The 227,847-nt window shown below is 66.2% G+C and carries 197 protein-coding genes, 2 tRNA genes, 1 other RNA gene, 3 pseudogenes and 3 riboswitches (1 of these 206 only partly in view); of the genes and pseudogenes, 73 read left to right on the top strand and 130 right to left on the bottom strand.

Annotated features, from left to right (window positions below; all coding sequences use genetic code 11):
* Positions 1-314 precede the first annotated feature (314 nt).
* Positions 315-764: a DUF4019 domain-containing protein gene (locus ACYVJ8_RS09275; RefSeq protein ID WP_460711622.1), complete on the bottom strand. Its 450-nt coding sequence runs from the start codon at positions 762-764 to the stop codon at positions 315-317.
* Positions 765-890: 126 nt separating this feature from the next.
* Positions 891-3,980 (bottom strand): sensor histidine kinase, encoded by a 3,090-nt coding sequence (locus ACYVJ8_RS09280; protein ID WP_460711624.1) that lies wholly within the window; start codon positions 3,978-3,980, stop codon positions 891-893.
* Positions 3,981-4,691: 711 nt separating this feature from the next.
* Between ACYVJ8_RS09280 and ACYVJ8_RS09285 the strand changes: the two genes are divergently transcribed.
* From ACYVJ8_RS09285 to ACYVJ8_RS09330, 10 genes are all read left to right on the top strand, one after another.
* Positions 4,692-5,294, top strand: coding sequence for a response regulator (locus ACYVJ8_RS09285; protein ID WP_460711626.1), 603 nt, complete (start codon positions 4,692-4,694; stop codon positions 5,292-5,294).
* A gap of 157 nt (positions 5,295-5,451) precedes the next feature.
* The gene (locus ACYVJ8_RS09290; protein ID WP_460711628.1) at positions 5,452-6,111 is read left to right on the top strand and encodes a hydrolase; all 660 of its coding nucleotides are present in this window, start codon (positions 5,452-5,454) and stop codon (positions 6,109-6,111) included.
* Positions 6,112-6,267: 156 nt separating this feature from the next.
* Positions 6,268-7,089, top strand: a complete 822-nt coding sequence (locus ACYVJ8_RS09295) for an alpha/beta fold hydrolase (RefSeq protein WP_460712124.1) — start codon at positions 6,268-6,270, stop codon at positions 7,087-7,089.
* 134 nt (positions 7,090-7,223) lie between these two features.
* Positions 7,224-7,739, top strand: a complete 516-nt coding sequence (locus tag ACYVJ8_RS09300) for a Dps family protein (protein WP_460711630.1) — start codon at positions 7,224-7,226, stop codon at positions 7,737-7,739.
* Between the two features lie 24 nt (positions 7,740-7,763).
* Positions 7,764-8,216: a DoxX family protein gene (locus ACYVJ8_RS09305; RefSeq protein WP_460711632.1), complete on the top strand. Its 453-nt coding sequence runs from the start codon at positions 7,764-7,766 to the stop codon at positions 8,214-8,216.
* Positions 8,217-8,352: 136 nt separating this feature from the next.
* A complete protein-coding gene (locus tag ACYVJ8_RS09310; RefSeq protein ID WP_460711634.1) occupies positions 8,353-10,212 on the top strand; it encodes an amidohydrolase in 1,860 nt (619 codons plus the stop codon).
* Between the two features lie 9 nt (positions 10,213-10,221).
* Positions 10,222-11,883 (top strand): MFS transporter, encoded by a 1,662-nt coding sequence (locus ACYVJ8_RS09315; RefSeq protein WP_460711637.1) that lies wholly within the window; start codon positions 10,222-10,224, stop codon positions 11,881-11,883.
* Positions 11,884-11,908: 25 nt separating this feature from the next.
* Positions 11,909-12,094 (top strand): DUF1427 family protein, encoded by a 186-nt coding sequence (locus tag ACYVJ8_RS09320; protein WP_460711639.1) that lies wholly within the window; start codon positions 11,909-11,911, stop codon positions 12,092-12,094.
* 2 nt (positions 12,095-12,096) lie between these two features.
* Complete coding sequence (locus ACYVJ8_RS09325; RefSeq protein ID WP_460712126.1) at positions 12,097-12,249, top strand: DUF1427 family protein; 153 nt, start codon at positions 12,097-12,099, stop codon at positions 12,247-12,249.
* A gap of 11 nt (positions 12,250-12,260) precedes the next feature.
* A complete protein-coding gene (locus ACYVJ8_RS09330) occupies positions 12,261-13,637 on the top strand; it encodes an alginate export family protein (RefSeq protein WP_460711641.1) in 1,377 nt (458 codons plus the stop codon).
* A gap of 67 nt (positions 13,638-13,704) precedes the next feature.
* On the opposite strand, the gene ACYVJ8_RS09335 is transcribed toward ACYVJ8_RS09330, so the two are convergent.
* The 19 genes from ACYVJ8_RS09335 to aspS all read right to left on the bottom strand — a co-directional run bounded on the left by ACYVJ8_RS09335 (position 13,705) and on the right by aspS (position 29,400).
* A tRNA-Lys gene (locus ACYVJ8_RS09335) sits at positions 13,705-13,780 on the bottom strand.
* A 96-nt stretch (positions 13,781-13,876) separates the two neighbouring features.
* Positions 13,877-14,575: a 7-cyano-7-deazaguanine synthase QueC gene (gene queC / locus ACYVJ8_RS09340; protein WP_460711643.1), complete on the bottom strand. Its 699-nt coding sequence runs from the start codon at positions 14,573-14,575 to the stop codon at positions 13,877-13,879.
* A gap of 49 nt (positions 14,576-14,624) precedes the next feature.
* Positions 14,625-15,311 (bottom strand): 7-carboxy-7-deazaguanine synthase QueE, encoded by a 687-nt coding sequence (queE, locus tag ACYVJ8_RS09345; RefSeq protein ID WP_460711645.1) that lies wholly within the window; start codon positions 15,309-15,311, stop codon positions 14,625-14,627.
* A gap of 56 nt (positions 15,312-15,367) precedes the next feature.
* On the bottom strand, positions 15,368-16,192 hold the full coding sequence (gene ybgF, locus ACYVJ8_RS09350; RefSeq protein ID WP_460711647.1) for a tol-pal system protein YbgF: 825 nt from the start codon (positions 16,190-16,192) through the stop codon (positions 15,368-15,370).
* An 81-nt stretch (positions 16,193-16,273) separates the two neighbouring features.
* A complete protein-coding gene (gene pal, locus ACYVJ8_RS09355) occupies positions 16,274-16,792 on the bottom strand; it encodes a peptidoglycan-associated lipoprotein Pal (RefSeq protein WP_460711649.1) in 519 nt (172 codons plus the stop codon).
* Positions 16,793-16,960: 168 nt separating this feature from the next.
* Positions 16,961-18,292, bottom strand: a complete 1,332-nt coding sequence (gene tolB / locus ACYVJ8_RS09360; RefSeq protein ID WP_460711651.1) for a Tol-Pal system beta propeller repeat protein TolB — start codon at positions 18,290-18,292, stop codon at positions 16,961-16,963.
* A gap of 151 nt (positions 18,293-18,443) precedes the next feature.
* Positions 18,444-19,355 carry a TonB C-terminal domain-containing protein gene (locus ACYVJ8_RS09365; protein ID WP_460711653.1) on the bottom strand — a complete coding sequence of 304 codons (912 nt, stop codon included), beginning with the start codon at positions 19,353-19,355 and terminating at the stop codon, positions 18,444-18,446.
* Entirely contained in the window at positions 19,356-19,808 is a 453-nt protein-coding gene (gene tolR, locus ACYVJ8_RS09370) for a protein TolR (protein ID WP_460711655.1), read from the bottom strand.
* 69 nt (positions 19,809-19,877) lie between these two features.
* Positions 19,878-20,675: a protein TolQ gene (gene tolQ / locus ACYVJ8_RS09375; RefSeq protein ID WP_460711657.1), complete on the bottom strand. Its 798-nt coding sequence runs from the start codon at positions 20,673-20,675 to the stop codon at positions 19,878-19,880.
* A complete protein-coding gene (gene ybgC / locus ACYVJ8_RS09380; protein WP_460711659.1) occupies positions 20,672-21,079 on the bottom strand; it encodes a tol-pal system-associated acyl-CoA thioesterase in 408 nt (135 codons plus the stop codon). The genes tolQ and ybgC overlap by 4 nt, the downstream gene beginning before the upstream one ends.
* A 73-nt stretch (positions 21,080-21,152) precedes the next feature.
* Positions 21,153-22,187: a Holliday junction branch migration DNA helicase RuvB gene (gene ruvB / locus ACYVJ8_RS09385; protein WP_460711661.1), complete on the bottom strand. Its 1,035-nt coding sequence runs from the start codon at positions 22,185-22,187 to the stop codon at positions 21,153-21,155.
* Positions 22,188-22,217: 30 nt separating this feature from the next.
* Positions 22,218-24,137, bottom strand: coding sequence for a potassium transporter Kup (locus tag ACYVJ8_RS09390; RefSeq protein ID WP_460711663.1), 1,920 nt, complete (start codon positions 24,135-24,137; stop codon positions 22,218-22,220).
* Positions 24,138-24,188: 51 nt separating this feature from the next.
* Positions 24,189-24,779, bottom strand: a complete 591-nt coding sequence (ruvA, locus tag ACYVJ8_RS09395) for a Holliday junction branch migration protein RuvA (RefSeq protein ID WP_460711665.1) — start codon at positions 24,777-24,779, stop codon at positions 24,189-24,191.
* Positions 24,776-25,297 (bottom strand): crossover junction endodeoxyribonuclease RuvC, encoded by a 522-nt coding sequence (gene ruvC / locus ACYVJ8_RS09400; RefSeq protein ID WP_460711667.1) that lies wholly within the window; start codon positions 25,295-25,297, stop codon positions 24,776-24,778. Before ruvC ends, ruvA begins: the two co-directional genes overlap by 4 nt.
* An 18-nt stretch (positions 25,298-25,315) precedes the next feature.
* A complete protein-coding gene (locus ACYVJ8_RS09405; RefSeq protein ID WP_460711669.1) occupies positions 25,316-26,047 on the bottom strand; it encodes a YebC/PmpR family DNA-binding transcriptional regulator in 732 nt (243 codons plus the stop codon).
* Between the two features lie 117 nt (positions 26,048-26,164).
* Positions 26,165-26,773 (bottom strand): alpha/beta hydrolase, encoded by a 609-nt coding sequence (locus ACYVJ8_RS09410; RefSeq protein WP_460711671.1) that lies wholly within the window; start codon positions 26,771-26,773, stop codon positions 26,165-26,167.
* Positions 26,774-26,814: 41 nt separating this feature from the next.
* The gene (locus tag ACYVJ8_RS09415) at positions 26,815-27,330 is read right to left on the bottom strand and encodes a GNAT family N-acetyltransferase (protein WP_460711673.1); all 516 of its coding nucleotides are present in this window, start codon (positions 27,328-27,330) and stop codon (positions 26,815-26,817) included.
* A gap of 3 nt (positions 27,331-27,333) precedes the next feature.
* Complete coding sequence (locus ACYVJ8_RS09420) at positions 27,334-27,621, bottom strand: DNA primase (RefSeq protein ID WP_460711675.1); 288 nt, start codon at positions 27,619-27,621, stop codon at positions 27,334-27,336.
* Between the two features lie 3 nt (positions 27,622-27,624).
* The gene (gene aspS, locus ACYVJ8_RS09425; RefSeq protein WP_460711677.1) at positions 27,625-29,400 is read right to left on the bottom strand and encodes an aspartate--tRNA ligase; all 1,776 of its coding nucleotides are present in this window, start codon (positions 29,398-29,400) and stop codon (positions 27,625-27,627) included.
* 155 nt (positions 29,401-29,555) lie between these two features.
* On the opposite strand from aspS, the gene ACYVJ8_RS09430 reads away from it, so the two are divergent.
* The gene (locus tag ACYVJ8_RS09430) at positions 29,556-30,497 is read left to right on the top strand and encodes a DUF3011 domain-containing protein (RefSeq protein WP_460711679.1); all 942 of its coding nucleotides are present in this window, start codon (positions 29,556-29,558) and stop codon (positions 30,495-30,497) included.
* A gap of 74 nt (positions 30,498-30,571) precedes the next feature.
* On the opposite strand, the gene ACYVJ8_RS09435 is transcribed toward ACYVJ8_RS09430, so the two are convergent.
* From ACYVJ8_RS09435 to ACYVJ8_RS09445, 3 genes are all read right to left on the bottom strand, one after another.
* Positions 30,572-30,880: an FmdB family zinc ribbon protein gene (locus ACYVJ8_RS09435; protein WP_460711681.1), complete on the bottom strand. Its 309-nt coding sequence runs from the start codon at positions 30,878-30,880 to the stop codon at positions 30,572-30,574.
* 137 nt (positions 30,881-31,017) lie between these two features.
* Positions 31,018-33,267: a hypothetical protein gene (locus ACYVJ8_RS09440; protein ID WP_460711683.1), complete on the bottom strand. Its 2,250-nt coding sequence runs from the start codon at positions 33,265-33,267 to the stop codon at positions 31,018-31,020.
* A gap of 64 nt (positions 33,268-33,331) precedes the next feature.
* Positions 33,332-35,185, bottom strand: coding sequence for an ABC-F family ATP-binding cassette domain-containing protein (locus ACYVJ8_RS09445; protein ID WP_460711685.1), 1,854 nt, complete (start codon positions 35,183-35,185; stop codon positions 33,332-33,334).
* 172 nt (positions 35,186-35,357) lie between these two features.
* Here ACYVJ8_RS09445 and ybaL point away from each other — a divergent pair, with 172 nt between their 5' ends.
* Together ybaL and ACYVJ8_RS09455 are read left to right on the top strand one after the other, a co-directional pair.
* Entirely contained in the window at positions 35,358-37,037 is a 1,680-nt protein-coding gene (gene ybaL / locus ACYVJ8_RS09450; RefSeq protein WP_460711687.1) for a YbaL family putative K(+) efflux transporter, read from the top strand.
* A gap of 31 nt (positions 37,038-37,068) precedes the next feature.
* Positions 37,069-37,716, top strand: coding sequence for a YceH family protein (locus ACYVJ8_RS09455; RefSeq protein ID WP_460711689.1), 648 nt, complete (start codon positions 37,069-37,071; stop codon positions 37,714-37,716).
* Between the two features lie 4 nt (positions 37,717-37,720).
* Here the strand turns inward: ACYVJ8_RS09455 and btuB are convergent, their stop codons facing one another.
* Positions 37,721-39,637 (bottom strand): TonB-dependent vitamin B12 receptor, encoded by a 1,917-nt coding sequence (btuB, locus tag ACYVJ8_RS09460; protein ID WP_460711691.1) that lies wholly within the window; start codon positions 39,635-39,637, stop codon positions 37,721-37,723.
* Between the two features lie 108 nt (positions 39,638-39,745).
* Positions 39,746-39,988: riboswitch (cobalamin riboswitch) on the bottom strand.
* 191 nt (positions 39,989-40,179) lie between these two features.
* Positions 40,180-42,765 (bottom strand): ATP-dependent chaperone ClpB, encoded by a 2,586-nt coding sequence (gene clpB / locus ACYVJ8_RS09465; RefSeq protein ID WP_460711693.1) that lies wholly within the window; start codon positions 42,763-42,765, stop codon positions 40,180-40,182.
* 135 nt (positions 42,766-42,900) lie between these two features.
* Here clpB and otsB point away from each other — a divergent pair, with 135 nt between their 5' ends.
* From otsB to otsA, 3 genes are read left to right on the top strand one after another with little or no spacing between them, the layout of a single operon-like run.
* Entirely contained in the window at positions 42,901-43,662 is a 762-nt protein-coding gene (gene otsB, locus ACYVJ8_RS09470) for a trehalose-phosphatase (RefSeq protein ID WP_460711695.1), read from the top strand.
* 55 nt (positions 43,663-43,717) lie between these two features.
* Positions 43,718-45,493, top strand: coding sequence for a glycoside hydrolase family 15 protein (locus ACYVJ8_RS09475; protein WP_460711697.1), 1,776 nt, complete (start codon positions 43,718-43,720; stop codon positions 45,491-45,493).
* On the top strand, positions 45,490-46,854 hold the full coding sequence (gene otsA, locus ACYVJ8_RS09480) for an alpha,alpha-trehalose-phosphate synthase (UDP-forming) (RefSeq protein WP_460711699.1): 1,365 nt from the start codon (positions 45,490-45,492) through the stop codon (positions 46,852-46,854). The genes ACYVJ8_RS09475 and otsA overlap by 4 nt, the downstream gene beginning before the upstream one ends.
* 2 nt (positions 46,855-46,856) lie before the next feature.
* Here the strand turns inward: otsA and pgeF are convergent, their stop codons facing one another.
* Both pgeF and rluD read right to left on the bottom strand, forming a co-directional pair.
* Complete coding sequence (gene pgeF / locus ACYVJ8_RS09485; RefSeq protein WP_460711701.1) at positions 46,857-47,630, bottom strand: peptidoglycan editing factor PgeF; 774 nt, start codon at positions 47,628-47,630, stop codon at positions 46,857-46,859.
* 2 nt (positions 47,631-47,632) lie between these two features.
* Positions 47,633-48,622, bottom strand: coding sequence for a 23S rRNA pseudouridine(1911/1915/1917) synthase RluD (gene rluD / locus ACYVJ8_RS09490; protein ID WP_460711703.1), 990 nt, complete (start codon positions 48,620-48,622; stop codon positions 47,633-47,635).
* 171 nt (positions 48,623-48,793) lie between these two features.
* Here rluD and ACYVJ8_RS09495 point away from each other — a divergent pair, with 171 nt between their 5' ends.
* Together ACYVJ8_RS09495 and ACYVJ8_RS09500 are read left to right on the top strand one after the other, a co-directional pair.
* Complete coding sequence (locus ACYVJ8_RS09495) at positions 48,794-49,666, top strand: outer membrane protein assembly factor BamD (protein WP_460711705.1); 873 nt, start codon at positions 48,794-48,796, stop codon at positions 49,664-49,666.
* Between the two features lie 70 nt (positions 49,667-49,736).
* Positions 49,737-50,687, top strand: coding sequence for a PhzF family phenazine biosynthesis protein (locus ACYVJ8_RS09500; protein ID WP_460711707.1), 951 nt, complete (start codon positions 49,737-49,739; stop codon positions 50,685-50,687).
* A gap of 45 nt (positions 50,688-50,732) precedes the next feature.
* On the opposite strand, the gene ACYVJ8_RS09505 is transcribed toward ACYVJ8_RS09500, so the two are convergent.
* The 7 genes from ACYVJ8_RS09505 to sucC form a co-directional block, all read right to left on the bottom strand.
* Positions 50,733-52,361 carry an NAD+ synthase gene (locus ACYVJ8_RS09505; RefSeq protein ID WP_460711709.1) on the bottom strand — a complete coding sequence of 543 codons (1,629 nt, stop codon included), beginning with the start codon at positions 52,359-52,361 and terminating at the stop codon, positions 50,733-50,735.
* A gap of 155 nt (positions 52,362-52,516) precedes the next feature.
* Positions 52,517-53,536: a ribonucleotide-diphosphate reductase subunit beta gene (locus ACYVJ8_RS09510; RefSeq protein ID WP_460711711.1), complete on the bottom strand. Its 1,020-nt coding sequence runs from the start codon at positions 53,534-53,536 to the stop codon at positions 52,517-52,519.
* A gap of 91 nt (positions 53,537-53,627) precedes the next feature.
* Complete coding sequence (locus tag ACYVJ8_RS09515) at positions 53,628-56,075, bottom strand: ribonucleoside-diphosphate reductase subunit alpha (protein ID WP_460711713.1); 2,448 nt, start codon at positions 56,073-56,075, stop codon at positions 53,628-53,630.
* 277 nt (positions 56,076-56,352) lie between these two features.
* Positions 56,353-56,592, bottom strand: a riboswitch (cobalamin riboswitch).
* A gap of 48 nt (positions 56,593-56,640) precedes the next feature.
* The gene (locus tag ACYVJ8_RS09520) at positions 56,641-57,717 is read right to left on the bottom strand and encodes a DNA topoisomerase IB (protein WP_460711715.1); all 1,077 of its coding nucleotides are present in this window, start codon (positions 57,715-57,717) and stop codon (positions 56,641-56,643) included.
* 81 nt (positions 57,718-57,798) lie between these two features.
* Entirely contained in the window at positions 57,799-59,928 is a 2,130-nt protein-coding gene (locus ACYVJ8_RS09525; RefSeq protein ID WP_460711717.1) for an acyltransferase family protein, read from the bottom strand.
* 60 nt (positions 59,929-59,988) lie between these two features.
* Positions 59,989-60,864 carry a succinate--CoA ligase subunit alpha gene (gene sucD / locus ACYVJ8_RS09530; protein WP_460711719.1) on the bottom strand — a complete coding sequence of 292 codons (876 nt, stop codon included), beginning with the start codon at positions 60,862-60,864 and terminating at the stop codon, positions 59,989-59,991.
* 14 nt (positions 60,865-60,878) lie between these two features.
* The gene (gene sucC / locus ACYVJ8_RS09535; RefSeq protein ID WP_460711721.1) at positions 60,879-62,045 is read right to left on the bottom strand and encodes an ADP-forming succinate--CoA ligase subunit beta; all 1,167 of its coding nucleotides are present in this window, start codon (positions 62,043-62,045) and stop codon (positions 60,879-60,881) included.
* A 271-nt stretch (positions 62,046-62,316) separates the two neighbouring features.
* Here sucC and ACYVJ8_RS09540 point away from each other — a divergent pair, with 271 nt between their 5' ends.
* The 10 genes from ACYVJ8_RS09540 to ACYVJ8_RS09585 all read left to right on the top strand — a co-directional run bounded on the left by ACYVJ8_RS09540 (position 62,317) and on the right by ACYVJ8_RS09585 (position 75,380).
* A complete protein-coding gene (locus ACYVJ8_RS09540; protein WP_460711723.1) occupies positions 62,317-63,927 on the top strand; it encodes a sensor histidine kinase in 1,611 nt (536 codons plus the stop codon).
* 100 nt (positions 63,928-64,027) lie between these two features.
* On the top strand, positions 64,028-65,515 hold the full coding sequence (locus ACYVJ8_RS09545; RefSeq protein ID WP_460711725.1) for a sigma-54-dependent transcriptional regulator: 1,488 nt from the start codon (positions 64,028-64,030) through the stop codon (positions 65,513-65,515).
* A 65-nt stretch (positions 65,516-65,580) separates the two neighbouring features.
* On the top strand, positions 65,581-66,381 hold the full coding sequence (gene tfpZ, locus ACYVJ8_RS09550; RefSeq protein ID WP_460711727.1) for a TfpX/TfpZ family type IV pilin accessory protein: 801 nt from the start codon (positions 65,581-65,583) through the stop codon (positions 66,379-66,381).
* 237 nt (positions 66,382-66,618) lie between these two features.
* The gene (locus ACYVJ8_RS09555) at positions 66,619-67,053 is read left to right on the top strand and encodes a pilin (RefSeq protein WP_460711729.1); all 435 of its coding nucleotides are present in this window, start codon (positions 66,619-66,621) and stop codon (positions 67,051-67,053) included.
* A 64-nt stretch (positions 67,054-67,117) separates the two neighbouring features.
* The gene (locus tag ACYVJ8_RS09560) at positions 67,118-69,040 is read left to right on the top strand and encodes a hypothetical protein (RefSeq protein WP_460711731.1); all 1,923 of its coding nucleotides are present in this window, start codon (positions 67,118-67,120) and stop codon (positions 69,038-69,040) included.
* Positions 69,041-69,045: 5 nt separating this feature from the next.
* Positions 69,046-70,323, top strand: coding sequence for an oligosaccharide flippase family protein (locus tag ACYVJ8_RS09565; RefSeq protein WP_460712132.1), 1,278 nt, complete (start codon positions 69,046-69,048; stop codon positions 70,321-70,323).
* A gap of 55 nt (positions 70,324-70,378) precedes the next feature.
* Positions 70,379-71,353 (top strand): class I SAM-dependent methyltransferase, encoded by a 975-nt coding sequence (locus ACYVJ8_RS09570; RefSeq protein ID WP_460711733.1) that lies wholly within the window; start codon positions 70,379-70,381, stop codon positions 71,351-71,353.
* Between the two features lies 1 nt (position 71,354).
* Positions 71,355-73,295, top strand: coding sequence for an asparagine synthase (glutamine-hydrolyzing) (gene asnB / locus ACYVJ8_RS09575; protein WP_460711735.1), 1,941 nt, complete (start codon positions 71,355-71,357; stop codon positions 73,293-73,295).
* Positions 73,258-74,457, top strand: coding sequence for a glycosyltransferase family 4 protein (locus ACYVJ8_RS09580; protein ID WP_460711737.1), 1,200 nt, complete (start codon positions 73,258-73,260; stop codon positions 74,455-74,457). The genes asnB and ACYVJ8_RS09580 overlap by 38 nt, the downstream gene beginning before the upstream one ends.
* The gene (locus ACYVJ8_RS09585; protein ID WP_460711739.1) at positions 74,454-75,380 is read left to right on the top strand and encodes a glycosyltransferase family 2 protein; all 927 of its coding nucleotides are present in this window, start codon (positions 74,454-74,456) and stop codon (positions 75,378-75,380) included. Before ACYVJ8_RS09580 ends, ACYVJ8_RS09585 begins: the two co-directional genes overlap by 4 nt.
* Here ACYVJ8_RS09585 and ACYVJ8_RS09590 read toward each other — a convergent pair.
* Both ACYVJ8_RS09590 and ACYVJ8_RS09595 read right to left on the bottom strand, forming a co-directional pair.
* Entirely contained in the window at positions 75,344-76,567 is a 1,224-nt protein-coding gene (locus ACYVJ8_RS09590; protein ID WP_460711741.1) for a glycosyltransferase, read from the bottom strand. The genes ACYVJ8_RS09585 and ACYVJ8_RS09590 overlap by 37 nt on opposite strands.
* Complete coding sequence (locus ACYVJ8_RS09595; RefSeq protein WP_460711743.1) at positions 76,564-77,433, bottom strand: glycosyltransferase family 2 protein; 870 nt, start codon at positions 77,431-77,433, stop codon at positions 76,564-76,566. Before ACYVJ8_RS09595 ends, ACYVJ8_RS09590 begins: the two co-directional genes overlap by 4 nt.
* A 116-nt stretch (positions 77,434-77,549) precedes the next feature.
* Here ACYVJ8_RS09595 and pilB point away from each other — a divergent pair, with 116 nt between their 5' ends.
* The 4 genes from pilB to coaE are packed head-to-tail and all read left to right on the top strand — an operon-like array spanning position 77,550 to position 82,087.
* Positions 77,550-79,274 carry a type IV-A pilus assembly ATPase PilB gene (gene pilB, locus ACYVJ8_RS09600; RefSeq protein WP_460711745.1) on the top strand — a complete coding sequence of 575 codons (1,725 nt, stop codon included), beginning with the start codon at positions 77,550-77,552 and terminating at the stop codon, positions 79,272-79,274.
* Positions 79,275-79,277: 3 nt separating this feature from the next.
* Positions 79,278-80,534, top strand: a complete 1,257-nt coding sequence (locus ACYVJ8_RS09605; RefSeq protein WP_460711747.1) for a type II secretion system F family protein — start codon at positions 79,278-79,280, stop codon at positions 80,532-80,534.
* Positions 80,535-80,552: 18 nt separating this feature from the next.
* Complete coding sequence (locus ACYVJ8_RS09610; RefSeq protein ID WP_460711750.1) at positions 80,553-81,422, top strand: prepilin peptidase; 870 nt, start codon at positions 80,553-80,555, stop codon at positions 81,420-81,422.
* A 44-nt stretch (positions 81,423-81,466) separates the two neighbouring features.
* A complete protein-coding gene (coaE, locus tag ACYVJ8_RS09615) occupies positions 81,467-82,087 on the top strand; it encodes a dephospho-CoA kinase (protein WP_460711752.1) in 621 nt (206 codons plus the stop codon).
* Between the two features lie 10 nt (positions 82,088-82,097).
* On the opposite strand, the gene ACYVJ8_RS09620 is transcribed toward coaE, so the two are convergent.
* The 3 genes from ACYVJ8_RS09620 to ACYVJ8_RS09630 all read right to left on the bottom strand — a co-directional run bounded on the left by ACYVJ8_RS09620 (position 82,098) and on the right by ACYVJ8_RS09630 (position 87,004).
* A complete protein-coding gene (locus tag ACYVJ8_RS09620; protein ID WP_460711754.1) occupies positions 82,098-83,033 on the bottom strand; it encodes a Nudix family hydrolase in 936 nt (311 codons plus the stop codon).
* 83 nt (positions 83,034-83,116) lie between these two features.
* Positions 83,117-85,846 (bottom strand): preprotein translocase subunit SecA, encoded by a 2,730-nt coding sequence (gene secA / locus ACYVJ8_RS09625; protein ID WP_460711756.1) that lies wholly within the window; start codon positions 85,844-85,846, stop codon positions 83,117-83,119.
* Between the two features lie 240 nt (positions 85,847-86,086).
* On the bottom strand, positions 86,087-87,004 hold the full coding sequence (locus ACYVJ8_RS09630) for a M23 family metallopeptidase (protein WP_460711758.1): 918 nt from the start codon (positions 87,002-87,004) through the stop codon (positions 86,087-86,089).
* Between ACYVJ8_RS09630 and ACYVJ8_RS09635 the strand changes: the two genes are divergently transcribed.
* Positions 86,988-87,476, top strand: a complete 489-nt coding sequence (locus tag ACYVJ8_RS09635; RefSeq protein WP_460711760.1) for a DciA family protein — start codon at positions 86,988-86,990, stop codon at positions 87,474-87,476. The two genes, ACYVJ8_RS09630 and ACYVJ8_RS09635, sit on opposite strands and share 17 nt — an antisense overlap.
* A 326-nt stretch (positions 87,477-87,802) precedes the next feature.
* Here the strand turns inward: ACYVJ8_RS09635 and lpxC are convergent, their stop codons facing one another.
* The 17 genes and pseudogenes from lpxC to rsmI form a co-directional block, all read right to left on the bottom strand.
* On the bottom strand, positions 87,803-88,714 hold the full coding sequence (lpxC, locus tag ACYVJ8_RS09640; protein WP_460711762.1) for a UDP-3-O-acyl-N-acetylglucosamine deacetylase: 912 nt from the start codon (positions 88,712-88,714) through the stop codon (positions 87,803-87,805).
* Between the two features lie 401 nt (positions 88,715-89,115).
* Positions 89,116-90,360, bottom strand: coding sequence for a cell division protein FtsZ (gene ftsZ / locus ACYVJ8_RS09645; protein WP_460711764.1), 1,245 nt, complete (start codon positions 90,358-90,360; stop codon positions 89,116-89,118).
* Between the two features lie 115 nt (positions 90,361-90,475).
* A complete protein-coding gene (gene ftsA / locus ACYVJ8_RS09650) occupies positions 90,476-91,711 on the bottom strand; it encodes a cell division protein FtsA (RefSeq protein ID WP_460711766.1) in 1,236 nt (411 codons plus the stop codon).
* Between the two features lie 5 nt (positions 91,712-91,716).
* Positions 91,717-92,430, bottom strand: a pseudogene (locus ACYVJ8_RS09655) (cell division protein FtsQ/DivIB); the annotation flags it as partial.
* Positions 92,427-93,410 (bottom strand): D-alanine--D-alanine ligase, encoded by a 984-nt coding sequence (locus ACYVJ8_RS09660; protein WP_460711768.1) that lies wholly within the window; start codon positions 93,408-93,410, stop codon positions 92,427-92,429. The gene ACYVJ8_RS09660 and the pseudogene ACYVJ8_RS09655, both read right to left, overlap by 4 nt.
* The gene (gene murC, locus ACYVJ8_RS09665; protein ID WP_460711770.1) at positions 93,407-94,858 is read right to left on the bottom strand and encodes a UDP-N-acetylmuramate--L-alanine ligase; all 1,452 of its coding nucleotides are present in this window, start codon (positions 94,856-94,858) and stop codon (positions 93,407-93,409) included. Before murC ends, ACYVJ8_RS09660 begins: the two co-directional genes overlap by 4 nt.
* A 14-nt stretch (positions 94,859-94,872) precedes the next feature.
* A pseudogene (gene murG, locus ACYVJ8_RS09670) lies at positions 94,873-95,970 on the bottom strand (undecaprenyldiphospho-muramoylpentapeptide beta-N-acetylglucosaminyltransferase); the annotation flags it as partial.
* On the bottom strand, positions 95,967-97,283 hold the full coding sequence (gene ftsW / locus ACYVJ8_RS09675; protein ID WP_460711772.1) for a putative lipid II flippase FtsW: 1,317 nt from the start codon (positions 97,281-97,283) through the stop codon (positions 95,967-95,969). The pseudogene murG and the gene ftsW, both read right to left, overlap by 4 nt.
* Positions 97,283-98,380: a phospho-N-acetylmuramoyl-pentapeptide-transferase gene (gene mraY, locus ACYVJ8_RS09680; RefSeq protein ID WP_460711774.1), complete on the bottom strand. Its 1,098-nt coding sequence runs from the start codon at positions 98,378-98,380 to the stop codon at positions 97,283-97,285. The genes ftsW and mraY overlap by 1 nt, the downstream gene beginning before the upstream one ends.
* 3 nt (positions 98,381-98,383) lie before the next feature.
* On the bottom strand, positions 98,384-99,775 hold the full coding sequence (locus ACYVJ8_RS09685) for a UDP-N-acetylmuramoyl-tripeptide--D-alanyl-D-alanine ligase (RefSeq protein ID WP_460711776.1): 1,392 nt from the start codon (positions 99,773-99,775) through the stop codon (positions 98,384-98,386).
* The gene (locus ACYVJ8_RS09690; protein WP_460711778.1) at positions 99,772-101,262 is read right to left on the bottom strand and encodes a UDP-N-acetylmuramoyl-L-alanyl-D-glutamate--2,6-diaminopimelate ligase; all 1,491 of its coding nucleotides are present in this window, start codon (positions 101,260-101,262) and stop codon (positions 99,772-99,774) included. The genes ACYVJ8_RS09685 and ACYVJ8_RS09690 overlap by 4 nt, the downstream gene beginning before the upstream one ends.
* A complete protein-coding gene (locus tag ACYVJ8_RS09695; RefSeq protein WP_460711780.1) occupies positions 101,259-103,175 on the bottom strand; it encodes a peptidoglycan D,D-transpeptidase FtsI family protein in 1,917 nt (638 codons plus the stop codon). Before ACYVJ8_RS09695 ends, ACYVJ8_RS09690 begins: the two co-directional genes overlap by 4 nt.
* Entirely contained in the window at positions 103,172-103,438 is a 267-nt protein-coding gene (gene ftsL / locus ACYVJ8_RS09700) for a cell division protein FtsL (protein WP_460711782.1), read from the bottom strand. The genes ACYVJ8_RS09695 and ftsL overlap by 4 nt, the downstream gene beginning before the upstream one ends.
* Positions 103,435-104,388, bottom strand: a complete 954-nt coding sequence (gene rsmH / locus ACYVJ8_RS09705; protein ID WP_460711784.1) for a 16S rRNA (cytosine(1402)-N(4))-methyltransferase RsmH — start codon at positions 104,386-104,388, stop codon at positions 103,435-103,437. Before rsmH ends, ftsL begins: the two co-directional genes overlap by 4 nt.
* Positions 104,385-104,831, bottom strand: coding sequence for a division/cell wall cluster transcriptional repressor MraZ (gene mraZ, locus ACYVJ8_RS09710; RefSeq protein WP_460711786.1), 447 nt, complete (start codon positions 104,829-104,831; stop codon positions 104,385-104,387). Before mraZ ends, rsmH begins: the two co-directional genes overlap by 4 nt.
* A 458-nt stretch (positions 104,832-105,289) precedes the next feature.
* An RNA gene (rnpB, locus tag ACYVJ8_RS09715) (RNase P RNA component class A) lies at positions 105,290-105,640 on the bottom strand.
* 214 nt (positions 105,641-105,854) lie between these two features.
* Complete coding sequence (gene rsmI, locus ACYVJ8_RS09720; RefSeq protein ID WP_460711788.1) at positions 105,855-106,679, bottom strand: 16S rRNA (cytidine(1402)-2'-O)-methyltransferase; 825 nt, start codon at positions 106,677-106,679, stop codon at positions 105,855-105,857.
* A gap of 172 nt (positions 106,680-106,851) precedes the next feature.
* On the opposite strand from rsmI, the pseudogene ACYVJ8_RS09725 reads away from it, so the two are divergent.
* The 4 genes and pseudogenes from ACYVJ8_RS09725 to ACYVJ8_RS09740 all read left to right on the top strand — a co-directional run.
* Positions 106,852-108,150, top strand: a pseudogene (locus ACYVJ8_RS09725) (penicillin-binding protein activator); the annotation flags it as partial.
* Positions 108,151-108,170: 20 nt separating this feature from the next.
* Positions 108,171-108,593, top strand: coding sequence for a YraN family protein (locus ACYVJ8_RS09730; RefSeq protein ID WP_460711790.1), 423 nt, complete (start codon positions 108,171-108,173; stop codon positions 108,591-108,593).
* A 50-nt stretch (positions 108,594-108,643) separates the two neighbouring features.
* On the top strand, positions 108,644-110,029 hold the full coding sequence (locus tag ACYVJ8_RS09735; protein WP_460711792.1) for an FAD-binding oxidoreductase: 1,386 nt from the start codon (positions 108,644-108,646) through the stop codon (positions 110,027-110,029).
* A gap of 73 nt (positions 110,030-110,102) precedes the next feature.
* On the top strand, positions 110,103-111,125 hold the full coding sequence (locus ACYVJ8_RS09740) for a patatin-like phospholipase family protein (RefSeq protein WP_460711794.1): 1,023 nt from the start codon (positions 110,103-110,105) through the stop codon (positions 111,123-111,125).
* 10 nt (positions 111,126-111,135) lie between these two features.
* On the opposite strand, the gene thiL is transcribed toward ACYVJ8_RS09740, so the two are convergent.
* The 9 genes from thiL to glyA all read right to left on the bottom strand — a co-directional run bounded on the left by thiL (position 111,136) and on the right by glyA (position 119,012).
* A complete protein-coding gene (thiL, locus tag ACYVJ8_RS09745; RefSeq protein WP_460711796.1) occupies positions 111,136-112,086 on the bottom strand; it encodes a thiamine-phosphate kinase in 951 nt (316 codons plus the stop codon).
* Positions 112,087-112,113: 27 nt separating this feature from the next.
* Positions 112,114-112,575, bottom strand: a complete 462-nt coding sequence (nusB, locus tag ACYVJ8_RS09750; RefSeq protein WP_460711798.1) for a transcription antitermination factor NusB — start codon at positions 112,573-112,575, stop codon at positions 112,114-112,116.
* On the bottom strand, positions 112,572-113,039 hold the full coding sequence (gene ribH / locus ACYVJ8_RS09755) for a 6,7-dimethyl-8-ribityllumazine synthase (protein ID WP_460711800.1): 468 nt from the start codon (positions 113,037-113,039) through the stop codon (positions 112,572-112,574). The genes nusB and ribH overlap by 4 nt, the downstream gene beginning before the upstream one ends.
* Positions 113,040-113,141: 102 nt before the next feature.
* Positions 113,142-114,266 (bottom strand): 3,4-dihydroxy-2-butanone-4-phosphate synthase, encoded by a 1,125-nt coding sequence (gene ribB / locus ACYVJ8_RS09760; protein WP_460711802.1) that lies wholly within the window; start codon positions 114,264-114,266, stop codon positions 113,142-113,144.
* Entirely contained in the window at positions 114,263-114,874 is a 612-nt protein-coding gene (locus ACYVJ8_RS09765; protein WP_460711804.1) for a riboflavin synthase, read from the bottom strand. The genes ribB and ACYVJ8_RS09765 overlap by 4 nt, the downstream gene beginning before the upstream one ends.
* 128 nt (positions 114,875-115,002) lie before the next feature.
* Positions 115,003-115,191: riboswitch (FMN riboswitch) on the bottom strand.
* Between the two features lie 104 nt (positions 115,192-115,295).
* A complete protein-coding gene (locus ACYVJ8_RS09770; RefSeq protein ID WP_460711806.1) occupies positions 115,296-116,045 on the bottom strand; it encodes a class I SAM-dependent methyltransferase in 750 nt (249 codons plus the stop codon).
* Positions 116,046-116,098: 53 nt separating this feature from the next.
* Positions 116,099-117,187, bottom strand: coding sequence for a bifunctional diaminohydroxyphosphoribosylaminopyrimidine deaminase/5-amino-6-(5-phosphoribosylamino)uracil reductase RibD (gene ribD, locus ACYVJ8_RS09775; protein WP_460711808.1), 1,089 nt, complete (start codon positions 117,185-117,187; stop codon positions 116,099-116,101).
* A 5-nt stretch (positions 117,188-117,192) separates the two neighbouring features.
* Positions 117,193-117,711, bottom strand: a complete 519-nt coding sequence (gene nrdR, locus ACYVJ8_RS09780; protein ID WP_460711810.1) for a transcriptional regulator NrdR — start codon at positions 117,709-117,711, stop codon at positions 117,193-117,195.
* Positions 117,712-117,743: 32 nt separating this feature from the next.
* Positions 117,744-119,012 (bottom strand): serine hydroxymethyltransferase, encoded by a 1,269-nt coding sequence (gene glyA / locus ACYVJ8_RS09785; protein WP_460711812.1) that lies wholly within the window; start codon positions 119,010-119,012, stop codon positions 117,744-117,746.
* Between the two features lie 276 nt (positions 119,013-119,288).
* Between glyA and ettA the strand changes: the two genes are divergently transcribed.
* The 3 genes from ettA (at position 119,289) to pyrF (ending at position 122,389) form a co-directional block, all read left to right on the top strand.
* The gene (gene ettA / locus ACYVJ8_RS09790; RefSeq protein WP_460711814.1) at positions 119,289-120,950 is read left to right on the top strand and encodes an energy-dependent translational throttle protein EttA; all 1,662 of its coding nucleotides are present in this window, start codon (positions 119,289-119,291) and stop codon (positions 120,948-120,950) included.
* A gap of 125 nt (positions 120,951-121,075) precedes the next feature.
* Positions 121,076-121,549: a cupin domain-containing protein gene (locus ACYVJ8_RS09795; protein ID WP_460711816.1), complete on the top strand. Its 474-nt coding sequence runs from the start codon at positions 121,076-121,078 to the stop codon at positions 121,547-121,549.
* Positions 121,550-121,576: 27 nt separating this feature from the next.
* The gene (pyrF, locus tag ACYVJ8_RS09800; RefSeq protein ID WP_460711818.1) at positions 121,577-122,389 is read left to right on the top strand and encodes an orotidine-5'-phosphate decarboxylase; all 813 of its coding nucleotides are present in this window, start codon (positions 121,577-121,579) and stop codon (positions 122,387-122,389) included.
* A gap of 7 nt (positions 122,390-122,396) precedes the next feature.
* Here the strand turns inward: pyrF and ACYVJ8_RS09805 are convergent, their stop codons facing one another.
* From ACYVJ8_RS09805 to gspE, 13 genes are all read right to left on the bottom strand, one after another.
* On the bottom strand, positions 122,397-123,266 hold the full coding sequence (locus ACYVJ8_RS09805) for a glycosyltransferase family 2 protein (RefSeq protein ID WP_460711820.1): 870 nt from the start codon (positions 123,264-123,266) through the stop codon (positions 122,397-122,399).
* A complete protein-coding gene (locus tag ACYVJ8_RS09810) occupies positions 123,266-124,108 on the bottom strand; it encodes a glycosyltransferase family A protein (protein ID WP_460711822.1) in 843 nt (280 codons plus the stop codon). Before ACYVJ8_RS09810 ends, ACYVJ8_RS09805 begins: the two co-directional genes overlap by 1 nt.
* 9 nt (positions 124,109-124,117) lie before the next feature.
* Positions 124,118-126,388 (bottom strand): type II secretion system secretin GspD, encoded by a 2,271-nt coding sequence (gene gspD / locus ACYVJ8_RS09815; RefSeq protein ID WP_460711824.1) that lies wholly within the window; start codon positions 126,386-126,388, stop codon positions 124,118-124,120.
* A gap of 9 nt (positions 126,389-126,397) precedes the next feature.
* Positions 126,398-127,216: a type II secretion system protein XpsN gene (locus ACYVJ8_RS09820; RefSeq protein ID WP_460711826.1), complete on the bottom strand. Its 819-nt coding sequence runs from the start codon at positions 127,214-127,216 to the stop codon at positions 126,398-126,400.
* Positions 127,206-127,862, bottom strand: a complete 657-nt coding sequence (gene gspM / locus ACYVJ8_RS09825) for a type II secretion system protein GspM (RefSeq protein ID WP_460711829.1) — start codon at positions 127,860-127,862, stop codon at positions 127,206-127,208. Before gspM ends, ACYVJ8_RS09820 begins: the two co-directional genes overlap by 11 nt.
* The gene (locus ACYVJ8_RS09830) at positions 127,843-129,009 is read right to left on the bottom strand and encodes a PilN domain-containing protein (RefSeq protein ID WP_460711831.1); all 1,167 of its coding nucleotides are present in this window, start codon (positions 129,007-129,009) and stop codon (positions 127,843-127,845) included. Before ACYVJ8_RS09830 ends, gspM begins: the two co-directional genes overlap by 20 nt.
* A 50-nt stretch (positions 129,010-129,059) precedes the next feature.
* Entirely contained in the window at positions 129,060-129,926 is an 867-nt protein-coding gene (locus tag ACYVJ8_RS09835; protein ID WP_460712135.1) for a type II secretion system minor pseudopilin, read from the bottom strand.
* Positions 129,927-129,931: 5 nt separating this feature from the next.
* The gene (locus tag ACYVJ8_RS09840; protein ID WP_460711833.1) at positions 129,932-130,573 is read right to left on the bottom strand and encodes a prepilin-type N-terminal cleavage/methylation domain-containing protein; all 642 of its coding nucleotides are present in this window, start codon (positions 130,571-130,573) and stop codon (positions 129,932-129,934) included.
* Between the two features lies 1 nt (position 130,574).
* On the bottom strand, positions 130,575-131,006 hold the full coding sequence (gene xpsI / locus ACYVJ8_RS09845) for a type II secretion system protein XpsI (protein ID WP_460711835.1): 432 nt from the start codon (positions 131,004-131,006) through the stop codon (positions 130,575-130,577).
* Positions 131,003-131,458, bottom strand: a complete 456-nt coding sequence (gene xpsH, locus ACYVJ8_RS09850) for a type II secretion system protein XpsH (RefSeq protein WP_460711837.1) — start codon at positions 131,456-131,458, stop codon at positions 131,003-131,005. Before xpsH ends, xpsI begins: the two co-directional genes overlap by 4 nt.
* 65 nt (positions 131,459-131,523) lie before the next feature.
* The gene (locus tag ACYVJ8_RS09855; protein ID WP_460711839.1) at positions 131,524-131,973 is read right to left on the bottom strand and encodes a type II secretion system protein GspG; all 450 of its coding nucleotides are present in this window, start codon (positions 131,971-131,973) and stop codon (positions 131,524-131,526) included.
* 222 nt (positions 131,974-132,195) lie between these two features.
* Complete coding sequence (gene xpsF / locus ACYVJ8_RS09860) at positions 132,196-133,413, bottom strand: type II secretion system protein XpsF (protein ID WP_460711841.1); 1,218 nt, start codon at positions 133,411-133,413, stop codon at positions 132,196-132,198.
* Between the two features lies 1 nt (position 133,414).
* A complete protein-coding gene (gspE, locus tag ACYVJ8_RS09865; RefSeq protein ID WP_460711844.1) occupies positions 133,415-135,136 on the bottom strand; it encodes a type II secretion system ATPase GspE in 1,722 nt (573 codons plus the stop codon).
* 137 nt (positions 135,137-135,273) lie between these two features.
* Between gspE and ACYVJ8_RS09870 the strand changes: the two genes are divergently transcribed.
* The gene (locus tag ACYVJ8_RS09870) at positions 135,274-135,936 is read left to right on the top strand and encodes a helix-turn-helix transcriptional regulator (RefSeq protein WP_460711846.1); all 663 of its coding nucleotides are present in this window, start codon (positions 135,274-135,276) and stop codon (positions 135,934-135,936) included.
* A 108-nt stretch (positions 135,937-136,044) separates the two neighbouring features.
* Entirely contained in the window at positions 136,045-138,924 is a 2,880-nt protein-coding gene (locus tag ACYVJ8_RS09875) for an HYR domain-containing protein (protein WP_460711848.1), read from the top strand.
* Between the two features lie 72 nt (positions 138,925-138,996).
* Here the strand turns inward: ACYVJ8_RS09875 and purL are convergent, their stop codons facing one another.
* Positions 138,997-142,959 (bottom strand): phosphoribosylformylglycinamidine synthase, encoded by a 3,963-nt coding sequence (purL, locus tag ACYVJ8_RS09880; protein WP_460711850.1) that lies wholly within the window; start codon positions 142,957-142,959, stop codon positions 138,997-138,999.
* Positions 142,960-143,271: 312 nt separating this feature from the next.
* Between purL and ACYVJ8_RS09885 the strand changes: the two genes are divergently transcribed.
* Together ACYVJ8_RS09885 and ACYVJ8_RS09890 are read left to right on the top strand one after the other, a co-directional pair.
* On the top strand, positions 143,272-143,424 hold the full coding sequence (locus ACYVJ8_RS09885) for a hypothetical protein (protein ID WP_460711852.1): 153 nt from the start codon (positions 143,272-143,274) through the stop codon (positions 143,422-143,424).
* Positions 143,425-143,558: 134 nt separating this feature from the next.
* Positions 143,559-144,353, top strand: a complete 795-nt coding sequence (locus ACYVJ8_RS09890) for an aspartyl protease family protein (RefSeq protein WP_460711854.1) — start codon at positions 143,559-143,561, stop codon at positions 144,351-144,353.
* A gap of 97 nt (positions 144,354-144,450) precedes the next feature.
* On the opposite strand, the gene ACYVJ8_RS09895 is transcribed toward ACYVJ8_RS09890, so the two are convergent.
* Positions 144,451-145,332 (bottom strand): thioredoxin fold domain-containing protein, encoded by an 882-nt coding sequence (locus tag ACYVJ8_RS09895; RefSeq protein ID WP_460711856.1) that lies wholly within the window; start codon positions 145,330-145,332, stop codon positions 144,451-144,453.
* A gap of 240 nt (positions 145,333-145,572) precedes the next feature.
* Positions 145,573-146,526, bottom strand: a complete 954-nt coding sequence (gene xerD, locus ACYVJ8_RS09900) for a site-specific tyrosine recombinase XerD (RefSeq protein ID WP_460711858.1) — start codon at positions 146,524-146,526, stop codon at positions 145,573-145,575.
* A 25-nt stretch (positions 146,527-146,551) separates the two neighbouring features.
* On the opposite strand from xerD, the gene ACYVJ8_RS09905 reads away from it, so the two are divergent.
* From ACYVJ8_RS09905 to ACYVJ8_RS09925, 5 genes are all read left to right on the top strand, one after another.
* Positions 146,552-147,043 carry an RDD family protein gene (locus ACYVJ8_RS09905; RefSeq protein WP_460711860.1) on the top strand — a complete coding sequence of 164 codons (492 nt, stop codon included), beginning with the start codon at positions 146,552-146,554 and terminating at the stop codon, positions 147,041-147,043.
* Between the two features lie 131 nt (positions 147,044-147,174).
* A complete protein-coding gene (locus ACYVJ8_RS09910; protein WP_460711862.1) occupies positions 147,175-148,872 on the top strand; it encodes a hypothetical protein in 1,698 nt (565 codons plus the stop codon).
* Between the two features lie 81 nt (positions 148,873-148,953).
* Complete coding sequence (locus ACYVJ8_RS09915) at positions 148,954-151,029, top strand: TIR domain-containing protein (RefSeq protein WP_460711864.1); 2,076 nt, start codon at positions 148,954-148,956, stop codon at positions 151,027-151,029.
* Between the two features lie 73 nt (positions 151,030-151,102).
* The gene (locus ACYVJ8_RS09920) at positions 151,103-151,525 is read left to right on the top strand and encodes a hypothetical protein (protein ID WP_460711866.1); all 423 of its coding nucleotides are present in this window, start codon (positions 151,103-151,105) and stop codon (positions 151,523-151,525) included.
* Between the two features lie 32 nt (positions 151,526-151,557).
* Positions 151,558-151,944, top strand: a complete 387-nt coding sequence (locus ACYVJ8_RS09925; protein WP_460711868.1) for a hypothetical protein — start codon at positions 151,558-151,560, stop codon at positions 151,942-151,944.
* 61 nt (positions 151,945-152,005) lie between these two features.
* On the opposite strand, the gene lptG is transcribed toward ACYVJ8_RS09925, so the two are convergent.
* Positions 152,006-153,106: an LPS export ABC transporter permease LptG gene (gene lptG / locus ACYVJ8_RS09930; RefSeq protein ID WP_460711870.1), complete on the bottom strand. Its 1,101-nt coding sequence runs from the start codon at positions 153,104-153,106 to the stop codon at positions 152,006-152,008.
* Entirely contained in the window at positions 153,103-154,182 is a 1,080-nt protein-coding gene (gene lptF, locus ACYVJ8_RS09935) for an LPS export ABC transporter permease LptF (protein WP_460711872.1), read from the bottom strand. The genes lptG and lptF overlap by 4 nt, the downstream gene beginning before the upstream one ends.
* Positions 154,183-154,405: 223 nt before the next feature.
* Here lptF and ACYVJ8_RS09940 point away from each other — a divergent pair, with 223 nt between their 5' ends.
* From ACYVJ8_RS09940 to ACYVJ8_RS09950, 3 genes are all read left to right on the top strand, one after another.
* Complete coding sequence (locus tag ACYVJ8_RS09940) at positions 154,406-155,887, top strand: leucyl aminopeptidase (protein WP_460711874.1); 1,482 nt, start codon at positions 154,406-154,408, stop codon at positions 155,885-155,887.
* 13 nt (positions 155,888-155,900) lie between these two features.
* A complete protein-coding gene (locus ACYVJ8_RS09945; RefSeq protein WP_460711876.1) occupies positions 155,901-156,326 on the top strand; it encodes a DNA polymerase III subunit chi in 426 nt (141 codons plus the stop codon).
* Positions 156,327-156,412: 86 nt separating this feature from the next.
* Positions 156,413-159,379: a valine--tRNA ligase gene (locus ACYVJ8_RS09950; protein WP_460711878.1), complete on the top strand. Its 2,967-nt coding sequence runs from the start codon at positions 156,413-156,415 to the stop codon at positions 159,377-159,379.
* A 575-nt stretch (positions 159,380-159,954) separates the two neighbouring features.
* Here the strand turns inward: ACYVJ8_RS09950 and rimI are convergent.
* The 3 genes from rimI to pssA are packed head-to-tail and all read right to left on the bottom strand — an operon-like array spanning position 159,955 to position 161,557.
* Complete coding sequence (gene rimI / locus ACYVJ8_RS09955; RefSeq protein ID WP_460711880.1) at positions 159,955-160,452, bottom strand: ribosomal protein S18-alanine N-acetyltransferase; 498 nt, start codon at positions 160,450-160,452, stop codon at positions 159,955-159,957.
* Complete coding sequence (locus ACYVJ8_RS09960; protein ID WP_460711882.1) at positions 160,449-160,790, bottom strand: hypothetical protein; 342 nt, start codon at positions 160,788-160,790, stop codon at positions 160,449-160,451. The genes rimI and ACYVJ8_RS09960 overlap by 4 nt, the downstream gene beginning before the upstream one ends.
* A complete protein-coding gene (gene pssA, locus ACYVJ8_RS09965; protein ID WP_460711884.1) occupies positions 160,787-161,557 on the bottom strand; it encodes a CDP-diacylglycerol--serine O-phosphatidyltransferase in 771 nt (256 codons plus the stop codon). The genes ACYVJ8_RS09960 and pssA overlap by 4 nt, the downstream gene beginning before the upstream one ends.
* A gap of 76 nt (positions 161,558-161,633) precedes the next feature.
* Here pssA and ACYVJ8_RS09970 point away from each other — a divergent pair, with 76 nt between their 5' ends.
* From ACYVJ8_RS09970 to ACYVJ8_RS09985, 4 genes are all read left to right on the top strand, one after another.
* The gene (locus tag ACYVJ8_RS09970) at positions 161,634-162,044 is read left to right on the top strand and encodes a DUF4124 domain-containing protein (RefSeq protein WP_460711886.1); all 411 of its coding nucleotides are present in this window, start codon (positions 161,634-161,636) and stop codon (positions 162,042-162,044) included.
* Positions 162,044-162,349, top strand: a complete 306-nt coding sequence (locus tag ACYVJ8_RS09975; protein WP_460711888.1) for a DUF4124 domain-containing protein — start codon at positions 162,044-162,046, stop codon at positions 162,347-162,349. Before ACYVJ8_RS09970 ends, ACYVJ8_RS09975 begins: the two co-directional genes overlap by 1 nt.
* 78 nt (positions 162,350-162,427) lie before the next feature.
* On the top strand, positions 162,428-164,173 hold the full coding sequence (locus ACYVJ8_RS09980) for a proline--tRNA ligase (RefSeq protein WP_460712137.1): 1,746 nt from the start codon (positions 162,428-162,430) through the stop codon (positions 164,171-164,173).
* 45 nt (positions 164,174-164,218) lie between these two features.
* A complete protein-coding gene (locus ACYVJ8_RS09985; RefSeq protein ID WP_460711890.1) occupies positions 164,219-164,596 on the top strand; it encodes an H-NS histone family protein in 378 nt (125 codons plus the stop codon).
* A 504-nt stretch (positions 164,597-165,100) separates the two neighbouring features.
* On the opposite strand, the gene ACYVJ8_RS09990 is transcribed toward ACYVJ8_RS09985, so the two are convergent.
* Positions 165,101-166,360 (bottom strand): threonine/serine exporter family protein, encoded by a 1,260-nt coding sequence (locus ACYVJ8_RS09990; protein ID WP_460712139.1) that lies wholly within the window; start codon positions 166,358-166,360, stop codon positions 165,101-165,103.
* Between the two features lie 147 nt (positions 166,361-166,507).
* On the opposite strand from ACYVJ8_RS09990, the gene ACYVJ8_RS09995 reads away from it, so the two are divergent.
* From ACYVJ8_RS09995 to ACYVJ8_RS10010, 4 genes are read left to right on the top strand one after another with little or no spacing between them, the layout of a single operon-like run.
* Positions 166,508-167,611 (top strand): ABC transporter permease, encoded by a 1,104-nt coding sequence (locus ACYVJ8_RS09995; protein ID WP_460711892.1) that lies wholly within the window; start codon positions 166,508-166,510, stop codon positions 167,609-167,611.
* 5 nt (positions 167,612-167,616) lie between these two features.
* Entirely contained in the window at positions 167,617-168,441 is an 825-nt protein-coding gene (locus tag ACYVJ8_RS10000; protein WP_460711894.1) for an ABC transporter ATP-binding protein, read from the top strand.
* 1 nt (position 168,442) lies between these two features.
* Positions 168,443-169,369 (top strand): MlaD family protein, encoded by a 927-nt coding sequence (locus ACYVJ8_RS10005; RefSeq protein ID WP_460711896.1) that lies wholly within the window; start codon positions 168,443-168,445, stop codon positions 169,367-169,369.
* On the top strand, positions 169,366-170,010 hold the full coding sequence (locus ACYVJ8_RS10010; RefSeq protein WP_460711898.1) for an ABC-type transport auxiliary lipoprotein family protein: 645 nt from the start codon (positions 169,366-169,368) through the stop codon (positions 170,008-170,010). Before ACYVJ8_RS10005 ends, ACYVJ8_RS10010 begins: the two co-directional genes overlap by 4 nt.
* Positions 170,011-170,212: 202 nt before the next feature.
* Here the strand turns inward: ACYVJ8_RS10010 and ACYVJ8_RS10015 are convergent, their stop codons facing one another.
* On the bottom strand, positions 170,213-170,434 hold the full coding sequence (locus ACYVJ8_RS10015) for a hypothetical protein (RefSeq protein WP_460711900.1): 222 nt from the start codon (positions 170,432-170,434) through the stop codon (positions 170,213-170,215).
* A 144-nt stretch (positions 170,435-170,578) separates the two neighbouring features.
* The gene (locus tag ACYVJ8_RS10020; protein ID WP_460711902.1) at positions 170,579-171,199 is read right to left on the bottom strand and encodes an alpha-ketoglutarate-dependent dioxygenase AlkB family protein; all 621 of its coding nucleotides are present in this window, start codon (positions 171,197-171,199) and stop codon (positions 170,579-170,581) included.
* A gap of 99 nt (positions 171,200-171,298) precedes the next feature.
* Between ACYVJ8_RS10020 and ACYVJ8_RS10025 the strand changes: the two genes are divergently transcribed.
* Together ACYVJ8_RS10025 and ACYVJ8_RS10030 are read left to right on the top strand one after the other, a co-directional pair.
* Positions 171,299-172,942: an electron transfer flavoprotein-ubiquinone oxidoreductase gene (locus tag ACYVJ8_RS10025; RefSeq protein WP_460711904.1), complete on the top strand. Its 1,644-nt coding sequence runs from the start codon at positions 171,299-171,301 to the stop codon at positions 172,940-172,942.
* Between the two features lie 5 nt (positions 172,943-172,947).
* Positions 172,948-175,026 carry a glycoside hydrolase family 99-like domain-containing protein gene (locus ACYVJ8_RS10030; protein WP_460711906.1) on the top strand — a complete coding sequence of 693 codons (2,079 nt, stop codon included), beginning with the start codon at positions 172,948-172,950 and terminating at the stop codon, positions 175,024-175,026.
* Positions 175,027-175,041: 15 nt separating this feature from the next.
* Here the strand turns inward: ACYVJ8_RS10030 and ACYVJ8_RS10035 are convergent, their stop codons facing one another.
* The 3 genes from ACYVJ8_RS10035 to ACYVJ8_RS10045 form a co-directional block, all read right to left on the bottom strand.
* Positions 175,042-175,674, bottom strand: coding sequence for a CoA transferase subunit B (locus tag ACYVJ8_RS10035; RefSeq protein WP_460711908.1), 633 nt, complete (start codon positions 175,672-175,674; stop codon positions 175,042-175,044).
* Between the two features lie 20 nt (positions 175,675-175,694).
* Positions 175,695-176,414: a CoA transferase subunit A gene (locus ACYVJ8_RS10040; protein WP_460711910.1), complete on the bottom strand. Its 720-nt coding sequence runs from the start codon at positions 176,412-176,414 to the stop codon at positions 175,695-175,697.
* A gap of 113 nt (positions 176,415-176,527) precedes the next feature.
* The gene (locus ACYVJ8_RS10045) at positions 176,528-177,940 is read right to left on the bottom strand and encodes a mannose-1-phosphate guanylyltransferase/mannose-6-phosphate isomerase (protein WP_460711912.1); all 1,413 of its coding nucleotides are present in this window, start codon (positions 177,938-177,940) and stop codon (positions 176,528-176,530) included.
* A gap of 169 nt (positions 177,941-178,109) precedes the next feature.
* Here ACYVJ8_RS10045 and ACYVJ8_RS10050 point away from each other — a divergent pair, with 169 nt between their 5' ends.
* Positions 178,110-178,856: an electron transfer flavoprotein subunit beta/FixA family protein gene (locus tag ACYVJ8_RS10050; protein ID WP_460711914.1), complete on the top strand. Its 747-nt coding sequence runs from the start codon at positions 178,110-178,112 to the stop codon at positions 178,854-178,856.
* A complete protein-coding gene (locus ACYVJ8_RS10055; RefSeq protein WP_460711916.1) occupies positions 178,856-179,800 on the top strand; it encodes an electron transfer flavoprotein subunit alpha/FixB family protein in 945 nt (314 codons plus the stop codon). Before ACYVJ8_RS10050 ends, ACYVJ8_RS10055 begins: the two co-directional genes overlap by 1 nt.
* A 64-nt stretch (positions 179,801-179,864) precedes the next feature.
* Here the strand turns inward: ACYVJ8_RS10055 and ACYVJ8_RS10060 are convergent, their stop codons facing one another.
* The 15 genes from ACYVJ8_RS10060 to ACYVJ8_RS10130 all read right to left on the bottom strand — a co-directional run bounded on the left by ACYVJ8_RS10060 (position 179,865) and on the right by ACYVJ8_RS10130 (position 201,943).
* Positions 179,865-182,261 (bottom strand): FG-GAP-like repeat-containing protein, encoded by a 2,397-nt coding sequence (locus ACYVJ8_RS10060; RefSeq protein ID WP_460711918.1) that lies wholly within the window; start codon positions 182,259-182,261, stop codon positions 179,865-179,867.
* A gap of 414 nt (positions 182,262-182,675) precedes the next feature.
* Positions 182,676-184,976, bottom strand: a complete 2,301-nt coding sequence (locus tag ACYVJ8_RS10065; protein ID WP_460711920.1) for an FG-GAP-like repeat-containing protein — start codon at positions 184,974-184,976, stop codon at positions 182,676-182,678.
* A gap of 63 nt (positions 184,977-185,039) precedes the next feature.
* A complete protein-coding gene (locus ACYVJ8_RS10070; protein ID WP_460711922.1) occupies positions 185,040-185,600 on the bottom strand; it encodes a D-glycero-alpha-D-manno-heptose-1,7-bisphosphate 7-phosphatase in 561 nt (186 codons plus the stop codon).
* Positions 185,597-186,286, bottom strand: coding sequence for a nucleotidyltransferase family protein (locus ACYVJ8_RS10075; protein WP_460711924.1), 690 nt, complete (start codon positions 186,284-186,286; stop codon positions 185,597-185,599). Before ACYVJ8_RS10075 ends, ACYVJ8_RS10070 begins: the two co-directional genes overlap by 4 nt.
* Positions 186,286-186,870 carry a D-sedoheptulose 7-phosphate isomerase gene (locus ACYVJ8_RS10080; RefSeq protein ID WP_460711926.1) on the bottom strand — a complete coding sequence of 195 codons (585 nt, stop codon included), beginning with the start codon at positions 186,868-186,870 and terminating at the stop codon, positions 186,286-186,288. The genes ACYVJ8_RS10075 and ACYVJ8_RS10080 overlap by 1 nt, the downstream gene beginning before the upstream one ends.
* Complete coding sequence (locus tag ACYVJ8_RS10085; RefSeq protein WP_460711928.1) at positions 186,867-187,895, bottom strand: GHMP family kinase ATP-binding protein; 1,029 nt, start codon at positions 187,893-187,895, stop codon at positions 186,867-186,869. Before ACYVJ8_RS10085 ends, ACYVJ8_RS10080 begins: the two co-directional genes overlap by 4 nt.
* Before the next feature lie 12 nt (positions 187,896-187,907).
* Positions 187,908-188,612 (bottom strand): methyltransferase domain-containing protein, encoded by a 705-nt coding sequence (locus ACYVJ8_RS10090; RefSeq protein ID WP_460711930.1) that lies wholly within the window; start codon positions 188,610-188,612, stop codon positions 187,908-187,910.
* Between the two features lie 98 nt (positions 188,613-188,710).
* The gene (locus ACYVJ8_RS10095) at positions 188,711-189,730 is read right to left on the bottom strand and encodes an FG-GAP repeat domain-containing protein (RefSeq protein ID WP_460711932.1); all 1,020 of its coding nucleotides are present in this window, start codon (positions 189,728-189,730) and stop codon (positions 188,711-188,713) included.
* 40 nt (positions 189,731-189,770) lie between these two features.
* Complete coding sequence (locus ACYVJ8_RS10100; protein ID WP_460711934.1) at positions 189,771-195,035, bottom strand: glycosyltransferase; 5,265 nt, start codon at positions 195,033-195,035, stop codon at positions 189,771-189,773.
* On the bottom strand, positions 195,028-196,428 hold the full coding sequence (locus ACYVJ8_RS10105) for an ABC transporter ATP-binding protein (RefSeq protein ID WP_460711936.1): 1,401 nt from the start codon (positions 196,426-196,428) through the stop codon (positions 195,028-195,030). Before ACYVJ8_RS10105 ends, ACYVJ8_RS10100 begins: the two co-directional genes overlap by 8 nt.
* Entirely contained in the window at positions 196,418-197,248 is an 831-nt protein-coding gene (locus ACYVJ8_RS10110) for an ABC transporter permease (protein ID WP_460711938.1), read from the bottom strand. Before ACYVJ8_RS10110 ends, ACYVJ8_RS10105 begins: the two co-directional genes overlap by 11 nt.
* A 76-nt stretch (positions 197,249-197,324) precedes the next feature.
* Positions 197,325-198,503 (bottom strand): cystathionine gamma-synthase, encoded by a 1,179-nt coding sequence (locus tag ACYVJ8_RS10115; protein ID WP_460711940.1) that lies wholly within the window; start codon positions 198,501-198,503, stop codon positions 197,325-197,327.
* A 76-nt stretch (positions 198,504-198,579) separates the two neighbouring features.
* Positions 198,580-199,956: a pyridoxal-phosphate dependent enzyme gene (locus tag ACYVJ8_RS10120; protein WP_460711942.1), complete on the bottom strand. Its 1,377-nt coding sequence runs from the start codon at positions 199,954-199,956 to the stop codon at positions 198,580-198,582.
* A gap of 221 nt (positions 199,957-200,177) precedes the next feature.
* Positions 200,178-200,393, bottom strand: coding sequence for a YdcH family protein (locus ACYVJ8_RS10125; RefSeq protein ID WP_460711944.1), 216 nt, complete (start codon positions 200,391-200,393; stop codon positions 200,178-200,180).
* A 368-nt stretch (positions 200,394-200,761) separates the two neighbouring features.
* Complete coding sequence (locus tag ACYVJ8_RS10130) at positions 200,762-201,943, bottom strand: DUF4398 domain-containing protein (protein WP_460711946.1); 1,182 nt, start codon at positions 201,941-201,943, stop codon at positions 200,762-200,764.
* Between the two features lie 147 nt (positions 201,944-202,090).
* Here ACYVJ8_RS10130 and ACYVJ8_RS10135 point away from each other — a divergent pair, with 147 nt between their 5' ends.
* Positions 202,091-203,206 carry a PilT/PilU family type 4a pilus ATPase gene (locus ACYVJ8_RS10135; RefSeq protein ID WP_460711948.1) on the top strand — a complete coding sequence of 372 codons (1,116 nt, stop codon included), beginning with the start codon at positions 202,091-202,093 and terminating at the stop codon, positions 203,204-203,206.
* A gap of 70 nt (positions 203,207-203,276) precedes the next feature.
* Here the strand turns inward: ACYVJ8_RS10135 and maiA are convergent, their stop codons facing one another.
* The 5 genes from maiA to rplM all read right to left on the bottom strand — a co-directional run bounded on the left by maiA (position 203,277) and on the right by rplM (position 206,172).
* Complete coding sequence (gene maiA, locus ACYVJ8_RS10140) at positions 203,277-203,951, bottom strand: maleylacetoacetate isomerase (protein WP_460711950.1); 675 nt, start codon at positions 203,949-203,951, stop codon at positions 203,277-203,279.
* Positions 203,952-204,045: 94 nt separating this feature from the next.
* Entirely contained in the window at positions 204,046-205,032 is a 987-nt protein-coding gene (locus tag ACYVJ8_RS10145; RefSeq protein ID WP_460711952.1) for a fumarylacetoacetate hydrolase family protein, read from the bottom strand.
* A 204-nt stretch (positions 205,033-205,236) separates the two neighbouring features.
* A tRNA-Gln gene (locus tag ACYVJ8_RS10150) sits at positions 205,237-205,311 on the bottom strand.
* Positions 205,312-205,338: 27 nt separating this feature from the next.
* Positions 205,339-205,731, bottom strand: coding sequence for a 30S ribosomal protein S9 (gene rpsI / locus ACYVJ8_RS10155; RefSeq protein WP_460711954.1), 393 nt, complete (start codon positions 205,729-205,731; stop codon positions 205,339-205,341).
* 12 nt (positions 205,732-205,743) lie between these two features.
* Positions 205,744-206,172: a 50S ribosomal protein L13 gene (rplM, locus tag ACYVJ8_RS10160; RefSeq protein WP_460711956.1), complete on the bottom strand. Its 429-nt coding sequence runs from the start codon at positions 206,170-206,172 to the stop codon at positions 205,744-205,746.
* A gap of 181 nt (positions 206,173-206,353) precedes the next feature.
* On the opposite strand from rplM, the gene ACYVJ8_RS10165 reads away from it, so the two are divergent.
* On the top strand, positions 206,354-207,571 hold the full coding sequence (locus tag ACYVJ8_RS10165; RefSeq protein ID WP_460711958.1) for a (Fe-S)-binding protein: 1,218 nt from the start codon (positions 206,354-206,356) through the stop codon (positions 207,569-207,571).
* Between the two features lie 9 nt (positions 207,572-207,580).
* A complete protein-coding gene (gene coq7 / locus ACYVJ8_RS10170) occupies positions 207,581-208,222 on the top strand; it encodes a 2-polyprenyl-3-methyl-6-methoxy-1,4-benzoquinone monooxygenase (RefSeq protein ID WP_460711960.1) in 642 nt (213 codons plus the stop codon).
* A 201-nt stretch (positions 208,223-208,423) separates the two neighbouring features.
* Here the strand turns inward: coq7 and speD are convergent, their stop codons facing one another.
* Positions 208,424-209,215 (bottom strand): adenosylmethionine decarboxylase, encoded by a 792-nt coding sequence (speD, locus tag ACYVJ8_RS10175; RefSeq protein WP_460711962.1) that lies wholly within the window; start codon positions 209,213-209,215, stop codon positions 208,424-208,426.
* A 292-nt stretch (positions 209,216-209,507) separates the two neighbouring features.
* On the opposite strand from speD, the gene crp reads away from it, so the two are divergent.
* The 3 genes from crp to ACYVJ8_RS10190 are packed head-to-tail and all read left to right on the top strand — an operon-like array spanning position 209,508 to position 211,011.
* On the top strand, positions 209,508-210,143 hold the full coding sequence (gene crp, locus ACYVJ8_RS10180) for a cAMP-activated global transcriptional regulator CRP (protein ID WP_460712141.1): 636 nt from the start codon (positions 209,508-209,510) through the stop codon (positions 210,141-210,143).
* 14 nt (positions 210,144-210,157) lie between these two features.
* Positions 210,158-210,619: a GNAT family N-acetyltransferase gene (locus ACYVJ8_RS10185; protein ID WP_460711964.1), complete on the top strand. Its 462-nt coding sequence runs from the start codon at positions 210,158-210,160 to the stop codon at positions 210,617-210,619.
* 20 nt (positions 210,620-210,639) lie between these two features.
* Positions 210,640-211,011: a zf-TFIIB domain-containing protein gene (locus tag ACYVJ8_RS10190; protein WP_460711966.1), complete on the top strand. Its 372-nt coding sequence runs from the start codon at positions 210,640-210,642 to the stop codon at positions 211,009-211,011.
* On the opposite strand, the gene ACYVJ8_RS10195 is transcribed toward ACYVJ8_RS10190, so the two are convergent.
* The 13 genes from ACYVJ8_RS10195 to ACYVJ8_RS10255 form a co-directional block, all read right to left on the bottom strand.
* Entirely contained in the window at positions 210,989-211,888 is a 900-nt protein-coding gene (locus ACYVJ8_RS10195; protein WP_460711968.1) for a carboxylesterase family protein, read from the bottom strand. The genes ACYVJ8_RS10190 and ACYVJ8_RS10195 overlap by 23 nt on opposite strands.
* A gap of 19 nt (positions 211,889-211,907) precedes the next feature.
* On the bottom strand, positions 211,908-212,669 hold the full coding sequence (locus ACYVJ8_RS10200) for a haloacid dehalogenase-like hydrolase (protein ID WP_460711970.1): 762 nt from the start codon (positions 212,667-212,669) through the stop codon (positions 211,908-211,910).
* Positions 212,670-212,678: 9 nt separating this feature from the next.
* Positions 212,679-213,470 carry an indole-3-glycerol phosphate synthase TrpC gene (gene trpC, locus ACYVJ8_RS10205; RefSeq protein ID WP_460711972.1) on the bottom strand — a complete coding sequence of 264 codons (792 nt, stop codon included), beginning with the start codon at positions 213,468-213,470 and terminating at the stop codon, positions 212,679-212,681.
* Between the two features lie 11 nt (positions 213,471-213,481).
* Complete coding sequence (locus ACYVJ8_RS10210; protein ID WP_460711974.1) at positions 213,482-213,820, bottom strand: antibiotic biosynthesis monooxygenase family protein; 339 nt, start codon at positions 213,818-213,820, stop codon at positions 213,482-213,484.
* Positions 213,817-214,857, bottom strand: a complete 1,041-nt coding sequence (gene trpD / locus ACYVJ8_RS10215; protein ID WP_460711976.1) for an anthranilate phosphoribosyltransferase — start codon at positions 214,855-214,857, stop codon at positions 213,817-213,819. The genes ACYVJ8_RS10210 and trpD overlap by 4 nt, the downstream gene beginning before the upstream one ends.
* 7 nt (positions 214,858-214,864) lie before the next feature.
* Positions 214,865-215,443, bottom strand: coding sequence for an anthranilate synthase component II (locus tag ACYVJ8_RS10220; RefSeq protein ID WP_460711978.1), 579 nt, complete (start codon positions 215,441-215,443; stop codon positions 214,865-214,867).
* Between the two features lie 145 nt (positions 215,444-215,588).
* Positions 215,589-216,950 carry a sensor histidine kinase gene (locus ACYVJ8_RS10225; RefSeq protein ID WP_460711980.1) on the bottom strand — a complete coding sequence of 454 codons (1,362 nt, stop codon included), beginning with the start codon at positions 216,948-216,950 and terminating at the stop codon, positions 215,589-215,591.
* The gene (locus ACYVJ8_RS10230; protein WP_460711982.1) at positions 216,943-217,620 is read right to left on the bottom strand and encodes a response regulator transcription factor; all 678 of its coding nucleotides are present in this window, start codon (positions 217,618-217,620) and stop codon (positions 216,943-216,945) included. Before ACYVJ8_RS10230 ends, ACYVJ8_RS10225 begins: the two co-directional genes overlap by 8 nt.
* An 88-nt stretch (positions 217,621-217,708) precedes the next feature.
* Positions 217,709-217,945: a hypothetical protein gene (locus ACYVJ8_RS10235; RefSeq protein ID WP_460711984.1), complete on the bottom strand. Its 237-nt coding sequence runs from the start codon at positions 217,943-217,945 to the stop codon at positions 217,709-217,711.
* A gap of 381 nt (positions 217,946-218,326) precedes the next feature.
* Positions 218,327-219,034: a hypothetical protein gene (locus ACYVJ8_RS10240; RefSeq protein ID WP_460711986.1), complete on the bottom strand. Its 708-nt coding sequence runs from the start codon at positions 219,032-219,034 to the stop codon at positions 218,327-218,329.
* Positions 219,035-219,291: 257 nt separating this feature from the next.
* Entirely contained in the window at positions 219,292-220,785 is a 1,494-nt protein-coding gene (gene trpE, locus ACYVJ8_RS10245) for an anthranilate synthase component I (protein WP_460711988.1), read from the bottom strand.
* 209 nt (positions 220,786-220,994) lie between these two features.
* Positions 220,995-221,666 carry a ribulose-phosphate 3-epimerase gene (gene rpe / locus ACYVJ8_RS10250; RefSeq protein WP_460711990.1) on the bottom strand — a complete coding sequence of 224 codons (672 nt, stop codon included), beginning with the start codon at positions 221,664-221,666 and terminating at the stop codon, positions 220,995-220,997.
* A gap of 3 nt (positions 221,667-221,669) precedes the next feature.
* A complete protein-coding gene (locus ACYVJ8_RS10255) occupies positions 221,670-222,002 on the bottom strand; it encodes a J domain-containing protein (RefSeq protein WP_460711992.1) in 333 nt (110 codons plus the stop codon).
* Between the two features lie 252 nt (positions 222,003-222,254).
* On the opposite strand from ACYVJ8_RS10255, the gene ACYVJ8_RS10260 reads away from it, so the two are divergent.
* The 3 genes from ACYVJ8_RS10260 to ACYVJ8_RS10270 all read left to right on the top strand — a co-directional run bounded on the left by ACYVJ8_RS10260 (position 222,255) and on the right by ACYVJ8_RS10270 (position 224,700).
* Positions 222,255-223,184, top strand: coding sequence for a phosphoribosylaminoimidazolesuccinocarboxamide synthase (locus tag ACYVJ8_RS10260; protein ID WP_460712143.1), 930 nt, complete (start codon positions 222,255-222,257; stop codon positions 223,182-223,184).
* Positions 223,185-223,317: 133 nt separating this feature from the next.
* Positions 223,318-223,797, top strand: a complete 480-nt coding sequence (locus ACYVJ8_RS10265) for an Mpo1 family 2-hydroxy fatty acid dioxygenase (RefSeq protein ID WP_460711994.1) — start codon at positions 223,318-223,320, stop codon at positions 223,795-223,797.
* Between the two features lie 15 nt (positions 223,798-223,812).
* Positions 223,813-224,700 carry a DMT family transporter gene (locus ACYVJ8_RS10270; RefSeq protein ID WP_460711996.1) on the top strand — a complete coding sequence of 296 codons (888 nt, stop codon included), beginning with the start codon at positions 223,813-223,815 and terminating at the stop codon, positions 224,698-224,700.
* A 549-nt stretch (positions 224,701-225,249) separates the two neighbouring features.
* Here the strand turns inward: ACYVJ8_RS10270 and ACYVJ8_RS10275 are convergent.
* The 3 genes in view from ACYVJ8_RS10275 to ACYVJ8_RS10285 are tightly spaced (at most 8 nt apart) and all read right to left on the bottom strand, a layout consistent with a single transcriptional unit that may run on beyond the window.
* The gene (locus tag ACYVJ8_RS10275) at positions 225,250-226,119 is read right to left on the bottom strand and encodes an NAD-dependent epimerase/dehydratase family protein (protein ID WP_460711998.1); all 870 of its coding nucleotides are present in this window, start codon (positions 226,117-226,119) and stop codon (positions 225,250-225,252) included.
* Positions 226,116-227,345, bottom strand: a complete 1,230-nt coding sequence (nhaA, locus tag ACYVJ8_RS10280; RefSeq protein WP_460712000.1) for a Na+/H+ antiporter NhaA — start codon at positions 227,343-227,345, stop codon at positions 226,116-226,118. Before nhaA ends, ACYVJ8_RS10275 begins: the two co-directional genes overlap by 4 nt.
* Before the next feature lie 8 nt (positions 227,346-227,353).
* Positions 227,354-227,847, bottom strand: the 3' portion of a protein-coding gene (locus tag ACYVJ8_RS10285; RefSeq protein WP_460712002.1) for a sodium:calcium antiporter. Its footprint extends 529 nt past the window's final position; 494 of the gene's 1,023 nt are visible here — the last part of the coding sequence; its start codon lies off the right edge, out of view; the stop codon is at positions 227,354-227,356.

The raw sequence follows: 227,847 nt of genomic DNA on the forward strand, positions 1-227,847 counted from the left end.
GTCTCGATGTCGGACTGGCGGATGCGCGAACCCGTGACTTCGATGCGGTCGAGCGTGGTGGCATCTTTGGCAGGGGCGGCTTCCTGTGCGCCGGCAAAAGCCGGGGCCAGGGCGAGCGCAATGCTGACGGGCAAAAGGCCGCGTTGCATCGCAGTGTGGCGATGGATCATGAAGAGTCTCCGGGACGTTCGTTAGTTGCGCGTTAAAGACGCAAGCAAAGATCGCTCTCGGAGAGGCGCAAAAACAACGCGAATATTCTGAAATTTCAGTCAGATCCGCTAACGACACGTGTTATTTCGATTCTGGCGAACCCGCTACGTCTGTGGAACGCGCGAATAATCCATTGCGTAACCACTGAACCGCCACACCCCATCCTCGTCGTGATGGAACGCCACCAGTTCCTGCCCGTCCTTGCCGCTGGCAAAGCGCACGTCGAACACCGCGTTCGCATAGGAACCCGGCGGCTGCTGTCCACCGCCGTCGGAGACATAGCGATTGATGGACGACCAACGTCGCTCGGTGACGCGGCCAAACGATCCACGCTGGATGACGACCGCATCGACGAACCTGCTGCGGTCAATATTCGTTCTTGTAATCGCCGAAGCCTGGTCCCACACCGCGCCCGCGTTGCTAGTGCCAATCTGTTGCGCCACATCCAGCGCGGCCTTGACCAGCGCGTCCGGTTCGAGATCGCTCGATTCGAATTGACACAGTAATTCCTGAGAGACAGGACGAGCGCCCGCCTTCGAGTTGTCGTCGATCACGCGTGCCGCGCTCCCAGTCAAAAATGGAGCCAATCCTCCTGCTCTCAAACACTCGCGTCTACGTAGAGCCAAACAACAAACGGTTGCGCCACCGCGAACAGCTTGTCCGTGGTGGCCCGCTAGTCATCAGCGTGATAGAGGAAATTTACTTGGCATCCAGCGCGTCAACGCCTGCCACCGCCACTGTGGGCTACGCGGATACGCTGCTGAGACAGGCAAGCGCAAGCTCACTTCCGTCCCCGCGCCGACGCGGGAGCGAATTTCGAAATGTCCGCCCACACGCTTGGAACGCTCGTACATGCCGTTGAGGCCCCAATGACCGGGGCGACTGGTCGCCAGTTCTTTCATGCCGATACCGTCGTCGCGTATGCGCAGTCGCAATTCGCGCGAGTGATAGCCAAGCTCGATCTCGATGTTGCGCGCATGTGCATGATGCAACGCGTTGAGAATCGCCTCCCGGCCGATTCGGTAGAGCTCTTCGGCGACGCCCGGTAGTAGTTGCTTGGGTTTTCCTTCGACGATCAAGCGCATATCCGGCAACGGCTGGACAGTCACCTCGTCGCGCACATGCAACAGCGCGTTACCGAGGTCGTTCCAATACTGCACGTCGCCGCGCAGACCGCGCACGCGATCGCGCCCATCCGCCAACGCAATCTCCGCCAGATCCATCGCCCTTTCGAGATCCTGGCGCACCGGGTCGTCTTCAGACAGCTTTTTGCTCGTCGCATGTAGCCGCAGGATCAATCCCTGCGTGCCTTGCAGCAACGTATCGTGCAGCTCACGGGCGATTCGTTCGCGCTCATCATAACGCTCCTCCATGCGCAGGCATATCTGCATAGCCAGATGGCGCAGGCGTAGCAGGTATCCAATGCACGCTGCTGACAGCGCCAGCAACACGCAGAGCACCCGAAACCACACCGTTTGGTAGTACAGCGGCGCAATGGTCAACGGCAAAGAGGCGCCGATCTCGTTCCAGACGCCGTCGTTGTTGGCGGCCATGACCCGGAAGGTGTACGTACCCGGTCCGGGGGCGCTATAGAAAGCCACGCGCCGGCTCCCCGCATCCTGCCAAGTCTCGTCATAACCCTCCAGTTTGTAGCGGAATCTGACGCGCTCAGGAATCGAAAGACTCAGTGCCGTATAGGCGATCTGCAGATTCCGTATGCCTGCGGGCAGACGCAGCACATCCAGGTTCGCCTTATAGGCTTTTTCGTTAGCGACGATCGAGCGGATGCGTACCGGCGGTGGGACCGGGTTGCGCCTGATCGTGTCGGGGCCGATCGCCACCACCCCGCCGGTAGTGGCGAACCACAGTTGGCCATCATCGGTTGCCACGGCGGTAGGAATGGGCCGGAACTGCGCCGGAATGCCCGGCACTCCGTCCAGGAAATCGAACCGCTCGTAAGCAGGACCGCGCCCGGTCGGCTCGAACAATCGGCCGAGCTGCGCGGCGGGCACATGCAGGATGCCGTACGCACCGTTCAACCACAGGTCGCCCGCGTGCGTTTGAACGATACCCGTGATGCCACGGAAATGGGTGTCCTCAGCGCGAACGTTGCGCAAGCGGCCGTTGGCGAACATTGCGAGACCTCGCTCGCCTCCGATCCAGATACCGGTTGCGCCTTCCGTCAGCGCGGTCACATTGCCGACCGCCAACCCTTGCTTGGCGCCCAACGTGCGCAACGCGCCGTCCTTCATCAGACTGATCTGGTCGCGAGCAAACCCCATCCAAAGCGTGCCGTCGGACGCGCACAGCAGCGTGAGGGGGGAAGAACCTGCAGGCATGCCTTGCAGATCCTGGAAGTGTTGCCATTGGCCTTCGAAGAGCCTGTATACCCCAGGGGTGTTCAATGAGACCCACAAGGCATCGTATCGGTCCTTCGCAATCGCTTGGACGCCCGAGTAATTGCGTGTCGGAAGTGCCGTGATTGCCGTGAGGCGCGTTTCCTTCAACTGCCAAAGACCCTTCGGCCCGCCCATCCACACGACGCCTTCCCGATCGCGATATGCCGCGGTAATTGGCGCCGGCAGGTCAAGAAAGGAGAGTCGGTGATCTTGCAGTTTCATCAGCGGATTGTTGCGGCTACCCGCGAGCAAGGTGCCGGCACCGCCAGAGACGATGGCGAAATCCTGTGCGCCGTCCGGAAACATGGCCGGCACCACGTTCGAGTGACGGAAGCGATCCAGGCCGCGACTGCTGCCGACCCAGATATTTCCTTCGCGGTCTTCCAGCACCGGATGTACATAGTCCGAGCTGAGCCCGTCTGTCTTGCGGAAATTCTCGAAGCCCGGATCCTGCGCTTTCGAAGCGACGCCTTTTGCGACGGTAGGGGATCGTAGTCGGTAGAGGCCTTCGCCCAGGCTCGTGGCCCACAGCGTGCCGTCACGATCGAACAGCAGCCCTGCCGATGCTTGCGATAGGACGCCCGTAGTCGGCGCTTTGCCGTCCAGCGGCAATTGCCGCACCGCGCCGTCGGATTCGGCAATCCAGATGCTGCCATCGGGTGCTTGCGCGATCTGGCTGATGCGGCCGACTTGCGCCGGCACTTCTTCAAACGTCGTACTGCCCTTGCGAAGGAAGGCAACGCCACGTTCTGTGGCGACCCACAACGTCCCCAGCGAATCGACGAAAACCGTGCGTGATTGTTTCCCTGGAAAGTGCCACTCCGGCCCCAGTTTTTCCCAACGATTGCCTTTCAGCCGGACCAGTCCGGTGAACGTAGCCGCCCACAGGATGCCGTCGCGATCCTGCGCAAAGCGGAACACGGTGCTAGTCGGCAACCCCTGCGCCTGCCCGTAGCGAGTCAGGCGATTTTCTTCGAGAAAGGCCACCGCTCCGTAGCGAAAGCCGATCCAGAGCCCACCGTTGTCCGTTGCGTACAGCGCCGAAATGCTCGTGGCAGGAAAGTCGTCGGAATCGAGCGGGTCAAATTTTGCGAATTGCACACCGTCGAAGCGGAACAGGCCGATCTGGGTCGCGAGCCAAAGATAGCCGTCGCTGGTCTGCGCCAGTGCTGTGATTTCCCCCGGCGCTCCTTCCTTCACCGTCCAGGCTGTGTGGTGGAACTGGCCGATGAGGCGCTTGGCATCCAGCGCATGAGCGGTGCTCCCCAGGACTTGCAGGAGCAGGCACAACATCAGCAAGAGGGATGCGCACGCGCGTGCCCTTCGTGCCGGACGGCGGTGGACTGAGGAATGTGCGACGTCGATGGTCAAGCGGCCGCCTTATCGCCGAAGGCGTCCATGCAAGCTGTCATTTACAACATCATATCTTTCAAATCTGCGCAACGGCATGGATTGCCGAAGCCAAATGCACTCCAGATCTTCCTCGTGCTCGCTATGAACTCACCCGAGTTATCGACGGGAGCGAGGTCTCGATCCAGGAATTTTTACCTCGCGCCAACCGTAGAGGCATGCGTCAACGGAATAGCCACCTGGTCCGAGAAGGATGAGTGCTCCAGCCGCGAGGCCCAGCAAAATCGGCGGCCAGACGATATCGAGTCCCCCGAGGAACCCGAGCACGTACACAAGTGCGCCAAACGCCATCAGCGGAGTCAGGAATCCCACAAAAACTCCAAAGATGATTCCTGCCTGCAGCCAATAGGCAGCGACCATCCAATTGTCCAGATACTGGGCTGGGTTCAACCATCCCAGGCTGGCGGCGATACATACCCGGAGTAGGATGAGTCCTATCCCCGACCTGCCTTGCGGAAAAGAGTACAGACGCTCCATACCCTCCAGCCTAACGGCGCGCCCGAGGGCATGCCTATCGCAACAGGGTTGCTTCCATATCCCACAAAAGAGGGATGCCAGCCCTATTGAATCGTCCAAACGTCCGCAGTCGAACATACTGGAGTGCACGCGGCTGGGCACCAGTCCGCGACCGGAGAACCGATTGTGCCAACAAGTGAAGCACGCATCCGCGTGATGACCGTCGATGACCACCCTATCCTCCGCGAAGGAATCGCTAGCGTCATCGAAGGCGAAGGAGACATGGTGGTCGTTGGCGAGGCCACCAACGGCCGGGAAGCGATCGAGGCCTTTCGGCAACTGCACCCCGACGTCACGTTGATGGACATGCAGATGCCGGAAATGCATGGAGTGGAGGCCATCAGGGCGATCCGCGACGAATTCCCGACGGCGAAGATCATCGTGCTGACGACATTCGACGGCGACATGCAGGCCTTGCACGCCATGAAGGCTGGGGCACAGGCCTATCTGCTGAAGAGCTCTCTGCGCAAGGAATTGGTGGAAACCATCCGCACGGTAATGGCGGGGCGCAAACGCATTCCGCCGGAAATCGCCGCCCAGATCGCGGAGCACGTCTACATGGACGCGCTGTCGCCTCGCGAAATCGAAATCCTCAAGAGGGTCGCAACCGGGAACTCCAACAAGGAGATCGCCAATGCCCTGGATATATCGGAGGAAACGGTCAAGACGCACATGAAGCGCGTCCTGGAAAAGCTGGATGCCAAGGATAGGACGCATGCAGTCACCATCGCCCTGAAGCGAGGCATTTTCGCTCTGTAGCATCGTGTCGGTCGCTGCGAGGAAATCGCCACTGCCATACCCCTAATGGGGGATACGCCGCTCCTGCTTTCCAGTGTTCCGATGGCAAGGCCGCGCAGCCAATCTTGACTGGCCGGCGACGTTCGTCGCTGAAGCACTGCCACTCGGAGCCTCCACCATGCCTATGGCCTCTCCCACCCCAGGGAAGACACTGTTATCGCCCAAGGATCACGCGCTGATCCTGATCGACCATCAATCCCAGATGTCGTTCGCCGTGCGTTCGATCGACATCGGCTCGCTTCGCACCAATACCGCCCTGGTATCCAAGGCCGCCGCAGGATTCGGCGTTTCCACGATCCTGACGACCGTCGCCGAAAAGTCGTTCTCCGGGCCGCTGTTTCCGGAAATCGTCGAGACCTTCGGCCCGCAGCAACCTGTCTACGACCGCACCACCATGAATGCCTGGGAGGATGCGCAGGTCACCGATGCCGTCAATCGCATCGGAAAAGGACGCATCGTGTTCGCCGGCCTTTGGACCGGCGTATGCATCGTGGGCCCGGTCCTGTCCGCCCTCGATCAGGGCTTCGAAGCCTACGTGATCGCCGATGCCTGCGGCGATGTTTCCGATGAGGCACACGACCGAGCGATGGACCGAATGGTCCAAGCCGGAGCCCGGCCGATGACCAGCCTGCAGTACCTGCTCGAACTGCAGCGCGACTGGGCGCGCACGGAAACCTACGCCCTCACGACGGGCATCGCACGTACGAATGCCGGGGGCTACGGCATAGGCATCCAGTACGCGAAGACGATGTTCGGCGCACAGGAAGGCGGTCACTGAAATTCAACGCTTGGAGATCACATGAGCAATGAAGACACGGTCGACGAGGGTCGACGCACTTTGCTTGGGACTGCGGTTGCGGCGTCCGCCGCAATGGCCGTCCCGACCATCGCCCACGCCGGCAAGGCATCCCCCCACTCAGGCAAGAACACGATGATGACGACAGTCGCGACGAAGGATGGAACCAACATCTATTACCGGGACTGGCGCAAAGGCCAGCCCGTGGTGTTTTCCCACGGCTGGCCGCTTACCGGCGAAGCATGGGAATCGCAAATGCTGTTCCTGGGCAGCCAGGGCTACCGAACCATCGCCCATGACCGCCGTAGCCACGGCCGCTCCGACCAGCCGTGGAGCGGAAACGACATGGACACCTACGCCGACGATCTGGCGGCCGTCATCGAAAAGCTGGATTTGAACAATATCGTCCTGGTCGGTCATTCGACCGGTGGCGGCGAGATCGTGCGGTACATGGGCCGCCACGGCACCAAGCGTGTCGCCAAGGCTGTTCTGGTCGGTGCGGTCCCGCCCATCATGTTGAAGACGGCGGCGCACCCCAACGGCGTGCCCAAGGAAGTCTTCGATGGCATCCGCAACGGCGTGATGGCCGACCGATCTACTTTCTACCAGGAACTGACGACGTCGTTCTTTGGCGCCAATCGCCCGGGCTCGAAGGTGACGCAGGGCATGCGAGACACTTTTTGGTTGCAGGGCATGCAAGGCGGAATCAAGGGCCAGTACGACTGCATCAAGGAGTTCTCGGAGACGGACTTCACAGACGATCTGCGGAAGATCGACGTACCCAGTCTGATCATCCATGGCGATGACGATCAGATCGTACCGATCGACGCTACCGCGAAGATCACGGCACAACTTGTGAAAGGCTCACAGCTGAAGATATATCCGGGCGCCGACCACGGACTCACCTTCACCCACCAGGCGAAGTTCAATCAGGATCTGCTGGATTTCATCCGCGCCTAGTCCTTGAGGCGGCGCGCGCCGACCTCCCCCACCCTGGTGCGCGTCGCCTCTTTTTGGGAGGCGTCAATGAGACCGTGGTACCGGCGGTACGCCGGATTGGCACTAAGTCTGCTTGCTAGAAAACGAGGTCTGCAATGAACGAAAAGACTGTGCAAGAGCGCCGCAAGGCCTCCTTGGTCACACCGACGGCTCTCGGAGCCGAGGCCACGCGCGACATATCGGCCGAGCTCAACGCACTGCTCGCGGACATCTTCACCCTGTACCTGAAGACGAAGAACTTCCACTGGCACATGTCCGGGCCGTATTTCCGCGACTATCACTTGCTGCTCGACGAGCAGGCCGATCAAATCTACGCCACGGTCGATCCGGTGGCCGAACGTGTCCGCAAGCTGGGTGGGCTCACACTCCACTCGACGGGACAGATCACGCGGCTGCAGCGACTTTCGGACAACGACGCAGACTACGTCACGCCCGCGGACATGCTCGCGGAACTGCGCGACGACAATGCAAGGCTGACGGGATTCATGCGTGCCACGCATGCGTTGTGCGACGAGTACGGCGATGTTGCGACCGCCAGCCTGTTGGAAGTCTGGATCGATGAGGCCGAGCGCCGCATCTGGTTCCTGTTCGAAGCCGGTCGGCACGGATAACCAGATCACACCGGGAGCTTGGGCATGCCTTCATCGTTCGTCGCGTCGAGTTCTCTACGCGCCAATCTGGGTTGCTTGGTGCTGCGCATCGCGGCCGGTGGCTTCCTGCTGCCGCACGGGCTGGGCAAGCTGTTCGGCTGGTTCGGCGGTCCCGGCATCGAGGGATTTGCGGCCGAACTGCAGGGCTTCGGCCTGCCACATGCGGCGCCACTGCCTGCGCTGCTGGCCTTGGTGCAGACACTGGCGGGACTGGCTGTCGCGCTTGGCCTGTGGACGCGATGGTCGTCATTGTTGGCAGCTGCCTTCATCGCCATGACCGTATGGGTAGGTGCGCCCAACGGCTGGTTCTGGATGCACCATGGCATCGAGTACCCGCTGATGTGGACCCTGGTGCTCGTCGCCATCGCACTGCTCGGAGCCGGGCCGTGGTCCTTGGACGCCTGGCTCGCATCGCGACGCCCATCGATCTCCCGCTGAACACGGCAGAAGGCGGTTCCTAATGACTTATCCGCCCCACGACCCTTCGCGCCGGCGTTTCTTCGGTGTCATGGCGGCCGGTGCTGCCGCGGCCGGCCTCGCCGGCTGCCACACTATTCCCCGCGAGGAGCACGCAATGGCCGACCTCATCATCCGCAATGCCAAGATCACTACGCTTGATCCCAGGCAGCCGTCGGCCACGGCGCTGGCCGTGGCCAACGGGGTGATCGTCGCCATCGGCGACGAAGCGAAAGTGATGGCGAAGGCCGACGCGCGCTCGCGCATCGTGGATGCCGGCGGACGGCGCCTGGTTCCGGGCCTTAACGACAGCCACACGCATCTGATCCGCGGTGGCTTGAACTACAACCTCGAACTTCGCTGGGACGGCGTCAAGACGCTCGCGGACGCGATGGCGATGCTGAAGGCGCAGGTTGCGCGTACGCCGGCACCGCAGTGGGTACGTGTGGTGGGCGGCTTCACCGAGCACCAGTTCGCCGAGAAGCGCCTGCCTACACTGCACGAGATCAACGCTGTCGCGCCCGAGACGCCGGTGTTCATCCTGCATCTGTACGACCGCGCCCTGCTCAACGGCGCGGCGTTGCGCGCCGTCGGCTACGACCGCAACACGCCCAACCCGCCGGGCGGAGAGATCCAGCGCGATGCCAGCGGCAATCCAACCGGACTGCTGTTGGCCAAGCCGAACGCCTTGATCCTGTACGCGACGCTGGCCGCGGGCCCAAAGTTGCCGATCGAATACCAGATCAATTCGACCCGGCACTTCATGCGCGAGTTGAACCGCCTGGGCGTCACCTCTGTGATCGATGCCGGCGGCGGTTTCCAGAACTACCCGGAAGACTACGAAGTCATCCGGCAGTTGCACGCAAAGAACGAACTGACCGTACGCATCGCCTACAACCTGTTCACGCAGAAGAAGGGCGGCGAGTTGGCCGACTTCGACCGCTGGACCAAGATGCTCAAGCCGCGCCAGGGCGACGACATGCTGCGCCACAACGGCGCAGGCGAGATGCTGGTGTTTTCTGCCGCGGACTTCGAGGACTTCCGCGAGCCGCGGCCCGAGCTGCCCGCCGGCCTGGAAGGCGAACTGGAGGATGTGGTGCGGCTGCTGGCGCAGAATCGCTGGCCGTTCCGTATCCATGCCACCTACGACGAGAGCATCTCGCGCATTCTCGACGTGTACGAAAAGGTGGACCGTGAAGTGCCGTTCGACGACCTGCACTGGATCGTCGACCACGCGGAGACGATCACCGATCGCAACATCGACCGCATCAAGGCGCTCGGCGGCGGCATCGCAGTGCAGCACCGCATGGCGTACCAGGGCGAATACTTCGTCGACCGCTACGGGGCCAAGGCCGCCGAGCGTACGCCACCCGTCCGACGCATGCTCGAAGCCGGAGTACCGGTGGGCATGGGCACCGATGCCACGCGCGTGGCCAGCTACAACCCGTGGGTGGCGCTGTACTGGTTGACCACCGGCAAGACCATCGGCGGCACGCGTATCTACGGCGAGAGCAATCAGCTCGAGCGCGAGCAGGCGCTGCGCCAGTGGACGCACGGCAGCGCTTGGTTCTCCAACGAAGAGGACAGCAAGGGCTTGCTGAAGGTCGGCCAGTTCGCCGATTTCGCCGTACTGTCGGCCGATTACTTCGGCGTCGACGACGAGGCGATCAAGGACATCACATCCGTGCTGACCGTGGTCGGCGGCAAGGTTGTGCATGGCGACGGCGAATTCGACGCACTGGCGCCGATACTGCCCGAACCGATGCCGGACTGGTCGCCGGTGCGCCATTTCGGCGGGTATCAAGGCATCAGCCTGGCCCAGGCATCCACGGCGTTCGCCGCCGCGCACCGGCATGCGCACGAGCACGGCCGCGACTGCAAGGTGCATGGCCACGGACATGCCGCGCACCACGACGTGCCGGCCAGCGAATTCCAGGGCTTCTGGGGTGCGCTGGGCTGCTCCTGCTTCGCCTTCTGAGTGCGCGACATGACCGCCCCATCATCGCCACCGTCCTCCACTGCGCCGCCTTCCGCACCGGGGCCGTGGTCGCCTCTGGGTCAAGCCGCGTTCCGTTCGCTATGGCTGGCGATACTCGCCAGCAACATCGGTACCTGGATTCAAAGTGTCGCCGCCACATGGGTGATGACCGAGAACACAGGCTCGCCCTTCCTGGTCGCCGCGGTGCAAGCGGCCACGACGCTTCCGGTCGTGCTGCTAGCGATCTTCGCTGGCACGTTGGCTGACATTGTCGACCGGCGCAAATACCTGATCGCCACGCAGCTATGGATGTTGCTGGTCGGGTGCGTGCTCGCGCTGCTCGCGTATCTAGGGAAACTGGAGCCGTGGACGCTGGTCGCACTGACTTTCGCACTCGGCGTTGGCGCAGCGATGGCGATGCCCGCGCAACAGGCGATGACGCCCGAGCTGGTGCCGCAACCGATGCTGGGCCCGGCAGTGGCGCTGGGCTCGTTGAGCATGAACATCGCCCGTTCGATCGGCCCGGCACTGGGTGGCCTGATCGTCGCCCATTGGAGTGTAGCGCTGGCGTTCGTGATCAATGCGCTCTCGTTCCTCGGCATGACACTGGTGCTCTGGCGCTGGAAGCATGCGCCGACCCATCATGCATTGCCGCCGGAATCCTTCGGCAGCGCGCTGCGTGCGGGCCTGCGTTACGCCCTGCACGCCTCGGTGCTGCAATCGGTGCTGGTGAAGTCGGCGCTGTTCTTCGGTTCCGCCAGTGCATTGACTGCACTGTTGCCGATCGTGGTGAAACACGACCTCGGCGCCGGAGCGGGAACCTACGGCCTGCTGCTGGGCTGCATCGGCATCGGTGCGATCGGTGGCGCGCTCCTGTTGCCGAAGCTGCGTTCGCGCTTCGATCCTGACCGGCTCGTGTTCGTTGCCACCCTGGCGTATGCGGGCTGTACGGTCGTGCTGGCTCTGGCACGCAGCATGCCGGCGTTGTACGCCACCTCCCTGGTGAATGGCTTCGCCTGGATCAGCGTGCTGTCGTCGCTGCAGATCGCTGCGCAAACCTCAGTGCCCGCGTGGGTGCGAGCGCGGGCGCTGTCGTTGTACATCGTGGTGTTCTCCGCGGGCCTGGGCCTGGGCAGCCTGTTCTGGGGCGATCTGGCCCAGCGTCATTCGACGACGATTGCACTGCTCGCGGCAGCGGGGGGCACCGTGCTAGCCGCGATCCTCGGTCTGCGCTTCCGGCTCGGCGCCGCCGCGAAGGTCGACACCATGCCGTCCGGCCATTGGCCGCAGCCGGTGGTGCTGATGGAGAAGGAGGATCACGACTGCGGCCCGGTACTGGTTACCGTCGAGTACCGGGTAGAACTGGCGCACCGCACGGAATTCCTGCAACTGATGCGAGTGCTGGGCAACAGCCGCCGCCGGGACGGCGCGGTGCAGTGGAGCGTGATGGAGGACACCGAACAGCCTGGCACCTACCTGGAGTACTTCGTCGCCGCTTCGTGGCTGGATCACCTGCGCCAGCACGAGCGCGTCACTCACGATGAGCGCCGCCTGCAAGAACGCATCCTCGCGCTGCTGCAAGGCCAGGCTAAGCCACAGGTGCGCCACTTCGCCGGCGGTGCGCCCGGTAGGCCGCTGCAGACGCTGCCGCACGACCATGCCGAGATTTGAGCGAAACGCCTCAGGAGCGCAGCGAATGAACGTGAAGTTTCTCGTCGGCCTGCTGCTGGCGTTGCTGATCGGGGTGGGCTGTCGCGCCTTCGGCGTGCCCTCGCCGGCGCCACCGGCGCTGATCGGTGCGTTGTTGGTTCTGTCGATGACGATCGGCTATCAGCTCGCCGACCGCTTCCTCGCGCGACGGCGCCAGGAGAAGTCACCGTGATCATGGCCATGACCGGAATCGTCGCGGCCTTGCTGATCGGCGCCGGTTGCCGCGCGCTCGACATTCCCTCGCCAGCGCCGCCGAAGCTGCAAGGGGCCTTGCTGGTGGTAGCCATGACCCTGGGCTATTTGCTCGGCGGCTATTTGTTCGACTGACGATGCGGCGCTTGATCGCTCTGTGCGCTCTGCTGCCCGCGGTTGCGACCGCGCAGATGCAGACGCTGCGCTTCGACGATGACTTCGCCGCGCAGCGTGCGCGGTGCGATGCGACGAAGCGTCGCGATCCCGTCAGCGCATCCCGCAACGGCATGGCGTGCGTGAAGGCCATGCCGCTGGGAACGCCCGGGCTGCGGTTGAGCGTCGGCGGCGAAGCCCGCTGGCGCTACGAGTACACGCGCCATCCCGCTTACGGCGAGGATCCGCAAGATCGCCATGGCGCGGTCCTACAGCGCTACGCCGCCTTCGCTGACCTGCAGGCCGGGGGGCGCGTCCGTGGCTTCATCCAGCTCAATTCTGCCTGGGCGACGGGACGTGCCGCCGGTCCCTCGCCGGTCGACGAAAACCGTCTCGACCTCGAGAACGGCTTCATCGAATTTACGTCGGGAGCGGGTTCGCGCGAGTCGAAGTATGGTTTGCGTCACGGCATCCAGGAGTTGCGCTTGGGGTCGGCGCGCCTGGTCGATGTGCGCGAAGGGCCCAACGTGCGCCGCACCTTCCAGGGCACGCGTGGTTGGGGGCGCTTGGGCGACTGGCGTATCGACGCCTTCGATGTGTCGCCGCGGCAAGCCGAACCGGGAAGCTTCGACGACCGGCGCTCGCGGACGCAGGACCTGCGCGGCGTGTACGCGACACGGCGCAAGGGCGAGATCGGACTGGACCTGTACCTGCTCGATTTCGATAACCGGGCAGCGCGCTACGTGCAGGGTACCGGGCATGAGTCCCGCTGGAGCCTGGGTGCCCGCAGCTTCGGTCACCATGGGCCGTGGGACTGGAACTGGGAAACGGTGATGCAAGGCGGCCATTTCGGCGCAGCCTCGATTCGCGCATGGACACTGGCTACGGATACCGGCTACACCTTCGCGGATGCAAGGTTCTCTCCTCGCGTAGCTCTGCTCGCTGCCGTCGCCAGCGGCGACAAGGATACGCACGACGATCGCCTGGGCACGTTCAATCCGCTGTATCCACGCGGCAACTATTTTGGCGAAGACGCCACCTTGGGACCACGCAACTTCATCAATTTCCAGCCGACCATTTCATTCCAGCCCGCTTCGACGATCAGCGTTGAAGGCAGCGTGGACGTGTTCTGGCGCGATGAACTGGCGGATGGCGTCTACGCACCGGGCGGTGCCCTGGTGCGTGCCCCGGAGGGAAGCCGCGCACGACACGTCGCGACGGTGATGTCGTTGGGGACGACGTGGGAACCATCGCCGGAATGGATGGCCAGCGTGGTGCTGGCCCGACTGGAGCCTGGGCGGTTTCTCGAGGAGACCGGATCACACAAACCGTTGGGCTATCTCGAGCTCACGCTGCGTTGTCGATTCTGATTCGGATGCCTTGGCACGATCTTGCTACGGCCGATTCGCCATTCGTAGCTTTGAGCCTGAGACTGAATGGTGGGTCGTGTCGGAATCGAACCGACGACCAGCGGATTAAAAGTCCGATGCTCTACCGACTGAGCTAACGACCCACGTGGCAACCGCGGTGCTGTTGCGACCCCGGCCTTGCGCCGGGGTGCGCATTCTAGCGCAGGCGCGCGGCTTCCTGCAGGTGCGCGGGAGCGGTCTCAGAAGTAGCGGGTCGGATCGGCGACGCCCGCGGCGGCGAAGCCTTCGGCGCGCAGGCGGCAGGCGTCGCAGTGGCCGCAGGCGCAGCCTTCGGCGTCGGCCTGGTAGCAGGACACGGTCTGGCTGAAATCGACGCCCAGGCGCATGCCCTCGCGCACGATGTCGGCCTTGCTCAGGAATTGCAGCGGTGCGTGAACGCGAAGACCCGCGCCCTCGACGCCGGCCTTGGTCGCCAGATTGGCCAGGCTCTGGAAGGCGGCGATGAACTCCGGCCGGCAATCCGGGTATCCCGAATAGTCGACCGCATTGACGCCGCAGAAGATGTCGTTCGCGCCCAGCACTTCGGCCCAGCCCAGTGCCACCGACAGCATGATGGTGTTGCGCGCCGGGACGTAGGTCACCGGGATCGCGTCCTTCGCCGCGGCGGCGCCTATGGCATGGCCGTCGGCGTCGGTGGGGACCTGGATCGCTTCGTCCGTCAGTGCGGAGCCGCCGATGCTGCGCAGGTCGACATTGACGGTCTTGTGCGCGGCCGCGCCCAGCGCGCGCGACACACGGTCGGCGGCGTCGAGTTCGGACGTGTGACGTTGCCCATAGCGCACGCTCAACGCATGCACGTCGAAACCCTGCTCGCGCGCGATGGCGATGACGACGGCGGAGTCCATGCCTCCGGATACCAGGACGACGGCTTTCTTCATAGCGCGATGTGTCTTCTAAAGCAGGGAGGCGGAATCGACTGCGCGGGCATCAACGCCCGCGTTCGTCGTTCCACAGGATCTTGTGCAGCTGCATCTGGAAACGCACCGGCAAGCGGTCGGCGACGATCCAGTCGGCGAGTTCGCGCGCGGACACCTGCGTGTAGCTCGGCGAGAACAGCACCTCGCACTTTTCCGCCAGGTGGTGCTCGGCCACGATGTCCTTGGCCCAGTCGTAGTCCTCGCGCGAGCAGATCACGAACTTCACCTGATCGTGCGGCGTGAGCAGCGGCAGGTTGGACCACAGGTTGCGGTGCGCTTCCGCCGAGCCGGGCGTCTTGATGTCGAGCACGCGCGAAACCCGCGTATCGACGTCGCCGATGTCGATCGCACCGGAGGTTTCGAGCGAGACGTCATAGCCGGCATCGCACAAGCGTTGCAGCAGGCCGATGCAGCGCTTCTGCGACAGCGGCTCGCCGCCGGTCACGCAGACGTGGCGCACGCCATGACTGGCGACTTCGGCCAGGATGTCGTCGATGGCCCGCCACTCGCCGCCGTGGAAGGCGTACGCGGTGTCGCAGTACTGGCAGCGCAGCGGGCAGCCGGTCAGGCGCACGAAGACCGTGGGCCAGCCCGCCTGGCGGGCCTCGCCCTGCAGCGAGAGGAAGATTTCGGTGATCTTGAGGCGATCCGCGGAGGCCGCTGCCTCGGGCGAAGTCGCTTCGAAAGCGGCGTTCATGCCGCCATTGTAACGTGCGGGCCCGCACGGCCCGCCGCCGGGTCGGCCGGGGCGAACTACTTGTTGCCCAACTGCCCGAGCTGGATGGCGTTGAGGCGGTCGGCGGCCGTGCGCGCGGCATCCGTGCCCGGGTAACGGCTGGTGACCTGGCTGAGCGTGCGCTGGGCGGCGTCGTACTGGCGTGCGCCGTATTGCGACAGACCGACCTTGAGCAGCGCGCCTGGGGCCTTGTCGTGCGTCGGGTACCGGTCCAGCAACGCCTGGAATTGCTCCTGCGCCAAGGCGTAGTTCTGCGTCACGTAGTAGCTCTCGCCGAGCCAGTACAGCGCGTTGGGGGTGTAGCTGCCGTTCGGGTACTGCTGGAGGAAATCCTGGAACAGCGTGGCGGACTGCACGTACTGCCCGGCCTTGAGCGCGTTGAACGCGGCGTCGTAGGACGCGCGTTCGCCGGCACCCTGCGCAAGCGTGCCCTTGTCGCCGTAGACGGCCGGCGCCTTGTCCTGCACGGCGGGCGCCGGCGCGGACGTTACCGGCTTGGCGGGCGGAACCGCGGCCGGCGGCGTGGATCCGGGCACGGCGGGGCCCGTTCCTTCGAGACGATTCAGGCGGTCGTCCAGGTCGACGTACTGCGCTTTCGTCGTCGACTGCAGCTGCTGGTTCTGCTGCTGCAGCTCTTCGACCTGCGCGCGCAGCGCCTGCACTTCTGAACGCAGCTGGGTGAGCTGGTTCAGCAGGTCGACATTCGCCTGGTTGTTGGCCGCGCGCGCCTCGAGCGCCGCGACGCGATCGGCCAGGCTGACGCGTTGCGCGTACGCCGGCGCGGACGCGACGGAGGCGGCAAGCAGCAGCGGAACGAGCAAGGTCGGGCGGAATGAGCGCATATCGGATTGGACCGGCAGAAACAAAAAAGTTCGCACCAAACTGAAAGCGCCCTCCCTTAAACAGGGAGGGCGCCGGCAGGCTTACTTCGCGGTGTAGACGATTTCGACGCGGCGGTTCTTGGCCCAGCAATCCTCGGTCGAATCGGTGCAGGTCGGGCGTTCTTCACCGTAGCTGACCACGGTGATCTGGCCGCCCGAACCGCCACTGGCCTGAACGGCCGACGACACGGCGTTGCCGCGACGCTCGCCCAGGCCCTGGTTGTACTCGCGGCTGCCGCGCTCGTCGGCGTTGCCTTCCAGGGTCATGCGCGAGGACGGACGATCGCGCAGGTACTTGGCGTGGCAGGCGACGATGTTCTGGAACTCAGGACGCAGCGCATCCTGATCGAAGTCGAAGTAGACGACGCGCTGACGCAGGCAGGCGTCGGTGTCGAGGTCTTCCGGACGGTAGGCGCCCGGGGTGCTCGGCACCGGCGTGGTCGCCGGGGCTTCAGTGGTCGGGCCGGTTTCGGCCGGCGGGACTTCCTTCACCTTCTTGGAGCAGGCAACGGCCGTGGCGCAGAGCAGCGCGGCGACAAGAATGCGGGTGGTGGTGTTCATGGCTTTCCTCGTCTATGAGCATGAAGCGGGGAGTGCGGGAAGATGTCGCGAGCATCTGAACGAGCATCTGAGCGGTCCAACAAGACTACCAGTCAACATGAACAGGGGAGCGTGACGACCGTGGCAGGCCTAACTCGGCACTGCCACCCCGCTTACCTGTGGATGGGGCTACCTACGAAGGCGATAGGGCCCCCACGCCGGCTCGCGCACGTCGCCATCGGCCAGCACCAGGCGCTGGCGCACGCGCGCATCCGAGGAGACGGCATAGAGCACGTCGCGCCGCCCTTCGCGCGCGGCATAGAGAATCATCATTCCGTTGGGGGCGAAGCTGGGCGATTCGTCCAGCGAACCGGGCGACAGGTTGGTCCACGAGCCACCGACACTGCGATCCATCATGGCGATGCGGTAACCGCCGCCGTTCTGCTGCGTGGTCGCCAGCTTCTTACCGTCGCTGGAGAGCGTCGGGTCGGCGTTGTAGCTGCCCTGGAAGGTGACGCGCGTGGCGCCGCCGCCGGAGGAAGGCACCTGGTAGATCTGCGGCTTGCCGCCGCGGTCGGAGGTGAAGTACAGCGTGGCGCCGTCCGCGCTCCAGACCGGAGAGGTGTCGATGGCGAAGTGGTTGGTGATCTGGGTCAGCGCGCGGCTGCCCAGATCCATCACATAGATCTCCGGGTTGCCGCTCTTGGACAGGGTCAAAGCCAGCTTGCGGCCATCGGGCGAGAACGAAGGCGCGCCGTTGATGCCGCGGAACTTCGCGATCAGCTCGCGCGAGCCCGTGGCGATGGTCTGGATGAAGATGGTGGAGTTGCCGCCTTCGTAGCTCACGTAGGCGAGGCGGCCGCCGTCGGGGCTCCAGGACGGCGACAACAGCGGTTCGGCCGAGCGCACCACGGTCTGCGGGTTGTAACCGTCGCTGTCGGCGATCATCAGCGCGAAGCGCATCGCCTTGCCGCTGCCGGTGGCAGTGACGTACGCGATGCGGGTGTAGAAGGCGCCGCGGATGCCGGTGACTTTTTCGTACACCGCATCGGCGATCTGGTGCGCCACGTCGCGCATCGCGTTGGCGCGTGCGCTGAGAGCGAAGCCGAGCAGGCGCTCCTTGCGCGCCACGTCGAACAGTTCGTACTCGATGCGATAGCTGCCGTCGCCGGCTTCGAGCACACGGCCGACCAGGATGTAGTCCTGATTGAGCGCGGACCAGGTCGGGTAATTGATCTCGGCGCCGCGCGAAGGACGCTCGACGATGTCCTTGTCCGGCAGGCTGCGGAACGAACCGGAGCGATTCAGATCGGACGCGACGACCTTGGCTACATCGGTCTGCAGCGTGGCCGGCCCCTGCATCGGGATCACCGCGATCGGTACCGCGGAGGCGTTGCCGCCGACGATGTCGATCTCCAGCCCTTGTTGGGCGCTTGCGGCGAGAGGCAGCAACAGCGCAAGCAAGGCAAATAGCCAGCGCGTGGCCGAACGGGACGGACGATGCGGCGAGGATGAATTCATCAGCGCTCCAAGCTTCGGGGGATGGGCTTGCGGGGCGGGCCCCGGGGCGGGACCGCGGCTGCGGTCTCGTTCAGTTTCGTCGTTCTTAACAACAGTTTCGTTAACGCCGCCTCAAGCAGGGGTGGCGGCGCCTGAACAGGCAAACCGGCTCTCAGCGGTCTTCGGCTCGGAAATTCAGGTTCAGGGTGCGCGAGAACACGCTTTCGAACCCCGCGTACGGCAGGGGCTGCGCCTTCAAAACCGCCGCTTCGATCGAGCGGCGCCCCTGCTCGTCATAGGAGCAAGGCGAGGAGACTTCGACGCCCATCACCTGCCCGCCGGGGAGCTGGCGGATGGTGAGGCGGCACGCGGCACCGATCGGCACGGTGTCCGGCCGGGTCCACTTGGCCAGGATCGCGGCCTGCAGGGCGGCGGCATAACGGGCGCGCAGGCCGTCGTCGTTGCCGTTGGCGCCGGTGGTGGCCGCGTCGCTTTCGGCCGCGGCCTGGGCCGCGTTGCTCGAACGCGCGTTGGCCAGTTGGGCGAGCCGCTGTTCGGCGAGTGCGGCTTCATGCGCCGCGGCGGCGCGGCGGCGGCGGATGTCTTCCAATTGCTTCTGCCGCTGGATGTCCATCTCGACCATGCGCTGATTCTTCTGCACGGCCTGCTGGCGCTCCTGCTCGGTCAGGTCGACCTGCTCCTGCTTCTGCTTGGCTTCCTGCGGCTTCTTTTCTTCCGCGGGCGTGGGCGTGGGCTGCTCAGTGACGGCTTCCTGGTTGACCTCGTCGGGCACCGGGATGAAGTCCTGCGGCTTGCGCTGCGCCTCGACCGGTTCTTCCGGCACGGGCTCGGGCAGCGGCTCCGGCTTTTCGACGGGCAGCGGCTCGGGCTTGCGCTGCAGCGTGCGCTGCATCGCCGCAGACAGCTGGTTGACGTCCATCAACTCGGCGGACATCGCGCCGGCAGCCGCCGGCGTCGCGGTGCGCGTCCACCACAGGCCGATGAACAGCACGACGAACAACGCCAGGTGCAGAACCAGGGCGAGAACGAAAGCCTGCGCGGTATCGGCAGGGGTTTCCTTCATTTACGGCTGCCCATCCCGGCGATTGCTTTTGGGATCGCTCATCAGGCCGATCTTCTTGACGTTCGCGCGCTGCAGCAGCTCCATGACGTTCATGACGTCCTGGTATTTACCCTGGCCCTGCGCGGCGACGAAGATCGACGCGTCCTTGTTCTGGCTGACGATGGCGCGGATGCGCGCTTCCAGCGACTGCGCGGTCACTGTCTCGTTCTTGCCGGCCTTCACCGCCAGCGCATAGCTGCCGTCGGGATACACGCTGACCACGATGGGGTCGTTCTTCGCGTTGACCGATTTGGCATTGGTCTGCGGCAGGTCGACGTCGACGCCGAGGGTGAGCAGCGGCGCGGTGACCATGAAGATCACCAGCAGCACCAGCATCACGTCGATGTACGGCACGACGTTGATTTCGGCCTTGAGCTTGCGCTTGCGATGGCGGCGCATGGAAAGGACGGACATGGCGGCTCTCGTGAATTCGGGCGGCTCCGCACGCGTTCAAACGCGCGACGCGGAACGAAGGGTTAAGTCCTACTCTTCCGAGTGCGCCTGGCGCTGCAGGATCGAGGAGAACTCTTCGGCGAAGGCGTCGTAGCGCACGGCCAGGCGTTCGACGCCGTTGGCGAAGCGGTTGTAGGCCCACACCGCGGGGATGGCCACGAACAGGCCCATCGCCGTCGCCAGCAGTGCTTCGGAAATACCGGGTGCCACGTCCTTAATGCCGACCTGGGCGCCGCTCGCGAGCAGGCCGTGCATCGTCACCATGATGCCGAACACGGTACCGACCAGGCCGATGTACGGCGCGGTCGAGCCGATGTTGGCGAGTAGTTCGAGGTTGTGTTCCAGGCCGTCGATCTCGCGCGAGCCGGTCGCGCGCATGGCGCGCTGCGCGCCTTCCAGCTGCACGCGGGAGTCCAACCCCTTGCGCTGGCGCAGGCGGCCGAATTCGCGGAAGCCCGCTTCGAAGATCGCTTCCATGCCGGCGATCGGTGTGCGGTGCTGGGTGGCACCGGCGTAGAGCTTGGTCAGTTCCGCGCCCGACCAGAACCGTTCCTCGAAGCCGTCGGCCTCCTTGCGCGCCCGCGAGATCACGCTGCGCTTGCGGAAGATGATCACCCACGAAACGAGCGAGGCGACGATCAGCAGCGCCATGATCAGCTGCACCGGCAGACTGGCGTCGATGACGAGCTGCAACAGGTCGAGATTCGAGTTCGCCGCGGCGGCGGCGCCCGCGTGGGCCGTATCCGCGAGCGCGGTGGCCTGCGCCGGTGCGTTTTCTGGAATGGCCTCGACGGTGGCCTGCATCGCCAGGACGGTTGCGGGGGTCATGCGTTGTTCTCCACCAATGCGTTCAATTCGTCGTACAGCGGTTGCGGAATCGGGGTCGGACGGAAATCGATGCCCAGGGCAGCGACGCGCACGCTGGCGGTCAGCAGCAGATCGTCGCCGCGGCGGATTTCCTGACGGAAGATCACGCTCGCGCGACGGCACTCCTGCATGGCCGCCGTGACGGCGAGCGCATCGTCCAGCCGTGCCGGCTTGAGGAAGTCGATCTGCATCGCTCGTACCGCGAACAGCAATCCGTGGTCGCGCCGCAGCAACTCCTGGCCATAACCCTGCGCGCGCATCCACTCACTGCGCGCGCGCTCGAGAAACGCCAGGTATTGCGCGTGATACACGACACCGCCTGCGTCGGTATCTTCCCAGTAAATGCGGACGGGGTGGCTGAACATGCGTTAAGAAATGGCGAGAACGGGGAGTTGGGGGAAAGGCAACGAAGCGCAAAGCGCGACGAGGCTCACGTTACTATTTGCCCGCTTCTTCGGCGAAGAGGTCCGAGGGTCCCGCTTTCGGCTTGAACCCCATATGCCGGTACGCCTTGTTCGTCGCCATGCGGCCACGTGCGGTACGGACCAGGTAGCCCTGCTGGATGAGGTACGGCTCGATCACGTCTTCGAGCGTGCCGCGCTCTTCGCTCAGCGCCGCCGCCAATGATTCGACGCCGACCGGACCGCCGTCGAAGGCATCGATGATCGTGGTGAGCAGGCGGCGGTCGAGATCGTCGAAGCCTTCCGGATCTACCTTGAGCATCTTCATCGCCGCGTCGGCGACGTCGCTCGTGATCGCCCCGCTCGCCTTCACCTGCGCGTAATCGCGCACGCGACGCAGCAGACGGTTGGCGATGCGCGGCGTGCCGCGCGAACGCCTGGCGATTTCCACCGCACCGTCGGCATCGCAATTGATCCCGAGGATGTGCGCAGAACGGCGCACGATGCGGGTCAGCTCCTCGGCGCTGTAGAACTCCAGGCGCTGCACGATGCCGAAACGGTCGCGCAGCGGCGCGGTCAGCAGGCCGGCGCGCGTGGTCGCACCGATCAGGGTGAAAGGCGGCAGATCGAGCTTGATCGAGCGCGCGGCCGGGCCTTCGCCGATCATGATGTCGATCTGGTAGTCCTCCATCGCCGGATACAGGACTTCCTCGACCACGGGCGAGAGGCGGTGGATCTCGTCGACGAACAGCACGTCGTGCGGCTGCAGGTTGGTGAGCAGCGCGGCCAGGTCGCCGGCCTTCTCGATCACCGGGCCCGAGGTCTGCCGCAGGTTGACGCCGAGCTCGTTGGCGATGACGTGGCTGAGGGTGGTCTTGCCCAGGCCGGGCGGGCCGAAGATCAGTACGTGGTCCAGCGCTTCGCCGCGCTGCTTCGCCGCCTCGATGTAGATCTGCATCTGCTCGCGCACCGGCGCCTGACCGAGGTACTCGTCCAGCCGCTTGGGACGGATAGAGGCCTCGATGGCGTCTTCTTCGCGCGTGGCGGCGGGGGAGACGATGCGGTCGTTCATGGGGGGATTATGGGCCAAGGACGCCGCGCATCAGATCTCGACCTGCGCGCCCAGCTCGACCAGCCGGTTGCCCGGAATCCGGAAGAAGCCGGTCGCCGGCGCCGCATTGCGGTGCATGACCGCGAACAGCTTGTCGCGCCAGAACGGCATCCCGCGGTGGCGGCTGGCGACCACCGTTTCTCGGCTGGCGAAGTAAGTCGTGTCCATCGGATCGAAGTGGATGCCGCCCTTGTCGCAGCTGCGCATCAGCGCCAGCGGCACGTCAGGGGTTTCCATGAAGCCGAAGCGGACGATCACGCGGTAGAAGTCCTCGCCGCTGATCGAGTCGATCTTCAGGCGCTTTTCCTTCGGCGCGTGCGGCACGTTGAGCGTCTCCACGGTCAGGAAGACATTGCGTTCGTGCAGCACCTTGTTGTGCTTGAGGTTGTGCAGCAGCGCGTGCGGCACGACGCCCGTCTGCGCGGTCATGAACACCGCGGTGCCCGGCACGCGCACCGGCGGTGCCAGCATCAGACCGGGCAGGAAGGTGTCGAGCTGGATGCCTTCCTTGCGGATTTCCGCATGCAGCAGCTCGCGGCCGCGGCGCCAGGTGCGCAGCACGGTGAAGACCAGCAGGCCCAGCACCACGGGGAACCAGGCGCCGTCGAGGAACTTGACGCCATTGGCGATCAGGAACGCCAGTTCGACCACCGCGAAGACCACGCACAGCGGCAGCACCCAGGTCCGCGCCTTGGGCCAGGTGCTGCGCGCGACCAGCGCCAGCAGCAGCGTGTCGATAAACATCGTGCCGGACACCGAGACGCCGTAGGCCGACGCCAACGCGGTCGAAGTGCGGAACATCAGCACCAGCGCCAGTACCGCCACCATCAATGTCCAGTTGATCGCCGGCACGTAGATCTGGCCGATCGTTGCCTGGGACGTGTGCTTGATCAGCATGCGCGGGATGTAGCCCAGCTGCATCGCCTGCCGCGCGACCGAATAGGCGCCGGTAATCACCGCCTGCGACGCGATCACCGCCGCCGCGGTCGCCAGGCCGATCATCGGGAAGCGCGCCCATTCGGGCACGCCGAGATAGAACGGGTTCTTCGCGGCCAGCGGGTCCGCCAGCACCAGCGCGCCCTGCCCCAGGTAGTTGAGCATCAGCGCGGGCAGCACGAACCAGTACCAGGCATGGCGGATCGGCCGCGCACCGAAATGGCCCATGTCCGCATACAGCGCTTCGCCACCGGTCACCGCGAGCACGACCGCGCCGAGGATGAAGATGCCGTGCCAGCCATGCTCGGCGAAGAAGCGCATCGCCCAGAACGGGCTCAACGCGTGGAATACCTGCGGATTGTGGCCGATGTTCCACACACCTATCGCCGCCAGCGACAGGAACCAGAAGATCATCACCGGCCCGAACACCTTGCCGACGCGCTCGGTCCCGAAGCGCTGCGAACAGAACAGCACGACCAGGACGCCCAAGGTCATCGGCACGATCCACGAGTGCAGTTGCGGCGCGGCCACTTCCAGGCCTTCGATTGCGGACAGAGTGGTGATCGCCGGCGTGATCACGCCATCGCCGAAGAACAGCGATGCGCCGAAGATGCCGAGGATGCCCACCGCATAAGCGGAGCGCGAACCCTTGGGCAAGGTGCGCTGCGCCAGCGCCATCAGCGCCATGATGCCGCCCTCGCCTTCGTTGTCGGCGCGCATGATGATGGTCACGTACTTCAGCGTCACCACGATCATCAGCGCCCAGAAGATCAGCGAGAGGATGCCCAGCACCGTCGCGTGATCCGGGGTCAGCCCGTAATGCGGAATGAACGCTTCCTTGATCGTGTACAACGGACTGGTGCCGATGTCGCCGAAAACGACGCCGATGGCACCGACGATCAGTCCGAGCAGGCCCACGCGACCGTGGCCGTTGTGGCCGTGCGCGTGGGTCTGGGTATTGCTGGTGACGGCCATGGGCCTTCCTGTTCTAAGACGCTTCTGAAGACGCGTTGACGGTCGCGGGCTTCAGCGAAGCGCGGACTTTAGCGCTTTGCGGATGATGGTGGCAGCGTCGTCGCCCGCCGCTACGGCCGCCGCTGCCATGCGCGAGGCCTCCGCCGGCTTGTAACCCAGCTGCTGCAAGGCGATGACGGCTTCGGACTGCGGATCGGCCGGCATGCCGGAGACATTCAGCGTCGCGCCGGCGCCGGCCAGATCCGCGGCGCGATCGCGCAGTTCGACGACCATGCGCTCGGCGGTCTTCTTGCCGATTCCCGGAATCCGGGTCAGTGCGGTGATGTCGCCCGCCTGCACGAACCGCGCGAATTCGTCGACGCTGACGCCCGACAGCACCGCCAGCGCGATCTTCGCGCCGATGCCGCTGACCTTCTGCACGTCGCGGAACAGCCTGCGCTCGCCGTCGCGCAGGAAGCCGTACAGCGAGACGCTGTCTTCTTTTTGCGCGTAGTGGGTGAACAACGAGACCTCGCGCCCGAGTTCGGGCAGGTCGTAGAACGTGCTCATCGGCGCTTCGAGTTCGTAGCCGACGCCATTGACGTCCACTACCAGCCACGGCGGCTGCTTGTGAACAAGGATGCCCTTCAGGCGACCGATCATTTACGTCCCCAAGCTTGTTTCGTCGAGATGCCCAACCGCTGCGCGGTCGAGCGCACATGCGCATGCGTGATGGCGACCGCCAGCGCGTCGGCGGCGTCGGCCTGCAGCTTGCCCTGCAGATTCAGCATGATGCCGACCATGTGCTGGACCTGTACCTTGTCGGCACCGCCCTGCCCGACCACGGCCAGCTTGATTTCCTTGGCGGCGTACTCGTGCACCGGCAGGTCGCGCATCACCGCGGCACACAAAGCGGCACCGCGCGCCTGACCGAGCTTGAGCGCCGCATCGGCGCTCTTGCCCATGAACACCTTTTCGATCGCGACTTCGTCGGGCTTATAGGTGTCGATAATCTCCGCCAGCCCGTCGAGCAGTCGCTTCAGGCGCTGGGTGAAGTCGCCCTCGCCCAGCAGCAGCAAGGGCGCGTGGAAGACGTAACGCGCGCGGCCGGTCGCATCGGCGTCGACAATGCCGACGCCGGTACGTTGCGAGCCGGGATCGATTCCCAGGATTCGGGTCACGTCAGCTGCTTACGCCGATCACGCGTAGGCATCCTCGCCCAGGTCGGCGTTGGAATAGACGTTCTGCACGTCGTCCATGTCCTCCAGCCAGCGCAGCAACTTGGCGACCTGCTGCGCGGTTTCGCCGCTCACGGCGACGTCGTTGTCGGCGCGCAGCGTGACTTCGGCGAGGTCGGGCTTGAAGCCTGCCGCTTCCATCGCCGCCTTCACGTCGGCGAACGCATCGGGCGAGGTGATGACGTCGATGGCGCCGTCTTCCGGATACGCGACGATGTCGTCGGCGCCGGCTTCGATCGCCGCTTCGGTGATCTTCTCTTCGTTCGCGCCCGGCGCATACGACAACACGCCGAGCTTCTTGAACATGAAGGACACAGAGCCGTCGGTGCCGAGGTTGCCGCCGAACTTGCCGAACGCATGACGCACATCGGCCACGGTGCGCACTTTGTTGTCGGTGAGACAGTCGACGATCACGGCGACGCCGCCGGGCGCATAGCCTTCGTAGCGGATCTCCTCGTAGACCACGCCTTCGAGTTCGCCGGTGGCCTTCTTGATGGCGCGTTCGATCACGTCCTTGGACATGTTGACCGACAGCGCCTTGTCGACGGCCGAACGCAGGCGCGGATTGGCGGACGGATCGCCGCCGCCGGCGCGCGCGGCGACACTGATCTCGCGGATGATCTTGGTGAAGATCTTGCCGCGCTGCGCGTCGACCGCGTTCTTGCGGGCCTCGATGGAAGGGCCTCTACCCATGGGTGTTCCGTGTGTGGCTGGTGACGAAGGGCGGAATTTTACCGCGCTGCGGCAAAAGCGGGCGGCCATGGCTGGGACACCCCGTTCGGCCCTGGCGGGCGGTCTCGCCCGGCCCCGCTAGCGGAAGCGGCCGTTCCGGAAGAAGTGGATCGCCAGCCGCGCCGCCTCCGCCGAGAACAGCATCCCGCTGTGGCTGGCAGCGATGACGGTGTGGTCGGCCAGCCCGGGCAGGCGGGTTTCGGCCACGGCCACCGAGCCATCGTGATCCTCCTGGAACCCGCCGAACACGTGCCCCAGGCCATGCGGCAGGGTGCCGGCGATGACGCCGACCGTGGCGGTACCGTTCCAGCGCTCGAAGCCGCGATTCAGCAGATCCGCGGCCTGGCCCAGCATCGCCGCGGCCCACGGCCGCTGGCGCATGCCCTGCACCGCGCCGCTGCCGCACAGGGGCGAGCCCATGCAGACCACGCGTTCCACCGGCAGTTGCGGGTATTCGATCAGGGTCTCCAGGGCGACCAGCCCGCCCAGACTGTGGGCCAGGATATGCGCGGCCCCGAGCGACAGGGCCTCGCGCAGCCGGGCGATCGCCTCCCCCGGCCCCCGGGTCACGCCTTGGTAGCTGAACGTCTCGCAGTCGAAACCGGCTTCGCGCAGGCGCGCGGCCTGCCAGGCCATGACGGCGCCCGGCATCCAGATGCCGTGGATGAGGATGACGCGTGGTGACATCACGGGACCCAGCGTGGGGATGCCGTCCGTTTTACCAGCAGTCACCCGACCGGATTGCGCCGGTACATGAATTCGCGATCGCGCTGCTCGCCGACGATGAATTCGTATTCACCCGCCTTCTCGAAGCCGTAGCGGCCGTAGAAGCGCTGCGCGCCGTAGTTCTCCGACCACACGCTGATCCACAGCGTGCGCGGGCCGGCGTGCTCCAGCCACGCCAGCGCTTCCTCGAACAGACGGGCGCCTACGCCCCCGCCCTGCGCTCGGCCACTCACGTACAGACGCTTGAGTTCGCCGTCCTCGGGCTTCGCATCTTCATGCGGCAGGCCGCAGGGACCGGCCAGCGCGTAGCCAATCGCCTCGCCTTCGTCCTCGGCCAGCCAGATCGCGTAGAGCGGGCTGTCCAGGAGTTTTGCGTACGCCGACGCGGCGTGCGACTCGTCGATGAAGGCCTGCAAATCCTGCGGCGAATACAGATGCCCGAAGGCATCGGTGAACGTGCACGCGCCCAGCTCCGCCAGCACGGGCGCATCGGAGGGTACGGCGCGGCGCACGAGCATCGCTCAGTTGTCCTCTTCTTCGTCTTCTTCGTCTTCTTCTTCGGACTCTTCGTCCTCTTCTTCGGACTCTTCCTCGTCCTCTTCTTCGTACTCGTAGTCGTCTTCGCCGAAGTCCTCGCCGTCCCAGCGGCCTTCGCCGTCGGGAACGAAGGTCAGCGCCATCGCGTTCGGCGCCGTGCCGACACGCACCAGCCAACCGCCGAACACGCGGGCGCGTTCGGTCGTAAGGCCGGCATCGGTGCCTTCATTGGCCAGCTTTTCCCACTGCAGAGCGAATGCGGTCTCGGTCATTGCTTATTCCTTGGATGAAGGCTTGGGGCGTACCTGCACGTGCACTTCCGCCAGCTGCGCGTCGGGCACCGGCGACGGCGCGCCGGTCATCAGGCACTGCGCGGTCGTGGTCTTGGGGAAGGCGATCACGTCGCGGATCGATTCGCTGCCCGCCATCAGCGCGGCGATGCGGTCGATGCCGAAGGCGATGCCACCGTGGGGCGGCGCGCCGTACTTGAGCGCGTCGAGCAGGAAGCCGAACTTCCCTTCCGCCTCTTCCGCGCCAATGCCCAGCAGCTCGAACACCGCCGACTGCATCTGCGAGTTGTGGATACGGATGGAACCGCCGCCGATCTCGTTGCCGTTGAGCACCATGTCGTAGCCGCGCGACACCGCGGTTTTCGCGTTGGCGCGCAGGTCTTCGATGGAATCCACGGCCGGCGCGGTGAACGGGTGATGCAGGGCGACGTAGCGCTTTTCCTCGTCGTCCCACTCGAACATCGGGAAGTCGGTGACCCACAGCGGGCGCCAGCCCGCGGCGACCAGGTTGAAGTCCTTGCCGGCCTTCAGGCGCACCGCGCCCATGAAATCGCTGACCTTGTTGTAGGCACCGGCGCCGAAGAACACGATGTCGCCGTTGCCGGCGCCGACGTGCTTGAGCAGCGCGGCGAAGGCGTCTTCGCTGAAGAACTTGGCGACCGGCGAATTTACCGCACCGGTTTCGTCGATCTTGGCGTAGGCCAGGCCCTTGGCGCCGAACTTGGCCGCATGCGCCGCGTATTCGTCGATCTGCTTGCGCGACAGCGCGGCGCCACCGGGGATGCGCAGCGCGGCGACACGGCCGTCCGCATCGTTGGCGGCCGCGGTGAACACGGCGAATTCGCTGCCCTTCACCAATTCGGCGACGTCGACCAGTTCCAGCGCGATGCGCAGATCCGGCTTGTCGGAACCGTAGCGGCGCATGGCTTCGGCGTAGGTCATGCGCGGGAATTGCGCGTCGAGCTCGACATCCATCACTTCGCGGAACACGACGCGGATCATTTCCTCCACGGTGTCCTGCACGTCGCGCTCGTGCACCCACGCGAACTCCATGTCGAGCTGGGTGAACTCGAGCTGGCGGTCGGCGCGCAGCGCCTCGTCGCGGAAGCAGCGCGCGATCTGATAGTAGCGGTCGAAGCCGGCCATCATCAGGATCTGCTTGAACAGCTGCGGCGACTGCGGCAGCGCGTAGAACTCGCCCGGATGCATGCGCGCCGGCACCAGGAAGTCGCGCGCGCCTTCCGGCGTGGCCTTGGTCAGGATCGGCGTTTCGATGTCCTGGAAGCCGCGCTCATCGAGGTAACGGCGCAGCGCCTGCACCAGCTTGATGCGGGTGCGCATCTTGCGCTGCATGTCCGCGGTGCGCAGGTCGAGGTAGCGGTACTTGAGGCGGATGTCCTCGCCCGGATTCTCGTGGGCGTGGAACGGCAGCGGCTCGGCCTTGTTGAGCAGCTCGATCTTGGTCGCTACGACTTCGACCTGGCCGGTGCGGATCTTGGCGTTGACCGACTCGCGCTTGCGTACGACGCCGGTGACGCGCAGGCAGTCCTCGTAGCCCACATGAGCGGCGGCTGAGAGGACCTCGGCGTTGCCCGGAATGTTGCTGTCGGGTTCAGCGACGATCTGCACGATGCCCTCATGGTCGCGAAGATCGATGAAGCACAAGCCGCCCAGGTTGCGGGCGACATCGGCCCAGCCGCACAGGATCACGGTCTGGCCGATCAGGGCCTCGTCGACGAGGCCACAGAAATGGGTACGCATGAAAGCTCCGGGAAATACACTCGAGCCGGCCACGGCAGGCATGCAGGCGACCGCGCTGAGGGGCGGTCCCGTGGGCGGGAGGACGGCATTTTAACGGCAGTGGCGCATTACTGCCGAGGGCAATCCGGTTTCCAACCAACCGAAAGGGGAAAGTCATGAAGACGCTGTTGAAACCACAGTTCCTAAAGCCGCTGCTCGCGGCGCTGTGCCTGCTGGCCTTGTCGGCGCCGGCGATGGCGCAGATCACGGCGCGCTCCTATGCGACCGAGGATCTGCGGACCCTGTCGTACAACGACCAGGAGCGGGTCATCCGCCAGGAATACCGGGAGCAGTCCGGCGGCCGCGAGATCGCCGACGACCAGCTGCGGTTCTATCTGGACCAGATCAACCGCTCCAACTGGCGCTTCAGCGACATCAAGCGCGACATCTCCCAGTCGCTGGCGGGTTCGCAAGGTCCCGGCTACCCGGGCTACCCCGGCGGCCCAGGCTATGAGGGCGGCGCCATCCGCTGCGAAAGCACCAGCAACCGCCCCCGCGAATGCCGGACCCCGTGGGACGGCCCCTCGCGCGTGAGCCGCCAGTTGTCCGACACCCGCTGCGTCGAAGGCAGCAACTGGAATTCGCAATACGGGAAAGTCACGGTCTGGGGCGGCTGCCGCGCCGAGTTCGTGGGAGGCTGGGGCGGCGGTGGCCAGGGCCAGACGATCCGCTGCGAAAGCAGCAACAACCGGGTCACCAATTGCCCGACCCCCTGGCGCGGCCGGTCGCAGCTGGTACGCCAGCTGTCCGATACCCGCTGCCGTGAAGGGCAGAACTGGAACAGCAACCGTGGCCAGGTCTCGGTGTGGTCCGGCTGCCGCGGCGAATTCGCCAGCGCAGGTGGCGGTTGGAACGGCGGCGGCGACTCCGGTTACACGACCACCTGTGCCAGCCAGGACGGACGCTACACCACCTGCAACTGGCCGCCGGGCCAAGGCCGCCCGCGCCTGATCCAGCAGCTGTCGTCGCAGGCCTGCATCGAAGGCCGCACCTGGGGCATGGCGGGCAACAACCGGATCTGGGTCAACGGCGGCTGCCGCGGGCGCTTCGGCAACTGACCGGAAGCGCCGGATACGAAAACGGCGGCTCGCGAAGGCGGGCCGCCGCTTTTTTTGGAGCTTGGCTTGGGAAGCTAGACCGTCTTGGCTTCGGATTTTGCCGGCTCGGATTTCTTTTCCGCCGGCTTCGCCTCGGCGGGCTTGGACTCGGCGGCGGGTGTGGAAGCCCCCGCATCGGCGAGGTTGCGCTTCTTGTCCCCGTCCTTCTTGAAGTCGGTCTCGTACCAGCCACCGCCCGCCAGCCGGAACTGCGGGGCGGTCAGCTGGCGACGCACCTGCCCGGCATCGCAGGACGGACAGGCCGTCGGATCCGGATCGGACATCTTCTGCAGACGGTCGAAGCTGTGGCCGCAAGCGGCGCACTCGAAGGCGTAAATCGGCATGGCGGAATCGCAGGGACGGCCCGTGGCGGGCTGCAGCATTCTGGGGATGTCTGCCGCCAAATCAACCCTGGGCGACCCGCTGCTGGTTCGAATGCAGCGGGGCGCGCTCGTGAAGGCCGTTCAGTCTGCGGCCGAAACTAGGGCCGCAGGCGTTGCGCTCGCAGGAGCAGATCGGAGATGGAGGGAGAGACGAATTTGGGGCGCGTCCCTGGTGAGGCCTGATCAGTTGGACTCACGGGCGACAGCGAGGCCTGGCTCGCGGCAGGGACGGCCGTCAAGCAAGCGCCATCAACACATTCGTAGTAGATCGCACCGCCGGACCGCACCACATTGTCGTATGTGCCGGTGTAGCCCTGCGGGTAATAGATGGGGCTCGCCTGGCTGGAATACTCCTGGATGCCGTACAAGCGCTGGCCAATCCTCATCAATGGCCGGAAGTAGCGTACGCGGTAGATCGCGCATCCGGTCGCGCCTGTCGCAAAGGCTTGCTCGCAGCTCTGTACGTAGCGCGACGTACCGTCGTAGAACTTGGCGCGATAGCGCGTATCGAATATGCGCTCACCGGTGACCCGCCAGTTGCTGATGTATGGCGTGTCATTGATACCGTTGACGTTGGTGTAGTCCTTGCCGGTTCCGTCGCCGAGGCGCTGAAGCACATAGATCGGCGTCGCAGCCGGGTACTCGAACGGCTGGGCCACGGACGATCCGAGTTCCCAGTTGCCGATCGCCTGGTTCGACGAGAACGGCAGGTAATCGCCCGAAATGGACAGGGCCACTCCCACCATGCTCTGTTCGGCCGGATTGCTGGATGCGCTGCGCGCCAGATAGACGACTACATCCGCCGCCTCGTCGCCAGCCTCGATGTTCCAGAACAATGTTTCGACACCGGGTCCCACGACTCGAAGCCGGCCCTTGGCATCGATCGCCCAGGAGAACGAAACGCCCCAGCCGCCCGGCTGCGGCTGCATCCGATTGTCGACTTTCGATCCGACGTCTTCGGTCATGCCGGTGCCGCCCGCATCGAACCGGTACTGCGGCCACTCGCAGGCCGCAAGCGCGGTTTCCGGACGATTCGCCAGCGGTTTGACGCAGAACCACGGCAGCGCGCGGCGCCCCTGCAGGCCATTCCAGGCCGTGGCATTGGTCATCTGGTCAAGGTCGGAAGCCACCCATACCTGTGTGGAAGTACCACTGACCGGGGGCTGCGTCGGGTTATAGACCAGGCTGTCGGTCCACTCCACGCGGCTTGCCCACAGACTGAATTGATCGCCGATGGTCAACCGGCGCAACGTGTATCCGGTGACCAGGCGTCGAACGAGCCCGCTGGATTCGGAATAGCCTTCCGCCGACACGGGATTGACCGCCTCCAGGCGCAGCTCCCCCGACGCGGTTATGGAGAGGTCGTAAAGCTCTACCGGCGTCAACGTGTCGAAGCCGACCACATTCTGCATGCCCTGCATGCCGTGCATCTCGTACCGGTTGCCGCCCACTCTCACCAGCAACTGTGTCGCGAGAATACCCGTGGGCACATTGCCCTGTGGCCATCCCGTCGTCAGCAACAGCGTCGACGGAATCTCCGACAGCGAGCGCAATCGCACGTAATCGGCCTGGTCGAAGGAATAGTTCCGGGACGAGTCGGCCACCATGTCGTAGCCGCCCAGATAGGCGCTGTAAGCCGCCTGGTCCTGGACGAAGGCATAGCCATCGCCGTAACCGGACGGAAGCACCATGTTGCCGAGCGCGATGTCGTACAGAACCTTGGCCATCGTGGTCAGGTCAGACACCAGGTACGACGAGCCACGGCTAATACGGGGCCCAAGCGCGCGCGTCGCGCGGTCGAACTCGACGTCCGTCCTCGCCTCGTGGCCGAGCACACGACTCACCAGCAACGCAGTAGCGGTGCTGATCGGCGACACCTGCAGCGCGGGATACTCAGCCAGATCGACGCGACGGTCGCCGCCGTTGAAACGCTTGAGCTTGCGGTAGGTTCCCAGGATCGCGCGGTAGTGCACCTTCGGCGATACGACCTCGACGCTGACCATGTCACCGGCGCTCAGGGCCTTGATCGCAGCGGTGTACTGCTTGCCGACCACGCTGGCGCTGAAGGCACGGTCGTTCACGTACACCGTGGCCGAGATCGGCGCGCCCTCGGCGACGCCATAGACCTCGCCCGCCAGGGTCAGCTCCATCGGCACGGAAAGCGGCTGCGCGCCGTTCTTCGGCTCTGCAGGGGATGCTATTGCTGCCGCCGCCGAGGAAAGGGACGGAGTCCATCCCGCTTTCCTCGCATGTCGCAATGCCACTTCTTTCCAGAATGGCGCCGCAAGTGCGGTCGCCGCCAACGCCACGATAACGATCGCCGTTGCCGGCGCCTTCCATGCCTTCACGCTGCCCCCTTCATACGACCCGCGCTCGGGCCGTTCCCCATTCGGTCGATTATTGCATCACGACTCACGCCGTTTCATAGAGCGCCAGCAGTTCCGATTCCGCCGTCCCCAGTTCGGCAGCGATCGTATCGCGCTTGCGCGACAGCTCCGCGGCATTGGTCCCGCCGTCCGCATACACATCCGGATCGGCCAGGTCCATGTCGACGGCGTGGAGTTTCGATTCCAGCTCGGCCACGCGCGCCTCGGCCTCGGCCAGCTTGTGCGGATTGGGCGGCTTCTTTTTGCTCGCGGCGGCGGTAGCCGGCGCCGGTGCGGCCTTCGCCGGCGCCTTGGCCTTGCCCTCGCTGCTCTCGCGCGTGCGCAGCCACACCGCATACGCATCGAGGTCGCCATCGAAGGGTTGGGCGACGCCATCGGCCACACGCCAGAACGTGTCGCAAACCAAGCCGATCAGATGCCGGTCGTGCGAGACCAGCACGATCGCGCCGTCGAAATCGCTCAGCGCTTCGGCCAGGGCCTCGCGCATGTCGAGGTCGAGGTGGTTGGTCGGTTCGTCGAGCAGCAGCACGTTGGGTTGGCGCCACGCGATCAGCGCCAGCGCCAGGCGCGCGCGTTCGCCGCCGGAGAAGCCGTCGACCGATTCGAAGGCGCGGTCGCCGGGGAAATTCCACTTGCCGAGAAAATCGCGCAGCTGCTGCGTGGACACGCCCGGCGCGATGTCGCCGAGGTGATCGATCGGGCTGCGGCCTTCGTGTAGCGATTCCACCGTGTGCTGGGCGAAGTAGCCGATGCGCAGATCGGGATGGCCGCCGCGCTCGCCTTCGAGCAGCGGAATTTCACCAACCAGCGACTTCACCAGCGTCGACTTGCCGGCACCGTTGGGGCCGAGCAAGGCGACACGGTCGCCGGCTTCGAGGATGAAGCCGATCTGATTCAACACCGTGTGGTCGCCGTAACCGCAGTCGGCATGCATCAGCCGCAGCAACGCATGCGGCAGTTTCGCCGGGGCGGGGAAATCGATGCGCAAGGAGCGCTCGATACGCACCGCCTCGGTCCCGGCCAGTTTGGCCAGGCGCTTCATGCGGCTCTGCGCCTGCTTGGCCTTGCTCGCCTTGGCCTTGAAGCGGTCGATGAAGCTCTGCAGATGCGCGCGCTCGGCCTGTTCTTTCTCGTGCGCGATCTGTTGCTGGCGCAGTTGCTCGGCGCGCTGGCGCTCGAACGCGGTGTAGTCGCCGGTGTAGAGCTTGGCCTTGCCTTCGTGCAGGTGCAGCGTGTGCGTGGACACGCCGTCGAGGAATTCGCGGTCGTGCGAAATCAGCAACAGCGTTCCCGGATATTTCAACAGCCACTGTTCGAGCCACAGCACGGCGTCGAGGTCGAGGTGGTTGGTGGGTTCGTCGAGCAGCAGCAGGTCGCTCGGCGTCATCAGCGCGCGCGCCAGGTTCAGGCGCACGCGCCAGCCACCGGAGAATTCCTTCACCGCGCGCTCGTGCGTGTCCGCGGTGAAACCCAGGCCGTGCAGCAACTTGCCGGCGCGCGCGGTGGCGTCGTAGCCGCCGAGTTCTTCCAGCTTGTGGTGCGCCTCGGCGACGGCTTCCCAGTCCTCGCGCTCCATCGCCGCGCGCTCGGCCTGCAGCACCGCGTGCACGGCGGCGTCGCCGGAAAGCACGAAGTCCAGCGCGGCATCGTCCAGCGCAGGCGTTTCCTGCGCGACGCTGGCGATGCGCACGCGCGCGGGTACGTCGATGTCGCCGCGGTCGGCCTCGACTTCGCCCTGGATCGCCGCAAACAGCGAGGACTTGCCGGTGCCATTGCGGCCGATCACGCCCACACGCCAGCCGGCGTGCAGGGCCAGGTCGACGTTGGACAACAGGAGGCGTTCGCCCCGGCGCAGGGCGAAATCACGGAAAGCGATCATGGCTGTATTGTACGGGGACGGGCGAGGCTGCCGCGCCTTTAGAGCTCCATGGCAGATCGCGCGGCTTCGCCGCGCACCCCTCATCCGCCCTCCGGGCACCTTCTCCCCGCGGCGCGGAGAGAAGGAAGCGATCCGGCACCCCTCTGTTCAAGCGGACTTTCAAGCGGACTGAATGCACCACACGTCGCTCATCGCCATTCTCGTCGCGGGCTTCGGCCTGGCCTTCATCTTCGGCGCGCTGGCGCAGCGCCTGCGGCTGTCGCCGCTGGTGGGCTACCTGGTCGCCGGGATCATCGCCGGGCCGTTTACGCCCGGCTTCGTCGGCGACCAGACGCTGGCGCCGCAGTTGGCCGAGATCGGCGTGATCCTGCTGATGTTCGGCGTCGGCCTGCACTTCTCGCTGCGCGACCTGCTCGACGTGAAGTCGATCGCCCTGCCCGGCGCCATCGCGCAGATCGTATTCGTCTCGCTGCTGGGGTGGGGCCTGACCCAGTGGTTCGGCTGGGGCCATGGCGCCGGCATCGTCTTCGGGCTCGCTCTGTCGGTCGCCAGCACCGTGGTGGTGCTGCGCGCACTGGAAGAACGGCGCCTGCTCGACACCACGCGCGGCCGCATCGCCGTGGGCTGGCTGATTGTCGAAGACCTGGTGATGGTCCTGGTGCTGGTGCTGCTGCCGCCGCTGGCGGGCATGCTGCAGGGTGAAGGCGGCGATCGCGTCGCCGTGCTCGCCACCCTGATCACGACCCTGTTCAAGGTCGGCGCTTTCATCGCAGTGATGCTGCTGGTCGGACGTCGCCTGGTGCCGTGGATCCTCGAACGCGTCGCCGGCACCGGTTCGCGCGAGCTGTTCACGCTATGCGTGCTGGCGATCGCCCTGGGTGTCGCCTTCGGTTCGGCGGAATTGTTCGGCGTGTCCTTCGCCCTGGGTGCGTTCTTCGCCGGCCTGCTGCTCAACGAATCCGAATTCAGCCATCAGGCCGCCACCGAGACGCTGCCGCTGCGCGACGCGTTCGCGGTGCTGTTCTTCGTTTCGGTCGGCATGCTGTTCAACCCCACCATCCTGGTCGAACGGCCGCTGCAGGTCCTGGCGACGTTCGCCATCGTGGTGGTGGGCAACGGCCTGGCGGCATGGACGGTGGCGCGCCTGCTGGGCAAGAACGGACCGACTTCGCTGCTGCTGGCGATCTCGCTATCGCAGATCGGCGAGTTCTCTTTCATCCTCGCCAGCCTGGGCGTGCAGCTGAAGGTGCTGCCGACCGCCGGGCAGGACCTGATCCTCGCCGGCGCGCTGCTGTCGATCACCTTCAATCCGGTGTTGATGACCTGGCTGGATCGCCGCACCGCCGCCGAAGCGCGGCGTACGCGCGAGCAGCGCGACCGCGAAGCGCCGGTGCCACCCGGCATCCGCGACCATGTGATCCTGGTCGGTTATGGCCGCGTCGGCCGCGAACTCGCACGCGTCCTGCGCGAGCATCACGTGCCGCTCGTGGTCATCGATGGCGAGGACAATCTGGTGGAGCGCGCGCGCGCAGACGGCCTGCCGGCGGTCCGCGGCAACGCGGTCAATCCCGCGGTGCTGCGCGAAGCGGCGCCGGAACGCGCGCACATGGCGCTGCTCGCGATTCCCAATGCCCTGGAGGCCGGCGAGATCATCGCCAGCCTGCGCAAGGTGAATCCCGGTCTGAGCATCGTGGCGCGCGGCCATAGCGACAAGGAGGTCCGGCACCTGCTCGAACACGGCGCGGACGCGACGGTCATGGCCGAACGCGAACTCGCGCACAGCTTCGCCGAGATGGTGATGGCGACGCCGCCGTATCGCGCCGGCAGGCATCTGCCGCCGGCCACTACCTGATTATCGAAAGACGCATTCGAGGACGCACGACATGGCGGACGAAACCCCCTACCAACCGCAACTCACCCCGATCGATGTCCGCATCCTGGGCTCGCTGATCGAGAAGGAAGCGACCACGCCCGATGCTTACCCGCTCACGCTCAACGCCGTCGTCCTCGCCTGCAACCAGAAGACTGCGCGCGAACCGATGATGGAGCTGGAGGCGGACGAGGTCGCGCAGGCCCTGCGGCATCTGGAGCCGAAGGGCTGGGTGAAGTCGCAGCACTCCTCCCGCGCCGAGCGCTACGCGCATCGCGTGGAGCGGGTATTGCAGCTCACGCAACCGCAATGCGCCCTGCTAGGCCTGCTGATGCTGCGCGGGCCGCAGACCGCGCACGAACTGATGTCGCGCAGCGAACGCATGGCGAAGTTCGAGTCCGCGGATGACGTGGTGCATGCCCTGGAACGGCTGACCAGCCGCGGCCTGACCACCGTGTTACCGCGGCAAAGCGGACAACGCGGCGATCGTTACGCGCACCTGCTGTGCGGCGAACCTGAAGTCGACGCCAGCACGCAGGACGTTGCGACGACGGGAGCGCGCGGCGGCCTGGCCGATCGCGTCAGCGAGTTGGAAGCGCGGGTCGCGGAACTCGAAGCGCGCCTGGAGGCACTCTCGCAGGCGCGTTCGGAACCCTCGTAAGCCTTTACTCCACCGGCCGGTAACGCACGCTCAGCAGATACGTGCGGCCCGGCTGGTTGTAGAACGCCGCCGTTTCGTACGTCTTGTCGAACACGTTGTCGGCATTGAGCTGCAGCGTCCACGCCGGCGTCAGCGCATAGCCCACGCGCAGGTCGGTGGTGGCATAGCCGCCCATGCGACGCGTGTTGGCCGGATCGTCGTAGCGATAGCCCTGCGCCGAAACGCTGGCGCCCACGCTGAAATCGCCGAAGCGGCGGTCGGCGTCGACGCGCGCGGACTGGCGCGCACGGCGCGGCAGGAGGTTGTCGATATCCTGGCCTTCATCGTCGCGCGGATCCAGCCAGGTGGCGCTGCCGTGCAGGTCCCAGCCGGCCAGCGTGGTTTCACCAGTGACTTCGACACCGCGGATACGCGCACTGTCGATGTTGTTGGCGCCACCGAACGGCAGCCCGGCGCGCGGCGTCGGGTCGTAGCCGATCAGGTCCTTGCTGTGGGTCTGGAACGCGTTGACCGACCAGTTGCCCCATTCCTGCTGTCCGCGCAGGCCCAGCTCGAAGCTGCGCGAGGTTTCCGGCTGCAGCGTCGGATCGCCGAAGAACGGGAAGTACAGTTCGTTGAACGACGGCGCCTTGTACGCGGTGCCGTAGCTGGCGGTGACGCGCAGCGTATCGCTCAGGTCCCAGCCCCACAGCGCGGCGCCGGTGGTCTTGCCGCCGAACTGGTCGTTCTCGTCGCGACGCACGCTCAGTTGCAACGAATGCGCACCGAACGTCTGCTGCCACTGGCCGAAGACGGCATGGTTGATGCGCTGCGTGATCACGTTACCCGTGGTGATGTCGACGTACGGCGTGGCGCTGTCGATTCGATCGCGCAGCCAGTCGAAGCCCACGGTGAACACGCCACCGCCCGTGGCGATGTCGGCCTGCAGCGAGCCCTGGCTGCGATGCGTGTCGACGTAGCCGGTCGAAGTCGCATCCTTGTAGTCGTCGCTTTGATCAGTGCTCTCGCCGCCATTGAGCGTCAGCGTAAGCGCCTGCGTCGGCCGATAGCGCACGCGCGCGCTGGCGACCTGCTCGACCACGCTGGAGCGGTTCTGGAAATCGCCGTCGTATTCGTTGCGGCCTTCGGCGCGCATGAGCCGCGCTTCGGCATCCCACTGCTGGTTGAAGGTGTAGCCGCCCTGCAGCGAGAGCGAGGTGTTGCGGTAGGCGTCCTTGTCGGGCTCGACGGTGAAGCAGCCGGCGAAGATCGGGAAACCCGCGCCGCGGCAGCTGTCGATGCCATCGGTGCGCTCGTGCGCCGCATTGACCGAGTACCAGCCCTTTTCGCCGCGACCACCGAGACCGGCGGCCATGCGCGCGGTCTTGTGGCTACCGACGGCGAAGCTGAAGTTGGGCGAGAACGCACCACGCGGACGCCGGGTGAAGATCTGGATCACGCCGCCGATGGCCTCCGAACCGTACAGGCTCGAATACGGGCCGCGCACGATTTCGATGCGCTCGATCTGGTCGACCGGAATGTCCTGCAGCGCCGCCTTGCCCAGCGTCGCCGAACCGATCTTGATGCCGTCGACCAGCACGATGGTTTGGTCGGACTCGGCGCCGCGCAGGAACACCGAGCTTTCCTTGCCCATGCCGCCGTTGTTGGTGATCGTCAGGCCCGCCTGGCCGCGCAGCAGATCCGGCAGCGAGGCCGGCTGCAGACGATCGATGTCCTCACGGGTAATGACACTGACCGAAGCCAGCGTGGCGTCCTGCGTCTGCGCGGTGCGCGACGCGGTGACGATCACGTCGTCGACATCGGTCGCCTGAGTGGAACCGTCGGCGGCGAACGCCGAAGTGGCCGTACCGGCCAGAAGCGCGCACAGAAGGCCGGCCGCCAGCGGCGAGCGGCGGAGGGAACGGGAATTGCGGTGCTGCATGGGAACTCCTTGGAACGCGCCTGCCCGCGCGTGATGTCGGGTTGGAGACAGGCGGAAGGAGTGCGAGACGCGACGCAAAGCGAGGCCCCCGCGACATAGCCCACCGCATGTCGGGTCAGGCCTGTGGCCGGTCTCCGGGCTCGTGCGTGGACGCTCGTTCGCGTCCGGGAGCGGCGCCTTCCCGTGCAGTGCGCACAGTGGCATTCGCCGGTCCCGAGCCATCCTGGCTCAACACTTACCGTTGCGGGGGCAGCTCCGGAATTGCTTGCGCGTCGACCAGACGCGGGGCGCACCGGATTCCCGTTTCAACCGCCGGCCAAGCCGGCGGTCACCTCAGGCGGCGCGGAGTTTAACAGGTTGCCGCAATCTTCCCTCTCCCCGCGTGCGGGGAGAGGGTGCCCGAAGGGCGGGTGAGGGGCGCGAGCGGAGCGAGCTGCTGTTGCTTGTTCGAAGTCAAGGGCAACTCGCTGCGCTCGCCCCCCCTCATCTGCCCTGCGGGCATCTTCTCCCCGCATGCGGGGAGAAGAGGAGCCTTCTGCTGACTAAGCCTTGTGAAACACCAACTGCCCACCCGCCGCATCGACCTGCACCGTATCGCCGGCATTGAACTCGCCGGCGAGGATGCGTTGCGCCAGCGGATTCTCCAGTTGCTGCTGCACGGCGCGCTTGAGCGGACGCGCACCGTAGACTGGATCGAAGCCGACGTTGCCCAGCAGCGTCAGTGCGGCGTCGGACAGCGACAGCTTCAGGCCGCGCTCGCTCAGCCGCTTCTCCAGTCCACGCAGCTGGATGCGCGCGATCTCGCGGATCTGCGCCTTGTCCAGCGGATGGAACACGACGATGTCGTCGAGGCGATTGATGAACTCCGGACGGAAGTGCGCCTGCACCACGCCCATCACCGCGGCCTTCATCTGCGTGTAGGCCTCCGGTGAGTCGTCGCCGGCCATGTCCTGGATCATCTGGCTGCCCAGATTCGAGGTCATGATGATCACGGTGTTGCGGAAGTCGACCGTGCGGCCCTGCCCGTCGGTGAGGCGGCCGTCGTCCAGCACCTGCAGGAGAATGTTGAACACGTCCGGATGCGCCTTCTCCACCTCGTCGAGCAGGATCACGCTGTAGGGACGGCGACGCACCGCTTCGGTGAGATAACCGCCTTCTTCATAGCCGACGTAGCCCGGAGGCGCGCCGACCAGGCGGCTCACCGAGTGCTTCTCCATGAACTCGCTCATGTCGATGCGGACCATCGCGTCGCCGCTGTCGAACAGGAACTCGGCCAGCGCCTTGCTCAGCTCGGTCTTGCCCACGCCGGTGGGGCCGAGGAACAGGAACGAACCCGATGGCCGGTTTGGATCGGACAGGCCCGCGCGCGAACGCCGCACCGCATCGGAGACGACCTTGATCGCCTCGTCCTGGCCGACCACGCGCGCGTGCAGCGCGTCTTCCATCTTCAGCAGTTTCTCGCGCTCGCCTTCGAGCATCTTGCTGACCGGAATGCCGGTCCAGCGCGCCACCACCTCGGCGATTTCCTCCGCGGTGACCTTGTCCTGGAGCAGCGTGAAGCCCTTGGTCTCGGCTTCCTGCGCAGCCTTGAGCTGCTTGTCCAGCTCCGGCAGCGTGCCGTACTGGATCTCGCTCATGCGGGCGAAGTCCTGTTTGCGCTGCGCGGCTTCGAGATCGAGCTTGGCCTGCTCGATCTGTTCCTTGATCTTGGTCGCGCCCTGCAGGGTGGCCTTCTCGGCCTTCCACACTTCTTCCAGGTCGTTGAACTCGCGTTCGAGCCGGGCGATCTCGCCTTCCAGGTCCGCGAGGCGCTGCTTGGAGGCTTCGTCCTTTTCCTTCTTCAAGGCCTCGCGCTGGATCTTGAGCTGGATCAGGCGGCGTTCCTTGCGGTCGAGCTCCTCCGGCTTGGAGTCGATCTCCATGCGGATGCGCGACGCGGCCTCGTCCATAAGGTCGATGGCCTTGTCTGGCAACTGGCGGTCGGCGATGTAGCGGTGCGAAAGCGTGGCCGCGGCGACGATCGCCGGATCGGTGATCTCCACGCCGTGGTGCACGGCGTACTTCTCCTTCAGGCCGCGCAGGATCGCGATGGTGTCCTCGACGCTCGGCTCGCCGACGAAGACCTTCTGGAAGCGGCGTTCGAGTGCGGCGTCCTTCTCTACGTATTTGCGGTATTCGTCCAGCGTGGTCGCGCCGATGCAGTGCAGCTCGCCGCGGGCCAGCGCGGGCTTGAGCATATTGCCCGCGTCCATCGCGCCCTCGGCCTTGCCGGCGCCGACCATAGTGTGCAACTCGTCGATGAAGAGGATGACCTGGCCTTCGTTCTTGGCCAGATCGTTGAGCACGCCCTTCAGGCGCTCTTCGAATTCGCCGCGGAACTTGGCGCCGGCGATCAGCGCGCCCATGTCGAGCGAGAGCACGCGCTTGCCGCGCAGGCCTTCGGGGACTTCGCCGTTGACGATGCGCTGGGCGAGGCCTTCCACGATCGCGGTCTTGCCCACGCCGGGTTCGCCGATCAGCACCGGGTTGTTCTTGGTCCGGCGTTGCAGCACCTGCACGGTGCGACGGATCTCCTCGTCGCGGCCGATGACCGGATCGAGCTTGCCGCTCTCCGCGCGCGCGGTGAGGTCGATGGTGTACTTGTCCAGCGCCTGCCGCTGGTCTTCTGCGTTTTCCGACTGCACGGTCTCGCCGCCGCGAAGTTTTTCGATCGCGGCTTCGAGCTTCTGCTTGCTGGCGCCGGCGGCCTTGAGCGCACGGCCCACCTCGCCGCCGTCATCGAGCGCGGCCAGTACGAACAACTCGCTGGCGATGAAGGCATCGCCACGCTGCTGCGCGTACTTGTCGGTGAGGTTGAGCAGGCGCATCAGGTCGTTGCCGACGCTGACGTTGCCCGCTTGGCCCGTCACCTTCGGCAGCTTCTCCAGCGCTTCACCCAGGCGCTCGCGCAGCAGCGGCACGTTGACGCCGGCCTGGGCCAGCAAGGGGCGCGTGCTGCCGCCGCTCTGATCGAGCAACGCGGTCAGCAGGTGCGCTGGTTCGATGACGCTGTGGTCGCGACCGACGGCGAGCGATTGCGCATCGCTCAGGGCCTGCTGGAAGCGCGATGTGAGCTTGTCCATCCGCATGGGGAACCTCGGGATCACTCTGGGGGCGGCGAACGCCGCAATGTCCCGGAAATGCGGCCGTGGAACGCGCTTTCAAGCGCCGGCCGGCGGGCCATGCACCTGACGCTTACATATCGCTCAGCACAATGGCGAACCATGAGCGCAGACCCCGCCCGCCTGCCGCCCCCTCCCCCGCCCGCGCGTGACTGGGCTCTCTTCCTCGATGTCGACGGCACGCTGATCGACTTCGCGGCTTCGCCCGACGCCGTGTACGTGCCGCAACAGCTCGTGGACGACCTGGCGCGGCTGCAGGACGCGCTGGACGGCGCGGTCGCGCTGGTGAGCGGCCGCCGCATCGAGACGCTGGACCTGCTCTTCAGTCCCTTGCGGCTGACGGCGATCGGATTGCATGGCCTGCAGACGCGCGACGGCCCGGTGGTCCACCACGCGCCGGTCGAGCGAAAGACGGTGCAAACGGCGGCGATCGAACTGGCGGCGAAGTTTCCCGGTTCCCTGATCGAGGACAAGGGCATCACCCTGGCCCTGCATTGGCGCGCCGCGCCGGCGGCGGAAGAGCCCTTCATCGAATTCGCGCACTGGGCGCTCACCCTGATGCCCGGCTACCGCCTGCAACGCGGCCACGACGTCCTGGAACTGCGCCCCGACGGACACGACAAAGGCGATGCCATCGCCGCGCTGTTGGACAAGCCGCCGATGCGCGGCCGCTTTCCGGTCTTCCTCGGCGACGACCTCACCGATGAGCACGGCTTCGACCTGGTCAATGCGCGCCAGGGCCTGAGCGTGGTGGTGGGCGAACGCACGTCGACGGCGGCGCGCTATCGCCTGCACGACACCGCCGCGGTGCGCGCCTGGCTGCACGCCGCCGCCAACCCGCTGGCCGCGGAGGCGGCCGCTTGACACCCGCGTCGCGGGTAGCTGCAGCGAAAACTCTTTCAACAGAGGACACGATCGGATGACGACGCTCGACCTCGGCATCATCGGCAACGGTAGCATCGCGGCCTTGCTAGACGAACGCGCACGCATCGTATGGGGCTGCGTGCCCGCATTCGACGGCGACCCCACCTTCTGCGCGCTGCTCTCGCCCAAGATCAGCGACGGCGGCGACTACACGATCGAGTTGCAGGACTGCGTGACCTCCGAGCAGTACTACGTGCCGAACACGGCTGTATTGCGCACAGTCTTGCGCGACGGCAATGGCGGCGCGGTGGAGATCACCGACTTCGCCCCGCGCTGGCGCCATCACGACCGCTTCTTCCGCCCGGTGATGCTGATGCGCCGCCTGCGGCCACTGTCGGGCAGCCCGCGCATCCGCGTGCTGATGCGGCCGCTGGCCGACTACGGCGCGCGCATCCCCGAAATCACCTGGGGCAGCAACCACGTGCGCTACCTGTTGTCGGGCTACACGCTGCGACTGACCAGCGACGTGCCGGTGCGCATGGTCCGCGATGCGCTGCCGTTCGTGCTCGATCACGACATGCATCTGGTGCTCGGTCCCGACGAGACGCTGACGCAGCCGGTCGGTTCCTACGTACGCCTGGCCGAGGAACGCACCGTGGACTATTGGCGCGAATGGACGCGCTACCTGTCGATTCCGCTGGAATGGCAGGAAGCGGTAATCCGCAGCGCGATCACCCTGAAGCTGTGCCAATACGAAGACACCGGCGCCATCGTCGCCGCCATCACCACGTCCATTCCCGAAGCGCCGCACACCGTACGCAACTGGGACTATCGCTACTGCTGGCTGCGTGATGCGGCCTTCGTGGTGCGCGCGCTCAATCGCCTGGGCGCGACGCGGACGATGGAGGACTACCTGCGCTACCTGTCGAACCTGGCGACGTTCGTGTCGGGCGCCTTGCAGCCGCTGTACGGCATCGGCTTCGAAACCGAACTGGCGGAAGAAGAGGTGCCGTCGCTCGCCGGCTATCGCGGCATGGGCCCGGTGCGCCGCGGCAACCTGGCCTGGCTGCAGAAGCAGCACGACGTCTACGGCAGCGTGGTGCTCGCTTCGACGCAGCTGTTCTTCGATCAGCGCCTCAACCGTCCTGGCGACGCGACCAGCTTCGCGCGGCTCGAACCCGTCGGCGAACGCGCGTTCGAATTCTACGAGCAGCCCGACGCGGGCCTGTGGGAGTTCCGCGGCCGCGCCGAGACACACACCTATTCGGCGGCGATGTGCTGGGCCGCCTGCGACCGCCTGGCCAAGATCGCGCTGCACCTGAGCCTGCCCGACCGCGCGGCATTCTGGCGCGCGCACGCCGAGCAGATGCATGTGCGCATCATGGAGGCGACGTTCGATGCCGCGCGCGGCCATTTCGTCGATACCTTCGGCGGACACCGCCTCGACGCCTCGTTGCTACTGCTGGCGGACCTGGGCTTCATCGCCGCCGACGACCCGCGCTTCATCGCCACGGTCGAGGTGATCGGGCGCGAACTCAAGCGCGGCGACGCGCTGTTCCGCTATACGGCCGCTGACGACTTCGGCGTGCCTGAGACCAGCTTCACCATCTGCACGTTCTGGTACATCGACGCGCTGGCCGCGATCGGGCGCAAGGAGGAGGCGCGCGACATGTTCGAGCGCCTGCTGCAGAAGCGCAATCCGCTCGGCCTGTTGTCCGAGGATCTTTCCTTCGAAGGCGAGCCCTGGGGCAACTTCCCACAGACCTATTCGCACGTGGGCCTGATCATCGCGGCCATGCGCCTGTCGCGGCCGTGGCGGGATGCCGTGTGAGCCGGTTGGTCATGGTGTCCAACCGCGTGGCGCTTCCGGGCGAGGCACGCGCCGGCGGTTTGGCCGTCGCGCTCAAGGCAGCGATGGAGGAAGTGGGCGGATTGTGGTTCGGCTGGAGCGGCCGCGTCGCGGAGGAATCCGGCCGGATCCACGAAGTCATCGGCGGCAATGTCCGTTACATGACCCTGGATCTGTCCGAGCAGGACCGCGACGACTACTACCACGGCTTCGCCAATCGCACGCTGTGGCCGCTGCTGCATTTCCGGATGGATCTGGTCGACTACAGCCGCGAGATGTATGCGGGCTACCGGCGCGTCAACGCGTTGTTCGCGGAGAAGCTGGCGCCGCTGCTGCAGGACGACGATATCGTCTGGGTCCATGACTACCACCTGATCCCCTTTGCGCAGCTGCTGCGCGAGCGCGGTGCGCGCTGCCGCCTCGGTTTCTTCCTGCATGTACCGATGCCGTCTTCCGATCTGTTGGCGGCGCTGCCGGATCACCGCCGCCTGTTCGAAGGCTTGTCGGCCTACGACCTGGTCGGTTTCCAGACGGAGCGCGATCTCGAACGCTTTCAGGACTACGTGCGTCTGTTCGGCCGCGGCCGCGTGGTGGAGCATGGTGTGCTCGAAACCGCGGAGGGCCGCCGCCTGCGCGCGGGCGCCTTCCCGATCAGCATCGACACCGCGCACATCAGCAAGCTCGCCGAACGCGCTGCCGGCAAGGCCAGCGCGAAACGGCTGTTCTCCAGCCTGTCCGGACGCTCGCTCGCGATCGGCGTGGACCGCCTGGACTATTCGAAAGGATTGCCGGAGCGCTTCCGCGCCTTCGAACGCTATCTGCAACGCCATCCCGAGCAGCGCGGGCGCATGACCTACCTGCAGATCGCGCCGGTCTCGCGCGGCGAGGTGCCCGAGTACCGCACGCTGCGGCAGGAACTGGAGCGGCTGGCCGGCCACATCAACGGCACCCACGCCGATGCGGACTGGACGCCGGTGCGTTACGTCAATCGCAACTACCCGCACGCTTCCCTGACCGGCTTCCTCCGGCTCGCGCGCGTCGCCCTGGTGACTCCCTTGCGCGACGGCATGAATCTCGTCGCCAAGGAATTCGTCGCCGCGCAGAACGGCGAGGATCCGGGCGTGCTGGTGCTGTCCAGCTTCGCCGGCGCCGCGCGCGAATTGCCGCAGGCGCTATTGGTGAATCCGTATGACCTGGACGGCGTGGCCGACGCGATCGCCACCGCGGTGGCGATGCCGCTGGAAGAACGGCGCGAACGCTGGCAAGCGATGATGAATCAGCTGCGCCATCACGACATCACGGCGTGGCGGGAGCATTTCCTTGCGGCGTTGCGGGCGGCTTGAACTCAGCGCACCGGATCCATCCACACCAGCGAGGCCATCCGCCCCGTGCGCTGATCGCGGCGGTGCGAATAGAACGACTGCGGATCGGCGATCGTGCACAGCGCGCCGCCGTGGATGTCGTGCGCGCGCAGGCCAGCCTTCTCCAGGCGACGGCGCGCGAGCGCATAGAGGTCGACGTTCCAGTGATTCGGCCGCGTGCTGACGAAGGCGCGACCCGCCGACCAATCGCTGCCGACGAAGGCGTCGTAGACCTCGACGCCGACTTCGTAGCGTTGCGGTCCCGCGCCCGGCCCCAGCCAGGCGAGCAGATGATCTGGCGGTGTCTTCATGTGCGCGATGGTCGCTTCGAGTACGCCCGCGGCCAGTCCACGCCAGCCGGCATGCGCGGCGGCGACTTCGCTGCCGTCCTTCGCCGTGAACAGAACCGGCAGGCAATCGGCGGTAAGGATGGCGAGGACCACTCCAGGCGTCGAGGTCACCGCTGCATCCGCCTCGGGCTCGCCGGTCGCGATCGCGTCGTCCACTCGTACCACGCCCGTGCCATGCACTTGGCGCAACCAGTGCGGCGCCGACGGCAGGCCGGCGAATTCCGCCAGCTGCTGGCGATTGCGCAGCACGGCCGCTTCGTCGTCGCCCGAGCGCAGCCCGAGATTGAAACTGTCGAACGGCGCGTGCGACACGCCGGCACCGTGGCGCAGCGTGGTGAACCCGTGCACCTTGCCGCCATCGGCGCGTTTGGGCGCGGGCCATGCGGCGGGAAGGAGGGCGGCGTGCATGCTCAGCGCCCGGCCTGCTTCGCCGCCGCGGCGTCTTCGTGCAGTACGCGCACGAGGGCGCGCATGTCGTCGGGCATGGGCGCGCTGCAGCGCACCGCTTCGCCGGTCACCGGGTGCGCGAACTCCAGCACTTCGGCATGCAGCGCCTGGCGGCGGAAGCCGCGCAGTCCCTCGATGAGTTCGGGCGTCGCGCCTTTGGGCAGCTTCAGCGGACCGCCGTACAGTGGATCGCCGACGATCGGATGCTTGAGATGCGCCATGTGCACGCGGATCTGGTGCGTGCGTCCGGTTTCCAGGCGGCATTCGAGCAGGGTGTGGGCACGGAAACGTTCGCGCAGGCGGAAGTGAGTCACCGCGTCCTTGCCGTCCTCGCGCACCGCCATGCGGATGCGATCGCGTGGATGGCGATCGATCGGCGCATTGGCCGTGCCGCCCGACACCAGCGCGCCGACCACGACCGCCAGGTACTGGCGATGGACTTCGCGCGAGGACAACTGCGCGATCAGCGCCGTGTGCGCCGGCAAGGTACGGGCGACGACCATGACCCCGGAGGTGTCCTTGTCGAGGCGGTGGACGATGCCCGCGCGCGGCAAGGCATTCAACGCCGGATCGCGATGCAGCAAAGCATTGACCAGCGTGCCGGCCGGATTGCCTGCGCCCGGGTGCACGACCAGGCCCGGCGGCTTGTCGATCACGAAGACGTGCTCGTCCTCGTAGAGCACGTCCAGGGCGATGTCTTCGGGCTCGGAGTGGGTCTGTACGTCGAGCACGGCGGTCAGCGTCACGAGTTCGCCGCCGCGCACCGGATCGCGCGGACGCACTTCGCGGCCGTCGAGACGGGCGTCGCCCGACTTGATCCAGGCCGAAAGGCGCGAGCGCGAATAGTCGGGAAAAAGTTCCGCGAGCACGGCGTCGAAGCGACGCCCCGCGCTGCTGTCGGGGACAGTGGCGGAAAGCGTGGTGGCGGACAGGGGGGTAGCGGAGCCACTCATCGGGTCAGTCAACGTCTACTGGTAGGCCACGCCGGCGCGGGCCGGGCGAAGCAGGGAAAGAAGGAGGCATCGGACATCGCCGACCCTGGGCTTTGGTTCAGGGGGCGTATCGCCGGGCTGCTATTATCCGGGTTTCTTGCCTCCGGCGTCCGTCTAGAAGCCTCCTGCCCCATGAGCCCCAGCCGTAACCGCATCGCACCGCGCGCCCTGCTCTGCCTGCTGCTGATCGCTGTCCTTGCCGGTTCGGGCTGCGCCCGGGTCAAGGGCATGTTCAAGGACGAAGACGCGAACGAAGGCCAACCGGTCGAGCAGCTGTACCAAAAGGGCCACAAGTTCATGCGCAAGGGCAACTGGGCCGGCGCCGAACTCGTGTACAAGCGCCTGGTCGCCCAGTACCCCTATGGTGCGTACACCGAGCAGGCCCTGGTCGAAACGGCCTACGCCCAGTACAAGTCGGGCAAGCAGGACGATGCGATCAGCAGCATCGACCGCTTCATCCGCACCTACCCGACCCACCGCAACACCTCGTACATGTATTACCTGCGCGGCCTGGTGGATTCGAGCCGCGAGACGGTGTTCCTGCAGCGCGTGTGGCGCCTGGACCCCAGCCGCCGCGACCTGGCTACGCCGCAGCAGGCCTACAACGACTTCCAGATCGTCGCCGAGCGCTATCCGAACAGCCGCTACGCCGAGGACGCCCGCAAGCGCATGGCCGACCTGCGCAACGTGTTCGCCCGCCACGATCTCGACGTCGCCCTGTACTACCTGCGCCGCACCGCCTACGTGGCGGCCGCCGACCGCGCCAAGCTCGTGCTGGAGACCTATCCGCAGAGCAAGTACCAGAACGACGCCGTCGCCACGCTCGCCGCCGCCTACACCGGGCTGGGCAACAAGACCCTGGCCGACGATGCCAAGCGCGTGCTGCAGCAGAACGAGCCCAACCATCCGTACCTGCGCGGCGAATGGCCGGACTATCCGAGCAACCTGCGCAAGCTCAATCCCTTCGCCGGCGAGAAATCGGCGCTGGACAACGAAAAGCGCTGATCGGCGCGAGTGGTTCGAACGCCGCCTTCGGGCGGCGTTTTCGTTTCCGGGCCCATCCCGTCTGGACGGCATGCAAGCGACCGGTGCAACACTGCGTATACGAGACGGCGAACCGCACGCAGCGGATGCCGGCACACTCGACGCTTCGCCACCGCTCTTTGCGCACGCCATGAACCCGCACGAGATCCTGCACTACGCCGCTTTCACCGACCGCCCCGACGGCGGCAATCCGGCCGGCGTCGTCCTCGACGCGCGCGGCCTGGACGAGGCCGGGATGCTGGCGATCGCCGCGAAGCTGGGCTATTCCGAGTCCGCCTTCCTGTTTCCGCGCGGCGGCGAGACTTACGACATCCGCTACTACGCGCCGACCTCGGAAGTCCGCTTCTGCGGCCACGCGACGATCGCCACGGCCGTGGCGCTGGCGGAACGCGAGGGCGCGGCCCGCCGCGTCTTCCACACGCGGGCGGGCGAGGTCACGGTCGATTCGCAGCGCGGCGAGGGACGCACGGTGGCGACGCTCACCAGCGTAGCGCCTTACGTAGAGCCGATCCCCACGGAGGCCGCCGACGAACTCACGCGCGCGCTGCGTCTGCCCACCGCACAACTGGACCCGGCTCTGCCGGCACGCTTCGCCTATGCCGGCGGCCGCGAATTCATCGTCGCCGTGCGCACGCGCGAGCAACTGGCCGCGCTGGACTACGGTTTCGACGCGCTGCTGGGCTTCTGCCACCGCCACGACCTGCAGGGCGGCATCGTGATCTGGCGCGAATCGCCGCACGTGTTCCATGCCCGCGGCCCGTTCCCGGTCGGCGGCGTAATCGAGGATCCCGCGACCGGCGCGGCCGCTGCAGCCTTGGGGGCCTATTTGCGCGAATTGGAGCTGGTGGCGCTGCCGGCCACGGTCGCCGTCCACCAAGGCGTGGACATGGGCCGGCCCAGTCTGCTTACCGTCGATATCGAACCGCAGGGCGGCATTCGCGTGACCGGGCAGGCGGTGCCGATCCGCGCCGCGGTGAAATGAGCCTGCGATGAACTCGAACGCGCCGCAGCGCGCGGGATCGTTCGGCTATCCCTGATACCCATTGGTGATCGGATAACGCCGCTCCCGCCCGAACGCGCGTCGCGACACCTTCGGTCCCGGCGCGGCCTGGTGTCGCTTCCACTCGCTGATGCGGACCAGCCGCAGCACCTTGTCCACCGTCGTGGCATCGAAGCCCGCAGCGACGATGTCCGCCGCCGACTGTTCCAGATCGACGTGGCGATACAGGATCGCGTCGAGCACGTCGTACGGCGGCAGCGAATCCTCGTCCTTCTGGTTCTCGCGCAATTCCGCCGACGGCGGACGATCGATCACGCCCTGCGGAATCACCAGGTCGCCGACGGTATTGCGCCAGCGTGCCAGCGCGAACACTTCGGTCTTGTACAGATCCTTCAACGGCGCGTAACCGCCGCACATGTCGCCGTAGATCGTGGCGTAGCCGACGGCGTACTCGCTCTTGTTGCCCGTCGTCAGCAGCAGGCCGCCGAACTTGTTGCTCAAGGCCATCATGATCGCGCCGCGGCTGCGCGACTGCAGATTCTCTTCCGCCAGGTCGACCGGCTTGTCCGCGAATTGCTCCGACAACGCGTCCAGAAAGCCCTGGAACGCTTTCTCGATCGGCACCGTAATCATGCGCACGCCCTGGCGCCGGCATTGCTCATCGGCCAGATCGTTCGACAGGCCGGCGGTGTAGCGCGAAGGCATGCGCACCGCAGTGACGTTTTCCGCGCCCAGTGCGTCGACGGCTATGGCCAGCACCAGCGAGGAATCGATACCGCCGGACAGTCCCAGCCAGGCGTGCTTGAAGCCGTTCTTGAGGAAGTAGTCGCGCGTGCCGCGCACGACTGCGCGCCAGGCCAGCGCATCGCGGCTTTCGTCGCCGTCTTCCGTCCACTGCACCGGCGTGTAGCGGCGCGACACTGGATCGAAATCGACCACCAGCCACTGGTCGGTGAACGCGGCCGCGGCCGGATGCACGGTGCCGTCGCCATCGGCGACCACCGATGCGCCGTCGAACACCAGCGCATCCTGTCCGCCCACGACATTGAGATAGGCGACGGCCACACCGGTCTCGCGCACGCGCTGCGCCATGAGCTCGTCGCGCTGCACGTGCTTGTCGCGTTCGAACGGCGATGCATTGGGTACCAGCACGAGCTGCGCACCCGCGGCGACCGTCTGCGCGATCGGCTCGGGAAACCACAGGTCCTCGCAGATGATCAGGCCAACCGCGACGCCCTTCACGTCGAAGACGCAGTTGCCGCCATCGGGATCGACGTCGAAATAACGGCGCTCGTCGAATACCGCGTAGTTGGGCAACTCGCGCTTGCGGTAGGTGTGGGCGATGCCCCCGTCGCGCAGCACGCTGGCTGCGTTGTAGACGATCGCACCGGCAGCCTGCGGCCAGCCGACGACGGCGACGATGCCGGTGGCGGCCTTGGCGATGCGATCGATGGCCGCCTCGCAGTCGGCGAGGAAGGCCGGGCGCAGCAACAGGTCTTCCGGCGGATAGCCGCTCAGCGACAGCTCCGGAAACAGCACGACGTCCGCGCCGTATTCGTCCCGCGCCGTGGCGATCATCTCGATGATGCGATCGGCGTTCTTCGCCACCGCACCTACCGGGAAATCGAACTGCGCCATCGCGATCCGCAACGTCATGCCTGCTCCGGCCTGCTGCTTCAATCAAGGATCTGCGTATTCTACCGCGCCCCCTCACACCCACCGCCGCCGCACAGCTCAACGCGCCGCAGCGCGGGGGAAGGCTCAAGAGCCGGACATAGACCCCCGGACGGCCCGCCTGTACATCCCGCGAGCTAGAACGCCTCCTCGAACCCCACCGCCCCGCTGATCCCCACCTGATACGCCGACACGCGCCGCTCGAAGAAGTTGGTCAGCTCCTGCACGTCCTGCAGGTCCATGAACGGGAACGGATTGCTCGCACCGAACTCCGGCGCCATCCCCAGCGCGGACAGGCGCAGGTCGGCGACGTATTCCAGGTATTGCCGCATCTCGCGCGGCGACAGGCCGTTCACGCCACCCGACAGCACGTCGTCGGCAAAACCGGCTTCCACCTCGATCGCCTCGCGCAGCATCGCGCGCACGTCGCGCTCCATGCCGGCATCGAACAGTCCCGGATCCTCGCTACGCACGGTGCGGATCACTTCGAGCGCGAAGGCCATATGCCCGGATTCGTCGCGGAACACCCAGTTGGTGCCCGCGGCCAGACCCGGCAACAGCCCGCGCGAACGCAGGAACCACACGTAGGCGAAGGCCGCGAAGAAGAACAGCCCTTCGATGCAGCAGGCGAAGCAGATCAGATTCAGCAGGAAGGCGCGGCGCTGCTCGCGCGTTTCCAGCCGCTGCAGCGACTGCACCGAATCCATCCACTTGAAGCAGAACTCGGCCTTGGCCTTGATCGAGGGAATGCTCTCGATCGCGGCGAAGGCTTCCGCGCGCCGCGCCGGATCGGGAATGTAGGCGTCCAGCAGCGTCAGGTAGAACTGCACGTGCAGCGCTTCCTCGTACAGCTGACGCGACAGGTACATGCGCGCTTCGGGCGCGTTGATGTGCTGGTAGAGATTCAGCACCAGGTTGTTGGCCACGATCGAATCGCCGGTGGCGAAGAACGCGACCAGGCGCTCGATCAGATGGCGATCGGCCGCGCTGAGCTTATGGCGCAGGTCGTTGAGGTCGATGCCGAAGTCGATTTCCTCGACGGTCCAGGTGTTGCGGATGGCATCCCGGTACATCTCATAGAAGGCGGGATAGCGCATCGGCCGCAGGGTGAGGGCGAAACCGGGATCGAGCAGGTGGGAAGGAATAACGGCGGACATTCGGCGCTCCGGAAAAAGGAAGCCCTTCCCGCTGCGGGCTCGACGGCGTCGGGGGAGACCCACCGGAGCCCGCGCGGGAAGGGAAAGGGGGTTACTGGCAAGCCTCGCAGGCCTCGGGGTTTTCCAACGAGCACGCCATGGCCTGTTGCGTCGTGTACGCCGGCGCGGACACCGTGGCCTTGGCGATGCGCGTGGCCGGGCGTGAGCGCAGGTAGTAGGTCGTCTTCAACTTCGACTTCCACGCGTACATGTACATCGACGACAGGCGGCCGATGTTCGGGCTCTCCATGAACAGGTTGAGCGACTGCGACTGATCCAGGTACGGACCGCGCGCGGCGGCCAGATCGATCAATGCCTTCTGCGGCAGTTCCCACGCGGTGCGGTAGACCAACTTGAGCGTGTCGGGGATCCCGGCGATGTTCTGGATCGAACCTTCGGCCAGCTTGATGGCGTCGCGCGTTTCCGCGGTCCACAGCCCCAGCTTCTTCAGCTCGTCGACCAGGTAGCGGTTGATCTGCAGGAAATCGCCCGACAGCGTCTCGCGCTTGAACAGGTTGGACACCTGCGGCTCGATGCATTCGTAGCAGCCGGCGATGGACGCGATCGTCGCCGTCGGCGCGATCGCGATCAGCAGCGAATTGCGCAGGCCGTGCTGGGCGATGCGTTGCTTCAATGCGTCCCAGGCGTCGGTTTCGCTCGGCGTCACACCCCACAGGTCGAACTGCAACGCACCACCGGCTGCACGCGTCTCGGCGTAGCTGGGATGCGCGCCGTGCTTCTCCGCCAGCTCACACGAGGCTTCAAGCGCGTGCAGGTAGACGCGTTCGGCGATCTTCGTCGACAGTTGCAGTGCTTCGCTGGAGTCGAACGGCAGCCGCAACTTGAAGAACACATCCTGCAGGCCCATCACCCCCAGCCCGACCGGGCGCCAGCGCAGGTTGGAACGGCGCGCGGTTTCGATCGGATAGAAGTTGAGATCGATGACGCGGTCGAGCTGGCGCACGGCGACGCGTACGGTTTCGGCGAGCTTGTCGAAATCGAACGCCGACTTGCCGTCGTCGAACTGCAGCACATGCTGCGCGAGATTGACCGAACCCAGATTGCACACCGCGGTTTCTTCCGCCGAGGTGACCTCCAGAATCTCGGTGCACAGGTTCGACAGATGCACCGTGCGACCCGGGCCGACCTGGTTGCAGGTGCGGTTGGACGCGTCCTTGAAGGTCATCCAGCCGTTACCGGTTTCGCCCAGCACTTTCATCATGCGCGCGTACAGTTCGCGCGCCTTGATGGTCTTGGCCGCCAGGCCCTGCTGCTCGGCCTGCACGTAGGCCTGCTCGAAGGCCTCGCCCCACAGGTCGACGAACTCCGGCACCGCATACGGATCGAACAGCGACCAGTCGCCGTCGGTTTCCACGCGCTGCATGAACAGGTCCGGCACCCAGTTGGCCAGGTTGAGGTTGTGGGTACGGCGCGCCTCGTCGCCGGTGTTCTCGCGCAGCTCGAGGAATTCCTCGATGTCGGCGTGCCAGGTCTCCAGATAGATGCAGGCCGCGCCCTTGCGCTTGCCGCCCTGGTTCACCGCCGCGACCGAGGCATCCAGCGTCTTCAGCCACGGCACGATGCCGTTGCTGCGGCCGTTGGTGGAACGGATCAGCGAGCCGCGCGAGCGGATGCGCGAGTAGGCCTGGCCGATGCCGCCGCTGAACTTCGACAGCTGCGCGACGTCGCCATAGCGGGCGTAGATGTCGGTGAGCGAGTCCTGCGGCGAATCGAGCAGGAAGCACGACGACAGCTGCTCGTGGCGTGTGCCGGAATTGAACAGCGTCGGCGAGCTGGGGATGTAGTCCAGCGAGGCCATCAACCGGTACAGCTCCAGCGCGGCCGCCGCGGTATCGGTCAGCGACACGGCGATGCGCATGAAGAACTGCTGGGGCGTCTCGATCACGCTGCGGCGCTTGGGATGGCGCAGCAGGTAGCGGTCGTACAGCGTGCGCAGGCCGAAGTATTCGAAGCGCTGTGTCTGCACGGCGTCGATCGCGTCGTTGAACTTGCGCGCGTTGGCTTCGACCGTGTCGCGCACGCGGTCGTTGATCAGGCCGAGCTCGTGACCCAACACGATCGATTGCGAGAAGGAATGCACGCCCAGGCCCGACACTTCCTTGTCGATATAGCCGGCGAGCAGGCGCGCGGCCAGGCGCGCGTACTGCGGCTCTTCGGCGGTGAAGGCGGCGGCGGTGCGGATCGACAGCTCGTCGAGTTCGCGCGTGGTCGCGCCGTCGTAGATGCCGGCGATGGTCTTGAGCGCGACCCGCATCGGGTCGATCTCGTTCAGGCCTTCGCAGCAGCGCGTCACCGCGCGGACGATCTTGGCGACGTCGACCGGTTCCTTGCGGCCGTCGCGCTTGGTGATGGTCATGGTCGCCGGCGCGTGCGGCGGGGTCAGGGCGAAGCTCGATTGCGCCGCGTTCGTGGGCGCAAGCGACTCGGCCTGGCGCGACGGCGCTTCGGTCACGGCCTCGGTGAGTGTCTCGGTAGTCATGGCTGTCCTCTCCGGTGGATGTGGAGAAGAAGCGAAAGCGGTCGCACGCATTGCGATTTTGGATACTGGCGACCGGGCCAGCGCCTTGCACGCATCGCATACGAACCGGCCCCCGCCCCCTCGGGCGAGCCGGCTTCCACGCGGAAGAGAATGCCGATCGACAGCGCGAGACGGAGTCCCGGCAGCGTCGACCGTCGCTCCCCGCGGAGACGCCTGGCCAAGCGGAGGTTCCGTGGCCCTTCGACTTGGCGCCTGCGGCGCTGCGCTCAGGGCGAGCGGGAGTACTCCGGCCGAGGCAGGTTTTCGGGCTTCCGGTCGTGGGGCACGCGTGTGCCCTTGCCTACTGCGCGTCGCTTCCCAGCCTGGAGGCCAGTGCCATTGACGCGGGTCGTTACCGGTTACCGCTGCGGGGCAGCTCCGGAATCGGCCTGACGCTCATGCGAGCGAATCGGGCCTCACCGGATTCCCTTTAAGCCTTCCCACGGCGGGGTCGGCACCATCGACAGCCACAAGATAGTGGGGGTAAGCCAATCGGTCAACACGAAATATGGTGTCTGCCGGCGAATCACTCAGTGCGGCGACCCCGCCGTGCGTTGCGCAGCAGGCGCAGCAACGCGTGTTCCCACTGGCGGGGACCGCGGGCGTTGCGCACCACCTGCTTCAGCCGACCGGTTTCCCAGGCTTCAAGAACCGCCGGCGCGATGTAGGCCTTGCGGCAGATCGCTGGCGTGTTGCGCAACATTCCCGCTACAGCCGCGATCACGCTGTTGCGAACCGAGGCGAGGCTGCGCCCGGTTTCCTCGGCGCCGGGCAAGTCTTCGGCGGCAAGCATGCGCAGCGCGCACAAGCTGCCGCCCCAGGTGCGGAAATCCTTGGCCGTGAACTCGCTGCCCATCGCTTCGCGCAGATAGTCGTTGACCTCCGTCGAGCCGACCGGCTGCACCTGTCTGTCGTCATCGAGGTACTGGAACAGCTGTTGCCCCGGAAGCTGCTGGCAACGGCGGACCAGACGCGCGAGCCGAGCGTCGTCCAGCACTACGTCGTGCTCCTTGCCGCCCTTGCCGCGGAACTTCAGCCGCAGGCGGCCGTCGCCCGGAAATTCCACATGCCGGTTGCGCAGCGTCGTCAGGCCGAAGGAGCGGTTGTCGCGCGCGTATTCGTCGTTGCCGATACGCACCAGCGTGTCGGCCATCACCGTCACGACCATCGCCAACACTTTTTCGCGCGGCAGCCCCGGAAGCGCCAGATCGGCGCGAACGCGCCGCCGCAGCCGTGGCAATGCGGCACCGAAGGCGAGCATGCGATCGAACTTCTCCGCATCGCGCACCTCGCGCCAGCGCGGGTGATAGCGATACTGCTTGCGCCCACGCGCATCGCGCCCGGTCGCCTGCAAATGACCTTTCGCATGAGTGCAGATCCACACGTCGCGATAGGCCGGCGGAATGGCGAGCGCGCGGATGCGCTCGAGCGTGGCGCGATCGCGCACTCGCCTGCCCCGAGCATCCAGGTAGTAAAACCCCTTTCCCGCTCGACGCCGGCGCAGCCCGGGCTCCGCATCACCGACGTATATCAGGCCCACCTCGGCGGCCGAATCGGGTGGCGCGTTCGCTGCGGAAACACGGGACTGCGTTCGAGAAGCCATCGACGCAGGATCGGACGTGGCGCGTCAACGCGGTGCGCAAGAGCAAGGCGCTCCGGCGAGCACCGCTTCGCCTCTCCCTTGCTATGGCTGTTGCGCGGATTTCACCCTCGCTCCGGCGGCCGGCGCCGTCAGCCTGGATTCGAGTTCGCGGTCCAGGCTGGCCACGAAAGCGGCATTCAGATGCTGCCCGTCGCGATAAACGAGCCGGCCGTCGCGCCACGAGGAACATCGGCCATCCGCGCAGATGATCGGATTCAAGTCGAGCACACGCACGTTCGAATACATTCCGGCGGCCTGCTTCAAGGCGTCCGAGACCGCACGCGGCGCCACGTCTTTCAAGGGAACCTCGCATCCCGTTCCGTCGATGGGAGGCGTCTGGCTCCTATTTTTGGTGAGCAGGCAATCGAGGCCATTGAAGGGCAGGATCGGCGTAGGCCCGAGCAGGACGACATCGGGTGTCGCGGTGTGAACTCTGCCCAGGAACGAGCGTGTACCGGAGAGCCACTGCTCGGGCTTCAGCGGATTGGCCGCGCTCGATCCGATCAGCAGAAGATCGGGCCTGGTGCGATTGATGAAGTCCGCCACATGGTCGCGCCATTCCTCGCACTCGGTGAATTCGCGACCGATGCGCGCGTAGTAGAACTTCACGTCGGCGAGGGGACAGGACGACTTGGTCAGGACCGTGAGATTCCAATGGCGGCGAAGACTGATCGCTTCCAGCGCAGGAAACCACTGCGCACCCACGCTGTCGCCGACGAGCAGTACACGGGTACCCGAAGCTGCGTCGCTCACCAGCGTGCACGGCTTCAGCGATGCGGACTGATACCAGTCATCGCAGCCGGACTGATAGAGCGAAGGCATGGAGATCTGCCGCTCGATGAACCCCTTCGGCTGGACGTTGGCCAGTGCCGCCTGAGGTTGCGCCGGCGTCGGCCAGTGCTGAAAGGCAAACACCGTCAACAGGCTCGCGCACAAGCCCCCCAGAACCTGTCCGCGCGGTGTACCGCTGCGGGCGTTGCGGATGGGCTCTTCCAGCCCCAGCGTCGATGCCCGGGCCAGGGCCAATGCCGCCACGACGGCAGCCACGCGCGCATACGGCAGATCGTCGAACAGTACGCGCGCCAGTACGAGCAGCGGCCAATGCCACAGATACAGGCTGTAGGAAATTCGGCCGAGAAAGCGCAGCGGGGCATTGTCGAGCGCAGGGAAGCGAGCCAGCCCGGTGTTGCTCGCCATCAACACGAGTCCGGCGCCCGACACGGGAATGAGCAACCACAGGAACAAATGACCGGCCTGCTCGTTGATGACTACGACGCCCAGGACAATCAGCGCCAATCCGACGGCACCCAATAGCGGCGCGCGCAGCCGCAACGACGGAGCAAACCGTGCAGGCATCACCGCAAGGAAGCCGCCCAGCGAGAGTTCCCATAACCGGGTCGGCATCAGGTAGTACGCGGCGATGGGTTGGCGCGTGTAGGCCATCAAGGCCAGCGCATAACCAAGCACCGTCAATCCGCCCAGCAGGAGGAAGATCCGTTCCGTGCTTGCGGCCGCCAGCCGCTTCCAGGAGAAAGCCAGCAATACAGGCCAGAGCAGATAGAACTGCTCCTCGACGCCCAGCGACCAGGTGTGCAGATACAGGCTGCCGCCCGCGCCGTCGGCAAAGTAGTCGAATTGCTTGAACGCGAAATAGATGTTGCTGGCCCACAGCGACGAGAACGCGCCCGAGGTAGCCTGCAGGCTCCAACGGTTCGCCGGAAGGAAGGCCGCCGCCACGCACAATGTGGCCACGAGCATCAGCAGGAACGCAGGCAACAGTCGCCGAGTGCGCCGCGCATAGAAATGCCAGTAGTCCACCCGCCCGGTGGTCGCCAGCTCGCGTGTGAGCAATGCGGTAATCAGATAGCCGGAGATGACGAAGAACACGTCGACGCCGATGAAGCCGCCGCTCAGCCCCGGGACTGCGGCGTGAGCCAATACGACGGCCGCCACGGCGACGCCGCGCAGCCCTTCCACTTCCGGCTTGAAGCGTTCCGGTTTGTGCTGCTCCGGTTTGAATCGCTCCGGTTTGGATCGCATCCCCTTCCCCAACGGACCGCCGTCAGCGGCCGGTCTCCGAAGCAATCTACTGCATGCGAGGGTGGGCGATCCCCGCCCCGCACCCCATTTCCCGACACCCTTCGTCGGCCGGTGCCGCACGGATCGCCACACGATGACCGAAAAACAGAAAGGCCGCCCTGGGGCGGCCTTTCTGAACGGGGCAACCAGCTGTTACTTGGCCAGGCGCTTGGCGATGGCCGCACCCAAATCGCCCGGCGACTTCACCGTGGTGACGCCAGCCTTTTCCATCGCGGCGAACTTGCCTTCGGCCGTGCCCGAACCGCCCGAGGCGATCGCGCCGGCGTGGCCCATGCGCTTGCCCTTCGGCGCGGAGGCGCCGGCGATGAAGCCGACCACCGGCTTGGTGACGTAGTTGGCGATGAACTCGGCGGCTTCTTCCTCGGCCGAACCGCCGATCTCGCCGACCATGATGATGCCTTCGGTCTGCGGATCATCCTGGAACCACTTCAGCGCGTCGATGAAGTTGGTGCCGTTGATCGGGTCGCCGCCGATGCCGATGCAGGTCGACTGGCCGAGGCCGACGTCGGTGGTCTGCTTCACGGCTTCATAGGTCAGCGTGCCGGAGCGCGACACGATGCCGACTTTGCCCGGCATATGGATGTGGCCCGGCATGATGCCGATCTTGCACTCGCCCGGAGTGATCACGCCGGGGCAGTTCGGACCGACCAGCACAACGTCGTCGTAGCCGTTGAGGGTGTTCTTCACGCGCAGCATGTCGAGGACCGGGATGCCCTCGGTGATGCAGACGATGACCTTGATGCCGGCGTCGGCCGCTTCGAGGATCGCATCGGCCGCGAACGGCGGCGGCACGTAGATGACGGAGGCATCGGCGCCGGTTTCGGCGACGGCTTCGGCCACGGTGTTGAAGACCGGTAGGCCCAGGTGCTGGGTGCCGCCCTTGCCGGGGGTCACGCCGCCGACGACTTTGGTGCCGTAGTCGAGCATCTGCTCGGCGTGGAAGGTGCCCTGCGAGCCGGTGAAGCCCTGCACGATCACCTTGGTGTTCTTGTTGATCAAAACGCTCATGGGATCGTTATTCCTTACTTGCCGGCGACGGCCGCAACGGCCTTCTTCGCGCCGTCGTTGATGTCGTCGGCCGGGGTGATCGCCAGGCCGGAGTTCTTCAGCAGCTCCTTGCCGGCTTCCACGTTCGTGCCTTCGAGGCGGACGATGACGGGAACCTTGACGTCGACTTCCTTCACCGCGGCGATGATGCCGTCGGCGATCATGTCGCAGCGGACGATGCCGCCGAAGATGTTGACGAAGATCGCCTTCACCTTGTCGCTCGACAGGATCAGCTTGAAGGCTTCGGTCACGCGTTCCTTGGTGGCGCCGCCGCCAACGTCGAGGAAGTTGGCCGGCGAGCCGCCATTGAGCGAGATCACGTCCATCGTCGCCATCGCGAGACCGGCGCCGTTGACCATGCAGCCGATGTTGCCGTCCATGGTGACGTAGTTGAGGTCGTGCTGGCTGGCCTTGACCTCGGTCTCGTCTTCCTGGCGGATGTCGCGCATCGCGGCCAGTTCCGGATGACGGAAGGTCGCGTTGTCGTCGGAGTTGATCTTGCCGTCGAGCACGGCGAGATCGCCGCTGGTCATGATGGCGAGCGGGTTGAGCTCGACCAGGGCCAGATCCTTCTCGTGGAACAGCTTGAACAGGCCCAGCATGATCTTGGTCAGCTGGTTGACCTGCTTGGCGTTGAGGCCCATCGCGAAGCCGAGGTCGCGGCACTGGTAGGGCTGCAGGCCCTGCACGTAATTCACGTGCAGCGTGTGGATCGCTTCGGGCTTCTCGTGCGCGACCTGCTCGATGTCCATGCCGCCTTCGGCGGAGGCGATGAAGGTGACCGACTTGCTGGAGCGGTCGACGAGCACCGACAGGTACAGCTCCTTGGCGATGTCGGTGGCCTGGGTGACCAGGACGCTGTCGACGGGCAGTTCCACGCCGGCGGTCTGGTAGGTCGCCATCTTCGTGCCGAGCATGCCCTTGGCGTAGTCGCGGACCTCATCGAGGGTCTTGGCGAGCTTCACGCCGCCGGCCTTGCCGCGGCCGCCCGCGTGGATCTGGGCCTTGACCACCCAGAAGTCGCCACCGATGGCCTTGGCGGCATCGACCGCCTCTTCCGGCGTGCGCGCGACGCGCCCTGCCGGCACCGCAATGCCGTATTCGGCAAAGAGCTGCTTTGCCTGGTATTCGTGGAAATTCATGCGTCACCGAGGGGAAAGAAAGAGCCCACGCCGGGATCGCAGCCATCGGCCGCCGCGTGGGGGGGCGCATTGTCGCGCATTTCATGCTTCGCATGAAATCCCAAGGCCCTGCGGCCCTTGGGCCCCGCTCCGTACTTCCGATCCCCGCCCCTTCGGAGCCGCCCCCTTGCAAAGGGGGCTTTTCTCCAGCGAAAAGGCGGCGATCGGCGGGCGCGAAGCACACGCCTATACTCAGCGGGCGCCGCTCGCGCGCCACTCCAGGGACGCCCGCTTGAACCTTCGCCCCGCCGCCGCCGCGGAAGCCGACAGCGCGCTGCGCCGCGAGCTGCATTTCTTCACCCTCTACCGGTTGCTGGAAGGGGCGCTGCTGACCTTCCTGCTGTTCAGTCCGGTCCGCGAATACATCAGCGACCCCCGCGACGAGGGCATCGCCAAGGCCACGGCGGTCAGCTACCTGTTCGCGGCGACGGTCCTGTTCGTGATCCGCAAGCGCGGCGATCTGCAGCTGCAGGCCTTGATCGGGATCGCGTTCGACCTGTTCTTCGGCGTGCTCGCCGTGTATTCGATGCCAGGCACGCGCGCCGGGATCGTGCTGATGCTGATGTTCAACGTGGGCGCGGCCGCACTGCTGTTGCCAGCCCGGCTGGGACTGAGCATCGCGGCAATCGTGGCAAGCGGTTTCGTTGCCGAGTATTTCTGGAAATCGGCGGACACCGGTGACGGCCGCGGACTCGCCGAACCCTTGATGTACGCGACCGGCTACCTCGCCATCGCGACGCTGACGAACATTCTGGGCCGGCAGATGCGCGAAAGCGTGGCCCTGGCGACGAGCCGCGGCGAGGACGCGGCCTCGCTCGCCGAGGTCAACGAGCTGATCATCCGGCGGCTGCGCACCGGCGTGTTGCTGGTCGACGATCGCAATCAGCTTCGGCTCGCCAACGAAGCCGCGATGCTGCTGCTCAGCGACCACGGCGACCACCCGGGTGAAGGCCGCGACATCCTCCTGGCGGCGCCGGCGCTAGCCCAACGACTGACCACCTGGCGCGAAACCGGCCGCGCCGACGACCGATCCCTGCAGCTGGCTCCCGACATGCCCGAAGTGGTGCCGCGCTTCACCCGCCTGCGCGCCGGCAGCGACCAGGTACTGATCTTCCTCGACGACACCAGCATCGTGTCGCGCCAGGCGGAAACGATGACGCTGGCGACGCTCGGGCGCTTTTCCGCCAGCCTCGCCCACGAGATCCGCAATCCGCTGGCGGCGATCAACTACGCCGTGCAATTGCTGGAAGAGTCCAAGGACCTGCCGACCGCGGACCAGCGCCTGCTGGAAATCGTGCGCCAGCAGGGCCAGCGGATGAACGGCATCGTGGACAACGTGCTCGGCCTGGCGCGGCGCGAGCCGGCGAAGCCCGAACATGTGGAGCTGGTGGGGTTCACGCGCCGGTTCGTGGAGGACTACGCGGCCAGTCATCCTCTCGAACAGGACACTGTGCTGGCGGCCGGCACCCCGACCTCGCTGACGACCCTGATCGACCCCAAACAACTGCACCAAGTGCTGACCGCGCTGGTCTACAACGCGCTGACCTACGGTCGCATGCCAGGCCATCCCGCGCGAGTGACCGTGCACGTGTCGGTGGACGGCTTGGGCGCGCCCGTCGTGGATGTGCGCGATCGCGGCCCGGGCGTGCCGGAATCGGTCGTCAGCCAGTTGTTTCGCCCGTTCTTCACGACCTCCGGCCACGGCACGGGCCTGGGCCTCTATATCGCCCGGGAGCTATGCCGGGCCAACCAGGCTTCGCTGGACTATGTGGCCATGCCCGGCGGTGGCGCATGCTTCCGCATCAATCTGTCCGCGCCCAGCCCCTTGATGGCAAGCGGATGAGGCCGGGCAAGCCCGGTGGCAACCATTCAGTCAAACCGCGACAGGCGCCGCTTGGCCCTTGCTGCCCCGTTCCGCTATCGTGTCGTGCGCGGAGGGGCGGATGACCGATACACGTAGTGCACTGATAGTCGACGACGAGCGGGACATACGCGAGCTGCTCGTCATGACGCTGGGCCGTATGGGCCTGCGGTGCGACACCGCCGCCACGCTGGGCGATGCGCGGGCTCAGCTCGCGCGGAATACCTACGACCTGTGCCTGACCGACATGCGCCTGCCCGACGGCTCGGGCATGGACCTGGTGGCCGAGATCGCCCAGAAGCATCCCAACACCCCGGTCGCCATGATCACGGCCTTCGGCAATGTCGAAGCCGCGGTGGAAGCGCTCAAGGCCGGCGCCTTCGACTTCGTCGCCAAGCCCGTCGATCTGCCGGTGCTTCGCGACCTGGTTCGCCACGCCCTGGACCTGCGCGAGAAACGCCGCGCGCCCGCTTCGGCCGATCCGGTCGCGGCGCGCTTCTTTGGCGACTCGCTGGCGATCGCCACTTTGCGCCAGACCATCGCCAAGGTCGCCCGCAGCCAGGCCCCGGTCTATATCGCCGGCGAGTCCGGCGTCGGCAAGGAACTGACCGCCCGCACGATCCACGAGCAGGGTCCGCGCGCCAGCGGCCCCTTCGTCCCGGTCAACTGCGGCGCGATTCCGGCCGAGCTGATGGAAAGCGAATTCTTCGGCCACAAGAAAGGCAGCTTCACCGGCGCCCATGTCGACAAGCCGGGCCTGTTCCAGGCCGCCGACGGCGGCACCCTGTTCCTGGACGAAGTCGCCGAGCTGCCGCTGGCCATGCAGGTCAAGCTGCTGCGCGCGATCCAGGAGAAGTCGATCCGTCCGGTCGGCGCCAACAGCGAAGTCAACGTCGACGTCCGCATCCTGTCGGCGACCCACAAGAATCTGGCGGCACTGGTCGAAGACGGCCGCTTCCGCCACGACCTCTACTACCGCATCAACGTCATCGAGCTGCGCGTCCCGCCCCTGCGCGAGCGCCTCGAAGACCTGCCCGGCCTGGCCGAGCGCGTACTGATGCGCCTGGCCGGGAACCAGGGCCGCCCCGTGCCGACGCTGTCGCCGGAGGCGCTGGATTCGCTGCGCCAGCATCCGTTCCCGGGCAACGTGCGCGAGCTCGAGAACATCCTCGAGCGCGCCCTGGCCCTGGCCGACGGCGACCGCATCGAAGCCGAGGACCTGCGCCTGCCCAAGCCGCAACCGGCCACCGCCGCCGCGATCGCCGCCGGTCATTCGCCGGTCTTTGGCGCCCCACCGAGCGGGCTTGCCTCACATCACCACGCACCGGCCCCGGCCGCGCCGCCCAGCAACCCGCGCGCCACCGGCACGCACGCCGCGATCGATCCGCGCGCGCTCAACCCGCGCGATACCGCCAGTAGCCGCCTGCCCGAGTACATCGAGCAGATGGAGCGCCAGGCGATCGAGCAGGCGCTGCAGGAGAACCGGTTCAACAAGACGCGGACGGCGGCGGCGCTCGGCATTACGTTCCGCGCCCTTCGCTACAAGTTGAAGAAATTGGGCATCGACTGAGGCGGGCCTCGCGATCGCGGGCGGCCACGCAAGTTGGCCCTGACGACACCATTCAACCGATCGCCATGACCCGTTGGAAAGCCTCAGCCGTCCATCTTTCTCTGAGCGTTGCCGTACTCGGCCTGATCGCTGCCATCCTGATCTGGCGCTGGTATCCGCCTGGCCTGTTCCACATGGCCAGAGCCGACAGGTTGTTCTACACGATCGCCGGCGTCGACGTGACGTTGGGCCCCCTGCTTACCTTGATCGTCTACAAGCAGGGCAAAAAGTACCTGAAGCTGGATCTGTCGGTCATCGCCCTGCTTCAGATCGCGGCGATGGCGTATGGTCTGCACGCGATCTGGCAATCCCGTCCCGTCTATCTGGTGGCCGTGGTCGATCGTTTCGCACTGGTGTTCGCCAACGAGATAGATCCGAAAGACCTCCGCGCTGCGCCCGAACGGTTCCGATCGCTCCCCTGGCTGGGACCGCAAACGGTCGCGGCGCCACTGCCTGAGGATCAGGCGAAGCGACAGGACCTAATGTTTCAGACTCTCGCTTCGGGCAAGGACCTCGAGGTACTCCCCCAGCACTACGTGCCCTATGGCGATGCTGCAGAAGCCCTGCTGGGGCGCGCTTTGAGCGCCGCGGAATTCGCCAAACGACTCTCGCCCGCGAACGCGGTGAAGTTCACTGCGGCGGTCGAGGGCCTCTCTCGGTCCGATCTGAGCGTGTTGCCGATCAGCTCGAGCCGTGGCGATGCCACGATGATTCTGGACGCGACCGACGGCCGCCCCCTGAAGCCGGTCGCGGTGGACCCATGGCCCGTCTTCAACGTGTTGATGAAAGACAGTTCGCCCTCGATTAGGGAAGGCAAATCTCGATAACTGCCGCAAAACGTCGTGTTTTGCCATTTTTTGTCAGCATCATTCGCGGCCTCTTATTACGGGAACGTTCACATCGTGATGCCCAACCCAATTTGGAACACAAACCCCCCCTGGCCGACATTGGCATGCACTCTGCGTATACAGTCATGGCACGTGCAGCGTTGCACGGCTGCCCAACGGACCGGAAAGCCGGTCGTGCGGCACGTGAAGTTCCAACAAACTCCTAGGGGAAACACCATGATCAAGAACCAGAAAGGCTTCACCCTGATCGAACTGATGATCGTCATCGCGATCATCGCGATCCTGCTCGCCATCGCCATCCCGGCCTACCAGGACTACACCGTCCGCGCGAAGGTCACGGAAGGCGTTGTCGCTGCCGCTCCGGCCAAGCTCGCCGTGTCGGAATCCGCCTCGTCGCTGGGTGGCCTGAACAACGTGACCGCCGCCAACTCGGGCTTCAGCTGGGCCGCCGCCACCTCGACCTACGTTTCGACGGTCGCTTTCGGCGCTGGCGCCAACCCGACCATCACGGTCACCACCCGCAACACGGGCGCTACCACCCAGCCGGTTCTGGTGATGACCGCTACGCAGGTGAGCTCCTCGTCGCCGATCAAGTGGGTCTGCACCCACACCGCCGGTGCTGCCGCGCACGTTCCGGCTGCCTGCCGCTGATCCACGCTGTAATGCTGTACAAGAATCCCGGCGTTCGCGCCGGGATTTTTTTTGGAAGCCGAAAATGAAGAATGGCGCCGTCACACCCTGGATCCTGCTTCCCTGCATCCTGCTGGTCACCGCCATTGCCTACTGGCCCGGACTGCATGGGCCGTTCGTTTTCGACGACGAAGCGAACTTCGCCGTCCTCAAGCCCTGGCTGGAAGGGCAAACCGACTGGCAGCACGTGGTGTTCGGCGTCGACTCGGGCCCGGGAGGCCGGCCACTTTCCATCGCCAGCTTCGTGCTGAACGCCTGGATGGGCGGCTTGACGCCGTTCGCGTTCAAGGCAGGCAATCTCGTCCTGCACCTGCTCAATGGCGTGTTGTTGTATGCACTCGCGAGCCGCCTCGTGCGGCGCGATCCGGTCTACGCGCCCTATGCGTCCTTCGCCGCGCTTGCGCTGACGGCGGTCTGGTTGTTGCACCCCTTGTTGGTGGGCACGGTGCTGTATTCCGTGCAACGCATGGCTATGCTCAGCGCGACGTTCGTGCTGGCGGGGATGCTGTGTTACTGCAACGCACGTGCGGCATTCGATGCCCAAAGGCAGCGTGTCGCGTGGGCATGGCTGTTCATTGGCGTCCCCGTCGCCACGCTCTTGGCCGCTGCGGCGAAAGAGAATGGACTGCTCCTGCCCGCATTCTGCGGCGTGCTGGAACTGTGCTACTTCCGCCCTCAATCCGGCCGACGCCCCGCTGCGTTGCGGGCATTCTTTGCGCTTTCCATCGCACTTCCCGCCGTCGCAGGCATTGGGCTTTTCGCATTCAAACCAGCGCTGCTGCTGGGCGGCTATGCAAGCCGATCGTTCACTCTGTGGGAACGGCTTCTGACCGAAGCCCGCATCCTGTGGGACTACGTAGGCAACATCCTCTTGCCCTATGGCCCCAGGATGAGTCTCTACCGCGATGACTACGTCATATCGACCAGTCTGGTGTCGCCTTCGAGCACGTTGCTCGCAGTGATGGGATGGGTAGCGGCGATCGTTATCGCTTGGCGCCTTCGCGCCAAAATACCTGCTGTGCCTGCGGGACTTGGAATTTTCTTGGTCGGCCATGCCATGGAGTCGACTGTCATACCCCTGCTGCTCTATTTCGAGCATCGCAATTACCTTCCGGCCTTCGGCATCCTGTGGGCCGCCGGCGGACTACTGCTCTGGGGAGCCACCAAGGTCGCACCGCACATGAGCCGCCCACGCCTGGTTTTCGGCGCAGCCGTGCTGCTCGTGCTAGCGGGCCTCGCGCTGGCCGCGCACAACCGCGCATGGATCTGGGCTAGCAAGGACACCCTTCTGGCGGCGTCGGCCAAGGCTAGCCCCGGCTCACGGTGGGTGCGCATGGATATGGGGCTGACCGCACTGCAGAAGGATCCGATCGATACGGCCGCTGCGCGCGCCGCCTATGCAGCCCTGCAGGCGCAACCCGATCCGATCAGCCGGCAGATCGGCGCGCAAGGCCAGGTCGCCGTGGACTGCGGCGTCGATAACCGCGTGGACGCCTCCAAGCTCGACCCGATGTTCGCCCGCACAGGGGCGATGATCGAGCCTGATCAGCTGCGCATGATCGAGATGCTAGGCGGCGCCTTGCTGCGCGTGCCCTGCGATGGTCTTTCCAAGGAAGATTTCGCCTCGCGACTGGGGAACTGGCTCGACAAGTCGCCGACGCCGGAAGCCGTGCGGGTGAAACAAAACCTCCGATTCCTGGATGCGCAGCTTTGGCTGGCATCAGGGCAGCCCAAGCAAGCGTTGCAGCAGGCGACGCTCAGCTGGAATTCGGGAGCGCGCGAGTTCCCCTTCGCCGCGCTGATCATTGAAACGCGCCTGATGCTTGGCCAGCGCCAGGAGGCTCAACAACTCCTGGACGAGACGATGCAGAGAATCCCCGCCAGCGATCGCCGTGCGAACGAGGTATTCAACGATCTGCAAAGAAGGATGACGGACGCCGCACAGTGAACCTGATGAAGCCACTGTCGGCGATATTCGGCTGGCGCCCTGGTAGGCTCGCGGCCAACGCCGTGCGCGGCACGGCAATGTATGGTGTGCGCCTAGCCGTCCAGGCGGTCTATTTCGTCGTGCTGGCGCGCTTGCTGGAAACGCATCAGTTCGGTGTCTTTTCAGGCGTGTGGGTGCTCTGCGGCTTCCTGGCTACATTGGTCGGACTGGGATTTCCGGTCGTAGTCTTCCGGACGACCTCGCTGTCGCCGGTCGAAGCGCCAGCGTGCGCTGGGCGAGGACTCCGGGTCGTCGCATTCACTGCGGTCCCTTTGGCGGCGCTGGCCGTACTCATTGCCACCTATGCATTCCCCGAGGCGCCCAGACTTGCTACGTTGCTATTGCTGGCGCTCAGCGAAGTAACGCTGGTCCCCACGCTGACGCTGATTGCAGGGCTACACCAGGGCAACGAACGCCTTGGCAGATCCCACACCATCTTCGCCTCGCTCTGGAGCGTCCGTCTCGCCGGCTTGGCCATCTATGCGGCGTCCGGTCGCAGAAGCCTCGATGAGGTAGTCCTAATCCATACCTGCATCACCGCCCTGGCCACGATGGCATGGCTGGCTGTAGACCGGCATCACTTCACATCTCCCTTCCGCTCGCCCAATCCAGATTTCAGCGAAGTCCTGATGGGAATATCCTTCGCGCTCAGCGGCGCGGCGACCATCGCGTTTACCGAGTTGAACCAGTCGATAGTTCTTGCGGACGTTGGCGCCGTGCCCGCGGGGCTGCTGGCGGTGGCGTACAAGTTCATCATGCTGTTCATTGCCCCCCTGTCGGCGCTTTCCCAGGCTATTTCTCCTCGGCTCGTTAGGGCGTACTCAGGCACCAGAGCGCCATCGGGCAACGGCCGCGTACTTGTCGGCGCGCTTTTGGCGGCAGGGCTCGCCATCTCCTGCGCCGTGCTGGTGGCCTCGAACTTTCTCTCCGAAATATTCGGAAGCGGATACCAACAAGCAGAAAGAATGGTCCGAATCTTCGCGGTCCTGCCTTTGTTTACCGGCATTCGCCTTATTTCCGTCAGCACTCTGATGGCCGCATCGAGACAATGGCTTCGGGTATTAGGCGAACTGACATGCCTGAGCCTTGGGCTGACGCTAAACATTGTCCTCATCAAGCGGCACGGCCTAGATGGCGCCGTCAGCGCCATCTTGTTGACCGAAATATCGACTGCACTTCTCATGGGCGCACTTGCCATCCACACGGTCCGCCGAGCAGACAAACAAGCCGAAGGAGTGCGATAAATGGGTTCCGCCTGCCGCATCTACTCGTTCCAGCGCTTTTGACCGACTACCCAGTATGAATTCTGAATCGCAGACAATCGTCGACCCAGTGGAGCTGAGGCCGCTTGCCCTCGAAGGCGAAGGGCTCAGGGCGAACAATGGAGCCTATTACCCCATCGTCCGCGGCATCCCGCGCTTTGTTCCACCCGACAACTACGCGGACGCTTTTGGCGAGCAATGGAATCTGTTTCCCAAGACCCAGCTCGACTCGCATACCGGGCTGACATTGTCGGCGGACAGATTGGCTCGCTGCATGCGCGGAGAACTGTCCCAGGTCAGCGGCAAGCGAGTGATGGAAGCCGGGTCAGGCGCCGGCAGGTTTACCGAAGTCCTGCTCGACCACGGAGCTATCGTCGACTCCTTCGACTACTCCGCAGCAGTCGAAGCCAACGCTGCGAACAACGGAAAGAGCGAGCGCCTCACTCTCGCGCAGGCAGACATACGCCACATTCCCTTCCCTGATTCGCGGTACGACTACGTGATCTGCCTGGGTGTGCTGCAACACACGCCCGATCCGGAGCAAAGCATTCGCTCACTCTGGCAAAAGGTAAAGCCCGGCGGTGCACTGGTCATCGACCACTACCGCTGGAAGCTGCGCAATTTCATGCCGCCGCCGCTGGGCGTCGCCGGGATCGTTTACCGCCGCTACTTTCTTGGGCTTCCGCGCGAACGGCAGTACGCCGCGGTAAAAAAAGTGTTCGATTTCTGGTTTCCGTGGGTGTGGCGGTTCCGCGAGTCGAAGATCGCGCAGTTCGTTCTCAGCAGGCTCAACCCTATCGTCTCGTACTATCCCCACTTTGGGCTTCGGGATCGGAATATGTACTACGAGTGGATGCTTCTCGACACTCATGATGCGATGACCGACGTCTACAAACATCGACGGACGATCCGTGGAATCACGCGTGTGCTCGAGGAGCTGGGTGCGACGTCTATAACCGTGACGCACGGCGGCAACGGGGTCGAGGCCTTCTGCCGCAAGCCTGCGACCTGACATGTGCGGAATAGCCGGCCTCGTCGATCCAGCAGGACCCACGCCCGCGCTGCGCGGCGTGCTCGATCGCCTCGCCCATCGCGGGCCTGACGACCATGGGATGTGGCTGGACGAAACCGGCACTTTGGCGTTGGGACATCGGCGCCTGTCGATCATCGACCTGAGCCCCGCCGGCCATCAACCGATGACGTCGGCGTCGGGACGCTACGTCATCACCTACAACGGCGAGATCTACAACCATGCCGAGCTGCGCCGCGGGCTCGAACTGGAGGGCGTCTCCCCGGCATGGCGGGGGCATTCGGATACCGAAACGCTGATTGCCGGATTCGATGCGTTTGGAATCGAAGAAACGCTACGCCAGGCGAATGGCATGTTCGCTCTGGCTGTCTACGACAAGGTTCGCCGAGAGCTCACGCTCACCCGCGATCGCATGGGAGAAAAGCCGCTCTACTTCGGCTGGCTCGGGGAACGCTTCGCCTTCGCTTCCGAACTTTCCGCATTGCGCTCGGTACCCGGCTGGGCACCCCGGATGGACGGCAGCGCGGTCGCCTCCTTCCTGCTCGCAGGGTACGTTCGCGGGCCGCAGTCGGCGGTTCAGGGAATCTATCGGCTGCCTCCGGCTACGCTCATCCGCTTCGCCATCGAAGACCTTGCACAGCCACGCGACTGGTCCTGGCTCGCTGCACGTTTGCAGCCCTATTGGTCGCTACGCGATGCGGCGCTGGGTGGGATAGCGCAACCGCTCGACGTCGATGCCCAGCGCGCAGCCGATGGGCTTGAGTCGCTTCTCCGCGATGCGGTGCGGATGCGAATGATGTCCGACGTCCCACTCGGTGCGTTCTTGTCCGGGGGCATCGACTCGAGCCTGATCGCGGCGCTGATGCAGAGCGAATCGAACCAGCCGGTGCGCACGTACTGCATCGGCTTCGAAGAGCGCGAGTTCGACGAAGCCCCGCATGCACGGGCGGTCGCAAGACATCTGGGCACGGAACACACGGAGCTGTATGCGGGACCTTCCGACGCCCTGAACCTGGTTCCCCGTCTGGCGGAAACGTTCGACGAGCCCTTCGCGGATCAGTCGCAGATTCCGACGCTGCTGCTGTCTTCGCTGGCCAGACGCCATGTAACCGTTGCGCTATCCGGAGACGGTGGCGACGAGTTGTTCGCGGGGTACGGCCGCTATTTCGCCATCGCCAAGTTGTGGAGGGGACTGCAACAGATGCCCGACCTGGCACGCCGCTCAGCCGCACCACTACTGGGTGCGATGGGTCGGACGCTGCGGCCGATTGCATCGATTGCGGGGCCCCAGCGGGCCATTCCCCACAGGCTCGAGCGGCTTTCCGAGCGACTTGCGGCGCCTGACCTCGACGCGTTGCGCCTGTCCTTCATCAGTGGAGGCGCTGCTCCGAAATTGCTCAGGAACCGGCACGTGCAAGATCTCGCGTACTGCCTGCCTCCCGCGACGATGCATGACGCTCTCACCAGGCTGATGTTCGCGGATCAGCTCGACTATCTTCCGGACGATATCCTGCACAAGGTCGACCGCGCCTCGATGGCGTTCGGGCTGGAGACGCGGGTTCCACTGCTCGATCATCGCGTCGTGGAATTTTCCTGGCGGCTGCCGTCCTCCCTGCGCGCCACTCAGCATCACGGCAAGCTGCTTTTGCGCCAGGTTCTGGACCGTCATGTGCCAGCGTCGCTTCTGAATCGTCCAAAGCAGGGTTTCTCTCCGCCTATTTCCATCTGGCTACGTGGCCCGCTGCGGGACTGGGCCGAATCATTACTGTCCGAGAGCGCATTGCGCGATCTCCCCATGTTGAACAGCAACAACGTGCGTGCCCTGTGGGACGCTCACGGCAAACAGCGCATGGATGCCGGTCAGGCGCTATGGAATGTTCTGATGCTTGCCGACTGGCGGCGTCGCTTCTCGGCATCGGCGTGACATGCGGGCGCCACGCATGCGGATCATCGTTGTTTCCGATCTTCCACACTTCGTCACCGGCGGCGCCGAAATGCAGGCCTCTCGCCTGATCGAAGCGTGGCTGGATCAAGGTCACGAAGTCATCTGCCTCGGGAGGCGGATGGGCAAGGGTCCAGTCGCCATCGGTCGGCATCGCATGGAAGTGCGGCGCATCCGCACCGCGCAAGGATTCGGGCGCCTGGGACGCGCTGTGACCTACGCGTTTTCGCTGGCCTGGCAGCTCATCACGCTCCGCCATTGGGCGGACGTGGTCTACACGCGCTTCCTGGGCGAGGCAGCCGCCACGGCCGCGCTGCTCAAGCGAAGTGGCGTACTTCGCGCGCCGCTCGTGGCGACGCCCGCGAATGCCCGTGGCGCCGGCGACATCGCCTTCCTGCAGGGCACGCCGTTCTCCCAGCGGATTCTTCGGCTCCTCGATGCGCAGTGCGATGCGATCAACCTGATCGCGCCCGAAATGGCCGACGAACTGCGCGAAGCGGGTTTCAATGGCCGTAACTTCAGCCATATACCCAATGGCATCGCGATGCGACCCGAACCCGACCGTCGTCCTGCCGCATCGGTGCGCTTCCTTTCAGTGGGCCGCCTGTCGACACAAAAGGGCTATGACATCCTGATCGATGCGCTTTCGCGCATTCGCGAGCAGTTGTCGCCTGGGCAATTCACGATCGTCGGCGACGGTCCCGAACGCGAGACCCTACAAGCGCTCTCGCACCGGCATGGCGTGGCCTCGTACATCCTTTGGGCTGGCGAGGAGGATCAAGCCGCAGTACGCCAGCGGCTGGAGAGCGCAGATGTGTTCGTGCTGCCCTCTCGCTACGAAGGCATGTCCAACGCGGGACTCGAAGCCATGGAACGTGCGCTGCCGATGGTCTTGACCCGTTGCGGAGGCTTGGATCGCCATATCGATTCACAGATGGGCTGGGTCGTGCCGACGAACGACGCCGCCGCGCTGGCGACAGCGATTTCCCAGGCTATCGCAGCGCCCGCGAAACAGCTGACGGAAATGGGTCAGCGTTGCCGGGACAAGGTTAAGCACGAGTTCGATATCGCGGTAACGGCAGAGCGCTACGTCGAGTTGTTCGGACAACTGCGCCGATCGGATGTACGGGAGGGCATTTCGTGAGCGCGCCTTCGCGGATCAGCGTGGTGATTCCCATGTACCGCGACGGAGCGCGGGCGCTATCGACGTCACGGTCGATGGCGCGGCAAGCGCTGCCTGCGGGCACCGAGCTGGAGGTCATCGTCGTCGACGATGGCTCCAATGACGGGTCGGCGGAACTGCTGGCCGGCGAATCCAGTTTGCGCCTCGTCCGCTTTCCGGAAAATCGCGGCCGCTCCGCCGCGCGCAATGCAGGAGCGGCGGCAGCGACGGGATCGGTCATCGTCTTCATGGACTGCGACTGCGAGCCCACGCGGAACGATTTCCTGCTCAATCACCTGACCAGCCTGGCGTCCGGTGGGGTGGCTAGCACCGGCCACGTCACCGGAACCGGGGAAGGCTTCTGGCATCGCTATCAGCAGGAAGCTTCGGCCAGGCGGGAACGGCAGCACGCACTCGGCCTGCCCGGATCAGGAAGCTCGCAAAACTTCGCCGTCCACAAAGCGGCGTTCGCTGAGGTGGGCGGGTTCGATGAAGCGTTCCGCCGCTATGGCTTCGAAGATCGCGACCTACTGCTGCGGCTCAGCGCCATCGGCAAAGTCGTGTGGACACGTGAAGCCGTCGTACGGCACCTGGACGAGATCAGCCTGAGTGAAGTCAGCCGCAAGATGATGGAGGCAGGTTGCATCACGGCGCCGTTGTTCTCGGCACGCCATCCGGCGTCTTACCAGGCCCTCGGCTACGCAGGGATCGACGCGGAGCAGCATCCCTGGCTCCGACCGGTCGGCCTTGTCCTCGGCCCCGTCGCCTTGCGAGCAGGCAAAATTGTGGATCCCCTGCTGCGTCGGAAGTGGTTCCCGTATGGCGCTGGCAAGCCGATTGTCCGTGTGGCCAGCGCGCTATCGTTTCTTTACGGAACCGTGCTGCGGGCTCGGCCTAACGTTTGAGCGTAGCCGTCCGCAACGATGGACCAATCGAAGCGGTGGGCGACATCATTGCGCAGCATCGCCGCACGCTCGGTTGCAGTACCGGCGTCGTGCATTTGCTCGATGATCGCTTTCGCCAAAGCTTTCACCTCACCCGGCGGCACCAGCTTCACCAGCATCGGATCGGGAAAGGCCTGGCGCACGGCCGGCAGATCGCTCGTCACGATCGGACACTCGCACCCCGCCGCCTCGACCGACACGAGTCCAAGGCCTTCCTGATCGCCCGACTTTGCAACGACGAAGGGGGCCACGAACACGGCGGCGCGTCGGTATAGCGCGGGCAACTCCGTTTGCGCGACCGGACCGATGAACTTCACTCGGTCTTCGAGTTTCAAGTTTGCCGCTTGGCGGCGGCACTCCGCTTCTTCCGGCCCGAATCCGGCCACGGTCAGATAGGCATCGGGATGCACGGAAAGCACCTCAGGCATCGCGTCGATCAGATGACGCAATCCCTTCTTCTCCACAATCCTTCCAACGAAAAGCAGTTCGTGCCGCGAGCGCGTTATCGAAGGATCGGGCGTGAAACGTCCCTGCAAATCCACGCCCATGGGCTGCACCGAGACCTTGGCGGTGTCGACGCCGATGCGTGCAAGCTCGTCGCGCATGGCCGAGCTCACTACGGTCAGCGCGCTGGCGCGACGTGCGACCCAGCGCTTGAGCGCTTGCAGCGGCGCGGCCTTCAAGGCGAAAAGATCGGCACCATGCGAGGTAACGACCAAGGGCGGCGCCGCCCGGTAGAGCAGGCGCATCGCGGCGGCGATCAGTCCCTGCGGCAGCAGCCAATGCGCGTGGATCACCTGCGGACGACGGCGACGAAGCGTACGCAGCACGGCCCAGGCCATGCTCAGCACGAACGCGGGCACCAGTGCCCACTTCCATGCGGCGCGCCGCAGGTTGGTGACGATGCCTCCGTCGTTGACCAAGGTCTCGTAACGCTCGGGTGCATACCGATAACGCACGACCTCGACGCCATCCAGGACTTCCTTGACGGCGGCTCCCTGGGCATGGGGGCAGATCACGGTGACATCGAAGCGGCCAACCAGCCGACGCGCGAGTTCATGCACGAATCCGGGTTCGGGGTCGCCCGACCAGCGCGGATAGGTCGAGGCTAGCACCAGCAATCTTGGCCGCTCGGTCGCGGAACTCATTCCCTGCGGTCGCTCGACCGTGCAGACAGGTAGGTCAGGCCGGTGATCTGCTCGGAAACCAGGCCAATCAGGAAGATGATCACCGACGCACTGAACAGCAGCAGGCTCATGTTGGTGAAGCGCCCATACTGGCTGTAGGTCCAGGCGTAGTTGCTCAGTCCGAGCACGAAGAAAGTCAGCCCGACCGGCGCAAACAGCTTCAACGGCGAATACAGCGTGGCGATGCGGAAAATGATCAACAAAAACCGCACCCCGTCCCGCAGCGGCCGGATGTGACTGCGCCCCACCCGCGCAGCCACCGGCACCGGCACATAGGCGACCGGATAAGCGCTGCGGAAGAAGGCCATCGTGCTGGTCGTGGGATAGCTGAATCCGTTAGGCAGCAGGTGCAGGAACTCGCGGAACTTGTCCGCACGCACGGCGCGGAATCCGGACGTCAGGTCCTCGATGCGGTGCCCGGTCATCCAGCTCGCGAGGCGGTTGTAGAACGCGTTGGCGGCCCCCCGGCCCGCGTTGGCCTGGCCGCTGGCATCGCGGGCCCCGACCACCATGTCGAACCCTTCGGCGAGCTTGTCGAGAAGGCGGGGAATCAGGGCCGGATCGTGCTGCCCATCGGCGTCCATGAATACGATGACGTCCCCGGACGCCTGCCGGGCGCCCCGCTTGATGGCGGCACCGTTGCCCATGGAATAAGGCGAAGACAGGACCCGCGCACCATGAGCGGCGGCCAGCTCGGCAGTGCCGTCGGTCGAACCGTCGTCCACTACGATGACTTCCGCGTCGGGGAATTCGGCCCGCAGCTTCGGAAGCGTCCGCCCCAAGCCCGCTTCTTCGTTTTTCGCGGGAAGCACTACTGTGATGCGCATCTAGTTCCCCCTGACAATCAGGGGCCTAGATTGCGAAAAAGCGGGGCCTGGCGCAATGCGTGAGGGTCTCAGAATGGGGTAAAGTCGAGTACGGGGAGCACCAGCCAGGGGCCAGCATGAACACTATCGCCACAGCCAATCTGGTGGGTATTACGGGTATCGCTCGCCGGCTCGTCATGGACGGCTCGCTCGAGGAGCAGGCGGCTCGCGACGCCATGGCCGAAGCCACCCAGGCGCGAAAGCCCCTTACCAGTTACCTGATGGAAAAGCGGCTGGTGACCGCGCCGCAGCTGGCCGCGGCGAACTCCATCGAATTCGGCATTCCCTTGTTCGATGCTTCGACGCTGGATCCGAATCAAAGCGCGATCAAGCTGGTCAACGAGGAACTGGTCCGGAAGCACAACATCCTGCCGCTGTTCAAGCGCGGAAACCGCCTGTTCATCGGCATCGCCGACCCCACCAACTCCGCCGCGCTGGATGAAATCAAGTTCCAGAGCAACTTGGCGGTCGAGGCGGTCCTGGTCGACGAGGACAAGATCCACCGGATCATCGAGCAGTGGCTCGCCGCCGCCGATGCCCTCAACGAAGGGATGGAGGACGGCGAAGAGTTCGACAAGCTGGAGACCAGCGGCGGCGAGGACGACCTGGGCGGCGACTCGGGCGTGGACGCCAAGGGCGACGACACCCCGGTGGTCAAGTTCGTCAACAAGGTCTTGGTGGATGCGATCCGTCGCGGGGCATCGGATATTCACTTCGAGCCCTATGAAACCGAATACCGTGTGCGCCTGCGCATCGACGGCCTGCTCAAGCAGATAGCCAAGGTGCCAGTGAAGCTGCAGGCTCGCATCGCCGCGCGCCTGAAGGTCATGGCACAGCTCGACATTGCGGAAAAGCGGGTCCCGCAGGACGGGCGCATCAAGCTCAATCTGAGCAAGACCAAGCAGATCGACTTCCGCGTAAGCACGTTGCCGACATTGTTCGGCGAGAAGATCGTGCTGCGTATCCTCGATGCCAGCGCCGCCAAGCTGGGTATCGACAAGCTGGGCTATGAGGACGACCAGAAGGCCTTGTTCCAGGCCGCGATCATGAAGCCTTACGGAATGGTGCTGGTGACCGGTCCGACCGGTTCCGGTAAGACGGTGTCGCTCTACACGGCGCTGAACATCCTCAACGACGAGCATCGCAACATTTCCACCGTCGAGGATCCGGTCGAAATCCGCGTGCCGGGCATCAATCAGGTGCAGATGAACGTGAAGCGCGGCATGACGTTTGCGGCCGCGCTGCGCAGCTTCCTGCGCCAGGACCCGGACGTGATCATGGTGGGCGAAATCCGCGACCTGGAAACCGCCGAGATCGGCATCAAGGCGGCGCAAACCGGCCACATGGTGCTCTCGACGCTGCACACCAACGATGCGCCGCAGACCATCGCCCGCCTGATGAACATGGGCGTGGCGCCGTTCAACATTACTTCATCGGTGACTTTGGTGATCGCGCAACGCCTGGCGCGACGCCTGCACGATTGCAAGCGCGAAGCGAGCCTGCCGGAACATGCCCTCCTCGCCGAGGGCTTCACCCACGAGGAAATCACGGGTGGAATGAAGATCTACGAGGCAGTCGGCTGTCCCGATTGCACCGAGGGCTACAAGGGCCGTACCGGCATCTATCAGGTCATGCCGATGTCCGACGAAATCCAGCGCATCGTTCTGGAAGGCGGAGGCGCGATCCAGATTGCCGAGGCCGCCCAACGCGCAGGCATTCGCGATCTGCGAGCATCCGCGCTGCTGAAAGTCAAAAGCGGCACCACCAGCCTTTCCGAAATCAACCGCGTCACCAAGGACTAAACCATGTCCGCTACCCGCACCGCAGCCAAGCCAGCCGCTCCCGCCCGTCGCACTGAAGCGACGCCGCTATTCATCTGGGAAGGCACCGACAAGCGCGGCGTCAAGATGAAGGGCGAACAGTCCGCCAAGAGCGCCAACGTCGTTCGCGCAGAGCTTCGCCGCCAGGGCATCACGCCACAGGTCGTCAAGGTGAAGCCCAAGCCCATGTTCGGCGGCGCCGGCAAGCGCATCACCCCGCACGACATCGCCATCTTCGCCCGCCAGATCGCGACGATGATGAAATCGGGCGTGCCGATCGTCCAGGCGCTGGAGATCATGGGTGGTGGTCACAAGAACCCGAAGATGAAGGACCTGATCAATTCGCTCCGGGCCGACATCGAAAGCGGCTCGGCCTTTTCCGAAGCGCTCGGCAAGCATCCGATTCAATTCGACGAGCTGTTCCGCAACCTGGTCCGGGCGGGCGAGACCGCCGGTGTGCTCGAAACGGTGCTGGATACGATCGCCAGCTACAAGGAAAACATCGAGTCGCTGAAGGGCAAGATCAAGAAGGCGCTCTTCTACCCCGCGATCGTCGTCGCCGTCGCCATCCTGGTCAGCTCGATCCTGCTGATCTTCGTCGTGCCGCAGTTCCAGCAAGTGTTCCAGAGCTTCGGCGCAGACCTGCCCGCCTTCACCAAGATGATCGTCGCCATGAGCGATTTCATGCTGGCGTGGTGGTGGCTTCTGCTGCTTGTCGCGGTGGGGTCCGGAGTCGGCTTCATGATGTTGAAGAAGCGATCCATTGCGTTCGCGCACTTCCTCGATCGCATGATCCTGAAGGTGCCTGTGGTCGGGCAGATCATGCACAACTCCGCCATCGCGCGGTTCGCGCGTACGACGGCCGTGACCTTCAAGGCCGGTGTGCCGTTGGTGGAGGCGCTCGAGAGCGTTGCCGGCGCGACCGGCAACACCCTTTACGAGCAGGCCGTGCTTCGAATCCGCGACGACGTTTCCGTCGGCTACCAGATGAACATGGCGATGAAGCAGACCAACCTGTTCCCGCACATGGTCATCCAGATGGTGGCGATCGGCGAAGAAGCCGGTGCGCTCGACACCATGCTGTTCAAGGTGGCCGAGTTCTACGAGCAGGAAGTCAACAATGCCGTCGACGCGCTGGCCAGCCTGCTCGAGCCGCTGATCATGATCTTCCTCGGCGTGGTCGTCGGCGGCATGGTCATCGGCATGTATCTGCCGATCTTCAAGCTCGCCGCCGCGATCTGATCTAAGGCTCACGAACGCATGGCATTCCTCGACCAGAACCCCGCCATCGGCTATCCGCTGGTGGCGGGCTTCGGGCTGCTGGTGGGCAGCTTTTTGAACGTGGTGATCCTGCGCCTGCCCAAGCGGCTGGAGTGGGAATGGAAGCGCGATGCGCGCGACGTGCTGGAACAGCCGGATGTCTACGATCCGCCGCCGCCTGGCATCGTCGTGGAGCGCTCGCACTGTCCGCACTGCAAGCACCAGCTGAGCTGGTACGAAAACATCCCGGTCTTCAGCTGGCTGGCGCTGCGCGGCAAGTGCCGCAACTGCAAGGCGCCGATCTCCATCCAGTATCCGGCGGTCGAATTGCTGACCATGCTGCTGTTCCTGGCGGCGGTGTGGCGATTCGGGTTCGGCTGGCAGGGGTTCGGTGCGATCGTCTTCACCGGTTTTTTGGTCTCGATGTCCGGCATCGATCTGCGCACGCAATTGCTGCCGGACAGCTTGACCTTGCCGTTGATGTGGCTAGGCCTCATCGCCGCCTCCGACAACCTCTATATGCCGGTGAAACCGGCCCTGCTGGGCGCGGTGGCGGGTTACGCCAGCCTCTGGTCGGTGTGGTGGATCTTCAAGCAGCTCACCGGCAAGGAAGGCATGGGCCACGGCGACTTCAAGCTGCTGGCGGCGATCGGGGCCTGGACCGGGCTCAAGGGCATCGTGCCGACGATCCTGATTTCCTCGCTGGTCGGCGCGATCATCGGCTCGATCTGGCTGGCGGCGAAGGGGCGCGACCGCTCGGTGCCGATTCCGTTCGGCCCCTATCTCGCCATCGCCGGCTGGATCGTGTTCTTCTGGGGGCAGAAGCTGATCGATGCCTATCTGCGGATTTCGGGCCTGAGCCACGGCTGATCCGCCGGGCGCGTCCTCTCTGCGCGTAAGGCACTATCCCGCCCATGAGCCACTACATCATCGCCATCACCGGGGGCGTCGCCTCCGGCAAGAGCGAAGTGACGCGACGCTTCGAAGCGCTGGGGATCGCGGTCGCCGACGCCGATCTCGCGGCACGCACGGCGGTCGCCCCGGGTTCGGCGGGACTGGCGGCCGTGGTCGCGCTCTTCGGCGAATCGATGCTGGGCGCCGACGGCGGTCTCGACAGGCGGGCGATGCGCGAACACGTGTTCGGCGACGAGTCCGCGCGCCGACAACTGGAATCGATCATCCACCCCTTGGTGCGCGTAGAGCTGAGGCGCGAATGCGAAGCCGCGAGCAGTGCCTATGCGATTGCGGCCATTCCCCTGCTCGCCGAAGGTGGTGGGCGCAACGCGTATCCCTGGCTGCAGCGCATCCTGGTCGTGGATGCCGCACCGGACGTGCAGCGCGCGCGCTTGATCCGGCGCGACGGTATCGATGCCGCCTTGGCCGATCGCATGATCACGGCGCAGGCATCGCGGGCGCAGCGGCTGGCGATCGCGGACGACGTGATCGTCAATGACGGCGAGCTCGGCGCTCTCGACGAGCAGATCGCCGCGCTGGATCGGCTCTACCGAACCTTGGCCTCGCAGACGATCGCCTGAGGCGCCGCGACTACGCGGCCGGCCACAAACTTCGTATTGCCGCGATGCCCTGCGCGCCATGGCGGCGCGCTTCGCCGATATCGTCCGGCGTCAGGCCGCCGATAGCGTAAAGCGGCAACGAGACGGCCTCACGCAACGCGGCGAATCCATGCCATCCCATGGGCTGCGCGCCAGGATGCGACTCAGTCTCCCGAATCGAGCCGACGATCGCGAAGTCGCAACCGAGCGCCTGTGCCGCGCGAAGTTCTTCCAACGTGTGGCACGACGCGGCTACCGGAGCGCCCGCCGGCAAGGGCCGCTCGCGCAGATCGGACAGCTGCGCGGCGCGCAGATGTACGCCGATCCCGAACTGCTGCGCGAGATCGATGTCGGCATTGACCAGAACCTCGACCTCGGCCGCGCGACAGCGCGAAACGGCTAGTGCGACGAGCGAGTGCCATCGTTGCGGTTCGCAAGCCGGTGCACGCAATTGAATGCGCCTTGCGCCCGCCGCCAGCGCGCTATCGAGCGACGCCAGCCACGCGGCATCGTCGCTTTCGGGAGCGGGCGTCACCAGATAGCGATCGGGCTGGGTCAGCGCCGCCACTACCGGAATATCCGCGGGCGGCATCGCGTAGTCGGCCAGCTTGTGCGGCGGCACCCAGGCCAGCGCCTGCCCTTCGAGGCCACGGACCTGGCCCTGCCATGCGCGGATTTCGTAGACGTCCAGGCCCAGGCGCTTGTGTGCGTAGGCCTGGGGCACGCGGATAAGCGGAGCGCCGACCTCGACGGCGATGCCGAGTTCTTCCAGAAGCTCACGCGTCAGTGCGGCTTCTGCCGTCTCGCCCGGCTCGTGTTTACCGCCCGGGAATTCCCACAGGCCAGCCAGATCGCGGCCCTCGGTGCGGCGGGCCAGCAGGATGCGGCCGCGGTGGTCGCGGATCACGCCGGCGACGACTTCGATCATGCGGGGTGATGCATTCGATGCGGGTTGTGCCGGGGCACCTTCTCCCCGCAGGCGGGGAGAAGGAAACCAAAGGGAGCCCGGCCTTAGGCCAGCTGGCCGTGGCAGTGCTTGTACTTCTTGCCGCTGCCGCACGGGCACGGATCGTTGCGGCCGATGTTGGCGAACGCGGCGTTGGCCTCGGCGGCCTGCGCCTGCGCGGCTTCCTCGTCGGCGCCGAAACCGCCCATGTCCGGATGCTGGAACTGCATCTGCCGCGCCTGCGCCTCGGCGACGGCGCGCTCCTGCGCTTCCATCGCCGCGATCTCTTCCTCGCTGCGGATGCGCACGCGGGCCAGCAAGGTGACCACTTCGCGCTTCACCTTCTCCAGCATGTCGCTGAACAGCTCGAAGGCTTCCTTCTTGTATTCCTGCTTGGGCTGCTTCTGCGCATAACCGCGCAGGTGGATGCCTTGGCGCAGGTAGTCCATGCGCGCCAGATGCTCCTTCCAGTTCTGGTCGAGCACATTGAGCATGATGTGCTTCTCGAGCAGGCGCATGGTCTCCGGACCCAGCTGCTGCTCGCGGTCGGCGAAGTGCTTGGCAACGGCCTCCTGCACGCGGCGCGCGATGGTTTCGGCATCCATTTCCTTCGCTGCGCCCACTTCTTCCAGCAGCGGAAGCGCCAGGCCGAATTCCTGGTCGATCGACGCCTGCAGGCCCGCCAGATCCCACTGCTCGTCGATGGACTCAGGCGGCACGAAGCGGGCGACGATCTCGCCGACCACGTCTTCGCGGATGCCTTCGATATTTTCCTGCACGCTCTCGGCTTCGAGCAGTTCGTCGCGCTGGCCGTAGATGACCTTGCGCTGGTCGTTGTTGACGTCGTCGAAGTCGAGCAGGTTCTTGCGGATGTCGAAGTTATGGGCCTCGACCTTGCGCTGCGCGCCGGCGATCTGTTTGGTGACCAGGCCGCTCTCGATGACGTCGTCTTCCTTCAGGCCCATGCGCGCCATCGCCTTCTGCACCCAGTCGGCGGCGAAGATGCGCATCAGGTTGTCTTCGAGCGACAGGTAGAAACGCGAGGACCCCGGGTCGCCCTGACGGCCGGAGCGGCCGCGCAGCTGGTTGTCGATGCGGCGCGATTCGTGGCGTTCGGTGCCGACGATGTGCAGGCCGCCGGCGGTCTTCACCGCTTCGTGGCGCGTCTGCCATTCGGACTTCAAGCGCTGCTTGGTGACTTCGTCGATCTCGCCGCCGTTGTCGGCTTCGTGCGCCGCGATCTCCGCCTCCAGCGAACCGCCCAGCACGATGTCGGTACCGCGGCCGGCCATGTTGGTGGCGATGGTGACCGCGCCCGGACGTCCGGCCTGGGCGACGATGTGCGCCTCGCGCTCGTGCTGCTTGGCGTTGAGCACTTCGTGCGGGATGCCGGCAGCCTGCAGCTGCTCGCTCAGCATCTCCGACACTTCGATCGAGGTCGTGCCGACCAGCACCGGCTGCTGGCGCTTGTTGGCTTCGCGGATCTCATTGATCACCGCACGGTACTTGCCGTTGCGGTTGAGGAAGACCGCGTCCGAATGATCCTTGCGGACCATCGGGCGATGGGTCGGGATCACGATCACTTCCAGGCCATAGATGCTCTGGAATTCGTAGGCTTCCGTATCCGCCGTACCGGTCATGCCGGACAGCTTCTTGTACATGCGGAACAGGTTCTGGAAGGTGATCGACGCGAGGGTCTGGTTCTCGCGCTGCACCGGCACGCCTTCCTTCGCTTCGACCGCCTGGTGCAGGCCGTCGGACCAGCGGCGGCCGGCCAGGGTACGGCCGGTGAATTCGTCGACGATGATCACTTCGCCGTCGCGCACGATGTAGTCCACGTCGCGCTGATAGATCGCGTGGGCGCGCAGCGCGGCGTTGAGGTGATGGACGACGCTGAGGTTCTGCGCGGAGTACAGGCTGTCTTCTTCGCCCTGCAGGATGCCGGCCTGGCGCAACAGCTCTTCGGCATGTTCCTGGCCGGCTTCGGACAGGTGCACCTGCTTGCCCTTCTCGTCGACCCAGTAGTCGCCTTCGGCTTCTTCGTTCTCCTGGCGGCTCAGGCGCGGGACGATGCGGTTGACCTTGATGTACAGCTCCGGCGACTCATCGGCCGGCCCGGAGATGATCAGCGGCGTGCGCGCCTCGTCGATCAGGATCGAGTCGACTTCGTCGACGATCGCGTAATGCAGGCCGCGCTGGAAGCGATCGTCCTTCGACAGCGCCATGTTGTCGCGCAGGTAGTCGAAGCCGAATTCGTTATTGGTGCCGTAGGTGATGTCGGCGGCGTAGGCGGCGTGCTTGTCCTGGTGCGGCATGCCGGGGTAGACGACGCCGACGCTCAGGCCGAGCCAGTTGTACACCCGCCCCATCCAGGCCGAGTCGCGGCGGGCCAGGTAGTCGTTGACGGTGACGACGTGGACGCCCTTGCCTTCCAGCGCATTGAGGTAGGTCGGCAGCGTCGCGACCAGGGTCTTGCCTTCGCCGGTACGCATCTCGGCGATCTTGCCCAGGTGCAGGACCATGCCGCCGATCAGCTGGACGTCGTAGTGGCGCATGCCGAGCACGCGCTTGGCGGCTTCGCGGCAGACCGCGAAGGCTTCCGGCAGGATCTTGTCGACCGATTCGCCGTCGCGGATACGCTGCTGGAATTCCGGCGTCTTGGCCTGCAACTCGGCGTCGGACAGCTTCTGCATCTCCGCTTCGAGGGCGTTGATCTTGTTGACCGAGCGTTGCAGCTGACGGAGCAGGCGTTCGTTACGACTGCCGAAGACGCGGGTAAGCAGGCTGTTGAGCATGGTTGGGCCGAAAAAATGGAATAGGGTTTCGATACGGCGGAGCGCCGTTCGTTCCCGCAAAAGGAAAAAGGGCGCCGGGCGCCCTTTCTGGCACGTCGATTGTAGCTGGTGGCGACCCCGTACGCTTGCAAGGGTACGGCCGTCACCAATTTGAACGGGGCCACCCTCCCCGCTGCCTACAAAGAAAAACGGCGCGATCCTGGGATCGCGCCGTCCTTCAAAACCAACTCAGCCCAAGAACTAGCCGTTGACCAGCGGCGAATGCTGGCTGAGGAAGTTGCGCGGGTTCACGACCTGGCCGTTCTTCCACACTTCGAGGTGGACGTGGGCGCCGGTGGAGCGGCCGGTGGAGCCGGCCTTCGCGACTTCCTGGCCCGCGCGGACCAGCTCGCCGACGTGGCGTTCCAGGCGCGAGTTGTGGGCGTAGCGGGTCACGTAGCCGTTGCCGTGGTCGATCTCGATCACGTTGCCGTAGCCCGAGCGCACGCCCGAATAGCTGACCACGCCGTCGGCCACGGCCAGGACCGGGTCGCCAATGTCGGCTTCGAAGTCGATGCCCTTGTGGAACTGGCTACCGCCCACGATCGGATCGACGCGACGACCGAAGCCGGAGGTGATGTAGCTGTCGGCGATGGGTTCGCGCGACGGCACGGAGTTCATGTCGAGCTGGCGGTTGAACAACATCGATTCCAATACCGACAGCTGCTCACCGCTGTAAGCGAACTGCCGGTTGAGTGTGTCCAGGCCTTCGCGCAGCTCCGGCGTGGAAATGTCGCGGACCGGGCCGGTACCACCGACGCCGACCGGCTTTTCGAAATTGAATTCGCCGTCCTGCAGCTGACCGATACGGGTCAGTCGCTCGCCGAGCGCATTGAGGCGGTTGGCTTCGGCCTGCAGTTCGCCCAGGCGCGCGGCCAGGGCATTGACCTCGCGCTGCGACTCGCGGCGCGTGGAGGCGAGCTGGGCTGCCTGATCGCCCAACTGCATGCGCAGGCCCGCAGTGCCCGCGAAGCCGGCGGCACCACCGGCGACGAAGCCCACGCCCAGCAGCGCAGCGATAACCAGCACCGGCCGGCGGCTGCCGAGCCCGCTGATCGAGTCGACGAAGCGCGCGAGGGGCTTCTTGCGGAATTTGTTTACGATGAGTGGATGGGTCATTCGTCCGAAGTCGGTTCTTGACGTGTCCAAGCCTTCCGTACCGCGTCGCCCTTCCGGTCCGCAGGCCGCGCTCGATGCGCTGCTTGCCGAACCAGCTGGCGACCCGATCCGCAGAGCCATCTGGCTCGACGGGCTGGACCGTCAGTTGCGTCCCCTCCTGCCACCGACGCTGGTGCCGCATGCGCGGCTGGCCAACTTCGAGCGCGGCAGGCTCGTTTTCGTCGTCGATGGTCCGGTTTGGCGGGCCAAGTTGCGGCTCGCAGCCCCTGAACTTCTCAACGCAGCCCAATCCATCGGACTTGAAGCGACCGAACTCGTGGTCAAAACCACCTTGAGTCCGTCGGCCGGCGCGACCTCGCCTCCCCCGGCGATCCGTGCCCGACCGATGTCGAAGACGGCCCGCGATGCCCTGCAAGCCGCTTTGGCGTCTCTTCGCGAACCCGACCCTTCGGACCCCGATGACGCCTCTTGACCGGTTGCTGACACGTTCCGCGTTCTACTGCCGAACGGGCCAATTTCCGGACGGGACGCATGCTAGCGACCTAATCCCCTGATTTTGTTAAGAATCGGGAAGCGAGTTGGCAGAATCGCGTTAGCGTTTCGTTAAAACAATCGCTCGGATTCAGCTCTGTGATCTGTATCGCGCTGAGGGAATACCCCTAGGCGCCGGCAGCGGCCGATCCGGCGCCCCGGGAACGCCCAAAACGCCCCTGCCCGCCGGAATCGAGGTCGAATTGCTGCGCCGCGCCACCGTTCCGGCGCGGTTCGAAGCTTCTAGGGGAACACGGGCGGCGACCGTCAGACGGTCAGCGGGGAGCCGTAGGCGACCGGGACCGGCTGGCTCTCGTCGACGAAGGTCACTTCTTCCCACGCCGAGCGTTCGGCCAGGAGGGCGCGAACGAGCTTGTTGTTGAGGGCATGACCGGACTTGAAGCCCTCGTAGGCACCGATGATCGGATGCCCGGCCAGATAAAGATCGCCGACGGCGTCGAGGATCTTGTGGCGGACGAATTCGTCGGCGTAGCGCAGGCCGTCGTCGTTGAGGACGCGGAATTCGTCGAGCACGATCGCATTGTCCATCGAGCCGCCCAGGCCGAGGTTGCGTTCGCGCATGTATTCCAGGTCGCGCATGAAGCCGAAGGTGCGGGCGCGGCTCACTTCCTTGACGTAGGACGCCGTGGAGAACTCCACCTCGGCCCGCGACTGCGACGTCGGGATCGCCGGGTGATCGAACACCACGGTGAAGCCGATGCGGAAGCCATCGTGCGGCTCGAAGCGGGCGACCTTGTCGCCGTCGCGGACTTCGACCGGACGCTTGATGCGGATGAAGCGCTTGGGCGCTTCCTGTTCCTTGATGCCCGCCGACTGCAGCAGGAAGACGAACGGACCGGCCGAGCCGTCCATGATCGGTACTTCCGGCGCGGACAGGTCGATGTAGCAATTGTCGATGCCCAGGCCGGCGAGCGCCGAAAGCAGATGCTCGACGGTCATCACCTTGCCGATGCCGCAGCTCAGGCCGGTGCACAGCACGGTTTCGGTCACCAGCTCCGCGCGCGCAGGAACCTCCACCACAGGATCGAGATCGATCCGGCGGAATACGATGCCGGCATCCACGGGAGCCGGACGCAGGGTGAGGAAAACCTTCTCACCACTGTGCAGGCCCACGCCGGTGGCGCGGATCACATTCTTGAGGGTGCGCTGGCGAAGCATCGGGTCGGTGTCAGCCCTTTGGATCGGGGGATCGGGGACTTTTCTTGTCGACGTTACGGCGCCGCCGGAATGGCGCGGCCTGTAAACGGGGCGGCAAGGTTAACACGCAGATCGCTGAACCTTAACGGAAAAGAGCGTCCCAAGAAGCGACTTTTCCGGTGTTTGTCACGTTTTAGGCATACCCCCGTGTGGGGGCCCCGTACCGGAAAAAGCCGGTCGGCGGAACCGACCGGCGCAAGACCTCCGGCGCGGGCGCCGGAGCCTAGGGTCCATTGGCCGGGGACGAGTCCGGCCCGCGAACAACTCCAAGATCCCGATATCGCTGAAGCCGCGCCGGCGGCTGACCTTGGCAAACCACCGACGCTTTTTTCGAGCAGCGGCGGGCCGAAGCCCGCCGGACCTCAGTCCGCCTGGCGGCGCAGAAACGCCGGGATATCCAGATAGCTGTCGCTGCTGCCGAAGTCAGCCGCCGCCGGAGCCGGGTCGCCGCCGCGGCTGCCGCCGCGCAGGCTGCCGGCGAAGGACGGCGGACCACCCTGGAAACCGTCGCTTGCCACTGCATCGATAGGCAGGCCGGTGGTGCCGTCGCGGCGCACCTGCGTGCGGACCAGTTCGACCTGCGGGCGGCGCGAGGGCAGCTCGTCGAAGCTGGCGCGCTCGCTGCGGATCGGCTGGCGAACCACCGCACGGTTGAGGCCGGTGGCGACGACGGTGACCTTCACCTCGTCCTGCATGTCCGGGTCGAGCACGGTGCCGATGACCACGGTCGCGTCTTCCGAAGCGAAGTTCTCGATCGTGCGACCGACTTCGTCGAACTCGGCCATGGTGAAGTCCGGGCCGGCGGTGATGTTGACCAGGATGCCGTTCGCGCCCGACAGGTTGACGTCGTCGAGCAGCGGATTCTGGATCGCGGATTCCGCGGCGGCTTGCGCACGGTCGTCGCCACGCGCCGAACCGGTGCCCATCATCGCCAGGCCCATTTCCGACATGACGGTGCGCACGTCGGCGAAGTCGACGTTGATCAGGCCCGGGCGCACGATCAGATCGGCGATGCCCTGCACGGCGCCGAGCAGCACGTCGTTGGCGGCGCGGAAGGCCTGGATCATCGTGGCGTTGCGGCCGAGCACGGTGATCAGCTTCTCGTTGGGGATCGTGATCAGCGAGTCGCAGTGGTGGCTCAGCTCCTCGATGCCCTTGAGCGCGACCTGCATGCGGCGGCGGCCTTCGAACGGGAACGGCTTGGTGACCACCGCGACAGTCAGGATGCCCATCTCCTTGGCGAGCTGCGCCACGACCGGCGCAGCGCCGGTGCCGGTGCCGCCGCCCATGCCGGCGGTGATGAACACCATGTCGGCGCCCTGCAGCGCGTCCATGATGCGTTCGCGGTCTTCCAGCGCAGCCTGGCGGCCGACTTCCGGATTCGCGCCCGCGCCCAGACCCTTGGTGACGTTGCTGCCCAACTGCAACTGCAGCTTGGCGCCGCAGTTCTTGATCGCCTGCGCGTCGGTGTTGGCGGTGATGAACTCCACGCCGTCGACGCTGCCGCTGACCATGTGCGCGACCGCGTTGCCGCCGCCACCACCCACGCCGACGACCTTGATCACCGCGTTGGGGGCCATCTTCTCCATCAATTCGAAATGTGCCATGTCCTCGTCCTCTTCTTATGTGTTGCTGTGATTGATCGGGGATACAAGTAGTTGCAATTGCAGCTCGCCCTTCCACCTGCCATCGCACGACCGCGCCTTCGCGGCCGTACGCAAATCAGAATTCGCCTCGGTACCAGCTCTTCAAGCGATTGAAGAGACTGCCCGCGCGTCCGGTCGAAATCGTCGGCCGGCGCGGGTTCTCGATCTGGCTGCCCATCAGCAGCAGACCGACGCCGGTGGCATGCACCGGATTGCCCACGACTTCGCCCAGGCCGGTCACGTGCTGCGGAATGCCCACGCGCACCGGCATCTGCAGCATTTCCTCGGCCAGCTCGACCACGCCTTCCATCTTCGCGGCGCCGCCGGTGAGCACCATGCCGGCGCGCACGTGCGGCTCGAAGCCGCTGCGGCGCAGTTCGGCCTGGATCATTTCGAAGATCTCCTCGTAGCGCGCCTGCACCGCCTGCGCCAGCGAGGCGCGCGGCATGCGCCGCGGCGGGCGGTCGCCGACGCTGGGCACCTGGATCGATTCTTCCGCGGTCGCCATCTGCGCCAGCGCGCAGGCGTAGCGGACCTTGATCTGCTCCGCTTCCGGCGTGGGAGTGCGCAGCATGTGCGCGATGTCCTCGGTGACCTTGTCGCCGGCGATCGGCAGGCTCGCGCTGTGCGCGATCGCGCCCTGCACGAACACCGCGATGTCGGTGGTGCCCGCGCCGATGTCCACCAGCACGACCCCCAGCTCGCGTTCGTCGCTGGTCAGCACCGCGGTGCTGGAGGCCAGCACGCTCAGCACCAGGTCATCCACCTGCAGACCGCAGCGCTGCACGCACTTGCTGATGTTGGCGGCGGCCGACTGCGCGCACACGACCAGGTGTGCATGCACTTCCAGGCGCACGCCGGTCATGCCGACGGGATTGCGGATGCCTTCCTGCGAATCGTCGAGCACGTAGTCGCGCGGGATCGCGTGCAGGATCTTCTGGTCGGCCGGGATGGCGACGGCCTTGGCGGCTTCCAGCACGCGGTCGAGGTCGGCATAGGTCACCTCGCCGTCGCGAATCGGCGCGATGCCCTGCGAGTTGCGGCACTGGATGTGGCTGCCGGAGATCGACGCGTAGACCGAGCGGATCTCGCAGCCGGCCATCAGCTCGGCTTCCTCGATCGCGCGCTGGATCGACTGCACCGTGGATTCGATATCGACGACCACGCCGCGCTTGAGGCCGCGGGACTCATGCGAGCCGATACCGATCACCTCGATCGGTGCGCCGGGCGAGTACTCGCCCACCAGCGCCACCACCTTGGAGGTGCCGATGTCGAGACCCACGATCAGCGATTTGTCGCCCTTGCGATTCATGTATTTCCTTTTGCTCCTGTCTCGACGCCCTTCCAGGTCAGTGCGAAACCGTTGGTGTAGCGAAGATCGGCACGCGCCAATTGCTGCGTGTTCTGCGTGAGCAACTGCGGCAGCAGGCGCACGAAGCGATCGAGCCGCGCGCGCGCTTCGGTACGACCGACCACGACCACCGCGCCGTTGCTGAGCCCCAGCGTCCAGCTGCCGCGCGGATCCAGCGCCACTTGCCGCACGTCGATGCCGACCCGGGCGAACAGTTCGCGCGACTGGTTGTAGAGCTCGACCACGTCGCGCGTGCGCGTCTCCGGGCCATCGAACTGCGGCAGTCCGTTCGGCACGGCGATGCCCTTCGACGGGAACAGGCGGCCGTGCTCGGACAGCAGGCGATCGGCGCCCCAGCGCGCGAACGGCTTGTGTTCGACCACGCGCACTTCCAGCACGTCCGGCCAGCGCTTGCGCACCTCCGCGGTCTCCACCCACGGCAGCTTCGCGACCGCTTCCTGCGCGGCTTCCAGATCGACGGCGAAGAATCCACGCCGCGCATACGGCATCAGGGTCTGGCGCAACAACGCGCCGTCGACGCGGCGGAATTCGCCGGTCGCCTGCATGCGGGTGAGCGGCCAATGGTTGGCGCCGACCCAGCCGTTGAGCACGGCAACGACCGGCAGCACGACCAGTGCGACCGCGAGGACCCAGCCGACGATGCGCAGCAGCGCGTTCACTCGGTGCCGGCCTCCGTGATGGGCTGCTGCACGGTCTGTTCGAGAATCCGCCAGCACAGTTCTTCGAAGCCGATTCCGACGTGGCCGGCTGCCTTGGGCACCAGCGAATGGCTGGTCATGCCGGGGGCTGTATTCACTTCGATCAGCTGCAGGCCGCGGACGCGGTCGCGCATCACGTCGACCCGGCCCCAGCCGGTGCAGCCGGCCGCCTTGAAGGCCGCCAGGGCGACGCTACGAATCTCTTCCTCCGCCTCACCTTCCATGCCCGGGCACAGGTACTGCGTGTCGTCGGCGATGTACTTGGCGTGGTAGTCGTACCACTCGCCCGCCGGCACGATGCGGATCGACGGCAGCGCGGTTTCGCCGAGGATGCCGACGGTGTATTCCTCGCCCTGCACCATCTGCTCCATCAGCAGCTCGCCGGCGTAGTCCTTGGCGAACGCGATGGCGGGTTCGAGATCGGATTCCTGCAGGACGCGGAACACGCCGACGCTGGAGCCTTCACTGGAGGGCTTCACGAACACGGGGAAACCCAGCTCGTGCGCCGCCGCGCGCAGCTCGTCGCTCTTGCTGATGCGCGCGAAGCGCGGCGTCGGCAAGCCGGAAGCAATCCATACCTGCTTGGTGCGGATCTTGTCCATCGTCAGCGCGGAGCCGAGCACGCCCGGACCGGTGTACGGCACGCCGAGCGCTTCGAGCAGGCCTTGCAGCACGCCGTCTTCGCCGCCGCCCCGGTTGCCGTGGAGGATGTTGAACACGCGATCGACCTTGCCCGCGCGGATCGCCTCGACCAGCGCCGGAATGCCGTCGATGGCGAAGGCGTCGACATCGCGCGCACGCAGCGCTTCCAGCACGTTGCGGCCGGAGTCGAGCGAGACCTCGCGTTCGGCGCTGGTGCCGCCCATCAGCACGGCGACGCGGCCGAACACGGCCGGGTCGGTGACGCGCAAGACGGCGAAATTGGCAACCGGGACGTTCACTTCGCTTCTCCAAATCCATTCGCCGCGAGCTGCTGCGCGGCATGGCCGATGTCGCCCGCGCCCATCAGCAGCAGCAGGTCGCCGTCGCCGAGCACGTCGGGCAGCACCGTGGCGAGGTCGCCCGCACCGCTGACGACGATCGGATCGACGCGTCCGCGCGTGCGGATCGCGCGCGCCAGCGACTTGGCGTCGGCGCCGGCGATCGGCGCTTCGCCGGCCGGATACACCTCGGTGAGCACCAGCGTGTCGACCGTCGACAGCACCGCAGCGAATTCGTCGAACAGATCGCGCGTGCGGCTGTAGCGATGCGGCTGGAAGGCGACGACGAGGCGGCGATCGGGCCAGCCGCCGCGCGCTGCGGCGAAGACCGCTTCGAGTTCCTTCGGGTGGTGGCCGTAGTCGTCGACCAGCTGCACCGTCGCGCCCTTGGCGGTGGTGAGCTGCGCCAGCAGATTGAAGCGGCGGCCGATGCCGGCGAACTTCTGCAGCGCGCGCGCGATCGCATCGCTGTCGACGCCCAGTTGCCAGCCGACCGCGGCGGCGGCGAGCGAGTTCTGCACGTTGTGGCGACCCGGGAGCGCGAGTTCGACCGGCGTGCGCGAGCCGTCCGGCAGGCACAGGGTGTAGCGCATCGCCGGGCCGTGCTGGGCCACGTCTTCCGCGCGCACGTCGGCGTTTTCGGCGAAGCCGTAGGTCATCACGTGGCGCGTGGTGTTGGCGGCGAGCGCGGCGACTTCCGCATCGTCGATGCACAGCACGGCCAGGCCGTAGAACGGCAAGTGGTGCAGGAATTCGTCGAACGCCTGCTTCACTTTGGCGAAATCGCCGCCGTAGTTCTCCAGATGATCGGCATCGATGTTGGTGACGATGGCGATTTCCGGACTAAGGCGCAGGAAGCTGCCATCGCTCTCGTCGGCTTCGCCCACCAGCCAGTCACCCTTGCCCAGACGCGCGTTGGCGCCCGCGGCGAGCAACTGCCCGCCGATCACGAAGGTTGGATCGTTGCCGCCTTCGGCCAGCACGCTGGCGGTGAGCGAGGTCGTCGTGGTCTTGCCGTGGGTGCCGGCGACGGCGATGCCGCGCTTGAAGCGCATCAGTTCGGCCAGCATCTCGGCGCGCGGCACGATCGGAATGCGCTGCGACCGCGCCTCCATCAGTTCCGGGTTGTCGCGCTTGATCGCCGAGGACACCACGATGCAGTCCGCACCCAGCACGTTGGCCGCGGCGTGACCGCGCATCACGCTGATGCCGATCGACGCGAGCCGGCGCGTCACCGCGTTGTCGGCCATGTCCGAACCCGACACTTGATAGCCGAGCGTGCACAGCACCTCTGCGATGCCGCTCATGCCGACACCGCCGATGCCGACGAAATGCACGCGCGCGCCGGCACCGCCACGGGCGATCAGGTCGCCGATGTGCTGCATGCGATGGCGGGTCTGCGGACTCATGAATGTTCCTTGTTCGATTGTTCGAGCACGATGCTGGCGACGCGTTCGGCGGCATCGGGCTTGGCGAGCGAACGCGCTGCCTTGGCCATCGGCAGCAGCAGTTCGCGTTCGCCCAGGATTTCCAGCGTGGCCGACAGGCGCTGCGCCAGTTCGTTGGCGTCGCTGCCCTGCGGCAGCAGTTGCGCCGCATTGCGGTCGACCAGGAATTGCGCGTTCTTGGTCTGGTGGTCGTCCACCGCCTGTGGGAACGGCACCAGCACGCTGCCCACGCCGGCCGCGCACAGCTCGGCCAGCGTCAGCGCGCCGGCGCGGCAGATCACCAGATCCGCCCACGCATAAGCCGACGCCATGTCGGCGATGAAGGGCTCGATCGACGCTTGCACACCGGCCTGCGCATACGCCTGCTCGGCGTCGGCGCGCATCTTCTCGCCGCACTGATGGCGCACTTCGAAGCGCAGCTGGCGCGACAAAGCCGCGATTGCCTTCGGCACGGCCGCATTGAGCGCACGCGCGCCCTGGCTGCCGCCGAGGACGAGCAGGCGCAGCGGGCCTTCGCGACCGGCGAAGCGTTGCTCCGGCGGCGCGATCGCGGCGATTTCGGCGCGCACCGGATTGCCGACGACTTCTTCGTTGGCGAACGTCTGCGGGAAGCCAGTCAGCACGCGGCGGGCTAAACGCGCCAGCACACGATTGGTCATGCCTGCGGCGCGGTTCTGCTCATGCACGATCAGTGGCACGCCTGCGAGCTTCGCGGCGAGGCCGCCCGGTCCCGCTGCGAATCCGCCGAAGCTGACGACTGCACGGGGCTGACGCTCGCGCAACGTCTGCCGCGCGGCATTGACCGCGCCCAGCAACCGGAACGGCGCAGCGAACAATGTGGCCAGGCCCTTGCCGCGCACACCGCTCACCGCGATCGTATCGATCGGAATATCGTGCTGCGGCACCAGGCGCGTTTCCATGCCGCCTTCGCTGCCCAGCCACAGCACCGGGACGTCGCGCGCGCGCAGCGCCTTGGCGACCGCGAGGCCGGGGAAGATGTGACCGCCCGTACCGCCGGCAAGAATCATCACCGGATGCAGGTCGGAATCGGTGGTGGCGGCTTCGTGGCTCATGCCGTCCTCCCGTAGGTCTTGTCCAACACCGGCTCCACGCGCTGGCGCAGGCGGCTGGTGCCGCGCGCTTCCGCGGTGACCACAGGCAGTGGTTGCGTGGTCGCAGGCATGGCGGCCGCCGGCATCGCCGCTTCGCCGCGCAGGCGCGCGACCTGGCGCTGCGCCCGATCGAGCTCGAACGACACGCGCAACAGCACGCCCAACGCCGCGCAGGTCAGCAGCACGCTCGAGCCGCCGGAGGAAATCAGCGGCAAGGTCAGGCCCTTGGTCGGTAGCAGACCGAGATTCACGCCGATCGAGACGAAGCTCTGCAGCGACATCCACAGCGCGATGCCGAAGGCCACGTAGCCGGCGAAGTGGCGGCGCATCTCCACACACTTCAGCCCGATCCAGAAGGCACGACCGGCCAGCGCGGCGTACAGCGCGATGATCGCGAATACGCCGACGAAGCCGAGTTCCTCGGCGATCACGGCAAGGATGAAGTCGGTATGTGCCTCGGGCAGATACGACAGTTTTTGCACCGACGCGCCCAGGCCGACGCCGAACCACTCGCCGCGGCCCACCGCCATCAGTGCATTGGTGAGCTGGTAACCGCTGCCGAACGGATCCGCCCAGGGATCGCGGTACGACACCAGGCGCTGCACGCGATAGGGCTCCATCAGGATCATGCCCGCCAGCAGCGGCAGTACGCACAGCACCGGCAGCAGCATGCGCGGCAGGTTCACACCACCCAGCACCAGCATGCCCGTGGTGATGGCCAGGATCAGTGCGGAGGAACCGAAGTCCTTGTGGATCACCAAGAGGATGCCGACCAGCGCACCGGCGACACCCAGCGCCTTGATCATCGCGCGCCAGGTCGCGCTGACCTCGTCGCGGAAGCGCGCGAGGAAGCTCGACAGCCACACGATCAGCATCAGCTTGACCGCCTCGACCGGCTGGAATCGCAGCAGCCCCAGGTTCAACCAACGGCGCGCGCCCTTCACCGTCACGCCCAGGCCCGGCACGATGACCATCACCAGCAGCAACAGGCATACCAGCGGCAGCCACTGGCTGTACTGCTCCACCGTCTTCATCTCGGTGCGCATCGCGATGTACGCGAGACCCACACCGAAGCCGAGGAAGATCACATGGCGGATCAGGTAATAGAACGGACCGGCATCGCGGGCGACGGCTATCGAGGCCGAACCCACCATCACCACACCCAGGCATGCGAGCACGCAGGCGATACCGAGCAGCCACGGGTCGTAGCGGCCGCCGATTTCGTCCAGTCGTGTCGCCTGGCGCTGGCTGAGGGTGGTGGCGAAGTCGTTCATCAACGGACCTTCAGCGTCGCCAGGCCGATCAGGACGAGGATCACGGAGATGATCCAGAAGCGCACGATCACACGCGGCTCCGGCCAGCCCTTCAGCTCGAAGTGGTGGTGGATCGGCGCCATGCGGAACACGCGCTTGCCGGTGAGCTTGAACGAGGCGACCTGGATCATCACCGACAGCGTCTCGATGACGAAGATGCCGCCCATGATCACCAGCACCAGTTCCTGGCGCACGATCACCGCGACGGTGCCCAGCACCGCGCCGAGCGCGAGTGCACCGATGTCGCCCATGAACACCATCGCCGGATAGGTGTTGAACCACAGGAAGCCCAGGCCAGCACCGGCGATCGCCGCGCAGATGATCACCAACTCGCCCGCGCCGGGGACCTGCGGGATCTGCAGGTAGTTGGAGAACACCGCGTTGCCCGACGCGTAGGCGAACACGCCCAGCGCGCAGGCCACCAGCACGGTCGGCATGATCGCCAGGCCGTCGAGGCCATCGGTGAGGTTCACCGCGTTGGAAAAGCCCACGATCCACAGATAGACGATCGCGATGAAGAAGACCACGCCGCCGATGCCCACCAGCGGCAGCGCCACGTTCTTGAAGAACGGGATGTACAGCGTCGTCGCCGACTGCACGTCCGCGGTGTAGTACAGGAACAGGCCCGCGCCCAAGCCAATAATCGACTGCAGGAAATACTTGGTGCGCGAACGCATGCCGTTGGGATCGCGCTTGACGATCTTGATCCAGTCGTCCCACCAGCCGATCGCGCCGCAGGCCACCATCACCGCCAGCACCAGCCACACGTAGCGGTTGCGCAGATCGCCCCACAGCAGCACCGAGGCGAGGATGGTCAGCAGGATCAGCGCACCGCCCATGGTCGGCGTGCCGGCCTTGGAGAAGTGCGACTGCGGACCTTCCTTGCGGATCGGCTGGCCGCCCTTGAGCTGGGCGAGACGGCGGATCACCGCCGGCCCCCACCACAGCGACAGGAACAGCGCCGTCAGCGCGGCGAGGATGCCGCGGAAGGTCAGATAGCCGAACAACCCGAAGAGGCTTTGCAGCTGTTCGAGCCAACGGAAGAGTTCAAGCAGCATGCGTCAGTTCCCCTGCCCTGCCGTGGAGGCGACCAGCGCCTTCACAATCTTGTCCATCGCGCTGCCGCGCGAACCTTTGACCAGCACGCGCACGCCGTCGCGCAACTCACTGCGCAGCGTGGCGATCAACGTGTCGTGGTCGGTGTAAGCCGTGGCGCCCTCGCCGAAGGCCTGGCCGGCCTCCGCGCTGAGTTCGCCTAGCGTGTACAAACGCTTGATGCCGGCGGCCTTGGCGCGACGGCCCATTTCCGCATGCATCTGCGCGGCGTCGGCGCCGAGTTCGCGCATGTCGCCCAGCACCAGCCAGCCTTCGCCGCCGCGGCTGGATTCGGCGAGCGTCTCGATGGCGGCGGCGAGCGAGCCGGGATTGGCGTTGTAGCTGTCGTCGATGACGACGGCGCCATTGCTCAGGCGGTTCGCGATGAGGCGTCCCGCCACCGGCTCGGCGGCGTTGAGGCCCTCGGCGATCGTGTCGAGCGCAACGCCCAGTCCGAGCGCGATCGACGCCGCTGCCAGCGCGTTGCGCACGTTGTGGCGGCCCGGCATGGCCAGATCGACGGCCGCTTCACCCTGCGGCGTCACCAGCACGAAGCGCGAACCGCCGTCGGTCGGCACGATGTCGCGCGCGGTGACGTCGGCGGTGGCTTCCAGTCCGAAACGGATCAGGCGATGGCCGTGCGAACGTTCGGCGAAGAACGGCGCGAAGGCTTCGTCGGCGTTGATGACGGCGACGCCGTACTCGGGCAGCGCGTCGTAGATCGCGCCCTTGGTGTCGGCGACGCCGAGCAGGCTGCCCATGCGTTCCAGGTGCGCCGGCGCGATGTTGTTCACGATCGCGACGTCGGGGCGCACCACGTCGGTCAGGTAGGCGATGTCGCCCGGCTTGCCAGCGCCCATTTCGTAGATCGCGAACTGTGCGTCCTCGGGCGCATCGAGCACGGCCAGCGGCAGGCCGATCTCGTTGTTGCGGTTGCCCGGGTTGGCGTAGGCACGGCCGGCGCGCGACAGGATGGCGAGCACCAGCGTCTTCACGCTGGTCTTGCCGTTGCTGCCGGTGATACCTACGACCTTGGTGTGGTTGCGTTCGCGCTGCACGGCGGCGGCGAAATCGGCCAGCGCGCGCTCGGTATCGGCGACGACGACCTGCGGCAGCGAGCCGGAAGCGATCGACGCGTCGACGAAGCGCGACACCAGCGCGGCGGACACGCCGGCCCGCGCCGCGGCGCCGACGTGATCGTGGCCGTCGAAGCGTTCGCCCTTGAGCGCGATGAACAGCGTCCGCCCGCCCACTTGCAGGGCACGCGTGTCGGTGGCCAGCGCGTCGATGACCACGTCTTCGCCGTGCAGGCGGCCGCCGGTCATGCGCGCGATGTCGGAGAGACGCAGCGCCTTCACGGTCGCACCTCCAGCGCCTTCTTGGCGACTTCGGTGTCGTCGAACGGGTACTGCACGCCGTTGATTTCCTGGTACGGCTCATGGCCCTTGCCGGCGATGAGCACGATGTCGTTCGGGCCAGCCTCGCCGATCGCGCGTGCGATCGCGGCGGCGCGGTCGCGCTGCACGACCACTGCATCGGCGTTGATGAAGCCGGCGAGGATGTCGGCCACGATCTGATCGCCGTCCTCGCCGCGCGGATTGTCGTCGGTGACGACGACGCGGTTGGCGTTCGCCTCCGCGATTGCCGCCATCTGCGGACGCTTGCCGCGATCGCGCTCGCCGCCGCAGCCGAACACGCAGATCAGTCGCGAGCCCGCTTGCGCAGGCGCGGACAGGTGATCGTGCAGCGACTTCAGCGCCTGTTCCAGCGCGTCGGGGGTATGGGCGTAGTCGACGACGACCAGCGGCTGCTGGCCGCGGCCACCGAGGCGATTCATGCGCCCGTGGATCGGCTGCAGCTGCGACAGGGTCGAGGCGATCTGCGCGAGCGGCTCGCCCAGCGCATGCAGCGCACCGGCGACCGCCAGCAGATTGTCCACGTTGAAGCGGCCAAGCAGGGGCGACCGCACCGGGTGCGATTCCTGCGCGGTCGCCAGCTCGAAGGCGATGCCCGCGTTGTCCAGCTGCAGCGATTGCGCGCGCAGCGTCGCAGCTTCGTCACCGCGCGAGCTCAGGCCGATCGCAGGCACCGACGACGGCAACCGGGCGTGCAACTGGCGCCCGTACTCGTCGTCAAGATTGATCGCCGCGGCCTTCAGGCCCGGCCACCCGAACAGGCGCGACTTGGCCGCGCCGTAGGTGTCCATGTCGCCGTGGTAATCCAGATGATCGCGGGTGAGATTGGTGAACACCGCAACGTCGAAATGCACGCCGTCGACACGGCCCTGATCGAGCGCGTGCGAGCTGACTTCCATCGCGATGGCCTGCGCGCCGGCGTCGTGCAGTTGCGCCAGCAGATCGTGCAGCTTGAGCACCAGCGGGGTGGTGAAGCCGGTCGGCTTGATCTGCCCATACAGGCCCGCACCCAGCGTGCCGACGGTGCCGCAGGCGATGCCGCGCAGGTGCCAGGCCTGTGCGAGCAGCTGCACGGTCGAAGTCTTGCCGTTGGTGCCGGTGACGCCGACGACGGTCATCGCCTCGGTGGCACGGCCGTGGAACCGATCAGCCATTTCGCCCAGGCGTGCGCGCAGGCGCGGCACCGCGATCGCGTCGGCGGGCGCCGGCAGATCCACCGGCGCCGGTGCTTCGAACAGGATCGCACTCGCGCCCGAGGCGCGCGCCTGATCGACGAACTTCAGGCCATGCGCGCCGAAGCCGGCAATCGCCACGAAGGCATGGCCCGGCTTCACCTCGCGGCTGTCCATCGTCAGTCCGCTGATGCGCAGATCGCCGGGGATGCCGGCGACGTCGGGCAGCAATTCGTGGAGGAGCATGCTGCGGCTCATTGCGCGCCCCCATCGATCGGGACAGGCAATGTGGCGTCGGCCAGGGGCGCGGCAGTGGCATCCGGCAGCACCGGACCGTCTTCGCCGCGCAACTCGTTCGCGTGCTGCGCCTTGTTCTGCGCCGCGATCCAGGTGTCGATGTCGTCGGGCGGCACGTCCATCAGGCGCAGCGCGCCGTCCATGACGTTGCGGAACACCGGCGCGGACACCAGGCCACCGAAATAGCCGCGCTCCGGATCCGGATCGTTGATCACCACCACCATCGAGAAGCGCGGGTTCTGCACCGGCACCACGCCGGCGAAGTACGACAGATAGCGGCGCGTGTAGCCGCCGGTCTCGCTGAACTTGCGCGCGGTGCCGGTCTTGCCGGCGACGTGATAGCCCAGGATCGCCGCCTGCGTCGCGGTGCCGCCGGTTTCGGTCACCGTCTGCATCATCTTCATGACTTCGTGCGCGATCTGCGGATCGAGCACCTGCTTGGGCTCGTGGCGCTCGCCCTTCACGAAGGTCGGTGTGATCAGCTTGCCGCCGTTGCCCAGCGACGCGTAGACCATCGCGATCTGCAGCGGCGTCGCCGACATGCCGTAGCCGTAGGACATCGTCGCCTTGGTCGTGCCGTACCAGCGCGACGGCGGAACGAGCACGCCGGCCGATTCGCCGGGGAAGCCGCTTCCGGGCCGCTGGCCATAGCCGAACTGGCGCACGAAATCGTAGAAATATTGGTCGTTCATGCGCGCGGCGAGCTTGGCCGCGCCGATGTTCGAACTCTTGGTGATGATGCCGGTGACCGTCTGCACGCCGTAGTTGTTGTGATCGCGCACGGTGTACTTGCGGTCCAGCGCCATCCAGCCCGGATTGAGGTCGATGCGCGTATCCGGCGTGACGATCTTCGCGTTGAGCGCCGCGGCGACCGTGATCGGCTTCATTGTCGAGCCCGGCTCGAACACGTCGGTCACCGCGCGGTTGCGGTGCGTCTCCATCGTGCCCATCGCGGCCGCGTTGGGGTTGAAGCTGGGCAGGTTCACCATCGCCAGCACTTCGCCGGTGGCGATGTCGAGGATCACCGCCGAGCCGCTGGTCGCGCCGGTCTTCGCCAGCTGGTTGCGCAGCTCGCGGTAGGCGAGGAACTGGATGCGGCGATCGATGGTCAGGGTCAGATCCTGACCGGGCTGCGCGGCCTCGATCAGATCGACGCTTTCGACGATGCGGCCCTTGCCGTCGCGGATGACGCGCTTGGAGCCGGGCTTGCCGCTGAGGATGTGATCGAAGGAGAGCTCGAGCCCTTCCTGGCCGCGGTCGTCGACATTGGTGAAGCCCAGCACGTGCGCCATCGCTTCACCCTGCGGGTAGAAGCGGCGGAATTCGCGCTGCGAGAACACGCCCGGCACGTTGTGGGCAAGGATGCGGCGCGCCTGCTCCGGGCTGATGCGGCGCTTGAGGTAGAGGAATTCCTTGTTCGAACGCTGCGTCAGCTTGCGCATCAGCACGTCCGGCGGCACGCCGAGTGCCGCGGCGAGTTCAGGAATACGCTGCGGACTCTCCAGCAACTCTTTCGGGTTGGCCCACACCGATTCGACCGGTGTCGACACCGCGAGCGGCTCGCCGTTGCGGTCGGTGATCATGCCGCGCGAGGTCGGGATCGGGATCTCGCGCAGCGAACGCGCCTGCCCCTGCTGCAGGTAGAAGGCGTTGTTGACGACCTGCACGTCGAAGGCGCGCACCACCAGGGCCAGCGAGCCCAGGCTGAGCACGCCGATGACGATCAGCAGACGCTTGCGCAGATCCAGGCCACCGCGCTGATTGCGCGCACGCGCTCCGGCACCCGCCGCGGGCTGGGCGGCGATGCGGGCACGCAGCGCGTCGGCGACCTTGCCGACGAGGTTTTGACGATTGCGGTCGTTGCGGGCGCTCATGGTCGGATCACCACGGTTTCGGCGCCTTCGGGAAATTTCATGCCAAGCCGGTCGCGCGCCACCTGATCGATGCGGTTGCTCTCGGCCCAGGTCGCCTGCTCCAACTGCAGGCGGCCGAATTCGATATTGAGATCGTCACGCGCTTTTTCCAGGCGCGTGGCCTGCACGAACAGCTGGCGATGCTCATGGCGCGCCAGCACCACCGCGAGCGCGGAGGCGACGTTCGCCACGACCAGCACGGTGAGGAGGAGGCGCCAGGTCATGCCGCCTCCGGAAGCTTTTCCGCCACGCGCAACACCGCGCTGCGAGCGCGCGGGTTGGTGGCGGTTTCGGCCGCGTCCGCCTTCTGCGCGTCGCCGATGGCCTTGAGCGTCGGCGTGAAGGCCACTTCGATCGGCATGCGGCGATTGGCCGGCGGCGCCTTGGCGCGGCGGGCGATGAACTGCTTGACGATGCGGTCTTCCAGCGAGTGGAAGCTGATCACCGCAAGGCGGCCGCCGGGCTTCAGGCGCGCGTACGCGGCGTCCAGGCCGGCTTCGAGATCGGCCAGCTCGCGATTGATGAAGATGCGGATGCCCTGGAAGCTGCGCGTCGCCGGATGGATCTTCTGCTCGCCGCGCGGCACCACCGACGCGATCAGATCGGCCAGCTGCGCGGTACGCGTAAGCGGCTGTTCGCCACGGCGGGCGACGATCGCGCGGGCGATGCGGCGGCTCTGCCGCTCTTCGCCGTAGGTCCACAGCACGTCGGCGATGTCCTTCTCCGCGGCGGTCGCCAGCCACTGCGCGGCGCTCTCGCCCGAGTCGGGATCCATCCGCATGTCCAGCGGGCCGTCCTTGCCGAAGCTGAAGCCGCGTTCGGCCACATCCAGCTGCGGCGAAGAAACGCCAAGATCGAACAGGACCCCATCGAGCCCCGCGGCCGTCGCATCCCACTGTGCGAGTTCGGCGAAGCTGCCGCGGAAGATCGCCACGCGCGCATCCGCGCCGAACTCGCGTTCGGCGACGGCGATCGCTTCGGGATCCTTGTCCATGACCAGCAGCCGGCCTCCGGGGCCCAGTTGTTGCAGCACGCCGCGCGCGTGCCCGCCGCGCCCGAACGTGCCGTCCAGATATGTTCCTTCCGCCTTGATGTGCAGTGCTTCCAGGCACTGTCGATACATCACGGGAAGGTGGCCGGACGCCGCTTCGCGTCCGCCGCCACCCGCCGTCACAGCTGCAGTTCGAGCAGCTCCTCGCTCAGATCGTCGTCGGACACCGTCTGACGGATCTGCGCGTGGTGCGCCTGCTCGCTCCACAACTCGAATTTGTCGCCCATGCCCAGCAACACCGCCTTCTTCTCGATACCGACCGCCGCGCGATGGCTGGCGGGAATGCCGATGCGGCCGTTGCCGTCGAGTTCGACGAACTCGGCGGCACCGACCAGCTTCAGCTGCATCGAGCGATTGACCTTCTTCGCCTTGGGCAGGGCGTTGATCTGGTCGCGCACGCGCTCCCAGACCGACAGCGGGTACAGCCAGAGGGAACCGGATTCGAAGGGGTTGTAGGTGATGACCAGGCGGTTGCCGCATTCGCTCGCGACGAGCTCACGGTAGGCGGTGGGCACCGCCAGCCGGCCCTTGTCGTCGATCGTGATGGCGGTTTCGCCTTGGAACATTTTTCGCCTGCCTGCCGTTTTCCGCCTCTTCCGGGCGGCTTTGGGGTCGCCTTCGTTGGAAAAACCACAAAAAACCCGGTTTTCCCTCTGATGCCCACCTTAGCACCGGACAGTGGCTTGTCAACGCTTTTTCGGAGGCAATTTCACTTTGCGTTTCAATAGCTTGCGGCGAACTTCAGAGTTTCTCTCAACAGTTGTTTCCTAAGCTTTGTTTCGTCTCATTTTTTGAGACGAAGCATCCCATCCGAGGGCGTCCGTCCCGCTAACATCCGGGCGGCAGCGCTCATGCTGCGTCGCAGCAAGCGACTGAATGGGGGATGGAGAGAAGCCCCCTAGCGAGGGGGAGCGGCGATAGCCGCGGGGATTGGAAGCACATAGCGGGACCCGCGGCTTTCCATTTGCAGCCTCATCGCAAATGGAAAACCGGGGCCGGCCTTTTCATCGCGGCGCGACGAAAAGGGCGAAGCCGGCCTATAAGCCGGGTTCTGTCGTGGACAGTCATTCCTCTAGGCGCATCGTCACCGATACGCTCAAGCAACCTACCCGGAGACACCGCGGGCCGCGGCATTGCCTCCCTATTTGGTCTTGCTCCCGGTGGGGTTTGCCGTGCCGGCCTGTTACCAGGCTCGCGGTGCGCTCTTACCGCACCATTTCACCCTTGCCACGCATTCCGAAGAACCGTTCGGCGGTATCTTTCTGTTGCACTTTCCGTCGACTCGCGCCGCCCAGGCGTTACCTGGCACCGTGCCCTGTGGAGCCCGGACTTTCCTCGGCATTCTTGCGAATGACGCGACTGCCCGGCCGACTCCGCCGAGAGCATTCTACTGCTTCGCTGCCAATCCCCGCTTTCCTTCTCCCCGCCTGCGGGGAGAAGGTGGCGCGAAGCGCCGGATGAGGGGGCGAGCGAAGCGAGCTGCACTGGCAGCCATAGCAAGAGCAACAGCAGCTCGCTGCGCTCGCCGCCCCTCATCTGCCCTTCGGGCATCTTCTCCCCGCTCGCGGGGAGAAGAGAACAGCGAGCTCCTACTCGCCGCCGTATAGCGCCTTGCGCGGTGCCCCGCTGAGTTCCGCTGCGAGCTTCGCCGCCTGCGAGGGCTTCAGGTATTCGCTGAGTTTCGCGTACAGCCGCTGGCCTTCGGCGATCTTCGCGTCCGTGTCCTCGCCGGCACCTTCCACGATGACGACGAACTCGCCCTTGCGCTGGTCCGGATCCGCGGCCACGCGTGCCTGCAGATCGACCAGAGGGCCGTCGAGTACGGTTTCGAACAGCTTGGTCAGTTCGCGTCCGATCACGGCGCGGCGCTGCGGGCCGAATGCCGCGGCCATGTCCGCCAGTGCGTCTTCGATGCGATGCGCGGATTCGTAGAACAGCAGCGTGCGCGTTTCGCCGGCCAGGCGCGTCAGACGTTCGCGACGTGCCGATGCCTTGGCCTGCAGGAAGCCTTCGAATACGAAACGATCGCTAGGCAGGCCCGCGACGCTCAGTGCCGCGATCGCCGCGCATGCGCCCGGCACCGGCGACACACGCACTCCCGCCGCGCGCGCGGCGCTCACCAGGCGAAAGCCCGGATCGCTCACCAGGGGCGTGCCTGCATCCGACACCAGCGCCAGCGATTCGCCGGCGAGCAGCCGTGCCACCAGCTGCGCGGCCTGTGCGTCCTCGTTGTGCTGGTGCAGCGCGATCAGCGGGCGCTCCAGGCCGAAATGGGACAGCAACTGTCGCGTGTGCCGGGTGTCTTCCGCGCACACGGCCGCGACGCTGCGCAGCGTGTCCAGTGCGCGGGGAGAGAGATCGCCAAGGTTGCCGATCGGCGTGGCGACGACGTGGAGGGTAGCGGGGGTCTGCATCGTGAGGGCGTTTGTGAAAGCGTGCGCCGCGAGAGGCGGAGCGGGACGGTTAGAATCCTACCCCGTCCCCCCTTGGAGTCCCGCGCCGATGAGCCAGCCGACGTCCCTGCCCGCCCGCCTGCGCTTCACCAGGGGAGCGGGGCATGCCTGGCTGCTCGCCTCGATGCTGGTCCTGCTGGCCGGGTGCGCGTCGGTGCAGACCACGGGCGGTGCGCCCGCGGCCCACGGCCCGCGCAGCGAGGCGATGGTCCAGGCCGAAGCGCTGGCGCGACAGGCCACGACCGAAAGCGGCGCGCAGCGTGCGCAGACCGAGAAGCAGATCGATACGCTGCTGGCCGCGCTCGACAACGCCGCGCTGCAGCGCGAAGCCGCGGCGCTGCCGGCCGGCGATCCGCTCTACAACTACGCCGGGCGCGCCCTGCTCCGCCGCGGCCTGCCGCTGCCGCGTCCCTTCGATCGCAGCGCGTGGAAGTTCGATGCGGCCAATCGTCCCCCCGCGGACAGCGACGGCTATCGCCCGCCGGTGAAGCTCGCCGTGCTGCTGCCGCTGTCCGGCAATCTGGCCGGCGTGGCCGCGCCGGTGCGCGACGGTTTCCTTGCCGGTTACTACGGCGAAACGCGCCGCCGCCCCGAGGTGAACTTCTACGACACCTCCGCGGGCGCCACCGCCGCCTACGACCGCGCGGTCGGCGAAGGCAACGATTTCGTCGTCGGCCCGCTCGGTCGCGATGAAGTCGGCGCTCTGTTCAATCGTGCCTCCCTGCCCGTTCCGATGCTCGCGCTCAACCGCGGGCAGGCGCCGGCCGGCAATGCGAGCTTCTCGCTGTCGCCCGAAGACGAAGGCATCGCCGCCGCCGAATTCCTGATCGAACGCGGCGCACGCCGCGTCCTGGTCGTCGGGCCCGAAGACCGCGCGGTCGCCGCGCTGCGCGAACGCCTCGGCGAACGCGGCGGCACGATTACCGATATCGTCGGCGAAGGCACCGCCGATTTCGCCCCGTTCGCGGCGAAGCAAGGCGGCGTCGACGCGATCTTCCTCGCGGTGAAGGGCGGCGCAGCGCGTCTGCTGATGCCGCGACTGGCCCTGGCCGGCCTCGCCGGCAAGCCGCGTGTGGCGACCTCGCAGTTGCTGTCGGGCACCGGCAAAGCCGAAGAAGACCGCGTGCTCGATGGCATCGCCTTCCCCAGCGAGAGCTGGACCACGCGCGGTGTGCATGGCCTGCCCTCGGCTACGACCGCTGCGGCGATGCTGCCCAACGCGAAGGGACCGGCGGCGCGCCTGTTCGCCTTCGGCTATGACGCGTGGCTGATTACCGCGTATCTCGAACGCCTGGCGACGTCCGCCGAAGCCATCAACGGCGCCACCGGCGTGCTGCGCATCGACGGCTTCGGCAATGTGCAGCGCACGCCGGTCTGGTCGACCTTCACCAGCGGCGTCGCGGTTCCGCTGACGGATGCGGCGCGCCGCTGATCCGCGTGCGCCAGCGGCTTATGGACAAGCCTGAGTTCAATCGTCCCGGCGCCGTCGCGGGACGTCGCGCCTTGGGTACGGCGATCGAAGCCGCCGCTCGTGAATACCTGCTGCGAGCGGGGCTACGTGGAGTCGCCACGAACGCCAACTACCGCGTCGGCGAACTCGACCTGGTCATGCTCGACGACAGCGGACGGGACAACGCCACTACCGTGGTCTTCGTCGAAGTGCGCTACCGCCGCAACAACCGCTTCGGCGGCGGTGCCGCGTCGATCGACGTGCACAAGCGCCGCCGCATCGTGCGCGCCGCGTACGTCTTTCTCGCCGCGCACCCGCGCTTGGCTAACCTGCCCTGCCGCTTCGACGTGATCGAGGCGGAGGGCGATCCCGCGGCGCCGCGGCTCGACTGGCTGCGCGATGCCTTCCGCGCGGACGATTGCTGATTCGCAGCGAGCGCACGGGCCCGTCGCCCAGCACAGGCCATAATCCGCGCATGCCTGTGCCCGCCGAACTCGACCGCGAACTCGCCCGCCTGTTCGGCGCAGGCGAAGGCTGGCTGACCGATCCCGGCGAACGCCTGACCTACGCCTACGACAATTCGCGCCGCGAAGCGCTGCCCGATGCGGTGGCGCTGCCCACCACGCCAGAGCAGGTGCAGCGGCTGGTACGCGCCTGCTTCGAACATCGCGTGCCGGTAGTCGCGCGCGGCCGCGGCACCAACACCACGGGCGCATCGGTGCCCGTACAAGGTGGCGTGGTGGTGTCGTTCGAGCGTATGAACCGCATCCTCGAGGTGCGTCCTGGCGATCGCTGCGCCGTGGTCGAACCGGGCGTGCTCAACGGCGAACTGCAAGCCGCCCTGCAACCGCACGGCCTGTTCTGGCCACCGGATCCCACCAGCGCCGCCTTCAGCACGATAGGCGGCAATCTCGCCTGCAATGCCGGCGGGCCGCGCGCGGTGAAGTACGGCGCCAGCCGCGACAACGTGCTCGCGCTCACCGCCGTCACCGGCACGGGCGAACTCATCCGCTGCGGCAGCGCGACGACCAAGGGCGCGACCGGCTACGACCTGCAACGGCTGCTGGTAGGCAGCGAAGGCACGCTCGCGTTGATCGTCGAAGCCACGCTGCGGCTGACGCCGTCGCCGCCGCAGCGGCGTGCGGTGCGCGCGCTGTATCGCGATGTCGCGGCGGCGGCGCGGGCGGTGGCGCGACTGATGGCGCAGCCGGTCACGCCGTCGATGCTCGAATTCATGGACGCGGATTGCGTACGCCTGGCGCGCGATATCGGCGGCGCCGATCTGCCGCACGATGCCGGGGCGTTGCTGATGATCGAAGCCGACGGCGACGCGGAAACCCTGCCGCATGCCGTCGAAGCGCTGATGCGCGCCGCCGGCGGCGACGGCCTGATCTCGCTCGACGATGCCGCCGACGAAGTCGCGCGCGAGAAGCTGTGGGCGGCACGCAAGGCCTTGTCGCCTGCCTTGCGCATGCTCGCCCCCGGCAAGATCAACGAAGACGTGGTCGTGCCGGTGTCGCGCATCCCGCAACTGGTTGACGGCGTGCGTGCGCTGGCGGCCGAATTCGCGCTGCCGATCGTCACCTTCGGCCATGCGGGCAACGGCAACCTGCACGTCAACATCCTGTTCGATCCCGCCGACACGGAGCAGGCGGCGCGCGCGCACGCTGCCCTGGCGCGCGTCTTCGCGCTCACCCTGGCGCTGGGCGGCACGCTCTCGGGCGAACACGGGATCGGCCTGGCCAAGCGCGAGTTCATGCCCCAAGCGATCGATCCGGCGACACTGGCCTTGATGCGCCAGGTGAAAACGGTCTTCGACCCGGCCGGAATTCTCAATCCGGGGAAACTGCTGCCTGACTGAACGCGACGCAGGCAGGGGAAATGCGAGGGCCGCAACGGTATCCTGCGCGCCTCGTTCGAAACCCGTGTTTTTCATGTCCACCCGCGCCCGTCCGTTGTCCTTCCTCGCCGCCTTTTCCCTGACCTTGCTGTTGGGCGCCTGCGCCAGCGGCGGCGACAGCCGGCCCACGCCGGAGGCGATCGCGCCCAAACCCGTGCCGGTGCCGGTCAAGCCGATCCGGATCGGCATCGCCCTCGGCGGCGGCGCGGCCAAAGGCTTCGCCCACATCGGCGTGATCAAGATGCTGGAGGCCAACGGCATCGTTCCCGACGTCGTGTCCGGCACCAGCGCCGGCAGCGTGGTCGGGGCGCTGTACGCCAGCGGCATGGACGCGTTCCAGATGCAGAAGACCGCCTTCGGCCTGGACGAAGCGGAGATCCGCGACGTCAGCCTGTTCTCCGGCGGCGTGGTGAAGGGCCAGAAGCTGCAGGACTACGTCAACCAGCTCGTCGCCAACCGCCCGATCGAACGGATGAAGAAACCCTTCGCCGCGGTGTCGACGCAACTGGAGACCGGCGAGCGCACCGTATTCACACGCGGCAACACCGGCCAGGCGGTGCGCGCGTCCAGCAGCATCCCGGGCGTGTTCGAGCCGGTGGTGATCGGGCAGAAGCACTACGTGGACGGCGGCGTGGTGAGCCCGGTGCCGGTGGATGCGGCGCGTCAGCTCGGCGCCGACTTCGTCATCGCCGTGGATATTTCGACCAAGGCCAGCGGCAAGAATCCCGGCAGCCTGCTCGGCACGGTCAATCAGTCGATCACGATCATGGGCCAGAAGCTCGGCCAACAGGAGCTGACGCGCGCGAACATCGTGATTCGTCCGCTGGTGAGCGACATCGGCCCCGCCGATTTCGAGCAACGCAACAACGCGATCCTGGAAGGCGAGCGCGCCGCACTGGCGGCCATGCCGCAGATCCGCGCGCAACTGGCGAAGCTGCGCGCCGATCGTCTCACCGCTGCTCAGCCGCGCGAGCCGGTGAAGGTACCGGAACCTTGCAAGCCGGCACGCTTCGGTGGCCTGTTCGGCAAGAAGTGCGAAGGCTCGGAGAAGGATTGAGCCCGAAAGCTCAAAAGTGCACGTAGCCCGTGTGTGACGGCAGCCACTCGCTGCCGTCGCTGTGCAGCGCGCGCACGCGCTCGCCTGGCACCACGCGTCCGATGCGGGTGATCGCCGTGGCGGTGTCCGCTGCAATGCCGGCGATCGCATCACGTGCACCCTGCGGGGCGGTGAAGCACAGCTCGTAATCGTCGCCGCCGGTAGCCTGCAAAGACTCTCGACGCTGCCTATCGAACACCGCTGCCAGCTCGGGTGAAACAGGCAGCGTCTCCAATTCGATCTGTGCACCGACATCGCTGGCGGTGCATAGGTGCTGCAGATCGGCGAGCAGCCCGTCGGAGACGTCGATGCAGGCATGCGCAAGGCCTGCGATGCGCGCGCCGATGGCAAGCCGCGGCGTCGGCCGATCGAGACGATCGCGCAGCGCCGCGTTCACGACCGCGCCGCTTCGCCATTGCGCCAATGCACCGGCCGCCTCGCCCAGCATGCCGGTAACCCACACGTCGTCGCCGGCGATGGCACCGCTGCGGCGCAGGACACGCCCGGGTTCGACGAAGCCGTGCACGGTCACGCTGACGGACAAGGGACCACGTGTCGTGTCGCCACCCACCAACGCGACGCGATGCCGCGCGGCGAGATCGAGGAAGCCGTCGAGGAAGCCATCCACCCACCTTGCGTCGCCCGAAGGCAGCGACAGCGACAAGGTGCACCACGCCGGCTCCGCGCCCATCGCGGCCAGGTCGGACAGATTGACCGCCAGCGCCTTCCAGCCGATATCGGCCGGCGCGGTGTTGTCGGGAAAGTGGACGCCGCAGTTGAGCGTGTCCATGGCGACGACCAACTGGCGCCCGGCCGGAACCTGCACGATCGCCGCGTCATCGCCGATGCCCAGCACCACATCCTCGCGCGTCGGCACGCGACTGCGGATCAGCTCGATGAGATCGAACTCGCGTTCGGACACGCGGCCTCCGGCGCCGGAGCGCTACTGTCAGGGCTTGCGGCTGGCGTGGAACTCCACCGCGCGCCACTCCGCCGCGGCGTGGTCGAGCACGCCGTTGACGTAGGTATGGCCGTGTTCGGAGCCGAAGCGCTTGGCGGTTTCGATCGCCTCGTTGATCACCACGCGGTATGGCACGTCGCGGCGTTGGCGCAACTCGTAGGCGGCGATGCGCAGCACCGCGCGTTCGATCGGGTCGACCTGTTCGATGTCGCGATCGAGGAACGGGGCGAGCGCGGTGTCCAGTTCTTCGCAATGCTTGTCGACGCCGCGGACCAGGTCCTCGAAGTATTCGAGGTCGGCGACTTCGTGCGCCTGCTCGTGGGCGAACTGCGCGATCACCTCGGGCGCGCTGGCGCCCGACATCTGCCAGGCGTACACCGCCTGCAGCGCACGGCGGCGGGCGCGCGAGCGGGCGACCGGATCGATTCCGTCGGAACGGCGGCGATTCATGGCAGTTGCTCCATCAGTTGCGCCATCTCCAGCACGACCAGCGCGCACTCCTCGCCCTTGTTGCCGTGGCTGCCGCCGGCGCGCGCTTGCGCATCTTCGAAGCGGTCAACGGCGAGCACGCCGTTGGCGACCGGCACGCCATGGTCGAGAGCGACGCGCATCAGGCCGTCGGAGCAGCCATCGGCGACCTGCTCGTAGTGACGGGTATCGCCGCGCACCACGCAGCCCAGCGCGATGATCGCGGCATGCGTGCCCTTGCGCGCCAGCGAGCGGGCCGCCAGCGGCAACTCCCAGGCACCCGGCACGCGGATCACGTCGACGGCGTCTTCGCCGACGCCGTGCTCCGCGAAGGTGCGGCGGGCACCGGCGACCAGCGCATCGGTGATGCGCGGGTTCCAGCGGCTGGCGATGATCGCGAAGCGGGCGCCGGGCGCGGCGCGCATATCGCCTTCGTAATGGGGCATGGGGTGGGTTCTCTAAGGGGGGCGCAGTTTACCGCGTCGCCGCGACCGCGGCCGCGACGAGGCGGATGTCGGTGCGGCAAGCGTGGCTAGGCGGGGCCTGCCTCAGTGCGGCAATTCCACGTATTCGGCCACTTCCAGGCCGAAGCCGGCCAGGCCGATCTGCTTGCGCGGCGTGCCCAGCACACGCAGCCGGCCCAGGCCGAGGTCGGCGAGGATCTGCGCGCCCGCTCCGTTGCGGCGCCACTCGGCCAGTGCGTGGCCGCGGCTTGGACGGGCCTCCTGCGCGGCCGGATCGGCATCGGGCTGCGCGCGCACGCGGGCCAGCAGTGCATCGGCGTCGGCGTGGTCGCCCAGCAGCACCAGGGCGCCGCGACCTTCGCGGTCGATCGCCGCCAGCACGTCGCCGACCGCGGGGCCGAAATCGGCGCGGCGCCAATGCAGCGCATCGGCCAGCGGGTTCTGCACGTGCACGCGCACCAGGGTCGGCGTGACGGCATCGACTTCACCGCGAACCAGCGCGAAGTGCAGCGCGCGGCTGAGGCGATCGCGGTAGCTCACCAGGCGGAAGGCGCCGTGCTCGGTATCGATCTCGCGTTCGTCGACGCGCTCGATGGTGTGCTCGGTGGCGAGGCGGTAGCGGATCAGGTCTTCGATCGAACCCATCTTCAGGCCGTGCTCGCGCGCGAACGCTTCGAGCTCCGGGCGGCGCGCCATCGAGCCGTCGGGATTGAGGATTTCCACCAGCACGCCGGCCGGTTCCATCCCCGCCATCAAGGCCAGGTCGCTGGCTGCTTCGGTGTGGCCGGCGCGATTGAGCACGCCGCCGGGCTGCGCCATCAGCGGGAAGATGTGGCCGGGCTGGCTGAGATCGGCCGCGCTCGCATCCGGACGCACCGCCGTGCGCACGGTATGCGCGCGGTCGTAGGCGGAGATGCCGGTGGTGACGCCTTCGGCCGCTTCGATCGACACGGTGAAGTTGGTGTGATGCGGCGAAGTGTTGTCGCGCACCATCGGCGGCAGGCCCAGCTGCCTGCAGCGCTCGCGCGTCAGCGACAGGCACACCAGGCCGCGCGCGTGCGTGACCATGAAGTTGATGTCCTGCGGACGGACCAGTTCGGCGGCCATGATCAGGTCGCCTTCGTTCTCGCGGTCCTCGTCGTCGACGATCACGACCATGCGGCCGGCGCGGATTTCTTCGAGGAGTTCGGGGATGGGGGAAAAGCTCATGACTGCACCTGTGCGCTACGTTCGCCAAGCAGCCGCTCCACGTAACGGGCGACCAGATCGATTTCGAGATTCACCGCATCGCCGACCTTCGTTACCGCGAACGCCGTATGCGAAACCGTGTGCGGAATCAGCGCGACATCGAAACCTTCGTCGTCCACCTCGTTGACGGTCAGGCTGACGCCGTCGACGCAGATCGAGCCTTTCTTCGCGATGTAGCGCAGCAACGCGGCCGGCGCGGCGAAGCGCCAGCGCTGCGCGCGGGCATCCTCGGCGATGGCAAGCACGCGACCGACGCCGTCGACGTGGCCGCTGACCAGATGGCCGCCGAGGCGGTCGGTGGGACGCATCGCGCGTTCGAGGTTGACCTGCGCGCCCGCGTGCAACGTGCCCAGCGTAGTTAGCGCCAAGGTCTCGGTGGAGGCGTCGGCGGCGAACGATGCCGCATCGAACTCGATCACGGTCAGGCAGACGCCGTTCACCGCTATGCTCTCGCCCAGCTGGACGGCGTCGAACGGCAACGAGCCGACGTCGACCTTCAGGCGGACGTCGCCGCCGCGAGACTCCAGCGACGCGATGCGGCCGACGCCTTCGATGATGCCGGTGAACATCAGCGCACCTCCATCATGGAGAGCGCGCGGTGACAGCAGTGGCAATGGGGCATGCGAACGTTTCCCGCAGAGTTAGCGAAAAACGCCCCAAGGCATGAGGCACACGCACGGCACGAATGCCATGCGGAGGCCGTCTTCTTTCATCCGGACTGTGGGCGTTCCGGCGGACCGGATCGCTTGAACCGTCGGCTCCGGCATTCGACCGGATCTGCTGACCCTCCGCTGCACTGGAGGCGCTCGCGGGCTCGTGCTCGGGGTCCGTGGGACCTGTCGCACCTACCGCCGGTGGGGAATTTCACCCCGCCCTGAAGACGTTACGAATTGTGTTGCCGGCGAACCGGCGCGCGAATTCTAGCATTCGGGGTTTCGAGCCCCGGCCCTACGCGCGTGGAACGCTGCGTAGGGCTGGCTCCGACCCGCCCTACTTCCGCCGCAAGTGCACGAACAGCGGCCAACGGATGGTGCGAGCGTCGTCCGGTTCGCCCCAGGCAGCCGCCAGCGCCGGCGCATGGCGCGCCACAGGGTCCTCGCCCAGCTCGGCGCGACAGCGCGCCGTGGCCGACATGCTGGTCAGATAGCGCAGGAAATGCGGCAGGGTCCATTCCGCTTCCAGCCACAGCGAGGGGGCCGGCAGGGCCGGGAACGGCCACTCGAAATCCGTGTATTGCGCATCGACGAGCGCGCGTTCGGGCGGCCAGTACGGCTCGATCAACGCGCGAAAACCGGCGACCTCGTCCACCATGCCTTCCGGCGGGAGGAAGTCCCCGTAACCCCACGCGGCCAATACGCCACCGGGCGCCAGCACTCGCTCGCATTCGCGGAAGAACGCATCACGATCGAACCAATGCAGGGCCTGGGCGACAGCGATCAGCTGCACGCTCGCATCGGCCAGCGTGGTGCGTTCGCCCGGTTCCACCGCAACGTCGACGTTCGCCGCGCCTGCCTGCGCCCAATGCTGCGCGATCTGCTGCGCGCTGGGATCGGCCGCATGCACGTGGGCAAAGCGCGCCGCCAATCCGCGCGTGGCCTGGCCACTGCCGCAACCGGGTTCCCAGACGTGCGCGTTGGAGGGGATCTGTGTGGCGATCAGGTCGAACAAGGCATCCGGGTATTCGGGACGCGCCGCGGCGTACGCATCGGCGACGCCGGAGAAGTGATCCTTGAAGGCCATGCGGGTTCTCCCGACGGGGGCTCACCCGGTGCAGGCGTTCACTGCACCGTTCTTCACTCAGCGCGCGGTTGCAGCAGCAGACGCACGTCGTTACCGATGCGCCGCGACTCCACGATGTTGAGATTGAGGCGCTGCGTCATCTCGTCGATATGCAGGCCATCGAACAGCGGGCGCGCGCGGTCGCCCAGCAGCACCGGCGCCACGTACAGCAGGATCTCGTCGACCAGGCCGGCCGCCAGGAATGCGCCGGCCAGCGTCGCGCCGGCTTCGATCTGCACTTCGTTGATCTCGCGCGCGGCCAGCAGCTTGAGCACGGCCTCGAGATCGAAGCGGCCGTCGTGCACCGTCACGGGCGCGGTCTGGGCGTCGATGCCACGCGGCGGCTTGGCGTCGGGCGCGTGCAGGTAGAGCGTGGGCGCATCGCCCTCGCGTACGCGGCCGCGAGCGATCGTCGCCAGACCCGGATCCAGCACCACGCGCAACGGCGGCACGAAGGCCGTACCGTCATCGAAGCGGACGGTCAGGCTCGGATCGTCCATCAGCACGGTGCCGGCGCCGGTAAGGATCGCTCCGGCGCGCGCGCGCCAGCGATGCACATCGACGCGCGAGGCTTCGCCGCTGATCCACTTCGACTCGCCGCTGGCAAGCGCGCTGCGGCCATCGAGACTGGTCGCCAGCTTCACCCGCACCCACGGCCGTCCGCGCTCGATGCGCGACAGCCAGCCGCGGTTGAGCGCACGCGCCTGCGGCTCCATCAGACCGCTTTCGACCGCGATGCCGGCGGCCTTCAGCTTCTCGAAACCGGCACCGTCGACCTGCGGAAACGGATCGCGCATCGCCGCGACCACGCGCGACACGCCCGCGGCGATCAGCGCATCGGCACAGGGACCGGTCTTGCCCACGTGCGCGCACGGTTCGAGCGTGACATAGGCGGTCGCGCCCTTCGCGCGCTCGCCCGCGGCCTGCAACGCGATGATTTCCGCGTGCGGCCCACCGGCTTGCATATGAAAGCCCTCGCCGACGACGACATCGCCCTGCGTCATCACGCAGCCGACCATCGGGTTGGGCCGCGTCGTGTAGGCGCCGCGCTCGGCCAGGCGCAATGCGCGCGCCATCATCAGGTGATCGGCACTGCTGAACATGGTGTTCACCGCTTGCGGCTCTTGGTCGGCGGCGGCTCGTCCTCGATCAGCGGCAGCTGGCCTTCGGTAGCGTTGTCGTGTTCGAGGCGATCCAGCACCTCGCGGAAATCGGCCACGTCCTCGAACGCGCGGTACACCGAGGCGAAGCGCACGTAGGCGACGTGATCGAGCTTGCGCAATTCCGCCATCACGTATTCGCCGACCCGGCGCGAATCCAGCTCGCGTTCGGCGGTCATGCGCAGGTGATGGACGACGGCGCGCACGGCGGTTTCGATCTGTTCCTCCGACACCGGCCGCTTCTGCAGCGCGCGGTCGAAGCCGGAGCGCAGCTTGCGCGCGTCGAAGGCCTCACGCCGGCCGTCGCTCTTGATGATCAGCGGCAGCTTCAGCTCGATGGTTTCCAGCGTGCTGAAGCGCTCGCCGCAGGCCTCGCAGACCCGGCGACGGCGGATGGTGGCGCCGTCGTCGGAAACGCGCGAGTCGATCACGCGGGTGTCGATGTGCTGGCAGAAAGGACAGTGCATCGGGTGGCGATCTCCTTTCCGGTGTCGTCAGTTCAGCCGTAGACGGGGAACTGCTTGCACTGCTTGGTCACGTTCTCGCGCACGCCGGCGATGACCTTGTCGTCGTTCGGGTGGTCGAGCACGTCGCAGATCCAGTTGGCCAGCGCCACGCAGTCGGCTTCCTTGTAGCCGCGGGTGGTGACGGCCGGGGTGCCGATGCGCAGGCCCGAGGTGACGAAAGGCTTCTGCGGGTCGTTCGGCACGGCGTTCTTGTTAACGGTGATGTGGGCCTTGCCCAGCGCCTCTTCAGCCGCCTTGCCGGTGATGCCCTTGCCGATCATGTCGACCAGCATCAGGTGGTTCTGGGTGCCGCCGGAGACGATCTTGTAGCCGCGCGAAATGATGGTGTTCGCCATCGCCTGCGCGTTCTTCACCACCTGCTGCTGGTAGGCGGTGAATTCCGGCTCCAGCGCTTCCTTGAACGCCACGGCCTTGGCCGCGATCACGTGCATCAGCGGACCGCCCTGGATGCCCGGGAACACGATCGACTGCAGCTTCTTCTCGATCTCCTCGGCCTTGTCGCCCATGCCCTGCTTGCCGGCAACGATGATGCCGCCGCGCGGGCCGCGCAGGGTCTTGTGCGTGGTCGAGGTGACCACGTGCGCGTGCGGCACCGGGTTCGGGTACGCGCCCGCGGCGACCAGGCCGGCGACGTGGGCCATGTCGACGAACAGATAGGCGCCGACCTTGTCGGCGATGGCGCGGAAGCGCGCCCAGTCGATCACCTGCGAATAGGCCGAGAAGCCGGCGACGACCATCTTCGGCTTGTGCTCGACGGCGAGGCGTTCGACTTCGTCGTAATCGATCAGACCCTGGTCGTTGACGCCGTACTGCACGGCATTGAGCAGCTTGCCGGAGATGTTGACCTTGGCGCCGTGGGTCAGGTGGCCGCCGTGGGCCAGCGACATGCCCAGGATGGTGTCGCCCGGATTCAACAGGGCGAAGTACACGGCCTGGTTGGCCTGCGAGCCCGAATGCGGCTGCACGTTGGCGTAGTCGGCGCCGAACAGTTGCTTGCAGCGGTCGATCGCCAGCTGCTCGGCGATGTCGACGTATTCGCAACCGCCGTAATAGCGCTTGCCCGGGTAGCCCTCGGCGTACTTGTTGGTCAGCTGGCTGCCCTGGGCTTCCATCACGCGCGGGCTGGCGTAGTTCTCCGAGGCGATCAGCTCGACGTGGTCTTCCTGGCGGCGGTTCTCGTTGGCGATGGCCTGGGCGAGTTCGGGATCAAAACCTTCGATACGGGCGTCACGCGGGAACATCGGAACTCCGGCGGGGAATGGGATGGGCGAAGCGGCAAGTTTAACGGGCATTTCGCCCGCGCTTTAATTCCAAAGCTGTCCTTCTCTCCGCACGGCGGGGAGAAGGTGCCCCGAAGGGGCGGATGAGGGGCGCGCGAAGCGCGACTGAGGAGCCCTCGGAACCGAGGGAGCCCGTATAATTCCGCGATCCCGTTTCCCCTGGCCCCTGCCCCGCGCAGGCCGCCGCCGTCTGCCCCAGCGGCCCGGCGGGCGAAGCCGCTTCGACCGAGAGCCCCGATGCAATACATCTACACCATGAACGGCGTCAGCAAGACCGTGCCGCCGAAGCGCCAGATCATCAAGGACATCTCGCTGTCCTTCTTCCCCGGCGCGAAGATCGGCCTGCTCGGCCTCAACGGCGCCGGCAAGTCGACCGTGCTGAAGATCATGGCCGGCGTCGACCACGACTTCGTCGGCGAAGCGCGTCCGCAGCCGGGCATCAAGGTCGGTTACCTCGCACAGGAACCGCAGCTCGACCCGACCCACACCGTCCGCCAGGCCGTGGAAGTGGGCCTGGGCGAGATCATCAACGCGCAGGCCGCGCTCGATGCCGTCTACGCCGCTTACGCCGAAGAAGGCGCGGACTTCGACAAGCTCGCCGCCGAACAGCAGCGCCTGGAATCCATCCTCGCCGCCGGCGACGCGCACACCCTGGAAAACCAGTTGGAAGTCGCCGCCGACGCGCTGCGCCTGCCGCCGTGGGAGGCCGTGATCGGCAACCTGTCCGGTGGCGAGAAGCGCCGCGTCGCGCTGTGCCAGCTGCTGCTGCAGAAGCCGGACATGCTGCTGCTCGACGAACCGACCAACCACCTCGACGCCGAATCGGTCGAATGGCTGGAGCAGTTCCTCGCCCGCTACACCGGCACCGTGGTGGCCGTGACCCACGACCGCTACTTCCTCGACAACGCCGCCGAGTGGATCCTCGAACTCGACCGCGGCCGCGGCATCCCGTGGAAGGGCAACTACACCGACTGGCTGGTGCAGAAGGACGAGCGCCTGAAGCAGGAAGAGAACCAGGAAAAGTCGCGCCAGAAGGCCATCCAGAAGGAACTCGAGTGGGCCCGCCAGAACGCCAAGGGCGGCCGCTCCAAGGGCAAGGCGCGCCTGGCTCGCATCGATGAGCTGCAGTCGGTCGACTACCAGAAGCGCCAGGAAACGAATGAAATCTTCATTCCGCCGGGCGAACGACTGGGCAACAAGGTCATCGAGTTCAAGAATGTCAGCAAGAAGTTCGGCGACCGCCTGCTGATCGACGACCTGTCGTTCTCGGTACCGCCGGGTGCCATCGTCGGCATCATCGGCCCCAACGGCGCCGGCAAGTCGACGCTGTTCAAGATGATCATCGGCAAGGAAAAGCCCGACACCGGCACGATCGAAACCGGCCAGACCGTGAAGCTGGCCTACGTCGACCAGAGCCGCGACGCGCTGACCGGCAACCACAACGTGTTCCAGGAAGTCTCCGGCGGCCTGGACATCCTCAACATCAACGGCATCGAGATCCAGTCGCGCGCCTACATCGGCCGCTTCAACTTCAAGGGCCAGGACCAGCAGAAGATGGTCGGCACGCTGTCGGGCGGTGAACGCGGCCGCCTGCACATGGCCAAGACCCTGCTGCAGGGCGGCAACGTGCTGCTGCTCGACGAACCGTCGAACGACCTGGACATCGAAACCCTGCGCGCGCTCGAAGACGCGCTGCTCGAATTCCCGGGCAACACCTTCGTGATCTCGCACGACCGCTGGTTCCTGGATCGCATCGCCACGCACATCCTCGCCTTCGAAGGCGACTCGCACGTGGAGTTCTTCCAGGGCAACTACCGCGAGTACGAAGAAGACAAGAAGCGCCGCATGGGCGCGGAAGGTGCGGCACCGCATCGCCTGCGGTTCAAGGCGCTTAAGTAAGGCGGGCATGCCCGCCTTGGCATTGGCGCGCTCGCGCAAATGCGCGAGCGCCATTGCCGGTGCGTCATCCCCGCGTGCTTTAGGCGGGGATCCTGGGACTTTGTTGTTGCGAAGAGATAATCGCCATGTCCGAATCCCGCCCCACCGCCATCGACGCCAACGAAGTCTCGCCGCGCACCGGCTCCGGCTATCCCGAGCCCTATGCATCGCGCGTCGCCGCACGTGCGAAGCGCGTGCTGGGCAATGCCTTCGGCCTGACCGCCTTCGGCGTCAACCTCACGCGCCTGCCGCCCGGCGTCGGTTCGGCATTGCGTCACGCGCACGCCCACGAAGACGAGTTCGTCTACATCCTCGAAGGCACGCCGACGCTGATCACCGACGCCGGTGAAACGCCGCTGCAGCCCGGCATGTGCGCCGGCTTCCCGGCCGGCACCGGCGACGCGCACCACCTGGTCAATCGCAGCACCACCGACGTCGTGTATCTGGAAATCGGCAGTCGCTATCCTGGCGAAGCGGTGGAATATCCCGACGACGACCTGGCCGGGCGTACCGTTGACGGGCAGTGGCGCTATTTCCACAAGGACGGCCGCCCGTACTGACGGTGTCCGCTTGAACGAGGATCGACGATGAGCTTCATGCACGCACTGCGCTCCCGCTGGCACCAGGCCGACTCGCTGGTCTGCGTCGGACTCGATCCGGAACCGGCGAAGTTTCCCGCGCAGTTCGCCCACGATCCCGACGCGGTCTTCAACTTCTGCCGCGCGATCGTCGACGCCACCGCGCCCTACGTGTGCAGCTTCAAGCCGCAGATCGCACACTTCGCCGCGCTCGGCGCGGAAGATGCGCTGCAGCGGCTGATCGCACACATCCACGCCCTGCATCCCGGCGTCCCGGTGATCCTCGACAGCAAGCGCGGCGACATCGGCAGCACGGCGCAGCATTACGCCGCCGAGGCCTTCGATCGCTACGGCGCCGATGCGGTCACCGCGAATCCCTATCTCGGCCGCGACTCCGTGCAGCCCTTCCTCGACCGCGCCGACCGCGGCGTGGTGATCCTGTGCCGCACCTCCAACCCGGGTGCCGGCGATCTGCAGGACCTGCTCGTCGCCGGCCAGCCGCTGTACCAGCACGTCGCGGCCAAGGTCGCGAACGAGTGGAACGTGCACGGCAACTGCGCGCTCGTCGTCGGCGCGACGTGGCCGGACCAACTGCGCGAAGTGCGCCACATCGTCGGCGACGTGCCCTTCCTGGTCCCGGGTGTCGGTGCGCAGGGCGGCGATGTCGAAGCGGTGGTGAGCAACGCGAAGACCGCCGACGGCACCGGCCTGATCGTCAGTTCTTCGCGCGCGATTCTGTACGCGTCGAACGGCGCGGACTTCGCCGAGGCGGCGGCGCAGGCGGCAAAGTCGCTGCGCGATGAGATCAATCGCTACCGCTGAGGTCGGCTCAATTGCGCGCTGCCGCGCGCATTACCGCCAGCGGGAAGCGCGCCCAGATCGCCGCGAACACCGCCGCCCGCAGCCACCTGCCCCGGCGCGCGGACTCGAACTTGCGGAAGTAGCGCCACAGGCCGCGGTGCTTGTGCCACTCCACGAACAGCGGCCGCGAACGCGACGACACGCCGCGAATGTGTACGACGCGCACGTCGTTGGCGACTGCGACCAGCGCGCCCGCATTGCGCGCGCGGCGGCACAGATCCAGATCCTCGGCGTGCAGGCGGTAACCGGTGTCGAATCCGCCGAGGCGTTCGAACAGCGCGCGCGGCAGCATCATCAGCGCACCGGAGATGGCATCGACGGGCTGGAGCGCCTGCCCGTCGTCGACGGCGATGCCCAACCGCGTGGCCGCTCCGCCGCGCGATAGCGACGACAGCATCGCCGCGAAATCCGGATCGTGGCGCCGCGCGGCCGTATCGCGGACGCCCATCTCGTCGACGAGGTCCACGCCGAGCACGGCCTCGCGTCCCGCCGCCTCCGCCCGTGTCCGCAGCCGCGCGAGCGTGTCGGCTTCGACCAGGCAATCGGGATTGACGAAGGCCAGCCAGCGCACGTCGTTCAGGTCGGCCAGGTCGGCCGCGCCCTGGTTGCACGCGACCGCGAAGCCGGGGTTGTCGGGATTGGCGATGAAATGCACCCGCGTATCGCGCATGGCGTGGCGCTGCACGATGTCCATCGTCTCGTCGTCGGAGCCGTTGTCGACGACGCGGATCGCCGCCACGCCTTCCGCCGCGCACAGGCGCCGCAGGCAGTCGTCGATGGTCTCGGCGCTGCGATAGCTGACGACGATTGCGGCGATGTCGGCTGTCGTGGACGGCATCATGAAAACAGATCGCCCTGTGCATCGGGCGGGCCCAGTGTGGCGAGGAGATATTCGAACCGTTCGCGCGTGGCGCGCAGCGGATCGTCCATCAGGAAGTGCGCGACGCGCGCATGCCAGGCCGGCCAACGCGCGGCGATCGCGTCCAGGTCGCCGTCACAGGGAGTGCCCTCGCGCTGCCGCGCGACGACGGCGGTATCGCACAGCACGTTGCGCCAGCCCAGGCCGGAGAAGCGCAGCGACAAGTCGATCAACGCGGCATACCACGAGCCGTAGCTGGCGACATCGAGGCCGCCCGCGCGTTGCCGCGCGCTGCCACGCAGCAGTACGGCATGCGTCAGCGCCGTCGGCAATTCCGGCAACGAGCCCGGCAAGGCCGCGGCCGCGCGCGAGTAACGCTCGATATCCGCAGGCGGATCGTTGATCTCGCCGATGCGCGGGAACGATGCGGTCTCGCCGGCATTGCTCCACGGCGTGGCCGAAGCGATCGCGCCGTCGGCGCGCAGGCAGGCGGATAGGCGCGTCAGCCAGCCGGGCAGCGGCATCGCATCGCTGGCCAGCACGGCGACGTCGGCGTCACCGCAGGCCTTGAGCGCTTCGTCCAGATGTGCCGCTTCGCCGACGCTGCGCTGCCGTCGCGTGTAATGCGCCTGCAGGCCGGTACTCGCGACCCAGCGTTCGATGATCGCGTGGCCGCGCGGGCCGCATTGCGCGTCGTCGGCCAGCCAGATGCGCGTTGCGGGCGGCGTGTGCGCATCCAGCGCAGCCAGGCAGGCGTCGAGCGATTCGTCGTCGACGCCTACCGGCACGATCACGATGGGAAGCGCGTCAGCAGTGGACATGCCCCGCGACTACTTCCTCGGATCGCGCGGCTTGCGTTGCAGCGGCTCCATCGCGCGGAAGCGGGCGCCGTATTCGTCGGTGAGGTCGCGCGCTTCCTGCGGATTGCGGATGACGGTCGGCGTCAGCAGCACGATGGTTTCGTTGCGCTGCGTGGTCGAACCCTGCCGGCCGAACAGTCCGCCGATGATCGGAATGCGGCTCAGGCCCGGAAAGCCCGACGCGCCGCGCGTCACGCCATCGTCGATCAGGCCGGCGAGCATCACCGTGTCGCCCGATTGCACCGCGGCCTCGGTCTTCAGCTTGCGCGTGTCGATGCGCACGTTGCCGTTGACGTCGGGCGTGCCCGTGGGCGCGCTGATCTCCTGCACGATGTCGAGGAAGACCATGCCGTCTTTGCTGATGCGCGGACGCACCTTGAGGATGGTGCCGGTATCGAGGTACTGCACCTGGCTGATGGTGTTGGTGGTGCCGGCGGTCGGATTGACCGTCACCGACGAGATCGGGATGCGGCTGCCGACGTTGAAGGTCGCCTCGGCGTTGTTGCGCACCACCACCGAGGGCGTCTGCAGCAGCTGCACGTCGGTGACCTGATCGAGCGCGCTGATCACCGCGGCAGCATTGCGGCCGAGGAAGGTCCACGCCATGCCCGGCGAGATGCCGGCCGGATTGCCGGTGGCGCCGGCGATGCTACCGGCGAGTTGGCTCCAGGTCGTGCGGCCGACTGCGCTGGGCAGGCCGGCATCGGTCACCGCGCGTTCGAAGTACCAGTTCACGCCGTAGCTCAGGTCGCCCTTGAGCTGCACCGTCGCGACCTGTGCCTCGATGTGCACCTGCATCGGCATCACGTCCAGGCGCGCGATCACGTCCTTGATCGACTTCCACGCCGACGGCGTGCTGCGCACCAGCAGCGAGTTGCTTTCCTCCACCGCCGACACGCCGACGCGGTCGCCGTTGACGTCGAGCGTCACCGCCGCGTTGCCGCTCTGGCGCTGGCCCAGCGACAGCTCGCCGCCGGTGCTGCCGCCCATGCCGGAGCTACCCGTATCGCTGCTGCCGCCGCCCTTGATGTCGGCGGTGCTGCCGCCGCTGGCGTTGTCCTGCAGTTCCACCGACTCCAGGCCCGGCATCAGCGTCGGCGAACCGGTCGAGCTGCCATTGCCGCCGCGGCCGCCGCCGAATACTTCCGACAGGCGATCGGCCAGGTCCTTCGCCTTGATGTACTTCAGTTCGTACGAATACAGCTGGACTTCGCTGCCCGCGCTGTCGATGCGGTCGAGCCACTCCTGGATGTCGTCGAGATAGCTCGCCTGCGGCGTGATCACCAGCACCGCATTGGCACCGTCCAGCGGCATGAAGCGGAACATGCCGGCGACCGGCGACTTGCTCTGCTCGCCGAAGACCTTCTCCAGATCGGCGACGACCTTGTTGGCCTTGCCGGAGGTCAGCGGGAACACGCCGACCGACATGCCCGACAGCCAGTCGACGTCGAAGATCTCGATCGTGCGCAGGTAGTTCTCGAGTTCGGCGCGCGTGCCGGCGATGCTGATGACGTTGCGCGCGTTGTCGACGTTGACCACGGCGTTCGGGCGCGCGTACGGCTTGAGCACCTTCTCCATCTCGGTGGCGGAGATGTAGCGCAGCGGCACCGTGCGCACTTCGTAGCCGCGCGCCAGCGAGGGCGCGCCGGTACGCGGCGCGACCGCACCACTGGCGAGCGCCTGGTCGGCGGGCACGATGTTGTAGCGGCCGCCGCTGTAGATCAGGCGGGCGTTGTTCCAGCCCAGCACCATTTCCAGCAGGTTGAGCGCCTCGGCCGGACTGACCGGCTTGGGCGTGCCCAGCGTCACCGTGCCCTGCACGCCCGGCGCGATCACGTAGTTCTGTCCGAGCATGTCGCCGAGGATGGCCTTGACCACCGCGTGCAGCGACTCGCCTTCGAAGTTGAATGTCGCGCCGCCACCCGTCGCGGGCAGCACCGGCGGCGGCGCCGCGGCGGCTTCGCGATTGATCACCTGGCCGCTGCCGCGGCGGATGCGCGGACGCGGGCCCTGATCGTCCTCGGGCAGCGGTTGCGCGGCGCCGACGCCGGTCGCGCCGGGCTTGGGCGGCGTCGTGGTGGTAGTTCCCGTAACCGACGACGTACCTGCCTGCTCGTGCAGGGTGCGCGGGTCGGCGTCGCGGCGAACACTGGCGACGGGCGGCGTGGCGCAGGCAACGAGCGCCAGCGCGACAGCGGCGGCGATGGTCGCATTGACGGCGGAATACGGTTGACGATTCATGCGAGCGACCTATTTGACCGGCGGTTTCTGTTGCTGTTGCAGGGCTTCCTGCCTGAGTTGCGCGCGACGCGCTTCGATGCGCTTGCGGATGGCTTCCATCTGCGCCTGCTCCGTCATCGGCTGGTTCGGTTCGGCGCGGTTCGGCGTCGCCGGCGATGCGTTGGCGGCATTGCTTGGCGCAGGCGCCGGTGCCGGCGCGATCACCGGCGACGGCTGCGGCCCGGCCGTGTCCGGATTCGACGGACTGGCCTGGCCCGGAGGCGCGGGCAATCCCTGCGGCCTTGGCGTCGCATCGGTCTTGGTGACCGCGGTGGGTGCTTCGCCACCGACGCCGTTGAAGACGCGCAGTTCGAGGCGGCGTTCGCCTTCGGGACCGATGAAGACCGCGCTGCGCGGATCGAGCGACTGCAGACGCCAGCTCGGCAATGCGTCGGCCGCTTCGCCCAACTTGATGCGCAGCGGCGGGCTGCTGTTGTCGGGCGCCTGGATGATCGCCATCTTGAAGGTCGGCGTGATCATCACGCTGGTGAGCACGTAGTCGAAGGACTTCGCCTGCTCTTCGCCCTGCGGCTGCAGCGAGAACGGGTGCGGCTGGCGATCGTCGGCGAACAGCGGACGGTTGGCGATCTCGCTGTACTGCGTCAGCGGTCCCAGGCGTTCGGGTGCAGCCTTCGGCAATACCGGCAATGCGCGCACCAGCCCCGCGTCGTCGGGCAGCTTGGCGATGCGCCCGCCCATGCCGAACAACGCCAGCACCAGACACACCAGTGCCCAGGCCGCGGTGGTCGCGAGCAGCCAGGTGCGGGGGCTGGCGTTCTCAAAGCGCATCGTCGTCCTCTCCGAGCGTGGGCGTTGCACCCGCGCGTCGCGGAGCCGCCGGTGCGGCATTCGGAGGCAGATAACCGTACAGGTCGAAGCTCACGTCGAGCCCGCCCTGCGCGCCGCTCTGACCCGGATTGAAGAAGATGCGCTGGCCGAGCACGTTGAGATTGCCGACGAACAGGCGCGGCGCGCCGCCTTCGAGCGAATGCAGCACGTTGGCGAGCTCGGGCGTGCCGCAACGCAGGCGCACCTGCACGGTCACGCGCGGGTATTTCTCGCGTTGCGGTTCCTGCAGCGGCGAACGATTGGTGATCTCGCACGCGCGGCGGCCCGGGCTGGCCTGCGACACGACGGTTTCCAGGCGCTGCACCAGCGCGGCCGTGGCGAGTTCGGGGCTGCGCTCGGGGAGGAAGCCCGGCGTACGCGCCAGCGTCGCGCGCGCCTGCTGCAACCGCTGCCCGACCTGCGGCGCCTGCTGGATCTCCATGCGCAGGCGCAGTTCGCGCTCGCGTGCGGTTTCGATGCGATCGCCGACGTCGCGCATCGGCACGCTGAACCACGGATGGATCAGCACGCCATAGGCGAGTGCCAGTGCGACCAGCAGCAGGCCGAGTGCGAGCCAGCGGTCGCGATCACTCACCGGCGCTTGCACCAGGCGTCTCCTTGTTGGCGGGCCCGATTTCAGCGGTCAGGGTGAAGCGGTCCTTGTGCGTGGTCGGATCGGTCTGCAACGCACCGGCCAGCGCCGGCGAACGCCACAGCTTGGAATCCTGCAGGCGGCCGATCAGCGCGGGCGCTTCGTTGCTGAGGCCGATGAGGGTCAGCCGGTTGTCCTCGATGGCGAGCTTTTCCAGGTACGTGCCGTCGGGCAGGCGCCGGCTGAGTTCGTCGATCACTTCCACCGCGGTCGGATAGGCGGCACGCGTGCGCTGCAGGAAGGCCTGGCCTTCGATCAAATGGGTGAGCTCCTGCCGTTGCGCGGCGGCGCGGCGCGCGGGACCGGCCTCGCGGGCGATCTCCGCATCGAAGCTATCCGCGGCAGCGCGGCGGTTCTGCAGGACCAGCCACAGCGTCAGGCCGACGGCCACGACGGCCACCGCGGCGAAGGCGATGTTCCAGGTGCGCCACGGATCGCGCGTGCGCTCCCGCTGCGCCGGCGGCAGCAGATTGATCTGCAGCGGCACGCCTTCGGGACCGGCGACGTCGATGCCCGCAAGCAAGGGCGCGACCGGCCCGAGCGCGGCCAGATGCGGCGCCAGCGCGACGCGCGGCACCGCGACCAGTTCGGCATCGATCGGGCCGTCGCCTTCGCGGCGGGCGATCACTCGCGCGTCGTAGGCCACGGCATCGGCGGTAAACGGGGTCTGGCGTTCGATTTCGAAACCGACCACGTCGCGCAGCCGCTCCACCGCCGCCGCAGGCAGCGGCAACCGGCGCCGCAGCGAACTACCCGCGGGCAGCAGCAGCCAGCGCGGGAGGTCCGACAGGCGTGTGTCCAACACCGGCTCCAGCGGATCGGTGCCCATTTCGAAATTTTCGAGCGTGGGCAGGCTGCCCAGCTCCAGGATCTCGTCGCCGCGCTGCAGGCGCAGGCGCAACACCTCGCCTTCCACGAGCAGGAGCACGCGGCCGCGATCCATCCCGAGCAGTTGCCGCAGGCGCGGCGGCAGCCAGGAGGCCAGCGCATTCCACCACCACGACAGAAAGCCGCCCGTGCCCGACCGGAGCGAGGAACCGCTCACCCGGGCACCGAAACGGCTTAGACGGTCCTGCAACCGTCCTGCTGCAGGTGTGCTCATCGTGGCGACGCTCCTTCCTCCACTACTGGCTGATGAATGCAACAGGCCATTCAGTCCCCGGCCTGCCAACGCAACGGTGTGTAGGCCATGCCGGGCATCGACCCGCCCGCACGTACCACGGCCCGCAACACCGCTTCGCGACGATCTGCCAGCCGCGCGCGGCTTTCAATACTATACGTGCCGCTGGTGCCGCCCACGAGCGCGCTGCCGTCGGGCAAGGCCGGCGGCGGCTGCCCGGAACCGGGCGTCCAGCGTTGCCTTTGCGCAACTACTGCGGCACCGTCCATGCCCATCGCATCGAGCACCTCGGTCGAAGCGAACGCAGGGTCCGGCCGGGCGCGGCCACTGAAGACGGTCACGTGCGGCGCCATCCGAGCATAAAGCTCCGGCGTGAAGCCCAAGACCTGCTCGAGTTCGGCCACGCTCTCGAACTCGGCGTCCTTGGCGCCGTAGGGCAAGCCGGCGCTGGCGTAGTCGCTGTCCTCGCCGCCGCCCGCCGGCTGCGACAGGCTGTCCGGATCGCGCCAGTCGATGATCGCGGCCGCCAGCTGCGTCGCCTTCTGCTGATCAACGCCGAAGCGACGGAGGAACTCGGTCAACAAGGTCAGATCCGCCTGGTTGAGGTCGATCTTGCCGTTCTCGTCGATGATCTTCACCTCGACGTCGGCGCCGGCGTAACGCCAGCGATGCGTGCGTCCGTCGGGCAGCCATTGCTGGCGCGGATCCGAGGCGGCGACACGCGTCATCGCGTACTCGATGCCGGCGCGTGCCGCGTTTTCGGCGACCAGTCCGCGCACCTGCACGCGACCTTGCAGATGCTCGGTGCGGGCGATCAGCGCGAACGCACCGACCAGCGCCGCGAGCAGCATGATCAGCCACATCACCAGCAGCAGCGCGACACCGCGTTGGCGAGCAATGCGGTTCATTGCGTCACCGGCAAGGCTGCACCCGTCGTGGTGATCGCCGCGAGCGGCAAGGCCACGACCAGCGGGGGCCAGGTCTGATCGTTGCCGTCGGTGATCGTGATCTCGACCAACAGCGGCAACTGCTCGCCGTTTTGCCACTGCTCCTGCCATTCGCCCATGCCGCCTTCGGGCGCATAGCTGCGGTAGCGGAAACGCGCGGACTTCAAGCCTTCGACCAGCACTTCGGGCGGCCTGGGCTGTTCTTCCTCGATGGTCTGCCCCGCCAGCACCATGTTGAGCGCGAGCGTGATGCGTTCGCCGCCTTCGTCGATGGTGAAATCGTGCAGATACGGCCCGCCCCGTCCCAGGTAGTCCGGCAGATCGGCGACGAAGCGCATGCGATCGCGTTCGCCGATGAAGCGCATGGCGGCACCGGAGCTGGTATCGAAACCGAATGGAATCGTGCGCGCGGCTTCCAACCGGTGCCGCAGGAAATTCTCCACCGCACGCACGCGCTCGCTCTGCGCCGCCATGCTCTCGCCGCGTTGCGCCGTCTTGGTGGCCGCGCCGAGCGTGGCGAACGCGAGCGTCAGCCCCGCGGCCAGCAGCACCGTGGCGATGAGCACTTCGATCAAGGTGAAGCCGCGTGCGCGCCGCATGTCAGCCCCCAGAGTCCAGGCCGGCGGGCACGACCCGCAGGGTGCGCAGCAGCAGGCGCTGGCTCGGACCGCCGTCGCCCCATTCGATGCCCAGCCGTACTTCGAACAGCGTGGGTGCCCCCGGATCCAACGGAGCGTCCGCACGCCGGGCCGGGTCGTTCCAGCGCTGGATGTCGATCGCCCAGCGATAGCGGCCATCGTCGAATTCGCCGTTGCGGGACCCGGGCTTGATCGCCTCGCCCACGCCCACCTGCGCCATCAGCGACTGCGCATACATGGCCGCACGACCGGCGTCGGCGGAACCGCGCACCTGCCGCGCCGCGCCCGACAGCGAGCCCAGCAGCAGGGTCAGCGCCGCCGCCAGCAAGGCGAAGGCGACGATGACCTCGATCAGGGTGTAGCCGCGCTGGCGAATACGGAGGCTGCGGCTCATCGTTCGACCTCGCCGCGCCGCAGCCGCACTTCGCCGGTCAACCAGGTGACGTCGATGTTCATCGCCGCCTTCTTCGCGCTGAGCTGCACGCGGCCACCGGTGGAAGCACCATCGGGGAAGAACACGATCGCGCCCTCACCACGCCGCGGCTGCACTTCGCGCGCGCCGGTGAAGCGGATGCCGAGTTTCTCCGGAATTTCGCCATGCCGGTTGTTCGGTGCGGTCCAGGTGCGCTGCTGCGGATCGATGGTGAAGCGCTGCGGCTTGCCGGTCGCGATCGCCTGCGTGCGCGTATAGCGCAACTGCGCGACCAGCTGCTTGGACTCGCTGCGCAACTGCACGCCGGCGAAGCCGCCGGTGAGCGCACCAGCCGCGAGCACGCTGATGATCGCCAGCAAGGCGATCACCAGCAGCATTTCCAGCAATGAGACGCCGCGGATATTGCGTTGCATCTTCCGCCTCATGCGCCATCGACCCATCGTCGCAGCCGGGTTATCGCAGACGATTCCCCGGGGTCTTATTGGTATTTGAAGTCGGCGTCGGTGCTCGTGCCGCCCGGCTTGCCGTCCTTGCCCAGGAAGATCAGATCGAAGTCGCCGCTTTCGCCGGGCACGCGGTATTCGTACGGGTGGCCGAACGGATCCTTCAATTCCGCCGCCTTGGCATACGGGCCCAGCCAGCCATTGGCGTCGCCCGGGGCGGTCACCAGTTCGTCCAGCGAATTCGGCAGCCGGCCGGTATCCATGCGGAACGACTCGACCTTGCCGGCCAGCGTCTGCACCGCCGACTTGCCGAGGTTGTAGTCGCCGCGATCCTTGCCGCCGATGACGCGGCTGCCCACGAACGTCAGCACCGCGCCGATCAGCACGATCACGATGATGATCTCGATCAGGCTCATGCCGCCCTGCCGGCTGGCGGCGGAGGAACGCGGAGTCGAACGCCTGTGAGTCGAACGCAGCTTGCTCATGATGGAATTCCGATAGGAGTTTTCAGGAAGCCGGGCCCGCGGCTGTTGGGGTCAGTGTAGAGCGGTGTGTGTTGGGTTAGATCAAAACCGATGGCTTCGTATGAGTTTGGTTGCCATCCCTGGCGCGAGGACGCGGGCTTCGGGACGTCCGGCCCGGGCATCCATGCCCGGTCGTTCGCGGCCGCAGCCGATGCCGATAGGGCATCGGCTGAGCGCGACCGCTCACCCGATCGATCCCGTCAGGTCGTACAGCGGCAGCAACACCGACATCACCACCACGCCGATCACCGCCGCCAGAACCACGGTCACTACCGGAACCAGCGCGGCCAGCATGCGATCCAGGCTCAGCGCGGTTTCCTGCTCGAAGGTCTCGGCGGCCTTGACCAGCATCGCGTCGAGCGCGCCCGACTCCTCGCCCACCGAGATCATCTGCAGCGCCAGCCGCGGGAAACGCTTGCCGCGCGCCAACGCCGTCGACAGGGCCACGCCGTTCTTCACTTCTTCCGCAGCAGCTTCGACATCGGCGGCCAGGACCCGGTTCCCCAGGACGTTGCGGCCGATGCCCAGGGCCGTCAGCAAGGGCACGCCGTTGCGCACCAGCGTGCCCAGCGTGCGCGCCAGCCGCGCCGTTTCGATCTTCGCGACCAGCGCGCCGGCGAACTTGCGCTGCAGCAGCCAGGCGTCGAAGCGCTCCCTGAATGCGGCCTCGCGACGCTTGCGATCCAGCCACCACAGCCCCGCGGCCGGAACCGCCAGCAGCAGCACCCACCAGTCGCGCACGAACATGCCGATTCCGAGCACGATCTTGGTGAACAACGGCAGCTCGGCATCCAGGCTCTCGTACATCACCGCGAATTGCGGGACGACATAGCCCAGCAGGAACAGCAGGCTGAGGCCGACCATCGTCATCAGAATCGCCGGATAGATCAGCGCATTGATGATGCGCCCTTGCAGTTCGCGGGCGCGCTCCAGGTAATCGGCCAGGCGCGACAGGGTCTCGTGCATGCTGCCGCCCGCTTCGCCCGCTCGGACCATGTTGATGTAGAGCCGCGAGAACGTGCCGTGCTGCCGGTCCAGCGCCGTCGACAGCGCGCTACCGCCGCGCACCGCGTCGCGGATGTCGGTAATGGTGCGCTTGGCCGCCTCGTCCTCGGGCAGCTCGAGCAGGATGCCCAGCGCGCGATCCAGCGGCTGTCCCGCGCCGAGCAATGTGGCGAGCTGCTGGGTGAATTGCACCAGCCGCGCGCCGGCGAACGGCTTGGGCTTGAACAGCCCCTTCCACATCGACGCCCCGCGCGCTTCGCTGGCGAGTTTGGCTTCGACCGGCAGATGGCCCTGCTCCTGCAGGCGCGCGATGACCTCGGCACTGCTGGCGGCTTCCATCTGGCCGTCGAGCATTTCGCCGCGTGCGTTTAAGGCCTGGTAGTGGAAAAGAGGCATGCTACGCGTCCTCGGTGACCCGCAGCACTTCCTCGATGGTGGTTTCCCCCGCCAGCGCCTTGGCGATGCCGTCCTCGTACATGGTGCGCATGCCGTGCTGGCGCGCGATCTGCTCGATCTCGCCCATGCCGGCGTGGCGCATTACCGCGCGGCGCAGTTCGTCGTTCATCACCAGGAACTCCATGATCGTGGTGCGGCCGAGATAACCGGTCGGCGCGATCGACGAAGGTTTGGCGTGATAGAGATAGATCTCGCCCTCCGGCTGGTAGCGGCGCAAGCCGAACTTGGCGATCTCTTCCGGCGATGCGGGATAGCGTTGCGCGTGCGTCGGTTCCAGTTTGCGCACCAGGCGCTGGGCCAGGATCCCGTTGATCGTCGAGGTCAGCAGGTAATCCTCCACGCCCATGTCGAGCAGGCGGGTGATGCCGCCGCTGGCGTTGTTGGTGTGCAGCGTCGACAGCACCAGGTGGCCGGTGAGCGCGGACTGGATCGCGATGCGGCAGGTCTCCAGGTCGCGCATTTCGCCGATCATGATGATGTCCGGGTCCTGGCGGACGATCGAACGCAGCGCATGCGCGAAGTCGAGGCCGATCTGCGGCTTGGCCTGGATCTGGTTGATGCCTTCGATCTGGTACTCGACCGGGTCCTCGACGGTGATGATCTTCACGTCGGGCGTATTGAGCTTGCTCAACGCGGTGTACAGCGTGGTGGTCTTGCCCGAACCGGTCGGACCGGTCACCAGCAGGATGCCGTGCGGCTGATCGAGCACGTGCTGGAACTGCGGCAGGAAGTGGTCGGTAAAACCCAGCCGCTTGAAGTCGAACACGACCGTCTCGCGATCGAGCAGTCGCATCACCACCGATTCGCCATGCGAGGTCGGCATCGTACTCACGCGCAGGTCGAGTTCCTTGCCCTGCACGCGCAGCATGATGCGGCCGTCCTGCGGCAGGCGGCGCTCGGCGATGTTGAGCTTGGCCATGATCTTGACGCGCGAGATCACCGCCGCGGTGAGGTTGGCCGGCGGGCTCTCGCCCTCTTCCAGCACGCCGTCGATGCGGTAGCGCACCTTCAGCCGGTTTTCGAACGGCTCGATGTGGATGTCCGACGCGCGCAGTTCCACCGCGCGCTGGATGATCAGGTTCACCAGGCGGATGACCGGCGCTTCCGACGCCAGGTCGCGCAGATGCTCGACATCGTCGACGTCGCCGGCGCCCTCGCCTTCCGCGGTTTCCACGATCGCGCCCATCGCGCTGCGGCCCTGGCCGAACCAGCGCTCGACCAGATCGTCGATTTCCGAGCGCAGCGCCACCAGCGGACGCACCTCGCGCTGCGTCGCCAGGCGCACGGCGTCGAGCAGATACGCGTCCTGCGGATCGGCCATCAGCACATCGACCGTGCGCTCGGTTTCGGCGACGGGGCAGACATGGAACTGCTTCATGAACTTGCCGGTGAGCACGACGCCTTCCGGCGGCAGCTCCGGGGCATCCTTGGCGCTGACCAGCGGCAGATCCAGCACGCTGGCGACCGTTTCGGCGTGGTCGCGTTCGGACACCAGGCCCAGCCGCGCCAGCAGCGAGAGCAGGCTGCCGCCCGCCTCTTCCTGCAGGCGGCGCGCGCGGACGAGATCGGTGTCCTTCAGGCGGCCCTTTTCCAGCAAGGCAGCGACGATGCGCTCCTCGGTGCCCGGGTCGATGCTGGTGTCGTTGGCGACTGCCGCGTTCACTTCGTCCTGCCTGGACCGTGTTTCGGGATCCCCGACTTTAACAGCTGAAGGGGACAGTTCCGGTGGAGGCCCAACGCGCAAGGCGTGGCGCAACCGCGTACTCTCCCCGGCGTGGGGCATCCTTTTGGGGGAAGGATATGGCGACCGCCGAGCAGGCGACCCGGCCGATCGAGCGCCGGCTTCGCCGCGAACAGCATCCGGACCAGTTGCGCTGGATCGCGCAGGCGCGTTCGCTGGCGGCCGCGCTCGACCTGCTGCCGCAGCCGATCGTGCTGTTGCTGCCCGGCGATGAGCTGCGGGTCTGGCATGCGAACGCCGCCGCGCGCCATCGCCTGACCGCGCATCCGCATCTCAGCATTCGCGCCGGCGTGCTGCTGGCTGCGCCGGTGCATGCGGATGCGCTCGCCGCCGCCATCGAACGCGCCTGCGCACACGGCCCCGGCCAGGCGGAGGAAGTAGCGCTGCGGTCAGCGACCACGTCTGCAACGGTGCGCGTGCAAAAGCTCGACTTCGGTGCGAGCCGGGACCTGCCTGTGTCCACGGTGCTGATGCTCGAACTGCACGAGGCCGCGTCGGCCGAACGCAGCCTGCAGAAGCTGTGCACCGCGTACGGACTCACGCGCAAGGAAGCCGAAGCCGCGCTCGGCCTGTGCGCGATGGGGTCGGTGGACGAACTGGCGCGCTGCACCGGCAAGTCGGTGCACACCGTCCGCACCCAGCTCAAGGCGGCGATGCAAAAGACCTGCACGCACACGCAGGCGGGGCTGGTGGCGTTGGTGGCGCACCGGTCGGGCGCCTGATCCGACCGTCCGGCAGCGCCTACACCACGTGGGTGATGACGACCTTCGAAAGCGCGGCCTAGCGTGCCGCGTGGGGTGCGCAGGGGGCGCGCCCAAAGGGGACTCGTCATGACACGTCAATGGACGCTCGCGAAGCGAGTGGGGCCAGGCATTCTCGTCTTCGCCCTGCTCGCCCTGCCGACGGCGGTGCAAGCCGCCTGCGCTACGCCCGAAGCCAAGATCAATCCCGCCTCGCTGACCATGCCGGACTTCGTCCCGGTCGCTGGTGGCGGGTGGGCGATCAACACCGTCACCGTCAACGGACAGCCGTCCAAGCCGAACGCGAACCAGGGTGGCCTGTTCCAGTGGACGTTCATCGGCACGCCGGCCGGCACACTGACGAACGCGAACACGCCGCAGGTGCAGTTCACTCCCCCGGACGTCACCACCAGCACCCAGGTGACGCTGCGGCTGACCGTGACGGTGACCGGCTGCCCGGGCAGCGATTCGGAAGACATTCCGATCACGATCACCAACGCGCACGACGTGGTGGTGAACGCGCCGCCACACGCGGTGCCGTCTGCCTCGCCGGCGTCGGCGACCGAAGGCATGCTGGTCACGCTCGACGGCAGCGCCTCCTGGGACCCCGACAACACGACGCTGAGCTACACCTGGCAACAGATCGCCGGCCCGTCGGTAACGCTCACCGCGACCGCGAATCCGGCGATCAAGACCTTCGTCGCGCCGGACCTGGCCGCCAATACGCTGCTCAGCTTCCGGCTTACGGTATCCGACGGCTCGCTCAGCAATTCGGACGTGGCGCACGTCAACGTCACCTGGACCAACAACCCGCCGGTCGCGGCGCTGAGCTGTCCGGACGGCGGCTTCGAACTCAATGAAGGCCAGGCGCACAGCTTCGATGCCAGCGCATCGAGCGACAGCGACGACGGCATCGCCAGTTACGCGTGGGAACAACTGGTGGGCTTCCCGGAAGTTCCGGGCGTCGCGAGCTGGAACACCCCCGTCGTCAACTTCAACGCGCCGCAACTGGGCTTCGGCCAGGACGGCTACATTCCGTTCAAGCTCACGGTGACCGACCACGCCGGCGCGAAGTCTACGGCGGAATGCGCCATCTTCATTCACGACATCACCCGGCCGGTGATCAGCGTACCCAGCGACATCCAAGCCGAGGCGACCTCGGCCGCCGGCGCGAACGTCGGCGCCGATGAAGGCTATGCGGTCTCGGCGCTCGACAACGTCGACGGCAACCTCCCCCTCGTCAACTACAGCGAATACTTCCTCTGCGAACCGCCGCCGGGCGCGCTGTTCGCGCTCGATGCCACGACGCCGGTGCTGTGCCGCGCCTGGGATTCGGCCGGCAACGAAGGCACGGCGGGCTTCTCCGTGCATGTCGTCGACACCACGGCGCCGGTCATCGACGTACCGCTGTCGTTCGCGGTCGAGGCCACCGGACCCGATGGCGCGGCCGCGCCCTACGAGGCGACCTCGCAGGACGCCGTCGACGGCCACAAGGACGCCGATTGCCAGCCGGCCGCGGGCTCGGTATTCCCGATCGCCAGCCCCGGCCCCACCACGACCGTGAACTGCAATGCGACCGATGCGCACGGCAACGCGGCCGAGCAGCGCTCGTTCACCATCGCGATACACGACACGACGCCGCCGGCCTTCGACGCGCAGAGCGTCAGTCCGAATCTGCAGGCGGAAGCCACCTCTCCCGCCGGTGCGCCGGTGGACTTCGCGCTGCCCACGGCGAACGACCTGGTCGACCTGGGCAACGTCACCGTGAGCTGCACGCCAGCGGCGCAGTCGGTGTTCCCGCTCGGCGAGACGAGCGTGCTGTGCGATGCCGTCGACAGCCGCGGTAACAGCGCGCAGGACAAAGGACTGGGTGTCGGCTTCAAGGTCACCGTCGTCGACACCACGCCGCCCGCCTTGAGCGGTGTGCCGGGCGATCAGACCCTGGAAGCCACGTCGGCAGCCGGTGCGCCCTTCAGCTATCCGACCCCGACCGCCAGCGATATCGTCGACGGCAACCGCCCGGTGACCTGCACGGCCGCGCCGCTGCCGCTGACGCCTGGCGTATTCCCGCTGGGCGTCACCACCGTGACGTGCGCGGCTAGCGACACGCGCGGCAACGACGCTTCGTCGAGCTTCACCGTGACGGTGCAAGACACTACGCCGCCGACTCTCGATCTGCCGGCGAACATCGTCGCCGAAGCTACCGGCCCCAGCGGTGCGGCGGTGCCTTTCAGCGCCTCGGCGAGCGACCTCGTCGATGCGGACGTGACGGTGAGTTGCCTACCGAATTCAGGCAGCACCTTCGCGCTCGGCACTACGACCGTGAATTGCACCGGCACGGATGATGCGGGCAACAGCGCGAGCGGCAGCTTCAGCGTCACCGTGCGCGACACGACGCCACCGACGATCGCTTCGCATGGCAACGTCAACGCGACCGCGACGGGCAATTCGAGCGCGGCAGTCACTTACACCGCACCCACCGCGAGCGACCTCGTCGATGGCACGGTACCGGTGACCTGCACGCCCGCGTCCGGCAGCAGCTTCGCGGTAGGCAGCACCACAGTGAACTGCAGCGCCCACGACAGCCGCGGCAACACGGCTTCCAGCAGCTTCGCGGTGATCGTGAACTACGCCTTCAACGGCTTCTTCCAGCCGATCGACAACGCGCCTGCGCTCAACAGCGTCAAGGCGGGCAGCGCGGTGCCGGTCAAGTTCAGCCTGGGCGGCAACCAGGGCCTGAATATCTTCGCGGCCACGCCTGCCTCCGGCGTGATCGCCTGCGGTGCAACCGAAGGCGATGCGATCGAGGAAACGGTGACCGCGGGCGCCAGCAGCCTGCAGTTCGATGCGGCGACCGGGCAGTACATCTACGTCTGGAAGACCGAGAAGAGCTGGGTCGGCCAGTGCCGCATCCTGCAGATCAAGCTGAAGGACGGCGCCAGCAAGACGGCACTGTTCAAGTTCAAGTAACCGTCGACGCAAGTCGGAAGCAAAAAGCCCGGCCATTGGCCGGGCTTTTTCTTCATCTGGCGTGCGGCGAACTCAGCCCAACCAGACGCGTGCGTTGCGGAACATGCGCTGCCACGGCGATTCGCCACCCGGCGACGCCGCGTACCACTCGCGCGGCGCCCAGCTGAAGTTCGCCATCCGCAGAGTGCGTTCCGGATGCGGCATCAGCAGGGTGACGCGTCCGTCGTCGCTGCACAGGCCGGCGATGGAATTGGCCGAGCCGTTCGGGTTGGCCGGATAGTCCGTCGCCGCGCTGCCATCGCCATGGATGTAGTTCAGCGCGACCGCGACGCGGCCGACGTCGCCGGTCGCCTCGAACGAAGCGCGGCCTTCGCCATGCGCCACCGCCACCGGGATGCGCGAGCCCTGCATGCCGGCGAGGAACAGCGACGGCGAGTCCGCCACTTCCAGCAGCGCGACGCGGCCTTCGTACTGCTCGCTGGCGTTGCGCAGGAACTGCGGGAAGTGCTCCGCGCCCGGGATCAGGTCCTTGAGCTGCGAGAGCATCTGACAACCATTGCACACGCCCAGCGCGAACGTGTCCGTGCGCTGGAAGAAGGCAGTGAAGGCATCGCGCAGCGCGGAACGCTCCAGCACCGACGTCGCCCAGCCGCGGCCCGCGCCGAGCACATCGCCGTAACTGAAACCGCCGCAGGCGACGAAGCCGGCGAAGTCCTCGAGCTTGAAGCGGCCCTGGATCAGGTCGCTCATGTGCACGTCGAAGGCTTCGAAGCCGGCGCGGTCGAAAGCGTACGCCGTCTCGACCTGGCTGTTGACGCCCTGCTCGCGCAGGATCGCGACCTTGGGCCGGGCACCTCCGACGTTGAACAGCTTGCCGATGAAGGGTGCGGCCACGTCTTCGGCGGGATCGAACGTGAGCTTCGGCTTCAGGCCAGGCGCCGCGAAGTCGCGCGCAGCGGCGCGCTCCTGGTCGGCGGCGTCCGGGTTGTCGCGCAGTTTCTGCATCGCGTGCGTGACCGACCACCAGGCGTCGAACAGTTCGTCCCAACGCCACTCGGCGAGGTTTTCGCCTTCCTGGCGCACGCGGATGGTCGCCGCCGTGGTCGGACGGGCGATGCGCTGTGCGCAGTCGATCAGGCCGTGGCGCGCGACGAGGTCGGCGAATTCGGCGCGATCCTCGGTCGCGATCTGCACGATCGCGCCGAGTTCTTCGTTGAACAGCGTGCGCAGCGCGTCGCTGCCGCGATCGTCGCCCCAGCCGTCGAGGTCGATGTCCAGGCCCACGTGCGAGGCGAACGCCATCTCGCACAGCGTGGCGAAGACGCCGCCGTCGCTGCGGTCGTGGTAAGCGCGTAGCAGTCCGTGCGTGCGCGCGTCGCGGATCAGTTCGAAGAAGGCGCGCAGGCGCTGCGGATCGTCGAGGTCGGGCACGGCCGGGTCGTCGCGATCGGACGAACGTCCGGCGAATGCCGGCAGTCCATTCGCGCCCGCTTCGGGGAAGCACTGCGCCAGGATCGAACCGCCCATGCGCTGCTTGCCGGCGCCCAGGCCGATCAGCCACAGCTCGGAATCTTCCTCGCGCGCGAGCAGCGGCGTGAGCTGTTCGCGCACGTCGGTCACCGGGGCGAAAGCACTGACGATCAGCGACACCGGCGATACCGATTTGTGCGCCTCGCCGTCGTTGTGCCACTGCGCCTGCATCGACAAGGAGTCCTTGCCGACCGGAATGCTGAGGTCGAGCGCGGGGCACAGCTCCATGCCCACGGCCTTTACGGCATCGAACAACAGCGCGTCTTCGCCGGGATGACCGGCGGCGGCCATCCAGTTCGCCGACAACTTGATGCGGTCCAGCGAATCCACCGGCGCCGCGGCGATGTTGGTGATCGCTTCACCTACCGCCATGCGTGCTGCGGCGGCGGCGTCGAGCAGCGCCAGCGGCGTGCGCTCGCCGATCGCCATCGCTTCGCCCGCGTAGGTGTCGAAGCCGGACAAGGTGATCGCGCAGTCGGCCACGGGCATCTGCCACGGACCGACGAGCTGGTCGCGCGCGGTCAGGCCGCCGACGCTGCGATCGCCGATCGTGATCAGGAACTGCTTGGCCGCCACGGTCGGATGCGCGAGCACGCGCAACGCGGCTTCGCGCAGTTCGATGCCGCTCCAGTCCAGCGCCGGCCAGGGCGCGACCGGCGGGTGCTCGGTGTCGCGGTGCATCTTCGGCGGCTTGCCGAAGAGGACGTCCATGGGGAAATCGATCGGCCAGTCGTGGCCGCCAGCGCGCGCGTTCTCGACCGTCGCGCCATAGCCCACGACGAGATGTTCTTCCGCCGTCGCGTAGCCGACCACCGCGAACGGGCAACGCTCGCGTTCGCACAGTGCGGCGAATTCGCCGACGCGATCGGCCGGCAGGCCGAGCACGTAGCGCTCCTGCGATTCGTTGCACCACAACTGCATCGGCGACAGCGACGGATCGTCCTTGGGCACCTTGTCCAGGTCGATCACGCCACCGACGCTGGAGTCGTGCAGCAGTTCGGGAATGGCATTGGACAGGCCGCCGGCGCCGACGTCGTGCGCGGTGACGACCGGATTGTCCTCGCCCATCGCGACGCAGCGGTCCAGCACTTCCTGGCAGCGGCGCTCCATTTCCGGGTTGTCGCGCTGCACGCTGGCGAAATCGAGTTCTTCGGCGCTCTCGCCCGAAGCCACCGAGCTGGCGGCACCGCCGCCCAGGCCGATCAGCATCGCTGGGCCACCGAGCACGACGACCGCATCGCCCGGACGCAGCGAATGCTTCTGCACCTGCACGCGATCGATCGCGCCGAGGCCGCCGGCCAGCATGATCGGCTTGTCGTAGGCGCGGGCGTGGGTGCCTTCGGACAGCTCGAAGCTGCGGAAGTAGCCGGTCAGGTTCGGCCGGCCGAATTCGTTGTTGAACGCGGCGCCGCCGAGCGGGCCGTCGAGCATGATTTCCAGCGCGGGCGCCATGCGCGGATTCAACGAACGATCGGTTTCCCACGGCTGCGGCAGCGTCGGGATGCGCAGATGCGAAACCGAGAAACCGCACAGGCCCGCCTTCGGGCGGCCACCGCGGCCGGTCGCGCCTTCGTCGCGGATCTCGCCGCCGTTACCGGTGCTTGCGCCCGGGAAAGGTGCGATCGCGGTCGGATGGTTGTGCGTCTCGACCTTGATGCAGAACGCGGAGGGCTGCTCCTCCTCGCTGCCGTAGGCCTGCGTGCCCGGCTGCGGGCGAAAACGGCGCGCCGGATAGCCTTCGACCACGGCGGCGTTGTCGCTGTACGCGGACAGCGTGTACTGCGGCGTGGTCGCGTGGGTGTTCTTGATCATCTTGAACAACGACAAGGGTTGTTCGCGACCATCCAGCGTCCACGACGCATTGAAGATCTTGTGGCGGCAGTGCTCGGAGTTCGCCTGCGCGAACATCATCAGCTCGACGTCGGAAGGATCGCGACCCAGCGTGGCGTAACGCTCGCGCAGGTAGGCGATCTCGTCGTCGGCCAGGGCCAGGCCGAGACGGTTGTTGGCTTCTTCCAGCGCGGCCAGCGGGATGCGTTCGAGTTGGCCGCGCGCCGGCACGGCGAAGAGGGCGGCCGCATCGTCGCGCGCTTCCAGCAGCGACTGCGTCATCGGGTCGTGCAGCAGCTTCGCCAGGGCGCCCTGCGTGCGCGCATCGGCCGGCCAGCCGGCCAGGTCGTAACGGATGCCGCGCTCGACGCGCTTCACCGGCTGCCCGGCGCCCTGCAGCAGCTCGGTGGCCTTGCTGGCCCACGGCGACAGCGTGCCCAGGCGCGGGGTGGCGTAGCGGGAGGTGGCGCCCGCGGCGCGCTCGGCGGCGTCGAAGCGGCCTTGCAGGATGCGCGCGAGCGTCGTGCGGTCGGGCTCGCCGGCGGCGTCGGGCAGAACCCAGTAGGTCCACCAGGCGCCGAGCAGGCGCAACTCGGGGTGGACGGCTTGGAGGCGGGCTTGCAGACGTTCGCGACGGAACGAAGACAGGGCGGATGCGCCCTCGAGGACCATCATGTCCGGGGAACCGTGGGGTAACGGGCCGGCTATTGTACGGGCGACCAGCCCTAGACCCAAACCACGGGCGGGGCCGCCGTCCGGCTAGCCATGGGAGGCGGCATTCGATAGTTGCCTAACACCACCCCCGTGATCATCGTCATGCGCCTGCGCCGATGCACAGGTCGTGCCGAAGCCTGAGCGGCGACTTTCAGGCGTTGATAGATGGAGTTTGTAATGCGCGAGTTGTCCGTAAGCGAGATAAAGATGGTCTTCGGCGGGACGGGATCTACTACCACTCCCGCCTGCCCGAGTGGGTCGACGCTAACGAGCGTGACCTATAACGCAAATGGCACAGTGGCGAACTACACCTGCACGACCAACTCGGAAGTGCAAAAGAGCGATTGGTCCACCGTCGGGACAGTGGTCGCCGCATGCGCCGCCGTGGCCGCTGCGGTCGTGGCTTTCGTCGTACTCGATAGTTGATCGACAGTCGTCGCATCACACTGCCGCCCAATGCGGCGGCAGTGCTTTAAGACATGACTAACTACCGACTAAGGCTGGTGATATTAGGGATCTTCCTTTCGGCGGGCCTTTATTGCCTAAAAGGAGATGACGGCGTGAAAAACATTCCGGCCCAGGTGAGTGAGAACGAATTCGTCATCTCGAACGGTCGACCTTGGATAGCCGCGCAGATTGGCAATGAAAAAAGACTGGTGCTATTTGACACCGGCTCGGCCCTCTCAGTGATTGATCCCAAGTGGGCGGGACGTGCCGGGGTCGTGGAAGTTGGCCGCCGAAACGTTTCATCGGCCTCGGGACGCTATGCCCTGACCCAGGCCACATTGCATGACCTGACTTTCGCTGGCGGCCAACTAAACTCGATCAACATTCTGCTCTCGAAGAGCCGGCGATCGCTATTAGGCGGCAACGCGATTTATCGCGACTCGCAGATACTCATAAGCAGAAAGGGAGTCCAGTATGGGCGCGATGTTCGGGCGGCCTTCCGAACTGTCCACTGCGTTCCGATAATGGTTGATTATTCGGGCGGCACCACGGATTCTCCTGCGGCGCTCATTTACCTCAAACTAAACATCAACAACCGCGACCATTTTGCCTTACTAGACACAGGCAATGCCGAGCTGCTTACCGGCACGAAAGTGAGTTCGGAGTCGAGTCAACAATCCTTGCCTCGCGTCACTGTCGTTGCGAACTCGGACGGCCAGCTTGCCGTCAAGCTGTACTACCGCCAGAAAGCGCTCATAAGAATCGGCAATGATTCTATCGAGGAGAATTACCGGGTATATCCTTCCGGGATGGGCAACCGTGCGGACTTCGTTCTAGGAGCTCGCATTCTGGAACATTACTCGATATACCTTGATTATCGCCACGGAATTGGCTGCTTTGTAAGGTAAGGCATTCGATTGACTCAGCAGACATTCCCGTACCGGCAGGTCCCCTAAAAAAGCAAAACGGAGGCCGAAGCCTCCGTTTTCGCCGGCATCCCAGGGATCAGCCCCCGGTCGAAGCCACCGGATCGGTAGCCCCTGCGGGGGTAGCGCCTTTCCCCTGCGCCAGGCGGTCGAGCGTCTCGCGCAGCCGCTGCGGCGGCAGGTAGCCGCCGACAGTGGTCCCGTCCTCGGCGATGATCATCGGCGTGCCGGTCAGGCCCGCGCGCTGGCCGATGTCGTACTGCATCGTGATGGTGTTCTTGCAATCGCGCGGCGGCACCGGGCGGTCGTTCTTGGCGTCGGTCAGGGCGCGCTTGCGGTCCGGGGCGCACCACACCGAGATCATCTTCTTGTGGTCTTCGCTGCCCAGGCCCATGCGCGGGAAGGCCATGTACTGCACCGCGATGCCCTGGCGGTTGTACTCGGCGATCTCGCTATGGAACTTGCGGCAGTAGGCGCATTCCACGTCGGTGAAGATCGACACCGTGTACTTCGGATTCGGCGGGGCGAAGACGATGCGCTCGCTCACCGGGATCTTCCTGAGCAGTTCCTTGCGCACCGCGGCCAGGGACTGTTCGCTCAGGTCCTTCTTCGCGGTGACGTCGTACAGCGCGCCCTGCGGGCCGGGCAGGAACAGGTAACGGCCATCGTCGCTGACGTAGACCACCTGGCCCTGGACGATCGCTTCGCGGAAACCCGGCAGCGGCGCGGGCTTGACCGAATCGATGGTGACCTTCGGGTTGAGCACGTGGACTGCGGCGATCGCACGCGCTTCCGGTGTGTTGGCAGCGACGGCAGGCGCGCTTCCGGTCGGAGCCGACTGCCCCGCGGACGCGGCCTGGGCGCCGGGCGCCTTGCCGGCGGCGGCCGTACCCGACTGCGGGCCCTGGGCGCAGGCCGACAGGCTGATCGCGCCCAGCAGGGCGAAGAGAACTCGCTTCATGGAAATCCTTGCGTGAGGTGCTCCTGAGTTGGAGCGCCAGGGGAGCGGAGAGTTTCCCGGATTGTCGCATGGGGGCGACGGGCGCGCGGGTGGTGGGGATGGGCGGTTCTTGGCTTGGGTCACGGAAGTGAAAACCGTCCTGTTCTGCCGGCGATTGGAGTCGGGGCCGTAGTTCGCCGTCGCCACGCGCTGCGGCGCGTTCAGCCATGAGGTCCCGTAACGATCTCGCGGCACGGTCGCTCACCCCCTGGGGTGATGTTTCGCATGCAGCTGCTTCAACTGCTCCCGAGCCACCAGGGTGTAGATCTGGGTCGTCGACAGCGAGCTATGCCCCAGCAACATCTGCAAGGCGCGCAAATCCGCGCCGTGATTGAGCAGATGCGTGGCGAAGCTGTGGCGCAGGCCGTGCGGGCTGATCTTCGCCGGGTCGATGCCCGCGACGCCGGCGTAGCGTTTCACCAGTTGCCAGAACTGCTGGCGGGTCGGGACTTCGCCGCTCGCATTCAGGAACAGCGGTGCCAACGCGCGTTTGCCGGCGAGCTGGGGACGGGCTTGCGACAGGTAACGCTCCAGCCAGTGCTGCGCTTCTTCGCCCAGCGGCACCAGCCGTTCCTTGCTGCCCTTGCCGGTGACGCGCAACACGCCCTGGCGCAGGTTGACCGCCGTCGCCGGCAAGTTGGTCAGTTCACTCACGCGCAGGCCGCAGGCGTACATGAGCTCGAACATCGCGCGATCGCGCAGGCCCAGTGGCGTGGCCGTGTCTGGTGCCGCGAGCAACGCGTCGATCTGGCTTTCGCCCAGCGCCTTGGGCAGCGAGCGCGGCAACTTCGGCGGATCCAGCAATGAGGTCGGATCGTCGCCACGCGCACCGCTGCGCACGCGATGTGCGTAGAACGCACGCAGCGCCGACAACAGGCGCGCATTGCTGCGCGGCGAGTAGCCGCTGCGACTGCGCCAGGCGAGATAGTCGAACAACGTGGCCCGATCCGCTCCGGCCAGACCGCCCGCCCTTCCTTCCCGCCAACGCGCAATGCCTTCGAGGTCGCGGCGGTAGCTGTCCAAGGTTTGCCGCGACAACCCGCTCTCGGCCCAGATCGCATCGAGGAAGGCATTGATAGCGGTGGCATCGGCATCCGGCAGCGGACCCAGCGCCATGGCTTGGGTGCGGCGTTCGGCAGGCGTGTGCGGACTCATGGGCCAAAGCTTATATGCTGATGCGATGACTTCGACTGCTACACCTTCTTCTGCCGAACCCACCAAGCCCGCCGCATTGATCGGCTGGCGACTGCTCGCGCTGCTCTACGACTTCTGGCCGGTGCTCGCCTTGTGGATGCTGATATCCACCGCGTTCACGCTCGGCTACACCTTCCTGGGCCATCACGATCCGCACCAGAACATCCGGCCGTATTCGCTGCTCGCCTGGTTGCTTTGGCTGATCTGCTGGCTGGTCGCCGGTGTGTATGCGACGGTGAGCTGGCGGCGCGGCGGACAGACCCTGGGCATGCGGCCGTGGCGTCTGCATGTCGTGTCGCCCGATGGCGCAGCGGCGCCGACATGGTCGCAACTGTGGACGCGCTATGCCGTGGGCTCGCTGTCGCTGCTGCTGGGGGGATTGGGGTTCTGGTGGGCGTGGTTCGATGGGGAACGCCGTACTTGGCACGATCGAGCCAGCAATACCCGCCTGCGGCGGGAACCCAAGCGGCGCTCATAGATCTCCACGCGCTGCGGCGCGTTCCAATTCACCGCCGCATCACCTCTGTGGCGGCGCGGCCTGTTGCGGCGCGATAGCGCGTTGAGCCTAGGGAACCCGCGGCGCGAGCCGTGCGCGTAGGGACACCGTGCATGGCCCCTTTCGACGCGACATCCCTGGTGGTGGGCATCACGGGGCATCGCAACCTGCATCCTTCCAGCCTGCCTGCGCTGCGGGAGCGGTTGCGGGCCTTTTTCGTCGAACTGGGCGAGCGTTATCCGCACCTTCCGATCGTGCTGCTGTCGTCGCTGGCCGAAGGCAGCGACCAGCTGGCGGCGCAGGTCGCACTGGATCTGGGCCTGGGCGTCATCGCGCCTCTGCCCCTGCCGGTGTCGCTGTATCGCGAGGATTTCGACAATCCCGGCAGCCTGGTCGTGTTCGAACAGCAGCTGCAGCGCGTCGAGGTACTGCAGCTGCCCTTGCGCCACGGCGTCGGCATCGAGGAAGCGTCGCAACGCGGCGCCGCGCGCGATCGTCAGTACGCGCAGGCGGGCATCTTCGTTTCCAGCCATTGCCAGATCCTGCTGGCGCTGTGGGACGGCGTGGAGTCCGATCGTCTGGGCGGAACCTCGCAGGTGGTCCGCTTCCATCTCACCGGCGAGCTTCCCGGCACCGTCGAACGCCGTCGCGATACCACGCTGGCGCTGCTCGGGCTGGACGAGGAAACGCTGGTCTATCACCTTCCCGCCGCGCGAGCCGTCGCCCCGGAAACCCGAATGGGACCCGGGCGCTGGCTGACCGCCGAAGACGGCGTGGTCGCACACGAGCGGATGCCCGGGATCTTCGACCTGATGTTCCGGCGCCAGGAACAGTTCAACGATGACTGCGGCAAGTACGCAGCGGATATCGAAGCCGCATCCGGTGATGCCGACATGGCGGCGGCAATGTCCGCCTGCCCTATTTATCGCCAGTTCGTTTCCGCCGATTGGCTCGCGCGCACGTACCAGCGCCGCGTCAACCAGGTGCTGCGCATCGTCTATCTGTTGGCGGCGGCCATGGGCTTCGCCTTCTTCCTCTACACGCACATCACCGCGCACTACCTGGTGATCAATCTGTTCCTGCTGTTCTTCCTTTCCGGCATGGCGGTCGTGCTGGTGTCGCGGCGGCACGAGTGGCAGCGCAAGTACCTCGACTACCGCGCCTTGGCCGAAGGCCTGCGCGTGCAGTCCTACTGGCGCCGCGCCGGCATCACCGATCTGCAATCACCGGCGTTCGCCCATGACAACTTCATGCACAAGCAGGACGTCGAACTGGGCTGGATCCGCAACGTGATGCGCAGCGCCAGCGTGGAGGGCCTGCTCGCAGCGCACGACGCCGACGAGGCCGCCGTCGACGCGGTGATCGGCGAATGGATCGGCGCGAACGAAGGCGGCGGACAACTGCAGTACTTCTGCACCGCCGCGGCGCGTCGGCGGCGGCTGCACCGGCGCGCCGAAGTCGCGGGCCTGGCCTGCCTCTGGGTCGGCGTGGGCATCAGCGCGATCCTGGCGATCTTCTCGCGCCGATTCGACCTGCCCCTGCAGCACATCCTGGTGTCGACGATGGGCATCCTGTCGGTCGCCGCCGCGGTGCACGAAGCCTATGCCTACAAGAAGGCCGACAAGGAACTGATCAAGCAGTACCACTACATGCAGCGCATCTTCGGCGCGGCCCGGCGCCGCCTCAACGGCTGCAACAGCCTGCGCGAAAAGCAGCATCTGCTGCGCACGCTCGGCGAAGCGGCGCTGGCCGAACATGCGGAATGGACGCTGATGCATCGCGAGCGTCCGCTGGAGCATTCGCGCCTGTAGCACCCATCCGGGTGGGTCCCATGGTGTTCGCACTGCAGTAGCGTCTTGCCGCATTGCACCGGGACACTTTTCAAGGGACTGATGCGATTCCGTGCCTTCCTCAGCTACAGCCACGCCGACGCCGAGTGGGCGCGATGGCTGCTGCGTCGGCTGGAAACCTACCGGGTTCCTTCCAGGCTGGTCGGTGTGCGCGGTGCGCACGGCGAGATCGAGTCGCGCCTGGGCAAGTTCTTCCGCGATCGCGACGAGCTGCCCAGTTCCGGCGACTTGGGCGGCACGATCAGGGAAGCGTTGGGCGAATCGGCCGCGCTGATCGTCATCTGCTCGCCCGCCGCGGCGCAGTCGCGCTGGGTGAATGCCGAAATCGAGGCGTTCCGCGCAAGCGGCCGCGGCGATCGCGTGCTCTGCTTCGTCGTCGCCGGCGAACCGGGCAGCACGGATGCGGCCTTGCAGTGTTTCCCTCCGGCCGTCACCCGCGCCAGCGATGGCAGCGTCGTCGAACCATTGGCGGCCGATGCGCGCCGCGAAGGCGACGGGCGCGAGCGTGCCTTCCTCAAGCTGGTCGCCGGCCTGCTGGGCGTCGGCTACGACGAACTGGCGCGGCGCGAGGCGCAACGGCGACAGCGGCGCCTGGCCTGGGTCGCCGCATTCGCGGTGATCGGCATGTTCGTGATGGGCAGCCTGACCGTGATGGCGCTGCGCGCGCGCGATGAAGCCGAACGCCAGCGTGCGCAGGCCGAGGGCCTGATCGAATTCATGATCGGCGACCTGCGCAAGAAGCTGGAGCCGGTGGGGCGCCTGGAGGTCATGGATTCGGTCGGCGAGAAGGCACTGCAGTACTACGCGGGGCAGAAGCTCGACGACCTCGATGCCGACGCGCTGGGGCGCCGCGCACGCGCACTGCACCTGATCGGCGAGATCCACGACCTGCGTGGCCAGATGGACGAGGCCTACGAGGTGTTCCAGCAGGCTTCACTCAGCACGCAGCAGCTGCTGGCGCGCGCGCCGAACGATCAGCAGCGCATGTTCGATCATGCGCAGAGCGTGTTCTGGGTCGGCTACATCGCCTGGCAGCGCGGCAAGCTCGATGTCGCGAAGAACTACTTCGAGCAGTACCGGGATCTGGCGCAGCGCCTGGTCGCCGCCGATCCGGCCAAGCCCGAATGGCAGACCGAGCTCGCCTGGGCGCACAGCAATCTGGGCACGCTGGCGCTCGATCAGAACCATGTCGACAGCGCCATCGACCACTTCGAGAAATTCCTCGCGATCACCACGGCCTTGGTGAAGGCGCAGCCGGCCGATCCCACCGTGCAGCAGGCGCACACGCAAGCGCTCGCATGGCTGGCGGACGCGCGCGAACGCAATGGCGACTGGGCTCAGGCGACCCGGCATCGGCAGGCGGAACTGGCGATCTATACGCGCCTGCTGGCGAAAGACCCGAAAGACCAGCACATCCGGCAGTCGCTGCCGATCGTCGAACAGGCACTGGCGCGGCTCGCGCTGGCGCAAGGACAGGCCGACGCGGCGCTCGCGCATCTCGATGCGGCCGCCACGCAGTGCGAGCAACTGCTGCGCACCGAGCCCGACAACACCACTTGGAAGGAATTCGCGCTCAAGGTCGCCGCCACGCGCAGCGACGCCCTGCTCTGGCGCGGCCAGAGCGAACGCGCGGCGACGGTGCTCGAACAGGCCAGGCAGTGGCAGAACCAGTTGAACCGCAGCGATGCCAACGTGGTGATCTGGCAACGCCTCGGCCTGTGGGTGCAGTTCCTCGAAGTGCGCCGCCTGCTGCTCGCGGGACAGGACCAGGCGGCCGAAGCCGCCTTGCCCGGGTTGTCCGCCACGCTCGCCGCGCGGCTCAAACAGCATCCCGACGATCGCGCGCTGCTCACCTTGCAGATCGAAACCGAGGCCCTGGCCGGCCGGCTGGCGCAGATGCGCGGCAACCAGAGCGTGGCGCAGGCGGCGGGACAACGCGTGCTGGCGCTGGTCGACGCCAGCGATGTCGAACCGCATCGTCGCTTCCTGTCGGCCGAAGGTCTCGCACTCTCCGGCCGTCGCGAAGAAGCCCAGACCTCGCTGGAAAAGTTGTGGCGCGCCGGTTACCGCCATCCCGAACTGGTCGCGCTGCGCACGCGCCTGACGCTCGCTCCCTGAGATTCCTTCCCCCGGGCGCCGTGTCCGCGCGGCGTCCATTTCCCCGGCGCAAGCCCCCTGCAGGAGCACCCCCATGCCGAACTCCCAAGTCAACGTCACCATGAACGTCGGCCAGAACCCCAGCGACGGCAAGTACGTCTACTCGTTCAGCGGCGACAACGTCGACAGCTCGGGCAACATGGACTTCTCGTCCTTCAACAACGCCATACAGGCGACCATCACCATCAATTCGGTGCTGGATGTCGAGTTCGAAGGCCCGGCGCGCGACACCATGCTGATGTGCCCGGCCGACCAGCTGCCGCCTGGGGGCTGCCCCACGTCGGCGTACTCCAACGGCACCGAGTTCAACGGCTTCACGTTCGCCAGCAACGACCCCAAGGTGCTGCGCTTCATCGACAACAACAACGACAACGTCGACTGGGCCTATGCACTGCAGCTCCACAACAACACCACGAACACGAATTTCGTGTGCGATCCCAACATCATCAACCGCTGACTGCGGTTCTTGCCAACGAGTGGAGAAGCGCCATGTCCAACACACCCAACATCACCCTAGACGTGCGCAATTTCGCCAGCAGCGACCCGGGCTGGGTCACAGTGATGGCTTCCAACAGCCAGCAGTACAGCTACAAGTACGCAGGCGGCGACGACAGCAACGGCGGTTTGATCCAGACCGTCGGGCAGGGCCGCGACACCGCGCCGATCCGGCTGGTCGCCGATCAGCGCTATCAGATCAACGGCGTCAACTTCGTCCGCGATGCGACGCACCAGCTCAGCTGGCAGGGCAACGGCAACCGCGCCGGCAACATCGTCGACGAGAACACGTCGGTGGAAGACGCCAAATACACCGTGGTGATCGTCGACGCGGACAGCGACTGCACGATCTATTGCGATCCGAACATCATCAACCGCTAGCGCAGCGAATCACCGGCCCGCGCCAGAGAGGGCGCGGGTCGGCAGCGATGAGGTGCATCGATCAACCCGACCGGCGCCGGAACAGGAACCACGACGCCCCCAACATCACCAGCGTCGGCATCACGTACGCCACGCGGTAATCGAAGTGGTAGACCTGCGCGAGCCGCACGCACTGCTGTTGCAGCAGCCAGAAGCCCAGCGAGAACACGATGCCGACGAACAGGCGCTTACCCATGCCGCCGCTGCGCAACGTGCCGAAGGCGAACGGCACGGCAGCCAGGCACAAGGCCAGGATGTTCAGCGCGTAGAACCAGCGTCCCCAGTAGATCGCCTCGAATTCGGAAGCGTCCAGGCTGTTGCGCTTGCGGTACTCGATCGCCTTGCGCAGCTCGCCGGCGGGAAGGTAACGCGGCTTGTCGGTGCCCGCGGTCAGGGCGACAGCGTCGAGCTTCGATTGCCAGCGTTCTTCCGGAATCTTTTCCTGCGTCACCGACTTGGCCTGGAAGTTGGTGCGGGTGACGTCGCGCAGCAGCCAGCCGCCGGGGCGGTGCTCGGCGATCTTCACCAGCGCCAGCGACTTCAGGCGGCCGTCTTCGGCGAACTCGTACAGGCGCACATCGCGCAGCTCCAGCCAGCGGTCTTTGCCGTTGTCGCGTTCTTCACCGCCGTTGGCGTTGAGGATGACGTCGCCCTCGCGCGCCCACAGGCCCGAGTAGCGCGCGACGATCATGTCCTTGGATTTCGCCGTGGCCTTCAAGGCATTGGCACGGCGGTCGCCCCAAGGGCCGGCGGTTTCGCCGCTGAACACCATGAGCAAGGTCAGCACCGCGAGCGCGCCGGCGACGGCCATGCTGAGCCGGCGGCGCGACAATCCCACCGCGCGCAGCGCGGTCAGTTCGGAGGACGCAGCAAGCTGGCCCAAGGCCATCAGCGAGCCGACCACGGCCGCATACGGAAACAGCTCGTACAGGCGCCGCGGCAGCGTATAGGCCATGTACGCGATGGCCGCGGCCATACCGTAGTTGCCCTTGCCGATGTCGCCGAACTCGCCGACGAAACTCAGCATCAGGTCCAGGCCCACCAGCACCGCCCACACCAGCACCACGGTGGTGAAAACGATGCGGCCGACGTAGAGGTCGTGGATCTTGGGAAAGGGCTTCATCGACGCGCGCTCCGGCCGAGGCGTCCATCGGTGAAGTACATCCACAACGCCACCGTGAGCAGCGGCAGCACCAGCCACCACAAGCCCAGCTCCGCAGGGATCTTGCCCTTCTCCAGCCACTTGGTGCCCATCAGCATCAGGTTCATGCCGATCACGTAGCTCAGGATGCCGGTCATCACCCGTCCGTACCGGGCCTGGCGCGGCATGCTGCGCGCCAGCGGAATCGCCAGCAACGCGAAGGCCAACGCGAGCAGCGGCGGCGCGATGCGCGAATGCAGCTGCGCATTGGCTTCCTTGCGCTTGTCGCCCAGCAGCTGCAGGGTCGACAGGTATTCGGGATCGTTGGGATCGAACTTGGATTCGCCCGCCGGCAGCGAGACCTCGTTGCGCCGATAGCGCAGCAACCGGTAGTCGAGGCCCGCTTCGCGCGGCCCCTCCACCTCGAAGCCGTTGTTGAGGGTCAGGTAGCGCTCACCGTTCTTGTCGACGCTGACCTCGCCATCGTTCGAGGTGGTCACGTCCGCGCGCTCGCCCTTCTGCCGGTAGACGAAGACGCGGCTGAAGCGGCTGCCGTCGGGGGTCATGGCGCCGACGAAGATCACCCCGTTGCCGCCCGGCATTTCGGTGAAGGCGCCCGGTTCCAGCCCAGCCACGATGAGGTTGCGGTTCGCCTGGGCGACCATCTGCCGCGATACCCGCTCGGCCCAGGGGCCCAGCCACAGGGAACAGGCGGCGACCACCAGCACCATCGGGACGACCAATAGCAGCAGCGGCTTGAGGAGCCGGCCCGGTCCGACACCGATCGCCGCGATGACCGGCATTTCCGAATCGCGGTACAGACGGCCCACGCCCAGCATCAGCCCGAGCATGAGCGCCATCGGCAGGATCAGCGGCAGCCAGTTCAGCATCACCAGGCCCAACTGCGGCAGGAGCAGGCCCACCGGGAGCCGGCCCGTCGCCATGTCGCGCAGGACGTCGGTGAAGACGCCGCCGAAGGCGACGATCATCAGCACGACCCCCGCGGCGAAGGTGGCCTGGACGAATTCGCCGAAAAGGTATCGATCGAGCTTGGGCATCAGGGGGTGGGCTTGTACCGGGCGGGCATGGAAGGGGCGGGCTTGGAAGGGCCTGTTAGAATTGTCATTTGGTCCGGTCGGGGCCGCAGGCGGTGTGGTTCCGCCCTGTCCCGCCGTAGCGACCGATCCGCGATTGTAGCGGCGCACTCCAACCGGGTGTGCCTGGGCGGTTCGCTCGCCGGTTTCCGGACCCACTCCCTTTCCTTCCCCCGGAATCTGTTGGATGGCACTCGAATTCGACCTGAACCTCGCCGCTCCCGCGACCTTCACCACCGATTGCGTGGTCGTCGGCGCCTTTGCCGATCAGACCCTGAGCCCCTCGGGCCGCGCCCTGGACGAAGCCAGCGGCGGGCGCCTGCGCGCACTGCTGGAGCGCGGCGACATCAGCGGCAAGACCGGCAAGACCGCGCTGCTGCACGACCTCCCCGGCGTGACCGCGCCGCGCGTGTTGGTGATCGGCCTCGGCGACGTGGCCAAGTTCGGCGTGCCGCAGTACATCAAGGCCATCGGTGACGCCGCGCGCGCGCTCAAGACCGGTCCGGTCGCCAACGCCCTGCTCACCCTGAGCGAACTCGAAGTGAAGGGCCGCGATCAGGCGTGGAATCTGCGCCAGGCCGCCATCGTTGCCGACCACGCCTGCTACGCCTACACCGCGACCCTCGGCGCCAAGAACAAGAAGCGCGAGGAGACCGGCCTCAAGCACCTCTCCGTCCGCGGCGAGGACAAGTCTGCCCTCGCCCATGGCAAGGCCATCGCCGCCGGCGTCGCCTTCACCCGCGAACTGGGCAACCTGCCGCCGAACATCTGCAACCCGACCTACCTGGCCGAGCAGGCGCAGGAGTTCTGCGGCCGCTTCGACAAGACCGCCTGCGACGTGCTCGACCGCGCACAGATGCAGGAGCTGGGCATGGGCTCGCTGCTCGCCGTCGCGCGCGGCTCGGCCAATCCGCCCAAGCTGATCGTGATGAAGTGGAGCAACGGCGGCGACGCCAAGCCCTACGTGCTGGTCGGCAAGGGCATCACCTTCGACACCGGCGGCATCAACCTGAAGACCCAGGGCGGCATCGAGGAGATGAAGTACGACATGTGCGGCGCCGCCAGCGTGATGGGCGCGTTCGTGGCGGCGGTCGGCATGCAGTTGCCGATCAACCTGGTCGTCGTCGTCCCGGCGGTGGAGAACATGCCCGACGCGGATTCGTACCGCCCGTCCGACGTGATTACCTCCATGTCCGGCAAGACGATCGAAGTCGGCAACACCGACGCCGAAGGCCGCCTGATCCTGTGCGACGCGCTGACCTACGCGCAGCGCTTCGAGCCGCAGGCCCTGCTCGACGTCGCCACGCTCACCGGCGCCTGCGTGATCGCGCTGGGCAAGTACGCGACCGGCCTGATGTCGAAGGACGACGATCTGGCCAACGAACTCATCGCTGCTGGCGAGAACGTATTCGACCGCAGCTGGCGCTTGCCGTTGTGGGACGAATACCAGTCGCTGCTGGATTCGACCTTCGCCGACGTCTACAACATCGGCGGCCGCTGGGCCGGTGCGATCACCGCGGGCTGCTTCCTGGCGCGCTTCGCCGAAGGCCAGCGCTGGGCGCACCTGGATATCGCCGGCGTCGCCAACGACGAAGGCAAGCGCGGCATGGCGACCGGCCGTCCGGTCGGCCTGCTGAGCCAGTGGTTGCTCGACCGCGCCGCCGCCTGATCGCGACGACGCCGTGCCGCGCGCCGACTTCTACCTGATCGCGAAGGAGCGCTTCCGCGCCGAGCCCTTGCGCCTGGTGTGCGAACTCGCACGCAAGGCGCACGACGCGGGACTGTGGACGCTGGTGCTGGCGCGCGACGCGACGCAGGCGGAGCAGATCGACGATCTGCTGTGGGACATGGGCGACGAGGTCTATATCCCGCACCAGATCGCCGGCGCCGATCTCGACGAGGAAGAAGCGGCGGTGCTGATCGCGCCGCCCGACGTCGATGCGCCGCTGCGCCCGCTGGTGATCAACCTGCGCGACGCGGCGGTGGAAGGCACGTTCGACCGCGTGCTTGAAGTCGTACCCGCCGACGAGTCCGCGCGCGGCCCGCTGCGCGAACGCTGGAAGCAATACCAGGCGCGCGGGCTGGAATTGAAAAAGTACGACATGTAAGAGATGTCCGGTGCGCCCGGAATACCGGGCAACCCGACTTCGTCATCCCGGCGCAAGCCGGGATCCATTTTGCTGTTGCGCATGCCATGACGACCCAGACGCTCTCCTCCAGCTACGACCCCACCCAGTTCGAAACCCGCCTGTACCAGCAGTGGGAGAGCAGCGGCGTATTCCAGCCGCGGGGCGAAGGCGAGCCCTACACCATCCTGCTGCCGCCGCCGAACGTCACCGGCACGCTGCACATGGGGCACGCGTTCCAGCACACGCTGCAGGACGCGTTGATCCGCTATCACCGCATGCGCGGTTACGACACGCTGTGGCAGATGGGCACCGACCACGCCGGCATCGCGACCGAGATGGTGGTGTCGCGCAACCTCACTCTCGAAGGCAAAGGCGAAACGCGCGACTCGCTCGGCCGCGACGGCTTCATCGCCAAGGTCTGGGAGTGGAAGCAGCAGTCCGGCGGCACCATCGAGCGGCAGATGCGCCGACTGGGCACGTCGGGCGACTGGACCCGCAGCACCTTCACCATGGATCCGATGGCGGCCGAGGCGGTGATCGAGGCCTTCGTGAAGCTGCACGAGCAGGGCCTGATCTATCGCGGCAAGCGCCTGGTCAACTGGGATCCGGTGCTGAAGACCGCGATCTCCGACCTGGAAGTCGAGAACCACGAAGTGCCCGGCCACATGTGGCACTTCAAGTACCCGCTGGCCGGCGGCGAAACCTACGAGTACATCGAGCGCGACGCCGACGGCAACGTGACGCTGCGCGAGACGCGCGACTACATTTCGATCGCGACGACGCGCCCGGAAACCATGCTGGGCGACGGCGCGGTGGCCGTGCATCCTTCCGACGCACGCTACGCGCCCATCGTCGGCAAGCTGTGCGAGATCCCGGTCGGCCCGAAGGCGCTGCGCCGCCTGATTCCGATCATCACCGACAGCTATCCGGATCCGGACTTCGGCTCCGGCGCGGTGAAGATCACCGGCGCGCACGACTTCAACGACTACGCCGTGGCGGCGCGCAACGGCATTCCGCTGTACGCGCTGATGGACGACACCGCGCACATGCGCACCGACGGGCTGCCCTACGAGGAGAGCGCGCGCATCGCCGGCGAGATCGCCCGTGGCGAACGCCAGGCGGGCGACGTGTCCTCGATCAACTTGGTGCCCGAAGAGCTGCGCGGCCTGGACCGCTACGAGGCGCGCAAGCGCGTCATCGAAGCGATCACCACGGAAGGCCTCGCCGCGACCGATGCCGAAGGCAATCCGGTGGTCGATTCCAAGCCGATCATGCAGCCCTTCGGCGACCGCTCGGGCACCGTGATCGAGCCGATGCTGACCGATCAGTGGTTCGTGCAGATGGACGGCTTCGCCACGCGCGGTCTCGATCTGGTCGAGGAAGGCCATATCGCTTTCGTGCCGCCGAACTGGATCAGCACCTATCGCCACTGGATGGAGAACATCCAGGACTGGTGCATCAGCCGCCAGCTGTGGTGGGGCCATCGCATTCCGGCGTGGTACGACGAGGCGGGCAATATCTACGTCGCCCGCACGGAGGCCGAGGCGCGCGCGCAAGCCGCGGCGAAGAACGGCGGGAGCGAGCCGGCGTTGCGCCAGGACAGCGACGTGCTGGAGACGTGGTTCTCCTCCGCGCTGTGGCCGTTCAGCACGATGGGCTGGCCGAACCAGGCGCTCATGGAGCAGCGCGGCTTCGACCGCTATGTGCCGTCGTCGGTGCTGGTCACCGGTTTCGACATCATCTTCTTCTGGGTCGCGCGCATGATCTTCATGACCGACCAGTTCACCGGCCGCGTGCCGTTCAAGGACGTCTACATCACCGGTCTGGTGCGCGACGCGCACGGGCAGAAGATGTCCAAGTCGAAGGGCAACATCCTCGATCCGATCGACATCATCGACGGCATCTCGCTGGACGCGCTGGTCGCCAAGCGCACCAGCGGCCTGATGCAGCCGAAGATGGCGGAGAAGATCGACAAGGCCACGCGCAAGGAATTCCCGGACGGCATTCCCGCCTTCGGCGCCGACGCACTGCGCTTCACCATCTCCGCGCTGGCCGGCCACGGCCGCGACATCAAGTTCGATCTCGGCCGCGCCGAGGGTTACAAGAACTTCTGCAACAAGCTGTGGAATGCCTCGCGTTTCGTGCTGATGAATACCGAGGGCGCGAGCTTCACCGGTGCGCCGCAGCCGCGCACCGATGCCGAGCGTTGGATCCTTGCGCAGCTGGCGAAGACCGCCGCGGAAGCCGAGCAGCATTTCGCCGCCTATCGCTTCGATCTGCTGGCGCAGGCGCTATACGAATTCGCCTGGAACGGGTTCTGCGACTGGTTCGTGGAATTCGCCAAGCCGGCGCTCAACGGCACCGATGCCGTTGCCGCCGACAGCACGCGCCACACGCTGCTGTACGTGCTCGAGCGGTTGTTGTCACTGCTGCATCCGTTGATTCCGTTCGTGACCGAGGAGCTGTGGCAGGCGGTGGCGCCGAAGTTGGGCATTGCCGAGCAGACGATCATGTTGCGTCCGTATCCGGTGGCTTCCGATTTCGACACGGCCGACTACGCGGCCGCGGAAGCCGACATCGACTGGCTCAAGGCCATGGTCTCTGCGCTGCGCCGTGTGCGCAGTGAGCTCAACGTCGCGCCGTCCAAGCTGGTGACTCTGCTGCTGGCCGAAGGCACGCACGCCGACCACGAGCGGGCGCGCCGCTTCGATTCGCAGTTGCGCTTCCTCACCAAGGTCGAGCGCATCGACTTCATCGCCGAGGCGAAGAGCGCTCCGGCGTGCGCCGCGGCGGTGGTCGGCGAGCTCAAGCTGCTGGTGCCATTGGAAGGCCTGGTCGATCTGTCCGCGGAACGTGTGCGCCTGGACAAGGAAATCGCGCGCGTCGCTGGTGAGAAGGAGAAGAGCGAAGCCAAGCTCGCCAAGTTCACCGACAAGGTTCCGCCGGCTGTGGTCGAGCAGGAGCGTCAGCGTTTGGTTGACTGGACGGTGCAGTTGGATGCGTTGCGGGCGCAGCGGGCTAAGTTGGGGTAATTCCCCCCTCGCCCTCGCCCTCGCCCCGCTTGCGGGGAGAGGGCCAGCTTCGCGCAGCGAAGCAGGGTGAGGGGCCGTGGCGGCGGGATCCCCGCGCGGGCAGTCGGCGCCGGTGGGCAGTCGCGACACGCCGTGAATCCGTCCATGGAGGCTTGTCAGCGGCATCCATGCCGCCGACAGTCGCGCCTGCCCACCGGCACCGCCTGCCCTCCCACGCATCTCGGGCGCATTGGCAAAAAAGCGAAGGCAACTCGCTGCGCTCGCTCCCCCTCATCTGCCCTTCGGGCATCTTCTCCCCGCACGCGGGGAGAAGAAGAGCCCCGCCGCCGAAGCGGCGATCTTCACGCTCGTGATAAGCGCTGCCCGATGCGATGGGGGTGCGGAGAGCGGACCAGGATGGTCCGCGGCCCCGACTAAAGGCAGGGATGCCGTCCGGAGGGGCGGAGCACCCCGATCGCATCGGGCAGCGCGTCCTGCCGAAGCCGACGCTTTACGCACCCCATCGGGCAGCGCGTCCTGCCGAGGCCGACGCTTTACGCACCCCATCGGGTAGCGCGTCTCACCGAAGCCTTGATTCAAACCTCCGGCAACAACTCCATCGCCATCACCAGCGCATCTTCGCGCCCATCCTTCGCCGGGTAATAGCGCGGGCGACGGCCGATCTCGTTGAAGCCCTCGTCGTGGTAGAGCGCGATCGCATTCCCGTTCGACGGACGCACTTCCAGGAATACCCGCGCCACACCGCGCCCGCGCGCCAGCTGCAACAGCGCGTGCAGCAGGCGGCGGCCGTGCCCCAGGCCCTGCATTTCCGGCGCCACGCAGATGTTGAGCACGTGCGCCTCACCGGCCGCGATCGACATCAGGAAGTAGCCAACGATCCGGCCTTCGTGATGCGCGATCCAGGCGGGGTAATCGGCGCGCAGGCAGTCGCGGAAGATGCCCACGGTCCAAGGAAATTCGTAGGCGCGCGATTCGATCAGCTGCACCGCAGGCAGGTCGTTCTCGCGCATCGGACGCAGCGCGAGTGGCAACGGCGTGCCCTGCGCCCGCTGGTCGTTGACGCGTGCGTTCATCCCGGGCGGCGCCTTCTCAGCGCGCGCAAGCTCGGCCACAACGCCCGGCGCGCGGCGGGATTGCCGCGCAACGTGGCGAGGTCGGGCAGCGCCTGGCGGAATTCGGCGTCCTGCTCGTCACGGCCCGCGGCGCGCGCCAGCGCGCGAAGCAAGGGCGATGCTGTCGCCGCCGCTGGCATTCTTGCTGCGCGCGTCGGTGCGGGTGCAGGTTCGCGCAGGGGCTCCGGCTCGGAGGGCGCCGTCGCCATCGACGCCGGCATCAGCACGTCGTGGCCCAGCGCCGTCAGCCATTCGCATTGCTGCGCGCTCCAGGGCAGGCCGTGGTCGAAGCCGCTCATGCCGCGGGCTCCGGCGGCAATCGGCGTGCGCGCCGCCACAACGCGTAGATCGGGCCCGACAAGGCGTACAGGATGCCGATGGTCAGCAGCACCGACGGCGGATCGATCGCGATCGCCACCAGCACCGCAAGCACCACGATAACGACCAGGAAGGGCATGCGATCGCTGCGCGGACCGCCACCCTTGAAGCTGAAGTAACGCAGCCGGCTCACCATCAGCAGCGCCGCCGCGACGGTCACGCCCAACGCGATCCAGCGCAGTTCCTCGCCGGAGAAGCCGTTGTCATGGCAGGTCCAGACGAAGCTGGCGACGAGGCCGGCAGAGGCCGGACTGGCCAGCCCGATGAACCAGCGCTTGTCGACCTGCCCCACCTGCGAATTGAAGCGCGCCAGGCGGATCGCCGCGCAGGCTGCATACAGAAACGCCGCGATCCAGCCGATCTTGCCCGGCACCACCCCGTCCAGGCGCGTCGAACTGAGCGCCCAGTGGTACATCACCAGCGCCGGCGCCAGGCCGAAGCTGATCAGGTCGGCCAGCGAGTCGTACTGCATGCCGAACTCGCTCTGGGTATTGGTCAGGCGCGCCACGCGCCCGTCCAGGCCATCGAGGATGGCGGCGATGAAGATCGCCACGCAGGCGTTCTCCCAGCGCCCCTGCGTCGCCGCGATGATCGCGTAGAAACCGGCGAACATGCCGCCGGTGGTGAACAAGTTGGGGAGTAGATAGATGCCGCGGCCGCGTGGGCGTGGGCTGTGCGATTCGTCCATATCCGGCAGTTTAACCCTTGCCTGCCCACCGCCACGGTGCTGCAATCCCGTCACCGCCGCTGAACCGAGCATTCCCATGCCCAGCCGCACACTCGCTAAGTCGTTCCTCGCATTGGCCGTCCTGCTGGCAACCCTGCCGGTGCTGGCCGGCACGGTCTATCAGTGGAAGGACGCGAAAGGCGTCACCCATTACTCCGACGCTCCGCCGCCCGACCGCAAGGGCGTGCAGAACCGTGAGCTCAAGGACGACGCCCCGGCGGCAGCCGCACAGGCCGCCAAGTCCCCCGCCAAGCCCACGGACGAAAACGCCAACTGCGCCCTGTTGCGCAACAACCTGACCCAGTTGCAGAGCGACCAGCCGGTCGGGGTGGACGCCAACGGCGACGGCCAGATGGACTCGGCGATGACGGATGCCGAGCGCACCGAGCAGATTCACCAGGCCGAGCTGTCGCTCAAGACCTATTGCGACAAACCGGGCAAGCGCTGATGCGTCTGGGCCTGGCCATCGTCGGCGGCCTCGCGATCGGCGCGGCGCTGTGGTGGTGGACGACGCGCGAGGAACGCGAGCACGCCCGCGTCGAGCGGGAGCACAAAGCCGCCGCCGCGGCCGCCGCGGCGCGCCCGGTGCTGTACCGCTGGCACGACGCCGACGGGGTCCTGCAGATCACCGAGCAACCTCCACGCGGCAAGAACGCCGGGCGCAAATACGAGCGCGTCGAACGCGAGCCCTACGGTGGCATCGAAGTCCACGGCGACCGCAGCGCCGACCTGCCCGATCCACCCGAGCAATAGGGCCGCAAGGGCCTCATCGGCCGGGACCCGCGCCACGCATGGCAGAATGCGGGCTTCCCTTTGCACGAAAGCCCCACGATGCGCCTGTCGCAGTTCCATCTCCACACCGTCAAGGAAACGCCTGCCGAAGCCGAGATCGCCAGCCACAAGCTGATGCTCAAGGCGGGCATGATCCGCAAGCTCGCCGCCGGCCTGTACACCTGGAGCCCGTTGGGCCTGCGCGTGCTGCGCAAGGTCGAGCGCGCGGTGCGCGAAGAGATGAACGCCGCCGGCGCGCTGGAGCTGCTGATGCCGACCGTGCAGCCCAAGGAGCTGTGGGAAGAGACCGGACGTTGGGAGAAGTTCGGCGGCCAGCTGCTCAAGATCAAGGACCGTAAGGAATCCGAGTACTGCTACGGCCCCACCGCCGAGGAAGTCATCACCGACTACGCGCGCAACGAGCTGTCCAGCTACAAGCAGCTGCCGGTGAACTTCTACAACATCCAGTGGAAGTTCCGCGACGAGATCCGCCCGCGCTTCGGCGTGATGCGCGCGCGCGAGTTCCTGATGAAGGACGCCTACTCCTTCCACGTCGACGACGAATCCCTCGCCGCCGAATACAAGAACATGTACGACACCTACGGCCGCATCTTCACCCGCCTGGGACTGAAGTTCCGCGCCGTGTTCGCCGACACCGGCGCGATCGGCGGTAGCGCTTCGCACGAATTCCACGTGCTGGCCGACTCCGGCGAGGATGCGCTGGCCTTCTCCAGCGACTCCGACTACGCCGCCAACGTCGAGCTGGCCGAAGCGGTCGCACCGGGTCCGCGTCCCGCGGCGGGCGAAGCGATGCGCAAGGTCGACACGCCCACGCAGAAGACCTGCGAAGACGTCGCCGGACTGATGGGCATCGACCTCAAGCGCACTGTGAAGTCGGTCGCGGTGATGGGCGCGGATGCTGATGGCAACCCGCAGTTCGTGCTGGCGCTGGTGCGCGGCGACCACGTCGTCAACGAGATCAAGCTGGCCAAGCTGGCGGGCCTGGGCGAATACCGTCTGGCCAGCGAAGGCGAGATCGATACGCATCTGGGCAGCGAGCCGGGCTTCCTGGGGCCCGTGCTTGTCGGCGGTGCCAAGAGCACCGCCGGGTCCCCCAAGCAGAAGATCCGCATCGTCGCCGACCGCAGCGTGGCCGCGATGGCCGACTTCGTTGTCGGCGCCAACGAGAAGGGCTTCCACATCGCCGGCGTGAACTGGGGCCGCGACCTCCCCGAAGCCGATGACGTCGCCGACATCCGCAACGTCGCCGAAGGCGACCCCTCGCCGGACGGCAAGGGCACCCTCGGCTTCGCGCGCGGCATCGAGGTCGGCCACGTGTTCGCACTGGGCCGCAAGTATTCCGAGGCAATGAAGTGCACCGTGCTCGACGCCAGCGGCAAGGCGGTCGAACCGGCGATGGGCTGCTACGGCATCGGCGTGTCGCGGATCGTGGCCGCCGCCATCGAACAGAACCACGACGCCAACGGCATCATCTGGCCGGAAGCGATGGCGCCGTGGCAGGTCGCGGTGTGCATGATCAACCCGAAGAACGACGCCAACGTCACCGCCGCGGCCGAAGCGCTGTACCGCGAGCTCAACGCTGCCGGCATCGACACCGTGCTCGACGACCGCGGCCTACGCCCCGGGGCGATGTTCGCCGACATCGAGCTGATCGGCATTCCGCATCGCGTGGTCGTGTCCGAGCGCGGACTGGCCGCGGGTTCGTTCGAATACCGCCACCGCCGCGCGAGCGAGCCGGAGAGCCTGGATCGCGCGGCATTGCTGGCGCGGCTGCAGGCGGCATAATCGCCGACAGCCGCACGACCCGAATTCCCTGCACTCGGAGGTTTCATGTCGATCGATATCAACGGCCTGTCCGCGAAGGAACTGGACGCGCTGATCAATCAGGCGAAGAAGCGCAAGTCGACGCTGAGCAAGCGCAAGCCGATCGCCGTGGTGCGCAAGAAACTCACCGAGCTGGCGCGGGCCGAGGGCTACTCGATCGCCGAACTCTTCGGCGGCGCGCCTGCGCCCAAGGCCGCGGCGAAGTCCACGGCCGCGGCGAAGCCGCGCAAGACCACCAAGGGCTACAAGCTCGGCAAAGTCGAACCGAAGTACCGCAACCCGGCCAATAGCGACGAGACCTGGGCCGGCCGCGGCAAGCCGCCGCGCTGGCTCGCGACCTACCTGGACCAGGGCCGCAGGATCGAAGAGTTCCTCATTCGATAAGCGAAAACGCCGGCGCAAGCCGGCGTTCTTCGTTGCGCGCGTTCGAAGTTGGGGTAATCCTCCGGCCTTTTTTGCTTTGCGTCCTTGCTCTTGCTCGTCATCCCCGCGCAAGCCGGGATCCATTTTGACGTTGCTTTTGCGTTGGTGGAAAAGCGCGGCGAACCATGCTGCACCGCCTGCCCTCCCACACATCTCGGGGCATAGGCAAAAAGCGAAAGCAACTCGCTTCGCTCGCTCCCTCTCATCTGCCCTTCGGGCATCTTCTCCCCGCAAGCGGGGAGAAGAAGGAGCTAGCAGCGCGCGCGACCGAAGCGGCGATCTGCACGCTCGCGATAAGCGCTGCCCGATGCGATGGGGGTGCGGAGAGCGGACCAGGATGGTCCGCGGCCCCGACTAAAGGCAGGGATGCCGTCCGGAGGGGCGGAGCACCCCCATCGCATCGGGCAGCGCGTCCTGCCGAAGCCGACGCTTTATCGTCCCACCGATGCCTTGGGGCGAGCGGGCTCAGAGATTGCGCCCCGGCGCCAGCAGCAGGTTGCCGAACAGCAAACCCGCGACCAGCGCGAGCAGGATGTTCACCACCGTGAGCAACGCGTCCTGCCCGATCATCGTGTCCTGCTGCTGGATCATCGTCAGCAGCCCGCGCAGGCTGGTACTGCCGGGCACCAGCATGATGATGCCCGGCACGCGAATGATGGCGCCGGGACGGTTCCACCAGCGCCCGTACGCGTTGCCGACGACGGTCATGGCGAGCGCGGCGAGGAAGATGCCCGCCGGACTGCCGAAGGCCTCGCCCGCGAAACGCGAGATCAGGTAACCCGAAGCCGCGGCGAGCATCACCCGCGGATAGTCGCGGCGCCCCGCACGGAACAGCACGGCGAAGGCGTACGCAGCCAGCACCAGCGCGCAGCCTTCGACCCAGCCCGGTTGCGGTCGCCAGGCGCGCACGTCGGGCGTCAGGCCGATCAGGTCGACGATGTACAGCGCGATGACCGCACCGACGGTCAGTTCGAGCACCGTCGTCACCGCGCCGGCGAAGCGCGCCGTGCCCGAGACGAGGTGCTGGCTGGTGAGTTCGTTGATGGCGTTGGTCAGCGCCAGGCCCGGCAGCAGCACGATGAGCGAGGCGATGATCACCGTGTTCTGGTTCAACGGCGCGATGAAGCTGGCCACCAGCACGGTGGTGAACGATGCGAGCATCGCGGCGATGGCGCCGGCGGCTTCCTTCAAGCGCGGCCGCGACGCCGAGTATTCGACCAGTGCGCCGATCATCAGGCCGTTGAGTCCCGCCACCGCGATGTCCAGCCACGGCAGGCGCAACAGCCCGGCAATCGCGGTCGCGGCCAGGCCGAAGCCGAGGATCTGCATGATGCGGGCACGCCGGCTGGGCGGCCGGTCGAGGGCAGACAGTGCGGCGTGCGCCTGTTCCAGATTGAGCCGGCCGGCCAGCAGGTCCTCGGCGATGCGGTCGGTCTCGGCCAGGCGGTACAGATCGTTCTCGCCCGGGGGCAGGCGCAGCACGTGGGTGGTGTCGCGCTCGCCCGGCAAGCGCGCGGGATCGCTGAAGGTCAGGATCATGCCGGTCGGATTCGACCAGGGCTCGCAATCCACGCGCAGCCGCCGCGCGACGGCGCTGACGGCGCCTTCCAGGCGTTGCGCGGTCGTGCCGTAGATGTGCAGCCGTTTGGCGAGTTCCACCAGGAAGCCCACACGACTGGCGAAGCTGAGTGTTTCGAAGGACATCGGGCCGGTTGCTGAAGGAATGTGCCGCGGACACAGAGCATCGCACGATGCAGCGAAAAACGCGTTGCAGCCTGGTGAAGTTCCGGGCCGCCGGGCGGCGTTGATGCGCAGCCCACCCTGGCCGCGGTAATCCATCAGGCCGTCGCGCCTGTATCCTGCCACCCAACCATGACCGCCCGACCGCAGCTCGACGCCGAAGGCCATCCATCGCACCTGCATCTGCGCGGGGCGTGGACGCTTGAGCATTCGGATGGCGTCAGCCAGGCGCTGCACGGTGCGCCGCGCGAGATCGAAAGCGTCGACGCGACCGCCGTCGACCGCCTGGATTCGCTGGGGGTGCTGCAGCTGCTGCGGTTCGCGCGCCGGCGCGGCTTCGACTTCGACCGCATCGTCTTCCGCGACGAGCACCGCAACCTGGTCGAGGCCATCGAGGACGTCGCCGACGATCGTCCGAAGAAGCGCCGCGAATACGGCATCGCCGCCGCGCTCGGCCGACTGGGCTACGCGGTCAGCGACAACGCCGGCGAGGTGCGTGCGCTGATCGGCTTCTTCGGCGAAACGCTGGTGAAGCTGGTGCGCACCTTCAAGGAGCCCTCGCGCTTCCGGCCCACGGCGACCGTGTATCACATGGAGCAGGTCGGCCTCGACGCGGTGCCGCTGGTGGCACTGCTGTCCTTCCTGGTGGGCGCGGTGATCGCGTTCCTGGGTTCCAACATCCTGCGCGACTTCGGCGCGACCATCTACGTGGTCGAACTGGTGAGCATCGCCTTCCTGCGCGAGTTCGGTGTGCTGCTCACCGCGATCATCCTCGCCGGCCGCACCGCCAGTGCCTTCACCGCGCAGATCGGCGCGATGCAGAGCCGCGAGGAGGTCGATGCGATCCGCACGCTCGGCATGGACCCGATCGACCTGCTGGTCATTCCGCGCGTGCTCGCGCTGCTGGTGATGCTGCCGCTGCTGACCTTCATCGCCATGGTCTTCGGCCTGTTGGGCGGCCTCACCGTGGGCGCCTACGGCCTGGATATTCCGCCGCCGCAATACTTGGCGCGCATGCACGACACGATGGAGTTGCGGCATTTCGTGGTCGGCCTGGTGAAGGCGCCGTTCTTCGCGATCGTCATCGCCCTGATCGGCTGCCTGGAGGGCCTGCAGGTCGAAGGCACGGCCGAATCGGTCGGCGAACGCACCACCTCCGCCGTGGTGCAGACGATCTCTCTGGTGATCGTGCTCGACGCGCTCGCCGCCATCTGGTTCATGGAGATGGGGTATTGAACGCCGTGGCCGCCCCCCGTGTGTCCGGCACTCCCGACGATTCGGCGCAGCCGATCATCCGCGTGCGCGGCCTGGTCAACCGCTTCGGCGAGCAGGTCGTGCACGACGGGCTGGACCTGGACGTGCTCAAGGGCGAGATCCTGGGGATCGTCGGCGGTTCGGGTAGCGGCAAGTCGGTGCTGATGCGTTCGATCCTGGGCTTGCGCGAACCCGATGCCGGGCAGATCGAAGTGCTCGGCATCGACGCTCGCGACCCCGCCGCGGACGTGCATCGCGAAATCGAACGCAACACCGGCGTGCTGTTCCAGGATGGCGCCTTGTTCTCATCGCTGACCGTGGGCGAGAACGTGCAGGTGCCGCTGAAGGAATATCACCGCGACCTGGCCGATTCGCTGCGCTACGAACTGGCGCTGCTCAAGGTCAAGCTCGCGGGCCTGCCGGCGGATGCGATCAACAAGCTGCCCTCGCAGCTGTCCGGCGGCATGCGCAAGCGCGCCGGCCTGGCGCGCGCGCTCGCGCTGGATCCGCCGCTGCTGTTCCTGGACGAACCCACCGCGGGCCTGGATCCGATCGGCGCCGCGGCCTTCGACCGCCTGATCCGCACGCTGCAGCAGGCGCTCGGGCTCACCGTGTTCCTGATCACTCACGACCTCGATACGCTCTACGCCATCTGCGATCGCGTCGCGGTGCTCGCCGACCATAAGGTCGTCGTGTGCGCACCGATTCACGAGGTCGAGCGTTACGATCATCCCTGGGTGCAGGAATACTTCCACGGACCGCGCGCCCGCGCCGCGCAGGCGGCCCGCACCCGCAACGGCGAGGACCACTGACATGGAAACCAAGGCCAACTTCGTCCTGATCGGCGCCTTCACCATCGTGGTGACGATGTTCCTGCTGCTGTTCGCGCTATGGGCCGCGAAGTACTCGTCCGAGAAGGACTGGATGCAGTACGCCGTGATCTTCGATGAGCCGGTGACCGGCCTGAGCGAAGGCAGCCCCGTGCTCTACAACGGTATCTCGGTCGGCACCATCCAGTCGCTGCGCCTGGCACCGGACGATCCGCGCCGCGTGCTCGCCACCATCCGCATCCAGGCGCGCACGCCGGTGAAGACCGACACGCGCGCGAAGATTTCCACGCCCAGCCTGACCGCGCCGCCGATCATCCAGCTCACCGGCGGCAGTCCGCAGGCGCGCAGGCTGGCGGATGTCGACCACCGCGAGATCCCGATCATCAGGGCCGAGGCCTCCGCGCTGCAGAACATCGCCGACACCGCCAACAAGCTGGTCGCACGCATGGACGAGCTGCTGAGCGAACAGAACATCCGCCGCATCTCCAACTCGCTGGCCAACATCGAATCCCTGACCAGCGCGATCGGCGACCAGCACGACGACATCCGCGCCATGATCGTCAGCGCGCGCCGCTCCAGCGAACAGCTGGAAAAGACCCTCGCCACGACGGACGAAGCGGTCACCGACATCGACCGCGAACTGGTCAAGAAACTGCCGCCGCTGATCACCAAGCTGGACGGAACGCTGAGCAAGCTGGATTCCGCCGCGTCCGGCGTGAACGGCATCGTCAGCGACAACCGCGCGGCGATCAGCAACTTCGCCAACGACGGCCTGGGCCAGCTCGGCCCGACGCTGGTCGAACTGCGTGGGCTGGTCCGCGACCTGCGCCGGATCAGCGACCGCCTCGACAACGGTCCCGCCCAGTATCTGCTGGGCCGTGACGCACCCAAGGAGTTCGAGCCGAAATGAAGATGGGATTGCGCCCGCTAACCGCCCTCGCCTCGTTGGCCGTCCTGCTGTCGCTGGGCGGCTGCACTTCGCTGCTGGGTGGAGGCGGCAAGAACCATACCTCGATCTATGCGCCGGAGGTCCGCCAGATCGATGCGCAAGCATGGCCGCAGGTGTCGTGGCGGCTCGCACTCGCGCGCACGACCGGCGCGCGCAGCGCTGAGAGTCAGCGCATTTTGGTGCGGCCGACGCCGAACGAGCTGCAGGTCTACAAAGGCGCGCAGTGGGCAAAATCCCCGGGCGACATGCTCGAAGAAGGCGTGCTGCACGCGCTGGAAGATTCGGGGAAGATCCCGGTCGTCGCGCGGCAGAGCGCAGGCGTCGGCGCCGACTATCGCCTGATCCTCGACATCCGCCGCTTCGAATCCGACTACGGCGGCGCTGCGGTGCCTTCGGCGACGATCGAGGTCACGGCCAAGCTGTTGCACGTGAAGGATCAGCAGCTCGCCGGTTCGCGCACCTTCCTGCAAGTGCGGCCGGCCGCGAGTACGGCCGTGCCGGACGTGGTGGCCGCGTTCGATCAGGCCCTGGCCGCGGTCACCGGCGAACTAGCGGGTTGGACGCTGGCCACGGGCGAGCAGCACGAACGCACGCCGCACTGAATACGCGCCCGGAGCTCGTGTCCTTCTAACGGCGGTCGCGCGGCCGCCGATCAAGCCAGCTGACTAAGAGCCAGACTCCCGCCATGGCGAGCGCCGTTCCAAGGGTGCGCGTCAAATGATTAGGCAGCAGATGAACCAGTGGGGCTACTACAAGCAGCCCCACGGCAATGACTACGACTACCTTCTGCGTGATGTTCAAAGCTTATGGCAGCATTGCGCTGTTGAGTCTGGAGTCCGTGTTCCAAGCGTTCACGGAACTGCTGCGGGAGAAGAAGTTGCCGACTTCGGTTCCGATGATGGCGCCAATGATGCCGCCGCCGATCCCGAACACGCTGCCGATACCACCGCCCATAATTCCACCGAATTCTCCGGCAGTCAGGCCGCCGGAAACCGCTTCCACTTCCTGAATCGTCATTTCCTTCATAACTATTCCTCCATTGGCCTTCAAGGCAGGCTGCCTTGAAGTGCCTTCTAGATAGCAGGACAGAAATGGCTTGGCAGGAACTAGGAAATGAACGCCTCGTTACGCAATTTGCAACGCATGCCCTTGAGCCGACTTGGCTCTGCGTTAGGCCTCCAGTTGTTGCCCAGAGCGATCGCAGGGCAGCGCGAGGATCCTGCGGAAGGTCAGATTGATCCTCGACCCCACCGGCTTGGCCGTGCGCGGCAGCGCATGGCGATAGTTACGCTGCGTCGCCCCCGACATCACCAGCAGGCTGCCGTGCGGTAGCTCCACGACCCGCTTCTCCTGCGACTGCCGGTGCTTGAAGGCGAACCGGCGCGTCGCGCCCAGGCTGAGCGACGCGATCACGGGCGTCGGGCCCAGTTCCGGCTCGTCGTCGCTGTGCCAGCCCATGCAGTCGCTGCCGTCGCGGTAGAGATTGGCGAGCACGCTGTTGAAGGGCACGCCCAGCTCCTCGCGCAGGCGCGCCCGCACGGGCGCCAGCGCGTCCGGCCACGTCCGTGGCTCGAACAGGGCTCCAGAGTAGCGATACGCGGTCCCGGGGTCGCCGATCCAGCAGCTCAGCCGTGGCGAGGCGTGTTCGCGCCCGAACAGCCGGATGCGATGGGTTTCCCACGGGATTTCCTCGCCCAGAGCGCGTAGCAGGCGGTCGGCCGCGTCGGGCTGCAGCCAGTGCGGATCGAAGGCGATGTCGGCGTCGGCAAGCGCGAGCGGTAGCAGGCCCATCGTGCGACGCTAGCACGCCCCCTGCCCCGCCATTTGCCGGCCCAGCCGCAAGTCGCGAAAATTGCAGGATTCAGCCACGCTGCACCCGCGGAGCCACCGATGACCGACGCCCCCCAAATCGACGCGCCTATCGAGCGCGATGTCATGGAATACGACGTCGTCACCGTCGGCGCGGGCCCGTCGGGCCTGGCGTTCGCGATCCGGCTGAAGCAGCTCAATCCCGAGATTTCGGTGTGCGTGATCGAGAAGGCATCGACGATCGGGGCGCATATCCTGTCCGGCGCGGTGATCGAGACCGGTCCGCTCGATGCGCTGCTGCCGAACTGGCGCGACAACCCACCGCCGATCTGCGTACCGGCGACCCATGACGAGTTCTGGCTGCTCAGCAAGACCGGCGGCCGCAAGCTGCCGATCCCGCCCGGCATGAACAACCACGGCAACGTGATCGTCAGCCTCGGCGCACTGTGCGCCTGGCTGGCGCCGCAGGCCGAAGCGCTGGGCGTGGAAATCTATCCGGGCTTCGCCGCCGCGGAAACACTGCACGATGAGAGCGGCAAGGTCATCGGCGTGCGCATCGGCGACATGGGCATCGCGAAGGACGGCTCGCACAAGCCAGGCTACACCGCGGGCATCGACATCCGCGCCAAAGTCACCGTGCTCGCCGAAGGCGCGCGCGGCCATCTCACCAAGCGCCTGGTCAAACGTTTCCGCCTGGACGCCGACAGCGATCCGCAGGGCTATTCCATCGGCATCAAGGAACTGTGGCAGGTGCCGGAAGAGCGCGTGCAGCCCGGCAAGATCGTGCACAGCTTCGGCTGGCCCGCCGACAACAAGATCTACGGCGGCAGCTTCCTCTATCACCTGGACAAGGGCCGGATCGCGCTGGGCTACATCAGCGGCCTGGATTACCAGGATCCCGAATACAAGCCGTGGGAAGCCTTCCAGCAATGGAAGAACCACCCGATGGTGAAGCCGCTGCTCGAAGGCGGCAGCATCGTGTCCGCGGGCGCGCGCGCGATCGTCACCGGCGGCTGGCAGTCGTTGCCGAAGGTGGAGATGCCCGGCGCCCTGCTGATCGGCGACACCGCGGGCCTGCTCAACGTGCCGAAGATCAAGGGCACGCACCAGGCGATGCGCTCGGGCCTGCTCGCCGCCGAACACCTGGCCGCGACCCAGCTCGCGCCGGAAGGTTTCGATGCCAAGCTGCGCGCATCGGAAGCGATGGCGGAATTGAAGAAGGTCCGCAACATCAAGCCCGGGTTCAAGCGCGGCCTGTGGTTCGGCATGCTCAACGCCGCATGGGAAACGATCACCCTGGGCCTGTCTCCGTGGACGCTGAAGAACAAGCCCGACTGGTCGTCCCTCGACAAAGTCGGCGCGCATGAACAGCCCAAGCGCGATTACGTCGATCGCACGCTGGCCCCGCGCGACCGCCTGGCCGGCGTGTACTTCGCCGCCACCGAGCACGACGAAGACCAGCCCGTGCACCTGCACGTCGCCGACACCAACATCTGCATCACCCGCTGCGCCGAGGAGTACGACAACCCCTGCACCCGCTTCTGCCCCGCCGGCGTCTACGAGATCGTCAACGAAGCACGCGCCGACGGCAGCGAAGGCAAGCGCCTGCAGATCAACGCCGCCAACTGCGTGCACTGCAAGACCTGCGACATCAAGGACCCGTACGAGATCATCACTTGGGTGACGCCTGAGGGTGGGGCGGGGCCGAATTACCAGAACCTTTGAACGAAATGAGCCCTCCGCGCCCGTCGCGCCGCTTGAACAATTTCTTGTTTCGCGCGTTGCGGATGCCATTCCGCTTGCTGCCTGTCGGCACCGCCCGGCGCGACGCGTTGCGCAACTGGTTTTTCGATCGCTTCCCCCTGGTTCGCCCGCTTCCGCAGCAAGGCAAGGCGTCGGGCTCGCAGCGGGAATGGCGCGCGCGTGTGCATGCAGGCGCGCGTGCGATCGGCTATGTCGAGCATCGCGTGGACTCGGCGCCGGGAGCGCCGCAAGCCATGCTGGTCGCGTTCTATCTACCTCAGTTCCACACCATTCCCGAGAATGACGCATGGTGGGGCAAGGGATTCACCGAGTGGCGCAACGTCGCCCGCGCCCTGCCCCAGTTCGAAGGCCATCTACAGCCGCGGCTGCCTGGCGATCTGGGGTTCTATGACCTGCGCAACCCGCAGGTCTTGCGGGACCAGGCGGCTCTCGCACGCGCCTATGGCATTGGCGCGTTCTGCATGTACTTCTATTGGTTCGCGGGACGGGCGCTGCTGGAGCTTCCGCACCAGCAGTGGCTCGACGATCCATCGATCGAGCAACCCATTTGCCTGTGCTGGGCGAACGAGAACTGGACGCGCACCTGGGACGGCCGCGCCCAGGAAGTGTTGATCGGGCAACAGCACGGTCCCGAGGACGATCTCGCCTTCATCGCGCATATCGCCCCTTACCTGTGCGACCACCGCTATCTGCGCGTCGACGGCAAGCCGTTGCTGCTGGTTTACCGCCCCGCCAAGTTGCCCGACCCGCGCGCTACCGCGGAACGTTGGCGCGTGTGGTGCCGCGAGAATGGAGTCGGCGAGATCTTTCTGGCTTATGTGCAGTCCTTCGAGCGTCCGGATCCGCACAGCATCGGATTCGATGCTGCCGTGGAGTTTCCGCCGAATCTCTCCACCGCCACCGACATCACCGGCCGGCAGGAGCTGCTGAATCCCGATTACCGTGGCGAAGCGCTCGACTGGCGCGACCTGGCGCGCGAGTTCAGCGCGCGTCCCATGCCCGAATCCTACCGGCTGTTCCCCGCCGTCAACTGCGGATGGGACAACGAACCTCGCCGTGCAGGCGCGGGGCGGTCGTATCTGCACGCCTCGCCGTATCGGTATAGCGAATGGCTGCGCACGACGATTACTTCGCGTCTGGCCTCGGTCGCAGCGGAACGGCGCCTGGTGTTCGTGAACGCCTGGAACGAATGGGCGGAGGGCGCAGTGCTCGAACCCGATGCGCGACTGGGCTGCGCATGGCTCGATGCCACGCGCGCGGCGCTGGCAGCCGATGCCCCAGCACCCGCGGCGCAACGCCCTTGCGTGGTCGTGCATGCGTGGTATCCGGAGATCCTGGACGAGCTCCTGCAGGAACTGTCCGCGACCGGCATGCCGCATCGTTTGCTCGTCACGACCGCGCCCGAAAAAGCCGATGCGGTGAAGGCGCTGCTCCAGGCCCGCGGAACCGAAGCGGAAATCGTGGTCGACGAGAACCGCGGGCGCGATGTCCTCCCCTTCCTGCGATTGGCGTGTCGGCTGCGTCGGGAAGGGGAACAGGTGGTCGTCAAGCTGCACACCAAGTCGTCGCCGCATCGTGGCGACGGATCCGAGTGGCGCAAGGAGCTGCTTGAACAACTGGTCTCAGGTGCGCGTCTGCAGCGGCTTTTCTCCGCGTTCATGGCGGACCCGACGCTCGGCATCGCCGTACCGGATGGGCATTTGCTGCCCTTGAGTTTCTACTGGGGCGCGAATGCCGGCACGGTCGATTATCTGACGCGCCGGCTCGGGATCGCGCCGGCGAATCCGGAAACGGACGTCTTCGCCTCGGGCAGCATGTTCGCCGTTCGGCTCCAGGCAATCGCGCCGCTGCTCGACGCGCACCTGGACGAGTGGGAATTCGAGCCGGAAGCCGGCCAGGTCGACGGCACCTTCGCCCACGCCGTGGAGCGCGTGTTCACTCTGTGCGCACGACACGAAGGATTTCGAGTAGTCGCGGCTTCTGCGGCCAGCGGCGACGCGCCGCCGGCCTTGCCATCGCATTACCCGTACGCCAAGCGCGGGTGATGCGGGCCGCGGCCCTCAGGCTCGACGGAATTCGACGCCGGTCTTGGCGCGCAATTCGTCTTCGCTGACATCGGGAGCCAGCTCGACGAGCGTCAGGCCTTCATCGGTCACGTCCATCACCGCCAGTTCGGTGATGATGCGATTGACCACGCCTACGCCGGTCAACGGCAGGGTGCACTCCGGCAGGATCTTGTGCTCGCCGTTCTTCGCGGCGTGCTCCATCAGCACCACGACGCGCTTCACGCCGGCGACCAGGTCCATCGCCCCGCCCATGCCCTTGACCATCTTGCCGGGCACCATCCAGTTCGCCAGGTCGCCCGTGGCGGTCACCTGCATGGCACCGAGGATGGCCAGGTCGATGTGGCCGCCGCGGATCATCGCGAAGGAATCGTGGCTGCCGAAGTAGCTCGCGCCCGGCCGCGCGGTGACCGTCTGCTTGCCGGCGTTGATGAGGTCGGCGTCGACTTCGTCCTCGGTCGGGAACGGGCCGATGCCGAGCAGGCCGTTCTCGCTCTGCAGCCATACGTCCATGCCGTCGGGGATGAAGTTCGCCACGAGCGTCGGCAAACCGATGCCGAGGTTCACGTAGGCGCCGTCGGTGAGTTCCTGCGCGGCGCGCTGCGCCATCTGGTCGCGGGTCCAGGCCATGTTCGGTTCCTTGTCTCTCGTTACGCGGCGCGCACGGTGCGCTGTTCGATGCGCTTTTCCGGCGTCGGGTTGTGGACGATGCGGTCCACATAGATGCCGGGCAGGTGCACGTGATCGGGATCGATGGCGCCGATCTCGACGATTTCCTCGACCTCGGCGATGCACACCTTGCCCGCCATCGCGCAGGCCGGATTGAAGTTGCGCGCGGTCTTGCGGAAGACGAGATTGCCGGCCTTGTCGGCCTTCCACGCCTTCACCAGCGACACGTCGGCCTTGAGCGCGGTTTCCATCACGTACCAGTGGCCGTCATCGAACTGGCGCGTTTCCTTGCCCTCGGCGACCACCGTGCCGTAGCCGGTGCGTGTGTAGAAGGCGGGAATGCCCGCGCCGCCGGCGCGCAGGCGTTCGGCCAGCGTGCCTTGCGGGTTGAATTCGAGTTCGAGTTCGCCGGACAGGAACTGGCGTTCGAATTCCTTGTTCTCGCCCACGTAGGACGAAATCATCTTCTTGATCTGCCGCGTCGCCAGCAGCTGGCCGAGGCCGAAGCCGTCGACGCCGGCGTTGTTGGAGATCGCGGTGAGATTCTTCGCACCGGTATCGCGCAGCGCGGCGATCAGCGCTTCCGGAATACCGCAGAGGCCGAAGCCGCCGACGGCGAGCGTCTGGCCGTCCGCGATCAGTCCCTGCAACGCCTCCGCGGCGCTAGGGAAAACCTTGCTCTTGGCGCTGGCCTGGGCCATCGTCCGACTCCAAGTGGGGAGGCGCGAAGTTTAACGCGGGCGAGGACGGCGACACACCGTACTTTCGGGCATGCCGGACCACACTTCACCGCATGGCGGTCGAGGCCAACCGCTCAGGACCGCCCGTACACGTCCTCCAGGCGGACGATATCGTCTTCGCCCAAATACGTGCCCGACTGCACCTCGATCAGTTCCACCGGCTCGGCACCGCGATTGCGCAGGCGATGCACGCTGCCTAGCGGAATGTAGGTGCTCTCGTTCTCGTGCAGATCGAACACGCGCCCGTCGCAGGTGACCTCGGCGACGCCGGAAACCACGATCCAGTGCTCGGCGCGATGCGCGTGTTTCTGCAGGCTCAGCGCCGCACCCGGCTTGACCACGATGCGCTTCACCTGAAAGCGCTCGCCCACGCCGATGGAGTCGTAGCTTCCCCACGGCCGGTAGACCTTGCGGTGGAACAGGTGCTCGGTGCGGCCCGCAGCCTTGAGCGCATCCACTATCGTCTTGACGTCCTGCACGCGGTCCTTGCGCGCGACCAGGGTGGCGTCGGCGGTATCGATGACGACCAGGTCCTCCACGCCGAGCGTGGCGATCATGCGCCGCTCGGATGCGCGCACCAGGCTGCCCTTGGTGTCCACCGAGATCACGTCGCCTTCGTGGCGGTTGCCGTCGGCGTCGCGTTCGGCCACTGCCCACAGCGATGACCACGAACCGATGTCGCTCCAGCCGCAGCTCACCGGCACCACCGCGGCGCGGTCGGTCTTCTCCATCACCGCGTAGTCGATGGAATCGCTGGGACTGGCGGCGAAGGCTTCCGCATCGACACGGATGAAATCGAGATCCGAGCGCGAGCGCTCATACGCCGTCCGCGCGGACGCGGCGATGGCAGGTGAGTGCCGCTCCAGTTCCTCCAGGTAGCGGCCGGCGCGGAACAGGAACATGCCGGAATTCCACGCGTAGGTGCCTTCGGCGACGTAGCGCTCGGCCGTGGCCAGGTCGGGCTTCTCGACGAAACGGCTGACCCGGAAGCCGCCGCTGGCGAGCTCGTCGCCGCGCAGGATGTAGCCGTACCCGGTTTCCGCGTAATCGGGGCGAATCCCGAAGGTGACCAGCCAGCCGTCTTCGGCGAGGCGCCGCGCCGTCGCGACGGCGTCCCGGAAGGCGACTTCGTCCTCGATCAGATGGTCGGCCGGCATCACCAGCATCAGCGCGTCCGGGTCCTGCGCCGCGACGTGCCGGGCCGCGAGCGCGATCGCGGGTGCGGTGTTGCGCGCCATTGGCTCCAGCAGGATGCCGCCGCTGACCACGCCCACGCCCTGCAACTGCTCGCCGACCATGAACCGGTGATCGTCGCTGCAGACCGTCACCGGCGCCTGCACGCCGGGAAGGCGGCTGGCGCGCAGCACGGTCTCCTGGAACAGAGAGCGGTCGCCCATCAGCGACAGGAACTGCTTGGGCTGGTTCTGCCGCGACAGCGGCCACAGCCGCGTCCCGCTACCGCCACTGAGCACTACCGGATGCAGCATTCGACCCATTCCTGTCGCAAATTGATCGCGACAGGATAGCGGAACGCCTCCCCGCGTCCGTACGCCCGCGGATGCGACCGGGCGGCGGCGGCCCGGCTCCGCTAGAATTGCGGGCTCGGCCGCTCCGGCCGTGTCCTTTCCGGATCATCCCCACAGGAACTCCCAGACGATGAAGATCCTCGTCGGCTACAAGCGCGTGGTGGACTTCAATGTCCGCATCCAGGTCAAGCCGGACGGCTCCGGCGTGGTCACCGACGGCGTCAAGCTGTCGGCCAATCCGTTCGACGAAATCGCCCTCGAAGAGGCCCTGCGCCTGCGCGACAAGGGCATCGCCACCGAGGTCGTGGTCGCCACGATCGCCCCGGCCGATGCCCAGGCGCACCTGCGCAACGGCCTGGCCATGGGCGCCAACCGCGCCATCCACGTCGTCAGCGACCAGCCCATCCAGCCCCTGACCGCGGCCCGCACCCTGCTCAAGCTGATCGAGAAGGAGCAGCCGGACCTGGTCATCCTCGGCAAGCAGGCCATCGACGACGACGCCAACCAGACTGGCCAGATGCTGGCCACGCTGTGGGGCCGTCCGCAGGCGACCTTCGCTTCCAAGCTCGAAGTCGCCAACGGCAAGGCCACGGTGACCCGCGAAGTCGACGCCGGCCTGGAAACGCTGGAAGTCGATCTCCCCGCCGTCGTAACCACCGACCTGCGCCTCAACGAGCCGCGCTTCATCAAGCTGCCGGACATCATGAAGGCGAAGAGCAAGCCGCTGGAAACGATCGCCTTCGCCGACCTCGGCGTCGACACCGGCGATACGTTGAAGACCACGCATTACGCCGCGCCGGGCAAGCGCAGCAAGGGCGTGATGGTGAAGGACGCGGCCGAACTGGTCGCCGCACTCAAGGCCAAGGGGTTGCTGTAATGAGCAAGGTACTCATCGTCGCCGAACATCTGGACGGCAAGCTCAACGCGTCCACCGCCAAGTGCGTGTCCGCCGCGCAGGCGTTGAAGCCCGACTCCATCGACATCCTGGTGCTGGCCGCGGACCCCGCGGGCATCGCCGCCCAAGCCGCGCAGATCGCCGGCGTGGCCAAGGTGCTCACCGTGGCCAACGCCGCCAATGCGAATGCCATCGCGCAGGTGCTCGCGCCGCAGGTCGCCAAGGCCGCGGCAGGCTACTCGCACGTGTTCGGCCCCTCGACCACGTTTGGCAAGGACCTGATGCCGTGCGTCGCCGCGCTGCTCGGCGTCGCGCAGGTATCCGACGTGATGGCGGTGGAAGGCAGCCATACCTTCAAGCGCCCGATCTACGCCGGCAACGCGATCATCACGGTTGATGCGCTCACCGATCACGCCGTGGTCGCCACGGTGCGCACCGCATCGTGGCCGGAAGCCGCGCGTGGCGGCAGCGCTGCCGTGGAAGTGATCACGGTCGACGCCGCATTGCCGACGCATACCCGTTACGTCGGCCTCGCCGCCGGCAAGTCAGACCGCCCCGATCTGCAGTCCGCACGTCGCGTCGTCTCCGGCGGCCGCGGTGTCGGCTCGGCGGAGAACTTTAAGATCATCTACGACCTAGCCGACAAGCTCGGCGCCGCCGTCGGTGCCTCGCGCGCCGCGGTCGATGCCGGCTACGTGCCGAACGAAATGCAGGTCGGTCAGACCGGCAAGATCATCGCGCCGGAGCTGTATATCGCCGTCGGCATTTCCGGTGCGATCCAGCATCTGACCGGCATCAAGGACGCCGGCACGATCGTGGCGATCAACAAGGATGGCGATGCGCCGATCTTCGAGATTGCGGATATCGGACTGGTGGGCGACCTGTTCCAGCTTCTGCCTGCGCTCGAAGCTGCCCTGGCGTCTTGACCGCAACCAGGCACGCCTCGCTTCGTAATCGAAGCGAGGCGTGGACTGCACTACCGTTACGACCTCAGTTGCTTCTGCCGAGGAGCGCCCAGTCGGCGCCATAACTGGCAACGTACTGTCCGTCGAAAGTCCCGTCCCCGTTGCTGCGCCACAAGTAAGTCGTGTGGTTGGTCCTGTTGGCCCAGACGATGTCGTCGCGGTTGTCGCCATCGAAGTCGCCCAGCGCCGAAATGCCGTAATCGATGCCGACGGAGTAGCTCCCCGATCCGATCGGCGATGAGCCGCTCATCAACCAGTACGCCATCAGGCCCTGCGCCCGCTCCTCCCACAGCACGTCCGACTTGCCATCGCCATTGAGGTCGGCGGTACCCACGATGCCCCAGCTGGGCGCGTAGCTCGCGACATAGGCGCCGTCGAAAGTGCCGTCTCCGCGACTGCGCCAGGAGAACAGGTCACCGGTCGTGTTCGACCACAGCAGATCGCCGCGACCGTCGCCATCGAAATCGCCCGTCGTGACGATGCGATACGCGGTGCCGACCGAGTACACGCCGGACGCCGTCACGGCAGATCCGTTCATCCACCAGTACGCCCACATACCCTGCGCCCTGTCTTCCCAGACCAGATCCGATTTGCCGTCGCCGTTCAGATCGGCCGTGGCCACGATGCTCCAGTTGCCGCCGTAGGCCGCCACGTACTGACTATCGAACGTGCCGTCGCCGCGGCTGCGCCACAGGAACAGAGTGTGATTGAGCGTGTTGGCCCAGAGGATGTCGCCGCGGCCGTCGCCATCGAAATCGCCCGTCGCCGAAATGCGGTACGGCGTACCGATCGAATACACGCCCGACCCGATGGGCGCCGCACCGCTCATCCACCAATACGCCATCCAGCTCTGCGCGTAATTTTCCCAAATCAGGTCGGACTTGCCGTCCCCATTGAGATCCACGCTGGCCTGGAGCGGAGACGCCTGGGTTCGGAACGTCGCAACGATCGGCATCGTTGCGTTCATGCTGCGCGCATTGTCAGCCTGGTCCACCGTGCCGCAGGGCGCGCCGCCACAGGCTGAAATGCGCGGATTGGAGAAGAGCTTGTACCGGGTCTGGCTGATTCGCCGGACGGACATGATGGTGGCGATATCGGCCGCCGTGCCATCGGTGCTGTAACCGAACGAATACGGGTGACGGCCGTACTCTTCGGGATCGAGCAGGTTGCCGTCGCTGTTGGAATCATTGGTCCCACTTGCGGTGACCACGTCGTGCTGCTGACCCATGTTATGGCCCAGTTCGTGCGCAAGATGGAGATCAGGACAGGTGGCGCCGTTGTCGGGGAACATATCGCCGCTGCTGTCGTTGACTACCGAGGTACCGAACGCAGCGTTGCTGGAGTCGCTCGCGGTCTGACCACCGCCCAGTACCCACGCCACGCCGCAGCTGGTACTGGAGGTCTCGAACTTGCGGACCAGTACGAGCAGATCCGCGCCGTAGGTTTCCCGCGCCGCGACCAGCGGCTGCAACGCGGCCGGAACCGCCGCCGGAGTGCAGTCCCACCGCCCGAAGCTCCGGTAATGCGCGCCCGTGGCCGACTCCGTGCAACTCACGCCGGTGAGATCGAACAAGGTCGTGCCGTTGTTCGTACCGTCCGGATAGTCCACTTGGATCGCCCGCACGAGCCGGATCCGCCCGTCGATGCCACTATTCAGGTACGCCTGGTTCGCGCTGTCCACCAGGAAATTCAATCGGGTCATGGCCTGGGATTCGCCCCCCAGGCGCGTCGCGAATCCCGTGGTGTAGCCGACGGCGATATCGACTGTCGCCGACGCCACCGCCTGGGCTGCTGCGGTCGCGGGGATCTGCTCAGCCTGAACGCTCGCAGCCCGAATGGGATCCCGCCCACTCGCTGCCATCGGCAGGCTTGCCGGGATCATGAAGTCATCATCATTCACGGCGGGCCCGCTGGTAGCGACTCGGCTGCGATCGGTCTCGACCAGCCAGGTCGAGCCGGCCTCGGTGGTCAGGCTGAGATCGGCATTGCCCTGGCGGATCGTGCCGAACACGGCCTTCTCGCCGAAGGTCAACAAAGTTTCCGTTCCCGGCGCACCTCCCTCCTCGCGCCCGACCCACGTCCAGTTGCCATCCGGATGCTCCACATGGCGCTCGTAGCGCAGGTGGATGGTCTGGCCATTGGGTGCGCGTACGTCCATGCCGCCGGCGGCGATGGCACGCAAGGCATGCTCCTCGCTGATCTGCACTGGCATCCAGGTCGAAGCACCGGAGTGACGCACTTGCCGTTCGCGATCGTAGGCCAGCAACTCACCGCGGTCCGGATAGGACGCAATGGAAGATGCGGCCTTGGGCAGCCGGAGCGAGGCGGCCGCGCTCGCGGCCCCAGACGCTTCCGGGTGAACCACGCTACCCAGGTTCGTACTCAGACGACCTGCTGCAAGGGGCAGGCCGATGACCAACATTGCAGCGACAACGTAAACAGACGCGCGCATACCGATACCCCCCGTATAGGCCTTCCCGTGACCTGTACCTGTAATACGCATTGCCGTCGTTACAAGCGGCCACGTTGGGCGAAATTCGCCAAAGGAGGGCCCTTTTCTTCACGCGTTGCTTACAGGAACAGCAAATACGTCACGTTGAATCGAGCCTACGGCTCCGCGCCCGACGCAACGACTGAGGGGCAGCATCGTCAAGGCCGCACCGTGAAAGCGCCGCGATGGGAGGGGCCTTGCGGCGATATCGGCTTCCCTCGACTGAGGAGGGCTGCACATCATCCGGCACAAACCGCAGGCGGGTGCCCGGCTCCCGGATGGGCATGGCCCGCCACCTGCTGGCGGGCCAATGGCCTGTCATTGCGACAGGCCGTCTTAGCGTACTTAGTCGCCCTTTCTGACCGGCGCCCAGCCCGTTGCGTAGCTGGCTACGTATTGGCCATCGAAATTGCCGTCGCCGCGGCTGCGCCACAGGTGAAGCGTGTTGTTGGTGCTGTTGGCCCAGAGAATGTCTCCGCGGCCATCACCGTCGAAGTCGCCCAGTGACGCAATGCTGTAGGCGGTGCCGACGGCGAAGTTCCCGGATCCGGTCACCGACGCGCCGTTCATCCACCAATACGCCATCAACCCTTGCGTGCGCTCTTCCCAGAGCAGATCCGACTTGCCGTCTCCGTTGAGATCGGCCGTGCCGGCAATGCCCCATGTGGGCGCATAGCTGGCGACGTACTGACCGTCGAATGTGCCGTCTCCGCGACTACGCCAGGAGTACAGGGTGTTGTTGACCGTGTTGGCCCACAAGATATCGCCGCGACCGTCGCCATCGAAGTCGCCCGTCGCAAAGATGCGATAGGCAGTACCCACCGAATAAACACCGGACGCCGTGGCTGTCGCACCGTTCATCCACCAGTACGCCATCATGCCCTGGGTCCGATCTTCCCATAGCAGGTCGGACTTGCCGTCACCATTCAGATCGGCCGTGCCAGCGATGCTCCAGTTCGAGGCGTAGCTCGCCACATACTGGCTGTCGAACGTGCCATCGCCACGACTGCGCCACAGATACAGCGTGTTGTTGACGGTATTCGCCCAGAGGATGTCCGCGCGCCCGTCGCCGTCGAAATCGCCCGTCGCCGTGATCCGGTAAGGCGTACCGACGGAATAGACGCCACTGCCAATGGGCGCGGCGCCGCTCATCCACCAATAGGCCATCGAACCCTGCGCCACGTTCTCCCAGATCAGGTCGGACTTTCCATCGCCGTTGAGGTCATTGCGCACGCGACCCGCGAGCGGAACCACCTGCGCGCGGAAGGTCGCAATGATCGGCATGGTCTGGCCCATGCTGCGGACGTTGTCCGCGGCATTGGCGACGCCCGTCGGCCGACCGGCGTAGGTCACGTTGGGATTGGCGAAATAGCGGATCGAGAACTGGCTGCTACTGGCAAGGCGATAAGCCATCACGGTGTAGAAACCATCGGTCGCGGCTTCGCGATAGCCATAGGAATAGCTGTGCGCGCCCGGCGAGCCACCCGCATCCTCGGTGTTGTGCGCCTGCCCCATGTTGTGGCCAAGCTCGTGCGCCAGGGTTTCTTCGCGGCAGAAGTAGGTCTTGTTGTCGGTTTCGTTGAGGTCCTGGCCATCGCTGACGACCGAGTACGCAAACGGCGCATCGCTCGCATCGATGGACTGCAGGTCGCCGCCGATCAGCCATGCGATGCCGCACCCGTTGTTCTGCGGGGTTTGGAACTTACGCACCAGCGAAACCAGATCCGCACCGGACTGGTCGCGCGCGGCGCGCAGGGCCGTGAAAGCCGGATCGACGGGAATCGAACCCGTACCCGACTCGTAACCGGTCAGCTTGGAGAGTGCGTCGCCGTTGTCGGTGGCATCGGCGTAGTTGACCTGCACGGTCTGCACGAGCCGGATGCGGGCGGTGATCTGGCTGTTCGCGTACGCCTGGTTCGTCGTGTCGACCAGATTCTGCATACGCGTCACCGCCTGGGAACTGCCACCCAGGCTGTTGGCAAGCCCGGTGGTATAGCCCAGAACGACGTCGACCGTCGTGGCGGCGGAAGCCCCCACCGCTTCGGCCTGCGCCCCCGCAGCGATTTTCTGCTTGGCCGCGGCAGAGGCGAGGCTGGGCGGAATCAGGAAGTCCTCGCTGCGGTCGGAGACTGCGACCTTGCGAAGATTCGTCTCGACCAGCCAGGCGCGACCGGCGGCCATGGTGACCTTCAGCTGCTTGTCACCCGTAGTGATCGTACCGAACACGGCCTTCGGACCGAATGTGAGGACGACATCGGCGCCGTCCGCATTCCGACCGATCCAGCTCCAATTACCGTTGGAGTGTTCGACATGGTTTTCGTAACGCAGCCGCAGCGTTTCACCATCGGGCGCCGGAATGACCAGTTCGCCCGAGGCGATGGCATTGAGCGCGTGGTCCTCGCTGAGTTGCACGGGATACCAGGTGGCGGCATCCGAGCGCGCGACCTTGCGGCTACGGTCGTATGCGAGCAACGCGCCACGGTCCGCCAGAGTGGCGAACGCCGACGCATGGCCCAGCGAGGGCGATGCAACAGCTTGGCGCCCAACGGCGCCAGCGGCATCGCGCCGGGCGACAGAGGTGCTTTGATCCTGCCCGCAGCTCGCAGCGAGCAGTGCGAGGGCAATGAGTCCGGTACGTTTGAACATCTGGGCGAATCCCCTGAAAAACTTGGCCACAGCTGTGGCGATCGTAGCCGCCCGCCGGGCAGGTCACAACTTGAGATAGGCCTTGACCTGCTCGAGTGAAGACACCACGGCAGTGGCTTTGACGGGGTCCTGCCCCTCAATGGGCGCCTCAGCGCTAAGAAGCAGGAGATTGCAGCCAACACCCGCTGAATGCCCAGCGAGGATGTCGCTCTCCTTGTCCCCGACAAGGACGGATTCGCTGAGGGAAATGGCCAGTTCATCTGCGGCCCGAAGGATCATTCCCGGATGCGGCTTTCTGCAAGCGGAATCCAATTTGTATCGCCCTACCCCATGTTCCGGATGGAATGGCGAGAAATAGACCCTATCAAGGGGGGCACCCTCGCGCTGGAACCGCTCGCACATTTTCTCGGTCAGGGCGTGGAAATCGGCTTCCGTATAAAAGCCGCGGGCGATTCCCGCCTGATTGGTGACGACGACCAGGAGATAACCCTGCTGCTTCGCGAACCGGCAAAGATCGAAGATTCCGTCGACGAATTCGAAATCCTCCCAGCGGTGCGTATACCCGGCATCGTGATTGATGACGCCATCGCGATCGAGGAACAAAGCTCGATTTGCACCGCTCATGAAATGCCGGCCAGCCTGGTCTGGGCGAGAACGAAATCGTCCGGAGTTCCGATATCGATGAATTCGCCCCGTGTGGTGAAGACCGAATACGGTCGGAGCAACACGTCTTCGGAAAGAAAATCCAGCTCCAGCGAAAAGGCCGCGCCGTTCGGGTAGGAATCCAGCAGCGTGGGCGGGAATACATAGCACCCCGCGTTGATCAGGCCGGGACCGACATCGCCTTTTTCCCTGAACCCTCGGATCTGTCCGTTGTCGACATCGAGCCTGCCATAACGACTGGTGTCATCCAGATATCGCCCGACGATCAGCGGCTGATGGTGGCGCTCCCATACCTTCTCGACTTCATCGACCTCCAAGTCCAGGTAGGTGTCGCCATTGAAGACGTAGACATGATCCTCACGGCAATTCGCCAGTGCCCTGCGAATCGCACCGCCTGTTCCAAGGGGCTGCGCCTCGACCTCGTACGCCAGCGCCATGCCGGCGAACGTCGAGCCGAAGTGGTCGGTGATGCGATCTGCGAGATAACCCACCGACAGTACGACGCGCTCGAACCTCTTGGCCGCCAACCGCGACAGCAGGATTTCGAGGAAGGGCCGGCCTGCAACCTGCGCCATGGGCTTGGGCACATCGGGCACGAGATGGCGTAGCCGCGTACCGAACCCACCGGCAAGAACTACAGCCTCCATCACACCGACTTCCCGAAAAACGCGTTCTCGATCAGACCCGTCAGCGTGTGCCCCAGAAGCAGGTGACCTTCCTGGATCTTGGGAGTGTCGGCCGAAGGCACCTCCAGCAGGACGTCGCACAGCTCGCACATCGTCCCTTTACGATTGCCGGTAAGCCCGATCGAAATGAGCCCACGCTCACGGGCCTCCTTCAGCGCCGCCACGATATTCGGGGAACTTCCGGACGTGGAATAGGCAATGAAGACATCTCCCTTCCTACCCAGCGCCTGGATCTGGCGTGCGAAAAGCCGTTCGTACCCGTAATCGTTGCCGATAGCCGTCAGGATCGAAGTATCGGTAGTCAGCGCTATCGCCGGCAGTCCGGGCCGATCGAACATGAAGCGGCTGACGAACTCGGCCGCGATGTGCTGGGCATCGGCAGCGCTTCCGCCATTGCCCGCCAGTAGCAATTTTCCATCGCCTTGCAAGGCCCGCATGCAGACCTTTGCGGCCTCTTCGACCGCAGCGATCAGGCGTTCATCGCGCCGGATTTGCTCCATCAGACGACACGACTGTTCGATCTGATCCAGCACGTAACTGTTCATGGGACTCTCCAAGCCTGCGTTCCGTTCTTTGTGAAATGGCAGTTACTCACCTGCCCTTCGAATCCTTCCAGGGCGCGAATGACGTTCATGCGCTTGTCGGCCGACACAAAGAACATCATGAAGCCGCCGCCACCGGCGCCGGAGACCTTGCCCGCCAGGGCTCCCGCATCGGTAGCCGCGTTGTAGATCGACTCGATGTGAGGCGTCGAAACGGTCTTCGCCGTGCGCTTCTTGTTCTCCCATCCCAGCCGCATCGAGTCGACGATGCCGGAGAAGTCGCCGCGCAGCAGGCATTCCTTCATGCTCAACGCTTCCTGCTTCAGCGCATGCATGGCTTCGATGGTGTTGTGGTTGCCCGACTGCAGATTCGCGCTCTGGTCGGAGATGATCCTGGCGGACTCGCGGGAGACGCCGGAATAGAACAGCACCAGCGACGCCTCCAATTCGCAGAGTATCCAGTTCTTGATTCTCAAGGGGTTCACCACGACGCGATCGTCGCTGTAGAACTCCATGAAGTTGAAGCCGCCGAAGGTCGCAGAATACTGATCCTGCTTGCCCCCCTTCAGCCCGCAATCGACACGCTCGATCTTGTAGGCAAGGCGCGCAATCGTGTGATCGTCGAGCGGCAGGTTCAAGAGCTCCACGAACGCCCGAATCATCGTCACGACCAGAGTCGATGACGACCCCAGGCCGGAGCCGGCGGGAGCATCGCAGAAGGTACTGAGCTCCAACGCGATCGGCCTGCCACCGTTGTAGGTGGAGATCATCTCGTTGTAGACCGCCTTGTGCAGATCGAGCACGCCGTCCAACGGCAGATGGGGCGCCAACTCGGTGCTCACCGACCGCTGTTGGTCCGTGGAATTGAAACGCACCGTGTCCGAATCGAGAGTCTTGATTACCGCATAGGCATAACGATCGATGGTTGCATTCAGGACATAGCCGCCGAACTCATCGCAGTAAGGGGAAACGTCCGTCCCCCCGCCCGCGAGGCCCAGACGCAATGGTGCGCGCGCTCGAATGATCATGCTTGCGGACCCTTACAGCGGCGTATCGTCGGTAAAGGGCGGACTGACCTGATTTGTTTCCTTGAGCGTCTTGAGATCGTTTCGATATTGATTCAGATGCACGCGCAATTCTCGCTCGGGCGACTGCTCGGTACGCTGCCAGCGCCCGCCGGCAGCCACTTCTGCCGCGGGACGCTTGCGGACGATCAGCTCGATTCCGCATTCGCCCACCGGCGTGAGCGTCTGATCGTATCTGGGCAAAGCGAAACGGTAGGTGGCCGAGAGCTGCTCCAGCCTGACCAATTCAGCGGCCTCTCCGAGCTCACGGACGATGTCGATCAGATTGATGGATTTTTCGCTCCAGGAGCGGGCCTTGTACGTCGTGAAGGTCCATTTGTGGTCGCGATTGAACGTGCTGGGGAACACGCCCTGCTCGTACAGATCCTCGTCGGGGACCGTGACGATCAGATATCCGCCTGGCCGCAAGACGCGGAACCAGTTCTTGATGCCGTCACGCGGATCGACCAGATGTTCCAGGCAATGGCTGCTGTGTACGAAGTCGAAGTGGCCATCGGACACGCTTTGGAGGAACTGCGCATCACCGTCTTCCCAGTCCCAGGTGCGAACGGAGTCCATCCGGCTGAACAGCTCTTTGTAGATCGACAGCGGATCAGGCTTTCCCCCGATATCGAGGCCCGCGCCCACGAAGTAGCGGTTGGTGAAATTCGGGTCCGACATGCGTCGCATGATTGACTTACTGCACTCTTTCATTACATCTCCACATCAAACTAGTGTCCTACGGAGCGTCCGCCAACGATGGCTGCCGCCGCTGTTCCTTAGTGCGTTTCGCGAGACGGCGCGATATTGCGCAGTACGGACCATTCCGCGGCGGCGGGCGGAAGAGCCAGATCGTTGATGCCACCATCCTTGCCGAAGATCCAGGCGCCGACGTTGCCGCTGCTTGCCTCGCGCCATACGAGATCGGCGATGCCATTGCCGTCCAAGTCCGCGGCCTGAACCAGGGACCAGCCCGCCGGCACGGGGCGAGCGACAGGAAGGCTCGTCGCCGGATCGCCGGACCGCCAGATCACGAGTTGGCCGCCTTTGTCCTGCCACAGCAGATCCGCATTCGCATCGGCGTCGAAACGTCCCGCAGCGATGAGGTTCCATTGTTCGCCGCCGCCGGGCTTGGTAGCTGAGGAACGCAGGCTCGTGCCGTCCATGTACCAGAATGCGACGAGCTCATCGTTGCGCCAAAGCAGGTCCTGCTTGCCGTCGCCGTTGAAGTCGGCCGTCGACACCAGTTCCCAACCGGTCCCCACGTTTCCTACGACGGCGCGCTCGCCGACCTCGCCATCGGCCATCAACCAGACCGCGACCTGGCCGTCGTTGGCGAGCCAGATGGCATCCGCATACCCATCTCCATTGACGTCAGCGAACGCCGCAATCCTCCACTCTGCGCTCGCGGGCGGGAGTTCCTTCGTCGAAGGCGTGGGATTGCCCGCGGCAATGCGCCACAACCTCACTTCGCCGGTGCCCGGGTTTTGCCAGACCGCCAGGTCGTCGCCCGACCAACCACGGGCCACATACGCAACAGGACTCCAGGGCGACTCTACGGACCACAGCGATTCGGGCTGCGCCGAACCGCCGTTGATGCGCCAGATCTGATTGCCGCCGCCCTGGTCGTGCCAGAGAAGGGATTCGGCTTTGGATGTGAGTGGCTTGCTAGTGGGCTCTGGTGCGGCCGTGGGTGCCTTCGGCGCCTCCGCACCGGTCTGCGCCGGCTTTCGCCAGACCAGCCACCCGCCCACCGCGATAACGGCGACGACAACCATGCTTGCAGCGATCTTGTTCATCAATCCTTGTTCCTAGCGTTGACGCCAAATGGCTCATCGTTCAATTCAGTGGCTTACGCGCCATGCAAATGAGCTGCTCGCCGCCCAGATAAGCCAGGTCCCGCGACCAATAGAAGAGCAGCTCGACGTTTTCAAAGCCGACTTGACGCAGTTGTTCCAGTACTTCCTTGCTGAAGTACTGGAAGCAAAGAGCGCCGTTCTCCGGATCCACCGGATTACCGTGGTACTCGGGTTCCATGAGGTGAACGATCTCGCCGGTGGCATCCAAGTGCGCGCGGACGATATTCCGATCCACCAGATGCCGGTGTTCATCGAATGCGAAGGGCGCCGCCCAAAGCAAAGTTCCACCGGGGCGAAGAATGCGGAAGCATTCGCTGAAGGCGGCAACCGGGTCTGGCACGTGCTCCAGCACGTCGAACGAAAGCACATGGTCGAACGACCCGCTTTCCCAGGTGAGGGCCATGAGGTCCTCATTGCGCAGCCCATTGAGCTCCTGCCCCGGGGGCACCTTGTCGCCCAGGTACTCGCTTCCGCGGGTGTTGGGATAGTGCTGCTTCAGCCAACGGTAGAGCGGCGTCGTCTGTTCGGAAATGTAGATATCCGCGTCGGGTCGCGGACGCATCCTCGTATCCAGTACATGGATCGCTGCGCGAATCCGATTGATGAATCCACACTGCACGCAGTCCAGGTGCTCGCGCCAGTTCGGAATGGGCTGACCGTCCGCCGTTGTTTCATAGGCGTACATGAAGCTGCAGTTGAACGAGGACGGCTGATTGCAGACGGCGCAGAAGCCATCCACAAGGAAGCCGTCCTGATCCCGCCTGATCAGCGCGAGTTCGACGTCGGCCCGGCGCGCGTATTCGCCACCCAGACCGTTGAAGTAGGTTTCATATTCCTCTGCGCTGCCGACACTCACGGCCGGAAACGCCTGAACGCTCTTGGTATCCACGTGGTCCATGAACGCCTTGATGCGATCGAACCCGGCTGCCACCGAGTACGTGCGCGTGACGTACTCCAGGCCTTGGGTGCTGAGCCGCTCCCATAGCGCGGGATCGGTGTAAAGCCGTACGACTTCCTTGGCGAACTGATCCGGATCGTCCGCCACCAGCACCTGGGACTCGTGCTCCAGCCCCATGCCCTCCACCGCGATGGTGGTCGCTACGGACGGGACGCCAAAACTGAGGCTGGTACCGAGCTTGCCCTTGATGCCGGCGCCATAGCGCAGCGGTGCGATGCTCAATCGGATCTGATTGAACCAGGGCGCAAGGTCGTCCACGTAACCGACCACATTCACTCCGGGCAGACTGCCCAGCGCTTCCACCTCGGCAGGCGGGCTGCTTCCGAGCAGATGGCACCTTGCATCGGGAAGGTGCTGGCGCACCTTCGGCCAAATGTTTTCACAGAAGTAGACCACCGCATCCACATTCGGGATATGCGGGAATCCGCCGATGAAGAGCAGGTCCTTGCGCTCGGAATAACCCTGCGCGCGACCAGGGATGTCCACGAACATCAGGGGAACGAGGTGAACACTCGCGCCGGGCAGCTCGGCGGCGAGCACGGCCAGCTCATGATCGCTCATGACGATGCTGTGATCGCAGCGCGAGATGACGCTCAGCTCACGCTCCTTCCACGCGAGCGCGGCAGCCATCTTTTCGGCGGACTCTTCGATCTCGGCCTCGCGGATGTGCCGCAGATAGTGCAGATCGGAGGTATTGAGAATGATCTGGGCCTGGGGCGCATAGCGGCGCAGGTCATCGATATAGAGATCCGCGATGGGTGCCCGGCAAAGGAACGCAAAGTCGTACTCGCGGCCGTGCGCCGCCAGGTGAGCCTGCATGGAGCCGACTTGCTCCGCGTGGAGGCAGCGAACGCCAAGGTGCTGCACCTGCTTCGTGTAATCGCCGAGCTCCTCCAGATCGCTGGGAATGAAGGTCACGTCGTAGCCCAGGTCGACGTAGATCTTCATCAAATAGAACGCGGTGATCGACCCTGCATCCCGATCCGGACGCGGGGTAGACCAGTCTACGAACAGCAGGCGCTTGGCGGGGCCCACCACCGCGATCGGCGCCGGTTCGGACAGTGCGCGAGCGAACGGCCGAGCGGTCCTATGCGGATAAATCAGATTCAACTGACGAATGGTGCTGCTGACCAACGGCATGCCGCCGCGACGGTAGATGTCGATGGCCTTCCTGCCCATCGAAAGCCACCCGCCGGAATGAACCCGTGCGCGCCCGAGCGTGGTCAGCAGTCCACTGATGCGTGATTGCAGGCGACTCGACCCGACCACCTTCCTATCGAGCCGCGACGGGACCGCTCGAACGACCGGCCGCACCACGACCGCTGCGGCGGGAGCGGCTTGTTCCGTGCGCGTTTCCTGCGCCTGCTGCGGCGTGTGCAGGTTCACGCCGGACGAGCCGTTCCAGCTGAACGCATAGGGCAGCTTCGAGTAGTGCTCATGGCGATTTGCGAATACGCGCGAACGGTACTCGTCGAGCAGCAGCTTCATGTCGCCGATGTTGTGCACCGTCAGCTGCCAGCTGTGGCGGGAGAACACCGATTCGTCGTCGAGCTTGTTGCCGCTGAAATGCACGAAGCGGAGCGGGCCCGAACCGGCCAGCCATCCGCTCTCCGTCTTCGAGATCTTGCGCTGCTGGAGGTTCCAATAGGCGACGTTGTAGCCGGGGTGATGAAGGATCCGGGCTTGCGGAATGTACGACGGAAGAAGATCCGCCCACTTCTGGTCCACGAACAACCCGCGCGGCAAGTCGATGACGCACTCGGTTTCCAACCTGCGTCCCCACCAGCGCACGATCTCCAGTGTTCGCTCGCTGCGACGCAATGCAAGGAACCCAAGGTTGTAAACACCAAGTTGGAGCATCTTGATGTCGTCGACCTCAACCCCTTCCGCCGGGTTGAGAACATGGGGCGTCAGCACGGCCTGCGCGCCGTCCGCCAGCATGGACTCGAGCTCGAGCATCGGCCCGACCACGAGAATATCGGGATCGAGATAGACGACATTCTCTGCATCCGTCCGCGTGAACAGGTACTCGAACACGAACGGCTTGATCGAGGTATTCAGCTCGGTGATGTTGTAGCGCTCGATCATCTCCGGAAGCTTCGGGATGCCCAGAGCGTCGATGTCGATGATGTCGAAGGGCTCGGCGGCGACATCGAGATAGCCGTCCACGCGATCGCAGAGCGCAACGTAGAACTTGCTGCCCGGGTGATGCTCCTGCACCGACTGGTACAGGGTGTGGGCATAGGCGAGGAAGTTCTTGGAACAGATGGTAAAGAATGTGAGCTTCACGCGAGACGTTGCATCCAAGGCTGCATTGTGGGTTGTGGCTCCGGCCTGCTGTCCAAGCAACGCCGCACCGGGACGCGCGGGCATTGGCTGCGGAAGTTTCGGCGTCGCATGGAAGAGCCGGCGGAAATAGCCCGGCAATTCGGATGGTTTGGTCGCAGTCAGCGCAGCCAGCGTCCAGGCGGCCCGGATAGGCGCCATGATTCGCCACGTGGTCGAAGCAAGAACGGCGGCCAATTTCGATTCCGCAAGGTCCGTGCTTCGCTGTAGCACTTGAAGCTCGACGGACAGTTCGTCGATCTGTACCTGTGCGGCATACAGCCGTTCTTCGCGCTGCGTGGCTTGTGCGGACAGCTCGTCGATCTGCACCCGTGCGGCATGCAGCCGTTCTTCGCGCTGCATGGCTTGTGCGGACAGCTCGTCGATCTGCACCTGTGCGGCATGCAGCCGTTCTTCGCGCTGCATGGCTTGTGCGGACAGCTCGTCGACCTGGACCTGCGCAGCCTGCAACCGTTCCTCGCGCTGCGAGAGGTCTGCGGTCAACTGTTCGATCTTCGCTGCCGCCGCCTCCGCGAGAACTTCCTGCGCACCGAGCTCTTCGGAAAGCGTAGAGATCCGGCCTAGCTGCTGGGCATTAAGATCGTCGAGTAGCGCTGCCCGCAAGCGACTTTCCTGGGCCAGCTCCGACAGCGCCTCGATCGACTGCGCACGGTTCTGGGCAAGCTCGCGGAGCGTGGCCACCTCGGCCCCGCGTTCTTCCAGGGTGCGGAGCGTTTCGGCCAACTTGGCTTCCGCCGAAGCGGCGTCAGCCAGCTGCGACTCCAGCGCTTCGCTGAGGCGGTGTCTCAGATCGCCCACCTCTGCCGCCCGGGCAGCAAGGTCTTGCTCCAGCGCGCCGATCTGCAGGCCGTACCGTGCACTACTGTCGGTCAGCGAGCGAATTCGGTCGCTTGCGTCCGCCATCGCCGCATGCGCGGAAGCTCGAGCGCGAACGGCATCTTCGAGCAAGGAAGAGCGCTTTGCATCTGGATGGTCTGCGAACGACTTGGCGCTGCGCATCTCCAGGTAATCGGAGATCGCGTCGACAGGCTGGCCGTTCCGACGAAATAGCTCCAGGACTTGGCGCTCGATGTGCTCGTAGAACTCCCGCTCATCGGGACGGAAATGTCCTTGATGGAGGCGGCAGTCGTCCAAGCGCACCTTGGGCAACCCGAGCTGATCCAACGCCAGCAGGGCTGGGGCCCGTGCGGCGACGTCTTCGGTCAGCGCATCCATATCGAGGATGAGATCGCATTCCCTGCGGCCGTTCATCCAGGCGTAGACCCAAAGGCCGAAGAACAAGTAATAGTGCTGATACGGGCTGATCGGCATGGCAACGGCAGAAGCGAACGCTTCCTGCAACGATTGCCCTGCTTCTTGAGGCTCGTACTCAGCGGCCCTCGCGACGGCTTCGAGCACCGCGGGAAGGCCAGGCTGGGCGTAGGTGACCTGCACCGTCGCGCCGATATAAGGATCGACCGTGTACGAAAACCACTGATCCCAGGGATTTCGCAGCAGGAAGATGTGGGCGCCGCCGTACTTCTTCTTGAGCCACTCGATCCGACCGAACGTCCGCGTGCATTGCAGGACAGGTCGCCCCTGCGCTCCGGCCAGCAGTACGTCGATGAACTTTTCCAGCGGGGGACAGTCGGCGCCGCTTTCAATGAAAAAGCGACGATAACTGTTGTCGATATCGAACGATTCGCGGATCTGCGGCAACAGGTGGGCGTACTCTTCGAAGTAGCCGCTCTGCAGGAAATCGTGACGGAGGAGCTTCTTGTAGTCCTCGGTTCGCTCCGCGTAGCTGCTCCAGGAGCGAGCCACGTCGCCGATCACTTCGTGGAAGGGCTCGTGGAAGGCGGCATACGGCCCAGCGCGCTTGATCACGCTGAAGAAGTAGGTGCTCCCTGCACGAAAAAGGGAGTGCACGAAGCAAGGCGCGATGGCGGATACCTTATCCATTGCTCGCAACCTGAGGCGGAATGACCTTGTCGACTTGCACGGTCGGCTCCAGGTTGGCGAAACCGCCAATGGAGACGCCATCCGGGTTGTAGCTGCGAATCAGCATTGCATCGATCCTTCGATCCAAATAGATCAACCCCTCTTCGACATCAGAAGCATGCACTCCGCAGGTCAGGTAAAAGATCCCGGGGCACAGATTGTTTTTTAGAGCAAACGTGACTTCCACGGAATCCCCAGGCGAATAAGCCTGGCGGGAGGGCCCCTGCCCGGCCGTATTTGTCCCGAATACGCAGACGCCCTCGCGATCGTTCAGCATCATGCCGAAGACCGGAGCCACGGCGCGCTGCAGGAACGTCACCCGATAACTGACGCGGAACTCCTGCCCCGCGGCAATGACGTTGATCGGACGTCCGCTCGCGGAACGGATCCCAAGGCCTTCAATTCTTGCCCTTCCGTCGCCGTAAGTCTCCTCGCTCGTGACGAGCAGGCTGGGATCATTGAGACCCGGCTCGTCGGCATCGTCCGTTTTTCCGGCATCCGCGATGGAAGTCGCGGCGGCCACCGGCTTGTCATCGGCACCCGAGCCAAACAGATCACGCTCGTAGGCGAGACAGACCGACTTCGCGTCACCCAGCATCTGCAGCTGTCCGCCTTTGAGATAGACGGCGCGACTGCACAGCTTGCGGACGGTTTCCGCATCGTGGCTCACGAACAACAGCGTGACGCCCCTGTCCACCATCTCCTGGATCCTGCGCATGCATTTGCGCTGGAATGCCGCATCGCCTACCGCCAGCGCCTCGTCGACCACGAGAATCTGTGGGTTTACGTTGATGATTACCGCGAACGCAAGCCTCACCACCATGCCGCTGGAGTAGTTCTTGATCGGCTGCTCGATGAAATCGCCGAGTTCGGCGAACTCGGCAATATCGTTGAACTTCGCGTCGATCTCGTCGTTGGAGAGGCCCAATACCGAGGCATTCAGGTACACGTTCTCCCGCCCGGTGAACTCCGGATTGAAGCCGGAGCCGAGCTCCAGCAGGGCGGCAACGCGCCCGAACGTTTCGATGCTTCCTTCCGAAGGGCTCAGGGTTCCGCAGATCATTTGCAGCAAGGTGGACTTGCCGGAACCGTTGCGTCCAACGATTCCCACCGTCTCTCCCCTCATGATCTCGAGGGAGATATCCCTTAGCGCCCAGAACTCGCGGAAATACTGCCGTCGCCACCCAAAGATCGAAGGCACGCGCGGTGCCAGGAACTGCTTGAGCCGATCGTGCGGCGCTTCATAGATCTGATAGCCCTTGCTGAGCCCTCGGACGAGGATCGCCGGTTCCCCTTTCGCATTCGGCGCCGCGCCAATCTCCGACGACGGAGGTGAGCCGTACTCAGATGACATCGGCAAACCCCTTTCGCGTCTTCTGGAACCACGCGTAGCCTGCCCAAGCCACCAACGTCGCAAGCACCGAGTAAATGATCAGACCGGAGAAGTCGGGGAGATGGCCCCAGATCAACACTTCCCGGGCCTGCTCGATGATGAACGTCAGCGGGTTCATCTGAATCAGCGGCTGGAATTCAACGGGGAGCGACTTGATCGGATAGAACACCGGCGAAAGGAACAGCATCACCGTCGTTACGATGACGATCACCTGTCCGATGTCGCGGATGAAAGCGCCCAGCGACGCGAAAATCCACGCCAGTCCAAGCGTCAACAGCATCAAAGGAAGGAAGATCAGCGGCAACAGGACGACCGTCCAGTTCAAGTAGCCGGTGGCCAGGGCGAACGCCGCGACCAGGACGAACAAGCTCACGAGGCTATGAAAAACGGCCGCGCCGAGGCTGACAACCGGAAGGATTTCCAGCGGGAAGATCACTCGCTTCACGAAGTTGCTGTTCGCGACGATGAGGGTGGGAGCTCGGTTGACCACCTCACTGAACAGACCATGCACTATGAGCCCGACGAAGAGCACCAAGGCGAATTGCGTCTTTGTTTCGTCCTGGGAGACACCCCATCGCGCCTTGAAAACGACCGAAAAGACGAAGGTATAGACGACCAGCATCAGTACCGGCGTCAGGAACGACCACAGCAACCCGAGCACGGAGCCCTTGTAGCGGCCCAGCACTTCGCGCTGCGTCATCTGCAGGACCAACTCCCGGTTACGCCACAGGCTCCTCGTGATCGAGAACAGCGACACTGGTTGCGGCGCATGAGGGTTCATGCGCGCACCAAGACAGCTCGCGTGTGGTTATCGGCGTCGCGGCCGTGCGTCGACACATGCATCGTGAGCCCCTTCGTCATTCCAGCCCGGAAAGCGCCGACTGGAGTGCGCTTTGGAGATCCGGGCAGCTTTCGACGCCCACGCTCAACCTGACCAGGTTGTCGGTAATCCCCAACGCGGCGCGGCGTTCGGCTGGGATGGAGGCGTGCGTCATCACTGCCGGGTGATTGATGAGGCTTTCCACTCCGCCCAGCGACTCCGCGATGGTGAACAGCTCGCTTCGTTCCATCATGCGGCGCGCGCCGTCGAGGCCGCCTTTGACGTAGATGCTGATCATTCCGCCAAAGCCATCCATCTGCCGCTTCGCCAACTCAAGCTGCGGATGCGACTTCAACCCCGGATAGATCACCTTCTCGATCGCCGGATGCGTCTCCAGCCACTCCGCCAGCGCCTGCGCATTCTCGCAGTGCGCCTTCATGCGCAGATGCAGCGTCTTCAAGCCGCGCAGGGCGAGGAAGCTGTCGAACGGACCCTGCACGCCGCCCACAGCGTTCTGCAGGAATGTCATCTTCTCGGCGAGTTCCGCATCGTCGCCCACGACCACGATGCCGCCGACCATGTCGGAGTGGCCATTGAGGTATTTGGTCGCCGAATGCATGACCAGGTGCGCGCCCAGTTCCAGGGGGCGCTGCAGGATGGGCGAGCTGAAGGTGTTGTCGACCGCGACGATCAGGCCGTGCTTGCGGGCGATCGCTGCGATCTGTTCGATGTCGACGAGTTTCAGCAGCGGGTTGGTCGGGGTTTCGATCCAGACCAGCTTGGTGTTCGGGCGGATCGCGGCTTCGAAGGCGGCAACGTCGCTGAGATCGACCCAGCTGAAATCGAGCCCGGCCGAGCGCCGGCGCACGCGTTCGAACAGGCGGTAGGTGCCGCCGTACACGTCGTCCATGGCAATGACGTGCGAACCGCTGTCGAACATCTCCAGCACGGTCGAGGTCGCCGCGAGTCCGGAAGCGAATGCGTAGCCCTGGGTGCCTCCTTCGAGGGCCGCGATGCAGCGCTCGTACGCGAAGCGGGTCGGATTGTGGCTGCGCGAGTACTCGAAGCCCTGATGCTCGCCGGGGCTACGTTGGGCGTAGGTCGACGTGGCATAGATCGGGGGCATCACCGCGCCGGTGCTCGGGTCGGGCGACTGCCCGCCGTGGATGGCAAGGGTACCCAGGCCGGGCTTGCCCTTCTTGCTGCTCTCAGTCATTTGCTTGGTTCCGGTCGCTGCCTTGCGGCCCCGGATTCTACCCATCCGAGGCTGAACAGGCTTGATTTTTCAGGGGTTACTGGACTCTACGGCGTAAGTAATTCAGCAGATCGATGCGGGTAATGAGCCCGACGAACCGCTCGCCATCCACGACGATCGCGACGTGTCCGCGATCGAACACGGGAAGCAGCGATTCGATCGTTGCGCGCACGTCCAGCTTGTCCAGCTTGCTCACCATCGCGGTCGAAACCGGATCGCGGAAGCGCGCTTCGTCGCCGTAGACGTGCAGGAGGACGTCGCTCTCATCGACGATGCCGACGATGTTGTCGCCTTCCATCACCGGAAGCTGGCTGACGTCGTACAGCTTCATGCGCTGCCAGGCGGTGACCAACAGATCGGTCGGCGCCACGACGATCGTGTCGCGTTTGGAGAACGGACGCGTGATCAGGTCGCGCAGGTCGCCGCTGGGCTCGCGATCGAGGAAGCCGTTGTCCAGCATCCAGTAGTCGTTGTACATCTTGGAGATGTACTTGTTGCCGGTATCCGGCACCAGGGTCAGGACTTTCTTCGGCGTGGTCTGTTCGCGGCAATACTTCAGTGCGGCGGCGAGCAACGTGCCGGTGGAGGATCCGCCAAGGATGCCTTCCTTCTCCAGCAGTTCGCGTGCGGTGAGGAAGCTCTCCTTGTCGCTGATCGCGTAGGCCTTCTTCACCCGGGTGAAGTCGGAAATCGGCGGCAGGAAGTCTTCGCCGATACCCTCCACCATCCAGCTCGCGGACTTTTCGACGATCGCGCCGCGGTTGATGTAGTCCTCGAGGATCGAGCCGATCGGGTCGGCCAGGATCAGCTCGGTATGTGGCGACTTCTCGGCAAAGCAGCGCGACAGGCCGGTCATCGTGCCGGAACTGCCGCAACCGAACACGATGGCATCGATGCCGCCGACTTCGGCCATCTGCGCGAGGATCTCCGGGCCGGTGCCGAACTCATGCGCGGCCGGATTGTCAGGATTGCCGAACTGGTTGATGAAGTACGCGCCGGGCGTTTCGCGGGCGATGCGCTCGGCCATGTCCTGGTAGTAGTCGGGATGGCCTTTGGCCACGTCCGAACGCGTGAGCACGACCTGCGCGCCCATCGCCTTGAGATTGAAGATCTTCTCGCGGCTCATCTTGTCGGGCACGACCAGGATCAGCTGATAGCCCTTCTGCTGCGCCACCAGAGCGAGGCCGATGCCGGTGTTGCCGGCGGTGCCTTCGACCAGGGTGTCGCCGGGCTTGATCTTCCCGGCCTTCTCCGCGGCCTCGATCATCGACAGGCCGATGCGGTCCTTGATGGAACCGCCGGGGTTCTGGGATTCGAGCTTGAAGTAGAGCTCGCAGACGCCGGTGTCGAGGCGGCGCGCCTTCACGATCGGGGTGCGGCCGATCAGCTCGAGAACGGAAGCGTGGATGGGCATGGGAATCCTGCGGCCGCGGACGGCGCGGCGTCGTCGGATTCTAGCGGGCGCCCATTGCATGGCGCAGTCTTGACTCGCGCCCGGCAGGATGCCCGACGCGGGCGGCGGCGATCCCGACGAGGAAGGCGCCGCCGCCCGCGTCAGAGGAGACGGTGGTGTGCGGTTGCCCCGCACTGCCGGCGAGCCCGGGGGCGCGCCGGCGGGTCCGACTTACCGGGTCGTCAGTGTCCCGCGTCGTACATGCGGACCAGGCGGTCCTTCGCAGCAAGCTTTTCGCGCTTCATCTGGTTGAGGGTGGCGTCGTCGATCGGCAACACGCCGAGCTCGGCGTCCATGACCTTCTTGTCCAGGTCGCGATGGCGCTGATAGAGCTGACGGAATTCGGGATTGGAGCGCATCAGCGCGTCGATTTCCTGCTGCGGTTGTTCTTCGAACATGGGTACCTCCTTCAACGATTGCCAGGTACAGGCGGCTTGGCGCCGGGGGACCCCGAACGCAAAAACGCCCCAGCCGTGAGACCGAGGCGTTGCGTCAGGTGTAGTGGGAGCCGGCCGGAATGGCGGCTCAGATTTCGAACGTCCAGCGGGCCCGCTTCATACAGGCCCGCCGCGACCACTTTTGTGGCGGCGGGTTCCTGCGAAAGGGGCGTCTGCGTCATAGGCCGGGCTCTCGACCAAGCGGCAAATGGGCCGCTCGGGTATCCGACGCTACTCCTGGCCGAGGGCCGCGGCAAGCGGCCGCGGACGAATGGTGCGCAGATTGCGACACGCACCCAAAAACAAATCTAAATATATGATTTAGCTTGTTATTTTGTCGTTACCACGACTTCGACGCGGGGCTTGGACTTGCCCGCCGCGCCGACCGCCGCACGAACCTGCTGCTTGGACGCTCCGGCCTTGATCAGGGCGTCGCGCACGGCTTCGACGCGGTGCTGGGCGAGCGCGGCCTTGGCGTCCACGCCCTCGATGCGGGCGGCGCTGCCGCTGGTGGCCTGCAGGTAGGCGGCCAGGGTGCGGACGCTGCTGGCGCCCTTTTCCGAAAGCGTGGCCTTGCCGGCCGCGAAGGCGTCGGCACCGAGCGTGAAGACCTCACCGCGCTCGTCCCATCGCGACGCCGGCAACTTGCCGCCGGCCACCAGTTCGGCCTCCTCGCGCGCCAGCTTGGCCTCGCGTTCGCGCGCTGCCTTGAGCTTGGCCGCCTGCACGTCGCTGACGCCGGCGATCGCCGCCTCGACGTCCTGCATCGCCGTTTCGTTCTGTGTGGCCTGCTGACGCAGGCGCTCGGTTTCCTCGGCCTGGATCTGCGCCTGCACGCGCAGCCGTTCGGCTTCGGCGCGCGCCGCCTCGGCATCGCGGCGGCTGGCCTCGATCAGCAGGTCCGAGCGTTCGCGATCCAACTGGTCGATGGCGCGGCGGGTCGCCTCCGTGCGCGCGGCGAGTTCGGCGATTTCTACGCGGCGCTGGGCCAGGTAATCGGCCGCATCTCGCTTGCGGCCGCGGGTCTTCGCCAGCCCATCGACCGCCTGCTGTGCGCGCAGCCGTTCGAAGGCGGCGTACGGCGCCAGCTGCGCATCGGCCGCCAGCGCCTGCAAGCGGATGGCGAGCTCGCCCACCGGCGCCGCTTCATTGTCGAGCGGACTGGCCGGGCCGGCGGCAGCATCGACCTGCAGGCGCTGGCGCAGGTCGGCGATTTCCGAGCGCCGGTGCGCGAGCTCGGTACGCGTCTGCGCCGCACGGCTGCGTTCGTAGGCCAGGTCGCCATCGGCCGCCGCGGCCAGGGCCAGCGCCAGAGCGTCCTTGTTCTTGCGGTCCGTCATGGCCGCCTGCGCCTGCGTCAGCTCGCTGCGGGCCGTTGCCATTTCCTGGGCGGCGTACTGGTCGGCGTCTGCGCTGTCGGCGCGGCTGACGGCCTGCTGCGCCGCAGTCAGCTCGGCCGTGGGCGGCGGCGCCGCCAGTGCCGGCAAAGCCGAAGCGAGAACCAGTGCCACCGTAACGTTGCGGATTTGTGCGAAGCTTGGGGTCATTGGGGGATGCCGTGGCGACCGGGAATGGGTGTAACTTCGGCGCGGCCATTGTCGGAAGCTCGCGGTGCGCTTGCAATGCGTACCGCCATTGAACATTGAGGGTATGTACACATGGACATCGGCTACTTCCTGAAGCTGATGACGGAGAAGAACGCGTCGGACATGTTCCTGACCACCGGCGCCCCCGTGTACATCAAGGTCGAGGGCAAGCTGTACCCGCTAGGCAACACCGGCCTGCCTGCAGGCATGGTGAAGAAGATCGCCTACTCGCTGATGGACGAGGGCCAGGTGCCCATGTTCGAGCGCGACCTCGAGTTGAACATGGCGCTGGCCATTCCGGAAGCGGGTCGCTTCCGCGTGAACGTGTTCAAGCAGCGCGGCGAAGTCGGCATGGTCATCCGCGCCATCCGCAGCGTCATTCCGTCGATCGAAGAGCTGCAGCTGCCACAGGTGCTCAAGGACATCATCATGGCCCCGCGCGGCCTGGTGCTGATCGTGGGCTCCACCGGTTCGGGCAAGTCGACCACGCTGGCGGCGATGATCGACCACCGCAACACCCATACCTCGGGTCACATCCTGACCATCGAGGACCCGATCGAATACCTGCACAAGCACAAGAAATCGATCGTCAACCAGCGCGAAGTCGGCCTGGATACCCACGCCTTCCACAACGCGCTGAAGAACGCGATGCGTGAAGCGCCCGACGTCATCCTGATCGGCGAAATCCTCGACGCGACCACGATGGAAGCGGCGATCGCCTTCGCCGAAACCGGCCACCTGTGCCTGGCGACGCTGCACTCGAACAACGCCGACCAGACGCTGGAGCGCATCCTCAACTTCTTCCACGAGTCGGCGCACAAGAACGTGCTGATGAACCTCGCGCTCAATCTGCGCGCGGTGATTTCGCAGCGCCTCGTGGTCGGTGTCGACGGCCGCCGCCTGCCGGCGACCGAAGTGCTGATCAACACCCCGATGATCCGCGACCTGATGCGTCGCGGCCAGGTCCACGAGATCAAGCAGGCGATGGAGGGCTCCCTGCAGGAAGGCATGGAGAGCTTCGACCAGTGCCTGTTCCGCCTGTACAAGCAGGGCAAGGTCGAACGCGAGGAAGCGCTCAAGGCCGCCGACTCGCGCGACGGCCTGGATCTCAAGTTCCGCCTTTCCGAAGGTGGCACCGGCGAGCACGACCCCTACGCGGACGTGTTCGCCAGCAACTCGGCGGGTTGATCGGCTTTTCCGAGCGGGCTTCCGGGCGGCGCATGCCACCCGGGCAAGAATCTCTTCAGGACCGCCTGCCTCAGGCGGGCTTGTCCGGCTGCATTTCCGGGCGCGCCAGATCGAACGCAGGCAGCTTCATGCAGGCCTGCTCGATGCGCGCGACCGTCGGATACTTCGCCACGTCGATACCGAAGCGGCGCGCGTTGTAGACCTGCGGGATCAGGCAGCAGTCCGCGATCGTCGGCGTCTCGCCTTCGCAGTACAGACCGGTCGAAAGATGGTCGTTGAGCATGGCTTCGATCGCGGCGAAGCCTTCGTTGATCCAGTGCCGTACCCAGACGTCGCGCTCGGGCTGCGGCACGTTCCACTCGTGCTCGAAGTACTGCAGTACGCGCAGATTGTTGAGCGGGTGGATGTCGCAGGCGATCGCCTGGGCCAGCGCACGCGCGCGCTGACGCGAACGCGCGGTCGCGGGCAGCAGCGGGCGTTCGGGCCAGGTCTCGTCGAGATATTCGAGGATCGCCATCGACTGCCGCAGCTGGCGGCTGCCGTGCTGAAGCACCGGCACCAGGCCCTGCGGGTTGATCTTGCGGTATTCGTCCGTGCGCTGTTCGCCGCCGTCGCGCAGCAGGTGGATCGGCACGATCTCGTAGGGCAGGCCCTTGAGGTTCAGGCCGATCCGTACCCGATACGCCGCGCTGGAACGCCAGTACGAATACAGGCGCAACTGGTCGCTGACTTGCCCGTTTTCCACTGCAACCCCCTATCACGGCCAAGCCGTGCGTAACGCACCATAGCCGCCGGACGGACGGGCTGTCCTCCTTCCGCCGGCCCGGCAGCGCCGCCGGTCAGACGGGCTGGCGCTCGATCCGCTGTTCGATCGCGCCGAAGATATCGCCGCCGTCGCGCGACTTCATCTCAATACGCACGGTATCGCCGAACTTCATGAAGGGGGTGAGCGGCTTGCCGTGTTCGAGGGTTTCCACCGTGCGCCGCTCGGCGAAGCAGGAAGCGCCGAGCGAGGTGTCCTCGTTCGCCACCGTGCCCGAGCCGACGATGGTGCCGGCCGTGAGCGGCCGCGTCTTCGCCGCGTGCGCCACGAGCTGGGCGAAGTTGAACTGCATGTCCACGCCGGCTTCCGGTGCGCCGAACCATTCGCCGTTGATGTGCGTGACCATCGGGAGATGGACCTTGCTGTCCTGCCAGGCATCGCCCAGTTCGTCCGGCGTGACGAACACGGGCGACAGCGCCGAGCGCGGCTTGGACTGCAGGAAGCCGAAACCCTTGGCGAGTTCGTTGGGGATCAGATTGCGCAGGCTGACGTCGTTGACCAGGCCGATCAGCTGGATGTGCGCGGCGGCGGCGTCCGCGGTCACGGCCATCGGCACGTCGTCGGTGACGATCACGACCTCGGCTTCGAGGTCGATGCCGTAGTCCTCGCTGACCACGCGCACCGGATCGCGCGGCCCGTAGAAGCCGGCGCTCACCGCCTGGTACATCAGCGGATCGACGTAGAAACTCTCCGGCACCTCGGCACCACGCGCGCGACGCACGCGCTCCACGTGCGGCAGGTACGCACTGCCGTCGACGAATTCGTAGGTGCGGGGCAGCGGCGCAGCGAGCGCGGTCAGATCGACATCGAACGCACCCTCGGCACGACCGTCGTTCAAGGCATCGGACAGCGCGTTGAGGCGCGGCGCGGCATTCGACCAGTCCTCCAGCGCACGCTGCAGCGTATCGGCGATGCCGGTGGCTTTGACGGCGCGCTTCAGATCGCGCGAAACGACGATGAGAGTGCCGTCGCGGCCGCCTTCCTTGAGGGAACCGAGCTTCATAGGGTCTCCGGAAAATTCAGCGCATGCCGCGCGATAGTTGCAATTGTAACGGAGGGCGCCCCCGTAAAAAGCAGTTGCGATTGCGCCGAACGCGCCGCAGCGCGTGTCTGCGGTGAACGATGGTACGGGCTGCGTATCACCCCGATCCACCGCACCGGGAGCGAAAAACAAAAAACCCGCCTTGCGGCGGGTTCTTCGTGGATTTGGCAGCCCCGGATGGATTCGAACCACCGAATGTCTGAGTCAGAGTCAGATGCCTTACCGCTTGGCGACGGGGCTGTGCAATGGATCCTACAGTTCCGAATATTAGCGCTTCGAGAACTGCGTGGCACGACGTGCCTTGTGCAGACCGACCTTCTTACGCTCGACTTCGCGCGCGTCGCGGGTCATGAAACCGGCCTTGCGCAGTTCGGTCTTCAGCGATTCATCGTACTCGACCAGCGCGCGGGCGATGCCCAGGCGGATCGCACCGGCCTGACCGGTGATGCCGCCGCCGGCGACGGTGACGAGAACGTCGAACTTGTCGCTCGACTTGGTCAGCTCAAGCGGCTGACGCACGATCATGCGCGCGGTCTCGCGGCCGAAGAACTCGTCGATCGGACGCTGGTTGATGGTGATCTTGCCGTCGCCCTTGCGCAGGAACACGCGGGCGGTGGAGGACTTGCGACGGCCGGTGCCGTAATTCTGCTGGAGTGCCATGTGCTGGATGCCTTAGAAGTCGAGCGGCTGCGGCTGCTGCGCGGCGTGCGGATGTTCGGTGCCCTTGTAGACCTTGAGCTTGCGATACATCGCGCGGCCCAGCGGATTCTTCGGGAGCATGCCCTTGACGGCGATTTCGATCACGCGCTCCGGGTGGCGCTCAAGCGCCTGACCGAGGGTCTCGGACTTCAGGTTGCCGATGTAACCGGTGAAGCGGTGGTACATCTTGTCCTGCAGCTTGTTGCCGGTCACGGCGATCTTCTCGGCGTTGATCACCACGAGGTAATCGCCGGTATCGACGTGCGGGGTGTAGACGGGCTTGTGCTTACCGCGCAGACGGCGCGCGAGTTCGGAGCACAGACGGCCAAGGGTCTTGCCCGAGGCGTCAACGATGTACCAGTCGCGTTGGACGGTCTCGTTCTTGGCGGTGAAAGTCTTCATGACTGCTCTGCTATGGGTGAGTCTGGTCGGGCTGATTACGCTCGGGACGCAGCGGGATAGGCTGCCATCGACCGGCGAAACTTCGCCTCGCGTTTTGGGTGGTGCGAAAAGAGGCGGAATGATAGCGGCCTCTCCCGGCCACCGCAAGCCCGCGAAAACCCGCGTGCTAGCATCGCCGGCCATGTCTCCGGCCGTCCGCCCCGCCCCTCCCGGCTCGAGCCCGACCCGCTCGCCCCAGGATGAATCGGCGCCGGACCGGCTGCTCGCCCTGGCCGATCGCTGCGTCCAGTGCGGATTGTGCCTGCCCGCCTGCCCCACTTATCTCCTGGACCGGACCGAAGCGGAGTCGCCGCGAGGCCGGATCGCGCTGGCCAGGGCCTGGGAATCGGGCTTGGTCGAACCGACCGCCGTCGCCGATCGCCACCTCGATCACTGCCTGGGCTGCCGCAGTTGCGAGGCGGTCTGCCCCGCGGACGTCGCTTACGGCGAACTGCTCGTGGCCGCCCGTACCCGCCAGCGCGAGCGGCGCGGCCACGGCTGGCGCCAGCGGACAGCCGAGTGGCTGACGGCGCGTCCTGGCCTGCTGTCCTTGCTGTTGTCGGTGTACCGGCGGCTGTTCGACCGGCTTCCGGCGAAGCTGCGGCCACTGCCGCGCCCCCCTGGCGCGGTGCTGCAGGGGCAGCCCCCGCGCGCGACCCCAGAGGCGACCGTGGCGCTTTTCATGGGTTGCGTGGCACGGCCGTACGAAACCGCCTTGCGCGAGGCCCTTGCCCGCCTATGCGCGGCAGCAGGATTCGCCATCCACACGCCCGAGTCGCAGACCTGCTGCGGCGCCTTGCATGCGCACGGCGGCGCGTCCGGTGCGGCCGCGCGATTGGCAGCGACCAATCGCGCCGCGCTCTCCAGTCACCAGATCGTGCTGACACTGGCAAGTGGCTGCCACGAAGCCGTGCACGATGCGCTATCCGGCACCACGACGGTGAGCGACGCCATCGCCTTCCTGCACCGGCACGTGGACCGGCTCGCGTTCAACCCGCGCAATGAGCGCATCGCCCTGCACCTGCCCTGCACACAGCGCAATGTGGTCGGATCGGCCGCCGCGCTGCGCGCATTGCTGGCGCGCGTGCCCGGGCTTCAGTTGCTCGAACTACCCCACGGCTACGGTTGCTGCGGCGCCGCCGGCACCCAGATGCTGCTGGAACCCGATCGCGCGGCCGCCTACCGCCAGCCACTGATCGAAGCCTTCGAAAACAGCGGCGCGACCCGCCTGCTCAGCGCCAACATCGGCTGCCGCCTGCATTTCGCGAATGCCACCGCCAAGCCTGTGCAGCACCCGCTCGAATTTCTCGCCGAGTGCCTTACAGATCCGCCACACGCGCCGCCCAAGGCGCAGCAGTAAACTTCGCCCATGAACGCACGCGCCCTCACCCCGCTCGACCGCCTGCTCATCGATGCGCAGAACGCACTGGATACGGTCTTCGGCGCACCGCTCGCGCAACGCGCGAACCCCTCCGCCCTGGAGCCCGACGTAGTGCTCGACGAGGCCGAGCGCCGCCACGCCGCCGGCCTGATGCGCATCAACCACGTCGGCGAGGTCTGCGCCCAGGCGCTGTACGTCGGCCAGGCCGCGGTCGCGCGCGACGAAACCACACGCGCGCACCTGCTCGAAGCCGCGCAGGAAGAAACCGACCACCTCGCCTGGTGCGCGCAACGCTTGGACGAACTGGACAGCCGACCCAGTCTGCTCAACCCGCTGTGGTACGCCGGCAGCTATGCGATCGGCGCGCTCGCCGGCCTGCGCGGCGACGGCTGGAACCTGGGCTTCGTGGTCGAAACCGAACGCCAGGTCGAAGCCCATCTGGACGAGCACCTGCAAACGCTGCCCGCCGCCGACGCACGCAGCCGCGCCATCCTGCAGGTGATGAAGGAAGATGAGGCGCGCCATGCCGACAATGCGCGGGCGCAAGGCGCGCGCATCCTGCCGCCGCCGGTGCCGACGCTGATGGCGATGGCGTCGAATCTGATGAAGTCGATCGCTTATCGGGTCTGACTGGCGCGCTTCGCGCGCCTCCCCTCATCCGCCCTTCGGGCACCTTCTCCCCGCAAGCGGGGAGAAGGAAGAGCCCCCTCGCCCCGCTTGCGGGGAGAGGGACAGCGTCGCGCGGCGACGCAGGGTGAGGGGACGTGCCGCAGCCGCGATAAAAAACAAAAAGGCCGGCAATTGCCGGCCTTTTTCAGTTCCACGCCCCAATCAATCGAGCAGATTGCGCCCGTGGTAGAGCTCTTCGATCTCGCGCTTGAGCCGCGCTTCGATCTTCATGCGCTCCTTGAACGACAGGTTCTTCGCCTTCTCCTCGAACAGGTAGGTGTCGAGGTCGAATTCCTTCAGGTGCATCTTCGTGTGGAAGATGTTTTCCTGGTAAACGTTCACGTCGAGCATTTCGTAGCGCGACTTGATGTTCTTGGCCAGGTAGTCCTGGATCGAGTTGATCTTGTGATCGATGAAGTGCTTCTTGCCCTTGATGTCGCGGGTAAAGCCACGGACGCGGTAGTCCATGACCACGATGTCCGACTCCAGGCTCTCGATCAGGTAGTTCAGGGCCTTCAGCGGCGAGATCACGCCGCAGGTCGCCACGTCGATGTCGGCGCGGAAGGTCGCGATGCCGTTGTCCGGATGGGTCTCCGGATAGGTGTGCACGGTGATGTGCGACTTGTCCATGTGCGCGACCACGGCTTCCGAGATCACGCCCTTGGCGTCGGCCTTGTCGATGACCGGCTGCTCGGAGATCAGGATCGTCACCGAGGCGCCCTGCGGGTCGTAGTCCTGGCGGGCGATGTTGAGGATGTTCGCGCCGATGATGTCCGCCACATCGGTCAGGATCTGGGTCAGGCGGTCGGCGTTGTAGGCCTCGTCGATGTACTCGATGTAGCGCTTGCGCTCCTCTTCGGATGCCGCGAAGCACACGTCGTAGATGTTGAACGAGAGCGCCTTGGTGAGGTTGTTGAAGCCCTGAAGCTTCAGGCGCGGCAGCGGCTTGACCACTTCGTCTATCCAGGTCTGGCGGCGGGGGGCCGCGCTTGCGAGGGCGCGATTATGAGGCAATCGGACACGGGGGCCAAACGTCGGCGCAGGGTGAAGGGCGCAGCCTCGCGGAGAGGCGCTGCGGCGCCCGAAAAGGCCTTTTGCGATGGCCGTCTTCATTTTGGTGACCGCCAACGGCAATATCCGGCACTATTTGCCCATGCGGCCGCTTGGGCTAAGCTCCGCCGGTTCCTATCAACTCATCAAGCTGGTTGATCCCGTGATAGCCCTGCGCAAGACCAACAGCCCTTTGATGCCGGACAGCGCCACCATCGAGCGCTTCCTCGCACATTGCCACCGCCGCCGCTATCCCTCCCGGACCGACGTGTTCCGACCGGGCGACCCGGCCAACACGATCTACTACCTGATCTCCGGGTCGGTGAGCATCATCACCGAGGAGGACGACGGTCGTGAGCTCGTGCTCGGCTACCTCGGCCCAGGCGAGTTCATCGGCGAACTCGGCCTGTTCGTGGAGAGCGACCGCCGCGAAGTCGTCCTGCGCACCCGCACCCCGTGCGAGCTCGCCGAGATCGGCCACGAGCGCTTCTACGACCTGCTGCTGACCCGCCTGGCGACCGACGCGCCCAAGCTGCTGTACCAGATCGGCGCCCAGATCTCGCGCCGCCTGCTGGACACCAGCCGCAAGGCCGGCCGCCTGGCGTTCCTGGACGTCACCGACCGCATCGTCCGCGCCCTGCACGACCTGGCCAAGGAACCCGAGGCCATGAGTCACCCGCAGGGCACGCAGATCCGCGTGTCGCGCCAGGAGCTGTCCCGCCTGGTCGGCTGCTCGCGCGAAATGGCCGGCCGCGTCCTCAAGAAGCTGCAGGCCGACAACAAGCTCCACGCCCGCGGCAAGACCGTGGTCCTCTACGGAACCCGCGGCTGAGCCACGGACCGGTGATGGCGAAGCTGGCCGGTTCGTCCTCCACGGCGGTACGTATCCGTGCAGCCCAGATCGGCGACGCCAACGACGTCGCCGCCCTGCTGGAGGAGTTGGGCTATCCGTGCAACCGCGATGAAGCCCTCGAGCGGATCTCGCGGGTGCTGCACGATCCGCACCTGTTCTGCGTCGTCGCGGAGATCGAAGGCGGCGTCTGTGGGCTGATGTCGCTCGACATCCGCTACTCGTTCGCCCGTGGCGCCGAGCTGGCGCGCATCACCGCCCTGGTCGTTTCGTCCCAGTGCAGCCGGCAGGGCATCGGCCGCCGGCTGCTGCGCGAAGCCGAGGCCATCGCCCGCCGCGCCCAGGCGGCGCGCATCGAGGTCACCAGCAATCCGCGGCGCAAGGTCGCCCACGACTTCTACCTGGGCTGCGGCTACAACGAAGGCTCCAGGCATTTCATCAAGCTACTGGGCGACTGATCGCGCCCGCAGGAGAACCCATGCAGTGCCCGAAGTGCGATGCCGCGATGGCGCCCGTCGCCTACCAGAACTCGACTGTCCATCGCTGCACCAACTGCACCGGGCTGTGGTTCGCACCCGTCGACCACGAGCGCCTCAAGGACCTGGCGAAGGAAATCGACAGCGGCGACGCCGAAGTCGGCAAGCAATACAACCGCGTCGACCGCATCACCTGCCCGACCTGCACCAACTGGCCGCTGATCCGCATGGTCGATCCGCAGCAGCCGCACATCTGGTTCGAGAGCTGCAAGAACTGCTACGGGCGCTTCTACGACGCGGGCGAATTCCGCGATTTCGCCGAGCACACCGTGGTGGAGTTTTTCGAGGACCTCAACGCTCCCGAGCGGACCTGAGCGACTGCGGTTCTGCGACGCTGCGCCGCAAGCGCTGCGCGAACAGCCAATCCCGCCAATCGCTACGCCGCAGCATCTGCTGCGGGAATTCGTGCGCCATGCCGTCGATGACGGTGAACCGCGGGCGGCCGCCGGCCGCGGCGACGGCCTGCGCCCACATGCGGTCGGCGGCATAGGGGTTTTCCGCGTCCGCGCTGCCGTGGACCAGCCACATGGGCACGCTGGCGACGCCCGCGGCGAGATCGCGTTCCGGCGGCACCGGCGCGAAGGCTACGACGGCAGCGAAGCGCCGCGGCCGCTCGACCACCGCATCCAGGGCCGCGGAGGCCCCCATCGAGAAGCCGACGAGATAGATCCGCTCGGTATCGATCGAGGGCTGCGAAGCGACGTCGTCGATCAAGGCCAGCACGGCCGCCAGCGAGGCACCGGGCACCGACGCGGCCAGGCCATCGCGCCCGGTGTGGTATTCGGCACTGCGCACGGACACTTGCGGTACCAGCACGTAGGCCGCAAAGCGTTCGCGCAGCGCCGGCTCCGCCCAGGCGCGCGCGACAGGCCCGATCTGCCTGGTGTTGTCGTCGCCCATCGCGCCCGAGCCGTGCAGCAGCACCACCAGCGGATAGCGCCGGCCGGAAGCCAATGACGATGGCGCCATCAGCCGGTACGGCACCCGCATGCCCCGGTTGTCCACGAACGAGGAAGGGGCGAACCGCACATCCACCGCGGCCTCCAAGGCGGGCGCCGACGCGCTCGCAGCACGCGCATGGGCGTCGTAGGCCTCATGACGGACGTCGGCACGCCGCCAGAGTGCGCATCCGCCCACGGCGGCGGCGGCGATCAGCGCCGCACATACGACCGGCCAATGCCATCTACGCATGGTCGGCCCCTGTCGTCGATCAGCCGCGAGCGGGGCTTGCGGTCGCGGCCGGCGGCACCGCTTCACCGCCGCGCTTGCGGCAACCCCAGTTGAGGATCGGCGTACCCGCCGGCAGCACGCGCTGGAACAGCGCCACACGCGACGGCTTGGGATTCACCACCACCGGCTTGCGCGCGGCGAGCAGCAGCGGCAGGTCGGCGCTGCTGTCGGAATAGGCGATCGCGACCTCGTCGCGGAAACCCGCTTCGCGCAGCATCGTCATCTTCATTTCGTTGTGGCAATGCCGCCTCGCGCCGAGGCCGCCCAGGCGCGGCCCGATCTCCGTCCCCACCACCGGCACGTCTTCATGCGCGACGAAGGCGAGGATCGCGCGCGCCAGTTCCGGCGGCGCGCCGGTGGCGACGACCACACGATCGCCCGCCTGGCGATGCCGGTGCAGCGCTTCGATTCCGATCGGCAGCAAGCGCCTGCGGATCTCCTCCGCGTGCGTGGCGACATAGCGATCGATCAGCCTGTCCAGTTCCTTGGAACGATGGAAACCAACCGTGCCCGCCCAGACGAAGGCGCTGACGCCGAACCGCCGCGTCGGCAGGAACGCCACCAGCGGCAGGAACACCGGCAGCATCGGCAGCGCCAGCAGACGCCGCCACCCGCTGCGGCGGATCAGCCAGGCGAACAGATGACTGCCTGAATCGCCGTCGTAGAGCGTGTGGTCGAAGTCGAAGACGACCAGCGGCGCACCATCGCGCGTCTTCGGATACTGCTTTCCCTTCACGCTCATGCGCGCGGCTCAGCTGAAGAACAGGCGCTTGAGCGCCGCGCCCGGGTCGGTTTGGCGCATGAAGCTCTCGCCGACCAGGAAGGTGTCTACGCCGTTGCCGCGCATCTTCGCGACGTCCTCGCGCGTGGCGATGCCGCTTTCGGTGACCAGGATGCGGTCCCGCGGCACCGCGTCTTTCAGCGCGAGTGTGGTATCAAGCGATACCTCGAAGGTGCGCAGGTTGCGATTGTTCACCCCGATCAGCTCGCAATCGGTCTGCAGCGCGCGTTCGAGTTCGTCGATGTCGTGCACTTCCACCAGCACGTCCATGTCCAGTTCGCCGGCGAGGTTGGCCAGCTCGATCATCTGCGCATCCTCCAGCGCGGCGACGATCAGCAGGATGCAGTCGGCGCCGATCATGCGCGCCTCGTACACCTGATACGGATCGACGATGAAGTCCTTGCGGATCACCGGCAGGCGGCAGGCGCTGCGCGCCTCGCTGAGGTACAGGTTGCTGCCCTGGAAAAAATCGACGTCGGTCAGCACCGACAGGCAGGCGGCGCCGCCGGCCTCGTAGCTGCGCGCGATCTCCGCCGGGCGGAAGTCGGCGCGGATGACGCCCTTGGACGGGCTGGCCTTCTTCACCTCCGCAATCACCGCCGGCTCGCCGGCCTGCAACCGGGAGCGGATCGAACGCACGAAACCGCGCGTCGCCGGCTGATTGAGCGCGCGGGCGCGCAGCTCCGACAGCGGGCGCACACGGCTGCGCTGTTCGATCTCCTCGGCCTTGCGGGCGAGGATGGTGGTAAGGATGTCGGTCATGGGGGGAGATTTTACGGGGCTTGCGGTTTTCCGTATGCCCGGGTCACCTTCGCCACGCGCAGCTCGAAATGTTCGTACCAATGCTTGCGTCCGTGCGCGCGCGTCGCCGCGTGCTCGGCGTGATGCTTCCACGCGCCGATCGCCGCTTCGCTCTCCCAGTACGACACGGTGATGCCGAAGCCGTCGGCGCCGCGCACCGACTCGGCCCCGAGGTAACCGGGTTGCTGCTGGGCCAGCTCCAGCATGCGCTCGGCCGCGGCCGCGTAGCCGGCCTCGTCGTCGCTGTTGCGCTGCGAGGAGAAGATCACCGCGAAGTACGGCGGCTCGGGCAGTTTGGCGAAGCCGTTCATGCGGAAACCCCCGCGACATCGCGCGTTGCGGCGATGAACTGTTCCAGCTTGGCCCGTGCGGCACCGGAAGCGACCGCCTCGCGCGCGCGGCCGATGCCCTGCTCGATCGAATCGGCAACGCCCGCGGCATACAGCGCCGCACCGGCATTGAGCGCGACGATCTCCAGCGGCAGACCCGGCTTGTTGTCGAGCGCGCCCAGCAGCATCGCCTTCGACTCCAGCGCATCGGCCACGCGCAGGTTGCGCGAGGCGGCCATGGCGATGCCGAAGTCTTCCGGATGCACTTCGTACTCGCGCACCACGCCGTCGCGCAGCTCGCCGACCAGCGTGGCCGCGCCCAGCGAGAGTTCATCCATGCCGTCTCGGCCCCACACGACCAGCGCGCGTCGCGCACCCAGCTCCTGCAGCACGCGCACCTGGATGCCGACGAGGTCCGGATGGAACACGCCCATCAGGATGTTCGGCGCATTCGCCGGATTGGTCAGCGGCCCGAGGATGTTGAAGATCGTGCGTACGCCCATCTCGCGGCGCACCGGCGCCACCGTCTTCATCGCCGGGTGATGCACCGGCGCGAACATGAAGCCGATGCCGCAGCGCTCGATGCAGGCCGCGACCTGCTCGGGCTGCAACTCGATATTGGCGCCCAGCGCTTCGAGCACGTCGGCGCTGCCCGACTTCGAGGACACGCTGCGGTTGCCGTGCTTGGCGACCTTGGCGCCGGCCGCGGCGACGACGAACATCGACGCGGTGGAAATATTGAAGGTGTGCGCGCCATCGCCGCCGGTGCCGACGATGTCGACCAGGTTGGCGCGGTCGGCGACCTGCACCGGGCGCGCGAATTCGCGCAGCACCGTTGCCGCGCCGGCGATCTCGCCGACGGTTTCCTTCTTCACCCGCAGGCCGGTGAGGATGGCCGCGGTCATGGTCGCAGACACCTCGCCGCGCATGATCTGCCGCATCAGATCCACCATTTCGTCGTGGAAGATCTCGCGGTGCTCGATGGTGCGCTGGAGCGCTTCTTGCGGTGTGATGGGCATTCCCGCCTCACTTCTCCAGGAAGTTCTTCAACAACGCATGCCCATGCTCGGTCAGGATCGACTCGGGATGGAACTGCACGCCTTCGACCGGGTGCTCGCGATGGCGCAGGCCCATGATCTCGTCGAAGGAGCCGTCGTCGTTGTCGGTCCAGGCCGTCATTTCCAGACAGTCGGGCAGCGTGTCGCGGGCGACGACCAGCGAGTGGTAGCGCGTGGCTTCGTAACCGTCCGGCAGGCCGGCGAACACGCCCTGCCCTTCGTGGCGGATGCGCGAGGTTTTGCCGTGCATGATCGTTTTGGCGCGGATCACGTCGCCACCATAGGCCTGGCCGATGCTCTGATGCCCCAGGCACACGCCCAGGATCGGCGTGGTGCCGCCGAGCTCGCGGATCACATCGACCGAAACGCCCGCCTCGTTCGGCGTGCACGGTCCGGGCGAGATCACGATGCGCTCGGGCGCCAGCGCCCGGATCTGCGCCACCGACAGTTCGTCGTTGCGCACCACCTTCACCTCGGCGCCCAGCGTCTGCAGGTACTGCACGAGGTTGAAGGTGAAGCTGTCGTAGTTGTCGATCATCAACAGCATGGAACGGCCTACTTCCGGTGCCGCGGCGGGGGCGCGGACGGGCCGGGCAGGATATCGCATGCGCTTGCCGGCCGCCGGGTCGCACTCATGAAACTTCGGTGTCGGGGGCGGCCAGGTCGTTCGCAGCCTGGCAGCGCAGTCAGGCTCAGCCCGGCAGGATCAGTCGCACACGCAACCCCGGCGCGCGATCCAGCAACAGCACCCGGCCGCCATGGCGCTGCGCGATCGCGCGCACCAGGCTCAGGCCCAGGCCGACACCGGGCGAGCCGCGGTGGCTCTCCAGGCGCTGGAATCGGTCGAAGACGCGTTCGCGATCGGCTTCGGGAATTCCGGGCCCACGGTCGTCGATCTGCAGCGCTACGCCCTCGGCGTCGGTGAGCAGCGAGACATCGACATCGCTGCCCGCCGGCGCGTACTTGACCGCGTTGTCGAGCAGATTGACCACGGCCTGGAACAACTGGTCGCGATCGCCATGCACCGATGCCGGCAGCAAGGCGGCACGAAGGCGGACGTCGCGATCCGCTGCGCTGGGGGAATACAGATCCACCGCATCGGTCACCAGCGCGCGCAGATCCACCTCCGGATCGTCCGCGGACGGCGCCTGCGCCTCGATGCGCGCCAGCCGCAACAACGCGCCGAAGGACTGCAGCAGCTGATCGGTTTCGGCCACTGCCCCGTCCAGCGCGGTGCGTTGGGTCGCATCGGCCTGCTGGCGCAGTTCCTCCAGACGATTGCGCAGTCGGGTCAGCGGCGTGCGCAAGTCGTGCGCGATGTGATCGGTGGCGTGGCGCACGCCGCCGAGCAATTCCTCGATCCGGTCGAGCATGCCGTTGAAGCGGCGCGCCAGCCGGTCGAAGGCGTCGTCGCTGTGATCCAGCGACGCGCGCAGGGTCAGCTCGCCGCCGCCCACGCGTTCCGCCGTGGCATCGAGGCTACGCAGACGACGCGACACCCAGCGCGACGTCGACCAGCCGATCAGCGCACCCAGCGTGGCGGCAAAGAGCAGCGCCACCAGCGCCGTGCGCTGCATCAGCACGAGGAAGCGATCCTGCGAGCGCAGTCGCAGCCCGGTCAGCAGCCGGCTGCCGTCGGGCAGCTTCTGTTCGTAGGCGACCACACGCAGCGTGCCGTCTTCGCCGGGTTCGTCGAATTCCGTCCAGCGCGTCGTGATCGGCCCATGCCGCAAGGGCTGGACGTTACCGACAAGCCGCCGTCCCTGCGGTGAAGCCAACGCATAGACCGCATCGGGATCTTCGGGCGCTTCCTGCCGGCGCTGCAGTTCTTCGAGCAGCGCGCTGCGCCCGTCCTCGCGGTACAGGTCGACCAGCCCCGCCGCATCGGTACGCACCAGTTCGCGCGTGTCCTGCAGCAACAATGTCGAGACCGCGTAGTAGATGCCCGCGCCGAGCAGGACGAAGGCCAGCAGGAACGAGCCCATCACCACCAGCGCCAGCCGCGTGCTGGTGGAGAGCGGCCGCAAACTCGTGCGCCCAGCCAAACTATTCACCCAGCCTGTAGCCCGCGCCGCGCACCGTGTGCAGCAGCGGGCGCGCGAAGCCATGATCGATCTTCTGCCGCAGCCGGCTGATGTGCACGTCGATGACGTTCGTCTGCGGATCGAAGTGATAGTCCCACACCGCTTCCAGCAGCATGGTGCGCGTCACCACGCGCTCGGCCTGGCGCATCAGGTATTCGAGCAGGCGGAACTCGCGCGGCTGCAGTTCGATGCGGCGGTCGCCGCGACGGGCTTCGCGGCTGAGCAGGTCCAGTTCGAGCTCGCCCACGCGCAGGCGCGTCGGCTCGCGTTCGTCGCCGCTGCGCTGGCGGCGCACGATGCTGTCCAGGCGCGCACTCAGTTCGGCGTAGGCGAACGGCTTAACGAGATAGTCATCGGCACCGGCGCGCAGGCCTTCGACGCGGTGATCCACTTCGCCCAGCGCCGTGAGTAGCACCAGCGGCGTGCGGCTGCCGGCGCCGCGCAAGGTCTGCAGCACGACCAGACCATCGACGCCGGGCAGCATGCGATCGAGCACGATCGCGTCGTAGCTCTCGGTCGTGGCCAGGAACAGGCCCTGCTTGCCGTCCGCGGCGTGATCGACCGCATGCCCATCCTCGCGCAGGCCCTTAAGGATGAAGGCCGCGGTATGGGGATCGTCTTCGACCAGCAGGATGCGCATGTCAGCTCCGGGCTCCAAAAAAGGATACCCCGCCGAAAACGCTTCGACGGGGTATCCGGCCCGCATCCACCTACGGGCGTCGAGAGGATCAGCTCTTGCTGCCGTCGGTCTTGGCCGGCGCGGACTTGGCGTCCTTGGTCTCCGCCTTCTTCATCTTGGCGAGGTGATGCTTGTGCTTGGCGACGGTGGTCTTGGCTACGGCGGTCTTGGCCGGAGCCGGGGTCGCTGCAGGAGCGGTCGGCGCGGCGGCCGGCGTGGCGGCGAGCGCCGAACCGGTCAGGGCGGTCAGGGCGACGGCGAACAGGGTCTTGCGAAGGTGGGTCATGTGGCTGCTCCTGTGGGAAGTTTCTAGGCCGGTGGGGTCATCCCCATCGCAGGAACAGGTTGCGCCGCGGCCGTTATCGCCGCCCTTTCCGCTGCATGAACTATCCGTAATGTTCGCTGCCCGTGCTTCGTCTTTGCTTTTTGCCAACGCGGCGAGATGAGTGGGAGGGCAGGCGGTGCTGGTGGGCAGGCGCGACTGTCGGCGGCATGGATGCCGCCGAGAAGCCTCCATGGACGGATTCACGGCGTGTCGCGACTGCCCCCCGGCGCCGCCTGCCCAGCCGGGATCGCGCCGCCGCTAACGTCCCCTCACCCTGCGCCGCTACGCGCCGCTGTCCCTCTCCCCGCAAGCGGGGCGAGGGAAGTGCCGATCACACCCGCGTTAGGCGACGCCCGTACCCCGCCGCAACGGCAGCGGCACCGGCGCGGTGGCGATGCGGCTCTTGAGATCGGCCATTTCGCCGGGCATCACCACCAGGTACTGGATCAACTGCTCCGCCAGTTCAAGCAGATGTTCCGCGGTCACCTTGTCGATCGAACTCTCGTCATCGAAGTGGCGGCCGAAGGGACCTTCGGGCGCCATCCATTGCGAGATGTCCTGCAGCGGCTTGACCAGGTCGAGATCGCGCGGCAGCGCATCGAGCTGCCGCGGCAACGGCAGATCGCGCTTGTCGGCGGGCAGCAGCCGCGTGGACAGGCCTTCGAGCAGATGCCGCACGACCAGCGCGGTCGCGCCCCATTCGGCGTGGTTGTACAGCTTCACCGCCGATTCGTAGCTGCGCGCCAGCGGTCCGGAGAGTGCATGCAGATGCTGCAATCCGGGCATGGCGCCGCGACCGCCGGGCTCGGGCCAGGTGAACAACGAGCCCGGCTTGCTGTTGCCGAAGTCGTCGACGATCTGCACCAGCAGACCTTCGGACTCGCAGCGGGTGCAGCTCATTTCCGTGGCGACGACTTGGCGCCCGTGCTCCTGCCACGGCTTCGCCTCGAATACCGCCTTCTCGTGGCAGCGCGGACAAATCAATTCGACCGTACGCGCGTAACCGTTGGCGAAACGGGCCTGGACATTGCTGTCGGGAATCTGATGCATGGCGCACTCTCCCTCGAAGTTACGCAATCGGCATCACGGGACATCCTTGTCGAAAGCGCGCAATGGCTTCGGGCTCACTGCGCGCGCTGGCAGTGAACAGTGCTGTCCGTGAATAAAACGTTGAGGTGCGCGGCCACCGGACGCGGAAGCCGCCCCATTCGGTTCGATGCGACGAACGGCAGGGACCGAACGACGGGCGCCGCCCGCCTAATCGTTCAGGGTCACTCGTTCAGAGCCGGTCGTTCAGAGTCCGTCGTTCAGAGTCCGCGCGCCGCCTCGGCCACCGCACGGAACAGCGCGCGGCCTTTGTTCATCGTCTCCTCCCACTCCTTCGAAGGGTCGGAGTCGTAGACGATGCCCGCACCGGCCTGCACGTGCAGGCGTCCGTCCTGGATCACCGCGGTGCGGATGGCGATGGCGGTGTCGGCATCGCCATGCCAGCCGATGTAGCCGACCGCGCCGGAATAGACGTTGCGGCGGATCGGCTCGAATTCGCGGATCACTTCCAGCGCGCGGATCTTCGGCGCGCCGCTGACCGTGCCGGCGGGGAACGTCGCGCGCAGCACGTCGGCGTAACTCAGCCCGCTTTTCAGCTTGCCGGTGACTTCGCTGACGATGTGCATGACATGGCTGTAGCGCTCGATCACGAACTGCTCGCCGACCTGCACCGTGCCCGGCTCGCTGACGCGGCCGACATCATTGCGGCCCAGGTCGATCAGCATCAGATGCTCGGCGCGTTCCTTCGGGTCCGCCAGCAGCTCGGCTTCCAGCGCCTGGTCTTCCTCGACGGTGGCGCCGCGCGGGCGGGTACCGGCGATCGGGCGCACGGTGATCTCGTCGCCCATCTGGCGCACCAGGATTTCCGGCGAAGAGCCGACGACCTGCGTGCCGCCGACATCCAGGAAGTACATGTACGGCGACGGATTCAACGCGCGCAGCGCGCGATACACGTCGACCGGACGCGCCTTGAACGGCACCGACAGGCGCTGGCTGAGCACGACCTGGAAGATGTCGCCGGCGCGGATCAGCTCCTTCGACTTCTCCACTGCACTGATGAAGCCTTCGCGGGTGAAGCCGGAAACGAAGTCGGCTTCGTCCAGCATGTTGGCGTCGCGCGTTTCCGGATAGCCGGGGCCGCCCTGGCGCAGTCGGTGATTGAGTTCATCCAGGCGGCGCTGCGCACGCGCGAAGGCGCGCGGCTCGCGCGGATCGGCGTGGACGATGAGATACAGGCGGCCCTTGAGGTTGTCGAAGACCGCCAGTTCTTCGCTGAGCATCAACAGGATGTCGGGCGTACCCAGCTCATCCGGCTTATGCGAACCGTCCTTCGGCGGCGCGGCCAGGCGCGGTTCGATGTACTGCACGCATTCGAAACCGAACCAGCCCACCAGGCCGCCGGTGAATCCCGGCAGGCCCTCGATCTTCGGCACCGAGTGCGAGGCACGCAGGCGTTCGACTTCCGCGAAGGGATCCTCGACGACGCGATGCTCGACCAGCTCGCCGTCCTCGGTGACGAATAGCGTGTGCCCGGCGAAGGCGTACACGCGCCGCGCCGGCAGACCGATGATCGAGTAACGGCCGAAGCGTTCGCCGCCTTCCACCGATTCGAACAGATAGGTATGCGGGCCGTCGGCCAGCTTGAGGTAGACCGACAAGGGCGTGTCGAGATCGGAGAAGACCTCGCGCACGACGGGGATGCGGGTGTGGCCCGCTTCGGCGAGCTGGCGGAACTGTTCTGCGTCGAGCTGCATGGGACCGGGAAGCACGGAACGCGGCGGGGCAGTATGCCACCGGGCGTTCAGCCGGCGGGCGGCACAGAAGAATTCGTCACATCCGTGTCACCGACCGTACGGAGAATAGGAGTCCATCCTCAAGGACGACGGGCGGAGGCGGGATTGCCTCCAATCTTCAACGGCAGGCCGGCAACGGCCTGCCGTTTTCATTCGCGGCATGGTTGCGCTCAGCGCACGCCGGCGACCGCGGCTTTCATCCGACCGATCACGTCGGCGTAGTCGGGCGCGTTGAAGATCGCCGATCCGGCGACGAAGGTATCCGCGCCCGCAGCGGCAATTTCGGCGATGTTGTCCGCCTTCACGCCGCCGTCGATCTCCAAGCGGATCGATTTTCCGCTGCGGTCGATCCGCTCGCGCACGCGGCGCAGCTTGTCCAGCGCGGAAGGAATGAAGGACTGTCCGCCGAAGCCGGGGTTCACCGACATCAGCAGCACCAGGTCGAGATCCTCGAGCACGTAGTCCAGCACTTCCACCGGCGTGGCGGGATTCAATACCAGGCCCGCCTGGCAACCCGATGCCTTGATCAGCTGGATCGTGCGGTGCACGTGCGCGCTGGCTTCGGGATGGAAGCTGATCAGCGAAGCGCCGGCCTTGGCGAAGTCGGGGACGATGCGGTCCACCGGTTCGACCATCAGATGCACGTCGATCGGCGCGGTGACGCCATGCTTGCGCAGCGCCTCGCACACCATCGGGCCGATGGTGAGGTTGGGCACGTAATGGTTGTCCATCACGTCGAAGTGCACCCAGTCGGCGCCGGCCTTGAGCACGTTGTCGACCTCTTCACCGAGCTTGGCGAAATTGGCGGAGAGGATAGAGGGGGCGATGACGGTGGATTGCACGGGTTATTTCCTGCGTAGGGCTTGGATCCGGTCGTACGCCGCATTGATCTCGCGCGACTTGGCCTCGGCGTGGCGGCGCAGCTCCTCGGCGGCGCCGGCCATGCGATCGGGGTGGTATTGCGAGATCAGGCGGCGGTAGGCCTTGTCGATTTCGGCGTCGCTGGCCTCGTCGGTCAGGCCGAAGACGGCGTAGGGATCGTCGCGGCGCAGCTTGAACCAGTCGCTGTCGAAAGCATGGCCGATCAGCAGCCCGATCAGGGCGCCAAGCGGCGGGTTGCTCCTGAGCAGGGCCGCGCCGGCGAAGAAGCCCAGCAATTTGCCGTACCAGCGTTTCATTCGGGAGCGGCTGCAAACACGGTTGGAATCGGGTGCGCAGTTTACGGCACACCCAACTTGTTCGGCGGTCGCAGTGCGGCCCGGCGCAGCGCGCCGGGCGTTCGTCGGGCCGCGCGGCATGCCGCGCAAGCGGCCTGAGCTCACCCTGCACGCCCCGCCCGACCGGCGTACACTGCCCGGCCCTGTCGCGCCCGCCCGCCCGCGCGGCGCCGGCAGGCACGACCATTGAGGGTGCTTTCCTTGTCCACCACCGTGTCCCGCCCCTACCTGCTCGAATCCGACCTGCCCGGGCTGAATCTGCGTCATCGCGGCAAGGTCCGCGACGTGTTCGACCTGCCGGGCGATCGCCTGCCGGCCGGCTCGGCGGCCGGCAATTACCTGCTGATGGTCGCCACCGACCGCCTCAGCGCCTTCGACGTGGTGCTGCCCGACCCGATCCCGGGCAAGGGCGAGATGCTGTGCCAGATCAGCAACTTCTGGTTCGGCCTCACCGAGCACATCGTCCCCAACCATCTCACCGGCATCGACGTCGCTTCGGTGCTGCCCGCGGGCGTCGACCCGTCGCTGTACGCCAAGCGCGCGGTGGTGACCAAACGCCTCAAGCCCGTGCCGGTGGAATGCATCGCGCGCGGCTACGTCATCGGCAGCGGCTGGAAGGACTACCAGCGCACCGGCCGGATCAGCGGCATCGCCCTGCCCAGCGGCCTGCGTCAGGCCGAGCCACTGGCCGAACCGATCTTCACCCCGTCGACCAAGGCCGCCGTCGGCGATCACGACGAGAACATCGACTTCGACACCGTCGTACGCACGGTCGGTGCGGATCTGGCCGAGCAGGTTCGCGATGCGACGCTGCGGCTGTACAAGTTCGCCCGCGATTACGCGGCGCAGCGCGGCATCCTGCTGGCCGATACCAAGTTCGAATTCGGCACCGACGCCGACGGTCGCCTGTACGTGATGGACGAGATGCTGACGCCGGACTCCTCGCGCTACTGGCCAGCCGACGAATACCAGGTCGGCACCAGCCCGCCGAGCTACGACAAGCAGATCGTGCGCGACTACCTGGAAACGCTGGACTGGGACAAGCGTCCGCCCGGCCCGAAGCTGCCGCAGGAAGTGATCGAACGCACGCGCGCCCGCTATGCCGAGGCGCTGCAGAAGCTGGCGGGGATTTCGGTCGATTGACGCCGCCGTCGATTGATCCAGACGAAGCCGGGCGCATGCCCGGCTTCTTTTTGTCCGCATGCGCGACGCACGCTGCGGCTGACACTGTGCAGCCCGCGGCGTACAGTTCCCGCCATCCACCTCGGAGCCCGCGATGAACTCCAACGCCGACCGCCCGATCGACCGGTGGTTCGCCAGTTATTCCGGCGACCATCGCAACCAGACCAATCAGCTCATCCATGTGATCTGCGTGCCGGCGATCCTGTGGAGCGTGATCGCGCTGCTGTGGTGCGTGCCGGTGCCGCAGGGCCTGTTCGTGCCGGGCGCGTGGGCGGCCCTCGCGATGTTCGCGGCGTGGATGTTCTATTACCGCGCCTCGCGCACGCTGGGCTTCGGCATGCTGGCGACGTTCGTGCTGATGGGTTTTCTCACCCGCTGGCTGTACGACAACCTCGGCCAGATCGGCCTGCTGCGCGTGGCGATCGTGGTGTTCATCGTCGCCTGGATCGGCCAGTTCATCGGCCACAAGATCGAAGGGCGCAAGCCGAGCTTCCTCACCGATCTCACCTATCTGCTGATCGGTCCGGCCTGGGTACTGGCGAAGCTGTATCGCAAGCTCGGCTGGCAGTACTAACCAACAAGACACTGCATGCCTGTACGCGATATCGGCCTGGTCCTGCTGATCTGCTTGGCCTGGGCCCTGAACTTCCTCACCTCCGCGCTGGCGATGCGGGAGATTCCGCCGTTCCTGTTCACCGCGCTGCGCTTCGCGCTGCTGGCGTTGCCGTTGGTGTTCTTCCTCAAGCGTCCGGCGCCGGGGCAGTGGCCGCGGCTGCTGGGCGTCGCCGTGTGCATCGGTGTGCTGCATTTCGGCCTGAGTTTCAGTGCGCTGCGGCTCGCGGGCGATCTGTCGTCGCCGGCGATCGTGATGCAGAGCTATATCCCGATGACGGCGCTGCTGGCGTGGTGGGTGCTGGGCGAACGCTTTGCCTGGCGCACAGGGATAGCGATTGCAGTCAGCTTTGCCGGCGTGCTGGTGCTCGGCTTCGATCCGCTGGTGCTCGATCAGCCGATGTCGCTGCTGCTGATGCTGATCTCCGCCGCCTTCCTCGCCATCGGCACGGTGTTGATGAAGGGATTGCGCGGCCTGGATGTATTCAGCCAGCAGGGGTGGACGGCGGTGTTCGCCGTGCTGCCATTGCTGGCGATCAGCGCCGTGCTCGAACCCGGCGCGCTGGCGCAATTGCCGAAGGTGAGTTGGGTGGCGTGGGCGGGCGCGGTGTATGCCGCGTTCGTGTCCTCGCTGTTGGGCCACGGCCTGTATTACGTGCTGGTGCAACGGCATCCCGTCGCGCAGGTGACGCCCTGGCTGTTGCTGGTGCCGGTGCTCGCGGTGGCGCTGGGCATCGCCTTCTGGGGCGATCGTCCGGGTCCGCGGCTGTGGCTGGGCGGTGCGATGGTGCTGGGCGGTGTGCTCATCATCGCGTTGCGCGCGATTGCTCGGTCGCGGTCGATTCCTGCCAGCGATACGCCATAGCACGCTGGCGATCTGCGGCGGTTGTCTGTCGAAAGCAAAAGCGGGATTCGCTGCCCCAGCGGGAGGGCGGCGCCGGTGTGTCTGCGTGACACGCCGTGAATCCGTCCATGGAGGCTTCTCGGCGGCATCCATGCCGCCGACAGTCACGCAGACACACCGGCACCGCCCTCCCCCCAAACATCGCGGGCTCGTCGGTAAACCGCAAATGCAAAGGCTCGCCTAACGTCCGCGGGAATCGCCCTTGGCGACTAGGGACAGCCGTTGTGGTCGGTGCGGCACGCTGCTCGGAGCGCAAGCGACGATCACTCCGTCTCGGCTTCTGTTTTTATCTTTCTCACCGCCACCGTGATGTGTGAGGGGCAGGTGGTGTCGGTGGGTAGGCGTGACTGTCAGCGGCATGGATGCCGCTGACAAGCCTCCATGGACGGATTCACGGCGTGTCACGACTGCCCACCGGCGCCACCTGCCCCAGGTAGACAATGACGAGCCGCTTACAAACGCGACCGCCAAGCAGCCAGCCACACTGCGGTAGTCGCCTCAACGTTGAGGCTACGCGTCATCCTCGCGCGCTTCGAACATCCGCGCGGTCGGTCGGAACATGCGCGGCGCATAGCCCAAATCGCGCCTCGCAGGGGCATCGTCGAACACGAGATCCGCACGCATGCGCTGCACCGCTGCTTCACCTAATCCGGTGCCGCCGGCGAGCTTCGCCGCAGCCAACGCGAGGTTGAACAACGGCGATGGCAATTCGATCAGTTTCGCGGGCGGATCGAGCGCGGCCAGCATGCGGCCGATCATTTCGCGATATGGAAGGGTTTCGCCGCCCGGAAGAGCGTACGTCTGCCCATGCGACTCCGGGCTATGAAGCGCGGCGAACGCCGCTGCGGCGAGATCGTCCACGTGAACCGGCTGACGCAGGCCTTGCGCATGGCGCGGCAGCGGGAAGCGCCCCCAACGCTGCGCCAGATGCGCAATGCGGGTGAGCGTAGCGTCGCGTCCGGCGCCGTATACCAGCGTGGGCCGCAACAACGTCGCCGGCACCGAACGCTGCATCGCCGTCGCGAACACGCGTTCCTCGCCCAGGCGCAGCCGCTGCGCCACGTCGCGCTCGCGCGCATCGGCGGAGCCGCGCTTGACCTCTACACTGGTGGAACCGAACGCGATTACGCGCTCACAGTCGATGTTCGCATCCGCATACCAGTCCGCGAACGCATCGAGCGGGCCGCAACTCAGAATCGCATCCACGTTTCGCGGCAACGCCGGCATCGCGCTGAAGTCGCCCGACAACCAATCCAAGCCCGGGCGCCCAGGCTGGGCCTGCCGCGACAGCGCCGTCACGCGCCAGCCATCGCGCAGCAGCCTTGCCAGCAGCGGCCGGCCGATCTGGCCGCTGCCGCCGAATACCAATGCATGCTTCATGATGCGTCCGCACGTTGCGTCGGCAGCACCGCGCGCAACCAGAAAAAGCCGATCAAGGCGGCAACCACCGATGCGCCCAGGATGCCGAGCACGGATTCGCCGAAGCGCGTTGCGTCCGCGTACGCGAGCGACGCGATGAACAGACTCATGGTGAAGCCGATGCCACACAGCAGACCTACACCCAGCATCGCACGCGTATCCATACCAGCCGGAAAACGTACCCAGCCGGCAGCACGCATCAGCATCGCGGCCGCGACGATGCCGACAGGCTTGCCGAGCACGAGACCCAGGGCAATACCGAGCGGCAAAGCGGCGAGCGCGTCCTGCAGTTGCAGTCCGCCCAATGCCAGCCCGGCATTGGCGAAGGCGAAGATGGGCAGGATTACGTAGGCCACCCAGGGATGCAGGGCGTGCTCCAAGGTTTCCAGCGGCGAATGCGCTTCTGTCTTATCGGTCGCGTCTGGCTTGCCGGCATGAGGAATCATCAGTCCGGTGGCCACGCCCGCCAACGTCGCGTGTACACCCGACTTCAGAACACAGACCCACAACACCACGCCCAGCAGCAGGTACGGCCACAGCGCGACGACCTTGAAACGATTGAGGCCCCACATGATCGCCAGCACCAACGCCGCCAGCGCCAATGCCGGCAGCGACAGTCCGTGCGAATAGAACAGCGCGATGATCAGGATGGCGATGAGATCGTCGACGACGGCGATCGTCGAGAGCAGCAACTTCATTCCGAGCGGAACACGCGAACCCAGCAGCGCCAGCACCCCCAGCGCGAACGCGATATCGGTCGCGGTCGGCACGGCCCAGCCGCGCATGGCATCCGCATCGCCGCGGTTGAACGCGGCGAACAACAGAGCCGGCACCGCCACGCCCGCGATCGCGCAGGCCATCGGCAGGATGAGCTGCTCGCGGCCGGCCAATTGACCACTCAGCGTTTCGCGCTTGATCTCCAGCGCGACCAGCAGGAAGAAGATCGCCATCAGGCCGTCGTTGATCCACAACAGCAGCGGCTTGGCCAGGGCGAAATCGCCGAAACCGACCTTCAGGACGAAATCGCGCCAGGCCTGGTAACTGTCGTGCAATGGCGAATTGGCCGCGATCAATGCCAGCACCGCAGCGGCGATCAGCATGATGCCGCCCGCCGCTTCGAGGCGGAAGAACTCGACCAGCGCCTGCAGCGCGCGCGGCCGGCGCGCCGGGGTTCCGGGATCGCTCATGCGTGGCGTTACTTGCCCGCGAGCAGCAGCTCGAAGGCGAGCCAGGCGGCGTAGGCCACGAGCAGGAAGATGCCCTCGCCCTTGCTCACCCGCAGGTCGCCTCGCAGCACCGGATACAGCATCAGCGCGAACGCGAGCGCGGCCAGCAGTTCGTAGCCCAGCGGCAACGCGAAATGGCCCGGGCCCATCAGCGTCATCGGCAAGGTCAGCGCACCGCACGCGGCCATGCCGCCGACCACGACGAGGATATTGAAGACGCTCGCACCGATCACATGCCCCATCACCATGTCGCCCTGGCCGCGGCGCGCAGCGGCGATGGCGGCCGCGACTTCGGGCAGTGCGGTACCGATGGCGACGGGCAGCAAGCCGGTCAGCACCGGCGACAGCCCCAGGCCCTTGCCGATGGCAGAGGCGCCGGACGTGGACAGATCCATGCCGAACAGATGCACGCCTTCGCCACCGACGATGAGCAGCGAACCCGCCCACGCCAGCGCACCGCCAA

This window comes from Lysobacter terrae (genome assembly GCF_054782215.1).

Excerpts from the sequence above, each read along its gene's own strand:
- trpD (WP_460711976.1), bottom strand. The coding sequence starts at position 214,857 with ATGCCCATCACACCGCAAGAAGCGCTCCAGCGCACCATCGAGCACCGC.
- xerD (WP_460711858.1), bottom strand. The coding sequence starts at position 146,526 with ATGAGTCCGCACACGCCTGCCGAACGCCGCACCCAAGCCATGGCGCTG.
- ACYVJ8_RS10185 (WP_460711964.1), top strand. The coding sequence starts at position 210,158 with ATGGCGAAGCTGGCCGGTTCGTCCTCCACGGCGGTACGTATCCGTGCA.
- ACYVJ8_RS09630 (WP_460711758.1), bottom strand. The coding sequence starts at position 87,004 with ATGACCCATCCACTCATCGTAAACAAATTCCGCAAGAAGCCCCTCGCG.
- ettA (WP_460711814.1), top strand. The coding sequence starts at position 119,289 with ATGCAATACATCTACACCATGAACGGCGTCAGCAAGACCGTGCCGCCG.
- ACYVJ8_RS09320 (WP_460711639.1), top strand. The coding sequence starts at position 11,909 with ATGAACGTGAAGTTTCTCGTCGGCCTGCTGCTGGCGTTGCTGATCGGG.
- ACYVJ8_RS09500 (WP_460711707.1), top strand. The coding sequence starts at position 49,737 with ATGCAAGCGACCGGTGCAACACTGCGTATACGAGACGGCGAACCGCAC.
- coaE (WP_460711752.1), top strand. The coding sequence starts at position 81,467 with ATGAGCCACTACATCATCGCCATCACCGGGGGCGTCGCCTCCGGCAAG.
- ACYVJ8_RS10240 (WP_460711986.1), bottom strand. The coding sequence starts at position 219,034 with ATGCATCAGATTCCCGACAGCAATGTCCAGGCCCGTTTCGCCAACGGT.
- ACYVJ8_RS10030 (WP_460711906.1), top strand. The coding sequence starts at position 172,948 with ATGAGCCCTCCGCGCCCGTCGCGCCGCTTGAACAATTTCTTGTTTCGC.
- ACYVJ8_RS10065 (WP_460711920.1), bottom strand. The coding sequence starts at position 184,976 with ATGTTCAAACGTACCGGACTCATTGCCCTCGCACTGCTCGCTGCGAGC.
- xpsF (WP_460711841.1), bottom strand. The coding sequence starts at position 133,413 with ATGCCTCTTTTCCACTACCAGGCCTTAAACGCACGCGGCGAAATGCTC.
- rsmI (WP_460711788.1), bottom strand. The coding sequence starts at position 106,679 with ATGCAGACCCCCGCTACCCTCCACGTCGTCGCCACGCCGATCGGCAAC.
- ACYVJ8_RS09565 (WP_460712132.1), top strand. The coding sequence starts at position 69,046 with ATGAAGCCACTGTCGGCGATATTCGGCTGGCGCCCTGGTAGGCTCGCG.
- rluD (WP_460711703.1), bottom strand. The coding sequence starts at position 48,622 with ATGAGTGGCTCCGCTACCCCCCTGTCCGCCACCACGCTTTCCGCCACT.
- ACYVJ8_RS10015 (WP_460711900.1), bottom strand. The coding sequence starts at position 170,434 with ATGAAGGAAATGACGATTCAGGAAGTGGAAGCGGTTTCCGGCGGCCTG.
- gspD (WP_460711824.1), bottom strand. The coding sequence starts at position 126,388 with ATGAATCGTCAACCGTATTCCGCCGTCAATGCGACCATCGCCGCCGCT.
- ACYVJ8_RS10120 (WP_460711942.1), bottom strand. The coding sequence starts at position 199,956 with ATGCCCATCCACGCTTCCGTTCTCGAGCTGATCGGCCGCACCCCGATC.
- aspS (WP_460711677.1), bottom strand. The coding sequence starts at position 29,400 with ATGCGTACCCATTTCTGTGGCCTCGTCGACGAGGCCCTGATCGGCCAG.
- ACYVJ8_RS09410 (WP_460711671.1), bottom strand. The coding sequence starts at position 26,773 with ATGTCACCACGCGTCATCCTCATCCACGGCATCTGGATGCCGGGCGCC.
- ACYVJ8_RS10145 (WP_460711952.1), bottom strand. The coding sequence starts at position 205,032 with ATGAAGCTCGGTTCCCTCAAGGAAGGCGGCCGCGACGGCACTCTCATC.
- ACYVJ8_RS10195 (WP_460711968.1), bottom strand. The coding sequence starts at position 211,888 with ATGCGTAGATGGCATTGGCCGGTCGTATGTGCGGCGCTGATCGCCGCC.
- ftsA (WP_460711766.1), bottom strand. The coding sequence starts at position 91,711 with ATGAATCGCAAGGGCGACAAATCGCTGATCGTGGGTCTCGACATCGGC.
- ACYVJ8_RS09495 (WP_460711705.1), top strand. The coding sequence starts at position 48,794 with ATGAGCCCCAGCCGTAACCGCATCGCACCGCGCGCCCTGCTCTGCCTG.
- ACYVJ8_RS09950 (WP_460711878.1), top strand. The coding sequence starts at position 156,413 with ATGACGACCCAGACGCTCTCCTCCAGCTACGACCCCACCCAGTTCGAA.
- ACYVJ8_RS09895 (WP_460711856.1), bottom strand. The coding sequence starts at position 145,332 with ATGAAGCGAGTTCTCTTCGCCCTGCTGGGCGCGATCAGCCTGTCGGCC.
- ACYVJ8_RS10115 (WP_460711940.1), bottom strand. The coding sequence starts at position 198,503 with ATGACTGAGAGCAGCAAGAAGGGCAAGCCCGGCCTGGGTACCCTTGCC.
- ACYVJ8_RS09995 (WP_460711892.1), top strand. The coding sequence starts at position 166,508 with ATGACCGCCCGACCGCAGCTCGACGCCGAAGGCCATCCATCGCACCTG.
- ACYVJ8_RS10230 (WP_460711982.1), bottom strand. The coding sequence starts at position 217,620 with ATGCGCATCCTGCTGGTCGAAGACGATCCCCATACCGCGGCCTTCATC.
- glyA (WP_460711812.1), bottom strand. The coding sequence starts at position 119,012 with ATGTTCCCGCGTGACGCCCGTATCGAAGGTTTTGATCCCGAACTCGCC.
- clpB (WP_460711693.1), bottom strand. The coding sequence starts at position 42,765 with ATGCGGATGGACAAGCTCACATCGCGCTTCCAGCAGGCCCTGAGCGAT.
- nhaA (WP_460712000.1), bottom strand. The coding sequence starts at position 227,345 with ATGAGCGATCCCGGAACCCCGGCGCGCCGGCCGCGCGCGCTGCAGGCG.
- ACYVJ8_RS09970 (WP_460711886.1), top strand. The coding sequence starts at position 161,634 with ATGCCCAGCCGCACACTCGCTAAGTCGTTCCTCGCATTGGCCGTCCTG.
- ACYVJ8_RS09770 (WP_460711806.1), bottom strand. The coding sequence starts at position 116,045 with ATGGCCTTCAAGGATCACTTCTCCGGCGTCGCCGATGCGTACGCCGCG.
- trpC (WP_460711972.1), bottom strand. The coding sequence starts at position 213,470 with ATGACCGACATCCTTACCACCATCCTCGCCCGCAAGGCCGAGGAGATC.
- pgeF (WP_460711701.1), bottom strand. The coding sequence starts at position 47,630 with ATGCACGCCGCCCTCCTTCCCGCCGCATGGCCCGCGCCCAAACGCGCC.
- ACYVJ8_RS09505 (WP_460711709.1), bottom strand. The coding sequence starts at position 52,361 with ATGACGTTGCGGATCGCGATGGCGCAGTTCGATTTCCCGGTAGGTGCG.
- crp (WP_460712141.1), top strand. The coding sequence starts at position 209,508 with ATGCCGGACAGCGCCACCATCGAGCGCTTCCTCGCACATTGCCACCGC.
- ACYVJ8_RS10005 (WP_460711896.1), top strand. The coding sequence starts at position 168,443 with ATGGAAACCAAGGCCAACTTCGTCCTGATCGGCGCCTTCACCATCGTG.
- ACYVJ8_RS10060 (WP_460711918.1), bottom strand. The coding sequence starts at position 182,261 with ATGTTGGTCATCGGCCTGCCCCTTGCAGCAGGTCGTCTGAGTACGAAC.
- ACYVJ8_RS09830 (WP_460711831.1), bottom strand. The coding sequence starts at position 129,009 with ATGAGCACACCTGCAGCAGGACGGTTGCAGGACCGTCTAAGCCGTTTC.
- lptF (WP_460711872.1), bottom strand. The coding sequence starts at position 154,182 with ATGCCCAAGCTCGATCGATACCTTTTCGGCGAATTCGTCCAGGCCACC.
- ACYVJ8_RS10025 (WP_460711904.1), top strand. The coding sequence starts at position 171,299 with ATGACCGACGCCCCCCAAATCGACGCGCCTATCGAGCGCGATGTCATG.
- tolB (WP_460711651.1), bottom strand. The coding sequence starts at position 18,292 with ATGAATTCATCCTCGCCGCATCGTCCGTCCCGTTCGGCCACGCGCTGG.
- ACYVJ8_RS09870 (WP_460711846.1), top strand. The coding sequence starts at position 135,274 with ATGGCGACCGCCGAGCAGGCGACCCGGCCGATCGAGCGCCGGCTTCGC.
- ACYVJ8_RS09975 (WP_460711888.1), top strand. The coding sequence starts at position 162,044 with ATGCGTCTGGGCCTGGCCATCGTCGGCGGCCTCGCGATCGGCGCGGCG.
- queE (WP_460711645.1), bottom strand. The coding sequence starts at position 15,311 with ATGAACGCCGCTTTCGAAGCGACTTCGCCCGAGGCAGCGGCCTCCGCG.
- pal (WP_460711649.1), bottom strand. The coding sequence starts at position 16,792 with ATGAACACCACCACCCGCATTCTTGTCGCCGCGCTGCTCTGCGCCACG.
- ruvB (WP_460711661.1), bottom strand. The coding sequence starts at position 22,187 with ATGAACGACCGCATCGTCTCCCCCGCCGCCACGCGCGAAGAAGACGCC.
- ACYVJ8_RS09690 (WP_460711778.1), bottom strand. The coding sequence starts at position 101,262 with ATGAGCCGCAGCATGCTCCTCCACGAATTGCTGCCCGACGTCGCCGGC.
- ACYVJ8_RS09875 (WP_460711848.1), top strand. The coding sequence starts at position 136,045 with ATGACACGTCAATGGACGCTCGCGAAGCGAGTGGGGCCAGGCATTCTC.
- ACYVJ8_RS09920 (WP_460711866.1), top strand. The coding sequence starts at position 151,103 with ATGCCGAACTCCCAAGTCAACGTCACCATGAACGTCGGCCAGAACCCC.
- ftsZ (WP_460711764.1), bottom strand. The coding sequence starts at position 90,360 with ATGGCACATTTCGAATTGATGGAGAAGATGGCCCCCAACGCGGTGATC.
- ACYVJ8_RS09960 (WP_460711882.1), bottom strand. The coding sequence starts at position 160,790 with ATGAGCGGCTTCGACCACGGCCTGCCCTGGAGCGCGCAGCAATGCGAA.
- ACYVJ8_RS10055 (WP_460711916.1), top strand. The coding sequence starts at position 178,856 with ATGAGCAAGGTACTCATCGTCGCCGAACATCTGGACGGCAAGCTCAAC.
- ACYVJ8_RS09365 (WP_460711653.1), bottom strand. The coding sequence starts at position 19,355 with ATGAAGGAAACCCCTGCCGATACCGCGCAGGCTTTCGTTCTCGCCCTG.
- coq7 (WP_460711960.1), top strand. The coding sequence starts at position 207,581 with ATGAACGCACGCGCCCTCACCCCGCTCGACCGCCTGCTCATCGATGCG.
- ACYVJ8_RS09300 (WP_460711630.1), top strand. The coding sequence starts at position 7,224 with ATGAACGAAAAGACTGTGCAAGAGCGCCGCAAGGCCTCCTTGGTCACA.
- ACYVJ8_RS10050 (WP_460711914.1), top strand. The coding sequence starts at position 178,110 with ATGAAGATCCTCGTCGGCTACAAGCGCGTGGTGGACTTCAATGTCCGC.
- ACYVJ8_RS09515 (WP_460711713.1), bottom strand. The coding sequence starts at position 56,075 with ATGACTACCGAGACACTCACCGAGGCCGTGACCGAAGCGCCGTCGCGC.
- ACYVJ8_RS09765 (WP_460711804.1), bottom strand. The coding sequence starts at position 114,874 with ATGTTCACCGGCATCATCGAAGGCGTCGGCCGCATCGCGTCGCTGGAG.
- ftsL (WP_460711782.1), bottom strand. The coding sequence starts at position 103,438 with ATGACCTGGCGCCTCCTCCTCACCGTGCTGGTCGTGGCGAACGTCGCC.
- ACYVJ8_RS09290 (WP_460711628.1), top strand. The coding sequence starts at position 5,452 with ATGCCTATGGCCTCTCCCACCCCAGGGAAGACACTGTTATCGCCCAAG.
- ACYVJ8_RS09310 (WP_460711634.1), top strand. The coding sequence starts at position 8,353 with ATGGCCGACCTCATCATCCGCAATGCCAAGATCACTACGCTTGATCCC.
- ACYVJ8_RS09435 (WP_460711681.1), bottom strand. The coding sequence starts at position 30,880 with ATGCCGATTTACGCCTTCGAGTGCGCCGCTTGCGGCCACAGCTTCGAC.
- ACYVJ8_RS09740 (WP_460711794.1), top strand. The coding sequence starts at position 110,103 with ATGTCCACCCGCGCCCGTCCGTTGTCCTTCCTCGCCGCCTTTTCCCTG.
- ACYVJ8_RS10190 (WP_460711966.1), top strand. The coding sequence starts at position 210,640 with ATGCAGTGCCCGAAGTGCGATGCCGCGATGGCGCCCGTCGCCTACCAG.
- tfpZ (WP_460711727.1), top strand. The coding sequence starts at position 65,581 with ATGACCCGTTGGAAAGCCTCAGCCGTCCATCTTTCTCTGAGCGTTGCC.
- ACYVJ8_RS09560 (WP_460711731.1), top strand. The coding sequence starts at position 67,118 with ATGAAGAATGGCGCCGTCACACCCTGGATCCTGCTTCCCTGCATCCTG.
- sucC (WP_460711721.1), bottom strand. The coding sequence starts at position 62,045 with ATGAATTTCCACGAATACCAGGCAAAGCAGCTCTTTGCCGAATACGGC.
- ACYVJ8_RS09455 (WP_460711689.1), top strand. The coding sequence starts at position 37,069 with ATGGCGGACGAAACCCCCTACCAACCGCAACTCACCCCGATCGATGTC.
- ACYVJ8_RS09805 (WP_460711820.1), bottom strand. The coding sequence starts at position 123,266 with ATGCCGTCCACGACAGCCGACATCGCCGCAATCGTCGTCAGCTATCGC.
- ACYVJ8_RS10075 (WP_460711924.1), bottom strand. The coding sequence starts at position 186,286 with ATGGAGGCTGTAGTTCTTGCCGGTGGGTTCGGTACGCGGCTACGCCAT.
- ACYVJ8_RS09925 (WP_460711868.1), top strand. The coding sequence starts at position 151,558 with ATGTCCAACACACCCAACATCACCCTAGACGTGCGCAATTTCGCCAGC.
- pyrF (WP_460711818.1), top strand. The coding sequence starts at position 121,577 with ATGAGCTTCATGCACGCACTGCGCTCCCGCTGGCACCAGGCCGACTCG.
- btuB (WP_460711691.1), bottom strand. The coding sequence starts at position 39,637 with ATGCAGCACCGCAATTCCCGTTCCCTCCGCCGCTCGCCGCTGGCGGCC.
- ACYVJ8_RS10210 (WP_460711974.1), bottom strand. The coding sequence starts at position 213,820 with ATGAACGGCTTCGCCAAACTGCCCGAGCCGCCGTACTTCGCGGTGATC.
- ACYVJ8_RS09915 (WP_460711864.1), top strand. The coding sequence starts at position 148,954 with ATGCGATTCCGTGCCTTCCTCAGCTACAGCCACGCCGACGCCGAGTGG.
- ACYVJ8_RS09315 (WP_460711637.1), top strand. The coding sequence starts at position 10,222 with ATGACCGCCCCATCATCGCCACCGTCCTCCACTGCGCCGCCTTCCGCA.
- ACYVJ8_RS09620 (WP_460711754.1), bottom strand. The coding sequence starts at position 83,033 with ATGATCGAAGTCGTCGCCGGCGTGATCCGCGACCACCGCGGCCGCATC.
- ACYVJ8_RS10275 (WP_460711998.1), bottom strand. The coding sequence starts at position 226,119 with ATGAAGCATGCATTGGTATTCGGCGGCAGCGGCCAGATCGGCCGGCCG.
- ribB (WP_460711802.1), bottom strand. The coding sequence starts at position 114,266 with ATGAGCTTTTCCCCCATCCCCGAACTCCTCGAAGAAATCCGCGCCGGC.
- murC (WP_460711770.1), bottom strand. The coding sequence starts at position 94,858 with ATGAGTCCGCAGACCCGCCATCGCATGCAGCACATCGGCGACCTGATC.
- ACYVJ8_RS09325 (WP_460712126.1), top strand. The coding sequence starts at position 12,097 with ATGGCCATGACCGGAATCGTCGCGGCCTTGCTGATCGGCGCCGGTTGC.
- rimI (WP_460711880.1), bottom strand. The coding sequence starts at position 160,452 with ATGAACGCACGCGTCAACGACCAGCGGGCGCAGGGCACGCCGTTGCCA.
- mraZ (WP_460711786.1), bottom strand. The coding sequence starts at position 104,831 with ATGTTCCAAGGCGAAACCGCCATCACGATCGACGACAAGGGCCGGCTG.
- ACYVJ8_RS10045 (WP_460711912.1), bottom strand. The coding sequence starts at position 177,940 with ATGCTGCATCCGGTAGTGCTCAGTGGCGGTAGCGGGACGCGGCTGTGG.
- ACYVJ8_RS09980 (WP_460712137.1), top strand. The coding sequence starts at position 162,428 with ATGCGCCTGTCGCAGTTCCATCTCCACACCGTCAAGGAAACGCCTGCC.
- ACYVJ8_RS09415 (WP_460711673.1), bottom strand. The coding sequence starts at position 27,330 with ATGCTCGTGCGCCGCGCCGTACCCTCCGATGCGCCCGTGCTGGCGGAG.
- ACYVJ8_RS10265 (WP_460711994.1), top strand. The coding sequence starts at position 223,318 with ATGAACTCCAACGCCGACCGCCCGATCGACCGGTGGTTCGCCAGTTAT.
- ACYVJ8_RS10035 (WP_460711908.1), bottom strand. The coding sequence starts at position 175,674 with ATGGCCTGGACCCGCGACCAGATGGCGCAGCGCGCCGCGCAGGAACTC.
- ACYVJ8_RS10020 (WP_460711902.1), bottom strand. The coding sequence starts at position 171,199 with ATGGGCCTGCTACCGCTCGCGCTTGCCGACGCCGACATCGCCTTCGAT.
- ybgC (WP_460711659.1), bottom strand. The coding sequence starts at position 21,079 with ATGTTCAGCCACCCCGTCCGCATTTACTGGGAAGATACCGACGCAGGC.
- ACYVJ8_RS09510 (WP_460711711.1), bottom strand. The coding sequence starts at position 53,536 with ATGTCCGCCGTTATTCCTTCCCACCTGCTCGATCCCGGTTTCGCCCTC.
- lpxC (WP_460711762.1), bottom strand. The coding sequence starts at position 88,714 with ATGCTTCGCCAGCGCACCCTCAAGAATGTGATCCGCGCCACCGGCGTG.
- ribH (WP_460711800.1), bottom strand. The coding sequence starts at position 113,039 with ATGCCCCATTACGAAGGCGATATGCGCGCCGCGCCCGGCGCCCGCTTC.
- pssA (WP_460711884.1), bottom strand. The coding sequence starts at position 161,557 with ATGGACGAATCGCACAGCCCACGCCCACGCGGCCGCGGCATCTATCTA.
- ACYVJ8_RS10095 (WP_460711932.1), bottom strand. The coding sequence starts at position 189,730 with ATGAACAAGATCGCTGCAAGCATGGTTGTCGTCGCCGTTATCGCGGTG.
- ACYVJ8_RS09610 (WP_460711750.1), top strand. The coding sequence starts at position 80,553 with ATGGCATTCCTCGACCAGAACCCCGCCATCGGCTATCCGCTGGTGGCG.
- ACYVJ8_RS09295 (WP_460712124.1), top strand. The coding sequence starts at position 6,268 with ATGACGACAGTCGCGACGAAGGATGGAACCAACATCTATTACCGGGAC.
- lptG (WP_460711870.1), bottom strand. The coding sequence starts at position 153,106 with ATGAAGCCCTTTCCCAAGATCCACGACCTCTACGTCGGCCGCATCGTT.
- sucD (WP_460711719.1), bottom strand. The coding sequence starts at position 60,864 with ATGAGCGTTTTGATCAACAAGAACACCAAGGTGATCGTGCAGGGCTTC.
- xpsH (WP_460711837.1), bottom strand. The coding sequence starts at position 131,458 with ATGCAACGCAATATCCGCGGCGTCTCATTGCTGGAAATGCTGCTGGTG.
- ACYVJ8_RS09520 (WP_460711715.1), bottom strand. The coding sequence starts at position 57,717 with ATGGCTTCTCGAACGCAGTCCCGTGTTTCCGCAGCGAACGCGCCACCC.
- ACYVJ8_RS10235 (WP_460711984.1), bottom strand. The coding sequence starts at position 217,945 with ATGACCCACCTTCGCAAGACCCTGTTCGCCGTCGCCCTGACCGCCCTG.
- ACYVJ8_RS09735 (WP_460711792.1), top strand. The coding sequence starts at position 108,644 with ATGCCTGTGCCCGCCGAACTCGACCGCGAACTCGCCCGCCTGTTCGGC.
- ACYVJ8_RS09405 (WP_460711669.1), bottom strand. The coding sequence starts at position 26,047 with ATGGGTAGAGGCCCTTCCATCGAGGCCCGCAAGAACGCGGTCGACGCG.
- ACYVJ8_RS09635 (WP_460711760.1), top strand. The coding sequence starts at position 86,988 with ATGAGTGGATGGGTCATTCGTCCGAAGTCGGTTCTTGACGTGTCCAAG.
- mraY (WP_460711774.1), bottom strand. The coding sequence starts at position 98,380 with ATGCTGCTTGAACTCTTCCGTTGGCTCGAACAGCTGCAAAGCCTCTTC.
- ACYVJ8_RS09555 (WP_460711729.1), top strand. The coding sequence starts at position 66,619 with ATGATCAAGAACCAGAAAGGCTTCACCCTGATCGAACTGATGATCGTC.
- ACYVJ8_RS10125 (WP_460711944.1), bottom strand. The coding sequence starts at position 200,393 with ATGTTCGAAGAACAACCGCAGCAGGAAATCGACGCGCTGATGCGCTCC.
- ACYVJ8_RS09820 (WP_460711826.1), bottom strand. The coding sequence starts at position 127,216 with ATGCGCTTTGAGAACGCCAGCCCCCGCACCTGGCTGCTCGCGACCACC.
- ACYVJ8_RS09285 (WP_460711626.1), top strand. The coding sequence starts at position 4,692 with ATGACCGTCGATGACCACCCTATCCTCCGCGAAGGAATCGCTAGCGTC.
- ACYVJ8_RS09730 (WP_460711790.1), top strand. The coding sequence starts at position 108,171 with ATGGACAAGCCTGAGTTCAATCGTCCCGGCGCCGTCGCGGGACGTCGC.
- purL (WP_460711850.1), bottom strand. The coding sequence starts at position 142,959 with ATGATGGTCCTCGAGGGCGCATCCGCCCTGTCTTCGTTCCGTCGCGAA.
- ACYVJ8_RS09545 (WP_460711725.1), top strand. The coding sequence starts at position 64,028 with ATGACCGATACACGTAGTGCACTGATAGTCGACGACGAGCGGGACATA.
- ACYVJ8_RS09390 (WP_460711663.1), bottom strand. The coding sequence starts at position 24,137 with ATGGCCGTCACCAGCAATACCCAGACCCACGCGCACGGCCACAACGGC.
- ACYVJ8_RS09910 (WP_460711862.1), top strand. The coding sequence starts at position 147,175 with ATGGCCCCTTTCGACGCGACATCCCTGGTGGTGGGCATCACGGGGCAT.
- ACYVJ8_RS09595 (WP_460711743.1), bottom strand. The coding sequence starts at position 77,433 with ATGCGCATCACAGTAGTGCTTCCCGCGAAAAACGAAGAAGCGGGCTTG.
- ACYVJ8_RS09430 (WP_460711679.1), top strand. The coding sequence starts at position 29,556 with ATGAAGACGCTGTTGAAACCACAGTTCCTAAAGCCGCTGCTCGCGGCG.
- ACYVJ8_RS09570 (WP_460711733.1), top strand. The coding sequence starts at position 70,379 with ATGAATTCTGAATCGCAGACAATCGTCGACCCAGTGGAGCTGAGGCCG.
- ACYVJ8_RS10270 (WP_460711996.1), top strand. The coding sequence starts at position 223,813 with ATGCCTGTACGCGATATCGGCCTGGTCCTGCTGATCTGCTTGGCCTGG.
- ACYVJ8_RS10105 (WP_460711936.1), bottom strand. The coding sequence starts at position 196,428 with ATGTCATCTGAGTACGGCTCACCTCCGTCGTCGGAGATTGGCGCGGCG.
- ACYVJ8_RS09840 (WP_460711833.1), bottom strand. The coding sequence starts at position 130,573 with ATGCGGCGCGCACGCGGCTTCACCTTGATCGAAGTGCTCATCGCCACG.
- ACYVJ8_RS10110 (WP_460711938.1), bottom strand. The coding sequence starts at position 197,248 with ATGAACCCTCATGCGCCGCAACCAGTGTCGCTGTTCTCGATCACGAGG.
- ACYVJ8_RS09605 (WP_460711747.1), top strand. The coding sequence starts at position 79,278 with ATGTCCGCTACCCGCACCGCAGCCAAGCCAGCCGCTCCCGCCCGTCGC.
- nrdR (WP_460711810.1), bottom strand. The coding sequence starts at position 117,711 with ATGCACTGTCCTTTCTGCCAGCACATCGACACCCGCGTGATCGACTCG.
- ACYVJ8_RS09445 (WP_460711685.1), bottom strand. The coding sequence starts at position 35,185 with ATGATCGCTTTCCGTGATTTCGCCCTGCGCCGGGGCGAACGCCTCCTG.
- pilB (WP_460711745.1), top strand. The coding sequence starts at position 77,550 with ATGAACACTATCGCCACAGCCAATCTGGTGGGTATTACGGGTATCGCT.
- ACYVJ8_RS10080 (WP_460711926.1), bottom strand. The coding sequence starts at position 186,870 with ATGAACAGTTACGTGCTGGATCAGATCGAACAGTCGTGTCGTCTGATG.
- ACYVJ8_RS09475 (WP_460711697.1), top strand. The coding sequence starts at position 43,718 with ATGACGACGCTCGACCTCGGCATCATCGGCAACGGTAGCATCGCGGCC.
- ACYVJ8_RS09795 (WP_460711816.1), top strand. The coding sequence starts at position 121,076 with ATGTCCGAATCCCGCCCCACCGCCATCGACGCCAACGAAGTCTCGCCG.
- ACYVJ8_RS09905 (WP_460711860.1), top strand. The coding sequence starts at position 146,552 with ATGACTTCGACTGCTACACCTTCTTCTGCCGAACCCACCAAGCCCGCC.
- rpsI (WP_460711954.1), bottom strand. The coding sequence starts at position 205,731 with ATGGCACTCCAGCAGAATTACGGCACCGGCCGTCGCAAGTCCTCCACC.
- ACYVJ8_RS09420 (WP_460711675.1), bottom strand. The coding sequence starts at position 27,621 with ATGACCGAGACCGCATTCGCTCTGCAGTGGGAAAAGCTGGCCAATGAA.
- ACYVJ8_RS09590 (WP_460711741.1), bottom strand. The coding sequence starts at position 76,567 with ATGAGTTCCGCGACCGAGCGGCCAAGATTGCTGGTGCTAGCCTCGACC.
- otsB (WP_460711695.1), top strand. The coding sequence starts at position 42,901 with ATGAGCGCAGACCCCGCCCGCCTGCCGCCCCCTCCCCCGCCCGCGCGT.
- ACYVJ8_RS10165 (WP_460711958.1), top strand. The coding sequence starts at position 206,354 with ATGTCTCCGGCCGTCCGCCCCGCCCCTCCCGGCTCGAGCCCGACCCGC.
- ribD (WP_460711808.1), bottom strand. The coding sequence starts at position 117,187 with ATGTTCAGCAGTGCCGATCACCTGATGATGGCGCGCGCATTGCGCCTG.
- rplM (WP_460711956.1), bottom strand. The coding sequence starts at position 206,172 with ATGAAGACTTTCACCGCCAAGAACGAGACCGTCCAACGCGACTGGTAC.
- ACYVJ8_RS09940 (WP_460711874.1), top strand. The coding sequence starts at position 154,406 with ATGGCACTCGAATTCGACCTGAACCTCGCCGCTCCCGCGACCTTCACC.
- ybgF (WP_460711647.1), bottom strand. The coding sequence starts at position 16,192 with ATGCGCTCATTCCGCCCGACCTTGCTCGTTCCGCTGCTGCTTGCCGCC.
- nusB (WP_460711798.1), bottom strand. The coding sequence starts at position 112,575 with ATGAATCGCCGCCGTTCCGACGGAATCGATCCGGTCGCCCGCTCGCGC.
- ACYVJ8_RS10085 (WP_460711928.1), bottom strand. The coding sequence starts at position 187,895 with ATGATCATTCGAGCGCGCGCACCATTGCGTCTGGGCCTCGCGGGCGGG.
- ruvA (WP_460711665.1), bottom strand. The coding sequence starts at position 24,779 with ATGATCGGTCGCCTGAAGGGCATCCTTGTTCACAAGCAGCCGCCGTGG.
- ACYVJ8_RS10135 (WP_460711948.1), top strand. The coding sequence starts at position 202,091 with ATGGACATCGGCTACTTCCTGAAGCTGATGACGGAGAAGAACGCGTCG.
- ACYVJ8_RS10040 (WP_460711910.1), bottom strand. The coding sequence starts at position 176,414 with ATGGCCCAGGCCAGCGCCAAGAGCAAGGTTTTCCCTAGCGCCGCGGAG.
- ACYVJ8_RS09305 (WP_460711632.1), top strand. The coding sequence starts at position 7,764 with ATGCCTTCATCGTTCGTCGCGTCGAGTTCTCTACGCGCCAATCTGGGT.
- ACYVJ8_RS09695 (WP_460711780.1), bottom strand. The coding sequence starts at position 103,175 with ATGAGCGCCCGCAACGACCGCAATCGTCAAAACCTCGTCGGCAAGGTC.
- ACYVJ8_RS09985 (WP_460711890.1), top strand. The coding sequence starts at position 164,219 with ATGTCGATCGATATCAACGGCCTGTCCGCGAAGGAACTGGACGCGCTG.
- tolR (WP_460711655.1), bottom strand. The coding sequence starts at position 19,808 with ATGTCCGTCCTTTCCATGCGCCGCCATCGCAAGCGCAAGCTCAAGGCC.
- ftsW (WP_460711772.1), bottom strand. The coding sequence starts at position 97,283 with ATGAACGACTTCGCCACCACCCTCAGCCAGCGCCAGGCGACACGACTG.
- trpE (WP_460711988.1), bottom strand. The coding sequence starts at position 220,785 with ATGCAGCTCGACGCAGAACAGTTCCGCCAGCTCGCCGAAGCGGGCCAC.
- asnB (WP_460711735.1), top strand. The coding sequence starts at position 71,355 with ATGTGCGGAATAGCCGGCCTCGTCGATCCAGCAGGACCCACGCCCGCG.
- tolQ (WP_460711657.1), bottom strand. The coding sequence starts at position 20,675 with ATGACCCCCGCAACCGTCCTGGCGATGCAGGCCACCGTCGAGGCCATT.
- ACYVJ8_RS10070 (WP_460711922.1), bottom strand. The coding sequence starts at position 185,600 with ATGAGCGGTGCAAATCGAGCTTTGTTCCTCGATCGCGATGGCGTCATC.
- ACYVJ8_RS09810 (WP_460711822.1), bottom strand. The coding sequence starts at position 124,108 with ATGTCCACTGCTGACGCGCTTCCCATCGTGATCGTGCCGGTAGGCGTC.
- ACYVJ8_RS10090 (WP_460711930.1), bottom strand. The coding sequence starts at position 188,612 with ATGTCGGACCCGAATTTCACCAACCGCTACTTCGTGGGCGCGGGCCTC.
- ACYVJ8_RS10100 (WP_460711934.1), bottom strand. The coding sequence starts at position 195,035 with ATGGATAAGGTATCCGCCATCGCGCCTTGCTTCGTGCACTCCCTTTTT.
- ACYVJ8_RS10200 (WP_460711970.1), bottom strand. The coding sequence starts at position 212,669 with ATGAGCGTGAAGGGAAAGCAGTATCCGAAGACGCGCGATGGTGCGCCG.
- ACYVJ8_RS09855 (WP_460711839.1), bottom strand. The coding sequence starts at position 131,973 with ATGAGCAAGCTGCGTTCGACTCACAGGCGTTCGACTCCGCGTTCCTCC.
- ybaL (WP_460711687.1), top strand. The coding sequence starts at position 35,358 with ATGCACCACACGTCGCTCATCGCCATTCTCGTCGCGGGCTTCGGCCTG.
- ACYVJ8_RS10010 (WP_460711898.1), top strand. The coding sequence starts at position 169,366 with ATGAAGATGGGATTGCGCCCGCTAACCGCCCTCGCCTCGTTGGCCGTC.
- xpsI (WP_460711835.1), bottom strand. The coding sequence starts at position 131,006 with ATGAGCCGCAGCCTCCGTATTCGCCAGCGCGGCTACACCCTGATCGAG.
- queC (WP_460711643.1), bottom strand. The coding sequence starts at position 14,575 with ATGAAGAAAGCCGTCGTCCTGGTATCCGGAGGCATGGACTCCGCCGTC.
- ACYVJ8_RS10220 (WP_460711978.1), bottom strand. The coding sequence starts at position 215,443 with ATGCTGTTGATGATCGACAACTACGACAGCTTCACCTTCAACCTCGTG.
- ACYVJ8_RS10255 (WP_460711992.1), bottom strand. The coding sequence starts at position 222,002 with ATGAAACGCTGGTACGGCAAATTGCTGGGCTTCTTCGCCGGCGCGGCC.
- secA (WP_460711756.1), bottom strand. The coding sequence starts at position 85,846 with ATGCTCAACAGCCTGCTTACCCGCGTCTTCGGCAGTCGTAACGAACGC.